Origin of the sequence: Paenibacillus sp. FSL E2-0177, assembly GCF_037992975.1 — a bacterium.
GTDB lineage: Bacteria > Bacillota > Bacilli > Paenibacillales > Paenibacillaceae > Paenibacillus_AQ > Paenibacillus_AQ odorifer.
The window spans coordinates 346,030-576,715 of record NZ_CP150307.1 but is presented as its reverse complement, the minus strand read 5'-3'; the positions used below and the strand labels follow the sequence as shown (position 1 = coordinate 576,715).

The 230,686-nt window shown below is 45.8% G+C and carries 215 protein-coding genes, 1 tRNA gene and 3 riboswitches (2 of these 219 running past the window's edge); of the genes, 61 read left to right on the top strand and 155 right to left on the bottom strand.

Annotated elements, in window-relative coordinates; translation table 11 throughout:
• The 33 genes from MHI25_RS02600 to MHI25_RS02440 all read right to left on the bottom strand — a co-directional run.
• A protein-coding gene (locus MHI25_RS02600) for a transcriptional regulator (RefSeq protein WP_340394910.1) crosses the window boundary here: on the bottom strand, positions 1–290 show its 5' portion. It extends 247 nt beyond the left edge of the window; 290 of the gene's 537 nt are visible here — the first part of the coding sequence; its start codon is at positions 288–290; its stop codon lies beyond the left edge, outside the window.
• A 60-nt stretch (positions 291–350) separates the two neighbouring features.
• Positions 351–908: a superinfection exclusion B family protein gene (locus MHI25_RS02595; protein ID WP_340394909.1), complete on the bottom strand. Its 558-nt coding sequence runs from the start codon at positions 906–908 to the stop codon at positions 351–353.
• 243 nt (positions 909–1,151) lie between these two features.
• A complete protein-coding gene (locus MHI25_RS02590; protein ID WP_340394908.1) occupies positions 1,152–1,406 on the bottom strand; it encodes a hypothetical protein in 255 nt (84 codons plus the stop codon).
• Between the two features lie 25 nt (positions 1,407–1,431).
• Positions 1,432–1,752, bottom strand: coding sequence for a hypothetical protein (locus MHI25_RS02585; RefSeq protein ID WP_340394907.1), 321 nt, complete (start codon positions 1,750–1,752; stop codon positions 1,432–1,434).
• On the bottom strand, positions 1,753–1,935 hold the full coding sequence (locus MHI25_RS02580; RefSeq protein ID WP_340394906.1) for a hypothetical protein: 183 nt from the start codon (positions 1,933–1,935) through the stop codon (positions 1,753–1,755). It abuts the gene before it with no gap.
• Positions 1,916–2,368: a hypothetical protein gene (locus MHI25_RS02575; protein WP_340394905.1), complete on the bottom strand. Its 453-nt coding sequence runs from the start codon at positions 2,366–2,368 to the stop codon at positions 1,916–1,918. The genes MHI25_RS02580 and MHI25_RS02575 overlap by 20 nt, the downstream gene beginning before the upstream one ends.
• Positions 2,369–2,882: 514 nt before the next feature.
• The gene (locus MHI25_RS02570) at positions 2,883–3,377 is read right to left on the bottom strand and encodes a hypothetical protein (protein ID WP_340394904.1); all 495 of its coding nucleotides are present in this window, start codon (positions 3,375–3,377) and stop codon (positions 2,883–2,885) included.
• A 98-nt stretch (positions 3,378–3,475) separates the two neighbouring features.
• Positions 3,476–3,805, bottom strand: a complete 330-nt coding sequence (locus MHI25_RS02565; protein ID WP_340394903.1) for a MarR family transcriptional regulator — start codon at positions 3,803–3,805, stop codon at positions 3,476–3,478.
• 6 nt (positions 3,806–3,811) lie between these two features.
• A complete protein-coding gene (locus MHI25_RS02560; RefSeq protein ID WP_076138561.1) occupies positions 3,812–4,588 on the bottom strand; it encodes a sigma-70 region 4 domain-containing protein in 777 nt (258 codons plus the stop codon).
• A 3-nt stretch (positions 4,589–4,591) separates the two neighbouring features.
• Positions 4,592–5,719, bottom strand: coding sequence for a sigma factor (locus MHI25_RS02555; protein WP_340394902.1), 1,128 nt, complete (start codon positions 5,717–5,719; stop codon positions 4,592–4,594).
• A 136-nt stretch (positions 5,720–5,855) separates the two neighbouring features.
• Complete coding sequence (locus MHI25_RS02550; RefSeq protein WP_340394901.1) at positions 5,856–6,053, bottom strand: IDEAL domain-containing protein; 198 nt, start codon at positions 6,051–6,053, stop codon at positions 5,856–5,858.
• A 33-nt stretch (positions 6,054–6,086) separates the two neighbouring features.
• Entirely contained in the window at positions 6,087–7,157 is a 1,071-nt protein-coding gene (locus MHI25_RS02545; protein WP_340394900.1) for a hypothetical protein, read from the bottom strand.
• 3 nt (positions 7,158–7,160) lie between these two features.
• Positions 7,161–7,694: a crossover junction endodeoxyribonuclease RuvC gene (locus MHI25_RS02540; protein ID WP_340394899.1), complete on the bottom strand. Its 534-nt coding sequence runs from the start codon at positions 7,692–7,694 to the stop codon at positions 7,161–7,163.
• Between the two features lie 119 nt (positions 7,695–7,813).
• On the bottom strand, positions 7,814–8,026 hold the full coding sequence (locus MHI25_RS02535; RefSeq protein WP_340394898.1) for a hypothetical protein: 213 nt from the start codon (positions 8,024–8,026) through the stop codon (positions 7,814–7,816).
• Positions 8,027–8,038: 12 nt separating this feature from the next.
• Positions 8,039–8,425 (bottom strand): hypothetical protein, encoded by a 387-nt coding sequence (locus MHI25_RS02530; RefSeq protein ID WP_340394897.1) that lies wholly within the window; start codon positions 8,423–8,425, stop codon positions 8,039–8,041.
• A gap of 9 nt (positions 8,426–8,434) precedes the next feature.
• Entirely contained in the window at positions 8,435–9,844 is a 1,410-nt protein-coding gene (gene dnaB / locus MHI25_RS02525) for a replicative DNA helicase (RefSeq protein WP_340395650.1), read from the bottom strand.
• A complete protein-coding gene (locus MHI25_RS02520; RefSeq protein ID WP_326046267.1) occupies positions 9,837–10,181 on the bottom strand; it encodes a hypothetical protein in 345 nt (114 codons plus the stop codon). The genes dnaB and MHI25_RS02520 overlap by 8 nt, the downstream gene beginning before the upstream one ends.
• The gene (locus MHI25_RS02515) at positions 10,168–11,148 is read right to left on the bottom strand and encodes a hypothetical protein (RefSeq protein WP_340394896.1); all 981 of its coding nucleotides are present in this window, start codon (positions 11,146–11,148) and stop codon (positions 10,168–10,170) included. The genes MHI25_RS02520 and MHI25_RS02515 overlap by 14 nt, the downstream gene beginning before the upstream one ends.
• 27 nt (positions 11,149–11,175) lie before the next feature.
• Positions 11,176–11,355: a hypothetical protein gene (locus MHI25_RS02510; protein WP_340394895.1), complete on the bottom strand. Its 180-nt coding sequence runs from the start codon at positions 11,353–11,355 to the stop codon at positions 11,176–11,178.
• The gene (locus MHI25_RS02505) at positions 11,352–12,059 is read right to left on the bottom strand and encodes an MBL fold metallo-hydrolase (RefSeq protein WP_340394894.1); all 708 of its coding nucleotides are present in this window, start codon (positions 12,057–12,059) and stop codon (positions 11,352–11,354) included. Before MHI25_RS02505 ends, MHI25_RS02510 begins: the two co-directional genes overlap by 4 nt.
• A complete protein-coding gene (locus MHI25_RS02500) occupies positions 12,059–12,964 on the bottom strand; it encodes a RecT family recombinase (RefSeq protein ID WP_340394893.1) in 906 nt (301 codons plus the stop codon). Before MHI25_RS02500 ends, MHI25_RS02505 begins: the two co-directional genes overlap by 1 nt.
• Positions 12,965–13,150 carry a hypothetical protein gene (locus MHI25_RS02495; protein WP_340394892.1) on the bottom strand — a complete coding sequence of 62 codons (186 nt, stop codon included), beginning with the start codon at positions 13,148–13,150 and terminating at the stop codon, positions 12,965–12,967.
• 17 nt (positions 13,151–13,167) lie between these two features.
• Positions 13,168–13,377, bottom strand: coding sequence for a hypothetical protein (locus MHI25_RS02490; protein WP_340394891.1), 210 nt, complete (start codon positions 13,375–13,377; stop codon positions 13,168–13,170).
• A complete protein-coding gene (locus tag MHI25_RS02485) occupies positions 13,378–15,366 on the bottom strand; it encodes a hypothetical protein (protein ID WP_340394890.1) in 1,989 nt (662 codons plus the stop codon). It abuts the gene before it with no gap.
• Positions 15,363–15,593 (bottom strand): hypothetical protein, encoded by a 231-nt coding sequence (locus MHI25_RS02480; protein WP_340394889.1) that lies wholly within the window; start codon positions 15,591–15,593, stop codon positions 15,363–15,365. Before MHI25_RS02480 ends, MHI25_RS02485 begins: the two co-directional genes overlap by 4 nt.
• Before the next feature lie 99 nt (positions 15,594–15,692).
• Complete coding sequence (locus MHI25_RS02475) at positions 15,693–15,953, bottom strand: hypothetical protein (RefSeq protein WP_340394888.1); 261 nt, start codon at positions 15,951–15,953, stop codon at positions 15,693–15,695.
• A gap of 121 nt (positions 15,954–16,074) precedes the next feature.
• Positions 16,075–16,326, bottom strand: a complete 252-nt coding sequence (locus MHI25_RS02470) for an AbrB/MazE/SpoVT family DNA-binding domain-containing protein (protein WP_340394887.1) — start codon at positions 16,324–16,326, stop codon at positions 16,075–16,077.
• A gap of 4 nt (positions 16,327–16,330) precedes the next feature.
• A complete protein-coding gene (locus tag MHI25_RS02465) occupies positions 16,331–16,600 on the bottom strand; it encodes a hypothetical protein (protein ID WP_340394886.1) in 270 nt (89 codons plus the stop codon).
• Positions 16,597–16,869, bottom strand: a complete 273-nt coding sequence (locus MHI25_RS02460; RefSeq protein ID WP_340394885.1) for a hypothetical protein — start codon at positions 16,867–16,869, stop codon at positions 16,597–16,599. Before MHI25_RS02460 ends, MHI25_RS02465 begins: the two co-directional genes overlap by 4 nt.
• 9 nt (positions 16,870–16,878) lie before the next feature.
• A complete protein-coding gene (locus tag MHI25_RS02455) occupies positions 16,879–17,394 on the bottom strand; it encodes an XRE family transcriptional regulator (protein ID WP_340394884.1) in 516 nt (171 codons plus the stop codon).
• A 128-nt stretch (positions 17,395–17,522) separates the two neighbouring features.
• Complete coding sequence (locus MHI25_RS02450; protein WP_340394883.1) at positions 17,523–17,735, bottom strand: hypothetical protein; 213 nt, start codon at positions 17,733–17,735, stop codon at positions 17,523–17,525.
• Between the two features lie 12 nt (positions 17,736–17,747).
• Positions 17,748–17,888 (bottom strand): hypothetical protein, encoded by a 141-nt coding sequence (locus tag MHI25_RS02445; protein ID WP_340394882.1) that lies wholly within the window; start codon positions 17,886–17,888, stop codon positions 17,748–17,750.
• Positions 17,889–17,941: 53 nt separating this feature from the next.
• Complete coding sequence (locus MHI25_RS02440) at positions 17,942–18,139, bottom strand: helix-turn-helix transcriptional regulator (RefSeq protein WP_340395649.1); 198 nt, start codon at positions 18,137–18,139, stop codon at positions 17,942–17,944.
• A 153-nt stretch (positions 18,140–18,292) separates the two neighbouring features.
• Between MHI25_RS02440 and MHI25_RS02435 the strand changes: the two genes are divergently transcribed.
• The 3 genes from MHI25_RS02435 (at position 18,293) to MHI25_RS02425 (ending at position 21,140) form a co-directional block, all read left to right on the top strand.
• Complete coding sequence (locus tag MHI25_RS02435) at positions 18,293–18,640, top strand: helix-turn-helix transcriptional regulator (protein WP_340394881.1); 348 nt, start codon at positions 18,293–18,295, stop codon at positions 18,638–18,640.
• Between the two features lie 442 nt (positions 18,641–19,082).
• Positions 19,083–19,940 carry an ImmA/IrrE family metallo-endopeptidase gene (locus MHI25_RS02430; RefSeq protein WP_340394880.1) on the top strand — a complete coding sequence of 286 codons (858 nt, stop codon included), beginning with the start codon at positions 19,083–19,085 and terminating at the stop codon, positions 19,938–19,940.
• Positions 19,941–19,964: 24 nt separating this feature from the next.
• Positions 19,965–21,140: a site-specific integrase gene (locus MHI25_RS02425; protein ID WP_340394879.1), complete on the top strand. Its 1,176-nt coding sequence runs from the start codon at positions 19,965–19,967 to the stop codon at positions 21,138–21,140.
• A gap of 93 nt (positions 21,141–21,233) precedes the next feature.
• Here MHI25_RS02425 and MHI25_RS02420 read toward each other — a convergent pair.
• Both MHI25_RS02420 and MHI25_RS02415 read right to left on the bottom strand, forming a co-directional pair.
• A tRNA-Thr gene (locus MHI25_RS02420) sits at positions 21,234–21,305 on the bottom strand.
• Positions 21,306–21,398: 93 nt separating this feature from the next.
• A complete protein-coding gene (locus tag MHI25_RS02415; RefSeq protein WP_339281612.1) occupies positions 21,399–21,707 on the bottom strand; it encodes an MTH1187 family thiamine-binding protein in 309 nt (102 codons plus the stop codon).
• 378 nt (positions 21,708–22,085) lie between these two features.
• Positions 22,086–22,321: riboswitch (cobalamin riboswitch) on the top strand.
• A 241-nt stretch (positions 22,322–22,562) separates the two neighbouring features.
• Between MHI25_RS02415 and MHI25_RS02410 the strand changes: the two genes are divergently transcribed.
• The 4 genes from MHI25_RS02410 (at position 22,563) to MHI25_RS02395 (ending at position 28,765) form a co-directional block, all read left to right on the top strand.
• Positions 22,563–24,548 (top strand): anaerobic ribonucleoside triphosphate reductase, encoded by a 1,986-nt coding sequence (locus tag MHI25_RS02410; RefSeq protein ID WP_340394878.1) that lies wholly within the window; start codon positions 22,563–22,565, stop codon positions 24,546–24,548.
• Positions 24,545–25,060: an anaerobic ribonucleoside-triphosphate reductase activating protein gene (gene nrdG / locus MHI25_RS02405; protein ID WP_076278891.1), complete on the top strand. Its 516-nt coding sequence runs from the start codon at positions 24,545–24,547 to the stop codon at positions 25,058–25,060. The genes MHI25_RS02410 and nrdG overlap by 4 nt, the downstream gene beginning before the upstream one ends.
• A 55-nt stretch (positions 25,061–25,115) precedes the next feature.
• Positions 25,116–27,449, top strand: coding sequence for a ribonucleoside-diphosphate reductase subunit alpha (locus tag MHI25_RS02400; RefSeq protein WP_076142084.1), 2,334 nt, complete (start codon positions 25,116–25,118; stop codon positions 27,447–27,449).
• Between the two features lie 284 nt (positions 27,450–27,733).
• Positions 27,734–28,765 (top strand): ribonucleotide-diphosphate reductase subunit beta, encoded by a 1,032-nt coding sequence (locus MHI25_RS02395; protein ID WP_036682584.1) that lies wholly within the window; start codon positions 27,734–27,736, stop codon positions 28,763–28,765.
• Between the two features lie 180 nt (positions 28,766–28,945).
• On the opposite strand, the gene ssuE is transcribed toward MHI25_RS02395, so the two are convergent.
• Entirely contained in the window at positions 28,946–29,494 is a 549-nt protein-coding gene (gene ssuE, locus MHI25_RS02390) for an NADPH-dependent FMN reductase (protein WP_036682586.1), read from the bottom strand.
• A 401-nt stretch (positions 29,495–29,895) separates the two neighbouring features.
• On the opposite strand from ssuE, the gene serS reads away from it, so the two are divergent.
• Positions 29,896–31,185, top strand: a complete 1,290-nt coding sequence (serS, locus tag MHI25_RS02385; RefSeq protein ID WP_076192777.1) for a serine--tRNA ligase — start codon at positions 29,896–29,898, stop codon at positions 31,183–31,185.
• A 415-nt stretch (positions 31,186–31,600) separates the two neighbouring features.
• Positions 31,601–37,903, top strand: a complete 6,303-nt coding sequence (locus MHI25_RS02380) for a 5'-nucleotidase C-terminal domain-containing protein (protein ID WP_340394877.1) — start codon at positions 31,601–31,603, stop codon at positions 37,901–37,903.
• Between the two features lie 107 nt (positions 37,904–38,010).
• Here MHI25_RS02380 and MHI25_RS02375 read toward each other — a convergent pair whose 3' ends face one another.
• The 11 genes from MHI25_RS02375 to MHI25_RS02325 form a co-directional block, all read right to left on the bottom strand.
• Positions 38,011–38,649, bottom strand: coding sequence for a histidine phosphatase family protein (locus MHI25_RS02375; RefSeq protein WP_340011855.1), 639 nt, complete (start codon positions 38,647–38,649; stop codon positions 38,011–38,013).
• Positions 38,650–38,687: 38 nt separating this feature from the next.
• Positions 38,688–39,491, bottom strand: a complete 804-nt coding sequence (locus MHI25_RS02370; RefSeq protein ID WP_076278895.1) for an AAC(3) family N-acetyltransferase — start codon at positions 39,489–39,491, stop codon at positions 38,688–38,690.
• 73 nt (positions 39,492–39,564) lie between these two features.
• Positions 39,565–41,124 (bottom strand): response regulator, encoded by a 1,560-nt coding sequence (locus tag MHI25_RS02365; protein ID WP_339170969.1) that lies wholly within the window; start codon positions 41,122–41,124, stop codon positions 39,565–39,567.
• Positions 41,121–43,031 (bottom strand): sensor histidine kinase, encoded by a 1,911-nt coding sequence (locus tag MHI25_RS02360; RefSeq protein ID WP_081386321.1) that lies wholly within the window; start codon positions 43,029–43,031, stop codon positions 41,121–41,123. The genes MHI25_RS02365 and MHI25_RS02360 overlap by 4 nt, the downstream gene beginning before the upstream one ends.
• 118 nt (positions 43,032–43,149) lie before the next feature.
• Positions 43,150–44,844, bottom strand: coding sequence for an extracellular solute-binding protein (locus MHI25_RS02355; protein ID WP_036682600.1), 1,695 nt, complete (start codon positions 44,842–44,844; stop codon positions 43,150–43,152).
• A gap of 92 nt (positions 44,845–44,936) precedes the next feature.
• Entirely contained in the window at positions 44,937–45,827 is an 891-nt protein-coding gene (locus MHI25_RS02350) for a carbohydrate ABC transporter permease (RefSeq protein WP_036682603.1), read from the bottom strand.
• Positions 45,828–45,844: 17 nt separating this feature from the next.
• On the bottom strand, positions 45,845–46,798 hold the full coding sequence (locus tag MHI25_RS02345; protein WP_051491255.1) for an ABC transporter permease subunit: 954 nt from the start codon (positions 46,796–46,798) through the stop codon (positions 45,845–45,847).
• Positions 46,799–47,007: 209 nt separating this feature from the next.
• On the bottom strand, positions 47,008–50,235 hold the full coding sequence (locus MHI25_RS02340) for a cellobiose phosphorylase (RefSeq protein WP_340394876.1): 3,228 nt from the start codon (positions 50,233–50,235) through the stop codon (positions 47,008–47,010).
• Positions 50,236–50,263: 28 nt separating this feature from the next.
• Positions 50,264–51,601, bottom strand: coding sequence for a glycoside hydrolase family 30 protein (locus MHI25_RS02335; protein WP_076142079.1), 1,338 nt, complete (start codon positions 51,599–51,601; stop codon positions 50,264–50,266).
• Positions 51,602–51,995: 394 nt separating this feature from the next.
• Entirely contained in the window at positions 51,996–53,015 is a 1,020-nt protein-coding gene (locus MHI25_RS02330; protein ID WP_340394875.1) for a LacI family DNA-binding transcriptional regulator, read from the bottom strand.
• A 52-nt stretch (positions 53,016–53,067) separates the two neighbouring features.
• Complete coding sequence (locus MHI25_RS02325) at positions 53,068–53,457, bottom strand: hypothetical protein (protein WP_249267764.1); 390 nt, start codon at positions 53,455–53,457, stop codon at positions 53,068–53,070.
• A gap of 366 nt (positions 53,458–53,823) precedes the next feature.
• Between MHI25_RS02325 and MHI25_RS02320 the strand changes: the two genes are divergently transcribed.
• Positions 53,824–54,546: an HNH endonuclease signature motif containing protein gene (locus MHI25_RS02320; protein ID WP_076142077.1), complete on the top strand. Its 723-nt coding sequence runs from the start codon at positions 53,824–53,826 to the stop codon at positions 54,544–54,546.
• Positions 54,547–54,619: 73 nt separating this feature from the next.
• On the opposite strand, the gene MHI25_RS02315 is transcribed toward MHI25_RS02320, so the two are convergent.
• Positions 54,620–54,817, bottom strand: a complete 198-nt coding sequence (locus MHI25_RS02315) for a YwbE family protein (protein ID WP_036682616.1) — start codon at positions 54,815–54,817, stop codon at positions 54,620–54,622.
• A 62-nt stretch (positions 54,818–54,879) separates the two neighbouring features.
• On the opposite strand from MHI25_RS02315, the gene MHI25_RS02310 reads away from it, so the two are divergent.
• The gene (locus MHI25_RS02310) at positions 54,880–55,182 is read left to right on the top strand and encodes a hypothetical protein (RefSeq protein WP_076124555.1); all 303 of its coding nucleotides are present in this window, start codon (positions 54,880–54,882) and stop codon (positions 55,180–55,182) included.
• Between the two features lie 2 nt (positions 55,183–55,184).
• Here the strand turns inward: MHI25_RS02310 and sdaAA are convergent, their stop codons facing one another.
• The 4 genes from sdaAA to MHI25_RS02290 all read right to left on the bottom strand — a co-directional run bounded on the left by sdaAA (position 55,185) and on the right by MHI25_RS02290 (position 57,923).
• Entirely contained in the window at positions 55,185–56,063 is an 879-nt protein-coding gene (sdaAA, locus tag MHI25_RS02305) for an L-serine ammonia-lyase, iron-sulfur-dependent, subunit alpha (RefSeq protein WP_312150803.1), read from the bottom strand.
• Complete coding sequence (sdaAB, locus tag MHI25_RS02300; protein WP_076124558.1) at positions 56,060–56,770, bottom strand: L-serine ammonia-lyase, iron-sulfur-dependent subunit beta; 711 nt, start codon at positions 56,768–56,770, stop codon at positions 56,060–56,062. Before sdaAB ends, sdaAA begins: the two co-directional genes overlap by 4 nt.
• A gap of 155 nt (positions 56,771–56,925) precedes the next feature.
• Entirely contained in the window at positions 56,926–57,345 is a 420-nt protein-coding gene (locus MHI25_RS02295; RefSeq protein ID WP_076124560.1) for a GNAT family N-acetyltransferase, read from the bottom strand.
• Positions 57,346–57,347: 2 nt separating this feature from the next.
• Complete coding sequence (locus tag MHI25_RS02290; RefSeq protein WP_076124562.1) at positions 57,348–57,923, bottom strand: DUF4269 domain-containing protein; 576 nt, start codon at positions 57,921–57,923, stop codon at positions 57,348–57,350.
• 125 nt (positions 57,924–58,048) lie between these two features.
• On the opposite strand from MHI25_RS02290, the gene MHI25_RS02285 reads away from it, so the two are divergent.
• Positions 58,049–58,948: an SDR family oxidoreductase gene (locus MHI25_RS02285; protein WP_076142074.1), complete on the top strand. Its 900-nt coding sequence runs from the start codon at positions 58,049–58,051 to the stop codon at positions 58,946–58,948.
• 31 nt (positions 58,949–58,979) lie between these two features.
• Positions 58,980–59,435, top strand: a complete 456-nt coding sequence (locus tag MHI25_RS02280) for a hypothetical protein (RefSeq protein ID WP_076142073.1) — start codon at positions 58,980–58,982, stop codon at positions 59,433–59,435.
• A gap of 16 nt (positions 59,436–59,451) precedes the next feature.
• Here MHI25_RS02280 and MHI25_RS02275 read toward each other — a convergent pair whose 3' ends face one another.
• From MHI25_RS02275 to MHI25_RS02265, 3 genes are all read right to left on the bottom strand, one after another.
• Complete coding sequence (locus tag MHI25_RS02275) at positions 59,452–61,101, bottom strand: NAD(P)H-hydrate dehydratase (RefSeq protein ID WP_340394874.1); 1,650 nt, start codon at positions 61,099–61,101, stop codon at positions 59,452–59,454.
• A gap of 90 nt (positions 61,102–61,191) precedes the next feature.
• The gene (locus MHI25_RS02270; protein ID WP_340394873.1) at positions 61,192–61,824 is read right to left on the bottom strand and encodes an NAD(P)H-binding protein; all 633 of its coding nucleotides are present in this window, start codon (positions 61,822–61,824) and stop codon (positions 61,192–61,194) included.
• Between the two features lie 230 nt (positions 61,825–62,054).
• Positions 62,055–62,468: a GNAT family N-acetyltransferase gene (locus tag MHI25_RS02265; protein WP_081393525.1), complete on the bottom strand. Its 414-nt coding sequence runs from the start codon at positions 62,466–62,468 to the stop codon at positions 62,055–62,057.
• Between the two features lie 179 nt (positions 62,469–62,647).
• Here MHI25_RS02265 and MHI25_RS02260 point away from each other — a divergent pair, with 179 nt between their 5' ends.
• Together MHI25_RS02260 and MHI25_RS02255 are read left to right on the top strand one after the other, a co-directional pair.
• Complete coding sequence (locus MHI25_RS02260) at positions 62,648–62,956, top strand: hypothetical protein (protein ID WP_076134873.1); 309 nt, start codon at positions 62,648–62,650, stop codon at positions 62,954–62,956.
• A 476-nt stretch (positions 62,957–63,432) separates the two neighbouring features.
• Positions 63,433–63,573: a hypothetical protein gene (locus MHI25_RS02255; RefSeq protein ID WP_340394872.1), complete on the top strand. Its 141-nt coding sequence runs from the start codon at positions 63,433–63,435 to the stop codon at positions 63,571–63,573.
• A 163-nt stretch (positions 63,574–63,736) separates the two neighbouring features.
• Here the strand turns inward: MHI25_RS02255 and MHI25_RS02250 are convergent, their stop codons facing one another.
• From MHI25_RS02250 to MHI25_RS02235, 4 genes are all read right to left on the bottom strand, one after another.
• On the bottom strand, positions 63,737–63,961 hold the full coding sequence (locus tag MHI25_RS02250) for a YezD family protein (protein WP_076101319.1): 225 nt from the start codon (positions 63,959–63,961) through the stop codon (positions 63,737–63,739).
• Positions 63,962–64,078: 117 nt separating this feature from the next.
• Positions 64,079–64,942, bottom strand: a complete 864-nt coding sequence (cysW, locus tag MHI25_RS02245) for a sulfate ABC transporter permease subunit CysW (RefSeq protein ID WP_340394871.1) — start codon at positions 64,940–64,942, stop codon at positions 64,079–64,081.
• Between the two features lie 128 nt (positions 64,943–65,070).
• Positions 65,071–65,919: a sulfate ABC transporter permease subunit CysT gene (gene cysT, locus MHI25_RS02240; RefSeq protein WP_076124574.1), complete on the bottom strand. Its 849-nt coding sequence runs from the start codon at positions 65,917–65,919 to the stop codon at positions 65,071–65,073.
• Between the two features lie 93 nt (positions 65,920–66,012).
• Positions 66,013–67,140, bottom strand: coding sequence for a sulfate ABC transporter substrate-binding protein (locus tag MHI25_RS02235; RefSeq protein WP_076185215.1), 1,128 nt, complete (start codon positions 67,138–67,140; stop codon positions 66,013–66,015).
• 387 nt (positions 67,141–67,527) lie between these two features.
• Here MHI25_RS02235 and MHI25_RS02230 point away from each other — a divergent pair, with 387 nt between their 5' ends.
• The gene (locus tag MHI25_RS02230) at positions 67,528–69,795 is read left to right on the top strand and encodes an alpha/beta hydrolase (protein WP_340394870.1); all 2,268 of its coding nucleotides are present in this window, start codon (positions 67,528–67,530) and stop codon (positions 69,793–69,795) included.
• Positions 69,796–69,924: 129 nt separating this feature from the next.
• On the opposite strand, the gene MHI25_RS02225 is transcribed toward MHI25_RS02230, so the two are convergent.
• Positions 69,925–70,974 (bottom strand): lactonase family protein, encoded by a 1,050-nt coding sequence (locus MHI25_RS02225; protein ID WP_076304330.1) that lies wholly within the window; start codon positions 70,972–70,974, stop codon positions 69,925–69,927.
• Positions 70,975–71,224: 250 nt separating this feature from the next.
• Here MHI25_RS02225 and MHI25_RS02220 point away from each other — a divergent pair, with 250 nt between their 5' ends.
• The 3 genes from MHI25_RS02220 (at position 71,225) to MHI25_RS02210 (ending at position 73,556) form a co-directional block, all read left to right on the top strand.
• Entirely contained in the window at positions 71,225–71,485 is a 261-nt protein-coding gene (locus MHI25_RS02220; protein ID WP_036682650.1) for a GlsB/YeaQ/YmgE family stress response membrane protein, read from the top strand.
• Between the two features lie 207 nt (positions 71,486–71,692).
• Positions 71,693–72,193, top strand: a complete 501-nt coding sequence (locus MHI25_RS02215) for a cytochrome c biogenesis protein CcdC (RefSeq protein ID WP_036682651.1) — start codon at positions 71,693–71,695, stop codon at positions 72,191–72,193.
• 400 nt (positions 72,194–72,593) lie between these two features.
• A complete protein-coding gene (locus MHI25_RS02210) occupies positions 72,594–73,556 on the top strand; it encodes an L-lactate dehydrogenase (RefSeq protein ID WP_076124580.1) in 963 nt (320 codons plus the stop codon).
• A gap of 98 nt (positions 73,557–73,654) precedes the next feature.
• Here MHI25_RS02210 and MHI25_RS02205 read toward each other — a convergent pair whose 3' ends face one another.
• Positions 73,655–75,697, bottom strand: a complete 2,043-nt coding sequence (locus MHI25_RS02205; protein ID WP_340011842.1) for a methyl-accepting chemotaxis protein — start codon at positions 75,695–75,697, stop codon at positions 73,655–73,657.
• 181 nt (positions 75,698–75,878) lie between these two features.
• Positions 75,879–78,122: a heavy metal translocating P-type ATPase gene (locus MHI25_RS02200; RefSeq protein ID WP_076307936.1), complete on the bottom strand. Its 2,244-nt coding sequence runs from the start codon at positions 78,120–78,122 to the stop codon at positions 75,879–75,881.
• Positions 78,123–78,386: 264 nt separating this feature from the next.
• Between MHI25_RS02200 and MHI25_RS02195 the strand changes: the two genes are divergently transcribed.
• Positions 78,387–79,148, top strand: coding sequence for a CPBP family intramembrane glutamic endopeptidase (locus MHI25_RS02195; RefSeq protein ID WP_076185221.1), 762 nt, complete (start codon positions 78,387–78,389; stop codon positions 79,146–79,148).
• 453 nt (positions 79,149–79,601) lie between these two features.
• On the opposite strand, the gene MHI25_RS02190 is transcribed toward MHI25_RS02195, so the two are convergent.
• The 7 genes from MHI25_RS02190 to MHI25_RS02160 all read right to left on the bottom strand — a co-directional run bounded on the left by MHI25_RS02190 (position 79,602) and on the right by MHI25_RS02160 (position 85,136).
• Entirely contained in the window at positions 79,602–79,967 is a 366-nt protein-coding gene (locus tag MHI25_RS02190; RefSeq protein ID WP_036682656.1) for a metalloregulator ArsR/SmtB family transcription factor, read from the bottom strand.
• 100 nt (positions 79,968–80,067) lie between these two features.
• Positions 80,068–80,802, bottom strand: coding sequence for an ABC transporter permease (locus MHI25_RS02185; RefSeq protein ID WP_076306500.1), 735 nt, complete (start codon positions 80,800–80,802; stop codon positions 80,068–80,070).
• A 1-nt stretch (position 80,803) separates the two neighbouring features.
• Positions 80,804–81,520: an ABC transporter permease gene (locus MHI25_RS02180; RefSeq protein ID WP_076124588.1), complete on the bottom strand. Its 717-nt coding sequence runs from the start codon at positions 81,518–81,520 to the stop codon at positions 80,804–80,806.
• Positions 81,517–82,428: an ABC transporter ATP-binding protein gene (locus MHI25_RS02175; RefSeq protein ID WP_038568451.1), complete on the bottom strand. Its 912-nt coding sequence runs from the start codon at positions 82,426–82,428 to the stop codon at positions 81,517–81,519. Before MHI25_RS02175 ends, MHI25_RS02180 begins: the two co-directional genes overlap by 4 nt.
• A gap of 70 nt (positions 82,429–82,498) precedes the next feature.
• Positions 82,499–83,926: a HAMP domain-containing sensor histidine kinase gene (locus MHI25_RS02170; RefSeq protein WP_340394869.1), complete on the bottom strand. Its 1,428-nt coding sequence runs from the start codon at positions 83,924–83,926 to the stop codon at positions 82,499–82,501.
• Complete coding sequence (locus MHI25_RS02165) at positions 83,923–84,597, bottom strand: response regulator transcription factor (protein WP_038568445.1); 675 nt, start codon at positions 84,595–84,597, stop codon at positions 83,923–83,925. The genes MHI25_RS02170 and MHI25_RS02165 overlap by 4 nt, the downstream gene beginning before the upstream one ends.
• 119 nt (positions 84,598–84,716) lie before the next feature.
• A complete protein-coding gene (locus tag MHI25_RS02160) occupies positions 84,717–85,136 on the bottom strand; it encodes a pyridoxamine 5'-phosphate oxidase family protein (protein WP_036682665.1) in 420 nt (139 codons plus the stop codon).
• Between the two features lie 160 nt (positions 85,137–85,296).
• Here MHI25_RS02160 and MHI25_RS02155 point away from each other — a divergent pair, with 160 nt between their 5' ends.
• From MHI25_RS02155 to MHI25_RS02125, 7 genes are all read left to right on the top strand, one after another.
• On the top strand, positions 85,297–86,517 hold the full coding sequence (locus MHI25_RS02155) for an MFS transporter (protein ID WP_340394868.1): 1,221 nt from the start codon (positions 85,297–85,299) through the stop codon (positions 86,515–86,517).
• 72 nt (positions 86,518–86,589) lie between these two features.
• Positions 86,590–88,041, top strand: a complete 1,452-nt coding sequence (locus tag MHI25_RS02150) for a hypothetical protein (RefSeq protein ID WP_076185225.1) — start codon at positions 86,590–86,592, stop codon at positions 88,039–88,041.
• A gap of 158 nt (positions 88,042–88,199) precedes the next feature.
• A riboswitch (TPP riboswitch) is annotated at positions 88,200–88,310 on the top strand.
• A gap of 161 nt (positions 88,311–88,471) precedes the next feature.
• Positions 88,472–89,521, top strand: a complete 1,050-nt coding sequence (locus MHI25_RS02145) for an ABC transporter substrate-binding protein (protein WP_076278907.1) — start codon at positions 88,472–88,474, stop codon at positions 89,519–89,521.
• 78 nt (positions 89,522–89,599) lie between these two features.
• Positions 89,600–89,893 carry an MTH1187 family thiamine-binding protein gene (locus MHI25_RS02140; RefSeq protein ID WP_036682688.1) on the top strand — a complete coding sequence of 98 codons (294 nt, stop codon included), beginning with the start codon at positions 89,600–89,602 and terminating at the stop codon, positions 89,891–89,893.
• The gene (locus MHI25_RS02135; RefSeq protein WP_036682669.1) at positions 89,890–90,651 is read left to right on the top strand and encodes an ABC transporter permease; all 762 of its coding nucleotides are present in this window, start codon (positions 89,890–89,892) and stop codon (positions 90,649–90,651) included. The genes MHI25_RS02140 and MHI25_RS02135 overlap by 4 nt, the downstream gene beginning before the upstream one ends.
• Positions 90,652–90,685: 34 nt before the next feature.
• Complete coding sequence (locus MHI25_RS02130; RefSeq protein WP_340395648.1) at positions 90,686–91,519, top strand: ABC transporter ATP-binding protein; 834 nt, start codon at positions 90,686–90,688, stop codon at positions 91,517–91,519.
• A gap of 198 nt (positions 91,520–91,717) precedes the next feature.
• A complete protein-coding gene (locus tag MHI25_RS02125; protein ID WP_340394867.1) occupies positions 91,718–92,140 on the top strand; it encodes a hypothetical protein in 423 nt (140 codons plus the stop codon).
• 518 nt (positions 92,141–92,658) lie between these two features.
• Here MHI25_RS02125 and MHI25_RS02120 read toward each other — a convergent pair.
• Both MHI25_RS02120 and MHI25_RS02115 read right to left on the bottom strand, forming a co-directional pair.
• Complete coding sequence (locus MHI25_RS02120) at positions 92,659–93,408, bottom strand: WecB/TagA/CpsF family glycosyltransferase (protein WP_076192743.1); 750 nt, start codon at positions 93,406–93,408, stop codon at positions 92,659–92,661.
• Positions 93,409–93,621: 213 nt separating this feature from the next.
• Positions 93,622–94,503 (bottom strand): nucleotidyltransferase domain-containing protein, encoded by an 882-nt coding sequence (locus tag MHI25_RS02115; protein WP_340394866.1) that lies wholly within the window; start codon positions 94,501–94,503, stop codon positions 93,622–93,624.
• A gap of 185 nt (positions 94,504–94,688) precedes the next feature.
• On the opposite strand from MHI25_RS02115, the gene MHI25_RS02110 reads away from it, so the two are divergent.
• Positions 94,689–95,735 carry a YncE family protein gene (locus MHI25_RS02110; RefSeq protein ID WP_076278911.1) on the top strand — a complete coding sequence of 349 codons (1,047 nt, stop codon included), beginning with the start codon at positions 94,689–94,691 and terminating at the stop codon, positions 95,733–95,735.
• 46 nt (positions 95,736–95,781) lie between these two features.
• Here MHI25_RS02110 and MHI25_RS02105 read toward each other — a convergent pair whose 3' ends face one another.
• A complete protein-coding gene (locus MHI25_RS02105; RefSeq protein WP_076124605.1) occupies positions 95,782–97,305 on the bottom strand; it encodes a DHA2 family efflux MFS transporter permease subunit in 1,524 nt (507 codons plus the stop codon).
• 204 nt (positions 97,306–97,509) lie between these two features.
• On the opposite strand from MHI25_RS02105, the gene MHI25_RS02100 reads away from it, so the two are divergent.
• The 5 genes from MHI25_RS02100 (at position 97,510) to MHI25_RS02080 (ending at position 102,972) form a co-directional block, all read left to right on the top strand.
• Positions 97,510–98,400 (top strand): TetR/AcrR family transcriptional regulator, encoded by an 891-nt coding sequence (locus MHI25_RS02100; protein ID WP_340394865.1) that lies wholly within the window; start codon positions 97,510–97,512, stop codon positions 98,398–98,400.
• A gap of 77 nt (positions 98,401–98,477) precedes the next feature.
• Positions 98,478–99,167, top strand: coding sequence for a response regulator transcription factor (locus MHI25_RS02095; RefSeq protein ID WP_076124606.1), 690 nt, complete (start codon positions 98,478–98,480; stop codon positions 99,165–99,167).
• Positions 99,164–100,168: a sensor histidine kinase gene (locus tag MHI25_RS02090; protein WP_076218981.1), complete on the top strand. Its 1,005-nt coding sequence runs from the start codon at positions 99,164–99,166 to the stop codon at positions 100,166–100,168. The genes MHI25_RS02095 and MHI25_RS02090 overlap by 4 nt, the downstream gene beginning before the upstream one ends.
• Before the next feature lie 106 nt (positions 100,169–100,274).
• Complete coding sequence (locus MHI25_RS02085; RefSeq protein ID WP_038568421.1) at positions 100,275–101,036, top strand: ABC transporter ATP-binding protein; 762 nt, start codon at positions 100,275–100,277, stop codon at positions 101,034–101,036.
• Positions 101,026–102,972, top strand: coding sequence for an ABC transporter permease (locus MHI25_RS02080; protein WP_076185672.1), 1,947 nt, complete (start codon positions 101,026–101,028; stop codon positions 102,970–102,972). Before MHI25_RS02085 ends, MHI25_RS02080 begins: the two co-directional genes overlap by 11 nt.
• 214 nt (positions 102,973–103,186) lie before the next feature.
• Here MHI25_RS02080 and MHI25_RS02075 read toward each other — a convergent pair whose 3' ends face one another.
• Entirely contained in the window at positions 103,187–103,858 is a 672-nt protein-coding gene (locus MHI25_RS02075; protein ID WP_340394864.1) for an O-methyltransferase, read from the bottom strand.
• Positions 103,859–104,197: 339 nt separating this feature from the next.
• On the opposite strand from MHI25_RS02075, the gene MHI25_RS02070 reads away from it, so the two are divergent.
• Positions 104,198–105,094: a LysR family transcriptional regulator gene (locus MHI25_RS02070; RefSeq protein WP_076185668.1), complete on the top strand. Its 897-nt coding sequence runs from the start codon at positions 104,198–104,200 to the stop codon at positions 105,092–105,094.
• A gap of 65 nt (positions 105,095–105,159) precedes the next feature.
• Here the strand turns inward: MHI25_RS02070 and MHI25_RS02065 are convergent, their stop codons facing one another.
• The 3 genes from MHI25_RS02065 to MHI25_RS02055 form a co-directional block, all read right to left on the bottom strand.
• A complete protein-coding gene (locus tag MHI25_RS02065) occupies positions 105,160–105,642 on the bottom strand; it encodes an NUDIX hydrolase (protein ID WP_076101239.1) in 483 nt (160 codons plus the stop codon).
• A 35-nt stretch (positions 105,643–105,677) separates the two neighbouring features.
• Positions 105,678–107,393 carry an ABC transporter ATP-binding protein gene (locus tag MHI25_RS02060; protein WP_340394863.1) on the bottom strand — a complete coding sequence of 572 codons (1,716 nt, stop codon included), beginning with the start codon at positions 107,391–107,393 and terminating at the stop codon, positions 105,678–105,680.
• Between the two features lie 306 nt (positions 107,394–107,699).
• On the bottom strand, positions 107,700–109,952 hold the full coding sequence (locus MHI25_RS02055; RefSeq protein WP_340394862.1) for a beta-L-arabinofuranosidase domain-containing protein: 2,253 nt from the start codon (positions 109,950–109,952) through the stop codon (positions 107,700–107,702).
• A gap of 145 nt (positions 109,953–110,097) precedes the next feature.
• Here MHI25_RS02055 and MHI25_RS02050 point away from each other — a divergent pair, with 145 nt between their 5' ends.
• Complete coding sequence (locus tag MHI25_RS02050) at positions 110,098–110,991, top strand: AraC family transcriptional regulator (protein ID WP_076124617.1); 894 nt, start codon at positions 110,098–110,100, stop codon at positions 110,989–110,991.
• A gap of 47 nt (positions 110,992–111,038) precedes the next feature.
• Here the strand turns inward: MHI25_RS02050 and MHI25_RS02045 are convergent, their stop codons facing one another.
• The 5 genes from MHI25_RS02045 to MHI25_RS02025 form a co-directional block, all read right to left on the bottom strand.
• Positions 111,039–112,016: a phosphotransferase gene (locus MHI25_RS02045; RefSeq protein ID WP_076304317.1), complete on the bottom strand. Its 978-nt coding sequence runs from the start codon at positions 112,014–112,016 to the stop codon at positions 111,039–111,041.
• 102 nt (positions 112,017–112,118) lie between these two features.
• Positions 112,119–114,509 carry an ABC transporter permease gene (locus MHI25_RS02040; RefSeq protein ID WP_340394861.1) on the bottom strand — a complete coding sequence of 797 codons (2,391 nt, stop codon included), beginning with the start codon at positions 114,507–114,509 and terminating at the stop codon, positions 112,119–112,121.
• A 265-nt stretch (positions 114,510–114,774) separates the two neighbouring features.
• Entirely contained in the window at positions 114,775–116,391 is a 1,617-nt protein-coding gene (locus MHI25_RS02035; protein WP_340394860.1) for a sigma-70 family RNA polymerase sigma factor, read from the bottom strand.
• A 42-nt stretch (positions 116,392–116,433) separates the two neighbouring features.
• Positions 116,434–116,763, bottom strand: a complete 330-nt coding sequence (locus MHI25_RS02030; protein ID WP_076124622.1) for a carboxymuconolactone decarboxylase family protein — start codon at positions 116,761–116,763, stop codon at positions 116,434–116,436.
• Position 116,764: 1 nt separating this feature from the next.
• Positions 116,765–117,169, bottom strand: coding sequence for a tautomerase family protein (locus MHI25_RS02025; RefSeq protein ID WP_042123596.1), 405 nt, complete (start codon positions 117,167–117,169; stop codon positions 116,765–116,767).
• 110 nt (positions 117,170–117,279) lie between these two features.
• Here MHI25_RS02025 and MHI25_RS02020 point away from each other — a divergent pair, with 110 nt between their 5' ends.
• Both MHI25_RS02020 and infC read left to right on the top strand, forming a co-directional pair.
• Positions 117,280–118,185, top strand: coding sequence for a LysR family transcriptional regulator (locus MHI25_RS02020; protein WP_076124625.1), 906 nt, complete (start codon positions 117,280–117,282; stop codon positions 118,183–118,185).
• A 61-nt stretch (positions 118,186–118,246) separates the two neighbouring features.
• Positions 118,247–118,765 (top strand): translation initiation factor IF-3, encoded by a 519-nt coding sequence (gene infC, locus MHI25_RS02015; protein WP_076185653.1) that lies wholly within the window; start codon positions 118,247–118,249, stop codon positions 118,763–118,765.
• A gap of 521 nt (positions 118,766–119,286) precedes the next feature.
• Here the strand turns inward: infC and MHI25_RS02010 are convergent.
• The 9 genes from MHI25_RS02010 to MHI25_RS01970 all read right to left on the bottom strand — a co-directional run bounded on the left by MHI25_RS02010 (position 119,287) and on the right by MHI25_RS01970 (position 127,567).
• A complete protein-coding gene (locus tag MHI25_RS02010; protein WP_076192717.1) occupies positions 119,287–119,988 on the bottom strand; it encodes a histidine phosphatase family protein in 702 nt (233 codons plus the stop codon).
• Between the two features lie 18 nt (positions 119,989–120,006).
• A complete protein-coding gene (locus MHI25_RS02005; RefSeq protein ID WP_036682756.1) occupies positions 120,007–120,609 on the bottom strand; it encodes a response regulator transcription factor in 603 nt (200 codons plus the stop codon).
• A complete protein-coding gene (locus tag MHI25_RS02000; protein ID WP_340394859.1) occupies positions 120,606–121,760 on the bottom strand; it encodes a sensor histidine kinase in 1,155 nt (384 codons plus the stop codon). The genes MHI25_RS02005 and MHI25_RS02000 overlap by 4 nt, the downstream gene beginning before the upstream one ends.
• A 4-nt stretch (positions 121,761–121,764) precedes the next feature.
• The gene (locus MHI25_RS01995) at positions 121,765–122,499 is read right to left on the bottom strand and encodes an ABC transporter permease (protein ID WP_036682760.1); all 735 of its coding nucleotides are present in this window, start codon (positions 122,497–122,499) and stop codon (positions 121,765–121,767) included.
• A 2-nt stretch (positions 122,500–122,501) separates the two neighbouring features.
• Entirely contained in the window at positions 122,502–123,410 is a 909-nt protein-coding gene (locus MHI25_RS01990) for an ABC transporter ATP-binding protein (RefSeq protein WP_076124631.1), read from the bottom strand.
• Between the two features lie 195 nt (positions 123,411–123,605).
• Positions 123,606–124,358, bottom strand: a complete 753-nt coding sequence (nfsA, locus tag MHI25_RS01985; protein WP_076101226.1) for an oxygen-insensitive NADPH nitroreductase — start codon at positions 124,356–124,358, stop codon at positions 123,606–123,608.
• A gap of 31 nt (positions 124,359–124,389) precedes the next feature.
• On the bottom strand, positions 124,390–126,852 hold the full coding sequence (locus MHI25_RS01980) for a heavy metal translocating P-type ATPase (RefSeq protein ID WP_076192712.1): 2,463 nt from the start codon (positions 126,850–126,852) through the stop codon (positions 124,390–124,392).
• A gap of 113 nt (positions 126,853–126,965) precedes the next feature.
• Entirely contained in the window at positions 126,966–127,166 is a 201-nt protein-coding gene (locus tag MHI25_RS01975; RefSeq protein WP_076124634.1) for a copper ion binding protein, read from the bottom strand.
• Positions 127,167–127,219: 53 nt separating this feature from the next.
• Complete coding sequence (locus tag MHI25_RS01970) at positions 127,220–127,567, bottom strand: metal-sensitive transcriptional regulator (RefSeq protein ID WP_076124636.1); 348 nt, start codon at positions 127,565–127,567, stop codon at positions 127,220–127,222.
• A 266-nt stretch (positions 127,568–127,833) separates the two neighbouring features.
• Between MHI25_RS01970 and MHI25_RS01965 the strand changes: the two genes are divergently transcribed.
• From MHI25_RS01965 to MHI25_RS01930, 8 genes are all read left to right on the top strand, one after another.
• Positions 127,834–129,354 (top strand): MDR family MFS transporter, encoded by a 1,521-nt coding sequence (locus MHI25_RS01965; RefSeq protein ID WP_036682771.1) that lies wholly within the window; start codon positions 127,834–127,836, stop codon positions 129,352–129,354.
• Positions 129,355–129,359: 5 nt separating this feature from the next.
• Entirely contained in the window at positions 129,360–129,926 is a 567-nt protein-coding gene (locus tag MHI25_RS01960) for a PadR family transcriptional regulator (protein ID WP_076124638.1), read from the top strand.
• 90 nt (positions 129,927–130,016) lie between these two features.
• Complete coding sequence (locus tag MHI25_RS01955; protein ID WP_076124640.1) at positions 130,017–130,232, top strand: hypothetical protein; 216 nt, start codon at positions 130,017–130,019, stop codon at positions 130,230–130,232.
• Between the two features lie 52 nt (positions 130,233–130,284).
• Complete coding sequence (locus MHI25_RS01950) at positions 130,285–131,262, top strand: aldo/keto reductase (protein ID WP_076124641.1); 978 nt, start codon at positions 130,285–130,287, stop codon at positions 131,260–131,262.
• A 379-nt stretch (positions 131,263–131,641) separates the two neighbouring features.
• A complete protein-coding gene (locus MHI25_RS01945) occupies positions 131,642–132,817 on the top strand; it encodes a hypothetical protein (RefSeq protein WP_076310044.1) in 1,176 nt (391 codons plus the stop codon).
• A 1-nt stretch (position 132,818) separates the two neighbouring features.
• The gene (locus MHI25_RS01940) at positions 132,819–133,409 is read left to right on the top strand and encodes a signal peptidase I (RefSeq protein ID WP_076124645.1); all 591 of its coding nucleotides are present in this window, start codon (positions 132,819–132,821) and stop codon (positions 133,407–133,409) included.
• 90 nt (positions 133,410–133,499) lie between these two features.
• Positions 133,500–134,108: a TasA family protein gene (locus tag MHI25_RS01935; protein ID WP_036682781.1), complete on the top strand. Its 609-nt coding sequence runs from the start codon at positions 133,500–133,502 to the stop codon at positions 134,106–134,108.
• A gap of 173 nt (positions 134,109–134,281) precedes the next feature.
• Entirely contained in the window at positions 134,282–134,611 is a 330-nt protein-coding gene (locus tag MHI25_RS01930) for a helix-turn-helix domain-containing protein (RefSeq protein WP_036682795.1), read from the top strand.
• Between the two features lie 107 nt (positions 134,612–134,718).
• Here the strand turns inward: MHI25_RS01930 and MHI25_RS01925 are convergent, their stop codons facing one another.
• Positions 134,719–134,874 carry an anti-repressor SinI family protein gene (locus MHI25_RS01925; protein ID WP_232061118.1) on the bottom strand — a complete coding sequence of 52 codons (156 nt, stop codon included), beginning with the start codon at positions 134,872–134,874 and terminating at the stop codon, positions 134,719–134,721.
• Between the two features lie 27 nt (positions 134,875–134,901).
• Positions 134,902–134,986, bottom strand: a riboswitch (cyclic di-GMP riboswitch).
• A gap of 470 nt (positions 134,987–135,456) precedes the next feature.
• Here MHI25_RS01925 and MHI25_RS01920 point away from each other — a divergent pair.
• A complete protein-coding gene (locus tag MHI25_RS01920; protein WP_076185640.1) occupies positions 135,457–138,324 on the top strand; it encodes a 2-oxoglutarate dehydrogenase E1 component in 2,868 nt (955 codons plus the stop codon).
• Positions 138,325–138,376: 52 nt separating this feature from the next.
• The gene (gene odhB, locus MHI25_RS01915; RefSeq protein WP_076124648.1) at positions 138,377–139,663 is read left to right on the top strand and encodes a 2-oxoglutarate dehydrogenase complex dihydrolipoyllysine-residue succinyltransferase; all 1,287 of its coding nucleotides are present in this window, start codon (positions 138,377–138,379) and stop codon (positions 139,661–139,663) included.
• Positions 139,664–140,024: 361 nt separating this feature from the next.
• On the opposite strand, the gene MHI25_RS01910 is transcribed toward odhB, so the two are convergent.
• From MHI25_RS01910 to MHI25_RS01830, 17 genes are all read right to left on the bottom strand, one after another.
• On the bottom strand, positions 140,025–140,987 hold the full coding sequence (locus tag MHI25_RS01910) for a hypothetical protein (RefSeq protein ID WP_076278923.1): 963 nt from the start codon (positions 140,985–140,987) through the stop codon (positions 140,025–140,027).
• On the bottom strand, positions 140,948–141,556 hold the full coding sequence (locus tag MHI25_RS01905) for an RNA polymerase sigma factor (RefSeq protein ID WP_076278924.1): 609 nt from the start codon (positions 141,554–141,556) through the stop codon (positions 140,948–140,950). Before MHI25_RS01905 ends, MHI25_RS01910 begins: the two co-directional genes overlap by 40 nt.
• 326 nt (positions 141,557–141,882) lie before the next feature.
• Entirely contained in the window at positions 141,883–143,631 is a 1,749-nt protein-coding gene (locus MHI25_RS01900) for a hypothetical protein (protein WP_076192700.1), read from the bottom strand.
• 28 nt (positions 143,632–143,659) lie between these two features.
• The gene (locus MHI25_RS01895) at positions 143,660–144,346 is read right to left on the bottom strand and encodes a hypothetical protein (RefSeq protein WP_076278925.1); all 687 of its coding nucleotides are present in this window, start codon (positions 144,344–144,346) and stop codon (positions 143,660–143,662) included.
• Positions 144,346–145,296, bottom strand: coding sequence for a TIM barrel protein (locus tag MHI25_RS01890; protein ID WP_076124657.1), 951 nt, complete (start codon positions 145,294–145,296; stop codon positions 144,346–144,348). Before MHI25_RS01890 ends, MHI25_RS01895 begins: the two co-directional genes overlap by 1 nt.
• Positions 145,297–145,330: 34 nt before the next feature.
• Positions 145,331–146,203 (bottom strand): carbohydrate ABC transporter permease, encoded by an 873-nt coding sequence (locus tag MHI25_RS01885; RefSeq protein WP_038568356.1) that lies wholly within the window; start codon positions 146,201–146,203, stop codon positions 145,331–145,333.
• 25 nt (positions 146,204–146,228) lie between these two features.
• Positions 146,229–147,131, bottom strand: coding sequence for an ABC transporter permease subunit (locus tag MHI25_RS01880; protein ID WP_038568353.1), 903 nt, complete (start codon positions 147,129–147,131; stop codon positions 146,229–146,231).
• Between the two features lie 74 nt (positions 147,132–147,205).
• Complete coding sequence (locus MHI25_RS01875; protein ID WP_076124659.1) at positions 147,206–148,816, bottom strand: extracellular solute-binding protein; 1,611 nt, start codon at positions 148,814–148,816, stop codon at positions 147,206–147,208.
• Between the two features lie 377 nt (positions 148,817–149,193).
• Complete coding sequence (locus MHI25_RS01870; protein WP_076278926.1) at positions 149,194–151,443, bottom strand: helix-turn-helix domain-containing protein; 2,250 nt, start codon at positions 151,441–151,443, stop codon at positions 149,194–149,196.
• A 281-nt stretch (positions 151,444–151,724) separates the two neighbouring features.
• Positions 151,725–152,621 carry a myo-inosose-2 dehydratase gene (gene iolE, locus MHI25_RS01865; RefSeq protein WP_076278927.1) on the bottom strand — a complete coding sequence of 299 codons (897 nt, stop codon included), beginning with the start codon at positions 152,619–152,621 and terminating at the stop codon, positions 151,725–151,727.
• Positions 152,622–152,660: 39 nt separating this feature from the next.
• Positions 152,661–154,625: a 3D-(3,5/4)-trihydroxycyclohexane-1,2-dione acylhydrolase (decyclizing) gene (iolD, locus tag MHI25_RS01860; protein WP_076278928.1), complete on the bottom strand. Its 1,965-nt coding sequence runs from the start codon at positions 154,623–154,625 to the stop codon at positions 152,661–152,663.
• A 26-nt stretch (positions 154,626–154,651) separates the two neighbouring features.
• A complete protein-coding gene (locus tag MHI25_RS01855; RefSeq protein ID WP_076278929.1) occupies positions 154,652–156,112 on the bottom strand; it encodes a CoA-acylating methylmalonate-semialdehyde dehydrogenase in 1,461 nt (486 codons plus the stop codon).
• Positions 156,113–156,227: 115 nt separating this feature from the next.
• Positions 156,228–157,238 (bottom strand): 5-dehydro-2-deoxygluconokinase, encoded by a 1,011-nt coding sequence (gene iolC / locus MHI25_RS01850; protein WP_076124667.1) that lies wholly within the window; start codon positions 157,236–157,238, stop codon positions 156,228–156,230.
• 262 nt (positions 157,239–157,500) lie between these two features.
• Entirely contained in the window at positions 157,501–158,511 is a 1,011-nt protein-coding gene (locus MHI25_RS01845) for a LacI family DNA-binding transcriptional regulator (protein ID WP_076278931.1), read from the bottom strand.
• Positions 158,512–158,692: 181 nt separating this feature from the next.
• Entirely contained in the window at positions 158,693–159,523 is an 831-nt protein-coding gene (iolB, locus tag MHI25_RS01840; protein WP_076219003.1) for a 5-deoxy-glucuronate isomerase, read from the bottom strand.
• Between the two features lie 38 nt (positions 159,524–159,561).
• Positions 159,562–160,608, bottom strand: coding sequence for an inositol 2-dehydrogenase (gene iolG / locus MHI25_RS01835; protein ID WP_076278932.1), 1,047 nt, complete (start codon positions 160,606–160,608; stop codon positions 159,562–159,564).
• A 127-nt stretch (positions 160,609–160,735) separates the two neighbouring features.
• Positions 160,736–161,851, bottom strand: coding sequence for a glycoside hydrolase family 88 protein (locus tag MHI25_RS01830; RefSeq protein ID WP_076310046.1), 1,116 nt, complete (start codon positions 161,849–161,851; stop codon positions 160,736–160,738).
• 190 nt (positions 161,852–162,041) lie between these two features.
• Here MHI25_RS01830 and MHI25_RS01825 point away from each other — a divergent pair, with 190 nt between their 5' ends.
• Entirely contained in the window at positions 162,042–162,953 is a 912-nt protein-coding gene (locus MHI25_RS01825) for a helix-turn-helix domain-containing protein (protein WP_076185614.1), read from the top strand.
• A 600-nt stretch (positions 162,954–163,553) separates the two neighbouring features.
• Here MHI25_RS01825 and MHI25_RS01820 read toward each other — a convergent pair.
• The 3 genes from MHI25_RS01820 to MHI25_RS01810 all read right to left on the bottom strand — a co-directional run bounded on the left by MHI25_RS01820 (position 163,554) and on the right by MHI25_RS01810 (position 167,266).
• The gene (locus MHI25_RS01820) at positions 163,554–164,810 is read right to left on the bottom strand and encodes an OFA family MFS transporter (RefSeq protein ID WP_139330079.1); all 1,257 of its coding nucleotides are present in this window, start codon (positions 164,808–164,810) and stop codon (positions 163,554–163,556) included.
• A gap of 126 nt (positions 164,811–164,936) precedes the next feature.
• Complete coding sequence (locus MHI25_RS01815; protein WP_076275969.1) at positions 164,937–165,665, bottom strand: LytTR family DNA-binding domain-containing protein; 729 nt, start codon at positions 165,663–165,665, stop codon at positions 164,937–164,939.
• The gene (locus tag MHI25_RS01810) at positions 165,662–167,266 is read right to left on the bottom strand and encodes a sensor histidine kinase (protein WP_280513476.1); all 1,605 of its coding nucleotides are present in this window, start codon (positions 167,264–167,266) and stop codon (positions 165,662–165,664) included. Before MHI25_RS01810 ends, MHI25_RS01815 begins: the two co-directional genes overlap by 4 nt.
• A gap of 261 nt (positions 167,267–167,527) precedes the next feature.
• Here MHI25_RS01810 and MHI25_RS01805 point away from each other — a divergent pair, with 261 nt between their 5' ends.
• Positions 167,528–168,043: a nucleotidyltransferase family protein gene (locus MHI25_RS01805; RefSeq protein ID WP_076124758.1), complete on the top strand. Its 516-nt coding sequence runs from the start codon at positions 167,528–167,530 to the stop codon at positions 168,041–168,043.
• Positions 168,044–168,118: 75 nt separating this feature from the next.
• Here MHI25_RS01805 and MHI25_RS01800 read toward each other — a convergent pair whose 3' ends face one another.
• Positions 168,119–169,633 (bottom strand): methyl-accepting chemotaxis protein, encoded by a 1,515-nt coding sequence (locus MHI25_RS01800; RefSeq protein ID WP_340394857.1) that lies wholly within the window; start codon positions 169,631–169,633, stop codon positions 168,119–168,121.
• A 234-nt stretch (positions 169,634–169,867) separates the two neighbouring features.
• Between MHI25_RS01800 and MHI25_RS01795 the strand changes: the two genes are divergently transcribed.
• The gene (locus MHI25_RS01795; RefSeq protein ID WP_076124680.1) at positions 169,868–170,962 is read left to right on the top strand and encodes a GGDEF domain-containing protein; all 1,095 of its coding nucleotides are present in this window, start codon (positions 169,868–169,870) and stop codon (positions 170,960–170,962) included.
• Positions 170,963–171,081: 119 nt separating this feature from the next.
• Here the strand turns inward: MHI25_RS01795 and MHI25_RS01790 are convergent, their stop codons facing one another.
• On the bottom strand, positions 171,082–174,204 hold the full coding sequence (locus tag MHI25_RS01790; protein ID WP_076219205.1) for an EAL domain-containing protein: 3,123 nt from the start codon (positions 174,202–174,204) through the stop codon (positions 171,082–171,084).
• Positions 174,205–174,509: 305 nt separating this feature from the next.
• Between MHI25_RS01790 and MHI25_RS01785 the strand changes: the two genes are divergently transcribed.
• Both MHI25_RS01785 and MHI25_RS01780 read left to right on the top strand, forming a co-directional pair.
• The gene (locus MHI25_RS01785; protein WP_167348483.1) at positions 174,510–174,653 is read left to right on the top strand and encodes a hypothetical protein; all 144 of its coding nucleotides are present in this window, start codon (positions 174,510–174,512) and stop codon (positions 174,651–174,653) included.
• Between the two features lie 175 nt (positions 174,654–174,828).
• Positions 174,829–177,111, top strand: coding sequence for a TPM domain-containing protein (locus MHI25_RS01780; protein ID WP_340394856.1), 2,283 nt, complete (start codon positions 174,829–174,831; stop codon positions 177,109–177,111).
• Positions 177,112–177,204: 93 nt separating this feature from the next.
• On the opposite strand, the gene MHI25_RS01775 is transcribed toward MHI25_RS01780, so the two are convergent.
• The 20 genes from MHI25_RS01775 to MHI25_RS01680 form a co-directional block, all read right to left on the bottom strand.
• Positions 177,205–178,821: an ATP-binding protein gene (locus MHI25_RS01775; protein ID WP_076278939.1), complete on the bottom strand. Its 1,617-nt coding sequence runs from the start codon at positions 178,819–178,821 to the stop codon at positions 177,205–177,207.
• 192 nt (positions 178,822–179,013) lie between these two features.
• Entirely contained in the window at positions 179,014–179,802 is a 789-nt protein-coding gene (locus tag MHI25_RS01770; protein ID WP_076124688.1) for a formate/nitrite transporter family protein, read from the bottom strand.
• 458 nt (positions 179,803–180,260) lie between these two features.
• Positions 180,261–181,361, bottom strand: coding sequence for a toxic anion resistance protein (locus MHI25_RS01765; protein ID WP_036687432.1), 1,101 nt, complete (start codon positions 181,359–181,361; stop codon positions 180,261–180,263).
• An 11-nt stretch (positions 181,362–181,372) separates the two neighbouring features.
• On the bottom strand, positions 181,373–182,080 hold the full coding sequence (locus MHI25_RS01760; RefSeq protein WP_076278972.1) for a hypothetical protein: 708 nt from the start codon (positions 182,078–182,080) through the stop codon (positions 181,373–181,375).
• 34 nt (positions 182,081–182,114) lie between these two features.
• Positions 182,115–183,170 carry an ATP-grasp domain-containing protein gene (locus MHI25_RS01755; RefSeq protein WP_076185601.1) on the bottom strand — a complete coding sequence of 352 codons (1,056 nt, stop codon included), beginning with the start codon at positions 183,168–183,170 and terminating at the stop codon, positions 182,115–182,117.
• Entirely contained in the window at positions 183,167–184,000 is an 834-nt protein-coding gene (locus tag MHI25_RS01750) for an HAD family hydrolase (RefSeq protein ID WP_036687429.1), read from the bottom strand. Before MHI25_RS01750 ends, MHI25_RS01755 begins: the two co-directional genes overlap by 4 nt.
• Positions 183,997–185,148 (bottom strand): cysteine protease StiP family protein, encoded by a 1,152-nt coding sequence (locus tag MHI25_RS01745; RefSeq protein WP_076306540.1) that lies wholly within the window; start codon positions 185,146–185,148, stop codon positions 183,997–183,999. Before MHI25_RS01745 ends, MHI25_RS01750 begins: the two co-directional genes overlap by 4 nt.
• Complete coding sequence (locus MHI25_RS01740; protein ID WP_340395647.1) at positions 185,129–186,439, bottom strand: phosphoribosyltransferase family protein; 1,311 nt, start codon at positions 186,437–186,439, stop codon at positions 185,129–185,131. The genes MHI25_RS01745 and MHI25_RS01740 overlap by 20 nt, the downstream gene beginning before the upstream one ends.
• 76 nt (positions 186,440–186,515) lie before the next feature.
• The gene (locus tag MHI25_RS01735; protein WP_232061116.1) at positions 186,516–187,724 is read right to left on the bottom strand and encodes an HpcH/HpaI aldolase/citrate lyase family protein; all 1,209 of its coding nucleotides are present in this window, start codon (positions 187,722–187,724) and stop codon (positions 186,516–186,518) included.
• Between the two features lie 225 nt (positions 187,725–187,949).
• Positions 187,950–188,690, bottom strand: a complete 741-nt coding sequence (locus tag MHI25_RS01730; protein WP_036687425.1) for a TerC family protein — start codon at positions 188,688–188,690, stop codon at positions 187,950–187,952.
• A 27-nt stretch (positions 188,691–188,717) separates the two neighbouring features.
• Positions 188,718–189,998, bottom strand: coding sequence for a TerD family protein (locus MHI25_RS01725; protein WP_340394855.1), 1,281 nt, complete (start codon positions 189,996–189,998; stop codon positions 188,718–188,720).
• Positions 189,999–190,131: 133 nt separating this feature from the next.
• Complete coding sequence (locus MHI25_RS01720) at positions 190,132–190,713, bottom strand: TerD family protein (RefSeq protein WP_036687422.1); 582 nt, start codon at positions 190,711–190,713, stop codon at positions 190,132–190,134.
• Between the two features lie 57 nt (positions 190,714–190,770).
• Positions 190,771–191,346: a TerD family protein gene (locus MHI25_RS01715; protein ID WP_036687420.1), complete on the bottom strand. Its 576-nt coding sequence runs from the start codon at positions 191,344–191,346 to the stop codon at positions 190,771–190,773.
• A 29-nt stretch (positions 191,347–191,375) separates the two neighbouring features.
• Positions 191,376–191,972 carry a TerD family protein gene (locus MHI25_RS01710; protein ID WP_076124695.1) on the bottom strand — a complete coding sequence of 199 codons (597 nt, stop codon included), beginning with the start codon at positions 191,970–191,972 and terminating at the stop codon, positions 191,376–191,378.
• A gap of 124 nt (positions 191,973–192,096) precedes the next feature.
• Positions 192,097–192,543 (bottom strand): tellurite resistance TerB family protein, encoded by a 447-nt coding sequence (locus MHI25_RS01705; protein ID WP_076185595.1) that lies wholly within the window; start codon positions 192,541–192,543, stop codon positions 192,097–192,099.
• A gap of 156 nt (positions 192,544–192,699) precedes the next feature.
• Positions 192,700–193,422, bottom strand: coding sequence for an amino acid ABC transporter ATP-binding protein (locus tag MHI25_RS01700; RefSeq protein WP_076282402.1), 723 nt, complete (start codon positions 193,420–193,422; stop codon positions 192,700–192,702).
• A 10-nt stretch (positions 193,423–193,432) separates the two neighbouring features.
• Entirely contained in the window at positions 193,433–194,083 is a 651-nt protein-coding gene (locus MHI25_RS01695; protein WP_076124698.1) for an amino acid ABC transporter permease, read from the bottom strand.
• Positions 194,084–194,176: 93 nt separating this feature from the next.
• A complete protein-coding gene (locus MHI25_RS01690; protein WP_340394854.1) occupies positions 194,177–194,992 on the bottom strand; it encodes a transporter substrate-binding domain-containing protein in 816 nt (271 codons plus the stop codon).
• A gap of 229 nt (positions 194,993–195,221) precedes the next feature.
• On the bottom strand, positions 195,222–196,097 hold the full coding sequence (gene aguB / locus MHI25_RS01685) for an N-carbamoylputrescine amidase (RefSeq protein ID WP_076124702.1): 876 nt from the start codon (positions 196,095–196,097) through the stop codon (positions 195,222–195,224).
• 53 nt (positions 196,098–196,150) lie between these two features.
• Complete coding sequence (locus MHI25_RS01680) at positions 196,151–197,179, bottom strand: agmatine deiminase family protein (protein WP_076220272.1); 1,029 nt, start codon at positions 197,177–197,179, stop codon at positions 196,151–196,153.
• 300 nt (positions 197,180–197,479) lie between these two features.
• On the opposite strand from MHI25_RS01680, the gene MHI25_RS01675 reads away from it, so the two are divergent.
• Positions 197,480–197,779, top strand: coding sequence for an AsnC family protein (locus tag MHI25_RS01675; protein WP_076275960.1), 300 nt, complete (start codon positions 197,480–197,482; stop codon positions 197,777–197,779).
• A gap of 13 nt (positions 197,780–197,792) precedes the next feature.
• Here MHI25_RS01675 and yfcE read toward each other — a convergent pair whose 3' ends face one another.
• The 5 genes from yfcE to MHI25_RS01650 all read right to left on the bottom strand — a co-directional run bounded on the left by yfcE (position 197,793) and on the right by MHI25_RS01650 (position 205,390).
• Complete coding sequence (gene yfcE, locus MHI25_RS01670; protein ID WP_076220270.1) at positions 197,793–198,341, bottom strand: phosphodiesterase; 549 nt, start codon at positions 198,339–198,341, stop codon at positions 197,793–197,795.
• Between the two features lie 125 nt (positions 198,342–198,466).
• Positions 198,467–199,951 carry a glutamate synthase subunit beta gene (locus tag MHI25_RS01665; RefSeq protein ID WP_076124710.1) on the bottom strand — a complete coding sequence of 495 codons (1,485 nt, stop codon included), beginning with the start codon at positions 199,949–199,951 and terminating at the stop codon, positions 198,467–198,469.
• 251 nt (positions 199,952–200,202) lie between these two features.
• Entirely contained in the window at positions 200,203–202,158 is a 1,956-nt protein-coding gene (gene pulA, locus MHI25_RS01660; RefSeq protein ID WP_340394853.1) for a type I pullulanase, read from the bottom strand.
• Positions 202,159–202,265: 107 nt separating this feature from the next.
• Positions 202,266–202,889, bottom strand: coding sequence for a C39 family peptidase (locus MHI25_RS01655; protein WP_280753334.1), 624 nt, complete (start codon positions 202,887–202,889; stop codon positions 202,266–202,268).
• The gene (locus MHI25_RS01650) at positions 202,886–205,390 is read right to left on the bottom strand and encodes a PAS domain-containing hybrid sensor histidine kinase/response regulator (RefSeq protein ID WP_280753335.1); all 2,505 of its coding nucleotides are present in this window, start codon (positions 205,388–205,390) and stop codon (positions 202,886–202,888) included. Before MHI25_RS01650 ends, MHI25_RS01655 begins: the two co-directional genes overlap by 4 nt.
• 280 nt (positions 205,391–205,670) lie before the next feature.
• Between MHI25_RS01650 and MHI25_RS01645 the strand changes: the two genes are divergently transcribed.
• A complete protein-coding gene (locus tag MHI25_RS01645) occupies positions 205,671–206,486 on the top strand; it encodes a hypothetical protein (RefSeq protein WP_076220534.1) in 816 nt (271 codons plus the stop codon).
• Here MHI25_RS01645 and MHI25_RS01640 read toward each other — a convergent pair.
• Entirely contained in the window at positions 206,479–207,255 is a 777-nt protein-coding gene (locus MHI25_RS01640; protein WP_232061115.1) for a YheC/YheD family protein, read from the bottom strand. The genes MHI25_RS01645 and MHI25_RS01640 overlap by 8 nt on opposite strands.
• A 181-nt stretch (positions 207,256–207,436) precedes the next feature.
• Here MHI25_RS01640 and MHI25_RS01635 point away from each other — a divergent pair, with 181 nt between their 5' ends.
• Positions 207,437–208,576, top strand: coding sequence for a glycosyltransferase family 4 protein (locus MHI25_RS01635; protein WP_076278946.1), 1,140 nt, complete (start codon positions 207,437–207,439; stop codon positions 208,574–208,576).
• A 440-nt stretch (positions 208,577–209,016) separates the two neighbouring features.
• On the opposite strand, the gene MHI25_RS01630 is transcribed toward MHI25_RS01635, so the two are convergent.
• Entirely contained in the window at positions 209,017–210,258 is a 1,242-nt protein-coding gene (locus MHI25_RS01630; RefSeq protein WP_076220722.1) for a DUF445 domain-containing protein, read from the bottom strand.
• Positions 210,259–210,564: 306 nt separating this feature from the next.
• Here MHI25_RS01630 and MHI25_RS01625 point away from each other — a divergent pair, with 306 nt between their 5' ends.
• Positions 210,565–211,437: a Cof-type HAD-IIB family hydrolase gene (locus tag MHI25_RS01625; RefSeq protein ID WP_076124725.1), complete on the top strand. Its 873-nt coding sequence runs from the start codon at positions 210,565–210,567 to the stop codon at positions 211,435–211,437.
• 546 nt (positions 211,438–211,983) lie between these two features.
• Here the strand turns inward: MHI25_RS01625 and MHI25_RS01620 are convergent.
• The 4 genes from MHI25_RS01620 to MHI25_RS01605 all read right to left on the bottom strand — a co-directional run bounded on the left by MHI25_RS01620 (position 211,984) and on the right by MHI25_RS01605 (position 215,061).
• Complete coding sequence (locus MHI25_RS01620; protein WP_340394852.1) at positions 211,984–213,363, bottom strand: sugar phosphate nucleotidyltransferase; 1,380 nt, start codon at positions 213,361–213,363, stop codon at positions 211,984–211,986.
• A 2-nt stretch (positions 213,364–213,365) separates the two neighbouring features.
• Complete coding sequence (locus MHI25_RS01615) at positions 213,366–214,202, bottom strand: DUF6492 family protein (RefSeq protein WP_076185557.1); 837 nt, start codon at positions 214,200–214,202, stop codon at positions 213,366–213,368.
• A gap of 227 nt (positions 214,203–214,429) precedes the next feature.
• Positions 214,430–214,744, bottom strand: a complete 315-nt coding sequence (locus MHI25_RS01610; protein WP_340394851.1) for a hypothetical protein — start codon at positions 214,742–214,744, stop codon at positions 214,430–214,432.
• A 170-nt stretch (positions 214,745–214,914) separates the two neighbouring features.
• Entirely contained in the window at positions 214,915–215,061 is a 147-nt protein-coding gene (locus tag MHI25_RS01605; protein ID WP_340394850.1) for a hypothetical protein, read from the bottom strand.
• A gap of 310 nt (positions 215,062–215,371) precedes the next feature.
• Here MHI25_RS01605 and MHI25_RS01600 point away from each other — a divergent pair, with 310 nt between their 5' ends.
• Entirely contained in the window at positions 215,372–217,684 is a 2,313-nt protein-coding gene (locus tag MHI25_RS01600; RefSeq protein WP_340395646.1) for a UvrD-helicase domain-containing protein, read from the top strand.
• A gap of 65 nt (positions 217,685–217,749) precedes the next feature.
• Here the strand turns inward: MHI25_RS01600 and MHI25_RS01595 are convergent, their stop codons facing one another.
• The 3 genes from MHI25_RS01595 to MHI25_RS01585 all read right to left on the bottom strand — a co-directional run bounded on the left by MHI25_RS01595 (position 217,750) and on the right by MHI25_RS01585 (position 219,628).
• A complete protein-coding gene (locus tag MHI25_RS01595; RefSeq protein WP_076101172.1) occupies positions 217,750–218,334 on the bottom strand; it encodes a 50S ribosomal protein L25 in 585 nt (194 codons plus the stop codon).
• Between the two features lie 87 nt (positions 218,335–218,421).
• Complete coding sequence (locus MHI25_RS01590) at positions 218,422–219,366, bottom strand: DUF1861 family protein (protein WP_340394849.1); 945 nt, start codon at positions 219,364–219,366, stop codon at positions 218,422–218,424.
• Positions 219,332–219,628 (bottom strand): helix-turn-helix transcriptional regulator, encoded by a 297-nt coding sequence (locus MHI25_RS01585; protein ID WP_051491502.1) that lies wholly within the window; start codon positions 219,626–219,628, stop codon positions 219,332–219,334. The genes MHI25_RS01590 and MHI25_RS01585 overlap by 35 nt, the downstream gene beginning before the upstream one ends.
• A gap of 217 nt (positions 219,629–219,845) precedes the next feature.
• Here MHI25_RS01585 and MHI25_RS01580 point away from each other — a divergent pair, with 217 nt between their 5' ends.
• Genes MHI25_RS01580 through MHI25_RS01570 form a run of 3 tightly spaced genes read left to right on the top strand, consistent with a single transcriptional unit; the run spans position 219,846 to position 223,205 of the window.
• Positions 219,846–221,027, top strand: coding sequence for a glycosyltransferase family 4 protein (locus MHI25_RS01580; protein WP_248549151.1), 1,182 nt, complete (start codon positions 219,846–219,848; stop codon positions 221,025–221,027).
• Positions 221,027–222,133, top strand: coding sequence for a glycosyltransferase (locus MHI25_RS01575; RefSeq protein WP_248549152.1), 1,107 nt, complete (start codon positions 221,027–221,029; stop codon positions 222,131–222,133). The genes MHI25_RS01580 and MHI25_RS01575 overlap by 1 nt, the downstream gene beginning before the upstream one ends.
• Positions 222,126–223,205, top strand: a complete 1,080-nt coding sequence (locus MHI25_RS01570; protein ID WP_340394848.1) for a mannose-1-phosphate guanylyltransferase — start codon at positions 222,126–222,128, stop codon at positions 223,203–223,205. Before MHI25_RS01575 ends, MHI25_RS01570 begins: the two co-directional genes overlap by 8 nt.
• Positions 223,206–223,313: 108 nt before the next feature.
• Here MHI25_RS01570 and MHI25_RS01565 read toward each other — a convergent pair whose 3' ends face one another.
• The 7 genes from MHI25_RS01565 to MHI25_RS01535 form a co-directional block, all read right to left on the bottom strand.
• On the bottom strand, positions 223,314–223,550 hold the full coding sequence (locus MHI25_RS01565) for a hypothetical protein (RefSeq protein ID WP_036687339.1): 237 nt from the start codon (positions 223,548–223,550) through the stop codon (positions 223,314–223,316).
• 110 nt (positions 223,551–223,660) lie between these two features.
• Complete coding sequence (locus MHI25_RS01560; protein ID WP_036687337.1) at positions 223,661–223,978, bottom strand: hypothetical protein; 318 nt, start codon at positions 223,976–223,978, stop codon at positions 223,661–223,663.
• Between the two features lie 57 nt (positions 223,979–224,035).
• Positions 224,036–224,911: an alkaline phosphatase family protein gene (locus MHI25_RS01555; protein WP_340394847.1), complete on the bottom strand. Its 876-nt coding sequence runs from the start codon at positions 224,909–224,911 to the stop codon at positions 224,036–224,038.
• Between the two features lie 4 nt (positions 224,912–224,915).
• Complete coding sequence (locus MHI25_RS01550; RefSeq protein WP_340394846.1) at positions 224,916–225,959, bottom strand: ABC transporter ATP-binding protein; 1,044 nt, start codon at positions 225,957–225,959, stop codon at positions 224,916–224,918.
• Positions 225,956–226,759, bottom strand: a complete 804-nt coding sequence (locus MHI25_RS01545; protein WP_340394845.1) for an ABC transporter permease subunit — start codon at positions 226,757–226,759, stop codon at positions 225,956–225,958. Before MHI25_RS01545 ends, MHI25_RS01550 begins: the two co-directional genes overlap by 4 nt.
• Positions 226,756–227,676: an ABC transporter permease subunit gene (locus MHI25_RS01540; RefSeq protein WP_248549155.1), complete on the bottom strand. Its 921-nt coding sequence runs from the start codon at positions 227,674–227,676 to the stop codon at positions 226,756–226,758. The genes MHI25_RS01545 and MHI25_RS01540 overlap by 4 nt, the downstream gene beginning before the upstream one ends.
• 91 nt (positions 227,677–227,767) lie before the next feature.
• Positions 227,768–228,880 carry an extracellular solute-binding protein gene (locus tag MHI25_RS01535; RefSeq protein ID WP_340394844.1) on the bottom strand — a complete coding sequence of 371 codons (1,113 nt, stop codon included), beginning with the start codon at positions 228,878–228,880 and terminating at the stop codon, positions 227,768–227,770.
• A 279-nt stretch (positions 228,881–229,159) separates the two neighbouring features.
• Between MHI25_RS01535 and MHI25_RS01530 the strand changes: the two genes are divergently transcribed.
• Positions 229,160–229,927, top strand: coding sequence for a hypothetical protein (locus MHI25_RS01530; protein ID WP_076127037.1), 768 nt, complete (start codon positions 229,160–229,162; stop codon positions 229,925–229,927).
• A gap of 45 nt (positions 229,928–229,972) precedes the next feature.
• Here the strand turns inward: MHI25_RS01530 and MHI25_RS01525 are convergent, their stop codons facing one another.
• Positions 229,973–230,686, bottom strand: the 3' portion of a protein-coding gene (locus MHI25_RS01525) for an ABC transporter permease (RefSeq protein ID WP_036687327.1). Its footprint extends 66 nt past the window's final position; 714 of the gene's 780 nt are visible here — the last part of the coding sequence; the start codon falls outside the window, past its right edge; its stop codon occupies positions 229,973–229,975.

The window sequence follows — 230,686 nt, the reverse complement described above, 5'->3', positions numbered from 1 at the left end:
CCAGACACTTTATTCAGTGCCAGATTCAGCAACCGCTCCCGCTCAGGATTCAAGTTAACTACCGATACGGCCAGTTCCGTGCAGCCCTGCTCATTTACCATCACCTTATAACGCTGATGGCCACCGACCATATTGCCAGTCTGCTCATTCCAAACAATCGGATCAACGTAGCCGAATTCATCCAAGCTGCGGCGAAGTTTTTCGTATTCTGGATCTCCCGGCTGAAGGTCTACCCGCGGGTTATAGACAGCTGCATTGAGCTGCTCAATTGGTACGATTCTGATGTCCATACAATTGCTCCTTTCAAAAGAAAAAGCACCAGAAGGTGCTTAATGAATTTCAATATGTTTTTAGCCTTCCCATCGGTTCCATTCCGAATCTAATTCGGCAAATTCCGCTTCACTTTCATTCATTCTTAATAAATCCGGATGTTTTTTTAAATATTCACTCGCCCAAGGCTGGATGTTATATGAAAAATAAACGCCTCCTTGACTAATACTCGCTGATCTAGAAATTATTTTATATGTCTCCAATTCGTTTACTACACCATCGTTCATAGGTAGCACTTGGCTTGTTGTGTGATTGAGAAAATATCGTGTTAGGATAAGCTTTTCTTGTGGAGTCAGCCTATGCAATTTCTGATTCCTGAACTTAATTAAACCCTTTCGTTTTTTCGCTTGGGATAAACCCGTAAAGAATTTTTGAATAATGTTTATTAACGCAATAACACCGGACACTAGAAACACCGCACCAATCCATGATCTATAATCTTCAATCACTGCAGTTAGCTTAATAAAATCAGTAAATTCTGTTGGTAAAAACAAGGCCAGACCCGTGATAAAAAATATTATCAAAAGATGTTTGGTGCTTAGCTTTAAAAATTCTACAGCCTTTGTCAAAAACTCCAAAAATAATCGCCCCTTTTGATTTAGAAATCAACTAAGGTAATTATATCCTAATCGGCTTATTTGTGTTGTGTTGGTTTTTAATCTTTGGGTAGGCAGAAACTCAGCGAGATACGAAGAGAACCAGCCCACCCCGCTCTTTTCCACGCGTCACCACACAAACACACGTTCCTCTATATAAAGCCTGAGAATGGCTCACAGAAGGCTATATATTGGCATAAAAAAAGCACCCAGAGGTGCTCCTGTTCATTCGAAACTGAATGTTGGTTCGGTGTTTAGCTTACGTTTTTGTATTTTCATATGATCAACTTTCACGGCATATATCTCTGCGTGGATTTCTCTGTCGAATGGAGTGTGGACAACCATTTCAACCTTGTACCATTCTCCATCGGAAGCAAGTGTTAAGAACTCTCCTTCTACTGGTACTCTACTAAATGGGTAATATTCATTTTCCCATTCCGAGTCCCCTTTTTCATGAGTATGAACGAATACTTTAGCCACAGTTTCACTCCCATCAAAATAAAATCTAAAATTCTGCTTTAACCCATATAGCACCTTCGTCCTCTTGATTATAGAACGAAAACAGTTGTCGTAGAGCTTTATTAATTGCAGATTCAATCGTCGGAGCATACGAGTCGGAAGAAACATATGGTCCAGCTTGTCCCGTACCGTGGTAATAATGACTTGTTCGATAATGATACTTTCCGTCATTGCCAAGTAAAATTCTAATAGTAATCGCCTGACTTCCGATGTGATTGTGACGAATCCACACTTCCCATTCCTTAACTAATTCGTAAGTTTCAATTACATGATCGTGAGACTGGATTATTTTACTGTAATCTGACATTCAATCACCTCCCTTCGACATCATAATTCGACGAATAGGAATATTTTCCTTCTGACATTTCACTCTGCCACAAAACTGTGCTGTTCCTTCCCAGCGTCCCCATATACAGCCTGCACATTTCTTTGGCTGATTCGGATGCTCTTTCACTAGTGGAGGCCGGATGCTATTCTTCTTTCTCGCCATGATCGTCTTCCTTTCGTGAGAACAGAGGTATCCACTGGCTGAATTCGCACTTGGATACCGAGCTATTTTTCAGCGCCGCCTCCAGATCTCGTTTCCATGCTTCAGAACCAACGGCATCAATCTTCCGCTCCAGCTGGGGCTTCGTCTTTGTACATAAAGTGATAGGAGTGGTTTTAAGTGCTTTGCAGATGTCGCCAATGTTCTTACTCTTGCTTTCATCCAGGAGATAAGCGAGCAAGCGCTGCTCTTTCTTATTGAGCCTATAGGGTCCTGCAATTTCAGCCACAATCATTTCCACATCCTTAAGTTCTGCTGCCGTCTCCACTCGAATCACCCTTTCGTCGGAATATAAAAAAGCCGCCCAATAATGAGCGACTTCTGCTGATATAAGTACGTTTTCCAGTGAAAAAATAACGTTTAAAGCTAAGCTCAAACGATTTTTAAAGAATGGCGTCCGCTAAGCGTCCGCAGCAAATGCGCTGCGCTCTTTGCTTAAAGTCTTTATCTCCATTGTTACAAAGGAGTATAAGACCATTTTACTGAGTCCATTAAACGAGAGTCAAAAGGACTAGAAACGATTTCTGACCATTCCAGGTGCGCGGACTCTCGAATCCTCAAAATCTCTAACTCTTTCATATCCACATGCCAATCAGTGGATTATACTGTTAAAAAGAATCTGAGGGAGGAATCAAAAACATTGCGAGATGTGATGAAGAAAGCATTGATCCGTATAGTTATTGTTGTTTCAATAGGATGGATCGGCGGGCTCATCGTAGATCACTATTCGAAATAGGAAAAGCGAGAGGAGGTACGCCCCGGTTAAGCGCCGCATGTGCGGCCGTGCGTGTCACTCTCGCCTGATTTCCACATTACCAATATACCAGGGAAAACTCGTCAAGTGGTGTTCATAATATCCCGAAATGCACCGCATTGTCCTCAGAATGTCATCAAAATTCGTTCTTGATATAATCATAGAATCCAGTCAATTTTAAAGAGAATGCGATAGATTCAATACCCGCTTCGATGCGACGATCCACGGTACTGGATGCCACACCTCTGCGCATAAACATGATTGTTTCCTTTCTTGAATATCCCTGGATAAAGCGAATATCAATTGCTTCCTTCGCCTCCGGATCAATGACCTGACTATGAGCCCTATCGATCAGCTTCGTGAAAAGCTTATATTGCGAGTAAACCCATTTTTGCTTTTCCTGCAGAATTACGGCGTTCGCAGTTTTATCAGCGTGTAGCTCATCTTGATCAATCCTCCGAGCTGCCTCTCCATCGATGGCCACCTGGGCCATTTCCTTCTCATGATCTTCAAAATCCTGCATGAATAAGCGCATCATTTTATATTTTTCGAGGTAGAATTCTGTTTGTTGGATCTCCTCTTCAGATGCTTTTGGAAAGAGTTCACTTTGTTTGAAAATCCCCCATGCCATCGTCATTCCCCTACTCCCCCTGTATGCTATAATGTCAAGAGGAATAGTTTGGTAGAAGGACCCCGCCCCGGCCAAGGATATGGGGTTCTTTGTATATCTTAGTATTTTTCAAACTGTTTAAGCTTCTTTCGTAACTCCACATTTTCCAGCAGTAACCTCCAATTTTGCTCCCTTAAGTCTTCCTGAGACTCTAGCGAATCTCTAATATTCTGCTCAACTACTCGTAAAGTCCGAACTTCGTTATCCTTCTTCACTAAGTACCCTTTGTCAACTAATTGCTTTACTAATGAATGCGCAGTAGAGCGGGACTTTATCTTCAGGAGATCTGCCACCTCAGAAACTGAAGGAGCATAGCCCTTTTGATCAATGAAGCCCTTTATAAGCTCCAATGTTTCTGCCTGGCGATTCGTAAGGGGCTTTTTCATCATATTATTTCATCCCTCTCGAAGCTTACGTCGCTTAAAATCGAACCCAATACGTTCAAGCTTACCTCTAACACCCAGAGCGCTTTTCCGAAGCGTTAAGGCAATCGTTTCGTAGCTGTATCCCTCTTGGGCCATACGAAGTAGCGTCTGTACTTCCTCTTTTGTATATTTGATATGGTTCTCCAACCGGACTGGACGCACCTTCACGCCTAAGTCATGCAACCGGCGTTTCACCGCAGCCTCTGAACGATCAAACAACTTGGCGACTTCCGGATAGGTCATTCCCTTGGTTCGGAGAACTTGCACTAACCGTTGGTCTTCCTCTGGTGTCCAGTGCACAGCTTGGTATGTCTTCTGGGACCGCATCTTGTCAGCTCTCCGCTTGACCTTCGCCCAAGCCGGCTCAGCTCCAAGAAGATTCGGCTCCATTTTGGCCAAGTTAAGCAATTCTTTGTGCTGCTCCGCCCATTTCCAGAAATCCTCGTATCCTATGACCAATACCCTGGCGCTACTGGCAAATATCTTCCGTCTTGCAGGGAATCCATACTGTGGAATCCAGTACCTAACAATTTGGTTATAGGATTTATCAAGTGCCAGGGACAGCTGATTCACGGTAATGCCGTCAAAGCTCATACGCGAATCCTTCAGCCCCATCCCCCCTGCCTTCAGCTTAATAGCTTCTATGCTACGGCCAAGCCGAAGGGATATAGATTTCAAGCTACATGTTCCCCAGCGATCTTGAAGGTACTCGAGTTCTTCCTGTGTCCAATTTTTAGCTCGTCCCAATTTTCATGCCTCCTCAGCAACTTCCACTTGGATGTAATGCACAGCAGCCGTATCGTCATATTCCAAAACATATCTTTTCCGTTCAATATTCTTCCCTTTCAACCAATCGCTCAGGCGCTTGCTGGTAGCTGCTGTAGCTCCATTTTCATTTCCATAGCCCTTTGACAATCGGACGCCATTTTCTGCCTTACGGATAACCAGCCGCTTGAGTTCAGCGTTGTAACCTACTTGAACAAATTGCTTCAGAACAACATCAAGTTGCTTTGAAGCTGCTGGGTTTAAATTGAGGCCGGTTGAAGTGACACCGATGGTTGGTGTAATCGGTGAGGTAGTATCGGTAAACCATTCCACACTGTCTAATACAGTTTTGACACCGTGCTGCTTGGCCTCTTCAATATTGAGTTTCCTAGTTTTCACTGGACTAGCGGTAGTAGACGTAATCATAAAGCTTCCCTCGCTTTCTTCTATTCCCATGAATGATTTGAATTTCAATTTAATCTCTCTGACCTTTTCATGAGCTACGATTAAATGAAGACCGTGAATCCTTGCCATATCTTTATGTCCGTGATTCATTAAATCGATGAAAATTTGTTTTTCCTCATCCTGCAAGGTATTGATGAACTCACGGAGCCAAAATAATGAAAAATCATCTTCAACACCGTGAATATCGTGAAACGTAGCCGTTCCCTCCGAAAACATCTGGTCCATGGACTTTTGTCGAAAAGTCCGCATCGCTTGAAGGCCAAATCTTGCCTGCAGCACGCTAATCTCTAATGCCTCAGAAATCTCAGCTTCAGAAAGATGTTGCAATTCACCCTTCAATATTCGATACCCTACGCGAAACGCCTTATCGGGTGGACGGATGTTGCCAGATTGATCTCGAAGATAATTGAACATTCTCCCTCGGATTGCCTTGTAAGCGAAGGTGGATATCATAACGCCCTGACGTGGCACATAACGTTCATAGGACTCCAGGAGTGCTATCGTACCTTCGCTGATTAAATCCTCCAGACAATCCTTATTTGGACTGTATTTACGTGCTAATGTGTGAACCCACGGAAGCCCTGATTGAATATAGACTTCTTTGTCCTTACATGGCAGCGCCGCTTCCTGTATCGCCAAAGCCCCCAACAGATAAGCCCCCTTTCAATTCAGCCCCCTACTGATTTGAGCTCTGCACCTTCTGTTTCATCCATCGTAATTGTTGACATGCTGTCCCACGTCTCCCGGATCTCCTGAGCCTTGGCGGTGTGGGATCATGTCAATATTATTGATTGTCCGCCACCATCTTCCTGGCCAGTTCAGCTGCATAGAGCCGAAAAGCAGTCTCATCCCCCTGATCAAGTGCTTGATCAATTAGCCGACGCAGCCGCTTCTCAATAGCAGCCTCCAACACTACATCGGCGTGAATGCTGAGCAGGAACTTGTAGTGCTCCTTACTTATCTTTTTCAAGCCTGTTCGCATCGGCAACCCCTCCTTTGTAAGAGAAGGAGCAGCTTACGCTGCTCCTCTACTATCCTTCATTTTTTTCTCAACACGCTTCTTGTAGGTACCGTACTTAGTTGACAGCACAGATGGGCTGATCCCCTTCTCCTGAGCAATTTCCTTCCAGGTCTTCTTCAGTTCGATTCGCTCCTGTAGCAGCTCGGGGAACAGAATAGGCGTGCCGTCAATCTCGATGTCATCATAAACGGGGCGGTTGGTCAGAATGAAGGCTTCCAGCGCTTCCTTACTAACTTCTTCTAGATTGCCATCGCCTTCGGAACCAGAATTTTTATCCTGAGTTCCTTCAGTGACGTTTTCTACGGAAGGAGCATCTTCCTTATCGTTCTCAGCTCCAACTCCGTCTCCCGCCACTTCCAGGCTTTGCGTCTGTTCGTCCGGTTCATCACCTTTTGAGCTGCCTGCAGATTCTTCGCCACCTTCCTGCGTGTCCTCTTCAACAGTCTCAGGCTCCTCCCCCTCTCCACCAACTGTGCCTTTATCAACAACCGGTTCAGCTTTGACCTGTCCCTTACGCCATTTATCCCACTCAGCAGCCATAGGCGCTACGCGCTTGCGATATTCATCCACCATGACCACAAATATACCAACACCCATATTTACATCTGAGGCAATCTTCAGGTAAGTTTCACCTTCAGCCAATCGTTCAGTAATTTCCAAGAAGTCATAATCCATATCTTCAAATTGAGGTGCTAAGCCGCTGAGAATGAAGTCTTGAATAACCTCTAGATCAATTTGTTCAGGGTCTGCTTTGACCTCAATCTGCTCAGCCGGCAGACCCAAATCCATAGTTAGTTGTTCGCCTTCTGGTTGAGCCACGAAAACTACGCCGCCACTATCAACCTTATATCTCGTGATTGGCGTACCTGTTTTCGCATTCTTCATCACCTTGTAGGTGACGATCTGAGAGTCCAACCCACCAATTACTTTCAGCTCCAGCATGCTTTGCAGAGTGTTGTATTGGCCATCCAGTTCAGAAGCAGGAATACTGATGGTAATTTCCGTTTCCTCGGCAGATTTTAGATTGATCTTTTTGACGGTACCTTTGAAATTGATATAACTCATAGGTTAAGCCACTCCCTTGTTATGGTTTTGATGATAAGCCCAGCAAAGGGCAAGCGCATCAGAAGGGTCGAACAGTCGCTGCTGCACATCCCCCTGCTTGTATTTGCCTTTGGGATCATTTTTTTTGTAGAGCACCGGTATGGCCAAATCGTTATAATCTAGCCCAAACAGCATCTGCATCTCAATGGCCACGGTCTCCTTATCTGCGTTACCTTTGCCCGTCTGCATTTTCAGCTCGGTTGGCCGAACATGGGCAATCTTGATTCCCAGATGTAATGCCGCCAGCGTTACCATAGAAAAAGCTCCAACCAAAGCAATTACACTGGATGCATTCTTGAAGTGAACTGGTCTTTCGAGTACGATCACATCAGGTTGCTCCTGCTCAATAATTCGAAATGTATCTTGATAAATAGCGTCCAAAACGTGTGGCATGGCAATCTTGCTATAATCTCTTAGCCCAAGTTCCAGCGGCTTACCTTTTTCCATGGTGGCCCAGCCGGCGTAATTGGTTCCATGATCTATACCTAGGATTTTCATAGATGTATCTCCCCTTCTGCCTTTTCGGCATCATCGCTGTATCAAGCACATACACCATGCCTGCCATTGCTCCAGTTTCATCCACAACAGCGAAGTAATTTTGTTGCTGGAAGAATGAATCAATTGGCTTGCGCTTCTTTGCAACCATTAAGAACTACTCCTCTCATTCGTATACCGATTGCTAACTCAAACTCAGCAATACCCTCGTCCACTTCCGCTGGATCCAAGTCTGAAAACTCGACTAGCAGATCCACACGCTGTTGAGCAACTCCGGTATCTAAATAATGACGACGCATCTGGTTATACACATGCCAGTAATTCCGTCCACCCATAATCAGGCACCCTTACTGATCGTCTTCGGTTTGCCCGATTTCCGATGTATTAACACAAGCTGTGTAGATGTCTCCCGTTCCACCAACCAATTCTCCAGCACCAGTCCCTTTGCTGCTGCAATTATGATTTTTTGCTTTTTCGTTGGCCGCTTCCCCTGTTTCATTGCTTGCTTCCCCCTTATTCAGTTGTTTCCACTCTTCTGGCCAGGTGTATTTACCATCAATCATCTGCACCACCATAAAATCATCAGAATCAGTGACACGGATCTCTCGAAATATTCCTGTTCTACCATGGAGTTGCGTATAGCTATAGACTTCCTCCGGAGTGTTCAGTGTCACCGAAGGAGTATGCCAGGTGCCCGGTTCTGGGAAGCAAAATCCGTAAAATCGCTCTTCCATATCGGCTCCTTACTGCGCCCATTGGCGCTTTTCATTTTCTTTCCGTGGTGTTGGCTCATTCTGCGCTCGTTCATAATTTACAAATTTGTTGTAATTCTTCATGAACACCAGTTCCACAGTACCTACGGGACCGTTCCGTTGTTTAGCAATAATGATTTCAATGATGTTCTTTTTCTCGGTTTCCTTGTCGTAATAGTCATCACGGTAAAGAAACGCTACAATGTCTGCATCCTGCTCAATTGCTCCCGATTCACGAAGATCACTCATCATTGGACGCTTGTCCTGTCGCTGCTCTACACCCCGGCTGAGTTGGGATAACGCGATAACTGGCACCTCAAGTTCCCGGGCTATTTGCTTCAAGGTTCGGCTAATCTGTGATACCTCTTCCTGCCGGTTCGCACCGCTGCGCCCTCTACCCTGGATGAGCTGCAGATAATCGATCACGATCATTCCCAGCTTGCCATCTTTCTTCAACCGCCGGCACTTGGCACGAATCTCATTCACCGTAATACCTGGGGTATCGTCAATGTGAATATCCGCCTCCGACAATAATCCAACGGCCATCGCCATACGTTCCCAATCATCACCTTCAAACTTCCCTGTTCGCATACGACTGGCATCGATCTGAGCTTCAGCGCAGATCATTCTTTGTACCAGCTGCGCGGCACTCATCTCCAAACTGAAGATAGCGACGGTCTCCTTCGCTCGTACTCCGACATTTTGAGCAATGTTCAGTGCAAAAGCCGTTTTACCAACTGATGGCCGTGCCGCTACGATAATTAAGTCGTTTTTCTGGAATCCGGCTGTCATCTTATCGAGATCAGTAAACCCAGACTCAATCCCTGTGATTCCGCGGTTTATATCACGGACGTTGTACCGCTGCTCTGCTTCTTCCCAGACCTGCATCAATGCATCTTTGATCCCAATAAACTCACGTACTGGAACTGTCTGGTCTGAGAGTTTAGATACAGCAGTCTCAGCCATTGCAACGAACCCTTTAACATCCTGCTCCTCTCCAGCATTGCGAAGCAGATCTAGGGCCGTACCAATCGCTTGACGACGAAGGAACATCTCCTGTACTCGCTCAACATAGTAGGCTGCGTTCGCTGTTGTCGGCACTGCATGAGCCAACTTCGACAGGTAACTAACCCCACCAACCTTGTCTAGTTCCTCGCTGTCCTGCAATTGTGAAGTCAGGCTGATTAAATCAATAGGCTGTTCCGCATTGCTGAGACGACGCATCGCTCTGTATATCCGTGCATGTCCTTCGTCGCTAAATTCCCCGCCTTGCAATATATCTGCCGAAGCTTCATAAGCCGACTGGTCTATCAAGGACGCACCTAGTACCGCTTGCTCGGCTTGAAGGTCAACTGGCATTTCAATTCCTGCTGCTACTAAAAAAACCTCACGATCAAGCATTCGTTTCACCTCGAAGCTTCCGCATTACTGTTTCCCAGTAACCTTCAGGAGGTGGTTTATGACTAGACACCCATTCATCAAGATTGGCGAAATGTTCTGCAGCAGCTTCCTTGCTGCGCTGGCTATCTTGCAAATCGCCCAGGCGGCCACGAATATTTGCAATTTTCGGCTCTACTGTTTCAGTCAGAATATAGCGATCAATATTCTCCTGGGCTGTTTCCGCCGGAAAATCTTTGAGATATTTATAATCTGCTTTCACCTTTTCGACAGAAGCATCAAAAAACGGGAAATGCTTCTTGATCTCTCGGTAAAGCTGAGCAACTTCAACCACTTCCACGCTTCTTCTCCTCCTCGATGAACTGTTCAAGCTCGTCAATTTCTTGTTGTCGTTGGCTTTTTCGACGCTCTCTTGAGGCTCCCAGGGCGACTGTTCCCTGCTGTGAAGATGCAGGGGGAGTTAGGTACCGCTCAAGAAATGAGGACAATTCATCCCAGCAGCCATAAATCACGGTTTTGCAATACGAGAAAGTCCGGATCTTATCCGAAGGTCTCCTACGCTTGGCTTTCTTTCGGGCAATTGCCAGGTCGATAAAAAAGTATACGAGATCCAGCGGCATGGCCTCGTTCGCAATCTCACGAACATGTTCCCAATCGGTAGGAACGGGACTGAGTAACCCGTTACGCTGCAAGTAATACTGCTCGATTTGAAGGACACGCTGTTCGACTGTCGGTTTATCAAAGTCTATTTTGCCTGTGGAGACGGCACCCACAGCGGTTGAAAGTACCCCGGACTTTGAACTCAACTCTTTTTGATCATCTTCTTCCAAGCCATCAATCCATCTATCAATCAAAATCTTTATAATATCTTTATTAGATCGGAAGTTTCCTTCCGGGTGATCGGAAGTTTTCTTCCTATCTCCATCCTCCAGATCGGAAGTTTTTTTCCTATCTCCATCGTCAGAGTGGAAATTTACTTCCGGTCTATTTTGATATTTTTTTGAGTTCCGAACACTGAAAATAAGTCCATATGGAGCGCGGGTCACTCGTATGTAACCATGCTCCTCTAATCTTTTGATCCAATCGCGGATTGTTCTTCCGGTCACTCCAAAAGTTTCCTCCAACTCACTGCTGCGGATTGGCTTGTTCCCGAGGACGATACCCCAGACAGTTCCCTCTCTTTCCTTCTCTGATGTCGTGGAGCTGATACACCACAGGAAAAGCCATATCGCGCTGCCTATTTGTTTGTAATGTTGTGGCTGCAAAAGCCCCGAGTATGTCGGAAACGGGTAACTGCCTTCGGGCATTCAATCATCCCCTATAAATCATTCATATCAATTTCTATCATCCTGGAGGTAAACGATCGGATATTTCACCCGCTTCACCGTCCAGCCTGGGTAAGCTCGAGCGAAGTAATCTCGAGTTTCCCGTTTAAACTCCTCTTGATCTACCTTCATCAGCTTCCAGATCCGCTCCCCCATCATGCTCTGCATCATAGGTTTATCGTTGATCATCGATCTGCCACCCTAACAAGAGCTCCGGTAGTCTCCTGAATCTCTCTCTTAAAACGCTCTGCGTCACTATTACCGTCAGATAGATGCAGTAACCAAATCTCCTCAACATTACGGGTATCATTGGCTTTCAGAAATTCCTTAACATGCTCCAGGCTGAAATGTGAGCGGAGCAGCCGCTTTTTCTGAACCGGATGAAGCTCTCCTGCTAACACCCGGCGGTTTACGATATCAATGGAATAATTGCACTCAATCATAATGTGGGTGAGTCCTTGGAACTTGTACCGGCAGTAATAGCTATCCGTCAGGAAGAGAAGCTTATCGCCGTCCTGATTCGCCAGCAACCAGCCCAGCGGCTCCGCTGCGTCGTGCTCTACGCCGAACCCCATGATTGTCCAAGTGCCAAGCGTGAACGGCTCCAGCACTACCACGGCGCACAGGCGGTGCCCAGCCAAGCCAAGTGCATCCGCTGTCCCGCGGCTGGTATACACGGGGATGCCGGCGCGCATGATGTCCGCCGCCGCCCGGCTGTGATCGCCATGCTCGTGGGTGATCAGGCAGCCGGCTATATCTGTCATCCGAAAGTTAAGCGCCCGCTGAATCGACTTATAAGAAAAACCGGCTTCCAGCAGGAGCACGGTGTGGCCGTCCGATATTCGGTAGGCATTACCGGCGCTACTGGAGCCGAGGCTTTGGATGTCTATCATTAAAAATCCAACTCTTGTTCCTTAGGAGGAACATCTGCAGCAAAACCATGAGGGTCATCGACAGGTTGCTTTGTACGTGGTGCCGACTGTTGTTTCGTTGACGGCGGAGCAGCATCCGGTTTGATGTCAATCACTTCTCTATTCGCATGCTCTGCAATCTCTACTTTGACTTCTTCAGTCGTCACATCAAGACGCTCGTCATACTCATTTTCTGTCGACCGATTAATAGCATCAACCAACAGGTCACTGTCATCACTCGTATTGATGTAAGCCTTAGCCGCGCGATTGATCACTGTCCGTTTCGCCATTTCCTGCGGGAATTTTTTATGGACAGATTGACTTGTTTTGCTCTGACTCCACGATGCATCAACTTCCTTTTTTGTCATGACGGTAAGGATTTCTTCATCATCAACCGACTTCACGACGGCATACACACCTAGAATTTCATTGTCTCTATTTTCAAAATTGGTTTCGTGTTTGACCAATTTTTCGCGTCCGCCAGCCACTGCATATTCAAAAACATCGCCCTTATAAATCACGTTTGCCCAAATATCTTTGACGTTGGACAAACGTTTCAGCACAGCTTGTGTCCCAAAGTAGGAACGGTTAAGCTGAAGCTTGCTGCCATACACAATGAAATAGCACTGTGTTTTGGCCGGGCTTAGACCTTGCACAACCATATCCAGCAGTGCATTTGCGACAGATTCCCGCGAGCACACCTCCAGCGCAGGCTTGCCATTCTTATCTTGAACCTCTTGGAGCTTGAAAAAGGCGCTTTTTAGCGCATTGCTCGCATTGTAATTCAAAGGCAAGATCAACCCGTCATCCTGCAACCGTGTAAGGCTACGATTAACATCATCAGTGATGTCCTTTTGAATAATCGCCACCTGATTAGCTGTACTCAATTAAATCGCCTCCTTTTTAAAATGGTCTTTAAAATATTGACCACTCTTCTTAATGTGATGATCAACGCCTACTTGAGATCCGGAGATGATCATCTCAGTACCATCTTCGTAATATGGATTAACAATCTGACCAACGAATAATCCATTCGAAGGATCAGAAGCAGTTACTTTGTAAGTGGTATTCATTAATTAACCTCCTTGTTTTAGTCACAGTAAGAACGGTGGCAGTGTGGGCATCCAGTAACAAGCTCCTGACCTGCTTTTTCAACACAAATCCCAGCGGACTCACGTCCATCGGATTTCCCTTTCCATACATGGTGACCAGGTGCATAAATATTTTGATTACAAGACCAGCAGCGGCCAGTCTTTGACGCGAAATGAGGAGCTTTAATACTTGCCTGAATGTCATGCATTCACATCGCCTCCTGCATAGCTGCCGTTTCAATGCGCAGCTTCTTATCTGCTTCACTTACAACCAGTCGGATCACCTGAGCATCTGTACTGATTAACTTAGTGACCGCCTCAGCGTTATCGACAAAGATCGGAGCTGAAACTCTGTAATGCTTGCTGAGTGTATTAATAATGTCCAAGCCGACATTGATTCGAGCGGCGTTGTTCAGGCCGCCTTCATACGGAACGCCTTTGTAAAGTGTGTCGCAGACTTCCTTCAGCCCGCCGTTGACCTGCTCTTCGAAGAGTCTGAACCGCGCCAACTTGAACTTGCTGTTGATCTTGGCGTCAAGCAGGTTGACTTTCGTACGGGTGAACTCTTCACATAGGAACAGTTCGTGCTGCAGCCGCTCATATTCACCGGCCAGACTTCTCTCCTGTTGCTCCAACTCGGCGACACGTTGCTGCCCGCGCTTAACGCCGTCGAATTTAGCCAGGTCCCGTTCCATATCCTCGACTTCAAGTCGCAGCCTGCCGATCTCTTCCCGGACGCCCGCAGCCGCCGATTGGCTGGATTGCCGCAAAGTTACGATTTCCTGCTGAAGCCGGGTCGCCTCGCCAATCTTGCCGGCATACTCTGGATCTGCTGCTGGGTCCTTGACACCCGCGCGCAGTTCAGTCAGCTCGGATTCTGCCGCACTGATCTCCGTTTGCAAGGTTGCCAGGGCGTTGTTCAGCTCTTCAATATCGACCTGGAGCCGCTTGACTTCCTGCTCAAATTTTTCAGCTTCGGCGACAGCAGCCTTCCCATCCGCATTAATGCGCGCCTTCCGGTCTGCCAAGCCCAGATTAAAATCAGCCTCCGCCTTTTCATGTGCCGCCTTGATCTGCTCCTCCGGAAGATTCTGTCCGCAAGTCGGGCAGCTCGCATCGTGATGATGTTCGAATACTTCTTCTTTCAAAGCGGTAAAATCTGCTCGCAGCCGCTCTGCTTCCTGACGGCGACCAGCAGCCAAGCGCTCGTTCTGCTTGATTCGCTGCTGCTTATCTTCGATGCTCCTGCGGTATTGGTCGAGCTTTGAGTGCTTCAGGTTGACAGCGTTCCGCTTCTCAGCTACCTTATTCAGCACCGCTGATTGCAGCCGAGATTTAATATCGATTTGCTCTGCCTCAACTTCGCGCAGGCGCTTCTCCTTCACAGAAACCTCGCCGCCGGAGAGAATGCGAGACACCTCTGCCTCTCGGGACTCGATTCGACTACGCAAAAGCGCAACATCTTCCTTTAGTAGCTCTTCATCAAGATCTGTCGCATCCGGCATCTGCCGCTGAACCTCGCTGATGCGGACCGGCAGCTCCTTAATTTCCTTGTTAATAGCTGCACTACGAGCAGTGATGACTTTCTTATGAGCTTCCATTTCACGACCAGCCAAGATTGTAGGAAGCCCGGCCAGCTCCTTGTTACTGTGAATGACTTCGTCATCTGTCAGATCGCCGGAAACCTCCAGCAGCACCTTGCGTCGATCCTCTTTCTTCAACACATCATTGAAATATGAAGGGCTGGTTAGCAGCCTGAACAAATCTTCCTTGATAATGGAGTCGACCTCAGTCTGGAACTCCCGCATGCTGAGTGGGACGCCGTCGACATAATAAGTAGTAGTGTGGCCCTCGAAGCTCTCAACCGGTGCGCCACGCTTCTTTGTCCACTTCTCGGCGTATACCCGACGGAAAATCCGGCGGTGGCCATCTACCAGGAGAGAGCCTTCAATTTCATGCTCCAGCTTGTGCTGTTGAACCATGCCGACAATATTCAGCTCTTTGATCTCGAATTTCTGTTCTGTACGATTCTCACTGTCTTTGCCAAACAGGAGCCAAAGGAAACCGTCGAATATCGTGGTCTTTCCTGTAGCATTATCGCCGAAAATGTCAATGTCCCGGCCATCAGCCGGAACATTGAATTCCTTAATCCCTTTAAAATTACGGAGCGTCAAGCGCTCCAGAACAATACGCTTCAAGCGATCTCCTCCTTCTCAGTCGGCGGTACCGACTGAGGGTATTTGATATTGTCGATGTGTGTATTGACCATATAAGCCAGCTCCGCAATAATTTCATCTGACAAATGGAGCTGAACAGAATAACCTTCTGTCCGCAAGCTAATTACCGCAGGGCAAAAAGGATTTTTTGGAACGATTTCGATTTGGACTGGCTTACCATTCGGGTCAAAAGATGTTGCCATACTCATGCCAAGCACTCCCTCTTGTGTAATGCGCCCTCACCTGCTAAGATGAGGGCAAGTGTATATTTTGATTGTCAAAGAACAAGGATGGCCGCCTGCCCGCGGTCATTTTTTTGATTTCTGTAATAAGGAAGTTGGAACATCGTGCTCAACGATGCTTCGCCAGTCAACAATGACTGGTGCATTCTCCACACTTGCGATCAGGTCGCCATTTTCATCTTCAACATGAAATTCCGAATGGACGTGATCCTCGTAATTAGTACCAGCCTGCCGGATCTCAATAACTTCCCGGCCATCCACTTCTGTGCCAACTTCAAATACTCGGGTAGGATTACTAACCACTGTTAACTTTTGAATGACTTGCATAAGTGCCCTCCTCTCATATGTAATGGATGCGTCAGCCGCATCTCCAAACGCCAACCCGGAGGAAAGGTCATTTCTAAGGGTCGACGCTTGGAGACAGGGCCAAGGCCCTTGCCTGTCCTGTTTAAATACCTGCTGCTGCAGCCATTTGCTGAATAATTTCACGACTGTAAAGCTTACCCTCAAATGATATAAGGTCTTCTTGGCTACCAGTGATCGCGCAGCCTGGTGCATATTTGCGGAAAATGATCTTCTCGTCGTCAACAAAGATCTCCACAGGGTCCTTAATTTCCAGATTCATTGTTCTGCGCAGTTCAATCGGGATAACGATCCGTCCAAGCTCGTCAATTTTGCGTACAATTCCAGTAGATTTCATATACTTAAGCCTCCGTAGGGTTTATTTTTTGAAAGTGATCATTAAAAGCTTTTTGAATCTCAAACGGTAGATTTTCAGTGACTTCCTTCCAAGAATCAAAAGCAGCCTTGGTCATGTCCCGCCTTCTCTCCAGCTCCAGAACCTCAAAGCGAGTTGATGTAGGGGAATAAAGTGACTCGCGGAACCTTCTCTCTGTGGCAGTCTGTTCGTCGCTCACCTGTTTAAAGCGTTCAGCCAGGGCTTGAGCAAAATTAATTATCTGCTGATCCTTCAAGCTGCTCCCTCCTTGCGCTTTTCGCGCTTCGGGATTAAAATAGACAACAAGAGATTCTCTAACCGAGATTTCAATCCAAGTGACTGCCCTAGCCGGCGGTCATTTTTCATTTCCATTTCCGCAAATCGGATCATGTTGTTAAGATGAGCCTCCGCGTCTACGATCTTCCCGGGCAGCATAATGTCCGGATTCTCCCGAATCATCCGCAGGTTATGAGCTGCATGCTGACCTGCTTCCCTTGCCTCTGTAACCAACTGCTCTCTTTCCAAGGCGTTCCCTCATTTCAAATATTTTTTAGCCTTCAGCTCAGCCCGGTGCTCCTTCCAAGTCCCCAACCAACTAAAGGAATACTCTTTACACAACACGGCAGCCAAGTGGGTCAGTGCTGTAATTGCCTCTACCGTCTCCATGAGCAGCCGTTTTATCTGCTGGCGCTCAGTGTCGTTAATCTGCTCGTTGGTCTTGCTGATCGGAGCCAGCCCCGAAGCGTCCAGCACTTCCCTCATCTCCTCGAGCGTTTTGAATAACACGCTGGCTCGATGTAGGTCCACATTATCCAGCCAAGGAGCAGAAGCACCACCGGTGACTTCCGCCGCCGCAGCTAGGAAAAGCTGACTATCATCGTAATGTTCAACCGCTGCTCTCATGACTGGCTCGGAAGCTTTACGGGTTCCTTTAACAATTTTCCCGATCTGAGAGCCATCAACGTGAGCGGCTCGTCCAGCATTTGCTAAAGTGTCTCCCTTTCGCTGCATGACATCCTTGAGCGCATCAGGAAAATGTCCAATTGCCAATCTGGTTTCACCTCATTTGTCCAATTTAGTGGGATGCTATCGGACAGAGGCCTGATGTATGATGTTGTTAAGCAAATCCCCTTGCCGATTCCCCACCCGCCGTTGCCGGTACAGCTCGGCGGGTTTCCTCATTTCCCGGTTACCTTGAAATTCTTCCTGAACCACTCGAGAAAATCTCCCCAAATGACTCGTTTACCTCTATCACCGCCGATATCGAAAAGCGGACAACCCTTAATTGAGACAATATCGTAAGTTTTGCTTTTATCCGCCTTCAAGCGTCTTGCTAATTCTGGAATCGTGAGTATATCCGTTTCGGAGAATGGAGCTTCTGTTTGATTCATCCATATCTCTCCTTACTTAACTTTGATAAGTACATATCGTGAATATCCCTGACCATGTTCACGGTAATCGAGTAACCAGCCTTCATTCATCAATCGTGTGGCTTCCTCCGCTTTACGCGTTTCCCTAACCTCACGGATGTCAACCATTTCCAATGCAGATCACTTCCTTTCTATTGAAATTATTCAACTTTACGTGGAATAAATGATCAAAAAAAATTTACTACAGGCTCCTTTAGTGCTACTGCGATCAGTTCCAATTCCTTAGTGCTGATTGGTCTCTTTCCGTTTTCCTTCATGTTATAGTTTGATACTGTCATACCTACTTCTTTTGCCACGAACGTTTGAGTTATGCCTTTGGATTTCCTGATAACTTTAATTCTCTTGTGTAACTCCAACCTTATCACCACCTTATTCCACGTAAAGTGAAACTTTATATTTCTGATTATATATTCACTAAAAGTGAAAGTCAACGTTAAATTCAACTTTTAGTGTAATTTCTTTAACGTAGGGTGAAATATTGGTATTATAATGCCAAAGTAGAAAATGGCGGTGTAATAATGAGTTTAGGAAAACGTTTGAAACAAGAACGAGAGCGTAAAGGTTGGTCTCAACTATACGTTGCTGAAAAACTAGGGATAACTAACACTGTTCTTTCAAACTACGAGCGCGACTACCGCGATCCAGACACAAGTACACTTTCCAAGCTTGCAGATTTGTATGAATGTGATACAGATTATCTATTAGGAAGAACGATGGTCCGAACAAAGCAAGAGTTTAACTTAACCTTTTTAGGTGGCCCTGAGCACTATACTGAAGACGAGATCGCAGAAGCAGAAGCAGCTGTCAGACGATACCGCGAAATGAAAAAGCGGGCCTCTGAGGAAGCAAACAAACAAAATAAATAAGCAACTCCCCCAGCCGATGGGGAATCAGAGTGAGGTACCAAATTGTTTATACTTATAGTTTTTCTACTTCTTGGTATTCTGTATAAGAGAGAGATAAAGGCGATAATTTCGTTTCTATTCCTTGGTTTTGTTGTCATGTATTTTTGGGAGGATATAAAGTTAATTGTTTTGATACTAAGTCTAATAAGCTTCATATCATTCTTGATCTTAGGTATAATGGCCGTCTTTAAAAAAGACAAGAGTGCTATACATAAGTTATTAATTTCACTTATATGCTTCCTTATTGTTTGTTTCGGGATAGTAAGCGATGATACAAGCGCAATTCAAACAAAAGGGTCCGCAATAAGTGTTGAAAAACAATTAATATTTTAAAACGAGCCAGCAATGGCTTTTCTTTTAGCTCAAAAATAGAACATATGTACTACTTGTGGAGGGAATTTACATGAGATTTTGTAATTACTTCAAAACTCCATTGGAACAGAGTATCCAGGATGTGTATTTGGAGAATGGAATTTTAGTACCTGAAGATCTAGCTATTGATCGTATTGCTAGAATATTTCAAATCGATGTGGTGTTCGAACAAATAATAACTTTCTCAGATAATCAATTAATGATCATCTTTCTTCAAAGCGGAATAGAGCAAACGGAGCAGCGAAAATCATTCTATCACGAACTCGGTCATGTACTTCGACATGCCGGTGATCAACGCTTTATGTCTAAGCTTTTTCGGCAGCTTCAAGAAGCTGATGCCGAACGATTCTGCCTTTACGCAGCCATCCCTCTCTTCATGCTCGAAAGAATCCAACTACCTGCAGAGGAAGAAACCGCCGCCGGGCATATCGCAAAATTGTTCAGAGTTCCGCCTGAGTTCGCCCTTCAACGCTTACGGCAAATTCAGCGACGGATCGCTGACACAGAATTTTTAACAGCTTTTACATATACAGCTACAGCCAGAGAAGAAAAAGCTCCACCCTTGCCCATGAATACAGAACCAGTTATTCGTGGGATATATGGACTTGATGATCTTTCATCACCTCATACGCTCGTTATAGAGCAACGCGGTGGATTTGATTGGGAAAAGCCACTATACATTGGGATGAATTCAGGTATTAAGAGTGTTGATTCCCGGTCCTACACTTTCCGTGACGGCGCGATAGTGAAGTCAAGTGACCTATCGGTATCATCCGAACGTACCGGATGCGTCATGATCGATATGGGAAGGATTGCATCACGCCATGGCTACGCAGTAGACCGACTTTTTTTACCTATGGAGGCCGTTGACGATGCGATTAATTTTTAATTCGTACAAACTGGGAGGTTTGTCATGAGAGGGCACATTGCTAAAAAAGGTGAAAAATACTATATAGTAGTCGATTTTGATCGTGACGATAACGGAGGCAAACGCAAGCAAAAGTGGTTTTCTGGCTATAATCGCAAGAAGGATGCTGAAAAAGCAATGCCGGATATTCTCTCTAAACTGAATAATGGTACGCTCATAGAGCCATCAAAAAAAACATTTGGGGAATTAATGGAGACTTGGTTGGATGATAAAAAGACTTCTGTAAAATACGGCACCTGGACATCATATAACTGGTTAGTTCATAGACACATCATTCCGCATTTAGGAAAGAAAAAACTAACAAAACTCAAACCTCAAGATTTTCATGATTTTTACCATAAAACGCTTTTAAAAACACTTGCTGTTGGTTCAATCAGAAAGGCACATGTCATTATCATGGATGCACTAAATCGTGCTGTTACCTGGGGGGATATATCGGTAAATGCGGCCTCCACCATAACGCTACCAAAAGGAAAAAAGATGATATTCGAAGTATTGGATGAGCACCAGCTTAAAATATTTCTGGACGCCGCCTTGAATGATCAATATTACCTGGCGTTTGAGCTTGCAACATCAACCGGCATGCGTCAGAGTGAAATTCTTGGTACAAGTTGGAAAGATACAGACTTGAAAACCAAAACTATATCCGTTCGCACAGCATACACGTTGGATGAAGAAGGTTATACGTTGGACGACACTAAGAGTGACGGTAGCGTACGACCTATTGCCTTGTTTGAAGATACAGTGCGCTTGCTGACAAGCGAAAAAGAAATTCGTGCTAAAGTAATTGCAAACAATGAGTTTTACAAGGATTCTGGTCTCGTCGTTCAAACAAGCGTAGGAACTCCAGTCGGTCCTCGTCTTCTCATGAGACATTTTTACCGGATACTCAATCAGATACGAAAGGAACACCCTACATTCCCTAAAATCCGCTTCCATGATCTCCGACATACTCATGCTACCCTGCTCCTTAAAGCAGGGGTACATCCGAAAATAGTTCAGGAAAGATTAGGACATTCATCAATAAATATCACTCTGGATACTTATTCACATGTTCTCCCCAATCTGCAGGAAGCGGTGCTCCGGGGTATCGGTGATTCCATCCTTGGAACGCGTAAAGAGGTCGCGATTTCGACTGAAACCCCCACTTTACTTAACTAAAGGTTAGAAGAATGTTAGAAGCCAGGGGATTTAACGAAAAATGGCACGGTCCCGGAATCCCGGAAAACCGCGCCATTGCGCCATTCTTAGATATGCTGGTGAAGGGAATTGAACCCCCGGCCTACGCATTACGAGTGCGTTGCTCTACCCCTGAGCTACACCAGCTTAACGCTGTTTTTCTGTCAAACAAAAAATATTATACAACTTTCAGCCAGAAACGCAAGCCTATTTCTCCCTGTTTTCCGCCCTTCTAAACTGCTAATCCACCTGTAGCTTACGCTCCACAGACTCTAACTTTCCACGGCTAGTAGAGGGTTTATCGCGGCGGTCGTCTATTTTAAGTGAGGTAGAGACACGTTCTGCACCTGCGTCAAAAGGAGACTCATGCAAAGCTTCTACCGCAGCAAAAATGCGTTGCAGAGGCCCTTCGATGATCGTCCCCATGGACGTAAGTTCATAAGTAATCCCTTCTACTGTCTTCAGCACCCGCTGCATATCCGCAACATAGCTGCTAAGACTGGTGCTGCCTGTTCCAATTGGAATAACTGTAACTTCAGCAATAGGCATGAGAATACCTCCTCGAAATTTTATAGTAGCTGTCTCCTTCCATTGTAACAATTCCACCGCTCTGTCACAAACTAAGCAAGATTATCCTCCCTTATCTCTTCTATTTCTTCTGATTACTCCAAAATATGACTTTGGGCTAAGAGTATTTTCTCATGAGCAAATTCTAGGGTCATCTGCACTATATTTATGGACTCTTTGTGGCATCTTTTCGGACAATTTATGAATCATTTCGCATCTCCCTGTGGATCAATTGTGGATTACTTATGGACAGCCTGTGGATCATTTGTGGAGTACTTTTAAAGAACCCGCTCCCCGCGCGGGTTTTCTAAAAAACTGTTTACAAACACAACATCTTGGGTTATTTTTATCTAACGACAACAAAATATAGTGGAGACAGGCGCTTTGATCCTTAACCGGATTTAGAGCTTAATAGGGAAGCGCGGTGAGAATCCGCTGCGGTCCCGCCACTGTAACCGGATGGCCTTCTCAAGCTTCTGGGAAGCTTGAGAATCCACATCTCCCGGCAAATGCCACTGAGGGTTAGGAACACCCTTGGGAAGGCGCCGAGAGATCCCACGGAAGCCAGGAGACCTACCTGTTTCGACGACACCAACTATTGATGCCTGCGAGGAACAGGGATGGTGTCCGCATGCGGTCATCTACGTAGAGACCTCTGCAAATATCCGTGTGGATATTTACATAACGCATCGGGCATTTTCTGCCATCCTCGGGTAGGGGATGCTTTTTTTATGTAATCTGAACAAATATACGACTGCTTATAGCAGTCCAACTTCTTATGGATATATGGATTTGATGATAGATGTTTTTCTTTTATACTGAGAGGAGAGCTGTACAATGACGTTGTTGGAGAGACAATTTAATGGAGTAGAAAATGCACGGGAAGTTCTTTTAGAAGAGCTCATTGATTTAGGCCGGGATATTATCGACAGTCGGGATATGGACCTATTGCGCGAGAATGCCAATTTGAATGGAGAGAGTTTCTCCGGTAAAATGAGCAAGTTCGGCAGTGAATATTCAAAATGGTACGCCCGCAATTTTACGATGCCGCCACAGCTAGTGCAGGCTATTGATGACAATGTCGTCTATGTGCATGATCTGGATCAATACGCGATTGGAACGACGAACTGTATTTTTATCCCGTTTGATAAACTTCTCCGTGAAGGTTTCAATACCGGCAACGGCAGCGTTCGTCCTCCGAACTCAATAATGACAGCTATGTCTCTGGTAGCGATTATTTTCCAATCCCAGCAAAATGCTCAATATGGTGGTGTATCCGCCAATAAACTCGACTATGATCTGGCACCTTATGTAACCAAATCCTTCGCCAAGCTGTTCCGCAAGGGTCTGGATTATTTTGAAGAAGGACAAGCTGATGAATCTTTGGGCGAGATTACGATGAGCCGGACCGATCTGGCGGAGTTATATCCAAGAGCGTTCCGTTTTGCACTAAAGGAAACCGAAATCGAAACTCTGCAAGCGGCTGAAAGTATGGTACATAATCTGAATACCATGTCCAGCCGATCCGGTGGACAAATACCGTTTACCAGCATCAACTACGGTACTTGTACTTCACCAGAAGGTCAGCTTGTGATCAGTTCTCTGCTAACCGCAACTATGAACGGACTTGGCAGCGGAGAAACACCAGTGTTCCCGATTCAAATCTTCAAATGCAAGCAAGGAATCAATCAACAGCAAGGCGATCCTAACTATGAACTGTTCCTAAAAGCGGCTGAATGTTCTGCGCGCAGACTATATCCAAACTTCGCTAATCTGGACGCTCCGCTCAACTTGCAGTATTATGATCCAAGTGATCCTGATACGGAGTTCGCTACAATGGGCTGCCGAACCCGAGTGCTCGGTGACCGTTTTGGGCGTAATCATTGCTCTGGGAAGGGCAACCTTTCCTTTAATACACTGAATCTGGTTCGGCTAGGTCTGGCACACGGCACAGTAACAGGCAGACGTACCATCGCAGACGAAGCTGGCTTCTATGAAGATCTAAATCATTACATGGATATTGCGCTGGAAGGACTTCTTCATCGCTTCCACATCCAAACCGCACAAAAAGCTAAAGCTTCCGATTTCATGATGCGAGAAGGCGTCTGGGAAGGCGGCGAACATCTTGCACCTGATGACACTGTAGGCGATCTGCTGAAGCATGGCAGTCTGTCTCTTGGCTTCATCGGTATGGCGGAATGTATGAAAGCTATGTACGGCAAACACCATGGCGAGGATATGGAAGTTCATGCCAAGGCGCTGGCTGTCGTGCGTCATATGCGGGACTATTGCGATCGGAAAAGTGAGGAACTGGATCTTAACATCACCCTGTTCGCAACTCCAGCAGAAGGTTTGTCCGGTAAATTCACCAAAGTTGACCGCAAGGTACTGGGTTCCATTCCGGGCGTAACCGACCGTGAATATTATACGAACTCTTTTCACATCCCTGTATACTTCGATCTGGGTGCTGCTCAGAAGATCAGCTTGGAAGCTCCTTTCCATGAATATTGCAATGCCGGGGCTATTTCTTATGTCGAATTAAACGGCAATGCCCGCAACAACCCATCGGCTTTTATCAAAATCATTAAATATGCGCTCGAACAACAGGTCAGTTATTTCAGCATTAACCATCCGATTGACCGCTGCTCCAGCTGTGGATACGAAGGCGTAATTGGGACAAACTGTCCTTCCTGCAACGCACATGAGAATGACGTGCACATCCGCCGTTTGCGCAGAGTTACAGGTTATTTAACCGGCGACTATCAGACCCGCTTTAATGCCGCCAAACAAGCTGAAGTACGGGATCGCGTTAAGCATCTATGAATATTTGCGGTTACTATCCGGAGTCGATTAACGAGGGAGAGGGCATGCGGGCCGTCCTCTTTCTCAGCGGCTGCCGCCATCGTTGCCCGGGATGTTTTAATCCCGAGACATGGAACTTTAAATATGGAGAAGTCTTCACCTTAGAACGACAACATGAAATCATTGCAGAAATCGCCGCTAACCCTTTGCTGGATGGTCTGACACTGGCAGGCGGCGATCCTTTTTTCTCAGCAGAAGAGTTGCTGGGGTTCATTCATGAGCTTCGCGCTGTACTGCCAGGTTTCTCAATCTGGATTTACAGTGGTTATACGTACGAAGAACTTACAGCCCTTCCCGGTACGCCGGAGTGGAATCTACTTAAACAGTGTCAGGTGTTAATAGATGGAAGATTTGTAGAAGAACTGAAAGATACTACGCTTCTCTACCGGGGAAGCTCCAACCAACGCATTATCGACATTCCGGCCAGCATGAACGGCTCGGAGGTCTTTCTGTGGCAGCCTGCTGCGCTATAATATATCAATTTTTGATATTGAAAATTAATTTGAAATAAGAAGGGATGAACTAACTATGCCGCAATTCGTAGTAAAACCGGATAATCGCCAACTGGCTTTTGATGAGAACCGTCTCTCCGTCTACGCTGACCGTATTCTGGAAGGTCTCGATCAACTAAATAAAGAAACTTTGCTGCGTGGAGTGAATTCCAAACTGCGTCGTGACTCGGTAAGCGGAGAAGAAATCAGCAATGCCTTCACCATGAGCGCTCTAGAGCTTGTAACAAAAGAAGAGCCTAACTGGAAGTTCGCAGCTGCCCGCGCCCTTCTGACTACCCTTTATAAAAAAGCTGCCGTTCATCGCCGCTACAAAGCTTATCCAGAAGAGCCTTACGGTGAATTGTATCCACTAATTACGGATCTCGTGAAAAAAGGAATCTATCGCGAAGAACTTCTAAGTCATTACACCAAAGAACAAATTATCGAACTAGGCGGGTGTATCGATTATACACGCGACCTTTTGTTTGACTATATCGGTCTACTTACGCTATCCGACCGTTATTTGGCGCATGATTTTGACGGCCGTGTAATGGAGCTTCCACAAGAACGTTATATGATTATTGCTATGTACCTGATGCACCGTGAGCCAGCTGAGAAACGTCTTGAGCTTGTAAAAGAAGCTTATTGGGCTATGAGCAACATCTATATGACTGCTGCTACACCTACAATGTCCAATGCCGGCAAAAAGGTCGCTGGACAACTATCCAGCTGCTTTATTGATACTGTAGACGATTCCCTAGAGGGTATCTTTGACTCCAATACAGACGTAGCACGTCTAAGCAAAATGGGTGGCGGCATCGGCGTTTACCTTGGAAAAGTACGAGCACGTGGTTCGGATATCCGTGGCCACAAGAACACAAGCTCCGGCGTAATCCCTTGGATTCGCCAGTTGAACAATACAGCAGTCAGCGTAGACCAGTTGGGCACACGTAAAGGTGCTGTAGCTGTTTATCTTGATGTATTCCATAAAGATATTCTCGCTTTCCTCGATCTTAAGCTGAACAACGGTGACGAGCGCATGCGTGCACATGACGTGTTCCATGGCGTCTCCCTACCTGACCTGTTCATGGAAGCTGTAGAATCGCGCAGCCATTGGAACCTCTTCTGCCCTCACGAAGTGAAAAAGGTCATGGGCTGGACAGATAAAAATGGCCGTCCACTAGGATTGGAAGATTTCTACGATGAAGAGCTTGGCAAAGGTACTTTCCGTGAAAAATATGCTGAAGCTACAGCGAACCTGGAATTATCCCGGATCACTGTTCCTGCGATCGACATCATGAAACGGATTATGAAATCACAGCTAGAAACAGGTACACCGTACATGTTCTACCGCGATACCGTGAACCGGACTAACCCAAACCGTCATCAAGGTATGGTTTTCTCCTCCAACCTGTGTACAGAAATTATGCAGAATCAGTCTGCAACAGTTATTGAGCAAGAAGAATTAGTAACTAAAGATGGCCAGACCCGTATCGTTATTTCCAAAATCCCTGGCGACTTCGTAGTCTGCAACCTGAATTCGATTCACTTAGCACGGGCGATTCCAGCTGGCGTATTAGAAAGACTTGTTCCGATCCAAGTTCGTATGCTTGATAACGTAATCGACATTAATAATATTGAAGTTCTGCAGGCACAATACACGAACAGCCAGTACCGCGCAGTAGGTCTCGGCACATTCGGCCTGCATCACCTATTGGCACTCAAGGGCATTCGTTGGGAATCCGATGAAGCCGTAGAATATAACAATCATTTATATGAACATATCAACTACCTGTTGGTTCGTTCGAGCATGGAGCTTGCCCGTGAAAAAGGCCGTTATCCGAAATTTGCTGGATCCGATTGGGAGACTGGCGCATACTTCACTTCCCGCGGGTATGTTAGCGGTGAGCAAGAAGGTAAATATGTAACGACTGAGCAATGGCGCGAGCTGCAAGAAGAAGTAGCTAAGGACGGCGTACGTAACGCTTGGATGTTCGCCATTGCGCCGAATGGATCTACATCGATTATTGCCGGCTCCACCGCCAGCATTGATCCGCTGTATGAACTGCTTTCCTATGAAGAAAAAACAACTTATAAGATTGCTAACCCAGCACCGGATCTGTCCGACAAAACGATCTGGTACTATAAGACAGCATTTACGATTGACCAAAACTGGTCGATCCGCATGGCTTCTGCTCGCCAGCGTCACGTCGATCAAGGCCAAAGCTTCAACCTGTATGTCCGTCCTGACATCAAGGCTACCGAGTTCCTGGAACTGCATCTGAATGCCTGGAAGGGCGGCTTGAAATCAACTTATTATGTGCGTAGCCGTGCTTTGACTATAGAAGAGTGTGAATCTTGCGCTAGCTAATTATCTTAGTGCCCTAAATAGAAAAACGATGATGAATTTCGTAACTGCGAGGAATGTTTGGGCTTCCGGCCGCTGTTGTCATCAGAGGTCTTGATCTTTACCGCTATTAGCGGATGACATCCGATGACAGCATATGCTTTCGATGCGAGCTTTCCTACGGAAAGCTTTCGGGCGAACGCTGACGCTCCTACAGCTCCAAACTTCCTCTCCGTTACTCCATCACCTTCTTTCTATGAACAAGACACCAAGAAAGATTACCAGCGCAAAAAATGGAGGGATAAGAAATGCAATTACAAAAGATTTTTAATACTGAAGCACCTAACCAATCCACACGCATTATCGACGGTGAATGCTCAGGTATTCTGAACTGGAATGATATTCGCATGCCTCATATGTACAAGCTGTATAAGGTGCTGCTGCTTAATCACTGGATCGCGGATGAAATTCCAATGTCCAAGGATGCGCAACAATTCCCGATGCTGGATGCCGAGGAACAACGCGTATTTAAGATTAATATCTCCCTACTCGCTGTGCTGGATTCGATGCAGACGATGTTCGTGAGCGACGTGAAGCGTTATTTCACCGATTCCTCTTTGGAAGCTATCTCCGCTATTATCGGGCAGCAAGAAGTGGTGCATAACCAATCCTATTCCTATGTTCTATCCTCTATCGTGTCGGAGAGTGAGCAGAAGGAAATTTTTGAATATTGGAAAAAAGACCCTGTCCTGCTGGAACGCAATCAGTTTATCTCTGATATTTATCAAGAGTTCCGTGATAACCCTACGAGACAGACCTTTTTCCATGCGCTGGTAGCAGATCTCATCTTGGAAGGAATTTTCTTCTACAGCACTTTCGCCTTCTTCTACAATCTGGCCCGTGACCAGAAGATGATGGCAACCAGCCAAATGATCTCTTATATTCAACGTGACGAGAATCAGCACTGCTACTTCTTCGCAGAAGTATTTAAGCAGCTGCTTGTAGACTTCCCTGAGCTGAACACCAAAGAAAACATGGATTACGTATACCGTACCATCGACCGCGCGGTAGAGCTCGAAACCAACTGGGCTTATTACACACTTACTAACGTGCGTGGTATTGATCTTAACGAGCTTAGCGACTACATTAAATATACAGCGAACAAACGTCTGACTTTGATGGGTATGGAAAAAGCTTATCAAGGTGTTGACGTTAACTGTATGCCTTGGATCAAACCTTTCTCCGATGATGCGCTTAATGCTACCAAAACTGACTTCTTCGAAGCTAAGTCCCGCAACTATGGTAAGGTTGGCGACGATAACGGATTCGACGATTTGTAAGACCGGATATATAATAACCCCTATATAAAAAAGAGGCCATTCTCTACTTTCTTAGTGAGATGGCCTTTTTGCTATAGCTTATATAATGCAAAAAGCGCCCCTCTCCCCTGGTATCAGGGATGAAAGAGACGCTTATACGTTTGTTATTAGCACTAAGCACAGAAGGCTTGCTACTTAGTCTTATGCCTTGCGTTCCACACGATGTGTAGTTTCTTCTGCAAGCTCATCTAATGCATCGTTCAGGCGCAGCTTCAGCTCCTCAGCAAGCTCTACCACTCCGTGATCATTACGAACCACTTGAGAATCCACGGCATAGACGCCGCCAAGAATGTAACGCGCGCCCAGTACAGACAACACAGGTTTCAATGCGTAATCAATTGTGAGCAGATGTGCAAGACTGCCGCCCATGAACAGCGGGAGTACAACTTTTCCGGCCAATCCCTTTTGTGGAACCAGATCTAAAAAGGTCTTCAACACGCCTGTATAAGAAGCTTTATAAACCGGGCTAACCACAATTACCGCATCAGCTTCCGCTACAAGGCCATTGGCTTTGACGATAGACTCACTTTCAAACTTAGTGTGAATCAAATCCTCCGCTGGTAGTTCTGCTACGTTAATACGCTCAACCTCGAAGCCCTGATTGGTTAAGCTGGCCTCCGCATATTCTATAGCTGCATTGATACGCGATACCAGGGAAGGCGTTCCGTTAATCACAACAATTTTAGCCACTTTTCCACCTCTTCCATCCCACTTAAGCAGCTCACACTGCTTTATTTATTATCCCGACAAAATTACTTTAAATTAATACTAATCCTAACGTAGAATTGATATTTTTGTCAAACCATAACCACTTGCGCTCCTCCCACTCTTACGTTATACTAAGCAACAATATTAAATCCAACAATCAGGCCAATGATCGGCATCCAACCGTGAGGCGTCTGCGACCGGAGTCTACAACAACTCCCTAAGTTCACCGGGTTTCGCCCGTTATCGCGAAGACCAAAGAGGGTCGGATTGTTCCTGCAGTTAAGGAGATTCGATCAACCTGGGTGGCACCGCGAGCTGACGCTCCTCGTCCCATGGATGAGGGCGTTTTTTGCGTTTTTTTAACCAAAAAGGAGCGAAACGGTATGCTGGATATGAACTGGATCAAAGACAATCAGGAACTTGTAAGAAACATTACGGCTTGGAAAAGAGTCGACTTCCCACTGGATGAACTGCTGGAATGGGATGAGAAACGGCGCGAATTGCGCCAAGATACGGAACAGTTGAGAGCCCAGCGTAACGGGCTGACCAAAGAGGTTGAACGACTTTTACGACAGGGTGACAGCGTGGCAGGAGAAGCAGTTAAAGAACAAGTAAGAGAACTGAACAACCGCCTGAATCTCTATGAGGCAGAACTAACTGAGGCAGACCGCCGCTGTGGAGAACTCATGCTGCTCGCACCAAACCCTGTATCGCAGGATACACCGATTGGCCATGATGATAAAGATAATGTAGAACTGCGACGAACCGGAACGTTGCCGGAATTCGGCTTTAAACCGCGTGATCATGTAGAACTAGGCGAGCTCCACAATATCATCGATATCCCCCGTGGCGTCAAAGCAGGCGGCCCACGCAGCTATGTGCTGAAGGATGCAGGGTTGTTGTTACATCTCGCTGTACAGCGGCTGGCCATTGATGTACTAACTGCCCGCGGGTTCACGGTGATGGATGTTCCCGTGATTGTCCGTCCGGAAGCGCTGGAACGTACGGGCTTCTTCCCCGGCGGGATGGATCAGACCTATGAGCTAAACGGAGACAATCGCTGGCTGGTAGGCACATCGGAGGTGTCGCTTGTCTCGCTGTATAGCGATGAGATTGTCGAACTGGATTCGCCAATGCGACTCGCCGGAATGTCGGCCTGCTTCCGCCGTGAGGTAGGATCGGCGGGACGAGACGTGCGTGGTCTGTACCGTGTTCATCAATTCTCAAAAATTGAACAAGTTATCTTATGTCGGAATGATGAGGGCGTATCAGAGGGCATGCTGCAGGAGATTCTTGCGAATGCAGAGCATATTCTACAGCTCTTGGAACTTCCCTATCGGATCATGTCTGTCTGCACAGGAGATATGTCCCTGAAGACACATAAGCAGTATGACATCGAGACTTGGATGCCAAGCAGAGAGGCATACGGAGAGACACACTCGGCTTCCAACCTGCTCGATTTCCAAGCTCGTCGTTCGGGCATTCGTTACCGGGATGCCGACGGTAAGCTGCAATACTGCCACACCCTAAACAACACCGCAGTGGCTACACCAAGGATCCTAATTCCGCTGCTGGAGAATCATCAACTGGAGGATGGATCCATTTACATTCCGCAGGCACTGCGTAAATATATGGATGGAATTGAACGGCTTGAGCTTCCGTACCAGCAGTGATGTGTTGTCCAAGTAGATTTAAAATTAATAATGCCCCTCCAGCTTCTTATCGAGAAGTGGAGGGGCATTATTTTTGTTCCGATACATTCTATATAATTCTAATCTCAATTGTTTTCCCTATGTAAAAATTAATAAAACTCTAGAATAAATTTGTCGTAATCCATAATAAATTCAACAATATATATAACATAAAATTAAAATATCGGTGATCTATTAACCATAAAAATACTAAATTTATAATTAATATTGTATTTATGCACTGTTTTTATACTAAAATCACAACATTTCAATTTTTAGATTTAATTGATGCAAACTTTAATTTATATTCATGAAAGACAACCTTTCATTTTACATTTGAATGCTAAGATTTAATAGGTTGTAAATAAAAGATTCGAGGGGAGAATGACTTATCCAAATGATTATTTCTTCAAGAGTAAGGAAATGGTTCGCTACTGGACTGGCAATGTTAATGGTTGCCGGCAGTGTGTTACCAGCTGTCCAGACCGCCGAGGCAGCACCGGATAATAGCAATATTGTTATCTCGCAGGTCTATGGTGGTGGTGGAAACGGCGGAGCGGAATTTAAAAATGATTTTATTGAATTATACAATCCTACAAATCATCCAGTAGATTTGACTGGATGGAAAGTTCGCTATACCTCAGCGGCCGGAACCTTTAGTAGCGGAACAGACTTAAATGGAACCATCCCGGCAAATGGATACTTCCTTATTGAGGAGGCCGCTGGAACGGGAGGAACTACCGACTTGCCTACTCCTGATGTTAGCAAGGGAATCCTTGCTATGAGTGGTACAAACGGCAAAGTCGACCTCGTTGATAAATCAGGTACAACAATTGATTTAGTTGGCTACGGAACAGCTACAAATGTCGAGGGAAGTGCGACCGCTGCTCTCTCCAATACGACAGCCGCTATCCGTAAAGCTGCGGCTGGTGCACCGGCTGATAGCCGCGGTCTAGATACGGATAACAACTCTACGGATTTTGTTGTCCAAGCACCAAGTCCACGGAACAGCACCTACGGTACGTTACCTGAATTACCGGAAACTGCTAGTTCCGCAGTAGCTTTACCAGCCCCTAATGCCTGGCCGGCTGGTACAGAAATATCTTTGAATTCTCCAACGGTTGGAGCATCCGTCTATGCAGCTGTTTATGGATCAGGTGGTTCAACTAATTTCCAACCTTACACAGGGCCTATTACCTTAACTGAGGACACTACGATTAAAGCGTATGCTTCAGAACCAAATATGCCAGACAGCCCTATATCGACTTTTGATTACACTATTCTGGCCAAAACAGATGTTGCAACAGCACGCCTTGCTAGTAAAGGTCAGAATATTTTAACAGAAGGTATCGTAACTCACATTAATGCAGCAAAAATGTATATTCAGGATGAATCCGGCGGGATCGTACTTTATGGTTTCCCAGAGTTCGCAAACGTTGGAGATCGTGTTGAAGTAAGCGGCACAATGGATATCTACAGCAACCTGCAAGAAATCAAATTCCAAAGTGGACTTCAATACAATGTAGCTGCACAAAATGTTGGGGTGCCTGCACCAAAATTGATTACAGCAACCGACTTGTCTGCCGCGAACGGCGAAAGCCACGAAGCTCAGCTGGTAACTATGAATAATGTGACCATAGACAATGTAAATGGCAGCACGGTGACTGCTAGCCAAGGTGGACAACAATTCACAATTTTTTCAACCCTGCCTAAACTAGTTAAGGGTAAAACCTTTGACAATATCACTGGGGTTATCGAGCAATATAGTACGACTTATCAATTCATTCCACTTAATGAAAATGCTTTGGTGGAAGAAACTTTTTCCGTTATGGCCAGCCCTGGCGCAGGTCGCATCATCAAAGGAAGTTCTGTGACCCTATCCAGCCCTACTCTTGGAGCACAGATTTACTACACGACCAACGGAACTGAACCAACAACAGCAAGTAAGCTTTATTCAGATCCGATTACAGTTAATCAAGATCTTACCATCCATGCAATTGTCGTAGCAGATGGCAAGACAAGTAAGGTTTATACCTTTGCATATAAAGCATCTGAACTCCCTCGTATACATGATATTCAAGGAGAATCTCATACTTCTGAGTATGCAGGTCAGAACGTTTCCGATGTAGAAGGCATCGTTACCCAATATGGGTACACCTTCGCCACTGGCGCTTATAGAGGTTTCTTTATGCAAGACCCTCAGCCAGACGATAATGTAAACACTTCGGAAGGTATTTTTGTATACAGCACTAATTCATCCCTTAAGCCTCAAATTGGAGATTTAGTCCAAGTTAGTGGAGCTGTTTCCGAATACAACGAAGGTAACGCAAGTAATTTAACCTCTACTCAAATTACTATGACTTCAATAAAAGTAGACTCCTCTTCAAGTTATACTGTGCCAGAGCCTGTCGTACTTGGTAAAGGCGGGAGAGCCATTCCGTCTTCCATAATTGACAATGACGGCATGGCTGATTTTGAGCCTAATGAAGATGCAATTGATTTCTACGAATCGTTAGAAGGTATGCTCGTCAAGCTCCCTACCCCTACGATTATCAGTCCTTACTGGACAAGTGGTAGCGGAAATTCCATGCTGTATAACATCCCTACAAGAGTAGAAAATGAAACACCTGATGTCATCACACCAGCTGGTGGATTAGTTCTCAAAGAATACAACCAATACAATCCTCAGCGCCTCATCATTGCTTACGGAAATCCGGGTCAAGAAGTCATCACCGGAGATAAGTTCGCGGGAGATGTAACTGGCGTCATCGGATACAACAACGGTAACTTCAAAGTGATTCCGGAAAACGGTAAGCTTCCAGCCATCACTCCAAGTACCTTTAAGCAAGAAACAACTACTCTTGAAGTCAATGATAGTAAGTTGTTGATCGCATCGTACAACATTGAAAACTTCTACCCGGGTGTCGGAGCAACAAAAATCCAGAAACTAGCCGACTCCATCACAAACAATATGAAAAAACCTGACATTATCGGCGTTGTCGAAATGCAGGACAGCAATGGTGAAGCCAATAATGGTATCACTGAAGCAAGTGCAGCCGAATTGATTAAGGCTATTGAAACCGCTGGCGGTCCTGTATATAAATACACAGATATCGCTCCGGAGAACAATATGGATGGCGGTGCCCCAGGCGGAAACATTCGCGTAGGATTCCTGTACAATCCAGCAAGAGTACAGCTTGCGGACAGTGTGAGCGGACAAAAAGGTACAGCTATACAATCCGTTGGATATAACGCAGCGGCAGATCAATTGACCTACAATCCAGGACGAATTGATCCAACAAACTCTGCCTTTACAAGTTCACGTAAACCCCTTGCTGCACAGTTCGTATTCGGTGGCGAGACAATAATTGTGATCGCTAACCATTTCAATTCAAAAGGCGGCGATACCGGTCCTTTCGGAAACGTTCAGCCCCCTGTATTGTCCAGTGAAACACAACGACATAAAATCGCGGCGGTCGTAAACGGATTTGTCAAAGAGGTTCTGACTGCAAATCCTAAAGCCAATATCGTAGCTCTTGGCGATTTGAATGATTTCCAATTTACTAAAACTGCAACCCTCTTAAAAGGTACAGAACTAGACAATTTGATCGATACATTACCTTTAAATGAGCAGTATACGTACACCTATGATGGAAACTCTCAAGTGCTAGATCATATTCTTGTCAGTAAAAATCTAACGGCTTCTTCTAAAGTAGATGTCGTTCATCTAAATGCCGACTTCTCACCATCGAACGGTCGGGTATCCGATCATGATGCGGTTTTGGCACAGATTGATTTTAATACTGCTGAAGACTTCCCACTAACCATTCTGCACACCAATGATACACATGCAGGATTAGATACTGTCAGCTCACCAAACAACATCTTGCGCCGTGTAACAGCAATCAAAGATGCCAAGGCGACTACAGAGAATCCTATTCTTGTAGACGCAGGTGATGTGTTCTCCGGAACGCTTTACTTCAATAAGTATCTGGGTCAAGCAGATCTGGCCTTTATGAATCTGGTTAAATATGATGCTATGACTTTCGGTAATCATGAGTTTGATAAAGATTCAGATGTACTGTCCAAATTTATTGGCAACGCAAAGTTCCCATTTGTCTCCTCCAATGTGAACTTCTCAGCGGATGATATTCTTAGTAAAATGTTCACCAATGAAATCGGCCGGTCAGGTAATGCTGGAACCATCTACCCTGCGCTGATCAAAGAAGTAGACGGCCAACAGGTCGGTATCATGGGTCTGACGACAGAAGATACGGCGAACATTGCTTCACCAGGTAAAGTGACCTTTGAGAATGCCTTCGCTAAAGCGGAAGCAACGGTCGCTATGCTTGAAAAAGAGAAAGTTAACAAGATCATTGTTCTCTCTCACCTTGGCTATGAAGAAGATCTCAAGCTAGCCAAAGCCGTTAACGGCATTGATATTATCGTTGGGGGTCACAGCCACACGCAACTGAATCAAGCCGTTGTAGATAACACCGATCCTAACGCACCGAAGCTTATTGTACAAACTGGTGAAAAAGGTCTTTTCCTTGGCCAACTTGAAGTTAAATTTAACAAAGATGGCGTACTGACCGATTGGAAAGACCAATTAATCTCCATCGATGCTAAAAACGGTACTAACTACGTTATCGCAGAGGATCCTGAAGCTAAAAAGATCCTGGATACCGAGTATAAGCCGGGTATTCAAGAACTAACCAATGAGGTAGTAGGAAATTCAGAGGTTGTTCTAAACGGCGTTCGTGATAATGTGCGCACAAAGGAAACTAATCTTGGTAACCTGATTGCCGATGGCATGCTTTATGCAGCTCAAAAAGCGGGCACTAATGCCGTAATCGCCTTGCAAAACGGCGGCGGTATTCGCGAATCCATCAACGAAGGACCGATCACACAAGGCGAAGTACTCGGCGTACTTCCATTCAACAACGATCTGGTTACGATCACTTTGACTGGACAAGAAATTAAGGATGCTATGGAGAACGGGGTTTCCAAAACGCCGGCAGCAGACGGACGTTTCCCACACGTTGCAGGGTTGAAATTCTATTACGACTCTACGAAACCTGTGAACGAACGTGTATTGCGTATTGAAGTGAAAAACGGGGATAAATACGTTCCTCTAGATCTAAAAGCATCTTATGAAGTAGCTACTAATGCTTTCACAGCTAAGGGTGGAGATTTCTATACTTCACTTGAAAAGGCTTATAAAGAAGGTCGCGTGAATCTGCTGTACCTACCGGACTTTGATGTATTTACGAAGTATCTGCAGAAGGTTGGAACGGTCACTGCGAACACTTCCGCCGTTGAAGGCCGGATTGTTGATCTGAAAGGTGCACCACTGCCGGAGACAAATCCAACTCCGACACCAGACCCAACACCAGTACCAACACCAGATCCAACTTCAGTGCCTACATCAGTACCAACATCAGTACCAACATCGGCTCCAACAGTACCAACCGCTACAGCTACACCATCACCAACTGTTGCTCCAACTGCGGCACCAATTGCTTCAGCACAAGTAACAACAATTAATGCTGCTGATCTAACTAAACAACTTGCTGAACTGCCAGCGGGTAGCCAAGAGCTGGTTATTCCGGTTAAAGCTACTACAGGCGGCGCTCAAGTAGTGCTTCCAGGCAGTGTGCTTGTAAAACAAGCAGCAGCACAGCCTAACACAGTTCTTACCTTTACTACGGATGGCGCTTCTTATTCCTTGCCACTCCGTGTTGTAAACAGCGCAGCACTTGCCGCTCAATTAGGCACCAGCGACTTTACAATTACGGTATCCATTCTAGTAGCGAATTCGGGAACACTAAGCAGCACAAACCAAGCTATAGCCTCACAGCTAGGTAATGCTACTTTAGCTGCTCCAGTAATCGAATTCAGCGTTTCAGCGCAAGCCGGAACTAAGAGTGTGCCGCTGAACAATTTCGGCAGCACTTACGTGAAGCGCACGATCAATGTACCTGCCGTCTTAAATTCAAATAACGCAACGGCAGTGGTCTTCGATCCTGCTTCAGGTAAGATCTCCTTCGTGCCTGCTATCTTTGTTCCTAAAGCAGATGGAACAACGGACGTTACGATTAAACGGAACAGCAACAGCTACTACACCGTTGTTAAGTCTTCCAAAACGTTCGCAGATACTAACGGACACTGGGCTAAATCATCCATTGATCTATTAGCTACCAAACTAATTGTCAGCGGAACAAGCAACGATACGTTCTCTCCTTCACAGTCGATCACACGTGCTGAGTTCGCGGCAATAATTACGCGTTCTCTGGGACTTGCGATAGCTAATGGTGAGACCACATTTAAAGATGTAAACCCAAGTGCTTGGTATGCTGATGCTATTCGCACCGCAGCAGAAGCCGAATTGATTTCCGGTTATACCGATGGTAGCTTTAAGCCGGGTAGCCCAATCACTCGTCAGGAAATGGCCTCGGTATTAGCGAAAGCTATTAAGTACACAGGGAAAACCTTAAATGCCGACCCTGCAGCACTGGCTAAATTCAGTGACGCAGCAAGCATTCCAGCTTGGTCCCAAGCAGCAGTAGCAGAAATCGCTGCTGAGGGAATTATCCAAGGAGCAACAGATGGATCCTTTGCTCCACAGAAGCTGGCAACTCGTGCCGAAGCGGTTACGATGCTGGAGAAGACATTGAAATCTCTCCAGTTTATCAACTAGCAAAAGCTGATTTCCAGCTCTGAAGTCAAAAAGGCGGTTCTTCGAGTGCGTAATGCACCCGAGGAACCGCCTTTTTTTATAAACCCAATCTGATCTTGTAGGAAGTGTTATGATTCCATCCCAGCTTCACTCTCTTCGTAATGGCTCGTATCCCCATGCAGCAGGATTTCCGGCACACCATCCGTAAAATCAACCCTGCATAAGCAGGTCGGATAAATGTAAGGCAGATCCCAGAGCTTAGGCAGCGCTCTGCCCTCAAAATAGGCCATTAACAGCTTAATCACTACTGTATGTGTGACAATAAGAATGGTCTCACCTTGATGGTCAACGAGAATTTCCTGAAGCTTACCCAGCGCCCGTGCCTGCACCTCTGCGAAGGTCTCACTACCCTCCACTTTAAACTGCTCAGGGTCTTGCCAGAAATTGCGATGCTGCTCCGAATACTCGCTCTCCAGCTCAGTAGAATCACGGCCTTCCCACACACCCATGCCAATCTCTTTGAACGCCTCAGAGGTCTTAAGCGGAGTACTCCGCTCTCCACGAATAATCTCAGCTGTGCGCAGCGCCCTTGGGCTGGGGCTTGCATAGATGACATCCAGCTGTTCAGTGTGCATCCCCCGGCTCAGCCATTCAGCCTGTTGCACACCAAGAGCCGTCAGTTCAGAATCCATATGTCCCTGCATCCGATGCTGCACGTTCCATTCCGTCTGACCATGCCGGGTTAAAAATATCGTTGTTGTACTCATGCCAGCTTCTCCTTCCGTTTCCCCTATCCAATGAGGTTTTACTTCCTGTTCTGTTCCATCCAGTTCACTGCATAATCTACGATTTCCCGTTGCGGAATCAATTGAGCGGTTGCGGAAGCAACCTGTCCATATGTAATAAGTCCCGTCTCTTGTCCAAACTGATCTGCCAGCTGAACGAAATCGTCAGAATCCCAATCCAGCTCCTTAAATTCCACCCACTGCCTAACTCCATCCACCATAATGGGCGCCCCGCCAAGGGTTTCCTTCTTGCCAGCATAAGATGCGCGGCATTCGGCAAGATGCAGGGAAGTATTATTAAGATTGCCTACTCCCAGCAACAGTACATGTCCGCCCAAATCGTAAATACGAGCCAGCGGAGAATCTTCCCCCAGACCCATTTCAATCGAATGACCATACATAATTTCGTCTCTATGCTTACCCCAAGCGGCAAACGAATGAATCGGATGGTCACTGCGTTTTACTCCTTTTTGTTTACGGAAGCAGTCCGGAATAACCCCCATTCCTCTAAGCTGGGTCAGGTCTGGATCATAAGCCGGCATCTGCTCGCGGATACTCTGCCACCACGCCTCCGGCACCGGTGGGTTGCTCCAGCCTGCGGGATCAGTCAGGTCACTGGAATGAGTGGGCATTACCAGCGTGCCAGATTCTCCGAGGACCTCCTCCAATGCCAAAATAACAGCGACCGGGCCCCCGGCTACCCATTGGCCTAACGATTTAAAAGAAGAATGCAATAAAATCGTCATGCCCGCCTTAACGCCCAGTCGACGAAAATCCGCTGCTAATGTCTGAACCGTAATCAAATTGCCTTGTATTTCTTCCACCCTTCATTCCTCCAATGAATCTTCTCAAATCCATTATATAGGAGGGCCGCTTCTAAATGCATCTTCAATAGCCTCAACACTCTTCGGATACTATTTTCGCTCTATAATCACCTGGGGAAATCCCCTCCAGCTCTTTAAAAACACGGGCAAATTGTTTACTGTTCTCGAAGCCTACCTCTTCTGAGACTGTTGCGAGCTTACTGCAGCCTTTTGCCAATAGCTCTTTAGCGTGACGGATACGGACCTTTTTTAAATAAATAACAAAATTCTCACCGGTATATGCCTTAAAGGCTTCGCTAAAATAAGAATAATTCAGGGACACATGATTGCTGACCATAGCCATATTCAGTGGACGGGCATAGTTGGCTTCAATATAGCTCAGTGCCTCTTCCATATCCGCATGCTCGGTATGCGCAGACCTTACGCCTACAATGTATTCATTCACACTCAAGAGTAAGTTCTCCAGCGCACGATAATATTCGTGGAAATGACGATAGTTGTACATATTGCCTACCGTGCGATACAGCTTCAATACCTCTACTGAGGCTTCGCCATGCACCCTAAAGACTTCATCCAACACCAGTTCGTTTACATTCTGACCCACGGACTCCAGATAAGCTAGGTCCAGTTCCTTCAAATGCTCAATTTGAAAAATAACAGATAGAAGATGCTTCATCTCCTTCTCGCGTTCTGTTCCCAGCATATTGAGCAGCTTGCGAAGCTCCTCCTTCGGTATGGGAAAATTACACCGTCCCTGGCCAACATCCCCATAATCCAACAAACTCAGTTGCGGATATAAAAAAGTATATTGCAGTGCCCGGCATGCTTCCTTATAACAGGAACGGAGGTCCTCAAGACTTCCTCCTTCGCTGCTAATCCCAATCGATAATCCCTTTATTTCCTTAGCTTCAGCTTGTCTGGACAGCTCTATAAAATCCTGTTTTCTGCTCCCGATCAAGACTAATTTGCCATCCCAATCCGTTGTGATTTCCGAGAAAAACTTTTCAAGCGGTCCGATCAATCGTTCCGCCAGTCCCTGAACATCCCCCGACTTCATTCTTGTTCCGTCATTGTAATAGTAATTCAACACACCAACTGTAAAAGGTGCTTGCAGATCACTTAGCCACTCTTGCTGCTCACGCTCCAGCGGAACCTCCTGCTGCATTAGCAGTCCCCGTAAACGACTGGACCGCAGTTCCCTGCGGAAGTGTTCCGTTTCCTGTTCCAGCTGCCTTGCGCTGAGATCCTGTTCTTCCTGTTCCTTATCGATATTCTTCAAAATTTCGAACAACTCATCTCGGCGAATCGGCTTCAGCAAGTAATCCTTCACGCGATAACGAATCGCGCTTTTGGCATATTCGAAATCATCATACCCGCTTAAGATCAGCACTGCTGGGCTTTTCTCACCACTTGTTACCTTAGATATCTGCTCCAACAGCGTAATACCATCCATCACTGGCATACGTATATCTGTAATAATAATATCTGCACCTTCGGTCTTAAATATCTCGAAACCCTCTGCGCCATTACTCGCCATTGTGATGGTATACACGGACGGAAATTCTCTTTCTATCATAGTCTTGAGACCGTAACGGATATTCTTTTCATCATCAATGATCAGTAGCTTCTTCATAGTTGTTTTTCTCCTGTCAAAAGAACTTTCGGCAAGGTCAGACGTACCATCGTCCAACTCCCTGCTTCACTCTGTACTACAAGCCCATATTCATCACCATAAAAGATTTGCAGTCGCTGATGTACATTTCTCAGTCCAATACCACCTGTTCGGCGGTCAACATCCCTCTGTTCTGAAGCACTCTCACGGCGCTCATCTTTCGCATAAATCGCCTCGTTCAAAGCAACCAAACGCTCTGGAGTTAAGCCGATGCCATTATCACGAAGCTCTATGCAAATATCACCTTCCGTTTCCGAAATATGAATATGAATGTTCGGGTCCTGTAAATTCTCTTTCTCGTCGCACCAAGCATGCTTAACACTGTTCTCTACAATAGGCTGCAGTGACATTTTCAGCACCTCCAGCTCCAAATATCGAGGTTCAATATGAAGCACTAACTTAACCGGATATTCAAAACGAATATTCATCACTTCAATGTAATTTTCAATGTGGCGGACTTCATCCCGCAGCTTCACATACTCTCCGGACCATTTAAAATTATAGCGCATCATCCCACCCAGCGAGGTCAGTGCGTCCGAGATCGTTCGCTGGTTCTCAATTTCAGCCAGCATTTTTATATTTTCCAGCGTATTATACAAAAAATGTGCGTCAATCTGGTTATGCAGCGTACGCAGCTCAGCCTCTTTAGACAACGCCTGCTTGCTCACTGCCTGAGCCACCAACGTATTGATGGTGTTCATCAGCTTGGAGAAATGATGGGCAAGCTCCCCGACTTCCCCTCCACCACGAATCATTATTCCAGTGTACGCTTCACCTCTACGCACTTTTTTCATCGTTTCGGTCAATCTACGCAGATTTTTTAGAATAAAGGCATTTGTCACATAAGCGATCAGCGTTAGTAAAGTAATAAAACCAACATTGGCTCCAATGATTAAGTTGCGCGTGCGGGAGATATCCTTCATCACTCCTTCCATTGACACTACATTTAACAAATAAGCATCAATTCGTTCTAGCGGAGTGTTAATTAACAAAAACGATTTACCATTCTCCGAGTAATTACTGTCCCATTCGCCAGTTTCCCGGAACTGCTTATACCGTTCTGCAATCATATCAGCCATCTCTAGATTATCCTGCAAAAAAGAATTGTCCGGCCTGGTGAAAAGCTGCAGCTCACTATCCACAAGAAACATCTGGGTCTGATTATCCCGTACATCTGTATACGTCTTGGGTGTAAATCGACTAAGCAGCATATCCACCTGCACCATGCCGATATGATTGTCTGCTGGCCGACTCTTCTCACGCAGCAAAGAAACCTTTGGCAGACTCTCCGTCGGTGCTCCCAAGTATCTCTGCATCAAATCCGGATCATTTTTCTGAAAAGACCAGTATTCCTGCCCCTTCAATTGAAGCGCTTTCTGAAACCATGGGGTGGAAGAAACCCGCTCTTCGCGAAAGATAATCGGCCAAATTTCATGCACCTTATTACTTCTCGAATACAGTCTTAAATGCTCAATATTCGGATTATTAAATTGAATACGAGTCATATTCACATAAGCATTTGTATTAAAATCAACCAAATCTACTAGCTGCGGTTCGGTTTCATTCGCTAAGAATTTTTCTACTTCGGCATCAGAATAAGCCATTTGCGCCGCCCGTTCCATCGCTTCGATCTGATTATGAATATGCAGCTTCTCCATTTGCGACAAATAATCATTTTTCTCGACGGCATCGCGGAGATAGGTATTATTAATGGCTTTATAGGAGTAGACAGAAACCAGCATACACGGGCCTAAAACAATAAAAACATAAGCTGCAATTAAACGGCTCTGAAGTGATCTTCGCCCCCACCAATAACTAAAAGAATGCCATAATGCTCTGGTTCGATCTCGCCTATTCACTTTATACACTTCTGTCCTGTCCACCTCGCTAAAATAGTGAATATTCAAATACTTAATATCTATTCCTTATTATAATTCGAAAATAACCCAAAAGCCCGCAGTTAGCGGGCATTTTGGGTCATGCTTTTTATTTTATGGACAGCTTCACTTTATTCTCTTCATATTTCTTTTGTTGGTAGGCATCAAATACATCTTCGCCTTCCTTCTTTCTCTTCTCTAAATACTCATTCCAAATCTTATCGAATTCCGCATCGGAGGAAGCCATGAGCAATTTCGGCATAGTTTTACCGCGCAGCTGTTTCAGCTTCGAAGCGATGATACCTTCAGGAGAGTTTCCTGTTGGTTCGATTTGTTGGAACTCGGAGGAGCCTATGGATTTACCTCTAGTCCAATCTTCCAATTGCTTAAATGGTTCTACCGATTTAGGAGCCCATTGGTCTGTGATATTCGTATTTTGCAGCATCCAGAATGTAAAGGAAGATCCGATTTGCTTATCAAACGTCGAACGGTCTTTATTCATCAAATCAAACACTTCTGGTTTAAATTGATCTTTTCCATCAATCGTATCGTAGCTGACACCTTTTTCGCCTAAGAACAAGTCTTTGTTGCCTTCTTCACTGTTCAAGTAGCTGAGGAAGCGGATAGCACGTGCTTTATCCTTAACATCTTTGGAGATCAGTGTTACCGTCCAACCGGAGATACCAGGGCCATCAAGGGTTGGTTTATCCAAGTTCGTATTGGAAGGTCCGTCAACAGCGATATACGTTTTAGTTGGATCCTGTTGGTAAATCGTTCCTAGTTGTGCTGCAAAGTCTGTACGTTGATACAGCATTGCGAAATAACGGCCTTGGGCAATTTTTTCTTCCATTTGTGGGCGTTTGTCGATAAAGATATCTTTAGCCAGCAGACCATCTTGATTCGCTTGACGAAGTGCCTTCATCCAGCGGATATATTCAGGATCGGTTTCACGAGCATATACCTTGCCATCTTTTTCTCTTGGGATTGCCAAGAAGTTCTGCAGGTAACCTTCCAAAGAATCGTTACCGTTCTCGGTAAATTCATGCAAACCAAGTGGAATAAGCGGCTGTCCATTTACGTCAGGGAATTTCTCTTTCGCTAATTTAAGCGCATTCAAGAAACCTTCTGGTGTGCGCATATCTGGACTTCCAATAGCTTCATACATATCCTTGCGGACAGCGAATACTTGGTTGGATACGTAATTTTCTCCATATTTCTCATAGTCGGCAGGAGAGGAAGAAGAGTTAGGATAGCCATACACATTGCCGTCTTCTTGTGTATACCAGCCCAGCTTATCAGCATCGGATACTTTAAAGAAGTACGGATCATATTCATCAGCAAGTTTGTTCAATGGAAGAACAAGTTCACCTTCGACCATTTTCTTAATCGCATCTTCCCAGAAGCCCAAAGTGATGAAATCAGGCAATTTACCGGATGCAATCAGCGTGTTAAGCTTCTCATTCTCGTTACCAGCCGGAACGATGAAATTAATATCAACTCCGGTCTTCTTAGTTACATATTGGGAGGTTGGGTCCACGCCCCATTTATTAGGGAACCATGAGAAGTTCAGGTACCAGTCAAATGTAATGGGTGAAGTATCAATCTTCCATCCCGGTTCATCTGCTGATAATGCAGCAGCAGTCGGTTCAGCACTTGCCTCCGTATTAGTAGCTTTAGCGCTGTTAGCATTACCTTCGGCATTCTTGCCAGCATTATTCCCGCTGGAGCAGCCTGCGGCTGACAATGACATCATTATTGCGAGAAGCAGAACTCCCATTGCTTTTGGCTTACGTTTCATGCCCATGCTTGTTTACCCCTTTTCTATGAATGTTAATTATAAGCTCAACCCCAGTGCCTACAGCTGTAGGCAACCGGAGGAGTTATCACTGCTAGACATCAGCCCTTAATGGAGCCGATCATCATCCCTTTAACGAAATAACGCTGCAGGAACGGATACACGAATACTATCGGCAATGTGGTCACTACCATCGTCGCCAGCTTAATGGACTGTGACGTTACGCTTCTCGTAACGCTGCTGCCTTGTACAGCGACCATCATTTGACTAGAGCTCGATTGTGCGACGACCCGGAACAAATACGTCTGAATCGGCTGCAGATCAGTATTATTGATATAGATCATGCCCGTGAAGTAATCATTCCACTGATACACGCCATGGAACAGCGCAATGGTAGCAATTACAGGCATGGATACTGGAAGTACGATTCTTAGAAAGATGGACCAATCATTAGCACCGTCAATCCGTGCCGCTTCTTCCAGCCCATCGGGAATCTCCCGGAAGAAGGTCATGAAGATAATAAGATCAAAGAAGCTAAACATAACCGGAATAATATAGACTAGGAAATTCTCCAATAGGTGAAGGTCCTTCATCAGCAGGAAGGTAGGAATGAGTCCCCCGCCAAAAAAGAGAGTCACTGTACCCATCAGCATGTAGAACTTACCGCCAATGAGGTTTTTTCTGGAGAATGCATAAGCTACCATCGCTGTGAAAAATACATGCAGTACAGTACCCAAAAGTGTTTTGGCGACAGTAACCCACATCGCCTGCATGATGCCGGGGCTGGCAAACACGGCCTCGAAATTCTCAAAGCTGAACATCCGCGGCCACCAGTAGATTCCTCCCCGCATGGCGTCATTACCGTTATTGAAGGCGTTAACCAATACGTACCAGATCGGGTAAAGCGTTATGAAGCAGATACATAACATGATGAGGTTATTGATGATATCGAACAGGGCCTCGCCCTTGGTTTTACGCTTAAGTGCAAACATATATGGTCCTCCTTATCCTAGAACAACGATGTATCGTTGATTTTTTTAGATACTTGGTTGGCAATCAGCAGCAATATTAGAGCGATAACCGATTTTAACAATCCAACTGCAGTTGAGTAAGAGAAGCGGCCTGAGAGAATCCCTGTATAGTACACATAGTAATCAATTACATTACTTGCACTATCATTCAGTGAGTTGCGCAGGACCAGAATCTGATCAAAGTTGGAGTTCAGCACTCCGCTGACCGCGAGAATGAAGAGAATGCTGATTGTCGATTTAATCGCCGGCAAGGTAACATACCACATCTTCTGAAATCTGCCCGCGCCGTCGATTGTCGCCGCCTCGTACATTTCAGGAGATACACCGGAAATTGCTGCTAAATAGATAATCGCTGACCATCCAAGTTCTTTCCAGATATCAGAGGAGATAATAATTGTCCAGAAGTAACCAGGCTCAGCCAAGTATGTAATTGGCTGATCAATCAGATGAAGCGCTAGCAAAATGTTATTGATAATTCCTACATCAGCAAGCCATGTAGCCAAAATCCCTCCGAGTACCACCCATGAGAGAAAGTGGGGCAAATACGAAATCGTCTGTATGGTCTTCTTGAATTTCATTGAACGAACTTCATTCAGAAATAGAGCAAATATTATTGGCAATGGAAATCCGATAATTAGCTTAAACAAGCTGATGCCGAGCGTATTTTTAATTACATTCGAGAGATTGTCATCATCCATGAACTCTTTGAAATGTGTAAGTCCCACCCATGGGGCTTCTGCAATCGTTTTAACGATGTTGTAATCTTTAAAAGCAATGATAATTCCATACATGGGAATATAGTTAAAGATTATCATCCACGCAATGCCGAGTAGAGCCATTGTCTGCAAATGACGCTGGGCAATGAACCTCTTCCAAAGCGGGCTCCGATTTACTTTACCGGTTTCGAAATTGCCAGGAATTAACGGCTTCATCGCTGAGCTTACTTCCATGCTTTTTTTGTTCTCCATCCTTTGGACCTCCAGGCTCTATATCTGTATTTAATCTAAAGCGCTTACAATGTTTATGTATCCATTGTATTTGCTTTTGCCTGTCTCCGTAAGGCTTTGAATTTCGGATTATAGGTACCATTTTTCGGATTGAGTGAAAATTTAAGGGCGAGCCGCAGCTCGCCCCTCTATTTTTATGCTAATACTGCTTGAATTTGTGCAATTTCTCCACGCCGCAGAGCCTCTGCCTCTTCACCGCGCACGAACGCTCCAGATATTTTAGTCACAGTTCCATTACGGTATACAAGCATCAAAGATTGAATGCTGACCTTCTTCTCGCCAAAGGTATTTTCACGTTTTGGGTTAGAATAGATTACCTCCGTATTCCCTAGGAAAGTGAAAGACAGTTTGCCCTCTTCATCAAACAGCCATCCTGGCAATACCGGATCGAGAGACAGCGTAAGCGCTCCATCCTCCATTCTGAAAACATGGCTTCCAGCCATCATTGTTCTCCACATGCTTAAGAATTCCGCGGTCGATCCACTAAGTCTCGCTACGAACCCTCTACCATAGTTATTGGGATCAGGATTGCCTCCAGTTGCGATAAATGATGAATTCTCCAGTGTACTGCGTCCATAAACAGCAGGATCAAGGAATGGCACCAGCGACGTCTTCAGCTCGCCGTAGAATTCCTCATACAGCCCGCCCTTCAGCAGCTCAAGCAAATACTTATAGGACATGTGCAGGAAGTTAGACTCCCGTTCTAGCCAGCCTGGTGTGAAGGCTCTCATCCGTCCGATTTCATGCGATTCACCTTCTAGACTAACAGAGGTCTGATACATAGATGTTGCCTGATCATACAGCTCTGTTTGCTTAATCAGATTATAGATTTTTTTTGCCTGCACCGGGTTCTTCATCGTCTTCAACCAGCGGGTAGGTCCTTCAAGGAAATAAGGCAAGGCATAAGCCTTAAACTCCTCTACCACAGCCTTTGGCAATCCGTATCCGCTAATGACTGGCTGACCCTCAGCATCTGTTACCTGATGGAATTTCTCCGCTTCAAAACGGAAATAGGTTGGGGTAAGTCCATTGCCCATTTCTACCGCCTTGTTGATCCCCTCATCAATTTTAACCAGGAACTTGGAAAGGGCTTCTCGGATGTGTTCCAAGGTTACTTCAGTTTCAGCACCCGTAATGCCAAACCGGATACTTGCTCTATAAGCTTCACGGGCTGAAGCTACTGTATCCCAATAGTTGAATTGTTCCACTTCTCCTGCTAGGACAGCAGTTACCGCGTGATATACCGCTTCAAGCAGCTCCGCGATTTCTTCTGGCAGCTTTACAGCTCCCTGTACATTCTCAGCACCGTTCAGCACATCCAGCAAAAAGACTACAGTACGCTTCAGCTCAAAAGTCTCACTCATTCCGGAGCCAAACAATCCCGGCAGACCGTTCATAGCATCGTTCCAGCCCGGCTTGTTGCCTTCCATCTCCACACCCATGCCGTAAGGGTCAAGCGTAGCAAATTTATTCAAAGCAAGAGACAACATCTTCACGAACAGATTGGTGTGGTAAATAGCACCTTGCCCACCTTTGGTACGCAGCCAATGGGTATCTCCAGCTTTCCATTTCAGCTTATGCAGCTTCTCCTCATCCTCAAGGAGGGCGCCATATTGCCGGGCTTTTCCGTCACTAATTACATACTTCTCACTACGGGGCAGCACATATGCTGGGCTGTCATAGAACGCATAAGTACTATCCCCAAATAAAAGCTCCTGCTTCTTGTCAGGGAAAATGTCCAAATAACCTACTACGAGATCCAAATTATATGTCCAGTGATCAGACCAGAAGCCTTCGCCAAAAGCAGCCTCAATGTTTTGCTGTGAAAGAGCCAGCAGACCCGACAGAAACTCCTGCTCACTAACCTTCAGCGTAACGTTTTGATCCGCAATGTAATTGATCAGGCTGCCTGGGGTGAACCGGCTGTTGCATAGCTTAACAAGCTCAGCTTGATGATCCGCAGCCGCTTCTCCGATCCATTCCGCAGCCTTCGCTTTGCTGTCTGGCTTCACTTCAAAGGTTGTTCCTTGAACACTTAGTGGATTGTAGCCATCTGCTTGAATCAAGCTATAGAACATTTTGATGTTGAAGCTGCCCACCTTCGGATTAAAAAACACATCGTTCCGGCGGTTCTGATTCATGTCACGGAAGTTACCGTTCCCCTGTGAATAATATTCTGGGGCAAGTGAGAAGAAGTTATAGTCGCGCTCCAAATCGCCATGCTTGCGGGAATATAAATGAACTACAAAGCCATCTCCGCCATTGTCAAAAATAAAAGGATAGCCTCCGCGCAGGAAGTTATCGAGATAGGACTGACGGCAATAAGCATCAAACACAGCCGATGAAGTGTGCGTGGCAATGTCTTCTGTTAATTGCTCTGTCAGACCTGCGGCTTCCTTGGATTTGGACAGGATATATTCATCCCGGCATAACTGCTCCGCCTTTTTATTGATTTTGTCGATGTCATTTACATGCCCAACCAAAGTATTCAGGGTCAAGCTGCTGCCGGGTGCCAAACGTCTAGCCACACCACTGAAGCCGCAAGGAACCTTATTGACTGGATATTGTGGAAGCTCACTCAGCTCCGAAAGCGTTAATCCCGCAAAGCGGTCTGGGTAAGTAAGAGAGGTATTGCCGCCGAAAATAAGTTCGAAATCAACGATTGGCGCGACTTTTTCTCCATCTCCAGTAAACGACAGATAGAAATGTCCATTTGTGATTTCGCTAACCTGTGCACTATCATTGGTGCTGGAACGCAGCTTATAGAACGGAATACCGTTCTCCAGATTGTATACGTCCATCCAGCTGCGCAGCAGGTTACCAATCTCCTTGTAGCCGCTGTTTTCTACTCCGTAAGGCAAAATCTCAGGCAGACCATCCATCAGCTCCAGCTCAATCTCTTTGCCACCGATATTCTCAATCTCCACCCGACGTACCAACGCGGCATAATCGTCATTAGGCAGATTGAAATAGTGTACAGTCGTCTTCAGCCCATGCCCGGCATGGCTTTCTTCAAGGGTCAGTCCGTTAGGCAAAATGGTCATGATCCGCTTGGCGGCAGGATCTGGACGTGCCGATTGAAATGGCTCATAAATCTCTTGCTCGCCTTTTATTTTAATAAAGGTTCGGAATCCGGTGGTTCCTACGTCTTTATAAGAGATATTTGCTGGAGAGAATTCCATGATTGGCGAGTTCTTGTCGCGTACCCCAAAGCTGCAAATCGCTTGCCCCCGGTTTACATAAAAAGTCCACATTGGAATTCCCTTAAGACCTGCAAGACCTGGCAGGAAACTAGAGAAAGGCTTTCCTGTATCAAACTGCTCCATTACAAAGTTACCTGATTGGAAATAATAATTACTCACGTTAATGTCCTCCTAAACTGTTACTTATTTATGAAATCAGATGCGTTACGATAGAATGAGGGGATAGCTCGCAGTTGGCAATCTCATCGCCAAGCCCCAGGGTTACTGTGCGAACTTCTTCGCTCTCATTCATCAATATGACAGCAATGCTGCCGTCCGGATTACGGAATGCTGTGGATAGGATTCCTTCCGCTTCAGAAGTAAAGCCAATCCGTACCGCACCTGGCGCGATAAATTTACTGAAATGCCCGATATAATAATAAGAGCTGTTATAGTGCAATTCGTCTGTTGTTGTATCTGCAATAATTGGGGCATCACAGAGATTCCCTACATGATTGGGCCCGCCGGTCTCATCCAGTACCAGGTTCCAGTCCAGGTACCCTTCTGTCCATGCATTGAGATCCCCAATCATATTTCTGCCGTAACGTTCACCTGTAAACCATTCGCCAAGCTTGACGCCGCCCTCTTGACAGCCCTCAGTGAACAATAGATGTTTGTCAGGAAATAGATCATGTACCTTCTCTACCTTGTCGAACTCCTCACCACCATACCAGTGGATGCCTGTACCCCACACATATTGTGCAGCTTCAGGATCAGACAACACGACCGAAGCACGTTCGACCATAATATCGCGGTTATGATCCCAGATGACAATGTTCACATCGGAATGGCCTGCCTGCTGCATCACTGGACCGAGATGATTTTTAACAAAATCGCGTTCCTCTTCCGCACTATAAATGCAAGAATCCCAGACTTGAACAGCAGCCGGCTCATTTTGCACGGAAACCGCCCAAATAGGTACGCCTTCCTTCCCATAAGCTTCGATAAATTTGGTATAATAGCGTGCCCAAACTTCAGCGTATTCTGGCTTGAGTGATCCTCCATTATTCATTTCACCATTTGTTTTCATCCATGCCGGAGGGCTCCAAGGAGACGCCAACATCGTGAACGGTCCGCCTTTTACCTGCATTGCATCCTTAATCAGCGGAAGCACCCACTTATGATCATGAGAGATATCAAAGGTAGCCAGCTCCGTATCATGATCAGCGACATAAGTATAATTTCCAAGAGCAAAGTCACAGCTATGGATATGAACACGACCCATGTTATAGCCTAATCCCTCTACCGGATGAAAATAGCGGTGAATAACCTCTGCCCGTTTCTCAGGACTGAGCCGTGACAACGTATAGGCCGCAGCTTCTGTGAAAGCGCCGCCAAATCCGATCATCTTTTGGAACTCCTGCTCTGGCCTAAGCTCTACATCGGCAGATCCAGAATCTACTCTTGTGCTAAAAACAATTGCCTCTTTCGGAGTTAAGCGTTCCCCTGTATCTTTTGCAGTTACTACAGTTTGAACTTTTGCCATTTCATCCATCTCCTCTAATTGTTTTGTTACTAACAACAAGCACTGCCTTTACTGGATCACCATCCGATGTTAGGGTTCGGAGCGATGGGCCACTGAAACGTTTGAGAAAATTCAAGGAAGCCCTCGGTAAATTTTGATTTCATCTCAATTCGAAACCTATAATCGAAACCGGTTTCGATTATAACGAAAAAAAATGATCTAACGAGAGCAGGTAAAAAGCGGCATAACAATATGCCCATTATAGCCCTATTCCTCTGAATACGCTGTAGCAAATACCGCATAGAAAAAATTCAAGCTATGATGTCCTCTACTTTATCAGGACTCTTTTCTCTACGTCAAGATTTATCCTGTGGATAGCAGCCCGCTCTCTGTAGTTATGGAATTTGATACAGCCCTAATCCCCGCTAGCCGGAGGTGCACAGGATTCCCGTTCGATCACTTCTACCGGAACTAAAACCGCTTCCTTATCCAACTGTTTCCCTTCAATCGATGCTAAAAGAATGTCCGCTGCCCGGCTTCCTAAAAGTGCCGTATCCTGACGAATGGTTGTCAATGCAGGTGTAACATACTCAGCTAGATCAATATCATCGTATCCCACAACTGAAAGGTCCAGCGGGACGGAAAGTCCACTATCTTTTGCTGCCATAATAGCCCCTAAAGCTAACATGTCACCCGAAGCAAAAACAGCGGTTGGCCGATCAGGCAGCTTAAGAAGCTCCAGCATCGCGTTATAACCACTTTCACGAGAATAAAAAGCTCCATTCACAACATAGGACTCCGGCACTTCAAGCCCCTGCTGCTTCATAGCGTTCTTATACCCTAACTCCCGAGTTTTACCGGGAAAAGTGTTCATCCCCCCGGAAATATGAGCAATCTTGCGATGACCCAAAGAAACTAAATACTCTATCGCAAGCTGAGCTCCAGCCGTATTATCCGAACATACCGTATGCGACTGCGTAGTCTCAAAATCCAGAATCACAGTAGGAATATCACTCTCTAGCAGCTCACGGAAATAGGGGTCCTCGTAATCAGACAAGAAAACGACAACACCATCTACACCACGGATTCGGCAATTCTCCAAATACCCGCTTTGTTTACCCCCAACATCCTTGGAAATAAACATGAGGGCATACCCCTTATCCACAGCAACCTTCTTAAAGCTCTCGATCACAGCGCTAAAAAAGGGATGGCGAATACCAAATCCCGTATTCTCTACAAATAATACACCGATGGTCCATGATTTCTTAGTAGTCAGTGTACGGGCATGGGAATTCGGCAAATATCCCATTTCTTGGGCAACCAGGAAAATTTCCTGGCGAGTCTTCTCCCGTACATCGGAATAATTATTAAACGCCTTGGATACCGTTGTAGGAGAGTAACCGGTTCTTTTGGCAATATCGTATATAGTTGTCAATCCGGTTCACTCCTTGCCCAGACTAATGAAATACCTTCTGTTCACTGCAATTTTAACGTCTTTCGGTACCGCCGTCCAGCAAAAAGTAACTTTGTACGGAAGGAAGCAGCGTAACAGCTTGGATCAAAAGCCCTAGACTCATATAGACCAGATGTATGATTACCACACTGTCGAGCATATACGTCTGTACCATAATCCAAATAATTAGACCAAAGCCGATATATAGGGACAATGCCCAGAAGCTATATAATTTCTTAAAGGGATTCAAAGTATTCACCCAATGCCATTCTGGTCTCTTGATCAACCCATATAACACGAGCATGGGCAGGATACCAAATACGATGAATAGCAAAATACCCGGAATTAAAAAATCTGAAAATGGCGATCTTTCCAGCATAGATGTGGGTATGTGTATCAGATCACCACTAGGATCTATGACCATTGACCCGCCTCCTGCTAACGCTCCAACCCCCAAAAATATATGAAAAATATAAAGCAATGTTACCGTAAACGGCCTTCTTTTGGTTGGCTTCATTTCAGTACCCCTTCCCATGTTTAAAAAGTAGAGCATTCCTTACAGCTCTTTTCGATTTTACATGTTTTTCCTGAATGTCACCAAGACAGATATCACACAAAAAGCCGTATTTAAGCTTTTTTTGAGTGCGATGTGAACGATTGTATTTTACGCTATACTAAGATTAGAACGAAATGTTAACCCTGCCGACTGAATCTAATAAATAAAATACATTGGATCCTAAAAAACAAGGAGACAGGACGGGCGCTAAGTTGCGCTGAACCTAACATATCTATGAACGATACCCATCTTTTATCCACCAAACAATGTACCTATTGCCAGCAACAGAAGCCGCTCTCTGAATTTCGTAAACGTACCGGCAAACGTTCCAAAGGTCAGTCTCGCCGTGGCGCTTGTCGGGAGTGCCGCAATCAACGACAAAACATAGATCTCACTCTTGCAGCAGGTCCCATTCCAGTACAACCTGATACCATTCAATCCCCTTCTTTGGCTGTCAAGGAACGCTCCAAACAAGGAAAGCCTTCTTCCACGGTTGCTTCTTCACCGCAATCCAACCCAAATCAGCGCATACGGGGCTTGGAACAACGAAGGAAACATTCTCATTCTCAAGGCGCGAAACTGAGTCCCGAAGATCCAACGCAATTGATTCCCTCTGCCAAAGGGAAAATTCTAATGCGTGGCCACAGTGATAAAGGACGGCGCTGGCATCAGGAAATTGACTACGAGCTTGCAGTTACTCTAGTCAGAGAACATGCCGCTATCGTAGTGAATCGCCGAACCATCCGCCGGATTTACAGCAATAAGGATTTCCGTGCTTATATATTGACCAGAGACAACTATACTTGCTACTTCTGTGGCTCCTATGGAGACACTATAGATCACTTGCTCCCCCGTGCTAAAGGTGGCCATACTACTCCGGATAATTGCGTTTGCGCTTGTACGTTATGTAATCAGACCAAAGCCGATCAGTCCGTTGAGGATTTTATGAGCAGATAAAAAAGAAAAGCGCCCCAATCTCTGTTGATTAGGGGCGCTTTTTTATAAAAATCAAAGGTAAAGTTTATTGTTGTTAGTTAGCAACAATATTCTTAACTCGTCCTACCTGTCCACTGGTTAAACGCACCTTGATGCCATGCGGATGTCGAGGTGAGTTCGTGAGAATATCCTTTACCGTTCCATGTGTTAGCTTACCCGTCGGCTGATCCTGCTTAAGCACGATATCCACTTCAAGCCCAGGACGAATATCGGCTCTTACCTGTCCGTTCATGATGTAATCCCCTTTCAATGGGTTATAATGTTGTCAACTATACTACATAAGGAGGAGACGTAATGGCCTTCGGCATCAACAGAGAAGAATTAACCCGCTGGAAAAAGGCTGTCTCCGCAGGAGAGATCGCTTTCTTAACCCATTACTGGCTAGACCCGCGTTTTCCCGGCATGACTACTGTCACCAAGGTCGGCTGTAGTGACCTAACCAGACTAACATATTGGTGTGAGGAAAATGGACTGCCGGCTAAATATATTCATAATCGTTCGCCATTCCCCCACTTTGACCTTTTGGGACCCAAACAAGCAGAAATCCTTCGGAAGGAAGGATTATGGGAACAGTTGGAACGTTTCAAAATGCTCTAAAATCACTTCTTTTTACGTAAATCCTGCATGATCTTGCGGCCGGTAGGTGTCTGTGCTAATCCGCCACCTGCGGTCTCGCGGTGTTTTTCTGGCATAGCTGAGCCTACCTCAAGCATGACCTTGATTACTTCATCTGAAGGAATCACGCTACGTACGCCAGCCAGTGCCATATCGGCGGCGGCGAGCGCGGTCACTGCACCGAATCCGTTTCTAACGATACAAGGAATCTCTACAAGTCCTCCCACCGGATCACAAATCAGTCCTAAGGTGTTCTTAAGCGCCAGTCCAACAGCATGCACTGCTTGTGCAGGCGTTCCTCCACGCAGTTCGGTTAAAGCTCCTGCCGCCATCCCGATGGCCGACCCGACCTCCGCCTGACAGCCACCCTCTGCACCAGATACAAACGAATTGTTGGCAATGACATAACCGATCGCTCCTGCAGTGAACAAACCGGTAACCATATAGTCATCATCCCAGCCAAACCGTTCCTGGCAGCTGAGAAATACACCCGGAATAATTCCGCATGAACCTGCGGTAGGTGTAGCAATTATGCGGCCCATTGAGGCATTAACCTCGGACACAGCCAAGGCATAGGCCATTGCTTGACCAGCGGGTCCACCTAGGCATGGTTCATCTGCTGCGTTATAGGCTCCTACACGCTGGGCATCCATTCCCGTAAGACCGCTGCGCGAAGTGGTATCTTCATGCATCCCACGATGAACAGCCTCTTTCATCACCCCATAATATTCACGCATAGTGGCAAATTCCTGTTCACTGGAACGTCCCGATTCCGCGCTTTGCTCTTCAAGCATAAGGGCTCCAATGGTGAGGCCACGTTCCTCACATAATACAGCCAGTTGGCTAAGTGTTTGAAAATTCATGTTAAGCTTTCCTTCCCCTTCTCATCTTGCTTACCCTCGTTTAAATTAACCAATTTCACCGATTTCACCGCAGTGAGCGCTTTAAGCGCTTCAATAAGCTCTGGAGTAGCAGCTTCATCCAGCTCCAGCACCGTTAAGGCTGCACCGCTGCGATTCTTCCGATCCAGAGACATATGCCCTATATTAAATTGTCCGTTACGCATCACTTCTGTAACACTCGCCAAAACACCTAAATAATCCATATGATGAATCAATACCGTCGGATACATTCCCGTAAGCTTTACTCCAAAACCATCCACATCGACGATCTCAATGTTTCCACCACCGATGGATGTCCCCGTTAAAGTCAGCTCACTTCCTGTCTCTTGTCCGATAAGATGCAGTTTAACTGTGTTAGGATGAGGAAACAATCCCGTTCCTTGCTCAAAAGATACGTCCATCCCAGCTTCAGCCGCTAACTCCAGAGAGTCGGGTAACCGATGATCATCGGTAGCGTAATCCAAAAGTCCTCCGACAATAGCCCTGTCTGTGCCATGGCCCTGATAAGTAGCTGCAAAAGAACCAAAAAACGTCACTTCTGCCACACGCGGCACTTCACCCAGCACCTGCCTTGCAGCCCTTCCGATCCGTGCCGCACCGGCTGTATGCGAGCTTGAAGGCCCGACCATGGCCGGACCAATAATTGAAAACACATCTTTAAAACGCATAAAAGACCTCCTGCCTGCAAAATAGGCAATTATCAAACTCATATATAGTATACTGCACTGGCAGTCGGAGTTCACCGTTACATTTGCTGTGATATATCCACTTCTAATCTAATGATATTTTACTTAGATAGTATTTTCATTTCGCATCTTATGTATCACAAGATATCCTGGGAGTATAACATAATTCCACCTCTATACTGCCAGCCTATCCCTTCCCAGAATCCTCTTCCTTGTTCATTGGTTCCAATCACCATCAGATGACATTTTGCGATACCAGCTGTATGTAAATTACCGAGGCAACGCTTTACAAGCTCACGCCCGATGCCCATGCCTCGGCAGTCATTACTAACTGCAACATGATACATATAACCTCTTCGCCCATCATGTCCACACAATGCAGTTCCTACAATCCGGCCGTCTTCATTCTCGCAGATCTGGCTGAAGCCAGCATTACGCTCCAGATAACGCGTAATCTCCAGTCTCGAATCCGCTTCACTAAGTCCCATTCCCTCTGTATTTTCCCATAGCTGGTGGGCAGCTTCATAATCATCCGCAATCATCTCTCGATAATTCATGTCTATCCCCTCGCTTGTATAGAATGACAAAAAGCATAAAGAGCACTCCGCGGAAGCTTTTCCAGCATCAGCAGCGCTTCATAAGGGTCGCCTTCCAAGCCCAGCACTTGCGCGAAGGCAGGTTCGGTCTTCCACCCGTTTGTTTTCATTGTAATGATCTGCTGGCGAAAATCATTATCCAGCTGAGCTAGAATTTCCGCTTCAATGATCATATGTAAGTAACCATTCTGCAGAGCTGTGGGTCGCGGCTGCCCAAACAGTTCTATAGGCCAGCCCCCGGCCATAAAGTTAATTTTCGTTCGTGGGACCCCATCAACCACACGCGATACACTAGTAAACTCATCCATGGTTCCGAAATATCGACTAACAATGTCCGTAAACTTTACGGAATCATGCACCTCACAAATAATATCCAGATCGCTGCCCTTCACCTGAATACCAAGCGGCACTGTGCCAACCAGCACCGGGTTATAGTCGGCCAGCAAACTCATAATATTTAATTTTCTTAACAGGGTATAGACCTCTTTTTGCACTGGAGTTCCACGATTCAGATACTCTATGTTTCGCCAATCATTCATCTCTGACAAACGCTCCCTCGAACTAGGTTATAAACACAGGCAGGACCGGATAACAGCGCACGCTTTTCTAGGCGCATGCATAGAAATATACGGAAGATAGAAGGCAAGGAGGAGTGTATGTAAAAATGAACCCCACCTACCCCTATTATGGGGAACAAACGATATGTAAGGAACAGCCTATTGCTTTTCCCCCACAGCACCAAGACCGTCAGCCTGGTCTAGAGAGTCTAATGAATCCTCGCCCCATCAGTGAAAATCCGGAGATCACCGGCAGCGGAAAGCTAAAAGGAAAAATTGCGCTCATCACCGGAGGCGACAGCGGAATTGGTAAAGCGGCGGCCATTGCTTTTGCAAAGGAAGGCGCAGATGTCGCTATAGCTTATTTATACGAAGCTTCAGATGCAGAGGTCACTCAGCGGCGAATTGAAGAATTAGGGCAACGTTGTTTGCGGATCGAAGTTGATTTACGCCATAAGGAAAACTGCTTCAAGGCTGTGGAGCATACCCTTCGCACTTTTGGCAAGCTGGACATCCTCGTCAACAATCATGGCGTCCAGTATCCGCAAAAAAGTATTCTGGATATCACGGAAGCACAGCTCTACCAAACGTTTCAGACAAATATATTTCCATTCTTTTACCTGACACAAGCCGCACTTCCACATCTAAAAAAAGGCGCAGCCATCATCAACACTGCTTCCATTACTGCCTATCAAGGAAATAAAGAGCTTATAGATTATTCCTCAACTAAAGGCGCGATCGTCTCCTTTACCCGCTCTTTAGCCTTATCACTCGTAGACTCTGGCATTCGTGTCAATAGCGTAGCTCCCGGACCTGTATGGACACCACTAATTCCCTCCAGCTACTCTGCAGATGAGGTTAGTGTATTTGGGACGGATACACCCTTTAAACGTGCCGCACAGCCATATGAGTTAGCAGGAGCCTATCTTTATTTAGCGGGACCGGATTCTTCGTATGTTACCGGGACATGTATTCATGTCAATGGTGGAGACATGGTCACCAGCTGATGCATTACACCACGAGAGGAATGTATATCAAATGAATAAGATAAATGATTATGATATCTCTTCTGTCCGCCTAAGCAGTGGCATGTACGCATTAACCAAATTAGCCTGCGCAGGGCTAACTTACGTCCTTATTACCTTACTTATGCTTGGATTTCCACAATCCGATGGAATTCCTGAAGGCTGGCCACTATCGATTCCTTATGCCATTTATGCTTATGGATTGCCTGCGGCGTTAGTAGCAGATGTACTGCTGCGTATTCTGCGCTCCAAATCCCCTATCCTGCCCCTTGCTGTATATGTCGTCACAGGTTTTGGTGCAGGTCTATGGCTGGCAGCGGAACAAGGTGCAGAGTATCTGCTATGGGGTCTGGGTGGAGTCCTTGGACTACTCCTTCTCAGAGTGACCCAGCTTGGTGTAGAAAGGTTTCCTCTGTTGCTGCCAGTATTCGCCCTATTTCTGCCACTGCTCTGCTTACTGCTGTCATAAGCCTTATTAGGGATACTCAAAGCGCTTCAATGATATCTCCGGCAATAATAGCCGCCGGATTATTCCGCTGACGGGCTGCTCCCTCTCCTGCTAATCCGTGCAGGTATACCCCAAAAGCTGCTGCCTGCGTAGCATGAAGTCCCTGAGCCAGCAGGCTGGAAATCATGCCCGTTAGCACATCACCAGCTCCACCAGTGCCCATGCCGGGATGGCCTGTGGTATTTACATAAGCTTGCCCTTCAGGAGTTGCTATCACGGTATGTGCTCCTTTTAACACAAGCGTAACCCCATGCTCCTTGGCATAGTCCATAGCCAGACCGATTCGGTCACGTTGGACCTCAGCCGTAGTTAGGTTAGCCAGGCGAGCCATTTCGCCTGGGTGAGGTGTCAGAATTACAGAATGACGGCGCCGCGCCCAACTCTTATAATCGGAGTCAGCCAGAATATTTAAAGCATCCGCATCGATAACCAGCGGGCAATCACTGCCTTCCCAAAGACTGCGAAGCCAATCTGTATCACCCGGGAACCGTCCAAGACCTGGTCCCACAGCGATTACATCTCGCTCTTCGCTTAACTTCAGTAGCTCGGACGCGGTCTCAGCCTCCCAGTTTCCCTCTTCACTGCCACCTACATCAGCCAGCATGAGTTCAGGAACAACACCGATGACGGAAGGTAACAGCTTCTTAGGAAGCGCCCACGTCACCAGTCCGCAGCCCGTGCGCAGCGCAGCACGGGCTGCCAGTAGTGCGGCGCCGCTCATCCGTAAGGTGCCGGCAGCAAGGAGTACATGCCCATAAGTTCCCTTATGGCCTTCTGGCGACCGCCGCCGGGCCAGATCGACCCCCAGATGGGCATGCAGCACTTCCGGTGTCAGCAGATGAGTCTGCACACCGCTGTCAAGAGCCAGAGCAGTCGGAATGCCGATGGCCCGTACCTTGACATGCCCCGCTGCGCCTGCACCGGGGTATTGCAGGAGGCCTCGCTTGAGAAACGCGAGGCATACCGTCACTGACGCATGAATGCAAGGCTCATGCGTCTCTCCTGTGTCCGCGTTCAGACCACTGGGGATGTCCGCGGACACAATGACCTTGCCGCTGCTGTTCGCTGCGGCAATCAGCTCCGCATAGGCGCCGCGCGGGGCTCCCGCGCCGCCGGTGCCGAGCAGCGCATCCAGGATGCCGCTGCACTCGGCAAGGTCCAGCCGATCCCTGCCGTATACTACGGCAGGCAGGCCCATGACTGCAGCCGCATCGCGCTGCAGGGCGGCCTCGCCGGAGAGCGACTCCGGCGGCACCGCATAGACGAGCGTGACGGCGATGCCGGTCTCGCGAAGGTACCGTGCGGCGGCGAGGCCATCGCCGCCGTTGTTGCCTTTGCCGACGAGGATGAACCATCGCTCGGCGGCGGCGGAGGCAAGCGTCAGCGCATGATCTGCGCTGACCTTAAATGCCTTGCCTGGGTCACCCAGCGAGGCCTGCTTTAGCCCGGCATCGTTCCCTTTGGCTGCATTCCTGCAGCCTGCCCCGCCTCTCTCCCGGCAAAGCGCGATGATCTCCTCTGCGATAACTCTTCCCGCATTCTCCATCAGCGCAATCGCTGGAATCCCCAGCTGCTGGATCGTTTCGCTGTCCAGCTGCCTCATTTGCTCAGCAGTTACCAGATACATGATTTAGCCCCTTTCCGCTATCTACCGTTCCAAAGCTTCACACGCAATTCCAAGTACAATCCCGAGCGCAAGTCCGGCGCAAGTCTGATATCAGTAAGCGACAGTAAATCTGGCCCGACTAAAATTCCCTTCCTCCAGCTCGTCCACCATAGCTACAGCGAAATCCTCCACACTAATCTTGCTTTCACCATTCTCATCTAGAATAAGACGGTCCAATCCGATGCGGAAATGACCTGTACGACGACCTGGATGAACTACCGCAGCAGGACTGAGATACGTATAATCCAATTCTGTATTTTTGTAAATCTCATAAGCCTGCGCATGCGCCTCTGCAACTGATTTAAACTCTTCAGGAAAATCCGGTGTATTCATCAGCAGCTCTCCAGTTTCAGTCTTTAAGCTACCTGCACCTCCAACAACCAACAGCCGATTTAACCCTGCCGTCTGCATACCCTCCACCAACGCTTTTGCCGCCGTAATCAGATCCTGATCGTGGCCCGCTCCTGGTCCATAAGCACTGATTACCTCTTCATGGCCACGGACCGCAGCCGCTACTGAAGCCGGATCAAGAATATCCACCGTTGTTACATGTAAACGCTCGTGTTCGAGAGTTACTGACTCTGGATTCCGTACCGCAGCTGTTACTTCGTGTTTTCTTTTTAATGCCTCCTGTACAATTGCCTTTCCAATCGTTCCTGAAGCGCCCAATATTACAACATCCATCTTGTTGTTCCTCACATTCTACGAGCAAGACCATTATCGCGCAGCCTTCTGCTCAATTATTTTTTCGATGCTCATCTGAATAGCTTTCCCTTACAGCCTTTAAACATTATTTATCCGCTCAAATCCGATCGAAACCAGATGGCGCCTACTACTCCACTTCCAGACCAAAAACCCCTTAACCAATACAAGGGGCACTCTCTACTAAAAAAGCAGCATGAATTCGCCTTAGCTTAGCGACGCAAAAACATTCCCTGAGAACGTGGCATAACCGATTCAAAACCATATTGTGCATAGAGCTTTGAGGCTTCTCCATCTGCAATCAGACTTACATAAGCCTTGTCCGGTACAGTATTAAGGAACTCCCTGATTTCCTGCATGATCAACTTTCCTAAACCTTGTCCTTGATGTGAAGGCTTGACCGCGATATCCGTGACCTGAAAAAAGCATCCCCCATCGCCAATCACCCGTCCCATCCCGATTAAGTTATTCTCCTCATACAAAGTTACCGCAAAAATAGAACGAGGCAAACCGATCGCTGCACCTTCCACACTCATTTCACTCAGCCCAGCTTCTTTTCTCAGCGCCAAATACTGTTCCACTGAAGGCTGTTCATGGCGTATATCAAGCTTACTAGTTGTTTCCATCCGCACTCCTCCGTTCAGCATTGCTGTTCCCACTATATACGACTGCATGGTTCACAGGCAAGGCTCACTGCTAGGGATGTTTTTGAAACTGAGGGATAAGCATTATATTCTTGAATTCCTTTACTGACTGTGTGGAATAGTATCTGTAACAATATTTTTAAAAGGGTGGGTGAAGCATTATGTCTCCTGTAGCCAAGCTGTTCAAATGGGGAACATGCCTTTATGAAGCTTTTCTGGCTCTGCCGTTGATTGGCGGACTCTTTATCATTGCTAATGGTTGGGTCCCTTTGGCCATTGCCTTTTTGCTTCATGCTGTAGCCGTTGTTGTGCTGCAAAGAGAACATAAACCATTCATGGGGAACGTTCTGGGCATTATCACCTCGATTTTAGCTTTTGTTCCGATCGTTGGTTGGATTATGCACGCCATTACTGCGTTCATCCTGTTGATGGAGGGCGTATCCGCCTCGCGCCAAGCCCCTCGTTATTAACAAACGTACTGCGTCATCAAAATATGTAGCTGCCCTACGGGCTGATCATTTGTATATGTCGTAAAGGGACAGATCATCCTCTGCGACCTATGGACCCGGATGACGTATTGCTGTGTTCTTACTGGTGGGCGGTCTGCTTCAACACTCATCATTCCCTGCGACTTACGGACCCAGATGACATATTGCTGTGTTTTTACTCATGAGCGGTCTGCTTCAACAATCATCATCATTCCCGGCGACCTGCGGACCCAGATGACATATTGCTGTGTTCTTACTCATGAGCGGTCTGCTTCAACAATCATCATTCCCGGCGACCTGCGGACCCAGATGACATATTGCTGTGTTTTTACTCATGAGCGGTCTGCTTCAACAATCATCATTCCTGCGACCTACGGACCCGGATGACATCTTGCTGTGTTCTTACTGGTAGGCAGTCTGCTTCAATAGTCATCATTCCCTGCGACTTACGGACCCAGATGACGTTATTTGCGCCTTTTCAGCTTTTGGAGCGTGGTTTCGGACTCCAGGGACGTTATTGCTTAGAATCAGGTCCATATGTGGTGTTTTTTATGCCAATAGCGGCTATGCGGTCCGTTAGCGGGGCAAATGTGGCATAATACTGTGTTTAGCGTCAACTGAGTCCGATGGGGTGCGTCATATGGTGCGTCATACGTGCGAAAAAGGAGTTGCCCCAGCAGCCATTTCGTGGCTTATGTGACAACTCCATAATCTTTTATCCAAAAAGATGATATATACCTTTATGATTGCCCAGAGATTGAATCAACGTCCCGCCGATTGAGAATCGGCCCGCCGGCTGCCGCTTTCACCAATATAACGTCCATTTGCGTTGCCACTACTATTTTCAAACCGTTTGCGTTCCGTACGCTCCATCTGAACAATCTGACCTTCATGCACTACAATATGCAATGAGCCAAATTCCATATCATCCAGAAGTCCTGCAATCCGCGTAAGCCATAAATCGTCCACTTTCAGCGGTTTAGCCATTCTCTAGCCTCCCTTTCTCACCAAAGGATTATATCCGCCTAAATTCCTTTTTTCCTCAATTCCGTTATTACCAACCAGTATACTATGAATTAACTTAGCATGGAACTAAAAGTCATGTCAATGGGCATTTTTTCGCGACAACCAGCTTTTAATAATCATCGTTACCAAAGCCAATAACAGGAGCAAAGAAGCTACTGCAAATGATGCTGAAAATTGATATTCGTTGTACAAAATCTCAACATGCAGCGGCAGCGTATTCGTCTCCCCACGGATGTGCCCGGACACCACAGAAACCGCACCAAACTCACCCATGGCCCGCGCATTACACAAAATAATGCCGTATAGTAACCCCCATTTAATATTAGGCAGCGTGACTCTGAAAAAGATTTGCCACCCATGTGCGCCGAGTGTAATTGCCGCTTCTTCCTCCTGTGTACCCTGATCCTCCATCAGCGGGATTAACTCACGCGCTACAAAAGGAAACGTCACAAACAACGTGGCTAGCACGATACCCGGAAGCGCAAATACGATCTTAATATCATGGGCGCTCAGCCAAGGGCCAAACCATCCGTTTGCTCCGAAGACGAGTACAAAGATTAGGCCGCCGATGACTGGCGAAACTGCAAAAGGGAGATCAATCAAGGTGATCAGAAACCCTTTGCCGCGGAAACGGAACTTGGTTACAGCCCACGCCGCTGTTACACCAAAAAAGGTATTCAGAGGCACAGTTATCGCCGCAACAAGCAGCGTCAATCGCAGCGCTGAGCGGGCATCCGGATCAGTCAGGGCAGCAATATATACGTCCCAGCCCTTTTTAAGTGCCTCGGTTAACACAACAACTAATGGCAGAGCAATCAGCCAAAAAAGGACTAGCCCAGCCGCTCCGATCAACACCCATTTTACAATTTGGGTTTCCGTTGTCGCGGACGAGGACGCATTCTTTTGTAGCCGGGGGGTATGGAGAGGGACAGTACCGGCCAAAATTATTCCTCCTTTAAAGGGTTTTACGAAGACAAGATAGCTTGGAATATTCAATATCAACGGCAGATATCGAGTGTCTCCGAGTAAGTTTGAACATGTTCGGACGTCTGCTGTCACGGCGATTACCCTCAACGAGAAGTCTTACGAACCCAGCGCTGAAGTGTATTAATAACAAGTAACATTAAGAAAGAGATGAGGAGCAATAGCAGGGCAACGGCGGTAGCTCCGGCATAATCATATTGCTCCAGTTTAGACATAATAAGCAGCGGAGCAATCTCCGTCCTCATCGGCATGTTACCGGAGATGAACACGACGGAGCCGAATTCACCGATGCCCCGAGCAAAAGCTAGAGCAAAACCTGTTAGCAGTGGCGGAAACAGCTCAGGCAGAACTACTGAACGAAAGGTTCTCCAGCGGCCTGCGCCAAGGGTTGCCGAAGCCTCCTCCATATCTCTGTCCAAATCCTCCAGCACCGGCTGCACCGTCCGGACAACGAACGGTATGCCGATGAACATCAAAGCCAAGGTAATCCCGAGCGGAGTGAATGCCACCTTTAATCCCAGCGGCTCAAGCCAAGACCCAATCCAGCCATTGCCTGCATAGAGCGCCGTCAAGGAGACACCGGCTACAGCTGTCGGCAAGGCAAACGGGAGATCGATCAGCGCATCAAATATTCTTTTGCCCGGAAATTCATAACGTACCAGTACCCACGCCAGCAAAAGACCTAGAATTGCATCTACAAAAGCGGCGGCAGCAGCTGTCGACAGGCTCACACGATACGAAGCTAATACCCGCGGGTCCGTAGCTACATCCCAGAATTTCGCCCAGCTCAGACCTGTAGAATTGAACAGCAACGCCGAAAGTGGCAGTAGAACCACTAGACTCAGATATAATACACTGTAGCCCATCGTCAGCCCGAAGCCGGGCAGTATTTTTCGCCGCGTTGCTGCTGGTGCAGCCGTAGTGGTGACATTCATCCCCTATTCATCCTTTCTCGCCTTCGGCCTTTTAGCCGATCAGCCCCTACCGGGACAAATCTCAATAATCATATCCTGCATTTCATTCATCTGTTATTTGGCACCCGGCACATAAATCTTGTCAAAGATCCCGCCATCATTAAAATGCTTCTCTTGCGTTTCTTTCCAGGTTCCGAATTTGTCAGCCAATGTGAACAGCTTGATTTCCGGGAACTTATCTTTGTATTCTTCTTTCACGCTATCTAATGTAGGACGGTAGTAATTCTCAGCCGCGATTTTTTGTCCCTCTTCACTATAGAGATACTTCAAGTACGCCTCAGATACCTCACGCGTGTCTCTTTTGTCCACAACCTTATCTACTATAGCTACTGGCGGTTCAGCCAGAATACTCTCCGAAGGATTCACGATATCAAATTTGTCCGGTCCCAGCTCTTCCACGGATAAATAAGCTTCATTCTCCCATGCGATCAGCACATCACCAATTCCACGCTCCACAAACGTTGTTGTAGATCCACGCGCGCCGGTATCCAGCACTGGCACATGCTTGAACAGTTCTTTTACAAATTCCTCAGCCTTAGCCTCATCGTTATTGTTCTGGTCTAGTGCGTAACCCCAAGCCGCCAAGTAGTTCCAGCGTGCTCCACCTGATGTTTTCGGGTTTGGTGTAATAACCTCTACGCCCTCTTTGAGCAGATCTGGCCAATCCTTGATTCCTTTCGGATTCCCTTTGCGTACAAGGAACACGATAGTCGAGGTGTAAGGCGAGCTGTTATGATCGAATTTACTTTGCCAGCCCTCGTTGATCAGTCCCTTTTCCTGCAAGGCATCAATATCATAACCAAGTGCTAATGTCACAACATCCGCTTCCAGGCCATCAAGCACAGCACGGCTTTGTTTCCCCGATCCACCGTGGGATTGTTTAATGGTGACCTTCTGTCCTGTTTCTTTCTCCCAATAGGTAGCAAAAGCTTTATTATAATTCTCGTACAATTCGCGAGTAGGGTCATAAGATACGTTCAGTAGTTCTACTGGATCTTTAGATGGAGTTTTGGTGGCTTCAGCCGCATTTGTGGCCTCCGCTGAATTGGTTGTTGCTGGTGCGTCTGTTGCCGGACTAGCACTATTGCCGTTATTGTTATTGCTGCCGCAAGCAGCAGTAAGCCCTGCCGTCAGCAACAAGCTAAACCCTACAAGAAGCCCTTTATTCATCTTTTTCTTCATCTTTTCCACTCCCCCATGTTTTTTCGTACCAGACAAACCCTTGGGTAACACAAAAAGAACGGAGGAAAGCCTACGTATGGCAGGTCAAACCGGTCCTAAGACCGTGTCTGCGAGCCTAATGCAGGCGTTCCTCCGTTCGTACGGTAAGAACTTTCTTCAATTATTCCTATCTACTTAGTTGGTTTATATGGATATAATACTGAAACCCTTTAACTGTGTCAAACCTTTTTTTCCAGCCTATGTCAAAGAAAACTCACACACACCACACCATACAAGCTATGGGGTCGGTTCCTGTAAGATCCACTTGTTATTGATGCTATAAAGTAATATTATTGCTACAGCTTATGGGTTAAGAGAAATTACCGCTTTATGTCAGGGGAGAGAGTCATGGGTATGGATTTAGAATACGTCCCTGCGCCGTTGAAACCGCGGCTCCACAGACGTATGGCTCAAGAAATTGGACGAAGAATTAGGGGAACCTACCGTTACGATACAGCAGTTTGGAGAACAGCTATAGCTGGTCTGTGGATAGTATGCTTTTTAGCCTTTAGTACTGCCGTGTTAGGCATTCCTACTGGATTAGGTAAACCTACCGATATCGCTCTTGCTGCAGGTGCAGGCACTGTCCTGCTGGCGATTTCCGGCAATATCTTGGCTGTTCTGCTAGCGTTGACCGGACTGCGTATCCCAAGATTATTCGCAGGCTGTGTATTGAGTGATTTTGGAGCTATTCTACTAATCTTATATTATGCGGATTTTGAGATTGAGGCTGCGGTTGTCATTGCGGTCGTGCTTGCACTGCTAGGAGCACTAGGCGGATTAGCCATTGGCCTGCTCCGCAGCAAAAGAATAACACTAGGACTTCTGCTAACAGTGGCAGTGACTTTTTCCCCACTTGCGCTGGCAAGCGGAGTGCAAGAACTGCCTATTTCAGAGTCGGTCGACATCAACGATACGGAAGTTGTTCCACTTACAGCCTCCGATCCTGGAAAACCAGGTAATCTAGCTTATCAGACCTTCACCTATGCCAGTGGTACCGATCTACATCGTGCCGAATACGGTAAGGATACAAGCTTGATATCCTTTACGGCCGATGCTTCTGCTTATATTAAGGATTGGTCAAAGCTGCGCACTTTATTCTGGGGTTTCGATTATAAGGCACTTCCCTTGAATGGTCGCGTATGGATGCCAGAAGGCGAAGGTCCATATCCAGTAGTACTGATGGTGCACGGCAATCATATGATGGAAGATTACTCTGATGGCGGGTACGCTTATCTCGGCGAACTATTGGCAAGCCGGGGATTTATCGCGATCTCGCTCGATGAGAATTTCCTGAATTATTCTGCTTGGTCCGGTATTCCGGACAATGATTTTAAAGTACGGACTTGGATCCTACTGAAACATTTAGAGCAGCTAGCAGACTTTTCAGATGATCCGGGCAGTCCTTTTTATCAGAAAATAGATTTCACAAAAACCGCCCTGCTCGGCCATAGCCGCGGAGGACAAGCCGTAGCTATGGCCGCGGATGCCACTCGTTGGTTCAAGGATGATCCGGTGATGGCGGCAGTTAATCGCTTTAATATAACCTCTGTAATCGCGCTTGCACCAACGGACAAAACGATAGATGACCAGCAAGCCCGTCTCAAAGACATCAATTATTTGACCCTGCAGGGAGCCCGCGATGGAGATGTACATGATTTCTATGGTGATCGGCAGTATATACGTACCTCCTATTCCCAAGGATCATCTGCTTTCAAAAGCTCACTGTATATTGCGGACGCCAATCACAGTCAATTCAACAGCGATTGGGGCGGGTATGATCAGACCTTGCCAGCTGGACTCTTCTTAAATCGGGCACAAATCATGGATGCAGACAAACAACGGCAAATCGCTAAGGTCTATGTATCAGCTTTCTTGGAGACCACCTTGCATGAAAAAGAGGAATACCAAAGCTTGTTCCGGGATTATCGCAGCGGGCTGAAGTGGTTACCAGATACCGCCTACTACAATCGATTCCAAAGCGGGGGATATCGTCCTGTAGCCACATTCGACGATGACCGTAACAAAAACACAGTAGAACTGGGAACAGCAGAAGCATCGGGTGTTTCTTGGTCAGAAGAGCTGGCTAAAGACCGAGAGTCAAAAAGCAAAGCCACCTATGGTGTTGTCCTTGAACGCACAGCCAGCAAAAACGAAGAAGCTTATTACAACATTAAGCTTAACGACAGTGTCCGTACTGAAACTGCTCTTTTAGGGGCAGATGGCCTTACGTTCTCTATGGCAAATCTGAATGGTGACCTTAGTGAAGAAATGGATGTTCCACTACCTCCAAAGGTTGAGGTGGAGTTAACTGACCATAATGATACCTCAGCCCGCTTGACGCTGGATGAAGTAATGGACATACTGCCGCTTCCACAAACTCAGTTCACGTTATTCCCATGGCTTGAAGAGCGGATAAACGATGGCAAATACGGTGACCTTTCCGAAGCTGTATTTCAAACCTACGAGATGCCGTTCGAACAATTTCAAGAGGAAGAACCAGAGCTGGATCCTGACAACCTGACGGAAATCACCTTCTATCTTGATGAAGAAGGCGACCGGATCATGCTGGATGACATCGGTTTTTACGATTTAGGTATCCGAAATACATTTTAAAAATCACTTGCTATTATCCTTAGGTCTTCATTTGCAAAATAGGGCTATTCCCAACCTCCACTCACGAAAAAATGAATGGATTACGGGAATAGCCCTTATTTTTACGACATACAATAACCTAGTCTCAGCCTACAACGCTTGCACACAAACAGGTGACTTCATTTCCAATTCATTTCCTGTAGGGATTAATCTGCCACTCTCACTATCGATGGAGAAGGAGGTAATATTATCACTATTCTGATTAGCAGCAAGCAGCTTATCCCCAATAATTGCAAAGTTACGCGGAGTACGCCCGCCGGTACCCTGCCAATCCACTGCTTCAAGCAGACCCGTTAATTCATCGATATGGAACAGGGCGATACTGTCTTGTCCCCGATTGGAGACATACAGGAATCTGCCACAAGGGGAGACATGAATATCGGAAGCTGTATCGTCACTACCGGCAGTATAATTATCAGGAAGCGTGCTAAGATGCTGTAAAACATTTAGATTTGCATCCTGTTCATCATTAGCAAATGCCGTTACTGTACAATTCAGTTCATTCGCCAGGTAGATCCATTGTCCAGAGGGATGCACCGCCAGATGACGTGGACCTGAACCAGGTGGCAGATTAAGCTCACGATGTTTTACCAGTTTGCCCTCTTCAGGGCGATAGATCACAATTTGATCCAGTCCCAAATCGCACACCAGCACATGTCTACCACTTGCGTCCGGAATGACAGAGTGCGGATGCGGAGCCTCCTGACGGTCTTCACGAATGCCTGAACCCACATGTTTTACTTGGTCGGACATCTCTTGAAGCGAACCATCTTCATTTACAGGAAAAGCATTAACATTGCCTCCCGAGTAATTGGAGACGAATATGTAATCTTCCTTAGGACTAATGGAGACATAACAAGGAGCGCCACCTTCCGTAGGACGACTTCCAAGTGATTTCAACGCTTTAGTTGCAGGATCAATTGCATATGCGTAAACCTCACCTTGATCCTTCTCACTAACTGCATACAACACGCTGCCTGCTTTATTCACAGCTAAAAACGATGGATTTTCAATTCCCTCGGTACCCTCAAGAATTCTCATTTCCCCCGACAAAAGACTAAGCGCACATAACTGAATCGCCTTCTCGTTCTCAGAGTTATACGTTCCTACATAAAACAATGCCTCATTAGCCCGTTCCATAATAGTGGCTCCTTTATCTTTTATGTATTGTATTACTTCTTACTTACCCTTTACTAATAGGGGTTTACTCATAATTTTATAATATTTTTTCACTATAGCATGTTTATAGTTGTAATACATTATCGAAACTGCATTTAGAGCCTACTTCCTAACCATTCCGGAAGAAGTAAGTTTTTCCATGTGGTTTAAAGATGGTCACAAAGGTTAATAGTAGACATCGCAAACAACAAAACGAAGGAGTTGAAGTAACATGAGTTTTCTATGGATGTTAATCGTTGGTGGGGTTATTGGTTGGTTGGCTGGTCTGATTATGGGCAGAGATATTCCTGGTGGTGTTATCGGTAATATCATCGCTGGTATTATCGGTTCATGGCTGGGTGGCGTGCTTCTGGGAAGCTGGGGACCTAAAGTAAGTGATTTCTACTTCTTCCCTTCTTTGATCGGTGCCGTTGTGCTGATCTTTATCGTGAGCCTTATTCTTCGCTCGACAAGTGGACGCAGCCGTTCGTAAGTCTGGGCTGAGATAATAATATTCACATCAATAAATCCTCGTCAGAGTATGCTCTGGCGGGGATTTTTGTATGTATCGTTCCTTTAAGAAAAAATTCCTCTGCTGGAATTGTTGCGGGGATGGAGCCAATACACTTCAATGTTTTGCCATCGTTTTTCTGTTATAATGAAGATACAAGTGACTGAAATCATAGAGAGGTCGTGTATCATGGGTAACATAAACCCCTCGCTTCTACATATTGGCTCCACATTAGGGGCTTTGTTCATGGCGCTGATGGTTATTTTCATTCGTCTAAAAGCAAGCGCACGTCCGGTTACTATTCGAAAAATATGGATTCCACCTCTCGGTATGTCGACGGGTTTTGCCATGTTTGTGGCACCTGCGGTCAGATTCCCATTATGGTGGGCGGCAGTCGCCTTTTTGATTGGCTGGTTCATCTTCGCGTATCCTCTTATACGCAGCACCCACTTTGAACAACGTGATGGACAAATTTACGCTCAACGCTCCAAGAGCTTTGCGTTTATCCTGCTCGGACTTCTTCTAGTCCGCACTTTACTCCATGAATTTATTAACCGTTATGTGTCTATTCCACAGTCCGGTGGTTTGTTCTTTATTTTAGCCTTCGGCATGATTGTTCATTGGAGATTTTTTATGTTCAAGCGTTATAAGGCTATGACCTCCTCGGGAAGTCTGCTGCCGCAGCCATGATTATCAATAATAATCCTAAGAAGCCATCTCAGGGTTCTTACCCGATATCCTTGAGATGACTTCTTACCTCTTGTAACTCAAGCTTATGTTCTCCTCTGCTTTTTTCTACTTTCCACCCTTTTCTGACATCAATTAGCCATCCTCTTATTACATCCTCTTTAAGCACTTTACATACACTATAGGGATAGATCTCCTGAAATAACTAACTCATCATGTCACCTATTCAGCATTAAACAGAAAAAATATAATCTTTGCAAGTCCGATGTCAGGTAACTTGCGAAGGGATACGTTAAACTATAAGCATACCTAACGATAAGCTTCCAAAAGACCTTAATGCTGAAATAAATATCATTTGGAAGCCTATACTGCGTATAACTTTTAGAGAGTGAGGACAAGGCAATTGAAAAGTAAATCGAGAAAAGTAGCCATCGTCGGGGCCGGAATGGTGGGTTCAAGCTGTGCTTACTCCATGGTTAATCAGGCCATTTGCGACGAAATTATGATGATCGACCGCACCTATGATCGGGCTATGGCACAAGCACTTGATCTCTCGCACTGTATGGATTTCACAAGCACACGCACAAAGGTGTATGCCGGAACCTATAGCGATTGTGCAAAAATGGATGTCGTTATCTTAACCGCTGGTGCTAATCCAACAGCCGGGCAGACCCGACTTGACGTATTGGAAGCCTCTGCGGTTATTACTCGAGAAATCATTACCAACATCATGGCTGGGGGATTTGATGGAATATTCGTAGTCGCCGCTAATCCGGTCGATATTGTCACTTATATGGTCTGGAAAATATCAGGTCTGCCTCGCCACAGAATTATTGGTACCGGGACCTCCATTGACTCGTCGCGCCTAAAAACCCTGCTCTCCGATGTGTTCTCCATTGACCCGCGCAGTGTTAATGGCTACGCCTTAGGTGAACATGGCGAATCCCAATTTGTAGCTTGGTCCCATGTAACAATTGGCGGCAAGCCTATTCTGCAAATTTTAGATCAGCATCGCGAGCGGTTCCCGCATTTGGATCTGGAGGATATCTCCCGCAAGACAAAAGATGCCGGCTGGGAAATTTTCACCCGTAAAGGCTCCACACATTTCGGGATTGGCAGCGCACTTGCCTACATTACCCGTTCGATCCTGAATGATGAGCACAAAATTATCGCCGTATCGGCCATTCTGGATGGAGAGTACGGACATAGCGGTGTATGCACGGGCGTGCCCGCCATCATAGGCAACACTGGGATTCAAGAGCTGCTGGAGCTTAATTTAAATACAGAGGAAACCCAGAAATTGAACCACTCCTGCAACATTGTACGTGCAGGCATCGAGAGCCTACAGCTGGAAGACAGCGTTTAATTCGTAAAAAAATCGCTACTTTGGGAATGGGTGAGATCACCCGCCAGCTCCCAGAGAGCGATTTTTGTATTATTAGGAGATGAATCTCAGTTTATCTCCTACTTTTTAAACTTTTCGATTTCTTCTTTCAGCACAGACATCACTTCATTAAGTGATTCCGCGGAGGACACGACATCCTTCATAATCTCTGTCTGCTCCGCTGAAGCTAAGGAGACCGCCTGAGCATTCTCAGCAGATTCTTTAGCTATTCCGAGCATATCGGATATAGAAGCCGTTATTTCTTCCGTGCCGGCTGACATCTCTTCATTAATTGCTGACACATCCTGTATTTGCGACGATACTTCACGGATCGAAGAACGGATATGATCAAAGGAAACACCGACGTTTTGCATTTTCCCCATTCCATCGCCAATTTCCTCAATACTCTTCTTCATGGAATCCGCTGCACTTGTTGTTGAAGACTGAATGCCGCCGATTAGCTCCACTATACTAATGATGGAGCTGTTTGTCCGCTCTGCTAACTTCTTCACCTCATTCGCAACTACACCGAAGCCACGACCATGTTCTCCAGCTCTGGCAGCCTCAATAGAAGCATTCAAAGATAATAAGCTTGTCTGATTGGATATCTCAGAAATTACATCCACAATTTGTCCGATTTGTTCCGATTGCTCACTTAATTTCCCAATCATCTCGGCAGTCTGATTAGCTGTGGAACTGATAACAGCCATCTGTTGCAGTGTAGATTGAATTTCCAAATAGCCACTCTCTACTTCTGAGTTGACTGTCTCAGCCTGATCTGATACCGCTGCAGAGGACTCAGCAATACGTTGTAAACCTACAGCCATCTCTTCCGTTGCTCTTGCGGATTGCTCGGAGCCTCTAAATTGCTCTTCCATTCCTTGAGCTACTTCTTGGATAACTGTAGCAACCTCTGCTGAAGTATAGGACGAACGTTGAGCCGATTTCAGCATTCCTTCTGAGGAATAAGCAACCTCCACTACTGTTGTATCAATCTTGTTGACAATACCGGAGAGTGTCTCAATCATATCATTGATATTTTGACTCATCTCGCCGATCTCATCTCCGGACTGCACTTTAACCCTCTCATTCAGATGACCCTCTGCCACCTTTTTCATAGTCGAGGAAATAGCTTTAATGGGTCTAACGATAAGACGAGTAAGGTACAGTGAAACAAAAATTATGACAAGTATAACTGCCAGTAAGATGAACATTGCTGTTCTTTGTGCAGAGGTCACTTTGGCAAAAACCTCTTTCTCCGGCACTGTTACAAGAAGCTTTAGATCGGTATCTGGAATTGTCTTAAAGTATGTAATGACTTTCTTACCATCTTCGCCCTTATAAGTTTCAGACCCCTCTTTATTGCTTAAAATCTTGTCAACGACCTTCTGAAGAGCCGGCTCTTTAGCGAAATCGGTAATTTTTTTGCCCATACGACTGACGTCTGGATATGTATAATACATGCCATCATTTGAGATTACATATCCAAATCCGGTATCCGCCATAGTAATTTCATTACTCATTTGGGCAAGAACTTCAGGAGTAATTGAGAAGACAATACCTCCCATAAATTGCTTATCCTTATCCATGACAGGAACTACGATTGGAATGATATATTTATCAAGCTGCTCCAGATAGGACATTTCCCCCAACACAGGCGCATGTGTTTCTTTCGCTTTCAAGAAATAGCTCGCATCTGCTACATTTGCGGTCATGTTCATCATATTGGTTAACTGGCCGTCTTTACTAATGACACTGTAACCTTCTGTCTCACTGTCACTTTCCTCCAGCACTTCTATCACAGGGAAGATACTTGCCGGATTTGTAAAATCGAACTCAGGATGCTGGGACACCAGATCCTTTACGGACGAGGTTTTGTTGGATAGCCACTCATCCATCCGGAATGTGTTCGTATTAATGGTGTCCTGCGCCATTTGCTCACTGTCTGTGCGTGTGACATTGCCGAAATAATCAAGTAAAAATATGGTCGCTACCATGAGCGGCACGATTGCAATAGCTAATATAACAGATGACCACTTAAGTTGAATTGACGTCGCTTTTCTCTTCGTTACATTTTTTCTCATTTTTTTCATCTTGTTTCCTTTCATTTCATTTTCATTCACGATGAAATAGCCTCCTCACTCCATTTGTTATAATATCTCCTGATGTGGATATATCTTCTATATCGGCAAAAATAGACAAATTCTTTGCTGGAGAATAAAAAAAATAAGCCCTAAGACCCTTAAAACCGGAATCCTAAAGCTTACTTTTGTTGAAATCATTTATTTAATACACCAAAGATTCTTAACCCTCGTCTTGCACTTTTAAAGCTCGAATACTGTTCAGTACGGCAAGTACGGTTACCCCTACATCTGAGAATACAGCCTCCCACATCGTGGCAATCCCAAATGCACCGAGCAGAAGGAATATAGCTTTTACACCTAAAGCAAAAATAATATTTTGCCATACGATGGCTCGAGTACGCTTGGCAATTCCGATAGCTACAGCAATCTTCGAAGGCTCATCGGTCATAATTACAATATCTGCTGCTTCAATGGCAGCGTCGGAACCAAGTCCTCCCATAGCGATCCCGACATCGGCTCTAGCCAGTACAGGAGTATCATTAATTCCGTCTCCGACAAAAATAATCTTCTCGCGTGGAGACTTATCACGATCCAGCTTCTCGATGGCCTCTACCTTATGCTGTGGTAAAAGCTCTGCGTGTACCTCATCTACCCCTAACTGCTTCCCTACATCTTCAGCTACGGCGGAAGCATCACCTGTCAGCATCACCGTCTTGCGTATTCCCAGCTTTTTGAGGCGCTGAATGGCCTGCAGTGAGTCCTCCTTCACTTCATCAGCGATCACCAGATAACCTTCATATTGATGATCTACCGCTATGTGAACAACTGTACCGCTCTGCTCTGGGACCTCATAAGCAATTCCCTCACGCTCCATCAGACGTGCGTTACCTGCAAATACGGTCTTGCCTTCGATAGTTACTTCGATACCATGACCAGAGATTTCATTGTAATTCGAGATAGCTTCCTTAGAAATCTGTTCACCATAAGCCGTCCGAATCGACTCAGCGATCGGGTGATTGGAATGGCTCTCCGCATAAGCGGCTGTCCGCAGTAATTCATCCTTAGATTTGCCACCCGACGGATAAATTCCTGTCACCTTAAACTGTCCCTTGGTCAACGTTCCCGTTTTATCAAAGACAACTACCTTCACATCATTTAGGGCTTCCAGGTAGTTACTTCCCTTAATCAGAATACCGCTGCGTGAAGCTGCACCAATCCCTCCGAAGAATCCCAGTGGAATCGAGACCACAAGCGCACAAGGACAAGAGATTACGAGGAATACAAGTGCACGGTAAATCCAATCGGAAAAAGTTGCACCACTGATCAGCAGTGGAGGAACGACGGCCAGCAGGACTGCTGTGATCACTACTACAGGCGTGTAGGCACGTGCAAATTTAGTAATAAAGTTCTCCGTTTTAGCTTTGTTGCTTGACGCATTCTGCACTAGCTCCAGTATTTTGGATACGGCCGATTCTCCAAAGGTCTGAGTAACTTGCACAGTAATTACGCCGTTCCGGTTAATAAAACCACTTAACACCGCACTTCCTGGACCAGCTGATCGTGGTACCGACTCTCCAGTAAGTGCAGATGTGTCCATCATGGCGTTACCTTCAAGTATTGTTCCGTCAAGGGGTACCTTCTCACCGGGTTTAACAACAATCAAATCTCCGATGGCTACTTCCTCAGGTGAGACCTTCTTCAGATCATTTCCAAGCTTGAGATAGGCAAACTCGGGGCGAATATCCATAAGTGCCGTAATAGATCGGCGTGAACGATTCACAGCCAGACCTTGGAACAGTTCTCCAATCTGGTAAAACAGCATTACTGCCACGCCCTCTGGATACTCACCAATCGCAAATGCACCGATAGTTGCCAGAGCCATCAGGAAATTCTCATCAAACACCTGGCCACGGATTATGTTCTTAACCGCCTGCCAGACAACTTCACCACCCACGATAAGATAGGCTGCCAAAAAAATCAGCAATTCAACTACTCCATTCACGGGCAGGAATATCCCAGCTAGAGCAAGAATTCCACCAGCGCCTAACCGCAGCAATATTTTGCGTGTATCACCTTCCCCGTGCTCGTGAGTATGACCATGACCTTCAGCATCCTCATGACCATGATGATGTCCAGCAGCTTGATGGCCGTGCTCATGACCATGCTCGTGATCATGCGTATGTTCATGAGCGCCACTATTGCGCGCCTTGTGATTGCCCCCAACCTTCTCTTTCACATTTACGTGGGGCTCAAGTGCCTTCACCGTCTTCTTCGCTTCTACAATCGCTGACTCCTCATACCCTGCGGCAGTTTCCAACGTCATTGTTTTTGTTACAAAATTAACGGAACAAGACGATACACCTTCAATCTTCTTCACCTTATCTTCAATTTTCATCGCGCAATTGGCGCAATCCAAGCCTTCTAATTCCCACTGACGTTTTAATTTTCCTTGCATTGTATCCATACGGCACATCTCCTCAAATAAAAACCATATATGAGCACTTGTTCATATGTTATCTTAGCCCTATTATATTCCCTTTATATTTCAAGGTCAATACGCGATATACACCATTTTTCTACATTATCTTAAAAATTAAATCAATTGACCTTTACGTGAAAATATGTAAAATCATGTATGACCCAAAGTAAGTTTCTTACATACGAATGACCCCATTATCAATGAAGCTCGATGGGCAAATGATTTACACAGAAGGGATGAATTTAGAACATGTCAAAGCTAGCCAAAACGTCTTCTTTTTCACAGAAACACCCTATTTGGAGCGTAGTTATTATCGAAGTGTTATTACTTGTAGCCGTAACTGCCGCCGGGGCTTTCGCAACAATTAAGGAACTTGCGTACACCGCCCCTGTACTTATCTCCTTCATCCCAATCGCGCTTGTACTCATCATCTACTTTACAGTTAAGCGCAAATGGAGCACGCTCGGCTTCCGACCTCTAAACACCATATCCTCGGGCAACTGGATCTATTATGCCCCGCTAGTAGTGGTCCTGATTACCATATCCTTTAAGGGATTTCGTGAGATCAGTGCATCTGAAGTACTGTTCTTTATCTTCTTCACCCTGCTGGTCGCTTTTGTGGAGGAAAGTATCTATCGCGGCTTGATTTTTAAGACCTTGCTTCCTAAAGGGGCTAAAACAGCAGTGATCACTTCAAGTATTCTTTTCTCTATTACCCACTTACTTAATGCATTATCCAGCACAGATATCACACAAATTCTTCTACAACTCGTATATGCGCTTCTGATCGGTTTTGCGCTAGCCTTGTTGATGCTAAAAAATAATAATATTCTTCCGCTGATATCCTTTCATTTTATACATAATTTAATTCAGTTTGTGGGCAATGATAATACGAGTGAATACATGGGAATCGATCTATTTATCCTGCTAGTGCTTGCTGTGCAATGTGTCTGGCTAGTGTTGTCCTTTAGAAAACCAAACCTAACGAAGAACCTAAATCAAGCCAGCTAATAAGCTAAATCCTTACTTCAAAATACAAGGCTTCAGTGGATTTAAACGCATTGGTTAACCCCGACGCAGCCTGGTTTAATTGGGATGCTACTTAGTTTAGTTGAGATGTTACTTAGTTAAGCTGAGATGCCACTTAGCTTCATTAGAGCAATATTTGTCGCAAACCACACAGCTAACGGACCCAATTGACACTAAAAGCAGTATTATCCCCGGTTTAGCATATTATCGGACCCCATAGGCGCTATTGGCATGAAAAAGAGCAAAATAAGACCTCTTTCTAAAGAATAACTGCACTGAGGTCCGCAACTCTGCTCAAAAAGCGATTATTGTGCAAATAACGTCAGCTGGGTCCGTAAGCTGTAGTGGATGGTTGGGACTCGTCGGCATAATAAAAAGAGGGACTCCCAAAAGCCATTCAATGGCTGCTGGGAGTCCCTCTTTTTTTGCAACTAGCTATTCGTGTCGGACATGCTCGTGGGTCTGCAAAAAGATCTGCTCCACATGCGCATCGTTCAGCGAATAGAATACCGTTTTCCCCTCTTTACGCCGCTTCACGATCCGTAGATTCCGTAAATAACGGAGCTGATGGGATATCGCAGATTGGCCCATATCAAGGATCACGGACAAATCATGTACACATAATTCTTGCTGTGACAAAGCGTAAATGAGCCGCACTCGTGTTGGATCACCCAACGCTTTGAACATTTCTGCCATTTTATCAGTAATCCCACGGTCTGGCAGGATCAATGCAATGGATTCCGGTTCAAGCTCTGAACCCTTGCATGTATTGTCGCAGTCCTCTAATGCCGTTGGCTCCATGCTCTCGCCCTCCTCCATCTTAGCTAATTATATTCTTTAATTATAAGAAAAACAGCACGGGATGTCCATTGAGGAGGAGTTTATAGCCTCTGATTGTGAATTAGACTGCTTTACGATAAAAGGAGATTAGTCCTGCGGCAAAAAAGACAATCAAGCTTCCTCCCACTATCATCATCAGTGTCTCTAAAGGCAGATTAAAGGCACCAAATCCGTCATCACCATAATGACTCATGGCCAACAACGGCTGTACCCAAGGATAATAGGGGCCGTAGGTTGAAGAATTAGCGATCAGTATATTGGGAATGGTCAGACTCACATTCAGCGCCAGCGGTGCGCCAAAACTGCTCCAGCTTTGCGAGATCGCCAGCTGCAATGCGGCGAGAGGTAGACAGGCTACAAAGCCGCCAAATACTGATTTTAGCAGTAGCGCCCAAGGGATTGGATCTGGAGCCCCTTGGAACAAGCCCATTCCCAGCACCATAACGAGGAACGTTATTTGCACAGCTGCCAGCAATCCGATGATCATCACATATTTTGAGAGATACACCGACAACCGGGTTACAGGCAGAGACAACAATAGCTTCCAACCACCGTCATGATGCTCATAACGACAGATCAGGGCCGCAAAAATGCCTGAAAGCACAGGCAGAAACAGCAAAGCATGCATCATTGACATCACACTTAACAGCAGCTCCCAAGACATCTTCTCACCTTGATTATCCGATAACAATCCGGGAACCAGTGATAAAACCGGACTTCCTATGACTAAAAGCCAAACATATGATTTAGACATTTTTAATCGCTCTGAGGACAATACTCTCCAAAATGACATCATCTTAATCCACATCCTTTCGAGCGAAATGCACTGCACCCGGCAAAAACACCAGCATTCCCAGCAGCAGACCCGCACCGCTGAACAAAAGGCGATTAGAAGAGTCCCACGCCAAATATGGCCATGTTAAAGGCACCCACTCCGAAAGGAACATGGAGAAAAATGACGTCAAAGATAATGTGATCCCCAGGGCAACTGGCAGTGTCTGATTACGATTAGCCAGGGAAAGCCACAGCTGTAGCGCGATGACCGGCAGAGCCGCAATATAGGACATAAAGCCAATCCGCACTACATCCACATAAGGAATAAGATCCGCTTTGAAGCCCAAAATAAGCCCTAAAACAACTATCCCCACTGAGAGCAACAAGCAGGAAACTGCCACTAGCAGCAGACAGAGCATTAACTTAGCCATAAACACTGAGGTACGAGAGATAGGCAGTGCCAAGAGCTGCTTCCATGAACTCATCTGATGTTCGACATTTGCAATCAACGAGCATACTAAAGTGCCTCCCAGAAAAAGAGCTGTGGGCACAAACCCGGACACATTATCCAGAAGTCCTCCCCATAAATCCGCGCTATACTGCTGACGCAGATAATCATAACGAAGGCCAAAGTTAAGGCCCTGCATGGCTACTAGACCAATCGGTCCTAGAAACACTAGAAACCAAATTCCTTTGCCGCGGATTTTAAGCCAATCCGCTGACAACGCCCGCCACATCATGATTCCCCGCCTCCCACAACCTGTAGGAAGAAGTCCTCAAGCGATTGTCTCCGCTCCTCTACACGATAGACAGCGTGCCCATTCTCTACCAAAGCCTTGACTAGCAGCGCTACTCTTGCATCGTTCATTCTTGAAAAAATCAGTTTTTGCTCTTGTAGTGTCCCTTCATACCCCCGGCCTCCAGCGAGACGTAACGCAGACTCTGGTTCCGAAACCGCAAGGCGTATCTCGCCAGCAGCCTGTTGTTGCAGATTAGCTATTGTATCTTGGTATACCATTTGCCCTTGGCGAATAATACCCACGGTATCTGCCATTTGTTCAATTTCACTAAGCAGGTGACTGGATACTACAACCGTAATTCCTTGTTCCTGTGGCAAACGTTTGATAAGCCCACGAATTTCCTGAATCCCTGACGGGTCGAGTCCGTTCGTTGGCTCGTCCAGAATAAGCAGCTCTGGATTCCCTAGCAAGGCAGCTGCGATACCGAGTCTCTGCTTCATCCCGAGGGAGAACCCTTTGACCGGACGTCTCTCTTCCCCGGTTAGAGAAACAATATCTAGCACTTCAGCGATTCGTGACTTCGGAACATCCAGAATGCGGCGGATCGCTTCGAGATTGTCCACAGCACTCAGATGCCCATAATACGAGGGGGATTCGACAAGCGACCCTACCTTCCGTAAAATTTGCAGCTTATTCTTCCGAAGATCCTGGCCGAACACTTCAATTTTTCCAGATGTCGGTGTAATTAGGCCAAGCAGCATACGGATTGTTGTAGTTTTCCCAGCTCCGTTAGGACCCAGAAAACCATAAATCTCTCCCTTACGGATATTTAAATTCAAATTTTCTACCGCAGCCCGGCCACGATATTTTTTCAATAAATCCTTAGTTTTAATCACTGTTTCTTCCATGTTCTTCACCTCGGTATACAGCATAACGTCCCAAGGTTAAGAACAAGGAAGTGCCAAGTTTAAGTTTTGTTTAAATTTCACGATGCGGATCAAAGATTACAATAGAAGTGCCTTTGCCTGTGCTCTCCACAACCCATTCCAGCTCCATATGCTTCATCAAAAGATCGACGATAGACAATCCCAAACCTGCCCCCTTGTAATCGGATGGACTCTGAATGCCTCGACCATGATCCGCAATAATTATGGCACGTTGTTCATTACGTTGCTCCGTTGAGATCCCGACATAATGCCCGCTGCTGGCATGTCGTACAATGTTTTGATACAAATTATCGAGAATACGGCGGAACCAGACCTCATCCACCCTCCAGAATAGCGGTTCGGCTTCCAGGTTAATATCAATATCGAAGCCCTCTTTTTCCCATACGGGGTACCAAGCAGCCGCACTTTCCCGTAACAAGCGTAAAACATCTTTACGTTCCAGCTTTAAGGTTACCCGTCCACTATTGAGCAGATTGTAAGATAAAAGATTCTCGATCAGGACGCTAAGATCCGCAATACGCTCATCCATAAGCTGTAAGGACTGCTTACCTTTTGAGGTCAGATCCTCTTTGGTCATAACATGGATATGGCTGCGAATGACGGTTAGGGGTGTGCGTAAATCGTGAGATAAATTCGAGACTAGACGCTTACGCAACTCTTCCTCTTCTATTTCCCTGCGTCGGCTTTCATCCAGTTTAGTTACCATCGTATTAAAAGCTTCCTCCAAGCGACCGATCTCGTCCAGTTTTCCTGTCACTATAGACTTAGGCATTCTATCCGGGCCTGTGATCGTCATCGCGGTTTGCAGTTGCAGCAGCCGTTTGCGAATTTTTCTAAAGAACATCCACGAAACCAGAGCGAACCCTCCAAAAAGGGTAAATAACACAAAGTTATACCAAGCCCAAGCCCCTAATCCCCCATAAGCCCCTTTGTTCAGCAGCTTGCTTGGAATTTGCATCACCATAAATCCCTTGTCTGTCTCCACTTTGTCCCCCACGAAAGCAACGATGGCTAAAGGATCACGATTCGTACTTTCTTTCATAAATGAAATAGCCTCAGCCGCAGTCCACTGATCAGGAACTTCAGGGTAAATCTTATCCTTATCCCCTTCTTCAGGCGTGAGAATCAACTGGGTTTTTCCCTGCCCGTCTACCCAAAACATAGTAGCCTCGGTGTATTTTCGACTCAATTCAATCAGCCGCTGATTTATGGCTTCCGAAGAAGCATTTTCTAAGTGAAGTGCCTCTTTATGCCACATAGTCTCCAGCGGTGCAATATTCGAATACAGGGATGTATCTACAGGCGGGGCACCTTTGGTCACTTCGTTAAGAATATTGTAGCCAACAAAAGACAACGGAAGGACCACAGGGATAAATAGCAGTGCAGATACGATAATTAGCAAATACCCTGATAACAAGGAGGAATTACGTTTCTTGCGAATGCGCTCTAATCCTCTCATGCTCTTACCCGGTAGCCGATCCCACGGACAGTTTCGATAATTTCCGGATTACCCGGATCAAGCTCCAGCTTTTCGCGCAAATAACGAATATGTACCATCAGAGTTTTATCCCCTTCGATATAAGCCTCACCCCACACGGCCTCGTAGATCTGCTCCTTCGTCATAATTTGGTTAAGATGACGCAGCAAATAGGAAAAAATCTGAAATTGCTTACCTGTAAGCATGATTTCTTCCTGAGTCTGAGCATTCATCACGCGGTTATCCCCTTCATATACGACTAGATGTTTAAGTGTGAGTGAATCCTGAACAGATGCCCCATTCCTTCGGAGCAGCACCTCGATTCGAGCGGCCAATTCATCCGGATGAAAAGGCTTGGTCAAATAATCATCTGCGAACTCCAAACCTTGCAGCTTATCATCAATCGAGGTCCGGGCGGAGAGCATCAAAATGGGCAGCTTAGGGTAAGAACGTTTCAAACGTTGCCCGATCGTAAACCCGTCCAGACCTGGTAGCATAACATCGAGAATAGCCAGTTGGCAGGCGCCGGCTTCTTCCATCGCTCCTTCGCCGCTCCGTAACCAGCGGACACTATATCCTCTTTCGCTTAAATCAGCAGACACTACACTGCCAATTTCACGATCATCTTCAATATATAACAGAGTAACGCTCATGTAGCTTTAGCTCCTCCCCGATATGAATACCTAAAAAGTTGAAGTCATTATAACACATCAAACAGCCCTCCTACCCCATATGGGATAGGAGGGCTGTTTGATCAATTCAACGCTATAGCTTACGGCTGCCATACTCCATGCTCTTTATTGCTGCCTACATACTCAATACGTGTTGGAGTAAGCTCCAGAATTACATAATTAGGATCATCAGGTCCTGTAAACCATGGCTCCAGCTCTTTATTCCATACTTTGGAGCGCAAGCCTTCATCCTTAGAGACGGTAGCAGTTGCTTCAATCTCCAGCACATCTTTGCTTCCGCCTGCCTCATAGCCAAGCAGTACAAAAGCATTCGGATTATCGGATAACTCCTCCACTTTATGAGTTTTGCGATTTGTAGCCAAATAAATCTTCAAACCCTCATGGAAAATGGCCATATAACGTACTTTCGGCTTATTTCCTTCTTCGATCGTACCAAAGGAACCGAACTTGTTGTCATCCAATGCTTTAATAATGAGTTGCTCCAGTTGTTTGTTATCCATTACGTAAATCTCTCCCTTCAAGCATGTAAACAAAAGTTTATATATCCAAGCTCACCGTTTGGATTTATCATAACAATGGTGCTTATTATAATGTACCCTTCAGGTTCACATTGAATCCGACCTTACCTCATAAACTACTTCAAGATAAGGAGCTTACTTCGTGAAAAAACTGATTTGGATCGGCTGTCTTTCCTACTTCGTTATCGGTCTGGCACATGTTGTGCTGGGATCTATTCTGCCCGTTCTACTGCAACATTATGATCAAAATTATAGTGCTGGCGGTGAATTAATCTTTAGTCAATTCGCTGGTTTTTTAGCAGGTGTGTTGGTCTCTCCCCTGCTTAATCGCCGCTTCGGAAAACGTGGAGGCATCCTCATTGCCACCAGTCTTCTACTAGTTGCAGAAATTGCCTACGCCTTTCTACCGCCTTGGGGCTGGATGTATGTTATCGCTGTTGCCGCAGGTTTTGGTTTCGGGATGATCGAAGCGGTTATCGGCACCATTATTATTGGTGCTGTAACCGAAGGAACTGCTATTGCAATGAGCCGGCTTGAAGTGCTATTCGGGATAGGCGCACTCGTGATGCCGCTTATCGCCAGTCCGCTCATTGCTGCCGGAGCGTGGAGATTGGCCTTTCTAATCGTCGCTGCCTTCTCCTTAATTTCTCTTATCCTCTGGACAAGAGGGCATTTCGGTAATCTACAACGAATGCTGGATGAACGCGCCTCTGTCCAAGGAGCAGACAATTCGCAATCCTCAAGCTCACGTTCTAACAAAAAATTTCCGTATAAAGGTAAGCAATGGATTCTGTTAGGGATCTTCATCGTTTTCTTTTTTCTTTATGTAGGCACAGAGATGAGTTTAGTCAACTTTATGCCGGCTATCTTTATTGCCAAGCTAGGGATGACGGAGTCTGCCGCAGCACTGACAGTCACTTTCTTTTGGCTGGCGATGTCTACAGGAAGATTGTTTGCGGGTGTAATTGCCGAAAAAATATCTTATCGCGTGTACATTCTCAGCAGCTGTTTACTAACCTTGTTACTGCTGGCACTCTTTCCGTTCACTGACAATCGAATGGCTGCTTTCATTGTAATTCTGCTGCTGGGGCTGTTTATGTCCGGTATTTTCTCCATTGCTTTAGTCTACTCCAGCAAAATGCTGCCTGGCACCGAAGAGTCAACACCCAGCATTATGATTGCTTCCGGAGGTGTTGGCGGTGCTTTGCTACCTCTGTTTATGGGCTGGTCTATGGACCATTTAGAAGTGGCACAAACAGCCGGATTACTGGCCGCTTTTGCCGCCTTCTTGTTTCTGCTAAGCATTGCCGCATGGAGGTTCCAGTCCATGCAAGCGTTGAAAGGAAAGAGTTCCCGTATTTAGAACAGTATCAACGTTATCCTTTTAGGGTAATGTGATCTATAAGCATATTCTGAGCACAAGGATGGACGATGAATGAATGAGTCTTCAACTGAGCCTTTGTTACATACTGCGCTCATGCAGTTTATATTTCCCTTTTCTATAAAAAAGGGCGATTCTAAGCAGCTTATCCAGCAATTACAGGACGACGGCTTCACACGTTTTTTTCTGGATAATAAAGAGCTTGAAGCTGCCTATTACGGAGATGGCTACTGTGTTTCCCATGAACGTATGGAGCGCACCTATTTACCGTTTGCTGCACATGTCCTTTTTCCACGCAGGAAGGATGCCGACTCGTTTCGCCGTTTTTCCAGAGTAAATAATCTCGACTGCATTCTGGAGATTCCGCAGCAATCTATATTTTTCAAAATTCTCTCGACGGATATATTCATATGTCCTTTTCAGCTTGGATTCGTGACGATACGTGTCCAGCTGGAGGGGGATTCAATTCCCTTTAGTATTGCCCTAGAATTCGCGGATCGTTTCCGTGCGCTAGAGAATACCTTCATACAGGATGATTACACTTATATTCATTGCGGGGAACAGACCTATGAGATGGTAGAGGATTTTGTCTTCCGAAATTTGGTGGATGGACTGGAGCCATATCTGGATCAATCGGATATCAATGGGGCTTATTTCGAGACCCTTCCTTTTTTCGTAGATGAAAGAATGCAGGTGCAAGCTTTTTATGGCTTTCAGAATGAAGAAAGCTCTGATGAGATTAGTGTAAATCTGCGCTATCGTGCCTCACAGCTTGATGGAATTAATCTGAACGGAAAGCCCTATGCCAGTGCCAGCGATCCAGCGTATATTGCGAACTATTGTCATGAACACTCCTATAATCGCTGGGGTCCAGACACGTATTATATGATGAATGAGCAGACCTTTTGCTGCATGACCCGCGCTGAACAAGAGATTGCTGTTAGTCTAGCCAACCAGATGTACGGGCAATATTATTACGGATTTTTACTCAATATTTTCCACAAAATCGTTCTGCTAAAGCTCGCCAATATGCACTCCCGACTTCGGATTAATCATGATTATGAGGAAATAGACAATCTAATCTACTCCATCAATAAGTTCTCGGCAAAGTTCTACTTCTTGGAGTTGATTTCCCAGTCGCAGGGCAGGGAGATATTTCTTCAGCTGCGTAAAGTATACGGAAACGATGCTTTGTTCGAGGAAGTGAAAGAAACCTTAAATGACCTGTTTCAGTATCAGGATAAGTTTCAGTCCAAGCGACGGGATAATCTGCTGATGATTCTCACTGTATTTACGGTAGTAAGCGGGATTTACGGCATGAATCAGGTCATTGACGATCTGGATGGAAAGATTCAATGGAGTAAAATGATTGGTTATTCTCCCTTTGAATTTCTTGCCCTGTTCGTGATCATGAGCGGGATTCTGATCAGCGTTGTCCTCACGCTAGGGGCGCTGGTTAGTGAGCTTAAACGGCGTCACCGCAAGAAATATAAAGATCTAGACTAGCAAAAAAGAAACTACTGGATTGGAAAAATTCAGGAGTGCACTACTAGACATTCCGAGTACAGCCGTCTATAATACACCGTATGCGAGAAATATAAGATATAAAGTATGGGTACAAAACTTATGCTTACTTATATTGCACATAGAAATACCCGTTAACTTCATAGAACCAGGGGTGCTGGAATTGGCCGGCTGAGATTGTATCCCACAAGATACTGACCCTTATACCTGATCTGGATAATGCCAGCGTAGGAATCGCCAATTGGTTCTGGTCCCTGTGACCTTAACTAACCTTGCGCCAAGCCAGCGTCCCGATCACTCGGGGCGCTTTTTTTGTAAGATCACTAAAAGATGTAGAAAAACGTACATACTACAACTTACGGTTCATGTTGTGAAGACGGGATTCTTGTAACCTTAAAGGAGAGAAGAAGACATGCACCTTAAAAAAGCACTTACGTTGTGCCTCACCTGTGTACTCATTCTTGCCATTGCCGGATGCGGCAGCAACAATGGGAATACAGCCGGAAACAAAGCAAATGCTACTGATCCAACTGCTTCGGCTGGGACGGATGCTCCAAAAGAGCTCACCAAAGTTAAAGTCGCACTCGACTGGACACCGAACACAAATCATACCGGTCTATACGTAGCTAAGGATCTTGGTTACTACGCTGAAGAAGGTCTGGACGTCGAGATCGTTCAGCCAGGCGCAGCGGGTTCTGATACTATGGTTACTTCTGGCGAAGCCGCATTTGGCATCAGCGCCCAAGAAGGATTAACGCTAGCCCGTCTACAAGGCGTGCCCCTTGTCTCGATAGCAGCTATTATTCAGCATAATACGTCGGGATTCGCTGCTCCAGTAGATCGCAATATTAAATCACCAAAGGATTTTGAAGGTAAAACCTACGGAGGCTGGGGCTCACCGGCCGAAGAAGCAGCCATGAAAGCTATCATGGATCCTGAAGGTGGCGATGTGAAAAAGGTGAAGCTGATCAGTATCGGTGAAGCTGATTATTTTACCGCCGTCAAACGTGACATTGATTTCGCCTGGATTTTCTACGCTTGGACTGGTGTTGAGGCTGAGTTGCGTGGCGAGCCATTGGATATGCTGTACTTAAAGGATTATGCGCCGCAGCTCGATTATTACACGCCTGTGCTGACGACGAGTGAGAAGCAAATTGCAGATCATCCTGATCTGGTGAAGGCCTTCATGAAAGCCACATCAAAAGGTTATCAATATGCCATAGATCATCCGGAAGAGGCTGCCGGTATGTTATCGAAGGCCGTTCCTGACCTGGACGCCGACCTTGTCCTAGCTAGCCAAAAATGGCTTAGCCCAAAATACAAGGACGATGCTGCCCGCTGGGGCGAGCAAAAAACCGAGGTCTGGCAAAATTACGGCGACTGGATGTATGATCTGAAGTTGCTGGATAAACCGCTGGATGCTGCTAGTGCATTCAGTAATGATTTTTTACCGGCGGAGTAAACAACAATTGTAATGAATTACTTCGTTATCAAAGTTGGCTTTTTGAACTTACCTTATAAAATGAGAGGATTGATTATTGTGGCTAACACCCTACTAAGCATTCAAGTAATTCCAAAAACTCCGAACAACGAGGATTCCATCCCATACGTAGATAAAGCGATTGAGGTCATTCAGAAATCCGGTGTTAAACATCAAGTGAATCCGCTGGAAACCACAATGGAAGGTGAGCTTAGCGAGCTGCTGGAGGTTGTGCGTCAGATGCAGGAGGCGTTGATCGAAGCAGGCAGTCCAAGCGTAATTTCGCAGATCAAAATCGCTCATAATCCTAACGGAATCAGCATGGATAAACTGACGGAGAAATATCGGCCGTGAGATCGACCTGGAAGCTAATATGGCCGCCCCTTGTGGCGGTCGTCTTCTTTTTAACCGTATGGCAGCTATCTGTATCTGTATTTCATATTGAATCCTGGATTCTGCCGAGTCCAGCTGATATTGCCCGTGAATCCACCAGTAACGCTTCTGGTCTTTGGGCTCATACGATGGCTACGCTGCGGCTCACTTTAATTGGTTTTCCCATTGGTACGGGGGTAGGCCTGATCGTTGCTTTGCTTTTGCATCTTTTGCCTTGGGCTAGACGGGCTTTTTATCCACTTATTATTCTGAGTCAAAATGTTCCCTCCATCGCGCTCGGACCCCTGCTCATTATCTGGTTCGGCTTTGGTCTTTTGCCCAAAATCGTGCTGATTACACTAGTATGTTTCTTCCCGGTAGCTGTCGCTGCGATGGGCGGTCTGGCCCAAAGTGATCAGGTCATGATGAATTATATGAAAATGGCTGGCGCAAGCAAGTGGCAAATCTTCACCAAGCTGGAGCTGCCCTCTTCTATCCCGGCACTATTTTCCGGCGTAAAAATATCTGCTACTTATGCGGTTATGGGCGCCGTGGTCGCTGAATGGATTGGCGCGGATAAAGGTATTGGTTATTATATGCTCCTGCAGAAATCCGCATATCGTACGGATCGGATGTTTGTCGCTATTGTTATTATTGTACTTTTAAGTCTTGTACTCTTTGCTATTATTGCATTGCTGGAAAAATGGCTGGTTCGCTGGAAGCCGCGCCGTAACTCATAGAAAGGAAGATGCCTGTATGTCTCAAGCGACGCAAATGCAACACAGAACAACAGAAGTCATAAGCTCTCCTGAAGCTCATACCGTGGCACCCGCCCTTGAAGTGAGCGGCATCTCCAAATCTTTTTCCCATCGTCGCCGTGAGACGAAAGTTCTGAATAATGTCTCTCTCAAGGTAGAGCAACAAGAGTTCGTTTCGATCGTTGGTCCTTCCGGCTGCGGAAAAAGCACCTTATTCCATATGATTGGCGGCCTTGTGAAACCCGATGCAGGCACGATCCGCATGAACGGTAAGGTCGTTACAGGTCAACGCGGTGAAATTAGTTATATGCCGCAGCAGCCTGCTCTTTTTCCTTGGCGTACGATTGAGGATAATGTGCTGCTTGCTGGGGAGATCAAGGGCGCACTGCGGGATGGAGCCCGCGAGGAAGCGCGCCAGTGGCTTGCCAAGGTTGGGTTAAGCGGGTTCGAACATGCTTATCCGCATATGCTGTCTGGCGGGATGCAGCAGCGTGCAGCTTTTCTCAGAGCATTGCTCGCTCCTCAGGAGCTAATGTTGCTGGATGAACCTTTCAGCGCACTGGATGCACTAACTCGCAGTGAAATGCAGCGCTGGCTGCTTGAGCTGTGGGAAGAGAATCGCCGCTCTGTGCTGTTCATTACTCACAACATCGAAGAAGCGTTGCTGCTCTCTAATCGTATCTATGTATTTTCCGGCCGCCCCGGCTCCATTCTGCATACAGTCGATGTGCCGTTTCCGCGGCCACGCCGTGATGAGATTACGGACTCTCCCGAGTTCCTTAAGCTCAAACGCCAGTTGTCACAGTGGATGCGAGAGGAACAAGCTAAAAATAGGCAGCCGCTAGCTTAATCGCTAAGCTCTGTAAACTGATATCGCTGGTATAGCGGTGTCAGTTTTTTTATTTTGCAGCGATAAACTCCTGCCCTATTTATAATTGACGCGGATGTATCTGCTCAATTAAACAAATTTCACTCATCATAGTAGGGATCACATTAAATGTGTGGCGAAAACCGACTCCCTGTTGGTAATGGATAGTAACCGGGCGGGTTGGGGACATTCTACGGGATTTATACCGGTGATTTGCTGCTTTGGGCCGGATTCGGCTCAGTCTACGGGATTTATACCGGTGATTTGCTGCTTTGGGCCGGATTCGGCTCAGTCTACGGGATTTATACCGTTGATTTGCTGCTTCGGGCCGGACTCGGCTCATTCTGCGGGATTTATACCGTTGATTTGATTCTTCGGGCCGGATTTGGCTCAGTCTACGGGATTTATACCGTTGATTTGCTTCGTCGGGCCGGACTCGGCTCATTCTGCGGGATTTATACCGTTGATTTGCTTCGTCGGGCCGGATTCGGCTCATTCTGCGGGATTTATACCGTTGATTTACTTCGTCGGGCCGGACTCGGCTCATTCTGCGGGATTTATACCGTTGATTTGATTCGTCGGGCTGAATTGCACCCGATCTAGGGCATTTTTGCCTTCTATTTCCCACTTCGGGCGGAATTCAAGTGACTCAGGGGCATTTTTGCCCTTATTGTTCCTCTTTAGCTTTTAGTTTGAATTAAATACGAGACTATGGCATCAACCAGAATCGGTGTTGTTTATTATTATTAATTTGTTTAAAGGTCACAGCTATAGTCGCACTTACATCCTACTCACCACTCTTACACATACTCCCACTACTCACTTTTGCTCCCATTCCTTACCTCAATCCCACTACTTACTCTTACTCTTACTCTTACTCTTACTCTTACTCTACTCCTACTCCTACTCCTACTCCTACTCCTACTCCTACTCCTACTCCTACTCCTACTCCTAGTCCTTACCTCAATCTCACTACTCACTCTTGCTCATACTCCTCACCTTACTCCCACTAATCTCTCTTACTCTTCCCCCTACTCCTTACTTCCTACTCTCACATCTGCCCCCTCCTCCTCTCCCACCAACCGAACCAAAAAAAGGCCCCCATAAACGAGGCCTTTTCTTCATTTCCTAATCATAGCTCGGAACACGAATTTGGGCAGTACTGCCTGTCTGCGCCATCGCGACTTTTGTCCCTTCGCAACGGGAGCGAACAAAAGTCGATGCAACCACTCCAGATTGAGTTTTTTCCATAGCGCTGGTGCAGGAGTAACTTTTCCCGCTATTACATCTAAGCTGCCCCCCACGCCAAAAACAACTTTTACCTGCGTAAGCTCCTGTTTGTGCTTATATACCCATTTGTCAGAGTATGGCGCACCCATCGCAACGATCAGGAAATCTGGCTGTGCGCGCTGTATTTCTGCTACAATGGCAGGCTCCTCTTCCTTGGTAAGAAAACCATTATGTCTTCCTGCAATCTTCACATTCGGATATAACTCCGTGATCTTTTCGACCGCTTTACAGCTGGTAAGCTCATCTGTTCCCAAGAAATAAAAACTCCATCCCAAGCTATTTCCTTGCTCCAAAAGCTCAAGAAGCAGCTCATATCCAGTTACCCTCTCAGCAATAGGATCGCCTTTTCTTTTTGATGCCATCACAATGCCAATCCCGTCAGGAGTGATTAAATCCGCTTCTTGAAGTATGGTTCGTAGCAGCTCGTCCGATTGACTTGTTATCGTAATTTCCGGGTTAGCCGTGATCAAATGGAAAAGTTTCGATTCCCCAGATTGAATATGTTTTGTTAGATGAAGTGTTGTCTCATGTAGTGTTAGTTTTGAAAAGGGAACTCCTAATATTGAAACTGTCCCGTCCATATAATCACCTCTCACTAAAATTCCACTTCAATATACCTTACCATAATCAAGAGGAGGAAGGGGAGTCATTTAAATTACTTAATCACCCCAGCTACTACGCTACCCAAACACTTCAGCCATTCCACCGCTTCAACCATTTCAGCCCACTACAGCCATCCCCAGCACCCCCGCCACCACAGCTACTCTACTCACCCAAACACCCTATAGCTCCACTCACTCCTCCATAAACTTCCACCACTCTACTAACCAAGGTTCATCGATCCCCCGCATGCGGAATTCCTCTACAAGTATCTTCCGGAATCGTTTTTCCATTTTGACAAAGTTATTATCCTCTTGGTACATAGGGGCAAAGGATTCATCATCTCTAATAAAACTCCAAAAATCGCCCGCACACTCCATAATCTTTCGGCCGACAGTCGTTTGTTTGGCTACAGGTACCAGCCATTTGTCATAGGGGTAGGGGTAACCTTCAATAGTAATGGCACAGCGTAATGCTTCTTTATAAAGAGAAACCGCTAAAAATAAAATAGGAAAGGCGTCGCCACGCACTACAGGATTATCTAAGCTTTTGGCATAACTTCGTAACTGTATGTATGAATTCTTACGAAATCTCATTAGGACTCCAGGTTGGAGGGGCACATAGGCATCAAAAAGTGACTTTACATCCAATCGGTCATAGTAGATATAAGAAATAGAAGCATTCCACAGCCATTCCATATTTCCGCTCATTAACGCCGCTTTGATTTCTGATATTTTATGCAGTGTGTAATGTCCGGTCTTGCCGCTGGGAAGTCGTAAATCCATAAAAAAACTACTTTGCTCCGGGATCAGCCCCGCTTGCTCGAACCGATGATTAATGCTGCTATAATACTCGTCCTGACAAATAATGATTACATCCACATCCGACTGCTCATCCACCACACCAAGTGCGGTCGATCCATCAAGGAGAATACTTACCCGCTGACTCTCCTCTTTCATTAACGGATGATTTAGAATTTCTTGTGTGATATACTGCCCAATTTCCTCTAATAATTCGCTATGAACCTGCATCTTATCAGGTGTTAATAAAATATCCGACAACACTGATTTCACCATTTCAACCCCAACCTCCAATCAATCTCAATTTCTCAAAAAATAAAACGCTTACACCTAACCTAATATTTGGATAATGGAGTACCATTCTACACTCCTAATATATATCTTGCAAGGATAAATGAAGTACCCTTTTGCCTAAGCCTAAATATAATGAAGTATCTATTTACTTGGAAAGGGGTAAAAGCATGGCGCAGCCAAAAGTGATTGCTACAGTCCGCTCTGCCGGACCGATCGGAGATATAAAAGTAAATGTCGTCACGAATCGAGTATACTTTGTAAACCCAGACACCGAGGCTGGAACTATCGGGGTATTGGAGGGCAGAACTAATCGCATTATCGCTCGGATCCCTGTAGGAAGACTGCCGTCTCAGCTCGGAATCAACCCCCAAACCAACCGGATTTATGTACCTAACTTCCGTGACGAAAACGTATCTGTCATAAACGGGCGGACAAACCAGGTAATCAAAACTGTCAAAGTAGGCCGATTCCCAGACAATATCGGAGTAAATGTTCGAACCAATCTGATTTATGTAACTAGCGCATTCGGAACCCTATTCGTCATAGACGGGAAAACAAATCAGGTCCGTAAAAAGATTGAAATCGGTGGACGCCCCTCCAGAATTGTTATCAATGAGCTTACCAACCGTGTCTATGTGACCAATACAGTAAATGATAGCGTCACCGTCATTAACGGAACTACACAGGCGATCATTGCGACAATAAAAGTCGGAAGTAACCCCGTGATAGCGCCAGCACTTAATAAAATTACCAATCGTATTTATGTCGCTAATAACTTGAGCCGGTTTCTTTCTGTGATCAATGGCCGAACCAATAAATTGTTGCGTAATGTACAGCTGGGACGTTTGCAAAGTGAGGTCGTTATAAATCCGCTGACGAATCGTATTTATGTCTCAAGTGCACAAGTGGAGGGTAAGGGCAGGCTGTTTGTCATAGATGGGCGCAACAACAAAATTATAACCACAAAGGTGTTGCCTACCTCCTCCAACACGATTATCAACCCGAATACAAATCATTTATTTGTTGGTAATTTTGATAAGAATCATATGTCCGTTTATAACGCCACCACGTTTAAACGGCTCGCAAGATTCTCCTCCGTATCAGGCAGCACTGTGCTAAACCCGCTCACAAATAGAATTTATGTAGGTGGAAACGACTCCATAACGGTCATTCAAGATGGACCAAGACTCACTCAGAGTTCTATTTTTAATTAAGACAAAAAGACGCCCACCATAGGTGAGCGTCTTTCTACATATCAAATTACATCGATCTAGCGGATGAAACTTGTTTAACAGCCACTTTTTCCTCGACTGTTTCTGTATCCTTAGGCTGTATCCCTCTTTTTATGAAGAAAGCTAGGATAAAGGCAATAATGGCAACGCCTACTGACACTAAGAACGCATCATTAATTCCTTCGATCGTTGCTTTTGCGATGACTTGGTTTTGAATGCCAAGCAATTGCTCTGCAGAAGGCTTAGCCGTTAATTTACTCACAGCTTCAGCTACCATATCTTTGACATGTGATGTGGTACTGTTAGACATAATCGTTACAAGCAGCGCCCCGCCAATCGCCCCGGAGACTTGCTGAATCGTACTGTTCATGGCTGTACCATGTGGTGTATATTTAGCCGGGATGGAGTTCAGACCATTGGTCATCACAGGCATCATAACCATTGAAATCCCGAACATTCTCACAGAATACAAAATCATAAGTGTCGAATATTTCGTTGTCTCAGTTAGATCACTAAAGAAATACGTACTGATCACTACGATAGCCAGACCGATTAACGCTAAGACTTTGCCGCCGAATTTATCGAACAATTTACCTGTGATTGGAGACATAACCCCCATAATCAACGCACCAGGCAACATTAGGAGTCCCGAATCCAAAGGTGAAATGCCTCTAATATTTTGCAGATAAATCGGCATTAACATCATGGCTGAGAACATCGCCATATTCAGTGTAATCGAAATCGCTGAGGATAAAGCGAACATCGGATATTTGTACACTCTGAAGTTAAGCATAGGCTCCTTCATCTTCATCTGGCGCATAATGAATATCACTAAACCAATAACCCCGATAATAAGGGTGGAGTAGACCATTGGATCATCCCATCCTTTATTCCCAGCGGAACTGAAGCCGTATAGAAGACCCCCGAACCCAATCGCTGATAGAACTACGGATAGAATATCAATTTTAATAGCCACATCTTTTTTAGGATCATGCAGTTTGAAGAAGGCAAGAATGAACACCAATACGGCGATCGGTGCAATCATAAAGAACAGCACAGGCCATTCATAATGCTGAATAATCCATCCTGAGAGTGTAGGACCAATGGCTGGTGCAAAAATCATAACCAAACCAAACATCCCCATGGCCGAGCCACGTTTTTCAGGTGGAAATGTGGTGAACAATACATTCATTAATAATGGCATCATAATCGCGGCCCCTGAGGCTTGGACCATTCTCGCAATCAATAATACAGGGAAACTTGGAGCAAAGCCTCCAATGAAGGTCCCTATTGCAAATAATCCAATGGCGATTAGGAATAATCGTCTGGCTGTATACTTTTGAATTAAAAAGGCCGTTGAAGGAATCATGATCCCGTTCACTAACATATAACCCGTCGATAACCACTGTACCGTTGAGGCACTGACATCAAAATCCTTCATAATCGATGGTAAAGCTATATTGAGCAAGGTATTACTCAGTAAAGCAACAAATGCACCAATCATAAGGATTGCCAAAATCCCATAGGACGCTTTACTTTCTTTCGTTTTCATTTTGGAATCCTCCATTCTATAATCATACCGTCGGTTCAATTTTGAACTTATGTTACAATGTAGAATATATTACTCTTATATTTACTGCTTGGCAAGTCAGAATTCATTTAAAAACTAAATTGTATTAAGTGGAAATATAAGCTAGTCTATTCTACGTGAAGTGTTTTTTTGCACAAAAGAGTCCAGCTTAAAGGGGCACCTAAGATGATAAATAAACGGAAAGAGCAAGTGATTCAAAAAGCACATGAATTATTTATTGAAAAAGGCTACCACGCCACATCCATACAGGACATTCTGAATCACAGCCGGATCTCCAAAGGATCTTTTTATAATTATTTCCCTTCCAAGGGGGATCTCTTTAAAGCTGTATTCACCTCTATTCATGACCAGCTGGAAGAAGGCAGAAATGGCCTGCTCATTGGCCAGGACCCCTCTGACATTGATATATTCGCTAAACAAGTTCAACTGGTTATGAAAATCAATAAAAAAAATAAATTGTTGCAGCTGGTTGAAGATGCCCTGGTCTCCAATGATCCGGACTTAATTACGTTCATCAAAAAAACTAAATTCACCTTATTAACCTGGGTGCATGAACGTTTCCTGCATATATTTTCTGAAGATAAAAAGCCCTATCTACTGGATGGAGCCATCATTTTCACAGGCATCTTGCAACATATGCTGCAAATTAACAGTGCCATGAATGAAGCCATTACCTCTCAACAAATCATTAATTATTGCACTACTCTTATCCAGACGATTGTTGAGGACTTAAGTGAAAAAGGAATGCAGCTTATCTCCCCCGATCATGTAGGGAAACTATTGCCTGTTGCTGAATACACTGATTTTTTTAATAATGATTTATCGTTTGCGACCGTAAGCTTAAAAAAAATCATAGATAAATCATTCGCCGCCGATGATCCTAGCCTGTCCAATGCACTGAAGCTGTTATATTTTATCCAAGAAGAGATCATGAACAATAAGGAACCAAGAGAGTTCTTAATCGAAAGCGCCCTGCTCTCCTTGAAAATGTGCCCTCAGTTTAATGAAACGAAGGAATTTGCACATTATCAGACAGTGTTATCTGCAATGCTCTAAGCACAATCAAAGTATGGCTTCAATCATTTAAGCGTATTCTAAACGCAAGGCACGAAACTAAAAGTGTGGTGACCGATTTGTTCAAGCTTTTATTAATCGAAGATGATACAACGCTGTTTAATGAGATCAAAGAACGGCTTACGCAGTGGTCTTATGATGTATATGGCATTCAAGATTTCAACAATGTTACGCAGGAATTCACGGAAATCAAACCTGATTTAGTGATAATTGATATCCAATTACCCAAATTCGATGGATTTCATTGGTGCAGAATGATTCGCTCTCACTCTAATCTGCCGATTATCTTCTTATCCTCTCGGGATCATCCGACAGATATGGTGATGTCCATGCAGCTGGGAGCCGATGATTATATCCAAAAGCCCTTCCATTTCGATGTACTCATTGCCAAGGTGCAAGCCATTCTCCGGCGGGTGTACAATTACAATACGGATAACATTGAACTCAAAACGTGGTGCGGAGCTACCGTCGATTATGAGCGGAATTCAGTGACCAACGACACGGGAACGATTGAGCTTACCAAAAATGAGATTTTCATATTGAAATTGCTCATTGAGAAAAAGAATAAAATTGTCACCCGCGAGGAATTAATTAATAGCTTATGGGACGATAAGCGCTTTATTAGCGATAACACCCTTACCGTCAACGTAAATCGGCTGCGCAAAAAGCTCGACGAGCTTGAATTAGGGGCGTTTATTGAGACGAAGGTTGGACAAGGCTACGTAGCCATTGAAGAGGATTCTCTATGATTAAAAAGTACCTGCTCGAAAGACTCGGTTGGATTTTTCTTTTTCTCTTTGTACATCTATTTATGCTCTTTATCACCTTTATGGACCCGACCATCCCCCTGTCTTCAGTGCTCTATCTGGTCTCTTTATCGATGATTTTTTTCGTAATTTTTTTAGTCATTCGCTATCCTAAGGAAACCAGATTTTATAAAAGCTTAAATGAGCGCGACGATGATCTCGATCTGACAAGCATCGCTCTTGCCGAAAGTCCTTTTGAGAAAATCATCGAAGAGAGCATCACCAACCAAGTGAGACTGTTAAAGCAGACTGCTTCAGACAATTTAATGAATTTGGAGCAAGAGAAGGATGAGCTGTTATCCTGGATTCATGAAGTAAAGACTCCACTGACCGCAATGCATCTAATGATTGAGCGTATAGAAGATGATGTTATGAAGGGGCACTTGACCTATGAGTGGCTGCGTATTCACCTGCTGCTGGATCAGCAGCTCCATCAAAGACGGATACCATTTATTGAAAACGACCTGTACATGGAGCAAATCGATATAGAAACGCTTATTTTTAGTGAGATTAAGACATTACAATCTTGGTGTATTCAGAAGGGAATCGGCTTTGAGTTGAACTTAGAAGCTGCTGAAGTGCTTAGTGATGCTAAATGGCTGGCTTTTATCCTCAGACAACTTCTAACCAACGCCGTAAAATATAGTGAGGCTTCTGATATTACAGTGAATAGCTACCAGCAAGCTGAACATATCGTTCTTGAGGTGAAGGATTGCGGGCGCGGGATAGATCCGAAGGACCTGCCGCGCATCTTCGACAGAGGGTTTACTTCCACTACTGTACATCGCGACAATGCCGCCACAGGCATGGGCTTATATTTAGCTCAGAAAGCAGCTCAATCCTTACTCATCATCATCGGGGTTCAATCCAAGCTCGGAGCGGGATCAACATTTACGCTAACCTTCCCACTCAAAAATGAATTCGTTAAAATCTCAAGCATGTGACAACAATGTCACATGCTTTTATATTTTGTTCGGGCAATCGCAGGATAAGAACAATAAACTTTTTTATAATAAAGCTATACAAGAAGAAACGAAGGAGTGAATCATTATGGCAATTCTAGAAGCTACTAAAATTCATAAAAGCTATGGCAATAAATTAAACAAACAATCCGTGTTAAGCGGACTCGATATTCGTATAGAAGAAGGCGAATTCGTTGGCATCATGGGGCCTTCCGGTTCAGGTAAAACCACCCTACTCAACGTACTCTCGTCGATCGACAAAATCAGTAACGGATCTATTACCATCGAGGGCAATGAAATCTCCAATATGAAAGAGAAGCAGCTTGCTGAATTTCGCAAGAATCATTTAGGTTTTATATTTCAAGAATATAATCTCTTGGACACGCTGACGGTAAAGGAAAACATCCTGCTGCCACTATCCATTACCAATACACCCAAGAAAGCCGCCAATCAGAAATTCGAAAGTCTCGCAAAGGAATTGGGGATTTTGGAATTAAAAAATAAGTACCCCAATGAAATCTCTGGCGGTCAAAAACAACGTACCTCAGCAGCTCGTGCCTTCATTCATGATCCAAGTATTATTTTTGCAGATGAGCCTACCGGGGCGCTGGATTCTAAATCCGCTTCTGATTTATTAAATAAGCTAAGTGAACTCAATCAAAAACGAAAAGCAACTATCGTTATGGTTACACATGATCCAGTGGCTGCCAGTTATTGCAGTAGAGTTATTTTTATAAAAGATGGAAAAATCTATACGCAACTAAATAAAGGAGAACAATCAAGACAAGTTTTCTTCAACGACATTATAAAAACACAGGGTGTATTAGGCGGTGTGCAGAATGAGCATTAATGTATTAATGATTCGAAATCTGCGAAAAAACATCCGAAATTACTACCTATACGTATTTGCGCTAGTTTTTAGTGTGGCCTTATATTTCGCCTTTGTCACCTTGCAATATGATCCCTCGATGGATGAGCTGGAAAGCTCTATCAAAGGGGGCGCAGCCATCACGGCTGCCTCGGTTTTACTAGTCGTAATTGTCTCTATTTTCCTGTTGTATGCTAATACGATCTTTATCAAACGACGCGGCAAAGAAATTGGCTTATTTCAGTTAATTGGAATGACCAAAAATAAAATTTTCCGCATTCTTTCGGCAGAGAACTTTATCCTATATTTCGGTTCCTTGATCCTGGGGATATTAGTAGGCTTTTCTATCTCAAAATTGATCCTCATGATCTTATTTAAAATAATGGGGGTCGATGCTATAGCCTCCCTTCATTTCTCTATCGAAGCTTTGATTCAGACATTGATCGTATTCTGTGTGATTTATCTTTTGATCATGCTGATGAATTATGGATTTATTAAAAGACAAAGTATCTTATCCTTGTTCCGGGTGACCTCAACAACAGAAGGTACAGTGAAAAAGTTATCCTTCTTTGAAATGATCATAGGGATTGTCGGAATTGGCCTAATCCTACTGGGCTATGTGCTCTCCTCTAAATTACTTACCGACGACGTAACCTCAATGAATCAATTGGCTATATCCATGATTACTATTTTGGGATCCGTCATTATTGGGACCTATCTATTTTATAAAGGCTCGGTAAGTTTTATTTTTCATATCATTCGTAAGCGGAAAAACGGCTATCTGAACATTAGAGAGGTTCTATCTCTTTCCTCCATTATGTTTCGCATGAAATCCAATGCCGTATTATTGACCATCATCACAACGGTATCGGCACTAGCCCTGGGTTTATTATCCCTTAGCTACATTTCCTTTTACTCTGCTGAGAAAACTTCCAAGCAATATGTCCCAACGGATTTTGTATTCACGAATGCCCAAGAGGCTGAACAATTTACAAAGATCCTAACGGCAAATGATTTAGTATTTACAGAAAGAAGGACCCAAGTCCTTCAGGTCGATGTAGATGTTGAAGAGATTCTTGTTAAAAAACCGGACGGAGACAATATGTTTTCAAATATTATGACCCTGGCGGTCATAAGTGAAAATGCACTTGAAGACGTTGATCTAACTCCAGATAAAGCTTATTTTACGAAATCAAGCAGTGCACTGGATAATTTTGTTACTATGAAAGATAAAGGTGCGATTGAACTCAAAGGGTTACATGAGGTTTTTCCACAGGATTATAAAAGATTAGATATCGAAAGTCCCATTTCAGGGTATTACACAGGAGGTGGCTTACCGGTTGCGGTTGTAGACGAATCGATCTTTAAGCGCTTAAAGAAGGATTTAGATCCTGCCCTTCAAAGAGGATCCTCCCTTAATATCGGGATTGATATGAAAGTCCGGGCCAGCGTTGAACAGGCAAATGAACTTTTTAAGACCTTGAAATTTGATGAGAAAAACAAACAAGACTCTCAATTAGAGTCGATAAAAGGTCAAAAACAAAATATGGGACTCATTATGTTTATCGTTGCTTTTCTGGGGTTAACCTTCTTGATTACCTCCGGATGTATTCTATACTTTAAACAAATGGATGAAAGTGAAAATGAAAAACCTAACTACACCATTCTGAGAAAGCTAGGGTTCACGCAAGGTGATCTGCTCAGAGGTATACAGATGAAACAATTGTTCAACTTCGGTATTCCATTAGTCATAGGTCTGCTTCACAGCTACTTCGCCGTTAAATCCGGCTGGTTCTTATTCGGCACAGAGCTTTGGACACCGATGATTCTGGTGATGCTGTTATACACTGCTTTGTATTCGATCTTTGCAATATTGTCCGTCTTCTATTACAAAAAGGTAATTAAAGAGGCGCTTTAAAATAACAAAGGTGTTCCAAAAGCCATCATGGCTTAGGGACACCTTTGTTTGATTTGATATCATTTACAGGTAGGAGGCACCGGCATCTATCGGACACAGATGAACCTCTTTCTAAGTAATAGCGTCACTGGAGTCCGAAACCCTGCTCTATAGGCTAAAAATTCGCAAATAACGCCAACGGGGTCCGTAACGCTCAGAGGATCTGTCGAATCCCTCAGCTATTCACAATCCCCAATACAAATCCATCATAACCTTTGCTTCCCACCGTCTGAATGGCAGTAGCCGAAATTCTAGGCTCTTCAGCCAACAGATCATAGAATTCCCGTACGCCTACTACACGAGCGTCTTCGCTATTCTCATTAATGACCTCCCCTTCACGAATCACATTATCTCCAAGGATCACCGTTCCGGGCTGGGAGAATTGCAGCGCCCACTTTAAATAGTTAGGATTATTCGGTTTATCGGCATCTATAAAAATAAAGTCGAAGGGTTCAACGCCCTCTTGTTTCATCTGAGACAGTTGCTCTAATGCATCCCCTACACGAAGCTCTACCAGATGATCCACCTCGGCAAGCGAAAGATTAGCTTTAGCTACCTGCGCATGAATAGGATCCAGCTCCAAGGTAACTATCTGTCCGTCAGACGGCAGGGCTCTTGCCATCCAAATCGTACTGTACCCGCCCAAGGTGCCAATCTCCAAAATCCGGCGTGCACCTTTCATTTGCACCAGTAGATTGAGGAATTTCCCCTGACTAGGCGAAACATCAAAGGGCGGCAACCCTGCCTGTTGATTGGTGACCAACACTTCTTCCAACACAGCGTCCTGTGGAATCAGGCGCTCTGTAATATACTGATCGGCTTTATCCCAAGTAGTCGTTTGATTCATATTTATCACTTCTCCTTTAGTATTGATTTTGGTTTAGATGAACTTATAAATTCCACATTTAGGGATCGTTCGTAACTACGAGGAGTGTTTGGACTTCCGGTCGCTGTTGTCTCCAGATTTCTTCAATTTAAACACTGTTCATGGTTGAAATCCGGAGACAAAGGCGATCGCTACGCTCCTAAAGTTCCAAACCTCCTCTCCATTATTCCTTTCCCTAATCTCATCTTTCCAAGTTCATCTTTATATCTGTATTGTAAATCAGTTATAATCATAAATATAATATATCTTTATATTTAATTTATATATTTAATATATGAATCGAAGAATGGGAGTTTAACCATGAACCTACATGCCTTACGCTTATTCCATGTAATCGCATCGGCAGGCAGTGTGACACGCGCTTCAGAAATTTTAAATATAAGTCAGCCTGCCATCACTGCGCAGATTAAGAAGTTCGAAAAGGAACTGTCCTTTGCCCTATTTAAACCTCAAGGCAGAGGAATTGCTTTAACGGATGCAGGGGAAGAGCTTACTCTACTCGCCAAGCGACTATTCGCCGTAGAACAACAAATTGAGCAATTCGCTCAAGATTATGTTAACGGCAGTAACGGAAGTATCCGTCTAGCCGCAACGTATTTGCCTGCTCACTTTCTCATTCCTACCTGGATTGCAAAGTTTAAGCAGCAATATGAACAAGTGGAGATGATGATCACCACTACCAACTCAAGTGATGCCCTCAAGCAGCTGTTAAATGTAGATGTGGATATAGCTATTTATGGAGGAATCGCCGAGGCTTATCCAGATACAATCCAGACAGAGGAGTTATTTCAGGACGAGTTATGGTTTGTAGTCGCACCCGATCATCGTTATGCCAATCAGCAAGTTTCTCTATCCGAAATGATGAAGGAACCCTTCGTTATGCGTGAAGAAGGGAGTTCAACGCGGGAGCGATTATTATCTTTATGCCGCACATACAACACACCCGCTCCTATCATCTCTTTGCAATTTAATGGACTACATGAAGCCATCAAAGCCGTTATCGCCGGATATGGTGCAAACTTCGTTTCTTCATTAGTCGTACGCAAATATGTAGAGCGTGGAGAATTGTGCCGAGTATATGTAGAAGGCGTCCATCTGAAAAATACCATTGCGATCTGTACACGTAAAAATGAGCCCTTATCAGCAGCCGCAGTGAATTTAATTGAGATGATTCGACACAATCCTTATACGATATAGCGGAATGATTGCTCATTCCCAACAAAAGAGGCCTTCCCTTTCGGGAAAGCCTCAAAGCTTCTTTTTTACACCGTCCGATCCAATTTAACTTCAAACGCACCTCCAGTTACATAATCCATGTACCTAGTATTTCCGTCGAAATCCAAATAAGCTTGATAGCGGGTACGAATAGCCGCTGCAGAAATCAGATCCAGCACCTTCTCCTTGGCTACCCACATCACTTCAGATGTTTCCTCCGAAGTACTTAATTCTCCACCCACGGGCTTGCAGATAAAGTCTAACATGACCTTGGTAGGAACATCCGTCTCACCGTCATACCATTTATGCATACCTGTATTCGAATACACGCCAATCAGTTGAGAAACAACGACATCTATTCCACTTTCCTCTTTAATCTCGCGAATTAGTGCATCCATTAGGTTTTCTCCAACTTCCACTTGTCCTCCAGGAAATACCCACCCACCATGATGTGTTTTTACTAAAAGAATATCTCCCTCTTCATTTATTGCAATTCCACCCACCGCTACAATATGTGTTGGCCAAGCCATAGATAGCACCTCTTTTTTTAGAAGAGTCTAGCAATTTATCGATAATCTGTAAACGATATTTTTCTATTCCATAACGCTTTAAAAGCTTCGCACTGTTCTATTAAATCATCAAACTTCCCTTCCCCAACAATTGACCCTTGATCCACTACCAATATCTTATCAACGTCTTTTATAAAATTAAGCCTGTGGGCCACAATGATGATAGTTTTGTCCTTAAATTCATTCAAAATCGTCTCCATAAGACTTTGCTCAGTGATATTATCAAGCGCTGACACGGGCTCATCCAGAATTAGAATATTTCTTTTTTGGGCAATGACTCTGGCAAACGCTAATCGCTGTCTTTCGCCTCCTGATAATTTGAGACCTTTTTCGCCTACCAAAGTATCTAAGCGATCCGGTAAATGGCTTACTTTTTCCTGCAAATGAACTTTTCCCAGAATCTCATATAGCTCTTCATCGGACAGAGTATCCTCATCAAATACAATATTATCCCTTATCGTAGCATCAAAAATCGGCGTATCTTGGGATAGATAGGAAATATGATCATAGTAGCTATTCAAACGAACCTCATCGATATCCTTACCGTCCAGTAAGAGTTCACCTTCGCCCTTTTTTAATAACCCCACAATCAATTTAATCAGCGTAGATTTCCCGCCTCCACTTAATCCGACAATAGCAACGGAAGCTCCTCGCGTAAGCGAAAATGACAGGTTATTCAGAATCTGCACATTCCCATAAGTAAAGGACACCTCCCTAAACTCAATATTGCCTTGGAGCTCAGTGATGGCTTCTCCGGATTCCAAGTTCTTATCTTCTGGGGCAGCAATAAATTCCTCGAATCTTCTGTAGGTCACTTTATTCAGTCTGTAATCTACAAATAAAACATTAAAGATGGCAATTGGGGTATAAATTTTATCGATGAACATAAACAATGCGACCACAATACCTAGTGAGGTCTCGCCTGCGACAATGCTTTTCACACCATAAATCAGGACAACAACTTTAATGATCGTGACAAATAACTCGAATATAGCAAAAAAAGCTTCATGGATCATTTTTAGCTGAGCATTTTTATGAATGATAGTGCGTGCAGTCTGGCTTAATTTACCGATCTCTTTCTCATATCTCTTGTTGGTTCTAAAGACGACCAATTCCATAAACCCGCGGATAGAGAATCTGGACATCTTTTCTTGCTCTTGGAGAATGGTAGCCTTCATGGCATACAGAAATTTCAACAACAGATTTGTTATCAGAAAGACAACCACGTAGCCAGCTGCAATCACTAACATGATCCTTAGATCATAGAAGCTGATAAAGACTAGACTGAATAGAAGAGTAGGTAACAACTCATGTAATGTTTTGAGAAAAAAAGAAAAAATAATGCTGTTTCCAGCCGCTGCCCCGTTCTCGATCACCTTAATCATCTGCCCTGTTCCCATATCCTGATACGCTTGATAATCCATTTTTGATATTTTGGACAGTGCAATAATCTTTAACCGCTCCGTGATGCTGTTCGATAAAAACACACTCGGGTATTCGTCTATATAATTCAGGATCGCCACCCCAGCTAGCAGAAACCCATACACCATAATTAATGTGGATATTTCACCAAAACTGTTGATTACCGTGGCCTTATCTAATATTTTTTGAAAGACAACAACCCCTAAACTACTTAACAGCTGAATGGCAAAACCCAATAAAATATAACCACATACCCACCACTTTAGATGAGCTAGACTCTTTTTTAACATATCATTTATCCCCTCTTTTAATTGAATGCAAAAAAGCCAGGCGCCTCTATCCCACTGTAAAAAACCATCCACAAATAAACGGTTCTCTAAGTTAAATAGGTTAAGTGCCTGGCTCTACAAAAATAGCTGCCTATGGCACCGTTCAAAGCTCTAGTTAGTTGTAATCAAAAGGGTAGACTCCCCCCTTGATAGCTGGTACGCGTTTCACCCAGCCCGATAACTAGTTCCTTGTAACGGTACGGAAAGACATCCATTTCACCTCAATTAAAAGAATTGACCCTATTATAATTCTGTAAGCCTTTTTATTCAAGAATTACGTTTAACGATACGTAGTCCGGCCACTTGGCCAACCTTATGTCCTTCATGAGAAGCAAACTTGATCGTAACTGCTGATTTGCCGCTCGTGATCGGCTGCGGGAGTTCATAGCGAATCGTCTCCAGCTTATTCATCTCCTCAGACTCAAGAGTGCCTACACCAAGTTGCTCCCCATCCGCCAAAATATCAAATGCCAGCGAAGTATCGTTCGACTTCAGATACGTGACCACCAAATCCACTTGCTTATCCGGCAAAACTTCCATCGTGAAGGAAAACCAGCCATTGATCCAGCTGTCCCGATACTTGCGATTGTGGATTTTACCTAAGCCTACAAATTCACCTGTGAAATTATGATCGCGTTCAGGCTGCATTTCAGCAGGTTGTACTGAATCGACAGTTAACTGCTCAAGCAGCAAGTTATTCTCCACAGCTTCGCGATATTCAGCCTCTGCCAGCTTCCACTCTTCCGGTGTAAATAAATCCCAATACACGGAATAACGATGATCATGCATAGGGTAGAACGGACGAAGCTCATGATCCCCTGTATACCCTAAACCTTTCATCCGGAACACATTTTTGCTCACATTAGATTGGATGAGGTTGTCCGTCAGTGTGTCCCGATCTCCGATTAATACGGAAGCAAGGGCGCGATCGCTATTGGTCTCTGCATTTATAGGCCCAAAATCACCTGCGAGCACAAGTGGCCCGTAAAGGAATGCAACTCGGTTCGGATTATCCGGCATCGTCTCGATTCTCACCGACATCGGAATATCGTATTCGACAACGTCTCCATCCTGCCATTCTCTATCCAAAGTAAAGTAGTTAGATTTGCCTACATTTACTTGAACGTCTTCACCATTTACGCTAACACTCATCCCTTGCTCAGCCCAGTAAGGATATCTTAGCTTTAATGTGAATTTCGTTGGCTGTGCTGCACTGATCCGCAGTATACCTTGTCCCTCTGCCGGGAACTTGGTCTCTTGCTGCAAGCTAATGCCTTGCTCTTTCCAAGCCACTGTAGAAGGTACGTACTGATTGACATAAAGCTCATCTGCACTATGGAAGTATATCGCCGAGCCATACATAGAATGGCTTTCCATTCCCGAACCTACACAACACGTAAAGCTTTCGAACTGCGAATTAAACGATTTATGTCCACCCATCTCGAGAGATACGAAGTAACATACCCGGCCATCTACCGGCTCCTGAGAGGCTAAGATGTGGTTATACATCGCACGTTCGTAGTAATCCGCATACGCTGCATACGCATCCCATTGGAACATATGCTTAGTCAGCTTCAGCATGTTGTACGTGTTGCATGTCTCACATGAACCTTCACCCAATCGATCATTTAACTTATCCGGTTCACCAAAATGCTCATTATAGCTGTTGCCGCCGATCACATAAGAATGATGATTCACGACCCGATCCCAGAAGAAGCGGGAAATACCTGCATAATGCTCCTGCCCTGTTACCTCATATTGTCTAGCAGCTCCGATGATTTTTGGAATCTGTGTATTAGCATGTCTTCCAGCTAGGGTATCTTTTTCTACGGCCAGATCATTAAGCACTTCCCCATGATAAAAGCTTTCCGCTAACGCGAGAAAACGATCTTCTCCGGAATCCTCTGCCAAATCCGTCAGCGCTTCATTCATGCCGCCAAACTCACAACGCAGCACCTCTTGGATCTGATCTTTACTCAGCCCTGCAAAAATATCCTCAAGCCACAGCCCCAGCTTCGTTTCAATAACGAGCGCCTTCTGATTGCCGGCCAATCGATAAGCATCGCGAAGACCTGCAAACAGCTTATGCATCGTGTAAAGCGGCACCCAACCTCCGTTGAGGTCAAAGCCCTGTGAGCGAATGTCGCCTGCCTTCACTTCCTCAAATAACTCCTTGCCACGAGGAATGCCGGAAATAAAGCCATTGCCATGCGCATCCTGACATTGCTCTAATTCATCTACTACATAATTCACGCGTTGTAGCAGCTCTTCATTTCCCGTAGAGGCATACATTAACGCACATCCAGAAATAAAATGGCCTAACGTATGGCCGCTAATACCCTGAGATTCCCAGCCCTCGTAGTGAGCAGCCTTAGGCTCTAAGCCAGCATATTCGCGAAAACGCGACAGAAGCCGATCTGCCTCAAGCTTAAGTAAATAATCAGTATTTAACTCCATCGCATGGAGAAGTGGACCTGAATCAATTCGTACGTTCTGTAGATCAAAAGCTTGCGTCTTCAATGAAATCGCTCCCTCGCAATCTTGTCAGGGTTAGATGACAAGTGTATATTTGTATCCATAAGATAACACCGGAACGTTGATTTGTCGGTAGATCAGTCGTACAAATAGTGGACAAACCCGACTTATTGATTGCTAGGAGGACCGCATGACCTACTTAAAAATAAATGCAGATGTACCTGTTCATTTTACAGCGGCAGGTGAATTTATCTCAGAAACACCATGGAAGCATGTGGAGCGTGTTATGGGGAACTACGAACTAATCATTGGCGTGAACGAAACGGTATATTTGAGTGAGGAGAACAAACAATTTGAAGTAGGTCCTGACGAAGCTTTTCTGCTCATGCCTAATCGCACACATGTCGGCTATAGAGAGTCACGACCCGGGGTTAAGTTTTATTGGTTTCATTTCGAACTGACAACCGAGGGGTTATTACTGAGTGAGGAGGAAATGAAGCCTGAGGCAGAAGAAATCTTTTCGCGCACACAGCGCTTATGGTCCGTACATGATCTATATCTGCCCCAAATCATAAAAATCGAACATAGTGACCGGATTCATATTCTGGCGAATCAAATCCTTCATGTGGCCAACTCGGGGTATTTAACCTATTCCAGCGTTAATTATTTGCTGACCTCGCTTTTAATTGAGCTGTCTGAGCATGCACTTCAGCCGTTCGCCAGTAAGCTGATCCGCGCACAGCAAGATGTCACCTTCGTCAAAATAGCTGAGTGGACAAGGATACATGCAAGCGAACCGCTTACCGTGGCCATCATCGCGGATAAATTCAATTACAACAAGGACTATCTAGCTCGGCTATTTAAACAGCATACCTCCATGGGGCCATTAGAATATATCCATTCAGTACGTGTGACTAAAGCGAAGGAGCTACTAACCAGAACCGCATTAAGCGTGAGGGACATCGCGACAGAGACGGGGTTCACCGACGATAAATATTTCATGCGCCTCTTCCGAAAATACGAAAACATGACGCCCACCCAATATCGTAACGCTTATCATAAGACGTTTATGAATAATGACTGAAGTAAAGCCACCCCTAAATATGGAGTGGCTTCTTGTTTGGGTATTGTCTATTGGATAGAATGAACTTCACACCAATTACGTAGGAATTGCAGATTAGTATTGAAGTAATGATCGTTTTGCCACCCGCAACTCCAAACCTGTGCGTTCCCTGTGTGCAGACCCATCAACCATATCTCCCGGATAGCAACAAATATAGGGATTGCCTTTAAATCGTTCTCAGATAATACTTTATGCTTTTGGTATGAGTTCAGGAAAACAGTCCATTGTTCATTGTCAAAATGCTCTCGTTCTTTCCCTCTAACCCTTGACCACAGAAACACGGAAACATCATAGGCCCTCCAGCCAAAACCTCCGCAATCAAAGTCGAAATGAGTCAGGGTATCCTCGTAGAAATGTACGTTCGCTCCATGAAGATCACCATGACATGCCCCCCAATCCAGCTCTGATGAGATTTCAGCTATGCTATTTGCCAATACTTCCGACAAAGATTCTAGATAATCGATATCCTCTTGCCTGTGGGATAAAGGCTTGCGAATCGATTGAAGCGGTTCTTGAAGCAGATGATCCAGATTAAGCGTAAATCTTTGCTGCCCACATTCGAAATCATCCATAGCCAGATGCATCTTAGCCACTTGTTCACCGTATAATTCACAGCTAGCTTTTTCATCGGAATAATTGCCTTTTGCAAAAGTAAACAGAACTGCGTAACGTGTTCCTTCAGGAGCCTCCAGCTCAATTAGGTAACCACCATCCCTGCTGATTACCGGAGCCGATACCGGGATATTCTTCTTATTTAAGTGATTCAATAACTCCACTTCAAAATCAATCTCATGTTTATTTCGCCAATGAGCTTTATAGATCCTAAGAATGTATTTATCAATAGAGGTCTTTAGTAAATAGGTATCATTAAGTCCGTTCTCATAAAAACTACACTCCAGAACATCCCCGATTTCATAAAGATCATTAATTACGGGTACTATGGCATGGGAAGAAATTACGGAATGATACACCGGCAGTTTCAGCATATAAATCACCCTTCAACGTTAATTACTACTCACTATTTATTTTCACGTTTGGCCCGTATAAAGGCGAGGGATTTATTAAATATAGCTAAACTTTCCGCATCGTTAATTTAATTGCTCTATAATGCTCTGCTTCGATATTGATCGTCTAACAAACTGAACCATACCAGTCTGGACAAGTAAAATAACCAAGAAATACAGGAAAATAGCACTCCAAGGGAATTGGTATTGAATGTAGGAAAGCCCCCCCATATTCCCTGCACTCTTACTTATCATGTATCCCATTAGATTGCCCGTAAAAAGAGCCATCGTAAAGCTTCCAACCACTAAAAATCCTGTTTCATAGGTTAACATAGCCATTAATTGTTTTCGGCTCATTCCTATGGCTTGCATAAGGCCTAGCTCCCCTTTTCTTGCAGAAATAGTGGTGATTATGGTGTTCAAGAGATTGATCATACTGAATACTGCTATAAAAACCATAAAACTATACACTGAAATAGTGATAGTTCTAAAAGCAATTCTATTGGATTCCACAACTTCGGAAAAAGACAATAATTTGAGTGTATCCTCATTGAGAATCACACCCTCTAACTCACTCTTTATTGACTCTTCATTCGATTTATCCATAGTAATAACTTCGTAGCTCTTATTGCTATTAAAAGGGGCTACAGTTTGCATTACTTTGGGTGGAAGATAAAATGAAGTTCCTGAATTCTTATCCGTAATATCTCCAATGATCTCAAAATCATGTTTGGCCTTCTCCTGATCATTAGCAATTATGAATGAAATATGATCACCGACAGCGTAATGAGCCCCGTAATAATCTAAGTCACTACTGGCGCTGTTAAGGAGTATGTAGGATGCATCCGACGAATCAACATCTGGGATCTTCCCCTCAGCCAAATGACTACTCCATCTTTCGTTGTTTAACGTAGGGATATTCTCAATACTGACTATCGCGGCCCCGTCATCCGTTTTTATTCCTTCGATAGCAGCTTCAATATACTGATGTTCGATTACGTCCTCAACTTCATTTATAGCTAGGATTTTATTTTTTAAAGAAGTAGATAGTTGCCCTTCCGTCTGAAGATCACTTAATGAGGTTGTTTCAGAATACAACTCATTATTAATTTGAATATCAAACCGACCATGATTCGGAAAATATTTCTCTGCTTTTGAGATTGGATCGACCGAGTTTAATAATGTCCCCAAGGAAACAAATAGCGTTCCGCTTAAAAAAAGAGACAGCAAAGTTAACACCGTCTTTTTCCTGCTTCTTGATAAGTTCAATGCAGCTAAAGAAAATGGTGTGAGTCTTTTCGAGTTTCTTTTCTCCTTTTTTGTATTAACATCGGCATCTACATGTCTAATCGCTGTTATAGGAGAGATTCTTGATGCGAATTTAGATGGTGCGTTTAATGAAGCTCTAACTGTTACTTTGGTGAGCAAACCGGCTAAAAAGGCAAGTGAAAAACTTGGAACTGCATTCCAGTGAAAGCCACTTAAAATCCAGCTCATTAAACATCCTAAGATAACTCCAATAGGGATATATTTTCTTGAAAGATTTTTCCCTTCATATAGAACTAGCTGTTTTATCTGCTTTTTTGTTGCACCGATTGCTCTAAGTTGTCCGTATTGTTTAATTCGCTTAGTAATTGAAATATAAAAGATATTGTAGATAACTAGCCAACAAGCCAGTGCGATGATCAGCATGATAGACAGGATGGATATCACAGTGCTTCCTGACAGATTATTACTGTCCACATTTACATTATTGATCTGAATATTTCTCTCAGAGATACCCATTCGCTGCCCTATTTCTTTGATTTTTGACTTCAGTTCCTCGTTGGAATAACTGCTGCTGTTGTTGATGCTAATTGCCGCGGAGAAATCCTCTTTGGAAAGAAATGGATCTGCCTCAACGAACGCGCTTGATACCAGAGCATTGTAGCCGATTCGATTCTCGTTACCTGATGCGGTTGTTTGCAGAATTCCAGAAATCACAAATTGGCTGGTTTGAAATTCTTTGCTGGCATTGTTTCTAAATTGCAAAGAAATAGAATCGCCAAGCCCCAGGCTTCGATCATCGGATAACTGAAAGTCTTTTTCTATTGCAATTTCATTTTCTTTTGTAGGGAACTTCCCCAGAACGATATTGGCATTTGATAAATCCATCATGGCTTGATCCGTGTAGAGAATGGACAATAGGCGTTCCTCTTTTTTCTCTCTGCCTATTTCCTTATAGAGTCCGATTTTATTAATTCCCTCTATTTCTTTCAATCGTGAGATTTCATTGTTATTGAGATTATAGAATAAAGCCTGGAAATTCGACTCATGTTGTAGGTTAGTAAAAGAATTATAACCAAAGGTCATTACAACAGTTAATAAAAACGCAGCTAAAGCTATCACACTGCCTACAAAGTAATTTTTGGTTTTTTCCGCTTTTAAATTTGCTTTTGCAATTCTTATCATTGCTGTTTTATTCTGTATGGACATTGATACATCATCCTCCTATCGTATAACGAATATTCCTCCCTTTGCATCATCAAGTGAATACTTTCACTATTTATTCTATAGATAATATTCTCCAACAAAGATCAATCACCCTTTAAATAGATGATATATACTATATTTACTATTCATATAATATATGGATACAACAAAAAAGACTTCCCCCTCTGGAGCGTTTGAGTATCTCCAAGTTAGTGGAAGTCTTTTTATGCTCAATATGCCTTGTGTAGCAAACATTTAGATTAATAAATTACGCCTCGGTACTTCTCTCCTGAAGCGCACCGACCAACGGATTCCACCGCCAGCGCGGAGTCAATCCTTGCAGATGTACACCTCCAAACCACTCATCGCTGCCATTCTTCTGCACCCAGTCTTCGTTTCCAGCTATTACACTCTTACCTAGCTCTGTTAATACAAGCTCACAGTCTTTAAATTGCATTACTGAATCGTTATAAACAGGGAACTCATTGCATCCATGAGTTTGTAGCAAAGGGTACGTGCCTTGTACCATCTTTCTTAGGATATGCCAATATTGCAAGTCGCCCATTCCCAAGATATGAAGCTTATCACCCACATTTTTGAACAGCTCATAGGGTGATTTTATTCCCTCATGGATCATCTCCAGCGTGATTTGTTCTACGATGCCAAGTCCGTTTGTAGTAGAAGGAAAGCGCGATAAATGCGCCCGGAAGGCGTCATGTGCAAAGGGTAAAGCCGACGTATCTATAGTTAATCGTGGTGACAGCAATTCTGGATTCGGTGATACATAGGCTTCCCAGAGTGCTTGACCTGCTTCTAATTCTTTGGCTCCGATTAGCTTCCATGTGCCTGATAATGTTTCCATCTGCTCTATAGAAAGTTGTCCAAGTCCTCGAAATAACTTTATTCCCGGATACTCTCCAATGCATAGTAAGCTTAGCTTGGTGGTTAACATTTTCTGCTTCGAGAACCAATGGAGTAAATAACTGAGCATCGTCTGATCGAAAAGGTCATGCTCGAACCATAACACCACTTCTTCATATTTATGGAAATCAGCTAAAATCTTCTCTTGCCTCTCACTATTGGCGATAAATTCCCTCTGCGGAATCCCCATCGTTTGTTCCAAATATTGCGCTCGAACAGCGCGGTTATCTCCATCGGCAGAATCCAAGAATACCGGCCCATGCGAATATACCTCTCTCCACACTAGTACATCACCTTTCACGATTCCTTGCCGCAGCTTCTCTCCCACTACATCTCCATTTACAATGTGAAGCACAGCTTTTCCCCCTTCGTACAAATGGTTGAATACGGAAAGAACATCTGCCACAGGCAATGCACCTTTCAGCTTGCGGCGGGCATCAAAAAGTCGCTTCTTCAACACCGAAACCGAAGTCCCCAGAAAGTCAGCAATCTCTTGTAGTGAGTAGCCTTGAAAATAATATAATTGAACGGCAATCCGCATATTGGAAGTTAATGCAGCTATAGACTCGTGAACCAGCCGCTGGGTTTCCTTTTTTTCAATAATATCTGCTATAGAAAATGAAGATTCTGTCGCTTGCGCAGCTTCCTCGTAGGGTAATGCAGGATGCTGCTTTCTTCGCAAGATGCGATAACATTGCCGCACCACAATAGCTTTAAACCAGCCCGGGAATGCCTCTACTGCTCGTAATTTATTCAAATGCAAAAAGGCTTCTGTGAAAGCTTCCTGCACAGCATCTTCCGCTAATTGATAGTCACGCAGCTTTTCGAACGCAACTGCATTGGCCATCGGTGTAAAGTGCTTAACAATCTGTTCAAAAGCTTGTCGGTCTCCTTGTTTAGCCTCTTCGATATACTGAAGCATCTGTCCTCCGCTCCCTTCTTCCGTATTATATACAAGTGCCAATGAAGTTCCTAAAGGTTACGGATGGGATTGAAAAGTCAGACGTTATTTATTTTTTCCTATTACATCCTTTGCAACCTCTAGAGCTGAAGAGGCTCGCGGCCAACCTACATAAAAAGAAAGGTGGGTGATGGCCTCCACGATTTCTTCAAGTTGTAAGCCGTTCTCTAAAGCCAAGTGCAGATGATAGGGGAGTTGTTCCGTCATGCCCCCCATCACCAAAGCAGAAATCGTAATCATGCTACGATCCCGAAGTGATAATTGCTCACGTCTCCATAAGTCCCCAAATAACACATTTTCCGAGTAGTCGACGAATGCCGGAGCGAACTCCCCTAACGATTCCCGTACATTTGTGACGATTTTCTGATGCGCCATATTACACCTCCCTAACCGGAGGTTGTAGCATTTGAGCAACACCGTTACCAAACGACCAATCTTCGAATTCCGTATCGACGAGCACAATGAATATATCTTCTTTTCTGATGTTTAGCGTCATCGATAATTCCTCGGCTAGCCTCGCGTAAAAGCTTTTCTTCTGTTCCGTTGATCTTCCGGATTTTAGCGTAACTTGGATATATATCAGTCCGTCGCTTCGTTCAATATTTAAATAATCTTTACTATAAAAAAATCCCCCCGCTTTATGCGCATGAAAAACCTGAAACATATCATCCTCCGGTACATGGAAATGCTGAATTAACGCGCTCATAATCGCTCTGCATATTCCTTCTAGCTGGTGAATGTCGTATTGTTGCTCCAGATAACTGACTCTAATGAATGGCATTTTAATTCACTCCTTCTTTGGAATTCTTTTATTGTACTCTCAGTATTTTGATTTATATAATTGAATAAGATAATAATCTTAATCAATTATACCGATAGAGGTGACAATCGATGGATCTAAAAGAACTGATGGCTTTTAAGACCATTCTTCAAGAAGGCACTTTCTCACGCGCTGCAGAGAAGTTGAATTATGCGCAGTCTACCATTACCAACCAAATTCAACGACTTGAAAAAGAACTGGGCATACAACTCTTTCACAGAGGCTGGGAAGTAGAACTGACAAGTGCTGGGCAAGTTTTTGCAGGGGAAATCGATAACCTTATTCAACATTGGAACTATGTAACAGAACTCACCAAAGCTTTACAGCATGACGAAATTGGTACACTTCATATCGGAAGCATTGAATCCATGATGGAATCCGTCCTACCGAACGCCTTGCGAAAGTTTCAGGAGCAAAAACCAAAGATGGCATGTAACTTCATTCAGGGTAACACTGATTCCCTCTCACAACTTGTTCTACAAAGAGAACTGGATTTCGCCATCTGCGGTGAGCCGTCCGACCTGTCTTTCTTTTATTTCGAACCGCTTTATCACGAGAAAATCGCTTTTATAGTAGATGAAAATCATCCTTTAAACGGACGAGACGATATTTCATTTCGAGAAATTCTTGAATATCCAATTATAGCTGGAGGACGCACTTGCTTATATTACCTTCGGTTAGCTAAGCAATTTTCGAGATTCGAATCAAAGCCCACTTTATCCACCATAAGCCAAATTTCTGCTATTCCTCATTTTGTAAGAAAGAACCCTGGGGTGGGGGTAGTGCTTGATTCGACAGCTTTAATGACAGATATCGTAAAAATAGATGTTGAACTAAGCGAGCCGTTCATTCAAGTGGGTATATTGCAGCGGCGCAACCGAGAATATCTAGCAACATCATCTAAAGAACTAATCCTACAAATCATAAAAGAAGAAATTGAGAGGATTAGTAATGCTAATCCTACGCTCCACATTTGAACCTCAAGCTAGTTCCATATATGATAGCTTTATCATCGTTATCAGGGGAGGATTCATAGAAGTGGCAGTATTAATTAATGAACAAATCAGAGCATCCGAAGTAGTTCTTACAGGACTTAGGGGTGAGAAGCTGGGTATCGTCTCACGGGAAGAGGCGCTGGCCATGGCCAGATCAGCAGGAGCTGATCTGGTATGCACCTCGCTAATGAGCAGCCCACCGCCCTGCAGCCTAACTGCAAAGGGCAAAGCAAAAGCGGCCGCGCAGAAAGAAGCAGCCTCAGCACGCAAGGCCAGTGGTGGCTCAGCTGCAAAGGGCGGCAGCAAGGAGAAGGTCAAAGAGCTCCGCTTCACTGCTCATATTGAAGAGCACGACTACGATACTAAGCTCCGTCAGGCTGAGAAGCATCTCCGCTCCGGCAAGCCGGTGCAATTAGTTGTCAAAGCATCCGGTGCGAAGGAAGCTGCTGCCGCAAAGACGGTACTAGAACGCCTCGTAGCTGACCTCAAGGAAGTCGGAGTCAAAGATACCGGCATCCAGACAGGCGGCAAAGGTTCACAGGTGAAATTAAATCCACGGTGAAGAGTGGAATTTCAGATAATTTAGGCTCAAAACCAAAATTAGTAGACCATTTCATGAAAAAGCTGCTGCTATCAGCAAATGTAGCTTTATTGCGAGCAGAATTCAGAATTGCGTTTGGACACCACAGCCCTTATTCGTAACTATTTCGCTGTTCTGGGATGCTAACGGACTTCAGAGACTTTATATCACTAAAATAGCACGATATTCCCTCCATTTATGGAAAATAAGATCTCTCGAGTCCGCAACTTCCTCCAAAAGGCTTAAAATGTACAAATAGCTGCATCTAAGTCCGTTAGCACAATAGCAAGTGGAAATCAGGAACTGGGCAAGGGGCATGATTCTTATATGCAAGCAAAAGCGCCTTCGGTGTCCCTAAAGAACGGTAAGCGCTTATGCGAGAAATAGAAGGATAATGTATCGTGCCAAACTTATACTTTCTTGTATTATTAAAAAAGGCCATCCTCTACAGGATGGCCTTTCACTTCATAGACAATGTCCTTGCTCGCTCTTAATCAGTCACCTTAAACATGATTACCCATTAATCCCCTTGGGCGAAAGTTCATACCCCCAGCATAGAGGTGGGAGACATCTCCCAATCCAATACATCTGGGAACTGCATAGTGCTCGCTGCGCTCTTCAAACAAGATCGTCGTTACCGAGCTTGGAGCAAGCCAAAATACGGACCAAGCCAAGGCTAAAGGAATCTGCAATAAATGGGCTAGCCATGCAAGGCCAAAGCCACCATGACACACAACTCCAATCTTCTTGGTAGAAGGCTCGAGGATACGATATAGGCCATCCTCTCTTTTATAGTGGTGGCGAAGCAAGAATTGATCTGAAGCCGCTTGTAGTTCGCTAAACCGCAATTTGTATTCCTCTTGTTTTAACCAATGATCTGTTTGATCAGACCATTCTCTTTTTCCACTCGATAGTTCACTAATATGTTCTCCGGGGCTATCCCATATAGGTGCCAGTTGTCCATCCAACATAATCCCTGTCCAATCCAATTCACAAGTCCAAGGTTCTGTCTGAATTACAAGTCCCGTCTCTTTGGCCACATAACTTGCTGTTGTCTGTGCTCTACCCAATGGTGAAGCATATAATTCATCCAGTCCGATAGATCCCATGCGTTTTCCCAATGCCGCTGCTTCCTGATGCCCGAATTCCGTTAGATCATCTATAGAATAGTCCGGATCACCATGACGAATCAGAAATATTTGCATAACAATGCCCTCCTCCCCTCAAATCCAGCCTTTTTCTTCCGCCAGCCGTACCGCCTCAATCCGGCTTTTCACTTCCAGCTTATTGAGTATTTCAGAGATGTAATTGCGGACAGTGCCATAAGATAGATGCAGCGAAAAGGCTATCTCGCTCGCGGTTTGCCCTTCTCCAGCCAGTTTTAAAATCTCGCGCTCCCGTGCTGTTAATGGATTCTCCTCCCGCAGACTGCCGAAGACTAACTCAGGAGATACCTCCCGATGTCCAGCCATGACACGACGAATAGATTCAGCTAGCTTATCTACAGGCTCGTCCTTCAACAAATACCCTTGAATACCAGCCTTTACTCCACGCTCAAAATACCCTGGACGGGCAAAGGTAGTCAAAATAATAATTCGGGTCGGACAACCCTTACTCCGCAATATTTCTGCAACCTCCAGCCCGCTCTTGAACGGCATTTCAATGTCCATGAGACAGACATCTGGCTGAAGCTTGTCGATTAAAGCTAACGCCTCCGCCCCATCACAAGCTTCTCCGACTACTTCGATATCGTCTTCAAGATCCAGCAAAGAAGCCATCGCTCCCCGAAGCAGGCGTTGATCCTCCGCTATAACAATGCTTATCATGCAGTCTCACCCCCTTGTGCATCTTTTACGATTAGCGGGATGGTAACGATCAGCGTAGCTCCCTGACCCTCAGCTGAGCTTAGCGACAGGGAGCCATCAATCAGGGATAGACGCTCTGCCATTCCCTTCATGCCATTTCCATCGCTAAGCCCACCATTCCCTCTCTCCCCATGCTGTAGACCAATGCCGTTATCCTTAACGGTAATTCGCACTTCTCCAGCCAGCTTTGCCACTCCTATGAAGCATTTGTCCGCTCTACTATGCTTTACGATATTAGTCACTGCTTCTTTGATACAGAGGCTGAGGATATTTTGCGTCAGATCGGATACCCCCTCCAGAGAGATATCCCCTTCCACTTCTAAGGCGATCTCTGCCGTTCGCAGCATCTCTCCAGCTTCAGCCAGTTCCTCTGCCACTGAGACCGCACGCATTTCCGACACTAGCTCACGCACTTGACGGAGCGCAGCCCGTGAAGTGCGCTGAATTTCTCGCGCCTCCTCTTGGGCTTGCTCCGTATTTTTCGTCACCAGCTTCTCTACGAGTTGGCTCTTTAACGTAATCAAGGACAAGGTATGGCCAAGAGTATCATGCAGGTCACGGGCGATTCGCATTCGTTCCTCACGCTTCACCAGCTCTTTAATCACCTCATTGGCTCGATCCAGCTCTTTCTCCAGCTTCTGATTCCGATTCATGGACCTCACTCCGAACGGACTAATCAACATAATTATAATAAACGGAGCTAAAAATATCACACTTCCCCACTCCATCCCACGACCCACTAAGACCAGCACCGAAAGGATCATGATCACAAAAGAAGCAAATGCAATTTTGAACCCTTTATTCTCCGTATAATATGCGATAAAATTTGCGGTGAAAAAGCCCATGTACAGATTATAGGGGGTATAGAACACACTAAGCACCACGATGATCAACATTTGAATAATTAACCAAACATTAAACACTCCACCCCGCACCCAATACAGCTGGCGATAGCTGAGGGCAAATACCGCTATCATAATCCCGCCCAGAATGAGCTTCATTCCAGTCTCCCCGCGCAAATTCAGGATGGGCATAACCAGATAAACAGCCCATACAAAAGGGAAAAATCCCTGTTTTTGTGGAAATAACCGGAACTTCGCACGCTCAGCCATTCATTCACACCGCTTCCTGTTTTTTTCGAATATAGACCGATAGTAACATAAAAACTACCAAATATCCGAGTAAAATCAAGACATTACTCCATGTCGGAGCTGAGCCACGAACGATTTCCCAGGCTCCATTCCCATAGTTATAGGAAGGCAACCAATGACCAATCCGCTGCATTAATCGTGGCAGTATCTCAATCGGCATCCACATGCCTCCTGCTACAGCAAGAGCCATATAAATCACGTTGCTGACTCCACTGGCTGTATCCACCCGTTTCATAGCACCTACAAGCGTACCAATCGCTAAAAATGGTAGAGAACCGATCAGGATCCACAGCCCGCTAAGCACCCATTGACCTGCGGATAAAGAGACGCCATTGATTAAATAGCCTGCGATAAAAATACAAATGACCGAAAACAGATGCATCATCGTCTGTCCGAACATTTTTCCGAAAAAATAGATCGATCCCGGCAGCGGTGTAATCCGAATAAAGGTGGTCCAGCCTTGTGTTCGTTCTTGCACCAACCGGATGCCAAGCGTCATAATGGCTGAGCCCATTACACTGAAGGTCGCCATAGACATTAAATAATGAGCACGCCACGTTAGGTCATCGCTACCTGTATTGACCACCCGGGTGAAGATGAAATAGAACATGATGGGCATGAGCAAAGACCAGAACACATAATAGGGATTACGGATGATCCGCAGCATTTCCGCTTTACACTGTACAGTAATTAGTCTCATGGTTAGACAGCCTCCTCTTGGTTCATGGTCAATTGTTCAAAAGCCTCATCCAAACGTCCCTGATCAATTCGAACATCTTTCACAGGAAGTCCAGCCACAAAAATCGCTTTAAGCGCCTCATCTGTATCCTCTGTGGTCACGTGAATGCGGCCATCTTTTTCATAACAATCCTCTATAGCAGCTAGGTCTAGCAGGTTTCTGCGCAATTGCGAGCGATCACCCACAGGCAGGAAGGACACGGAACGCTTCACAATCCGCGATTTAATCTCATCTGGACTTCCGTCCGCAACTAAGTGTCCTTTACTGAATAATAGAATACGATCCGCGATATCTTCTGCTTCCTGCAAATAATGGGTCGTGAACACAATCGTTTTTCCTTGCTCCGCAAGTCCACGAACCGTTTCCCAGAACCGCCGCCGGGAAGTAATATCAAGTCCGACTGTAGGTTCATCGAAAAAGATCAGCTCCGGATTACCCGCGAGGGCTAGCGCAAAGCCCAAACTACGCTTTTGACCGCCCGAGAGCTTCTCGGCGTATCTATTCAAATCGGCTGGCGCAAGTCCAGTAGCCTTAATTAGAAACTCCATATCCATAGGCTTTGGATAATAGCTGCGGATCAGATCAATGATCTCCCGCACCTTTAGCCGATCCATTACACTTACCTCCTGCAGCATCGCTCCAGTCTTTTCACGTACTGCTTTATCCTTCGGATGATGACCGAACAACTCCACTGTACCCTCGGTAGGCTCTATTAGCCCCAGCAGCATGCCTAATGCCGTTGTTTTACCCGCTCCGTTCGGTCCCAGAATAGCTGTAATCGAACCTTTAGCAATGTTAAAGCTGATATTATCTACGGCCTTTTTATCCTTATATATTTTGCTGACCCCGTGCATTTCTATAATATTATCCATAACGTAATCCCTCCGCTTCCGAATGCGTTTGATCTATTTCAATCATATGGAAAAAGAAGACATGACATTAGTATGGACTGTCATTTCTTTAAGATGACAACTGTCACCTTCCTGGCTTCGAATAAAAAAAAGAGGCTGCCCTATCAGTAGAATGAACTACTAATAAGGCAGCCTCTTTAGGTGAAGAGAGTTTAGTTATCTCCGGAGGAATCCTTTTTCCAGCAGGAACTCCTTCATATGCAGCCGTGCTGGCTGTGCCAATCGCTCCGCCATAATGGCCGACCAAGGGGTGTCTTTGGCGCCGTGGGTCCGCTCACGCATATAGTCTGAGGAGACTTTATCGTAAGTTTTGACCTGCTCCACAGTGGTTTCCGCATTGTAGCGATTACGATGCAGAACAGCCTCTAGTGGAAGCCGCGGACGCAGGCCCGAAGCTCCGTCAGGATAACCTACACACATCCCGAATATCGGATAGACCAATTCAGGCAGTCCCAGCAATTCCGATACCTCCGCGATCCGGTTACGGATTCCACCGATATATACAATTCCAAGTCCTAGTGATTCCGCAGCCACTGCAGCATTCTGTGCAGCAAGCGCAACATCAACGGTAGCTACAATCAGGTTCTCAGCAGAATCTTCATAAGAAGTCTCTCCCTGCAAATGAGGTTTCGTCACCTCGCGCAGCCGATACAGATCAGCGCACCAGACCAAAAACACTGGGCATTGTTCTATATAAGCCTGATTGCCCGCTAGTCCCGCAAGCTCCGTCTTTAGTGCCGGGTCAGTAACTGCAATAACACTATAAGCCTGAACATTGCTTGAGGTTGAAGCCATCTGAGCTGCTCCAATAATAGCGCTAAGCTGATCTTCACTTACTGGCTTATCCTGAAACTTGCGGACAGATGCATGTTTCATTAACAGAGAAATTGTATCGTTATTTACTTGCACTGTGGCCACTCCCTAAATAGTGATAGTGATATTACAGCTTTACCCGCTGTAGCCGAAGTGCATTCAAGACAACAGACACGGAGCTAAATGCCATCGCAGCTCCTGCCAGCCATGGGGCTAGAAACCCAAGTGCAGCAATCGGTATTCCTATTGTATTGTAAGCAAGCGCCCAGAACAAATTTTGTTTAATATTTCTCATCGTTTTGCGGCTCATCATGATCGCATCAGGAATACTCTTCAGATCCCCGCGCATCAGCGTAATATCAGCTGCTTCCATAGCTATATCCGTTCCTGTCCCAATCGCCATACCCGTATCGGCAGTAGCCAGTGCCGGAGCATCGTTGATCCCATCCCCAACCATGGCAACCTTAGTCCCATTCTGTTGGAGCTTGCGAACCTCTTCGGCTTTGCCCTCTGGCAGAACCTCTGCTAACACTTTTTCGATCCCTGCCTGCTTCGCAATAGCCTCAGCTGTAATTTTATTGTCACCAGTGATCATTACGACTTCAATACCCATATCATGGAGCGCGGCTACAGCCGCTTTTGAGGTCGGTTTAATCGTATCAGCAACGGCCACAATCCCAGCGATTTCACTCTCTACCGCTACTAGCATAGCTGTCTTTCCCGACTCCTCCAGCTTCTTCATAATTGGAGTCCATTCTGTGATATCAAGCTGATGATCTTCCATCATCCGCCGCGTGCCTACCATAACCTGCTGATCGGAGACAACGGCCATAATTCCACGTCCGGGCACATTATCAAACTGCTCAGCAGTAGGCAAAGCCAAGCCTCTATCAGCAGCGCCAGCAACAATAGCTTCCGCAAGTGGATGCTCAGATAGCTTTTCAGCAGCTGCAGTTAAAGCTAACAAACGGTTTTCCGCGTTTTCTTTTCCATAAGCTGCAATTCCAGTAGTAGTCACAACATCGGTAAGCACGGGTTTACCATTCGTCACTGTACCTGTTTTATCTAGCACAACGGTCTGAATCCCTTGCGCTCCCTCTAAATGCTCCCCGCCCTTGAAGAGGATTCCAAGCTCTGCTGCCCGGCCCGATCCTGCCATAATGGAGGTTGGCGTTGCCAGACCTAGCGCACATGGACAAGCGATTACGAGCACTGCAATGGCTTTTTCGAGGGCATCAGCGAACTGGCCAGGGGCTGCCCAGAAATACCAGATCAGAAAAGTTATTACGGCAATACCCACAACAATCGGCACAAAAATTCCTGAGATTACATCGGCAATCCGCTGAATCGGAGCTTTGGAGCCTTGAGCTTCCTCCACTACTCGGATAATTTGAGCCAGCGCAGTGTCGCGACCCACTTTATTGGCTTTGATTCTCAAGATACCATTCTTATTCATAGTGGCACCGATCACGGTATCCCCTGGTTTTTTCTCCACAGGAATACTCTCTCCGGTCAACATAGACTCATCCACAGAAGAAGATCCCTCGACTACCTCACCATCCACAGGTACCTTTGTTCCGGGCTTCACCAATACAATATCACCAGGAATAACTTCATCTGTCGGGATATTCATTTCTTGCCCATCCCGAATTACGAGGGCGGTTTTTGCCTGAAGCCCCATTAAGCTTTTGATTGCGTCAGAGGAACGGCCTTTCGCCAGCGCCTCAAACCATTTACCGACAAGGATAAGTGTAATGAGTACAGCACTCGTCTCATAATACATTTCTACAGTATGATTCATTCCCTTCATGCTTAAGGAATCAATAGTCAGATAAAGACTGTAGAAATAAGCTGCCGACGTCCCTAATACGACTAACACATCCATATTGGCACTCCGGTTACGAAGGGCTTTATAAGCACCGACGTAGAACTGCCAACCGATGATAAATTGCACAGGGGTAGCCAGCACAAGCTGGAACCAAGGATTCATAAATATATCCGGTGTTGGAATCCAGCCGGTGAAGGAGAAATGACCCGCCATCGCCCATAACAATGGGAACGAAAGAATTGCAGAAATGATCCATTTCCACTTTTTATGCTGAATTTCTTTTCCACGACGATCCACATGATCCTTGCGGTCTTCTTTAAGAGAAGCTTTATAGCCGATACTGCTTACCTTCTCCATGATCTCCCTTGGACTGATATTACCGGGTGTATATTCTACATGTGCTGTTTCCAGCGCCAAATTCACATTAACTGCTGCTATGCCCGGTGTACGGCTCAACACTTTTTCAATCCGTGAGGAACAAGCAGCACAGGTCATCCCCGATATATCAAAATCCGCAGATTCTTTAATAGTGTCATAACCAAGAGAACGGATTTTATCTTCAATTTGTGGCAACCCTGATACTGTCGGATCAAATCCAACAGTAGCCTGTTCCAAGGCTAGATTCACATTCGCACGAGATACGCCGTCCATCCGGGACAAACCCTTCTCAATTCGGGTTGCACAAGCGGAACAGGTCATACCTGTAATCTGTACAGTTGCCTGCTGTTCGTTTGGTGAAGCTGTTGTTTTGGTTTTATCCATGATTTCCACGCCTCCACATACCCCTATAGGGTATGATAATTTCTAAAAGAAAAGGCATTGGAGCTTTGGGCAGCTTCCCCATATCACTCCAAGCCTTATTACTGTGCTTCAAATTAAACTACGTCATACCCTTGATCTACAATTGCTTCTTTAATCGCACCAAGGCTTACTTTGTTCTCATCATACTCGACGGAAACTTTCTTAGCAGCAAGATCAACTTTAGCTGTGGCTCCAAGATTGCCTACGGCTTTCTCTACAGAGTTAACACAGTGACCACAAGACATTCCTTCAACGTTTAATGTAGCGTTTGACATTAATATAACCTCCAATAAATGTTGTGAAGCTATGCTCTAGAAGCATTAGCTTATTATTTCATTAATTTGTTAACCGTAATTAGGAGCTCGTCGATAACCTCATGTTCGCCAGCTTCGATTCGCTCAACAATGCAACTTTTCATATGTCCTTCTAACAGCATCTTACCGACACCATTTAACGCCGCCTGTACCGCCGCGAGCTGGTTGAGTACATCATCACAATAGGTATCCCGCTCAATCATACCCTTTACCCCGCGGATCTGGCCTTCAATCCGGTTGAGGCGCGTATTCAAGTTATTCTTGAATTCTGCCGAATGATGACTTTTTCGTTCTCCTGATGATGAAGAATGACAATTTATGTCGCAGGATTCTGCAGCTTGCTCTTTCTTGGCAGTAGACATAAGAATCAGCCTCCTTGGTTATAATATAATATACCCCCGTAGGGTATGTCAAGAGGCATTCCTAATTCATCCACAGATGATCTTCACGGGTAGTTTGTCCCTATATTACCGCCGTATTCTTCTACGGTTGGCTATACATCTCTATTTTTTCAAAAAAACTATTGCCTCCCTATTCAAATTTGAATATAATAAATTTTGCTTCTAATTATGAACATTTTTCGAACAGAACTATCACTATCACTATTAAGAAAAAGGAGCTGCGAAGCATGCATACTAAAGAAAGTAATCTTAAACTCGTAGTGGTTGGCCTGCTGCTTGGTATTCTTATGTCCGCAATGGACAATACCATTGTAGCTTCAGCTATGGGAACGATAGTCTCAGATCTTGGCGGTCTGGATAAAATCGTATGGGTCACCTCGGCTTACATGGTAATGGTAATGGCCGGAACCCCTATCTTCGGCAAGCTCTCTGATATGTATGGACGTAAACGTTTCTTCATTTTCGGATTGATTGTATTCCTGATTGGCTCGGCTCTGTGCGGTACTGCCACCAGTATCACACAGCTCAGTATTTACCGTGCCATTCAAGGGATCGGCGGCGGTGCACTAATGCCAATCGCCTTCACCATCGTTTTCGACATTTACCCGCCTGAAAAAAGAGGGAAATTGACCGGTCTCTTTGGAGCCGTCTTCGGAATCTCCAGTGTACTTGGACCTTTACTCGGTGCCTATATTACCGACTATGTTGGTTGGCAGTGGGTATTCTACATTAACCTGCCGCTAGGAATTATTGCACTGTTCCTGATTGCAACTTCTTATAAGGAGTCGATCTCCCACGCTAAACAGCGCATTGACTGGGGCGGAGCCTTCACTCTGGTTGGCGCGATTATCTGCCTAATGTTCGCTCTGGAACTTGGTGGTAATCAATATGCTTGGGATTCCAGTGCCATCCTTGGCTTATTCGTAGGTTTTGCTGTTCTCTTGCTGGCGTTTATCCTTATTGAGAGAGTAGCTGCTGAACCTGTGATCTCGTTCGCTATGTTCCGCAAACGGTTGTTTGCAACAAGCAGCGTGACCAGCCTATTTTATGGCTCTGCTTTTATCGTAGCTACTATTTACATTCCTATCTTTGTGCAGGGTGTATTTGGCGGCTCAGCTACGAACTCAGGGCTGATCCTTATGCCGATGATGATCGGTACGGTCGTTGGCAGTCAGACCGGGGGGCTGCTTACAACAAAAACCAGCTTCCGCAACATTATGATCCTATCCGCAGTCTGCTTTGTCGCAGGGGTCTACAGCCTAAGCACTTTATCACCAGATACCTCCCGCCTCATGCTTAATGTATTTATGGCTCTGACTGGGTTCGGCGTAGGCTTTTCCTTCTCCGTGCTGAGTATGGCAGCTATCCATAATTTCGATATGCGCCAACGGGGATCGGCAACATCGACCAGTACCTTCATGCGCTCCCTTGGAATGACGCTGGGAATTACGATCTTCGGGATTATTCAGCGGAATAGCTTTACTAACAGTCTAAGCGATGCTTTTGGCGGTAGTGAACAGTCAGCAGCTTTCGGAGATCCACGCGCTGCGTTAACACCTGAAGCAAGAGCGAAGATCCCTGCTGAAATATTAGAAAAAATATCAAGTGCGTTATCCACCTCTATTGCCCAAACCTTTATGTGGGCCTTGATTCCTGCAGTGCTCGGTCTAGTCTTTGTACTGCTCATGCCAAAAGACCGTCTTACCATTCCTGCTAAAGCTGTTCAGGCGTCTGAGGGCAAAAGGTAACCATTATGTCCATGAAATTAGCCATTTTAGGTTTACTGCTGGAGCGGAACATGCATCCCTATGAAATCACATTAGTGATGAAGGAACGTTCCATGGACCGGATCACCAAGCTGCAGATGGGATCACTCTATTATGCTGTGGATAAGCTTGCACAAGATGGTTATATAGAAGCTTTAGAGATCATCCGCAGCAGTGATCGGCCGGACAAAACAATCTATGCCATAACGGAGCAAGGTAAAGCTTTATTCGAACAGCTTATCCTGCAACAAATTAAGAAAAACGAACCCTTCTATCATCCGATGTATATGGCCCTGGCTATGTCCCGTCATATCGATCAGAGCAAGGTTGAGAAGCTGCTCGAGGAACGCCTCCGGGAAACAGAACATCAGGTTAATCTGGCTTATCAGGTATACGAGGAGCATATCTCCATCGTGCCTCGTTCTGCCCTGCATCTAATGTACGGTACATATGAGCACACCCTGACTGAGCTGAAATGGCTGCAGCGCCTATACGATGATGTTGTAGCACGCAAGCTAAAAGACGTAGGGACACCGTTGAATTTAGAGGCCTAATGGCCTCTTTTTTCTGTTTAAGGGAGTCAAAATACGTTTATTAACGAGCACAATATCCATTAAATCTCAAAGGAAGGCGAGGCGGTAAAAATGACCCGAGAAAAACATCAGCTGAATAGTGGCAAACGGGATCACCCGGAACAATATCCAACAGAGAAAGAAAGTCTATTTGATCTTCATGAAAGTGAGCAGAATGTAGACCCGATTCCGATGGAAGATTTAACGCTGGAAAAGCAAGAGGAAAAGAACAAAGAGGAGACCAAACACCGCTCTTCCAGCGACAAAAAATACCATACGGGCTTCTGAGAGTGTACAATATCTACAAGTACGCAATCATAATTTCCAAGGAGGAATCACATTGTTGAAAGCGTTACCTTTAAACAAGCGCGGGATTCCCGCAAGCCGCATTGCTTTAGGCTGCATGGGGCTAGGCGGTGACTGGGACCATGAGCCGATTACTGCGGAGAATGTTAAACAGGGACATGAAGCGGTTGATGCCGCCCTTTCCATCGGCATCAACATGTTTGATCATGCAGATATCTATACTCGTGGGAAGGCGGAGAAGGTATTCGGTCAGATTTTTAAGGATCGTCCAAGACTACGTGAAGAAATCATAATTCAATCTAAATGTGGAATTAAGCTAATGGAGCCTGGAGACAGCACTAATACGTTTGATTTCTCTGGCCAACATATTCTGAACAGTGTAGATGGAATATTGTCACGACTTGGGACCGAATACATTGATATTCTTCTACTGCATAGACCTGATCCCTTAATGGATCCCGAAGAAGTAGCCTCCGCATTACATCAACTGAAGGCCGCTGGTAAGGTTCGTCATTTCGGGGTTTCCAATATGAGCGCCGCTCAGATCAAGCTGCTGCAGACTTATTGCGATGAACCTTTTATCGTAAACCAGCTGCATATGAGCTTGGCTAAGATCAGTTGGGTGGATGCTGGAATCAGTGTAAATCGTGAACCCTGGAAGGATATTATCTTCCCTGAGGGAACCCTTGAACATTGTCGAATGGAGAACATTCAGCTTCAAGCCTGGGGGCCACTCGCCCAAGGTCTATTTAGCGGGCGTTCATTAGAGGATCAACCGGAGAATATCGTCCAAACAGCAGCTATGGTCCAACAGCTCGCAGATGAAAAAGGAACAACACCCGAAGCCATTGTACTGGCTTGGCTAATGACACATCCAGCTGCCATTCAGCCTGTTATTGGAACTGTGAATCCGAAGCGTATTACTGCCTGTGCCGATGCGGACAAGCTGGAGCTTAGCCGTAAGGAATGGTATGACCTGTATGTTAGTTCACGCGGTTCAAAACTTCCGTAACATATACATTTATATTCTCAACTTCATTACTCCGCTTATGCCCGGCTCGCGTTACTACTGCGAGCCGGGTATTTTTTTGCGAATCACCCTAACTTATCGTTCTTTATTGCGAATATATTTAGTAATCGAGCGATAAATGGAGTTATTAAGAGATAAATTATCATTTTTGTTCTTTATAGAGTACAAATGCGCGTTATTGGCAGTTTTCTTTTTGATTTATTCCATGTATGATTCATTACAGAAGTTGTTCTTAATAAAGAACGATAATAACGAACCAAAGAAACAGACATTGAGGGGAGGTATTCCTCTGAGACCCAGATCAGCAAGGAGAAGACCTAGAAGAAACAGGAAAATCGGATTACGTATACTGCAATCAGGAATGGCTGTCTCCGTCTTATTTCTATATACCTCGCAGCAAGTTGGTGGTACCTATGGAGGCTTTGGAGCCGCTACGCAAACCACTAGCACGATTAGCTTTTGCGAAGTATTTCCGAATTCGATCAAGGCACTGCTTACAGAGTTCAAAGAGCATGTTAATCGAGCGCTCACTTTAAAAGAATCACTACAGCCCTTTTCCTCATCAGCTAACTACTCGGACGTTTCGGGAATAGAAGGGATGTCGCTGGAAGAGCTTGATGTCGCTGCAGAAGAGATTTCTTCGCAAATAGCGGCGCTTCAATCCCAAATAGATAGCGTTAACGAGCAACTGGCGGCTAACAGCCAAATTTGGAATCAAATCCACAATGAGCTAAGTGCAGCAGCAGCCTTACTCTTCCAGATAGGAGGATATATGACTTCTCTAGATTCCAACTGTCTAGAAATCAAGGACGAGCAATTTTTCAGAGATTTACAAAGCAGCCTGAATCAAAGCGGTGTGATCTCGGAATCCTTGAATGCTTCCTTAAATGGAGTTATTAGTTACCTAACCTCCATACACGATGTTGGTCTTCCATTCGCTTCGGTAGTTACCAGTGATGTTTATGGACAACTTGAATTACGCGAAGGAGAGTTCCCACAGCCACTGCCATTCCTGATTACCTTCACTCAACCAGACGGCGTGATCTCTAGCGACCTCACCTCATCTTATGAAGCTCTAAATACCGAATTGACTAACCATAAAGAATCGGCAACCTCAGGTATCACTACCCTTCAAGATAAACTCCAATTGATCAGTCAGACTCGCGAGCAAAAACTAGAAGAGCTTGAAAAAGCTCGGCTAGAAGAAGAGCAAGCAAAGAAAGAAGAAGAAGCGAAAAAAGAAGAAGAACGTTTGGCTGAGGAGAAAAAGCAACAAGAAGCCGAGGATAAAGCGAAAGCTGAGGCAACCCCTCCAACATCAGGCGAAACTGCTCCGGAAGCCCCAAATAAAGAACAACCTGAAGCCCCAGCCACCGACCCGGTTAAGCCGGAAATTGGCGAAGAGCTCACAATTCCAAAAGATGTCCCTCAGCAAGAGGCTCCACAAGAGACGCCAAAGGCGGAAGACAATACGACTACCCCGCCGGTAGCAACCCAAGCTCCTTCGGACCCTCAACCTGAGAAAGGTGGAGAATAAGATGCGAATTAAAAAAATTATCAATAATACCCTATCGAGCTTAATGCTTGTGATCTTTATTCTGCTGGTGGCAGCCGTAGTGTTATCCAAGGCCTCCGGCGGTGAACCTGCTTTCTTCGGATATGAGATCAAAACCGTACTCTCAGGATCGATGGAACCAGGAATTCAGACAGGCTCAATTGTCGCATTAAAACCCGGAGGGGATATGAATCGTTTCAAACCAGGCGATGTCATCACCTTTAGGAATGAAGATAATCTGCTCATTACTCACCGGATTGTAGAAGCGACCGTCAATAACGCTACTGGTGAAGCTGTTTATCGCACTAAAGGCGACAACAACGACGCGCCCGACATGAACCCTACCAGTTCTGTGAATGTTGTAGCTCAGTATACCGGGGTCACTGTACCCTATGTCGGTTACGCTATGAATTTCGCGGTTTCCAAAGCTGGAAGTGTAGTCCTCATGATCGTGCCTGGCTTGATGCTTCTGCTCTATGCTCTGTATACCTCTTGGAAGGCTGTAGCTGCATTAGAAAAGAAAAATGCTGCCCTACTGCCAGCCTCACCGCCCCCAACAGAAACACAGCCCTAAGTTGATTGTCCACTTCCGCTTACGAACCGGAAGATACAATATATAAATTTTATAAAAAATTCAAACACAAATTTGAGGAGGAATTTTATTATGGGTATCAAGAAAACATTGGGTCTTGGCGTAGCATCTGCAGCACTGGGTTTATCATTAATCGGCGGAGGAACCTTCGCATACTTTAGCGACACTGCGCAAAGCACAGCTACATTCGCAGCGGGCACGCTCGATCTGAACTCCGACCCTTCTGTCATCGTTAATATTCCTAACCTGAAACCAGGTGATACGGTAACTAAATCCTTCAAATTGAAAAACGATGGTTCGCTCGATATCGGATCTATTATTCTGAATACATCGACTCAAATCACGGATGCTAAAGGAGATAACTACCTGGATTTAGCCGAGTTCATTAAAGTTAAATTCCTTAGAAATAATGATAAAGGAGTACCTATCGTCTCTCCTGAAAATGTAGTTTATGAGACTACACTTGCTGCTTTAAAAAGTCAGCATCCGGATCTCGTAAAAAATACAGGTTGGGATCAACTCTTTACCGAAGCATCCGGTATTAAAGCCGGTACCAACGACAGCTTCTCCGTCCAATTCGAATTTGTGGAAAATAACCAAGATCAAAATATTTTCCAAGGCGATAGCTTAACACTGACTTGGGATTTCGTAGCTAAACAAGGTGCGAAAAAAGACTACTAAGATCAATAAAGTAATTAATTTAATAAAATACTCGAAGAGCAGCAGATCCTGAATCCGGCCACGGATAAGCAGATTGCTGCTCTTCTCTTTACAATAAACTTTGTCCGATTTATTGATATTTGCTATACTAATAACAAAAATTACGGAGGGGCGTCAGCATAGTGCCACAGAATATGGGCCAACGTATCCAGCAGCTCCGCCTAGACAAGGGTTTCTCCCTATCTGAGCTTGCGGACAGAGCAGATGTGGCTAAGTCGTATCTTAGCAACGTGGAGAGAAACATCCAATCCAATCCATCCATCCAGTTTATCGAAAAAATCGCTGACGCGCTTCAGGTATCCATTCATGCCCTACTCTATGGAGAACCCAATGATGCAGAGGAATCACATTTAGATTCGGAATGGTTCCGATTGGTGCAGGAAGCTATGGACTCAGGCATTAGCAAACGCGAATTCAAAGAATTTCTGGACTATCAGAAATGGAAGCTCGATCAAAAGGATTAATACTTCCTACTAATCTGGTACGATCCTCTCTTCTACTAAATCATATCGAAAAAGGACACAGCGAAGAACCGCTGTGCCCTTTTTCGATATGTAACCCCTCTAATGTATTACTGCACGATCTGCACAGTTTTCTCATGAAAGAACTGGCGGATTTCATCTGCCTTAATGCCAGCCTTCTTAGCTGCTAATAATAAATGTACCCACTCTTGATCCAGATCAATAAACTGCTGTTCTCTGTTGCTACCCTGGTTGGACTTTTCCAAAAAATCTCCCCCTAAGATTTTACGTCCCCAGGCAATCCGGCTGTCATAGTATCTCTACCTTAGACCCGCGACTTTGTGCCCCTGCCTTTCGGCAAGTTTACCTTTTACTGGACCCTTTTCACGAAAGGATCTACTTAAAAAACTATAAAATTACTATCTGCAATAACATTATACAAAAAGAAAGCGGAAAAGTGTGTCGATTCCTGGTTACTTTCTATTTTAAAAACGAAAAATAAAAGATTTTTTTTCAAAGATCTTGTCCGATTATCACGATACTCGTCCGTTACATAAAATAAATTGTACTAGCAAAATAAATATTTACTGACCTAATAGTTAAAAATAAGGATAATAGAATCATTTTAATAGGCCTTTAGAATGGGTAATGAGAAGAAACACCCTTCTTTTCATTAGAACAAGCTAACCCATACCATTTTGCGAACGTATTGGACGAAAGAATGAATTGATTACAGTGGCCGAAAGTAGCACAATAAGATGAGAAATGAAACCGCAATCATCACAGCTCCAGTAAGCGTTGACACAAAATGTCACGTATGGAGTTCATCCGTTAAGGAGGATGTATTCATGGCAGCCAAAGAGCCCTATAACGAATCCATTTGGAGTAAGTATTACGGACCCAATTTAGGCTACATTCAAGAAAGATATGAACAGTTTGTGAAAGATCCCTCCACCGTAGAAAATAATTATCGCGAGCTTTTTACAAATTCGGGACCTCCTCCCCTAACTCCGGATAGCGAACCGGCTCCTCAGCCGCGCATCTCGGGAGACACCGAATGGCTTAGAAAAGCAGTAAGAGCTTCCAAGCTAATCGCCAATATTCGTATATATGGCCATATGGCCGCTGAAATTGATCCGCTGGTACGCGATCAGAATCCCATGGCAAAATATCTTGAGCTTGAAACCTATGGGCTGACCCGCGAAGACCTGATCGCACTGCCTGCCACGCTTATATGGGAAAATGCGCCGAATGATGTGCATACCGGATGGGATGCCGTGCAACGTATGCGTCAGGCATACACCAAGACTATCGCCTATGAATTCGGGCATGTGCATGAAGAAAAAGAACTGCAATGGCTAAATAGACAGGCAGAATCCACCAGCTCACCAGCACCCCTAAATAATACAGAACGCAAAGAGCTCCTGAACCGCCTGATTCAGGTAGAGCAATTTGAAACCTTCCTCCACAAGACTTTTGTAGGTCAGAAGCGTTTCAGTCTTGAAGGCAATGATGCTCTTGTGCCGATGTTAGATGAAATCGTACGTGCTGCTGCACATGACGGTGCGGAGCATATTTTGATGGGCATGGCGCATCGCGGCCGCCTCAACGTTCTTGCACATATTTTGGGCAAACCTTATGATATCATATTTTCAGAGTTTCATCATTCTCCGAACAAGGAGCTTTTCCCTTCCGAAGGCTCCACAGGCATTAACTATGGTTGGACAGGTGATGTGAAATACCATCTCGGTGCAGACCGTGCTGTCCGTGAAGGAGAAACCGTACGCACAAGAATAACACTAGCGAATAACCCAAGTCACTTGGAATTCGTCAATCCTGTCGTGGAAGGTTTCACTCGTGCCGCACAAGAAGATCGGAGCACTGCAGGACTGCCGAAGATTGATACCAGTAAAGCTATGGCGGTGCTGATGCATGGCGATGCTGCTTTTCCAGGTGAAGGAATTGTTGCAGAAACGCTTAATATCGGCAAACTTCAAGGTTATCAAAATGGTGGGACGATCCATATCATTGTTAATAACCGAATTGGTTTTACGACTGAAAGTGAAGATTCCCGTTCTACGCATTATGCGAGTGACATCGCCAAAGGGTATGAAATCCCAATAGTCCATGTCAACGCTGATGACCCAGAGGCCTGCGTAGCAGCTGTACGTTTAGCTAGCGCATACCGCCATCAATTCAAAAAAGATTTCGTAATTGATCTCATCGGCTACCGCCGTCATGGTCACAACGAAATGGATGATCCTGAAACCACACAACCTATTGTCTACGGCAAGGTTCGCAATCATCCAACCGTCTACAAGGTTTATGCAGAGAGACTGAAAAACGAAAAGGTTCTTACCGCCGAAGACGTACAAAAGATGAATGCTGAAGCAGAAAGCGTATTGCAGCGTGCGTACGATACTATGAAGGAAGGCAATCATAAGAAAAAAGAACCCAAAGCCTTCATTCCTCTACAAACGGACCGCGCAGCGGCAAACACTACAGCGGTATCCATCTCCAGCCTGCAGGAGATCAATCGTGAACTGTTGACGGTTCCTGCTGGATTCCAGGTTTACCCGAAGCTGGAGCGCATTTTACAACGTCGTAAAGATGCACTGAATGAGGGTGAAAAGGTCGACTGGGCACTGGCTGAAACATTAGCCTTCGCTACCATTCTGAAAAATGGAACGCCCATCCGACTGAGCGGTCAAGATGCCCAGCGCGGAACCTTCGCACATCGCCATCTGGTGCTGCACGACAGTAAAACAGGAGATTTATTCTCTCCGCTACATCAGCTAAGCGATTCCCGTGCCTCCTTTGGCGTATACAACAGTCCATTGTCAGAGGCATCAGTATTAGGCTTTGAATATGGTTATAATGTGTTTGCACCGGAAACCTTCGTAATCTGGGAAGCACAGTATGGTGATTTCGCCAATGCGGGTCAGGTTATTTTTGACCAGTTCATTGCCGCTGGACGCGCCAAATGGACACAGCGCAGCAATCTCGTCATCATGCTGCCGCATGGCTACGAAGGACAGGGACCTGAGCACTCCAGCGGTAGGCTGGAACGGTTCTTGCAGCTATCCGCTGAGGAGAACTGGACGGTCGCTAACCTGACTACCGCTTCGCAATATTTCCATCTGCTGCGGCGCCAAGCAGCGTTATGCGGGCAGGAAGATGCTAGACCGCTAGTCATTATGACGCCGAAAAGTCTCATTCGGAATACGCGCAGCACTTCTGCCGGAACCGAGCTGGCTTCAGGACAATTCAAGCCTGTATTAGCTGAATCTTTGCTTGGCCAGAAACCAAGTGAAGTTAAACGGCTCGTAGTTTGCAGCGGTAAAGTCGCTATCGACATCCAAACAGAACTGGAAGCAGCACCGGATAAGGATTGGTCATGGCTGCATGTTCTTCGCCTAGAGCAGCTTTATCCGTTCCCGGAACAGGAGCTAAGCGAACATTTAAACTCCTTCAGCTCCCTTCAGGAAATTGTCTGGGTGCAAGAAGAGCCGAAAAATATGGGCGGCTGGAGCTATAGTGAGCCTCGGTTACGCGCCATCGCACCGAAAAATGCCGGCGTAAGATATATCGGCCGTCCGGAACGTTCCAGCCCGGCCAGTGGTTATGCAGATGTGCATAGCTTCGAACAACGTAGAATTGTAACAGAAGCCCTAAAATCAAATTCGAACGTACAAGCGGCTGTACCGTCCTCTTAAGAGGACGGTATCACAATAGCGTAAACCATTATGTTTGGGGAGGAAACGGCCTGTGTCAGAAATCTTAGTACCCGATCTGGGAGAATCCATATCCGAAGGAACCATCTACAAATGGCTGGTTAAAGAAGGCGACACGGTAGGTCAAGGCGATGTGCTCGCTGAGCTGGAAACGGATAAAGTCAATCTGGAAATTAGTGCAGAGGTGGAGGGTGTCATCTCCACCATCCTGCGTCAAGCGGGCGAGAACGTAGCCGTTGGCGAAGCCATCGGCATCATTGGAGCCGCAAGCGGCAGTACGCCGCGGGCCGCTGCAAGCGAAGCCGAAGCGCCTAAAGCGGCTCCGGCAGGCGGCAACGCAGTAGCAGCCGCCGCGCCTGTAGCTGCGCCCGAAGTGCCTGCAGCAGGTGGCGACAGCCATGCTGCATTGGCATCGCCGGGCGCACGCAAGCTGGCACGGGAGCGCGGCATCGACCTCGGCGAGGTTAGCGCCCGTGATCCTATCGGCCGGATTGGTCAGGCCGATGTGTCCGGTCATGGTGCAGCAGCGCCGCAGGCCGCTGCACCGGTGGCTCCGGCGCCGCAAGGCAAGCCGGAGCCAGCGAAGCCGGCAGCGGGCAAAGCCACGCCGGACGAGGGCAAAAACGTGGAGCGCAAGCGCATGTCACGCAGACGGCTCACGATTGCCAGCCGCTTGGTCGAAGCGCAGCAGACCGCGGCCATGCTTACCACCTTCAACGAGGTGGACATGACAGCGATCCTCGACATCCGCAAGCGTCGCAAGGATGCATTTAAAGAGAAACATGAAGTTGGACTAGGCTTCATGTCCTTCTTCACCAAAGCCGTGATCGGTGCGCTTAAAACCTATCCACTGCTGAACGCCGAAATCGACGGTGAAGATCTGGTCGTTAAGAAATTCTACGACATCGGTATTGCTGTTGCAGCGAAAGAAGGACTTGTAGTTCCCGTAGTCCGTGATGCGGATCGGCTCAGCTTCCCGGAAATCGAGCGCCAGATTGGCGAGCTCGCTTCCAAAGCACGTGCCAATACGCTCAGCCTCTCCGAGCTGCAAGGCGGAACATTCACCATCACCAACGGTGGCGTATTCGGCTCCTTGTTATCCACACCGATTCTGAATACACCACAGGTGGGTATTCTAGGGATGCATAAGATCCAACTGCGTCCAATCGCGCTGGACGAAGAAAGAACCGTAAACCGTCCAATGATGTACATCGCCCTTTCCTATGATCACCGGATCGTTGACGGCTCTGAAGCGGTAAGCTTCCTGGTCAAAGTGAAGGAATTGCTGGAAGATCCGGAAGCACTACTGCTAGAAGGCTAACGCTCTTCGAATTTTCGAAGATATAAGAATATTAAGAAGGTATCCCTACAGCTCTCGCTTTGGGGATACCTTCTTTTATATCTGAATCCAATTGCTGCCTTCCCTGCATACGATTTAACTGTATTTTATACACTTATTTATTTCTGATCCGCTCATAGCCTCTTCTCTAATTGCATTCTCTACAACTAAAATCCGTAAAAACGTCTATTTCCACTAATCTAACCAGTAATAGCTGCATCAAGTACAACTAAAGGGCCTATATACAGCTATTGGTGAACTTTAATTGCACATAATACAACTAACTTAGCGCATGCACCTACTAACTACTAACTTCAAACTTCAAACTTCAAACTTCAAAACTCTACTTCAATAGCTCCTCAGCCAGCTGTAAAAATTGCTCCTTGGTCAAAATCTTATCTCCATAGCTGGTGAGTGTATAATACGCATCCTGCTTCTCGTTATACCAATTTAGATAATCATAGCTGACCTCTTCCCTTACTACCTTGTTATAGATAACTTCTGTCCCTGCAACTGTGAGCTTATTAGCTTGATTCTCAGGCGTTTGTTCCACGAAAACCTTGCCGCCATGCATGAGCGTTGCTGAGATCCCTATAAAAGCATTGTTCTTCGAATATGTTACACTTAGCCCCCCTGGCTCGGACCACGGTATAGCCTTCATAAACAAATTGCGGGTCCCCTTGTCCTTATTTGCCTGAGCGGTAAGATCATTTAATGTTTCCTTATACAAAGTACCTAGCTTAGCTGTATCCGTAGTCGGAGAATTAGGATGGATTACACCATATTTAAAAGCGTACCCCGCTGCCGTTTCGGGAAGCATTGGCGCCCCTGTTCTTTTGATTTCTTTTAAAAAATCAGAATACGCATCTATCCGCTGCTCTTTATACTTAAACTGCAATTCTGTCGCCAAGCCTGCTGCACCTGCTTTATTTTTCACAAGATAAGCGATCAATTCACCCGGTTTAGCGAACTCTTCTGCTTGCTGCGCATATTTATCATAAGAAGCCCTTTCTGCAGATTCAGTCGGCGCAACATGTTGGACCTTCACTACTCCTTCACTATTGCGGATTTGGATATATTCAGACGCAGCATACGCAGTCACAGAAATCAGCAGAAACAGCGTTAACATACTGGCCACTGCTGTTGTTTTATTCATCACCCTCAGCGAGAACGATCGCTTTCGACCTGTTATGCCAGTAATACGCCCCATGACCTTCTCTTCTACATCTACCTCATCCAAAAGTTCATTGCCCGCCGAGGCATAAATTATATCTTGGTATTCATTGCTGATTTTGTTTCTTTCCATATGATCTCCTCCTCTGACTTCATAGCTTCCTGAACCTTTAGCTTGATCCGATTCATTCTTTTAGTTAGCGCATTGGGACTGACCCCTAGAATCTCACTTATCTCAGCATAAGTTTGTTCCTCAAACACCCGCAGAATAAGCATGTTTCTCTCCTCAAGCGACAATCCCGCTAAAGCCGCAGACAATGAAGGACTATACAACCGAGCATCCAGCTCCTGTTCAGGACTTGCAGACAGTACTTCCGGACGAAAAATACGCATGACTTGCTTATGCAGACGACGCCTGCGCAGCAGATTTAAGCAATGATGATATGCGATACGATAGAGCCATGCCGAGAAATGCATTTGCGATTTGTATTGCCGGATAGATTGATAACCCTTTACCAAAATATCCTGAACCGCGTCCTCCGCATCCTGCTTGTTTTCTAACAAACGATAGCAATATCGATAGATCGGCTTTTGGAATGACCTGACAATTAAAGCATACTGCTCGGAATCTCCCTTTTGAATCCTAACGATTAGCTCTTCCAACTCTGTCGAGTCTAGCGAATCCTGTGGCGATGTAAGCACCTCCTTAACCCTTATATCTCTATAACACTTGACCACCGAAAAAAGTGCCTATGTAAACCAAACTAAAGGAAATTTTATAAAAGCTGACAGTCACGGCTTCGGAGAATGTTTGAATCACTGACGGCTGGTGTCCCCGGATTTCTTACTTATACCATTATGCACGGTTAAAATCTGGTGAGTCTATGCTTAGCAGATGCATAACAAAACCTCCCATTAGACCTGATAACTCCAGGTTTGCTTCTAATGGAAGGTTTTTTAATAAGGCTTATTATTCTAAGACTGAGGTGTAACGTCAACGTCTGCTAAATTGTAAATTGTTGCAAAGGTTACTCTCTTATCATGGAAGGAGATAGAGTGATCGTAATCGTCTTATCGAACGGAGTCATAAAATTGACCAACACCGCCTTGCAGTTATCCTGCAGCTTCGCCTCACGCACCGTAGCCGCCAGATGTCCAAGCTCGCCCCCTGACAGTTCAATCCAGTCCTCTTCACAACTATAGCGGAGGTTACCGCCGTTCCAGAGATAATGGTCCTCTCCGACAGCCTGCAATTCACCCGATGTGAAACATCCTTCCCGTCCAAAAATAAAAGACAGCTGAGTCATAACCTCTGTAGGTTCCTCAGCATGCAATCGCAGGGTCCACCCTCTGTCCGTGCGTTGAACCTCCGTCTCCACACGGAATGTCTGTTCATGCGTAAGTGCGCGGCTCTGATGCGGTAGCAGATACCAAGGGCTTACCGGCTCCCCAGATGTTTGCGGAAGCAGTTCACCTTCTACAGGACCGTAATAACCCTTCTTTTGTTCTCCTGACAGGTGGTATCCGTCAGGTAGTTTGATCATTTTCTGCATCGGGACATATCCCGGATTAAAGTAAGAAGCCAGTTGCACTGCAAGCAGCCTGACGGCACCGTGACGGAGTGCAAAAAAAGACGGCGTCTCCGTGATTAAGGTCACGCTAGTGTTCCCGTCCCTGTAGCGCGCAACCGGTGCTCCGAAATCAGTATGCAGCCGGCTGTGGTAAATTCGCCCTTGATGGCCGGACTTCTCCATATCCTGCAGATAGCCGTGTCGCGGAAAATCGCCGTTCAGTATTTTCTCATATTTTACAGGCAGAGCTGCCGAATCTTCAAAAGGTTGCTGAAGCTCCGGCTCCAGCAGCATACGTACAAGTACGTTGACAGAGCAGACCCCCGGATTTTCCAGTGCTCTGCCTGCCCATTCGGCCATCCCCGCAAACAATGGCTCCTTATCGGAACGGGCCAGAATAGCGTACGGTAAATAATATGGAGACAGGTCGTGAAAGCTCCCCAGATCCTGGCGTCCAGAATAATCGGTCACAACTTCGCCCTTAGGATGCACCAAATAGACCATCATGTGTAAATTCAGACGAACTGGCTCCAGCAACTGCGGCCGATCCAGCAGACGAGCGGCATGAATCAGCATGATGTCGCTGACCGCACTATAAATACCGTTGCTGCGCTCCGTCCATTCTCCATCAGGTGTAATATCCATCCCTTCCGCCAACCACTGTTCCGCCCGTTGGACAGCCTCCTCCAGTCCGAACAGTTCATGCAGAAATCCCAGTGCTGCACACAATACCCAACGGTGGTTCGGCGTGTGACAGCCCCCTGTAAGCATGACGGGAATAGTTCGCTTAAGAAACAAGAGCATATTATCAAGCACCTGTTGCAGTGGCGCCCAATCCTGCGACGCCAACAGTTGGTATAGCTGAGCATAGCCGACGATGACAAAGGCTGTATCCGGGGGAGAATGATAGTTCGTCCAGCCCGGAGAGATCGAGCCATCCTCATGTTGTGCACGCAGCACGAACTCCGTCGCCAGCAGCAGGCGGGCCAGCAGCAGCTCATCACGGTAGAATGCGGAATCCGGGTTAACCAGAGCCGCTCCCCAATAACACATATCGGTTGGTGTGCCGGTCGTATGATTAACCCAGGCAACGCCAGTACCCGGATCTATTGTCCCTCCATAATAGCGGCTCGTCGGATCAAGCACCTGCCGGGATAATCCCTCCACTGCCGCTCTATCATTACTGGCTACCAGTTGCTTATACATTATAATTCCCTCCATGTTAACAATCTGCTCAATGTCTGGGTGGTAACAGGAGCTGAAGCCGCGCCAGCTCTTGTCGGATACGGTCAGGAATTTCCGTGAACAGTTGATTCCAAGAAACGAACAATTCCTCCCGGTCCGCATATTCCCAGCACGAATAGGACAGGGAAGGCGTGAACCCGCAGGTTTGCAGATAACGGTGGACAAGACGGTCAGTTTCTCCATCGGACGCCAGAATGCCGTGAAAAAAGTCGCCATAAATCAGACCCTCCGCACCTGTTCTATCCTGTGTACTGGATGCGAATCCCGGTAACAGCTCAAAGACTTCAGGGAACGGGGCAAGAGCATGCTTGCCGGGTTGGACATATAGATCTACCCGTGTCCCGCTTAGATTGCTGCCCCCGCGCAGCAGCGCTTTAAGGAATTTCCCGTGAAAGCTCGCTTCGGCATCCACCACTTCCCCGTCTCTACCGATATAAACCCACACATGCTCCAGATCATATAAATGCTGAATATCATAATCGTAATAAATCGCGTATTCTACAACGGTCAACACATCCGGATGGTTCACAGCTAGACGGCGCCGGAAGGAAGGAGACTCCCCCTCCTGCCGCAACACCGTTATACCGAGACGTACCGGAAAAAATGGCTCGTTCTGATCGAATAATAAGCGCGGAGCATACTTCATAGCTAACCTACGGTCTTCATCGTTCAACATCAGACCTGCCCTCTACGCGCCAACTTGGCCATAAGCAGCCGATGACTTTCAGCAATTTCTTCCGGCTGGCAAGCTGCCTTCAGCTCATACACCTTGACCCGCGCCCGTTCAATCATCGGCAGATAAGCATCATAGAATTCCATATTCCCGCTGTTTACATAAGGGCACCAGTGATCAGACAGACCGATGGTCTCATGAATGTGAACACCTACAATATCATCCATCAGACCTTCCATTTCCCCCACACTGTCGTACAAACCCAAACGGTCCATCATAATGGCATGCCCGGTGTCATACCATATGCCCACAGGCGCTCCTTTTAGCGCCTTAATAATCGTTTTGGCTTCCGCAAGCGTCGGAATCTGCTGCGGTTTGGAACGTGTTTCGATACCAAAGCGTACGTTTAGCCCCTCAGAAACTGCCCGGTTACATACTTCATCTAGGCTTTCAATAATTTTCTGCACATAGCCGGCGCTATAGGCTTCCCGCCGCTCCATCAGTTCCGCCCATTTGCTGCGATAAGCGTTAGAATCTCTACCCTCTCCGTTATAAATCTGCTCCAGCTCTTTGCTGATATCATTTGGAAAGGGTACCTCACCGGGATGCACAACAACAGCCTCTCCTCCGTAACGCTGAGCGTACTTAGCCGAGCCAATCAGCAGCTCAATCGCCCGCTGCCGCTTCTCCTCATCCTCAAAACCTAGCAGCACGGAATCTGTGCCATAATCGGAGTCCTGCACATGCGGGAAGGTGTTGTGGACACTGGAGATCCCCATCTCCCCCCGCTCAAGCATCGGCTCGATCGTTTCCAGCATTTCCTTAGTCACATTATAGTTCAGCTCCACTCGCTGAAAGCCCAGATCGCGGATTTCCCGCAGCATTTCACTGCCGATGGAATGACGCTTAATGTTCCAGCAAGTTGAGAACGAAAATATGCCTTTGTCCTCCATAATTATGTTCTCCTCCCTTGTTACAGCTTACGGTTCAACCTTTTACGGCACCAAGCATTACACCGCTGACAAAATATTTCTGCAGCCATGGATATACGGCAAGGATCGGTACTGTTGCAAAGATAACGGTGGCCGCTTTTAGGCTCTCTGGTGTCAGTGGGGTCCGGTTGGCACCTTCCATTTGTGTCAGTTCGGATACCATGTTGTTCTGCACCATCTGGAACAGCTTGAGCTGGAGCGGATACAAATCCGGATTATTGATATACATCAAAGAATCCTGAAAGCCGTTCCACCTTCCCACTGCGTAGAAAAGCGCCAATGTGGCCATAACCGGCATGGATAGCGGCAATATAATACTCATCAGGGTACGAAGATGGGAACTGCCATCGATTTCGGCCGATTCCTCCAGGCTGGCAGGGATGTTATTGAAAAAGGAGATCAGGATAATCAGGTTAAAGGGGCTGACCAGACCTGGCAGGATAAGCGACCAGACCGAATTAATCAAATGCAAATCACGGATCAACAAATATTCAGGAATAATACCGCCGCTGAAAAACATAGTGATAACGATCAGATACATAAAAAATTTACGGCCCTTCAATTTTCTTTTGGTCAGCGGATAAGCTGCTGCGACAGTGAAAAGCATACACAGCACCGTTGTGGCAAACGTCAGAATAACCGTAAAGACAAGAGAGCGGATCATCGCATTATTGGAAAAAACATTAATGTATGCATTCCAGTTCAATTCAATGGGGAAAATCGTTACTTCTCCAGAAGTAATTGCCCGGTTGGAACTAAGCGACACGGCAATCACATGCAAAAACGGAGCCAAGCAGAACAAAACGAACAAGGCAACAAACGTTATATTGACGATATCGAATATCCGGTTTGAGGTACGTTCACTCATAGCACTCCGCCTCCTTCTTTCTTTATCATAAAATACCGTCTCCGGTCACTTTTTTCGAAATATAGTTGGAGCCAAAAATAAACACCAGTCCCACCACGGCCTGGAACAATCCGACTACAGTAGCCAACGTATATTGTCCGGATTCTAGACCCACCCGGTACACAAAGGTACTGAGCACATCAGAATACTCACGCACAGCAGTGTTACCGATAATGTAAGGGCGGTCAAAGCCGATGCTGACCATCTTTCCCAGATTGAGGATAAGCAGCGTCACGATGGTTGGTTTTATGCTAGGAAGCGTAATGTAGCGGATTTTCTTCAGCCTTGTCGCTCCATCCACTTCAGCAGCTTCAAACAGCTCTCGGTTGACACCGGTTAACGCCGCCAGATAAAGGATAGTCCCCCAACCGGCACTTTGCCAGACGCCTGTGAATAAATAAGTGATCAGCCACGGATTTTTTTCAGTCAGAAACGGGATGGGAGTAAGGCCTAAGCTCTCCAGCACACCGTTCACCATACCGGACTGGTTGCCGAACAATTGATATACGATCCCCCCGATGATCACCCAGGAAATAAAGTGGGGGATATACAAAATCGTCTGCGATATTTTCTTGAACCACACCGAACGAATTTCGAACAGCATAATCGCCAGGATAATCGGAGCCGGAAAAGAGACAAGTAAATCCAGAAAATTCAGCATAAAGGTATTGCGCAAGGTGGTGTAGAACTCTCTCATTCCAAAAACCTCGCGGAACGCATCAAAGCCAATCCATTCGCTGCCTCCAATCCCCTGAAACAAATTGAAATCCTTAAAAGCAATCTGCACACCATACATCGGACCATAGCGGAAGATCAGGAAATAAATAATAGGCAGCGAAAGCAGCGCGTACAATTGCCAATACCGTCTAAAGTATGTCGCTTTGCTCAAGTCGTTTTCCTCCTAAGGAGAAAAACCGGGTGGAGCGCAGCACCATCTCCCCCCGGTTTTCACTATATATTTGTTTATTGAGCCGAAAGTTCCTTAAACGACTTCTCCAGTTCCTCTTTCAGCTTGGTTCCGCCCAAAGTCATGTAATCTTTCATTTCCTGCTCGTAAACCGCTTCAAACTGCTCTGGTTTGGCCATTGCCGTCTTTACAATAATTACGTTGAGCTTATCTTTGAGCGTTGTGCCATATTGCGATTCCGCTTCTATCGGCTTGCCGAAGACGAGCGGCCCCACCGTGTCAGCGTTGGCGATAGCGATAGATTGAGTCAGCATCTCCCGGTTACGTTCCGGAAAGCCCAGCGCCCATGCTTTTTCATTAGTGGCCTGATCACCGATGTTTTTGCCGTTGGAGATAATGGCCATGTCGCCAGCATTAAATAGACGATCGGCGAACTCCTGGGAAACATCTGTTTTGGCCACTGGAATACCGTCTACCAGGTCGTAGTTTTCACCTTCAACGCCATTTTGGATATCAATCAGATTATTATCCGAAGCCATCCAATCGAGATACTTAACGGCTTCCACGGCGCGTTTACTACTCTTCGGAATCATGATGTACATGCCGTTGGAGGCATACCGGGATTTAATGTGCTTGTTATCAACGTTGGCGTTGGTTAAGACGTCTACCGGCAGCACCTTGCTTCCCTCTACATTTTTGTAGAGATTATCCAGGGTACCATCGGCATAGAACAAGACATCCACATCCTCCGACCAGTAGCCTACATTGCCGTTCTGGATATCCTTGGCCAACTGTGTTTTATCCTCGTCCAGACTGAAGTCCTTACTGATCATCCCTTCATTGTAGAGCTTATTAAGAAATTGCAGGGCATCCTTAAAGCCCTCATGCAGCGGCAGCTCATAACGTTGGCTGTAGGTCAGATCGCCGCTGATCGGCTTCATGAAAGAGAAAATCAACGTCTCGAATTGGGCTGGTGCCAGTGCCATGCCCATCGGGATGTTTTTGCTGCCGAGATTGCCCGGATCCTTTTCTTTAAACGCTTTCAAAGTAGTGTACAGCTCATCGGTCGTCGTTGGCACAGGCAGTCCTAATTTATCTAACCAATCCTGACGGATGTAGGAGCTATAACGGCCTGTGATCGCCCGTTTACCAGGGATCGCATACTGCTGACCTTCAAGCTGGCCGAACGCCAGCGTATCCTCGCCAATAAACTTTTTCAGATTCGGGCCATATTCATCGAGAATTTCTCCGACATCAGTCAAGCCACCTTGCTGGGCATACCGATAAAACACACTGGAATCATACGTAAATACGATATCGGGCACATCCGTATTGCTCGCCATCAAAACATTCAGCTTGGTAACTTCCTCAGAACGCTGGATAGGTACAAATTCTACATCAATGTTATTCGGATCTCCGAACTTTTCCTGCACTAGTTTAGTTAAGTAGTTATTGGTAATGGTATGAGGGGCTGGGCTGTTGCCGCGGTCAAACACTTCCACCTTTAATGTAACGCGCTTGGCACTTTCGCCGGCTGGGGCACCCTCGGATGCTGTGTTGTTTTTAGAATCATTGGAACAGCCTGCTAGCAGAGAAACGCCCATTATTGCGGTTAATCCGATCCCGATTGCTTTCTTCAGAACTCCTTGATGTACGTTCACTGTCATTTTTCCATCCCCTTCGCCCTTGCAGGCTTTAATGGTGTATTTATGATCCCCTAGCCTTAACTCTATCCATCCCCAGCGGAATCCATATCACGTGATGCTTTTTACTGCCGTGCTACTGGGTCGCTTGTTGTTCTGGATGCCCACAGTATTTCATGAATTCCGGCAGTCTGACAATAAACCTCTTTCGGATGCTCATATCCCAGCAAAATCGGACTTCCGGTTTATCCATACAACCATTTTCGTAGAATAAACCGCTTTCAAAAGTGTGAAAATAAAGACCGCATCGGTGTTCGCGCCCTCATCATAGAGGTTGGCGTGCACAGATGCGGTTATAAAAACTATTGTTCACGTGCTATTGGATTAATAAAGTCGGCAGCCTATAGTCTGGAGGTCCCGCGCCCGCGCTTTAAAGAACGGTAGTCACCCGGCGTGATTCCTAATACTCGTTTGAATACCCTGCCGAATGTAATTGCATTCGCATACCCCACCTGAAGTGCGATATCCTGCAGCGAACATTCCGTTTCCACTAAAAGCTTTTCGGCTTCCTTCATGCGTAGCTCTGTAAGAAAATCAACAAATTTCATTTTAAATTCTGTTTTAAATAGATAGCTGGCATATTTGCCGGATACCTGAAACCGGTCGCTCAAATGCTTTAGGGAAAGATCGGGATTTGTAAAATTCTCTTCAATATAATTCTTCATCTCGGTTACCATCGCCCGGTAGCTTTTAGTTTCACTGACAGAAACATAAGTGCGGAATAAATCAGTCAAATACTCAAACAAAATCCCCTTCATTTCATCTATGGATTCTGCCTCTTCCAGCCGCTTCAGCTGCTTCTCCGCATTTTCTGCTGACAGCTCATCCTGCAGCTGCTCAGACATGACAGCCACTTCCCGGCTCAGCATCTGTAGCATGGCCTGAATTAGAGAGCGGATATCATCATCTTGTAAATAATCCTGTTTAAAACCATCAAAAACACCTTCCAGCAGTTCCCGCCATTGGCCGCTCGACATCCGGAACTGCTTAACAAACTCGGCAATCATTTGTAGATACTTGAATGTCTCAAGAAGCGGCTGGCGCGTTTCTCCAAATTCCGTTAAAGCGATGTCTTCGTGCATTAAAAGCTTGTGCTGCATCACATTCTCCGCTGCCGCATAGGAATCCCGGATCTCCCCTGGACCAGCCGCCAATGGCCCGATAGCGAAACTTAAGGAGAGGCGCAAGTTCTGCTCCACCCAGGTGCGGCAGTCCTCAGCGAACACACGGATTTTCTCTGCCATCTCTTCATCACTTCCTGTGGTCAGGAAGAGAATTGCCGCCCGGTCAGTCCCTATCCACTCCGCCCAAGCTTGCAATTCCGCACTCCGCGCCAATTCTTGAAAGACATTCATCAGGGCAAATTTAAGCGTGTTCTGATCTCCCCTTGTATACCGATCTTGAAAAACCTTGTCGTAGCGGTTGATTTCGCTTAGCACAACCATAAAGCGGGTTGTGGAATGAGCTCCGGAGAGCGGCGACAGCTCTTCCATCCGCTGAACGACATTGTCCAACCGCTCGCTTTGCAAGAGATCGTTGAAAAGCTTGCTGCGCTGTAACAGCAAATTCTCTCTGCTTTTCTTATCATAATCCGTCATATGGTTGATTAGATCTTCCAGCACTCCGTCAATGAGCATCATTTCGTCCGGTCTGTCGCTGGATTGGTCCAGCTTGCGAATTTGATGACCTTCAATCCGGTTCATAATCACCTGAATTGGCTTATAGTTCCGCCGCGTAACATAGATCAGGTAAAAAATCGCGCACACAACCGTACCTAAGGCAATAGCTACCCAAAGGTAAGAAATCACTGACACCCAGCTGAATAGACTGCCCGTTTTGATCCCGCTGGTAAACGTCCAGCCAAGCCTTTCCATATATAAAGTGTTCAACTGCTTCCCATTCTTGGCACCTTCACTGTCCGAATGCGCCTGATAGACCACCTGTCCATCTGCGCCAAATATGGTCAGAAAGGACAACTGTTCATTGACCATACCGTCAACGATCTGTTCCATTCCGCTCATTTTGAGATTAATTACGAGCACTCCCTCCGAGCCGAAGGGCAGCGGCATACCTTTATTTATGGTAAGCACACGTATAGACGTACGCTGAAATTCATCTTTGTATTCCCTAACAGGCTGCCAGCCTTCCGATAAAGAGCCGGAGGTGATGCGGCCAATCCAATCCTCGTCTACAAATCCTGAAAGGTCCTTTAATCCAGTTTCTGTTAAAACGCTTTCATTTCTCTTGTCATAAAGATAGATGGACTGAATATAGGGCGATTCACGCGTCAAGTTGCGTAGATTCTGGGCAACAGCGTAGACGGTCGCCATATCAATCTGGCCTTGATTGTTAAAATAACGTTTATAAGCATCGCTGCGTTCAGCAGCCTCCAGCACTGACAGTTCAGCTTCCTTGATCGTTCGGTCCACATTATCCATAAGATAGCTGGCGGTGATACGGTCCGCTTTTTTGGTTTCCATTCGTGAAATATCATTAATAAATACAAAAGAGGCAAAAATCAGTATCGTCACAGTAAGCAAAAAAATAGGAAAATAGGACAGCAGCAATCGGCGATACCAGGAACGGAACAATAGATAACCCCCTCTGTACAACCGTTAGGATACCCGGCCACGGTTCAGCCGTTAATGCACGAGTAGTTCATAGATATTTGGCTGCACCATCATGGAAATGGAAACTCTTCCGCCTAATTTGCTGCCATTATAACACATACAACATGAGCCCGACCAACGAAGCCATTCGTATTTTACACCTGCTCACTAAAAAGGCGAGGTGCGCACAGCCATAGCCGTGAACCCCCGCATATAAATCTGTCCGAGCAGCCGCCAAGCACCAAGTGGTAGCCCTCCTCGGCCTATAAACCACTCAGATCTCTGATATAACGGCGCGCCTTGATCGCATATTCCAGCGGATCGGCAAGTGCCGGATCCTGCTCCGCTTCCACTACAAACCATCCCGTATAAGAGTAACTTGCCAATTCGCTGAAAATATCCGCAAAGGATATACATCCATCGCCAGGTACGGTGAATGCGCCCGCTTTTACAGCCTGGAGAAAACTGAGCTGATCCCGCAGCACACGCTGAACAACCTCCGGACGTATATCCTTTAAATGGACATGTTTAATCCGAGGTAAGTGGATGCGCAACACCTCTAAGGGATTCTCACCGGCAAAAGCTAGATGACCGGTATCGAACAGCAGAGACACCTCTTCCGGTTCCGTGAGCTCCATTAGCTTAGCAATTTCGGCCCCAGTCTGCACCCCTGTCCCCATATGATGATGGTATACAAGCGCCATACCTTTTTCAGCAGCCAGCCGGCCAAGCCCACCCAGTCCATCGGCAAGTGCGGCCCACTCAGCTTCTGTGAATACAGGTTTATTAGCAAACAGCGGCGTATCCATTTGTCCCTGAATACTCCGTCCTTGCTCTGAGACGACAATCACCTTCGCACCCATCTCATATAAAAAATCACGATGCGCGCAAAAAGCCTCCACTGTCTCCTCATATGGCCGCATAGTCAGATACGCGCTGAACCAAGCGCTGGCAATCTCAAGTCCACGAAGCTCAAGTGCCCGGCGCAGCCGTTCCGGAGAGCGTGGATACTTGTTGCCCACCTCGCTTCCCTGAAACCCGGCAAGCGCCATTTCGCTAATGCACTGTTCAAAGGTATTGTCTTTTCCCAGTTCAGGCATATCATCATTAGTCCAAGCGATAGGAGCAATCGCCAGCTTGACCGCATGTTCTTTGAACATCCTCGATTCTACCCCTTCCGTTTCACAGTATTACTAATACTAATAACTGCGGGCCTTTCCAAGCTGTTCAAGCTTCTGCTCGTAGGCAGCCCGAACGGCTTCACTGCCGGACACTTCTGGAACACCAACATTCCACCAGGCTCCGTAACCATGTGTCATTGTCTTGGGCAGCACCTTAATGTCAATTAGGGTGGAACGATCCTGCAGCAGAGCCTCCCTCAAAGCGTCACGCAGCTGCTCAGCCGTTGACGCACGGAAGGTCTTCACACCATATCCCGCGGCACTTGCTGCATAATCTATGCTTATCAGTTCGCCGCTCAGCTGACCTTCCGGGCCCCGGTAGCGGAATTCAGTCGCCATGCTATCCAGTCCTTGCTCCATCTGCAGGTTGTTGATACAGCCGAACCCCATGTTATCCAACAGAATGACGTTGATCTTCTTGTTCTCCTGAAGGCTCGTCACTAGTTCCGAATGCAGCATTTGATAGCTGCCATCGCCCACCAATGCATATACCTCCCGGTCCGGCTCCGCCAATTTCACACCGAGTGCACCGGAGATTTCATACCCCATACACGAAAAGCCATATTCCATATGGTAAGTATCCGGCACAGTGGAATTCCACATCCGCTGCATGTCGCCCGGTAAGCTGCCTGCGGCTCCTATCACAATGGCGTCTTTCGGAAGATATTCATTGAGGATCCCGAGTACCTGTGTTTGCGCCAGCGAAGTGTTCAACTTCGTCGCATATTCAGATAGCTTCTCGTCAAGATGTCCGGCAACTTCCGGCACGAAGGAAACTGAAGAACGATCTGGACGATCTGCCTCCTGATTCACCGTATACTCCACGTCAGATAGACGCTTTCTTTCCACTTCCCATGCCTTTTTTGCCACTACAATTTCATCTGTATAAGCGGTGCGGTAACCGCGCTTCTCCAACGTAGCAGACAGCGCCCTAAGACCTTCGGCAGCATCACAGACCACAGCCAGCGCATCCAGCTTGGAGGCATGGTAAAGGGAAGCGTTAATTGTCAGGAACTCCACCTCGGGATGGGCGAACAAACTCTTCGAACCTGTCGTGAAGTCCGTAAACCGGGTACCCACACCGATCACCAGATCCGCTTCTGCGGCCAACGTATTAGCACAGCCATTCCCGGTAACTCCTATGCCACCGAGATTGTAGGCACAGTCGCTTGCCACGGCGCTTTTTCCAGCTTGCGTCTCACCGAATGGGATGGCGAATTTCTCCGCAAACGCACGTAATTCCATTCCTGCATCCGCATACCGGACTCCCCCCCCACAGACCAGCAGAGGTCGCTGTTTACTGGCAATAAGATCAGCTGCCGCAGCAAGCTCATCCGGATGCGGAGTACAGGAAACGATCCGGTGGATGCGCTTGCGGAAGAACTCAAGTGGGTAGTCCCAGGCCTCCCCTTGCACATCCTGCGGCAGCGCAATCGTAACTGCCCCGGTATCTGCCTGATCAGTCAGCACACGCATCGCGTTCAGCAATGCCGTCATCAGCTGCTCTGGCCGATAAATCCGGTCCCAATATTTGCTCACCGCTTTGAAGGCATCGTTGACCGTTATCGACAGATTGTAGGTGTGCTCCATTTGCTGAAGTACCGGATCCGGTTGACGGGTGGCAAAGGTATCGCCGGGGAGCAGCAGCACGGGAATCTGATTCGCCGTCGCAGTGGCAGCGGCTGTCAGCATATTAGCTGAACCCGGTCCTACCGAAGCGGTGCAGGCCATGATTCGCCGTCTGCGGCTCTGCTTGGCAAAGGCAGTCGCCGCATGCACCATTCCTTGCTCATTCCTCCCCTGATAGACCGTCATCTCACCCGGCGCTTCCTGAAGTGCCTGCCCCAGTCCAAGTACATTGCCATGGCCGAAAACGGTGAATATACCGTGTACAAAACGCTCCGGTCCATTGCCAAAGTCCACATATTGCTGGTCCAGAAATTTCACCAGCGCCTGCGCCGTCGTTAATCTAATCGTATCCACGTGAAACCTCCCTTTCGCCGTTTTTGTTACTGCCAGCGGGCAGTGACGACTTTTTTGCGTGTATAAAATTCAACCCCGTCGCTTCCATTCGCATGCAGATCGCCATAGAAGGAATCCTTCCAGCCGGAGAAAGGGAAAAAGGCCATCGGGGCTGGCACTCCGACATTGACACCCAACATGCCTGACTCGATATTTTCCCGGAAATAGCGCACTTTCCCGCCGTCATTCGTAAAAATACAAGCCCCGTTGGCAAAACGAGAGGTATTGGCAATTTCAATCGCCTCTTCTACATCCTTGACACGGATCACTGCCAGGACAGGCGCGAAAATTTCCTCCTGCCAGATTTTCATTTCCCGGGTCACTCCATCAAACAACGTTGGGCCGATAAAATAACCCTGTCCCTGCACCGCAGCATCCGCCCGGCCGTCTCTTAGCAACTTAGCGCCCTCGGCCATGCCTTGTTCAATATAAGCGACCGTTTTGTCTTTATGACTTTGGCGGATAACCGGCCCAAGAAACGTGTCGTCGTCCAAACCATCGCCGATGGTCATCTGCTCACATTCACGCAGGAGGATGGAGATCAGCTCATCAGCAACCTCTTCCTGCACCGTTACCACGGAGCAAGCCATACAGCGCTCTCCCGCCGAGCCGAAGGCTGCGTTGACAATCTGTGTTGCTGAAGCCTCAAGGTTCGCGTCTGCCAACACAATAGAATGATTTTTCGCCCCTGCCAACGCCTGAACCCGCTTCAAACACGCCGTTCCCTTCTTGTAGACATATTCGGCCACCGGCTGTGAGCCAACGAAGGAAATCGCCTTCACATCAGGATGCTCCAGCAGGCCGTTTACCACCTCATGTGCACCGTTAACCAGATTGAGCACACCTTTCGGAAGCCCGGCTTCCTCTAGCAATTCGACCAAACGCGCTGCCAGCAGCGGTGTGCGTTCGGAGGGCTTCAGCACAAAGGTATTCCCACAGGCGATGGCCAACGGGAACATCCAGCAAGGCACCATCATCGGAAAATTAAACGGTGTAATCCCGCCGACTACACCGATGGGATAGCGATACATCCCAGACTCGATGCCTGTCGCGATGTCGGGCAACTGCCGGCCCATCATCAGCGTCGGCGCACCTGCCGCAAATTCCACACACTCAATGCCGCGCTGCACCTCTCCGTAGGCCTCTTTGAAGCTTTTTCCATTCTCCAGCGTGATCGTCTTCGCCAGTTCATCCCAATGGTCCACCAGCAGCTGCTGATATTTGAACAAGATCCGCGCTCTGCGCGGCACCGGTGTCTTGGACCAGCCTGCAAAAGCCGCCTTTGCCGCCGCCACTGCCCGATCAACATCGACTCTGCTGGACAGCGGAACCCTTGCCATCTCCTCACCAGACGCTGGATTGTATACCGTTTCTGTCTTCTCCACAGCCGCCTCAACCCACTGCCCGTCAATATAGTTGTTCAGCACTTGCACGGTTTGCTGTGCCATTCTACTCACTCCTTCATCTCTATTAATGCGATCCCGCGAATGTAATCTAATCTAATCTTGCATAGCTATTCGATCTGGAGTTGTTTGAGTTGTGATCTCTCCAACCTCCGCCTACTTACTCTGCACCTGAAGTGATTTCCTCGTTAGACAATAAAAACGCTTCCAATTCGTCCAAGGTTGGCATGGCATCCGAACAGCTGTGGCGGGAGATGACAATGGATGCCGACGCGCTGCCGCGGCGCATGGCCTCACCGACGCTTTCTCCCCGCATTAGACTGTGAATGAAGGCTGAGGCGTAAGAATCTCCGGCTCCAAATGTCTTCAATACTTTAGCGGGAAAAATACCGCTCCGATGCTTCTGCCCATCCGCCGTGTAGGAGATTGAACCACTCCCGCCATGCTTGATAACGACCAGCTTTGCTTGGTGCGAGAACCAGCGGTTAACTGTTGCTTCGTCATCTGCATCTGTCACATTGTACAGGCTCTCCATCATATTAAATTCCTCACGGGTACCAATGATACAATCGCATTTCTCAGCTGCCAGATTATAATAGACCGCTGTTTCTGCGGCTGACTTCCAAGTATAGGGGCGATAATCCAGATCAAAAAATACAGTAACATTGTGCTTGCGGGCGAACTCCAAAGCGACAAACACGGCCTCACGGGACGGACTTTGTGCCAGTGCAGTACCTGAGATCAGCAGTGCCTTGGACTTCCGAATATACTCTTCCGAGATCTCCTCCGTACTCAGCAGCAAATCAGCCACATGATCCCGGTACATCAGAATGCTGCACTCCTGAGGACTCTTTATTTCAGTAAAAGCAAGCCCAGTCACTGCACCAGTCTGGTCAACGCGCACCTGGCTATCGTCAATGCCATTCCGTTGCAGATAAGTTCGGATAAAACGGCCCATCTGATCATCGGATATCTTACCGATAAAGCCAGTGCGCATCCCTAGCCGTGCTGCTCCAATTACGATATTGGCGGGAGAGCCGCCGACATATTTGGTAAACGTCAGTGTCTCTTCCATTGGTCTTCCGGTTTCATTAGCGTTCAAGTCAATACAGAGCCGACCGACAGCGATTAAATCCAGCGGTCGTGCAGGATCGAACTGTAAACCGTTCATTATGACGCCTCCTTGAGAAAACTTCAGTAAAATAGATTAATGAGATACAACAATCATCGGGGGATGGGTTAAGCGCTTAACCTAATTTCCATTAGTATAGTTTAGAAATTGGAGTTTGGCAATCCTGAACTTAAACGAATTTGGATCTGAACCCATGTATCAGAAAAAAACAAAGAAAAGACCTGTCCCTCGCCGCTAAGCGAAGTACAGGTCTTCAGATAGGAGTCGGCGTTCTTACTCCGTTTGTAGAGTTTGTGTCTTCCTAATGCGGTGCCGGTCCGGTGGAATGGCGGACTATCAGTTCCGGCATCAGCATGATCTTGCGCTTAGGACTATCGGGATTGTCGATAGATTCGTTCAGCAGAATCATCGCCTGTTCCGTCATCTCACGCAGAGGCTGAGCAATGCTGGTCAAGGTGGGATGGCAAATTTCAGCCAGCATTGTATTGTCAAAACCCACCACGGACAGATCACGGGGTATTGACAAGCCCTTGCTGCGCGCCTCCTTCAATATCCCAATCGCGAGCAGATCGTTGCAGGCGAATATGGCGGTCGGCCGGTCTTCCTGCGCCTGAGCCAGCATCGCGGCAGCCGCTTTGCGGCCGTTCTCCAGCGTGGCTGAAGTATGCGTGAGATTAGCCGGATTGCCAAAGCCAACACCCGCTGCCTTGAGCGCATCCATAAAGCCTTCCACGCGCAGCTTACTCCCCGGTAAATTGTCAGAGATAATGCCGAGCCTGCGATGGCCCAGGGACAACAGATATTCTGTCGCCTGATAGCCTCCCTTATAGTCATCCACCGTGACGCTGTTGCTCTCCATCCTCCGGATATCAGCCGAAAATAACACAAGCGGTACGTGATCAGCCAGCAGGCGGCGGACCATATCCGGATTCCCTGTATGAGAAGCAATGATTATACCGTCCACCCGTTTGCGCAGGAGCAGTGAGATATACCGGGCCGCCTTCTCATCATCCCGGTCTGTACTGCATACAATCAAGTCACTTCCCTGCTCCTGGGCATAATCCTCAATACCTCGGGCCGCCTCAGCAAAAAAGGGGTTGGAAATATCGGGAATCATCAGCCCGATTGTTCCCGTTCGACGACTCGTCAGCGCAGAGGCCACCAGACTCGGCTGGTAATTCAGCTCCTCCATGATCCGATGAACCTTCTCCCGTGTCTTATCGCTAATTCTCCCGTTCTTGTTCAACACCTTGGACACCGTAGCGATGGAGACTCCCGCTTCCCGTGCCACATCATATATCGTAGGTTTCATCGTTAGTGAGCCCGCCTTTACGTTCGTACAATCCTATACCTAGATTATAAGGAACTCTTCTGACAGTGTCTATTCAGCGGTGCAAGAGACTCTGTTACTGTGGCGATCATTTGGTCAATACATCGACACAAAGAAGGAGCCTCCGCCTTGCGGAAGCCCCCTTTTCGTGCGTGCTGCTACACTATTTCTTCTTATCCTTCTGGTGTTGCTGCATCTCGAACAGCCATTCATGTTCCGGATCATTATGAAAAACCCATGTGCGGACCGGACCTGCCATCACATTGAGATAATAAGAATCATAACCCGGCGGAGCCGATACAGGATGATAGCCCTCCGGAACCAATACAATACTGCGGTCAGACACGGCCATCGTCTCATCAAGGCTGCGATCGTCATTATACACCCGCTGCACTACAAAACCATGAGCCGGGTTAACCCGGTGGTAGTATGTCTCTTCCAGGTAAGACTCAGCAGGTAGATTGTCACAGTCATGCTTGTGCGGAGGATAGCTGGACCAATTGCCGCCACCCGTACGTACTTCCACGACCAGCAGGCTCTCGGCTTCACTCTGCTCAGGCAAAATGTTGACCACTCGCCGTGACATACTGCCAGAACCGCGGGCTTCGGCCACAGTATCGCACGGAGCGATCAAACGCGGCGCATATTTACCCGTTCCTGGTGCAAGGCAAACCGCAAGTTCCAGCTCCGTCAAGGCCGTAACTTCATAATGCCCTCCCGCCGGAATATACACCGCATACGGCGGCAAATCCTCAAATACAGACATACGTTCACCGATCCCGGCGAACAACTGGGCGCCTGCTCTCACATCCGCCTTGCCCGCCAGCAGCACCAGACAGATTTCATTCCCTTCCGCGCTGCGGCTCAGCGTATCCCCAACCTGCAGCTGGTACACTTCAAAACCTACATACTCCCATCCAGCGCTCTCCTTGCTAACTGCCGCTACAAGTCCATCTTTGCCGGGTGCTCCGGCTTTTATGATTAGATTGGACATCTTCACAGACCTCCCCCATCTTCAGCATCTGCATCCGCTTACAAAGCTTGTGTCGCCGATATTCTCTCTCCGGCACAAGAAGACAACTTGACCGGAAGCCCGGTAAGATAGGATTCCTTAGCAGCTTCGGCAATCCGTTCCGCCTGTTGCCCGTCAGGCCCGCTGCAAATGATAGGCTCCTGCAGGCGGATTGCCCGGGCAAACGCGGCAACCTCTTCTACGAAAGCCTGGTTATACCGCTCGAGAAAGAAATGAAGCGGCTGATCGCGTGTGACCGAAGCAGCGGTTGAAACCTCTACAGTTGTTGGACGGCAGTTGTCGGCGGTGGCTGAGCCGCAGGAACCGAACACCTCCACGCGTTGATCATAACCATATACAGCCTTACGGCTGTTATCAATGACGCAGATTGCGCCACTGGCAAAGGTCAGCGTGATGACAGCTGTATCCACATCATCGCAGCGCCCAAACATCGGATCAACGAGATTGGCACCTCGGGTATAAACTTCTGTTACTTCCTCACCCATCAGATAACGGGCCATATCAAAATCGTGAATCGTCATATCCATAAACATCCCGCCGGAAGACCGCACATAAGCCTCACCCGGAGGCTGCGGATCACGTGATGTGATCTTCACAATATGTGGACTGCCTAGCTCTCCTGATTGAACCAGTTGCTTAAGTTTGCGGAAGCTAGGGTCCATTCGCCGGTTGAAGCCGACCTGTAGCAATACACCCTCATCCTCCACTATCTTCAGTGCCTGGTGGGTAAACTCTGACGACAGGCTGATCGGCTTTTCACAGAAAATATGTTTTCCAGCCCGGGCTGCTAGCTCAATCCAAGAGGCGTGGGTATCCGTAGGTGTGCAGATAAACACAGCCTCGATTTCAGGGTCATTCAGAATGTCTTGCCCATTCACAAATGCAGAGCCAAGATTCCGGCTCTCTGCCCAGACCAGCAATTCCTCACTTACCACAGCCTCCGCAATGGATTTCAACTTAAACGACGGCATCACACGCAGATTATCTGCATGAAGCCGGCCAATTCTGCCTGCCCCAATAATGCCAACTACGATCGGATTTACCATGTTTGCTTATCCTCCTTTGAGGTAAGCGCTTAACCATCCCGAAAATAGTATACTCCAAGCACAAGTGAAGTTACAAGCAAATATTTCTCCAGCTTTTTTAACTCTCTCCTTAGCTATCTACTCCTCCTCAACAGTAATGTAACGCTTCACCTAGTGCGACTAAAACCATGGCCTGTCCGTAGGCCATAGGGGCAATAATGATTTCCTTATAATCTTCTTTTGCAGCACCAATCGGAGTGCCGCCGGATACACCAAGCACCGTGCCTTCATCGTCAATTCTGTCCAGCACCGCCCGGATCGCTTTCAGGGCATGATTTGCATACGATTCCGGCAACAACCCCCTGCGTACGCTATGCAAAATACCCGCTGCGATAGCTGCTGAGCCTGACGTTTCAGTATAACTGCTAGAGTCGTCCAGCAGCGTATGCCATAATCCGTCTCCGCTCTGGCAGGCTAATAAAGCTGTTGCCTGTGCGTTCAGGATCTGTTGAAGATATTCAAACACTCCACTGTCCAGATACGACCCCATCAACTCCAGGTATTCAGGCAGGCCGAGTGTAAACCAGCTATTGCCCCGGCACCAGAAGGCTTCACTGAAATTATGCCGGCCGCCAAAATGCCAGCCATGAAAAAACAACCCCGTCTTTTTATCATAAAGGTATTTGATATGCAGCAACAGTTGGTAAAGCGACGCTTGCCGCCATGCGGAATTATCGTATTTCACACCCATTTTTGCCGTGAACAAAATAGCCATAAATAACGTATCAATCCAGATTTCATTATCATTGAGCGTAACTTCATCCTTGCTCGCTCCTGTTGTGACATGCTGATAACCAGACTCCTCCGTCCGCGGCAGGCCATGCATCAACCACTGCACCCATTCCAGGCTTAATTCCTCCGCTTCCTTCAGTTCCATTAATGACAGCAACGGCGCTGTTGTATTGATATTCCGGCTCGGCAGTCCCTTGCCCAGTTGCTTGCTCATCCAAAGCTTGGCATATTCTTGATAACGCTCATCCTTGAAATGCTGCTCAATCTTTTGAAGTCCGTAAAGCCCCACTCCCTGCGGCCAATCCCATTCCTCCATGCCAAAATCACGGGCAAAATACCCCCGTCGTCCCGCATCCTCCCCTAAATTTTGCAGTTCGGCTTCGTTTTCCGGCCGCTCCAGCTTCAGCAGCTTATCCGTCACGCGGTTCAGCTTTTCAATGATCTCAACTTTACTAATCCGGCTGTTGTTCATCTGTTTCCCGCCCCTTCGCCTGCTATTTTGGGTCTTCCCTCATGTTGGATAGTTCCATTCACCCGTAATATATCAAACCATTCCATACAAAAACTACTTTATATTTGCTGTAATAACCCTCATATATTGCAAATCTTGCTTTTCTGAACCTATAATAAGTGCATATTACAGAATAAGGCGGTGAGAGCATTTGCTTGAAAGCGACTTACTGTACGAACAAGGGTATAGCGTACGTATCAACACGCCCGTAGATCCCCTTTTTTATTATTTTGATTATGACCAGCGTTCTCACGATATCAATATGGAGTTTCAGCATTTTCATGATTTTTACGAGATTCATATCTTGATGGATTCCCGAGCCACTCATATTATCGATGGGAATGTCTGCGCCCTCCAGCAGTATGACATCGTGCTCCTGCGTCCTTATCGGATGCATAAGACACAATATCCGGAAGGGCCGCCGTTTAAGCGGCTGATCATAAACTTCGCCATGCCCAAGGATATACCCGGTTTAGAGAACGCTTACAAAAGTATGTTTCTCTCATTTTGGGAAGAAATACCGATCTACCGTTTGCCAAAAGAGTTGCGCAAAGCCGTGTTTGATCCTCTTAACGCTATCTTCACCTTATCACACAGCACTTCACCGTTAAATCCAGTACTGATTCACAGCCTTTTCCAACAGTTCCTCTGTGCTTTATACCAGCGTAGAGACCAGAACAGCTATGTCCCAGAGGAGATCGGAAATGCCATTATGCAAAAAATCTACTCGATCACCGCATACATCCATAGCCATTACAACAGCGAGTTGTCCCTTGATTTCCTCGCTAAAGAGTTCTTTATCAGCTCCTATTACTTATCACACCAATTTAAGTTAATTACCGGCTCCACGCTGACAGAATATATTCAGATGACCCGGGTCCGTAATGCCCAGCAATTGCTGATCTACACCCGCCTGAAGATTTCCGAGATCGCCGGGCAATCCGGATTCAACAGCTTCTCCCAGTTCAACCGCATATTCAATAAACTTAGCGGGATGTCCCCATCCGAGTTCCGCAAGAATCAGGTCATATCCAACACTGCTTCGACCACATTTTCCTATTGATGTACTTGCTTACCTAGTTACAAAAAATCCGCTGTGCGTCCGACAAATCTATCTACCCTCTAAGTAACTATATTGAGCAGTAACAGAGGCAATGTTTAGACGCAAAAGAGAGCCGAAGGGAAAGGGATAGCAAAAGCGATGGTGCAAGCACACACATGTTGGGATAGATGCAGGTACTGGTGTAGGTGGTCGTAGTGATGTAGGGGCTGGGGCTGGGGCTGGTGCTGGTGCTGGTGCTGGTGCTGGTGCTGGGGTAGTCACGTTTAACTGTATTTCATACAACTATTTTTTCACGCATCACGCCACCATTAGATATAGCTGTATTTGGTGCAACTATTTCCTTGGTTTTTTCGCCTCTAAGCAACATCTCGAGATTTTAGTTGTACAGAATACAACTAAAATCCGAAGATTCACTATTTCATACGGAATAGTTGCACAGAATGCAGTTACTTCTCAGATCCCAGCAAAACTCCTTCTCCCAATTGAAGATAATCCGCCCAAACAAGTCACAGCTCAGCAAGCCACCACAAATCAAAAGAACCAGGCAGCGATTCTCCACTAACGGGAGAATCACTGCCTGGTTCTAGCTTCAATTACATCTTAAGCCGTACGTTCCGTTGCTTTGAGACGCAGCGCTTTTTTCTCTTTCGACTTCGCCACTGGCGGTTTCAGAGAAATCGCGATGATGCAGGCCAGCAGGCACAAGAGGCCAAAGATAACAAAGGTTGGTTTAAATCCGCCTAGGAAGACGGCGATAAACGAACCGGAAAGGGCACCAATACCAAAACCTTGGTAAACAATTCCGTAGTTCTTACTGTGATTTTTCAGTCCGAAGAAGTCGCTGACAATGGCGGGGAACACCGTGATATTCCCGCCAAAGCAGAACGCAATGGCTGCTACACAAGTGAAGAAAAGTCCGAAATTCAGGGTCGCGTAGCTGAGGGTCAGCATAGCCGCCGCAGTTACAGCAAGCGATGCGCCTACCAGCTTCAAGCGACTCATTTTGTCAGATAAAGCACCCAGAATTAAACGTCCCGCTGTATTAAAGATCGCAATCATAGCCACCGCACTAGCTGCTGTCTGTACATCAAGTCCAGCCAGCTGCACGCCGATATCTTTTACAATACCGATCAAATACAGACCACACATACAAGCGGTGAAAAAGATGATAAATAGCAGATAAGCTTCTTTTGTCCGCAGCATTTCTTTGACCGTATAGTCTTTCGGTGAACTCATTACTGTAGCTGTCGTTGAACCCGCTGGTGCTGGGGCCGCTTGAACCGGAGCTTCTCTTACGAGCAAGGAACCGATTACAATCATGCCCATAACAATCAAACCCCAATACATAAATGTATTAGACACACCCACTGAGTCAATCAACCCGCCGTTAATATATTTAAAGATCAAACTCCCCGTTCCATAAGCACCAACGGACACGCCGGAGATTAAACCTTTATTATTCGGAAACCATTTAATTAAATTAGATAATGAAGTGATATAAGCTGTCCCATCCGCAAAACCAACGATCACCCCAACCAATAAATAGAACATGAAGAGTGAATTGGCTTGAGAGCTAAGAATCAATCCTAGTCCGAGCACAATCCCAGCAGTAGCAGTCAAACGGCGAAGCCCGAAACGATCCTGCAGCTTCCCTGCGAACAAAGTCGCGAAAGCGAGTGCAAAGCTCGTTATAGAAAAAGTAATCGAAACGGAGTTAAGCTCCCAGCCAAATTTTGTTACCAGATGCGCATTAAATAAACTCCATGTATAGATGGTACCTAGGCCCATTTGCATAATTACTGTACCTAATACGATCAGCCACCGTTTGGTGCTTTTGCTGTCCATTGTCGTAGTCATGGTCTTTTCCTTCTTTCTCTCTCGTTGTCTGCTACAAGAGCTTCTATCGCCTCTTTATTGTAGCTAAACCAGCCGATGTTGAGAGAAATCCGGCATGAGATGACGGAAATGAAGAATGAATTGCATTTATAAGCGCATAATCTGCCTGAATTCCTTTACCTTACTACGACTTACCGGCACTTCAAAACCTAAATCATGCAGGCGCAGCAAATACGTATTGTTGAACCACGGGATGATTTCCTTGATCTTGGACAGGTTAACAATATAGGAACGATGGCAGCGAAAAAAACGATCCTGCGGCAGCCGCTGAAAGAAATCGCTAATACTAAGTGCCATGCTGTATTCCTCACCTTTAGTCATCACACTTGTACTTTTTTCCTGCGCGGAGGCGTAATAAATATCGTCGGCATTCACTACGATAATCTTTTCATTTTTCCACAGATTAACCTTGTCACTGACCGGATTACGCTCTTCTTCCCCCTGTCGTCCACGGCTGGCAAACGCATTTTCCAGCTTGTGCAGCATGGCTTTGATGCGTACCTCGCTATAAGGCTTAAGAATATAGTCAAAAGCTTCAATCTCAAACGCCTCAGCGGCATGCTCCTTATACGCAGTGATGAACACTATGTAGGGTTTTACCGAGAATCTACTGATATTTTGTGCCAAAAGCACCCCATCGATGGAGGGAATATTAATATCCAGAAAAATCACATCTACCGTATCACTCTGCAAAAATTTAAGCGCGTCCAGCCCATCTTCAAACTGTGCCGTTATATCGATCCCGCTGTGCGTCTCTATTAAATAAGCCAGCTCCTGTCTTGCCAGCTCTTCATCCTCTACAATGATCGCTCTCATTGGTCCTCCTTTTTAACATCAAAAAAGATGTTCGTCCCTTTATCCAATCTCTGAATGGTAAGTCCAGTCCCATAGATCAGCTTTACCCGTTGGTGTACATTAAACAGCCCGATTTTATTCTCCGGCATATCGCCAGTATAGACCTTCTCTATCGTTTCCTCGCTGATGCCAGCTCCGGTATCGCGAATGCCCACCCGTACGGTATCCCCGTGGTCTTTTACAGAAATCGTTACTGTTCCTGTCCCTCTTACCTTCAGTATGCCATGTATAATCGCATTTTCTACAAGCGGCTGAATGATCAGACTCGGAATCCGAACCTGAACCTCATCAATATCATAAAGCACGTTAAGCCGGCTTCCAAAACGCGCCTTTTCGATCTCTACGTATTGCTGGACCTGCTGTAGCTCTCGTTTGATATCAATGAATTCATCGGTAAGCTCCAGATTGTATCTCATATAACCGGACAGATTCACAATCAGCTCGCGTGCCTTATCCGGATTAATTCGAATCGAGGACGCAATCGCATTCAGTGCATTGAACAAAAAATGCGGGTTAATGCTGGTCTGCAGTGCCTTCAGCTCCGCTTTGTTCGCCATTTCCTTAATGCCTTCCACCCGCGACACTTCCATCAAGGTAGAGATCATTTGTGACAGACCCACAGCCATAGCTTGAAGCGAATAGGTAATCTTGTGGGCTTTGGTGTAATAGATTTTGAGCGCTCCCGTCACCTCACCCTTTTCCTTCAAAGGAATAATGATCAGCGACTTGATCTGCGGATTCACGTAATCACTATCATCGTTACGGATGGTAATTTCACCACTGGACAACGTTACTTTAGTTTCCTCACTGATAATATCGTTAGTTGTCTCATAATCCTCCTCACCCACGCCAACATAGGCACGAATAAACCGAGTATCCGTAATCGCTACAGCGTCTGCACCGATATCCTCTTTGATGATCTGGCAGATGGTGTGCAGCGACTCCTGATTAATATTGCGAAAATACGGCAAGGTCTTATTGGCAATATCAAGCGCCAGCTTGGACTGCTTAGCCGCGATCCGTTCCTTCTCACCTTCCACGCTCTGCACTAGCACAACAATCAGGCCGACACTAATCTGGCTCATAATCATCGGAAAAGCGATCTTGGACACGATATCCACACCCAGCGACATCGGCTGAGCCATCGCTAGAATGAGCAGCATCGTCAGTGCCTCACAGGCCATTCCCGCCAAAATCCCTGCTATCCAGCGACGTTCACCAGAGGTGCGGCGATAGATTATCCCAGACACTATGCCTGCGGTGATACTCGTAATCAGACAAGGAAGAGAGGTTACCCCTCCGATATCAATCAGAAAACGGTGAACCCCTGAGATGATGCCTGTTATAAGTCCAACCCATGGTCCGAACAAAATCCCGCCAGATACGATGGCGATAATTCGCACATTCACAAGCGAACCTTCCACATTAATCCCGCTATAAGTGCCGAAAATGGCAAATAAGCTGAAGATCATCGTCGCAATAGCAAGCTCTTGCGGAGCGTAACTCCCTTTTTGAAAAACCTCTTTAAACCGCGGCAGACGAGTCAATACAAACAGACACATCAGCAATAACGCAGCTCTTTCCAACAATTGCAGTAATATAGTAAACGTATATTGCACGGTCACCGCCTCCAAAGGTCTCGATGTCGATTCATTATAAAGATAGTTCATGCCTCTGTCCATTCAGCCTGTCCCTTTATACCTCTATTGAAACTCTTGTTGTATGATATTAACAGATTGGAAGCATGAATATTCGGAGGTGGCAGTTTGCACAAGATAGAACACGAGGCAGATATCATTCAGCTTGTACATAATGACCCCTGGATGATGGATATTTTAGAAAATGCCAGATCGCTACAGTTACCTGACTGGTGGGTTTGTGCTGGGTTTGTACGTTCAAAAATCTGGGATACCTTACATGGCTTTGAAGAGCGGACCCCTTTGCCAGATATTGATGTTATTTATTATGACGGCAGCAATCTTCATGAGGAAGTGGAAAAGCAATGGGAGGCAAAACTAAGAAATTTAAATCCCCATGTGCCATGGTCCGTTAAGAATGAAGCAAGAATGCATACCATTAACAACCTTGCGCCCTATACGTCATCTGTAGATGCCATCTCCAAGTTTCCGGAAACAGCTACAGCGCTTGGGCTTTCCTTAGATGAATACGGTAAGGTTATCCTAACCGCTCCGCATGGGATTGCAGATGTTATTAATGTAGTGTTACGGGCTACCCCTCATTTCAACAATAATCCGAACTTACTCCCTATTTATGAAAAACGAATTGCACAAAAAAACTGGCAGGCAACGTGGAAGCAATTGCAGGTCAGCGCTACCTAAAGCTAAGTTGTGTTAGCATCGGAATAAAAAAGACAGCAAGCCTCTGCTACAGAAGGGCTTGCTGCTGTTGTTTTATTACACCGCTAAATCAATACCAACCACGCCTACTACATCTCCCTGACGATTCCGGATTGCTCTAGATAATGTAATACAAGAACGTTTCGTAATCGCGGATACATAAGGTTTAGAGACATATTCACCCTCATTCATGGCCCCATTCCACCAATCACGCCGCTTAGCATTCAACAGGCCAGCCGCTGGCTCGGAGTAGATAAAGGTTCCATCCGTCCGATTGGACCAAATGGCTTGTACATCTGGAATTTTCTTAATGTAAGCTTTCAAAACACCTTGATGAACTTCAGTATCTGGAGCGTAAAGTTCTTCCTTGGCGGAAATCGTCTCCAAGAGACTCTGCATTTCCTGAAGCCGGGCTGCATATTGGCTCATCTCAATTTCCGCTCTGCCCGCAATGCTAGTAACCGATTGCTGCAAGGATTGCGACTCCGCTAACAGATTGGCGCTGACTTCGTTCAGCTGCCCAATTTGATCCCGCTGCCGTGTCACCTGCTCCAGCGTAAGGTCTACATTGGCAATCGTCTCATTCACGATAGCCACCGCACCGCTCAGCTCCGTTGTCACTTCTACAATCAGCTTGCCCTGTTTCGCGGCAGCATCGATTGTTTCCGTCACGGCGCTGCCTACTTCATCTACTCTCGACGCGATATCATCGAGTCGAAGCTTAACCGTGCCGACCTCGTTCACCCCACGCTCCACTGAGACTTGCTCTTTCGTAACGGATTCCAGCACCTGCTGTACTCCATTATTAATGTCAAGCAAGATGCCTGAGGAGCGGTCTACCGAGCTCTTGCTTTGATCAGCCAGCTGCCGAATCCGGCTGGCCACTACTGCAAATCCGCGGCCCTGTTCACCGGCCCGGGCCGCTTCAATAGAAGCATTCAGCGCGAGCAACGAGGTCTCATTCACAATGGAGTTAATCAATGTATTGATCTCCTCTACCATCGCAATATGATTACTCAGGGCAGTAAACTTAGCTAACATGTCCCCACTCTGTGTTTGCAGATCCTTCATCACCACATCTGCAATGCTCAGGGAATCTACCATTGCTGTCATTCCTTGCCGAGCATATTGCATATTCGAGCCTAGTTTTTCCGTCAATTCTTCGATATGTGCTGTAACTGAGGCTACACCGCCCATCGTCTGATAGGCCCCTTCAATATTGGCTTTAGCTTCATTGCTGCGAATCCTTAAATCCGTTTCATACGCGTGTGAATAATCTGCTGCCTGCTGCAGCTGCTCTGTATGGCGACTGATTTCTTCAAGCGCACCATGCAGCCGATCCGAGGTAACTACAATCTCATTGCCAAGAAGCTCCACTTTGTTCTGTGAATCCTTCAGCAGCGCTTCTTTGCGATAACCGTAGCGGGATGTATTCAGCGAGAACCCTCCTAGAGAACCCATAAGCAGAATAATCACCAGCTTATGCATCCAGAGCATATCAATCAATAAGCTGTACACACTGACAAGAAGCAACAGGACGACTACGAAAATCTGGTTTCGACGGATCTGCATCTTTACTTCCACTCCACTCGATTGATGTTATGTATTCTAACATTATATCAGCAGAGTTAATTAAAGGAAATACTTTCTATAGTATTCCTTTTCGATCAATCATTCCCCGGGCAAGGCAATCTCCCCTTATAAAGATGCTTGTTGATCTCCCGCTTCCAAGAAAGCCATCAAGAGGAAACCTGAGCTTATTGTCGAATATATAAGCATATTGCCACTGGAAAAGAGGATCACATTATGCGCGCCACACCTCAAACTCCTCGTCAGACCTATTGGAATCGTGTGCTTCTCAATTCATTCTGGATCATCCTGATTGTGTATTTAAGTATTCAGTTCATTGTTTCTCTATCCTTATGGAGCCAGCGTCCGGAAACCCCAACCAGGAACGATTATATTGAGCACTCGTTGATTTCTGATTCCATCATAGTGAGTTTGATCATTATTCTAGAAGTAATCTATAGATGGAGGCCTCTGTGGGCCCAACTCGCCATTACGGTTGCAAGCCATCTATTTGCGGTTTTGATTATCGTCAATCTCAGCGATGAGTTACATGTTAAATCATTAATTATGCTGTTCCCGCTACTAGTCTCGATGATCTATCTGAAGAGCAGTTATATGATAGCCACTTCTGCTATTTCTCTACTGTACACGATCATTTTATTCACCAAGACATCCATTCACGAGTACTTTCCGATCACCCAAACAATCATTATCGCTCTTATTTTTGCAGGCACTGCTTTGGCAGGTTTTGCAGTAATCGTTCGTGGACGTGATTTGATGCAATCCCTGCAGAACTCCGTCAAGTCAGAACAGGAATTACGCATTCAGAATATAATCATGGATCGTCTATCTAAGATAGATCCCCTGACTGATCTGTATAATCACAAGACTTTTCACGAATATTTGGGTTGGCTAATCGAGCATCAGCAGAGTAATCCATTCTCCATGCAGCTTGCCGTTATGGATATCGATAATTTCAAAAAAGTAAATGATTGCTATGGACACTCTGTTGGAGATATCGTATTACAAAAAGTCGCAGCGATCCTGCTCGAGTATATCGGTCCTGATGATTTCGCCGCGCGGTACGGGGGCGAGGAATTCATTGTCATTCTGACAACCAAAACCTTTGAACAATCCTATGAAATCATGCAACAAATTCTAGCCAAAGTCGCCGATACCCCTTTTGCCGAAATGGAAGGGAAAAGCATAACCGTCAGTATCGGGATGCATGATTACACAGGTGCAGACTCCAAAAATTCTACTTTTCAGCAGGCTGATGATGCACTTTACGAAGCTAAAAACACCGGGAAGAACAAAATTGTCATCAGCTAGTGACAAGCTCCACAGACACTGTTTATCTGTCGGAGCTTGTTTTCTTTTGCAAAGCCTTAATTTCAGAAGCATTTCATACCAAAAACCCCCACCTTGTGATGAGGGCTGTGTATCCACTGCTATATTCCGTAACGCTTCTGCGGTTCCAAAAGCTCCACCACTTCCTGCTTCGGAACAGGTCTGCTAACCAGATATCCCTGTACCTTATCGCAGCCCGATTTTCTGAGGAAATCCAGCTGGCTGATCTCTTCCACTCCCTCCGCAACGACCTCCAGCCCCATATTGTGGCCCAGCTGTATAATGGTCTGCACAAAAGACTGGCTGTAAGCTTTTTCCGAAAGCGAATCGATAAAGGTTTTATCCATTTTAAGCGTAGAAATCGGCAATTGCTGCAAATAACTAAGAGATGAGTATCCCGTTCCGAAATCATCCAGCGCAATACGAATGCCTTGGGATTTGAGGAATTGAAGCTTATTCACGATACTCTCAAACGATTCCATAAAAATAGACTCGGTGATTTCCAGTTCAAGACAACTAGGCTTTAGCCCACTTTCAGCCAGACTTTCCTGCACCATCTCGACGAAATCATCCTGCAATAGTTGAATAATGGAAATGTTAACTGATATCTTGTAAGGAATGCCCATACGATCTTGAATGCCCTTCATAAAGATGCACGATTCCCTAAGCACCCATTCTCCAATATAAATAATCAGCCTGGAATCCTCGGCGATTTTGATAAAGGAAAGTGGAGATACAAAGCCCAGCGTTGGACTATTCCAGCGAATTAAAGCCTCAAAACCAGAGATTAATCCAGACTGGATATCCACCTGCGGTTGATAATATAACTCAAACTCATTATTATTCATGGCACTGCGCAAATGTTTCTCTATATTCATCCGTTCATTAAACGCAGTATGCATAGATTTGTCATATACCACATAAGTCCCCTTACCATCCTCTTTTGCCCGGTACATAGCGACATCCGCATTTTTTAAGATTTGCTCGGTGGTCTCCCCATCTTCCGGATAAAAGGAAATTCCGATGCTTACGGAAACGTACAAATAACTCTCTCCGATTAAAAAGGACTGCCTGAACGCTCTCATGATCCGCTCCGCCAGGTCTAACACATCCTCGTGGTTTTCTATATCCTTAATAAAAATCACGAATTCATCCCCGCCGAGCCGAGAGAGCATATCTCCTTCCCGCACCACCGACTGCAGCCTTTTGCTAGCCTTCTGAATAAGAACATCACCGGATTTATGCCCTAAGGTATCATTGATGTATTTAAAATTATCGGTATCTACGAACAACAGCGCCGCCTTGCCTCCTGAGCATTGCAGATATTTCTCCATAGATTCCAGTAGACATACACGGTTGGGTAGATTACTAAGCTCATCCACATAAGCTAGACGATGCATGTGTTTTTGATTCTCCACCAGCATATCGTATTGCTCTACAAGCTCCTGCTGTGTGGCTGTAAGCTGTTCATAGGTTGCCTCAAGCTCCTGATAACTGTTGCTCAGCTTTAGCTCTACCTGCTTGCGCTTACTAATATCAATCAGCGAACCGATAAATAACACAACTTCATTCTTTGGATCAACGATAGCTTTACCACTTACCTCAAACCAGACGAACTGATTATCTTTGGTCCGCATGCGGTATTCCGTCTCGTAGATAGGTGTTAAACCTGCCAGATGATCATGTCTTGCCTTTTGGGATGATGGCTGGTCATCGGGATGAATAATACTAAGCACCCCATTTTCGAAGGAATTGATTTCATCCTCCGTATAGCCCATGAGCTTGTACCAGCGATCCGATAGATTATACAGTCCTGTCTCCCAATCAAGCTCCCACATGTATGCACCAGAACCCTCTGTCGCGAGACTGAACCGTCGTTCACCTACTTGCAGCTTAGCAAATTGCTCCTGTAGCTCGACCTCTGTCGCTGACAGCTCTTCGTAAGTAGCTTCCAGTTCCTCATAACTTTGCTGAAGCCTTAGCTCATTTTGTTTGCGCTCATCGATATCCACTCCTACAAGCACAAAAATATCAGCTGCCTGCTTATCCAATCCTTTCAACAAGGTGGTCCGAAATGAAAAATACCGCGCTGCTGGCGAATTGTCTGGAAGTTTATGCTCGATATTATCAACATAGTCAAGCTGTACGGCCCTTTCCAACAGATTCCGAATAGCCGCCGTACTGCCTGTCAGCCCCTCTATATCCTCAATGTTTTTGCCCACTACTTCATTCTCGCATAGGCCCGTCATTCGCTCAGCGTAATTGTTAAACCGAACTACCTTTTTATCCGCCTGCACAGCCCAAACCACCATACCGCTATGCTCTATTACATCTTCAAAAAATTGCTGTTCCGAATAAACCGCCCGCCGTAAGTGATTAATATACATTTTTAGCAAAACCGCACTAATGATCAGAAGGCCGAGCAGAATAATGGCTCCCACAATAAATCTATTGCGCATCATAACTTTATAATAATCTGAATGAACGAAGAAATAGTGCTGATACAGCTCTTCAAAAGCACCTGAACGATGCAGGCGATCCAATCTCTCGTTAACATAAGTCACTAGCTCCGGAGAGGATTTACTTATTGCAAAAGCGACATCCCTAGGGTAGAGATTGCTCATTTTTTTGATAATACTCCCCTTCAATTTCTGTTCAGCAATCAGATAATCAATCACTTCCTGATTCTCAAATAGAAGGTCGATTTCCCCCTTTTCTAAAGCCTTCAAAGCTTCAGGAGTCGTTGCATATTCTATGTAATTTGTAATCCCCACCTTGCTGTTCAGCACGGTTGCAGAATACTGTCCATTCCCTAACCCAATCTTATAACTTCCCAACGTCTTTAAATCGATCTCATCCTCAAGCTCTCGCCTTGCATAGATGGAAATATAATTCTTAATAACTGGATCTGAAAATAACACCTCTTGGTTACGCGACTCCGTAATTGCCATAAGACCTGCTATTTCAATATCTCCTTGAATCAGCCGACTGTATACTTCATCCCATTGCCCAGTACTGTAGTGAATAAGGTAATCCTGCTTCTCAAAAATCATCGTGCTCAAATTAATATCAAACCCGGTCAAATACCCGTTTTCTACATATTTATAAGGTGGATATTCCAGTTCTACTTGGTACCTTATATCCTCTCTTTCGGCGTGAGCGGCTGTAGGAGGTACGAGCAAAAGCAGAAAAATAATCAGAAGCAACATTGTGCACCGCTTCATTGCCCAATTCCCCTTTTTGCTAAAATTTAGAATTTAAAGCATTATTCTAAAAAGTATTCGACAAAATATGGTAAGATTCCTGCTAATTCTTTCCTAAAACCACACATTATACGCAAATCCCCATCTTTCGATGGACTCTTTTATTTGTAAATGATAAAAGTTACGAAGTCTTGATTTTTATATTGCTTTTTACATAGAAAATGTGGATAATAGCAATAACGATAAACGTTGATAATGATTATCATTATTATAAGCGTTAATAATTTCAATTTACTATATTTAAGTTAAAAGGAGACTGATCACCCATGAACGTTACCTCTACCCGAACAACATTACAGGTTGACGATTATCTGGATCTGCTCAATCTTGCCGTTAAAGTTGGAGATTTGAAATGGCAAAAAGAAATTAAATCCAGATTGCAATACATTCTCTGTCTGCCGACAAGATAATGCTTCCGAGTATACGCCATGTTCCCTTATTTAGGGGCATGGCTTTTTTTGTTGGTATGCAGACATAACTATATAATAATTGGAGTATCTCCAGGTCACCTGATGGTTAATGATATAGTATAATTATCAGCATAATATATTGAATAAAAAGTCCTTCAGATCGGAGCGTGTCAGCTTGAAAAAGTATATAGCTTTATTCTTAATGCTCAGCCTGTTATGGGTACCTGGTGCATACGCCGCTGGAATTCCTGCACAGCAGGGATTTGTTACCGATAACGCTGAAATGTTCAGTTCCGCAGAAGCCGCGTCTATTTCTGCTACCGCTACTGGAGAACTCATGACCATCCATGTACTCACTGTAGATTCCACAGACGGTACTCCAACTGATAAGTATGCAGACAAGGTTTACGACTCGTGGAAACTGTCCACGCGGGATCTTCTACTGCTGATCTCCGCTGGTGACCAGTCCATTGAGCTAAATTTCTTAAATCCAGGCTTTCAAAGCTCGTTAAATACTTGGTCTAAGAATCAGGGAGGGTCCTCGGGAAGTTCAGCCATCCAAAAACTGCTCGACACCTATTTCATTCCTTATGCCCAAAAAGGGGACTTCGCTGGCGGGACAAAGGCTTTGATTAATGCCATCCATTCCATCGGAGATCGTGCCGGCAGTACTGGAGGAACCGCAGGAAGCGGGAGCGCAGCCGGGGTCGGGAATGATGTAAACCGCTCCAGCAGCTCCATGTTTATGATTGCAGCGATTCTTATCGGAGCCCTTCTAATCCTCCTTCTACTCTTTGTAATGGTTACAGGTCTGCGTCGACGCAAGCAGCTTAGCGAGCAACAGAAACAGTTATCTAATTTAATGGTCCAGGCAAATCGGGCACTGGAATCGCTAAACCCTTTTCAAGGGATCGTTCAAGGGAAGACGGGAGAGCTAGTCGAAGGTATTTCCAAGCGGCTGTCCGCCAAGCTCGTTGAAATCTCCGCACTACAAAGCGAAGGTCAAGGCGTTCAGCCAGCATTTTATCGTTTGGCTGCCCTCAAGACAGCCGTGAAACAATTGCAGCAGACCGAAGCTGCCTTCCGCACAGCGCTTGAAGAGGAAGAGAAACACATTGCTGTCATTAGCGAAGCTGACCGCAATGTCAAACAGCGTATTACAGAGCTGAAAGAGGATACGCCAGAGCTTGAAGAACAGCTGCAAGGTGCAGTTAAAGAAACCGGATATGAGCTTCAAGAAATTGTAGAGGAACTTAAGGAGCTTGCGGAGGAAACTGCTAAGGCAGACCAATTGGAGCTTTTTGATCCCATTGCTGCACAAGAGGTTACCGAGGATGCACAAGAACGTCAGGAAAAAATCGAACAGGATCTGAAGGATGTTGATCTCTATGATGATAAGCTAAACAAATTTCCTACGGTATTAGCTGCGGCACGTGCCAAAATCACCGGGATCATTGAACAGAATTTACTGCACAATATGAAGGTTAAGCCATATGACCACCTAGAGCAGGCCCGCGTAGAATCGTTGACTCTTGAAGCGCCGCTGCGTATAGGAGATATGGATGAGGTGCGCAGAATCGGCGCCAGACTAGATCTGCTTCTGGATGAAGCTGTTGCTATGACAGAGCAGCAAGCACTGCTGCGGCAGAATAACCGCAGAGATCTAGAGACATTCCGCACCACATGGAGCCACTTGAAGCAGCGGCGAGACGAGCTGCAGGCCCGAATTACAGAAGCACGTGTACATTTCGAAGAACAGCATATAGTTAGCGTAGAGAACATTCTGACGGAGTGGAGCACACGTCTTCGGGAAGGTGCAGGTGAAGTGGCACAAATTGAGAACTGGGCCAGTGATGAACGGGGCGAATATGACAAGGCCCACGATGCGCTGGAGCGCTTGCTGTCCTTGCAGGATGAAGCTGGCCGGCAATATGACGGCGTCTCTGAAAGTCTAAATGCATTAAATGAAAGACTGGATAAAGTACAACGTCTCTTCTCCGAAGGACAAAGCCGGGTAGAGACGACCCAGCGAATGCTGCACAGCAGAGGCTTGTCTTCCAGAATCCGCTTTGAGTTATCCCTACTGCCGGAATATAGCCAGTTGGAGCAACGGTTGTCATCCCGGCCTTACAACCTGGAGGAACTGGAATCGATTGGCCACGCTTATGACGCTCAGATCACTTCCTTTGTGAATGAAGCGAACCGAATCGTTCGCCAAAAAGAAGAGGAAGAACGGCTTGCCCAGCTAGCCATGATGAGAGAGCAACAGCGGCGTGCGCAAGCCCGTAAACGGATGTCCTCTGGCCCTCCTTCTTCAGGCGGATTCGGTGGGGGACGTTCCTCCGGCGGCTCTTCCTGGGGTGGTGGCGGCAGTGGCGGCAAATCCTCCGGCGGCTCTTCTTGGGGCGGTGGCGGCGGCAAATCCGGTGGAAATTCATCGGGTGGCTCTAAGTGGTAATTCCTCACTATTAGATGCAAATGGATATACAAAAAGACTCTTTCGCTTATATGGGCGGAAGAGTCTTTTTAATTATGAATTATTATTGCTGTTTTATTTGTGGTATGAATGTGCCATCGGAAGATAAATTGTAACGGCCGTGCCTACTCCCTCTTCACTAGCTATTGCCACATATCCTCTGTGGGCAGTCACGATTTTTTTGACAATCATGAAGCCAAGTCCATTCCCATCGCCTCTAGTCGTGTGAAAAGGTTCTCCTAATTTATCCAGAACTTCCTTATTCATCCCCTCTCCATTATCGGTGAAGGTTATCACCTGGAATTCATCCTTCACATCAAGAGTCACTGTAATGCTCCCGCCAAAAGGCAAAGCTTCCATTGAATTTCTTAGGATATTGAGGAAAATCTGCTTAATCTGATTGCGGTCACATTCGATCTCAGCATCATAATGGATCTTTGTATTTAACACTATATTATTCATTTCCACCTGAATCGCGAAGATATTCAATACTTCCAGCAGGATCGTGCTACATTGTTCAGTCATATAATGCGCAGCCTGCGGTTTACCCAGAATAAGAAACTCGCTCACAATGAGATTCATTCTTTCCACTTCAGACATAATGAGATCATAATGCAGCAGTCGTGAATCTTTATTAGCCAGTTGAAGCATCCCTTTCACCGTAGTCAGGGGATTGCGGATCTCATGTGCAATGCTCATAGCCAGTTGTCCTGCGACCACTAGCTTTTCTGTATTGCGCAGCACTTCTTCCGTTCTTTTCATCTCCGTGATGTTGCGCAAACTTCCAATCACACGCGCTAAGTAACCATTCGCATCGTAAACGGGTAGTACATCTAACATATAATGCTCGAACAACCCGTTTTTCTCCTGAATCACTTCTAACCCGGCACATGCGACATGATGTATGATGACATGTTGAAAGTATGCGCCCACATTCCTAATTTCAAAGACACTAGTTCCAACAACAGACTCTTGATGCTCACCACCCAAATGAAGCATAGCTAAACCGTTCTCATTTATATTCACGACTGTTCCGAATTGATCTGTTATGATTACCCCTAAGTAATTGGTCTCTAGCAAAATCCGATTTAATAATTGCAGCTGAGAATTCCCTCTCCGCAACAAAATCTCACGTTCAATCGAGTCAGCCATCGTACAGAGCAGAGGCAGCAAATGGGGATGGGCTACATCTATATCTGCCATAAATGAAATTGTACCTAAAATTTCTTGCCCATTTTCTTTATAAAATGGAGCTGTACAGCATACTAAATGATGCAAAATATGATGGAAATGGTCTCGTCCTGTCAGCTGGAATGGCCTCTGATATTCAAGGGCTAAAGCGATTGAATTGGTACCCACCTCTTTATTCATCTGCACGCCTTCTTTGATGCCTACCTGTCCTACGAGATCAATAATCGTCGCATCTCCTTGGAACGCCAATAGATAACCTGCATCATCCGAAATCGTAACTAGGATCGGGTTCCCTTTGACTGAGGAAAGAAATTTTTTGACAAAAAATTCGATAACCTCAATCACTTCACTATATACGCTAAGTTGTGCCCCCAATTCATCAGTAGAATATCCCTTTGCAAAGACAGGCGGTTGCTCAGGATCAATTCCTTGGTCAATACAATGCTGATTGGAAGCCTTAATAATGGTCTCATCCGTCAGTATCCCTGTTGTCTCATCCAAAGCCCTTACCCCATTCTGTATGAATCTTCAATTTTGCATTGCATAATTATGTATTCTACCTCTCTCCCTCTAATCCTTTTCAATCCTTAAAAATCAAATAATCCCAATGTTAAAAAATAACTTTCTGCACAAAAAAACTCCACCCCTATACAAGAGCGAAGTTTTGGAGAATTATTATTTTCTATTTTTCAGTTAATGCTTAGTGTCATCCAAAAAAGGTTTATTCACATAATAATACATTACCCCCATCAGTACGCCACCGCCAATTAAATTGCCGATCGTAACGGGGACAAGGTTATGCACCACGCCATACCACGATACCGTTCCGGGATGATCAAGTACAAGCGCAATCGCAAAGGTACACATATTGGCAATACTATGTTCATAGCCTGAGATGAAAAAACAGAATACGAATAAGACCATGGCGAACATTTTGGCCCCATCGCCTTTCATATTCATCGGTATAAAAAAAGCCATACAAACGAGCCAGTTACAAAGAATAGCCCGAAAGAAAAGCTGACCTGCCGGGGCTTCCATTTTATGCTCCACTACATATAGCAAAAAACCGTTTACATCTGAGCTATAGAACAGTCCTGTCAAAAAAATCAGCAAGGCAAAAACGGCAGCCCCAAGAATATTACCGATATAACTCATGATCCACATGCGGACAACCTCAGACCATTTCATTTTCCGTCTTAGTGCCGTGTATGTGTAATAAAAAGTATCTCCGGTGAATAAATCCCCACCACCAAAAGAAATTAGAATAATAGCCGCTCCGAAAGTAATCGCAGCCATTGGATATGCAAAGGGGGATTGCTCCATAAAGAAATAGTTGCCTGTCTTAAATGCTACAATTACACCGAATCCGATAAACATACTGGCCAGCATGGCTCTGGCAATATAGCGCATTACGCTTTGCCGGAATATCTTCTGTTTCTTAAGTGCTAATTGTTCAACCTGAAGCAGTGCCTCGTTCTCCATGTGACCTCCTTAGGGATTTTGGTATTTCCAGCTGATTATGGGCTAATCGACAGCCTTGCGTTATTATACCCAATAACCCGCTGGAAATTACTTGAACCAACTCGCGGCAAAAAATCCCTGAATACTTACGGGGAAGCGAAGCTACCTCTTGCTAATTGTCTTCATTCATTTTAGCAATGGCTTCTGCTTTTTCACTGCTGGCGACGATGATAAGCACGAGTATCAAACAGCCTAAAACCATAGCCTATCCCCACTTCCTCCACATGTAGTCTTGTGACAACTTATGTATTTGAATAGGGCTTTATGTTTGGCTACAGTAAACTTCATTTGATTAGATCACGTTTACGCCTATGTAGTTGAAGTAAGCTACTTCATATCCAAAAAAAAGCAGAGCAGCGAACCCCCAGAAATGAAGACTCACTGCTCTGCTATATTTTTATGAACTTTTTTTAAAACAATTAGTTCAAGAAGCTGCTCAGTTGGCTCTCTGCTTCACCTTGTTTCAGCGCCTCAGGCTTGTCCGCTTCATTGAGTCCTAGACGATTGCCCAGTTGGGTATTGATCGTCGTCATTTTGGATGTATAATCCTGGCAGCTTTCGATAATACGACGGTTTGACTGTTCCGAAGTATCCAATGCGCTAAGCAAATCCCCGATCGCTTGATTCACGGCTTCCATAGACATGGAAGGTTTGGATAGAAGCTCGGTCGTTTTTTCTGTAGTCGTACGCAGCAAGCGTGCATTTTCTTTAAACTGATCTTCAATCGTCTTATTTGTTGCTTCTACAGCGTTGATAACATTCTCCTGATCGGCCAGCGACATCGCAATCATTGCCGACACTGTAATCAGATTAGAAGTTTTATCAATCGCATTATTTACGGAATCGATCAGTTTATCATTATTGTCATTGATGATATCTGTAGCAGCAATCGCTTGATTGTAGAGCAGAATCATCTCTGTCATGGACTGAATACGAACCATCACTTTACGCAGACCACGCTCCAGATAAGCTTTACGGAACTCATTCTCAGGCTTCGCAATCTCCACCTCGAACAGCTCTTTTAGCTTATTGCCGAAGGCAATTTTGGTTTGAAGGTTATAGATCTCCTCCATAGAGGTACGTTTCAGCTGGCGCATATTTACAATACTCTCTTCGAGGGTATCTCTGCCGTCGCGTAGACCAGTAACAATCGCATCAATATTTGTGCGGACAGACTGATATTTGTACACATAGTTCTTCATCGGACTCTTCCGCAGCATTTTGCCGAAAAAGCTAACATTCTTACTCTGTTGCAGATTTTCACACTCATTCCGCAGCTTCATAATCATGTTAGGCACTTCAACACGTTTGCCGGACATCAGGTCATTTACCGGACGATCCAGCAGCTTGAGGGTTTGGCCTGCTTTTTCTTGCGTCTTCACCCCAAGCTTCCCGATATCATCCATTAAAGAATCCAACGTGACTGTATCTGTCTGGGATACCTTCTCGATCAATTGTGCGGCTTCTTCGACTACCTTTTGTTCATCTTCTTTTTTTAATTGGATCAACTGCGTGGACATGGGTTTCCCTCCTATAATTCGGAACTGCTATACCGCTGATGAATCAGTTCCGCCTTCGTCTGAAGTTCCATCAGGTCTTTATGTTCGATCGTCGAAGCAATATCCGATATTTTGGAATCAACATCTCTTAGACCGTTCAGCAGCGTTCTCCGATTCTTCGTCTTCGCTTCACCACTTAGGCGCAAAAATGGGTTAATCACACCATTTAAATCCTTCAGAATCAATCTGCGGACCGTATGATTAATATCGCCATTATTGAGCTCCTGCAGCAGCGGAATTACACGTTGAAGTCTCGCAAAAAGCGCCAGTGATTTCTCGACAATTTCATTGTCCAGTGTATCCTTCTGCCCCTCGGAGATAATCATATCTTCCAGAATGCTAAGGTACTCAACTACTGGAGCAAATTCCGGTCCAATCTTCGTTGGTTCGGCCTCAGTTCTACCACTATTGCCCGGATTACCTGGTGCAGCATTATTTGCCACACTAGGTAATTGCGGAGCATTTGCAGAGGGAGCTGGAGCAACAGGCACCGTCTCTGGACCTGCTGGCAGCACCTCAGCCGGAAGGTTGGTTCTTGGACTTCTCGTTGCAAGAACCCCTACCGCTGCACCCGCTACAGGCAACAGCAAGGAGAGTAACTCAGGCAAAAAAGAACTCGTTAATACAGCGACAACATAGCCAATACCGGCATACAGCAATATTTTCGATTTAAATTTAATTTTTCTCACCTCTTGTGAGCGAGATTGCGAACGCTCAATTCACGGGATCCGGAATTACGGATTCGCCGTTTATTTTCATAATTAGCGGCTGCTCTACATGGCTGGCAAGCACATTATCGCCGAACTCCGCAGGCTGGACCTCTCCGCCGAGTGCACTTTTGACAGCCAGGTATGGAAAGTTAATTCCAGACAGACAAGAAATATGAAGACCTCCAGACATCCGGGGGTTAATCTCCAGCAGTTTAGGAATTCCACCACTATACTTCATTTGAATATTGAAATTGAAAGGTATTTTATATACCTCTGCTACCCGGGAAGCGATCTCCTCCAGCTCCGGAATATGCTCCATCAGCCGCAGACGACCGCCAGCTTTACGACGGGGTACAGCCGCTAACAGCCTGCCATTCTCATCTGACAAGCAATCTATACTGTATTCATAACCTTCCAGCAATTCCATCACCATAAGTTCAGGGAATGTAGGTTCACTTCCCAGAATACGATAGGCCTCATCGAAGGATATCAGCGGAGTTACATGACCAAACAGCTCCTGTAAAGGACTACGTGTGTTATCAATGATACGGAAGCCAAGGCCTCCCTCTGTCTCCGTGGGTTTAAAGCATACGTGGTGTCCTTTGGCTACAAGATCATGATAAGCCTCTTTGAACTGCTCTGCTGTACTCACCACATGATAATCAGGAATTGTCATAATCCCTGTTTCCTTAACACTTTCGTAGAACTTCCCCTTATCCATGATGGTCTCCAATAAGTCCAAATCTCTACAGACTAGAACCTTGGTGCCAATCGCATCAAACATAGCAGCATGCAAAGCTATATCCAGCATATGTAACCGTGGAATGAAGATATCGATCTCATTGCGGCGACAGAAATCCACGCAGAATTGAACATATTCTATTCCAGTCAGTGCTGGTTCAGTCCCAGCAACATCAGCACCTTGAAGGGACATATGGTGAATATCAGGATGCGTGGCGAAGATTTGTACAGGAACGCCATCCTCATTATTGCGGATGAGATTCATATAATGGTAAGCGACGGAAAACCAGCGATTGAAATAAATGTTTACCTTTTTCATAGTGGCCCAACTCCCAATACGGTTAAGTTATTATAGATCATGTTTACATACTGTAGAATTTCATCACCAGCAAAAACACCCGCTTGCTTCGTAAAGGGATACCTTGATTTTACAAGACCACTCTGCTGCTCTGCAAATATTTCTCCATGACAAGGAGCAATCGCATAGTCCGCACTTTCTAGTAAACTCTTATCCAACAAGGAATCTCCCGATGCTACCATCGGTTCTGAACGAACCGTCCGGCGCACATGAACAATCGCATCACTTTTATTCACAGCGGCAGGAACGACATATAGCTTGCGCCCTTGTAAGGATACCCGCCAGCCCAAATCATATAATCGCTCTGCCAGATTCGTGATCTCATCCATAGGTAATAAATCACGAACTACTACAAAAGTATAAAATAAATCATCACAATACCGCTCACTAATGATCCATTCCTCGTGCACTACAGACCTAACGTGCATTCTAACTTCTTCTGCCGCAGCCGATTCATTTTGAACAAGCCTGCCCACCGAAGCTCTCCAGCTCTTATCTACTTCGCCACCAATCAGAATATTCCCGCCATTACTAGTAATCGCGTAGTCTGGAATAATCGTGTCTTGAAACAGATTAATACGCTTATACTGCGCTATGGTACGTGTTGTAACGGGCATAAAGATAATACGGGAAGTAAGCTCCATCAGATCAGCCAATGCTTTTTGCGAAATGTATGAAACCGTCTTACCATCCACAACCTCCGCAGGAACCAGGCCCGGAGTATTCTCCGGGACACCGATTGCATTTAAGGAATAGATTAACGTTCGGTCCAAATCACTGGCATAGATCATTCCGTCTCACCTCTCAGCGGCTTAATAATCCCGCAACAGGAGTAGGTGAGTCCAGGGAATACTTCTACTGGAACCCCTCTATCCTCTGCTAAGAGAATAATATGACGAAGATTTGGATTATCCATAGTATCGACAAGAATCTTCCACGGTACTCTGCGCAGCAGCACTCGGGTAGTTTCTCCGACTCCGGGCTTGACCAAATTGATGTTATCTATGCCGAACACTTCTTGAATACTCTGAATATCACGCAGGCCCTGCCATGTAATTTCTGGCGGCGATTGCTGCATCTGTTCAGCAATCGCTTGTGCTTTTTCCGCAACGGAGGAGAAATACGGGCAGATCGCCGCAATGAATACATTGGATACATCCGTATCGAGCCATTCCTTGTAGAATTTAGCCCCATGGAATTCTTCCGGACCGATTAAATCATCGCGCAGCACTGTCCGGCTCATCAGTCCTGACACCGTAGAATTGAGGCATGCACTAGGAATAAGATAATCCTCTCTAGTCCCGAACGTGCCTGAACAGTTCCCGGGATCAGCCAATACGGCCAGGTCATCATTTAGCCGAATGCCATATTTCTCATACAGGCTGTTGCACGCTTCAATCAATACCTGGCGAATAGCCCCTTTCCCCGTCCATCCGTCGACAAACTGCAAATCAGCGTCAAGCCCGTGCTTTTGCAGAATATAAAGGATTGCGTTCTCATCAATCCCCTTGCCCCGAATGATAGAGATACTATAATGCGGCAGATCAGCACCATATCGCTCTTGGATATAACGCTTAATCAGTACACCAATTGGTGTTCCCGCTCTTGCCAAAGAGACTAACACCGTATCAAGTCCCCTTTGAGCGACAATCATCTCAGAGACTACCGCTACTGCTAGAGCGACCTTCTCCGCAGATTGCTCCAGCGTCTCGTGAAATAACTCAATATACTGCTCAGTAGGCTGATATTCCACGGGCAGCATCTCAGAGTAGTGTACACCTGATTGAATGGCGGCCTCTCTTTCGTCAGTCGCCCGCTCCAGTGAAACATCGCTCAGATCCTTAAGCAAAAATATAACATCTGACGGAGAATAGCTGCCTAGCGGAACCGGTTCGGCTATACTTCTGTTTAGAATTTCTTCAGTTACTGTTCCCTTCATAGGTAGGGCCTCCACTTCTTCTTTCCGAGGTCAGTACAATAAGATGCACTTTATGGCGGGCCAGTTTCTTCAGTATATCAAGCATAGGTTTCATACGCTCATGCGGTACATCACGCTCAATCAGCACAAATATATCATCGTATTGACCAGGAGCTATATTATAAATAAAGTTTGTGATTTCCGGATCACCAGCTGAAGGATACGCAGCAGCACTATGTACCCCATAATCCGGCCGACGCTCAGGGTGGATTGGACTTCTAGTGGAAGACTGGTAAGCAATCCCTTTCCCCATTTCCGCCGCCACTCTCATCGGAAGATACATAAATTCTCCTACACCCATTACCAAGGCTTTCGGTCCTCTACGCAATTGCCGCAGCTGCTCAGCTATTCGTTTCACACCCTGATCAAGCTCCAGATTATCCTGTGACTCCATTCCGAACCGTCCACTATATTTCATATACGGCGCTGTGTTGATCTCACCATAGGAATCGATAGAGGATACCTCCAGTCGTTCCATTCCATCTTGAGCATAAGTAGTTACAACCTCACACTCAAAAATGGCCTCTCTATCCAGCTGCTCCGTATCCTTATTAAACACCGGTGAACCTATCACTTCAATATTCCCTTGCAGCAGACATAACGACTTAATGCGAATCCCCAGCTCCTGCTCAAGCTCACTATAGTGTTGAAGATTGCTGCCGCTTCTCCAGTCCAGAAGAGAGACTACCACATATTCCTCCCGCGGGAATTTTGACTGAATATCTCGAATTGTATTGATCGCGGTTTTCCCGGTCGTAATCTCGTCATCTACCAATATAATGGGCTCTGTCCCAGATAAGAGTTCGGTATCCAAGGCATAACATAGATGATCAACTGCATGGGAATGCTCTTCTACAAAACTTACAACAGACTCCAAATCAGGAATATGCTCACGCGTAGTATGAATATAGGATGCCTGCTCAGCAAAGATGTTGTACACACTGTGACCCAGTGCAGTTGCCGTTTCTGCGAATCCAATAAAAACCACAGGCTTGGGCAAAACCAGCCGGGCCGCTAGTAAATGCTGATAGGCTTCCTTAGCAAATTCAGGATGAATCAGCCCATGAACCGCCATATCCAATAACTTTGTCATACGATCACTATCCACGGAATCGCCGTTCATCTCCTGATATAACAGCAGCGCCAACGCTGCTCCGCTTAGAAGTGAAGTATACGGATCGACGGGGATATGCTTGCCAAGCACCTTACTGACAAACAGAAAAGTTCGTTTTTTATTAATTCGCGCCGCCATAGAAAATAAAGAATCCAGAGGCATATGAAAGGGGTTAAAGGTTTCGGTTACATTCACTTGCAGGTTCTCGACTATGTTATACGTGCGTAAATTCGTTTTCGGGTAATAATCCGACAAAATGCTGTTGTTCATGTAACACCCCGTATATTTGAGATCGTAGTAAAATTCGTCTTGCCCAATTCAGATGGGGCTTAATTTCGTTCATTTTATTAAAATATTGACTCTTAAACACGCCCAGACTGCCATCATTACTTTCTACAATGCTTAAAGCGTCGACGTATTCCTCATGCATCACTGTATACATCGCCTGAACAGGTCTGAGATGAGAAGGATGGATAATCGTCTTACCCACAATTCCATTCTCTTTATCCAAAATAACCTCACGAATTAGCCCGTCCACACTGCTCGAGATATAGCTATTCCGCATATCACGGCCGTTTTTGCCGTAAGTATCCTCAAATGGCGTCTGCCGCAGCTGCGGCCGGAGAACTCGATGACCTTTATTCGCAAAATACTCCCAGACAGGTCCTGAGATCACATATCCCTCTTCAACCCGCCCAAACACATTGATAATGTCCGAGATACAGTCACGGATAGGAGTAAGATCATAAATACTAACATCAGGACTGCGACGCAGTCCGAACAGGCTGGAGAAATCCGTTGCCCCAATTCTGACGTTTAGGACAAGCTCACGGTAATTACGGAGTAAATCACGGATAGATAGCAGACTGTCCACTCGACTTTCCCGATAAATAATAGGTGCAGTTTCCAAGATTGGCATCCCGTAAAGCACAGGATCATTATAACCACGCGTATTGTTGTACTCAGCTAACGTTTCAAAATATTGAATTCCATTGTCCACAGAGAACTTAGGAAATACAAACCCTGTTAACATCGTTACCAAGGATCCCAAGCGGAAAATCATTTGCCGGAGTTGGTCCGGGTTACGTACTCGTATAAAAAGAAGCGGGAGGCTGTTCGATGAATCCAGCTCATTTTCTGCGTAAGCAGCTAGGTAAATAAGATGCTGGATAATAGATTCCTCTGCATTGTCAACCTGGTCATCTCCGATTGCGTCCTCCAGATCTATAATAACCGTCACTAGACCTGCATTCTTGAGCTTAATGATGTCTTCTGCAACACTTGCACGGGTAGCCGGCATATAGAGGGCAGCGCCGACAGCGTAGGCTAACAGTTCCTTGTTCGTGGTATGATCAAATGAGATAGGCGGAGTGTAAAACAAAGAGATTTCTTGTTCTTTTGTCAGGTAATCGAAGTATCTCAAATCGGTTCCCCCTTATAGTTTTGCGAAGCCAAGCAAAACAAGCGTAGACCTCTCCTCATAGAGAGTGTCAGAACCGGCAATACTCTCCCTTGGGGATGGCATCTTGGCTCTCTCAAATATAAGTGAAGGCCTACGCTATAACATATACGATTACCTGAAAGAAGCAGGCGTTTCTATTCTTGCATGATCGGCTCCGACTTCTCTATGGTGCAATTACTTTTTTAATCATGCACTTTTATGGGCATCTTTTTTCTTACGTCTAGCACTATAGAGGATCGTACCCACGAATACCGCTATAAGGATTGTAAAGAATACGACATGCGGCAATTCAAAACCAAAAGCACCCGCTAGCATCTTACCCGCAATAATGGCGATAAGCAGGAAAGCTGCCTGTTCCAATTCAGGGAATTTATCAATAAGCTTCAAGAATACCTGCGCCACTCCGCGCATCATCAGAACCCCTAAGATACCACCCATAAAGAGAACCCAAACCTGATCACTAAGTCCAAATGCTGCAATAACACTGTCAATACTGAAAGCAATATCCATTAATTCAACAAGGAGAACCGTCTTCCAAAAAGAAGTGCCTTTATTCTCCGTATGCTCTTCGCCACTGCCCTTAAATAAACCTTTATATGCGATATAAAAGAGATACAGTGCACCAAGAACCTTAACCAAAGTAAACTTAATAAGAAATGTCCCTAGTCCAATGGCCAGGAATCTGAACAAATAAGCCCCTAAGATACCGTAGAAAAGCGCCTTTTTCTGCTGCTCCTTAGGTAGATGCTTAACCATAACGGCAAGCACAAGCGCATTATCTGCAGAGAGCAAACCTTCTAGTAGAATTAAGCTCCCGATAATCCCCCAGCTCACAGGATCAGAGAGTGTACCTACTACATCACTCCATGAGAAAAAATGCCCGTAATTCTCACTAATATTTCTAAAAAAATCTGCGAACCAATCCATTACACTTTGCGCCTCCGGTAAAATCGATTATTTGCTGCCCGCAACCCAGCGCAGCCCCCAGCCATAGGCTTCATCCATCTCACGATGACCACTGTAATATTGCACCAGCCGTTCAACACTAAATGTTTCATTGCTTACATTCCGGAATAACGCAATGGCACACATCCCTTTACGGTTGTTATGCTCGTCCAAATTTACAATGATATCAGGTCCTCCGCCTTGTTTGATGGTGACAACCCCATCGGCCTCCGACCAGTTGGTTACCCCTTTATAAATAAAGGAAAACACTAGAATGCGTTCAATCTCGGAAATTTTGATACCATTTATACGCAAATTCTCACCAGTAGTTACGGAGCCTGTCCGATCATCCCCATCAAGCATGACATAAGGAGGTTGATTCAATGAGCCAAAGGCATTGCCCAACGCTTGTACCACTCCTTTACTGCCATTCTTCAGTTCATACAGACAAGCAAGATCTAGATCTACGCCATTTTTACGACTAAAGAGTCCGCCCTGCTTCTGGTTCCAGTTGAGATTAATCAACACTTCCCCTAAATTACCACTGGCTGATTTTTTCAAATTGATGGAATCGCCTTTTTTCTTCAGCTCGATTTTCTTCAAGTTGAGATTCATTGGCGAAGGCGGAGGTGTGGGTGGAGAGCTTTCTTCACGTTTCACTGGCTGCGCAGGCGGCGTTGCGAAGATTTGTGGTGGAATCTGCGGCTTAACCTCCGGCTGTGGAGCAGCAGGAGCAGGCTCCTCATTCGCTTCAATACCGAAGTTGCTGCATATCTCTTTCAAACCTCCGGCAAACCCCGCTGCAATGGCACTGAACTTCCATTCACTGTTATATCTATATAATTCCCCTACCACAATGGCCGTTTCCACGGAGAAAAGATTGTCGAGATCACATCGGAGCAGTTCCGCACCTGTCACTTGATTGAGAATCCGAAAATAGGCCTGACTAACTTGCCCAAAACTTTGACCCCTTTTCTCCCCATCATAAATGGTAAGCGTAAAGGCAATCTTCATCACATCGGAAGGAATCTTATCCAATTGAACTTCGAATTGCTTGCGGTCATTGAATCCTGGCACATCCTTATACCTAATATACGATGTGGCTGGATTATTATAAAATATTAAATCCTCGTCTTTACTTACTTTACCCTCTGATCCAAGCAGGAAAGCAGAGCTATCAATCTCCAGAGCAGCCGGAGCATTCCAGCCGATCTCTACGATTATAGAATGAAGTCCAGCATTGCCTTTGGTCAGATCAGCTTTTTGCCCTTTGACTACGTTAACACTCATTCTTACGCCACCTTTATAAATGGAGTAAACCAACTAATAATTTTGTAAAAAAGAACCCCACAAAGTGGAGTCTGTACTGCTCTAAATATTTATAAAAAGGGCAGGATCGGTAATGACCCCGCCCACTTGGATGTTATTGCGCGTCCAGTCCATAGTTTCTGCATAAAGCGCTTAGACCGCCGGCAAAGCCACTTCCAATCGCCTGGAACTTCCAATCCGCACCATTGCGGTAGAACTCACAGAATACAACAGCTGTTTCAGTTGAAAAGTCTTCACCTAAATCGAAGCGAAGCACTTCACGATCATTAGACGCATCTACTACACGTACAAAAGCATTGGAAACCTGTCCAAAGTTTTGTGCCCGAGTTTCATAATCATAGATCGTTACCGTTATTCCGATGCGCTGAATATGAGCAGGGATTTTGCTGAAATCAACAACAATCTGCTCGTCATCTCCGTCACCCTCACCTGTACGGTTATCCCCCGTATGAGTCAAGGAACCTGCGCCACCCGAAGGATTGTTGTAGAATACAAAATCATCGGAGCCCTTGGCCTTACCATCTTCATGCAGTAAAAAGGCTGAGGCATCAAGGTCAAAATCTTGGCCGCCGCTATACTTGTTAGTATCCCAGCCCAATCCTACTACTACCTTCGTCAAACCCGGATTAGTCTTGGTAAGATCAATCCGTTGTCCTTTAGAGAGACTGATCGTCACTGACAAAACCTTCTTTCATTTATGAATTCAATTCATCTTTAGCATGCAGAATGAAATTTATTGCAGGCCGTAGTCGCGAGTCAAACCGCTCAAGCCGTCTTTGTAGCCACTGCCGATAGCATTGAACTTCCATTCTGCACCGTTACGATACAATTCGCCTACAACGACACCAGTTTCAATAGAGAAATCCTCACCGAGGTCGAAACGAATCAATTCTTCATTGTTCAGATCGTTTACGATACGTACGTAGGAACGGGAGACTTGTCCAAAGTTTTGGCTTCTTGCTTCAGCATCATAAATTGTAATAGTAAAAGCTACTTTGTCTACATCAGCAGGGATGTTCTGAAGATCCACTTGAACCTGCTCATCATCACCATCGCCTTCACCTGTACGGTTATCTCCGGTATGAACAACAGAAGCATTCTCATTTTGCTTGTTATTGAAGAAAATGAAGTTGGTTTCTTTATCAACTTTACCACTAGCATTGGTCAAAAAGACGGATACGTCCAAATCGAAATCTTTTCCGCCGTCATATTTATTAGTGTCCCAACCAAGACCTACTGTGATTTTGGATAGACCTGGGTTTGTTTTCGTTAAATCGATTTTTTGACCTTTGGATAGATTAATTGCCATGATTACATACCTCTTTTCTTATATTTGGATTATACGTAGCGTTCTGCAAGTTGATTGATATGAGCAGCGTGGCTGCCTTCACCAATTGCAGCGAACTTCCATTCTCCACCTTGGCGGTAAAGCTCTCCACAAATAAGTGCCGTAAAACCTGTGTAGTTGTCTGACAAGTTGAATTTAATCAACTCACTATTCCCGGCAGCATTTATTACCCGAATATACGCTGATTTGATCATTCCAAAATCCTGTTTGCGATTCACCGCATCGTAAATGTTAACGACAACCAGAACCTTGTGAACATCGGCAGGAATGGCTTTCAAATTAACCATGATTTGCTCGTCATCTCCGTCGCCTTCACCCGTCAGATTATCTCCGGAATGAATGACCGAGTTGCAAGGACTTTGCTTGTTGTGGAAGCAGATCAGGTTACCCTTCTTAGTTAGCTTACCATCCTCATTTAATAGCAGTGCTGAGGCATCACAGTCGACATTCGCCTGTTTCTTGACTCCAAAGAATCCCCGCGAGGCTTCAATTGGATCCCAGCCTAAGCCCACAATTACATTGGACAAGCCCGCATTACCTTTAGTCAAATCAATCTTTTGACCTTTTACCAGATTAATTCCAGCCAAATCAACGTACCTCCGTTTCCGATAAAAATCATTATCTGTTAGTCTAGCTTTTAGGTGTTATATCAGTGATACGATAAAGAATAAATTACGTTTCAACGAACTTTTATCTATGACTTCACCTAATTTATAAACTGAATTCGCTAGGGTTTAATCCTAAGACACCACAAATATTCCGCACAACTGCTTTTTCATAATCATCAAAATCACCATCAGCTGATCCAATTGCCGAGCATACGCCCACGATCAGACGGCCCGCTTCTGGTTTGCCGCTAAACTTAGCGATCGCTTTCAAAGCCTCTTGTTTCCCTATTTCCGGAGAGAACTCGAAGTTACTAACATAATGGTTGAATTGAGCAATGACATCTCTCATGTCAAATACCTTCAATTCATTACTTAGATTTATATAGCCGACCATTTTATTCTTCTCTGCATCTTCTATTTTACCGTCAGCCGCAGCAACCAAAGCGCAGCCTGCAACTATCGCGTTCATGAAGTCTTTATTTTTGAATTTTTTCACTTGATCTGTTAGTCCGTTTTTGGTTGTGTTTAACCAGTTTTTAAATGTGCTCATCGTATTTCTCCCTCTATCACTGCAAGATTATGATAACAAAAGATATCCCCAGAGCCTCCTCTCCACGTTCCGACAGATTTTGCATATAAATCCCTGAATTAACCGTTACTCTTCTAATATACCTGATAAAATAACAAGATTCTACTTTCCACTAAATTACAGCACCTTTGATAGAAAGGATCGTGTCCGTTCTTGCATAGGATTTCCGAACAGCTGCTCCGGACTTCCTTCTTCCACAATCTCACCTTGTTCCATGAACAGCACCCGATCCCCCACCTCACGCGCAAAGCCCATTTCATGTGTCACCACGACCATCGTCATCCCCTCACGGGCCAGTTCCTTCATCACCGCCAGCACTTCCCCCACCATCTCCGGGTCAAGCGCTGAGGTTGGTTCGTCAAAGAGCATAATTTGGGGCTCCATAGCCAGCGCCCTTGCAATCGCTACCCGCTGAGCCTGACCCCCAGACAATGAGGCTGGATACATCTCTGCTTTTTCACTTAGACCTACTTTTCGCAGCAGCTCCAGCGCTTTTTGCCGCGCTTTATCCGGAGACCATTTACGCACCTGAACCGGCGCCAGCATAATGTTTTCTATAACCCTCATATGAGGAAATAGATTAAACTGCTGAAACACCATCCCAAGCTCTGTACGGATATCGTTAATCTTCGTACTCGCCGCCATCAAAGAAGTGCCTTCAATTACAATCTCGCCGGCCTGCGGCTGCTCCAGTAAATTAAGGCAACGCAAAAAGGTGGATTTACCCGATCCGGACGGTCCAATAATCACCACTACCTCTTGACTGAAAATATCGATACTTATATCGGCCAGCACCGTATTTGTTCCAAATGATTTATGTAAGTTCCGTACTGAAATCATAGGCTCCATCCTATTTCAGCCTCCGTTCAACGTAATTCAGCAGCTTGCTAAGAGAATAGGTAAGAATGAAATAAATAAGTGCCGCTGTCAAATAAGGCTCCCATATCCGCAAATATTGCCCTTTCATCGTGTTGGTCCAATACATTATTTCCGGTGCAGCCACCAAAGCCAGAAGAGAGGAGTCTTTCACAAGCACAATAAACTCGTTACCAAAAGCCGGAACCATCCGTTTGATCGCTTGCGGTAAAATAATAAATCTCATCGCTTGCCGACTAGTCATCCCCAGTGAAATAGCCGCTTCCCGTTGCCCACGATCAACCGACTGAATGCCTGCCCGAAAAATCTCAGCCGAATAAGCAGCCGAATTAAGCGACAGAGCAACAAACGCAGTAATTAGAGCATTGGTTTTGCCGTAAAGCGGGGGAATCACTCCAAAGTGAACAATCAGAATCTGCACATACAGTGGTGTTCCTCGAAAAAAATTGATATATGAATGAAAAGGCCAGCGCAAATACCATTTTGGGGCCATTTTGCCAAATCCGATCCCCAGTCCCAAAATAGAGCCAAATAAAATAGAAACTACAGAAATACCAATAGTCAGCAGTGTCCCTTTTAAAAGGACGGGCAAATAATGAATGATAATGTCCATTCTAAAATCCATAGGACTCTCTCCTTCTCTTCTTTATGTCATCTCTCTTTAAAAAAATAAGCATGCGCAATAGCTATCATTACGCATGCTTATTAGGTTTTTTCCTTATTTTGCGTTCAATAAGCTATCCAGGTTAGGTTCTTCGCCGAACCAAGTTTTGTAGATTTCCGCGTACTTTCCGTTTTCCAATACCTTCTTAATAGCCGGATCCAGTTTCGCTTTTAACTCACTGCCCTTAGGGTAAAGAATGCCGTAATATTCCGCTCCGAAATTCTCCGTGTCTACAATCCCCACCAGCTTCTGCTTAGGATTGTTTTTCATGTACTCACGTACAATGGCAATATCCGCTACAACCGCATCGGCTCCGCCGCCATTCAGTTCCATCAATGCCACCGCATTGCTGTCAAAACGTTTCAAGTTAGGGTTGTCGACACCCATTATTCCGCTCATCAGGTCATCTGCAGTTGTGGCCCCTTGTATTGCAACTACTTTATCTTTAAGGTCAAGTGCGTTTTTGATGTCGCTGCCTTCTTTAACCATAATCATATTGGTAGATTCGAAATAAGGGATGGAATAGTCATAGGTTTCTTTACGTTCATCCGTAATCGATACTGAAGATAGCCCTGCTTGATACTCCGTTCCCTGCTTCACACTTTGCAGCATCGTTTCCCAGCCTGTGTTCGTTACGCCATAGTCTATTCCCGCTTCTTCCATAACTGCCTTAATGAAATCGATGTCGAATCCTTTGATTTTATCCGTGTCCATATACTCCATAGGAGCGTAGCTGGCATCACTGGCAAACTTAATTTTCTCCGCTGAGGATTCGTTACCAGCTTTACTGTTATTTGCTCCACAACCTACCAATGCAACCACCACAAATGATATAAAAACTGACATTAAAACACGACCTTTTATTTTCATATCCCCATTCCCCCTATTTTCGGAAATAACTTAAAGAGATTTTAACAGATTAAAGGATTCATGACAATTAACTTTTCTAAATAATGTAAGGTTATATAACACAATATTATTATTTTATACATTTTATGCGTACATCACTCTCAAAAAAAATACCATCAAACAGAAAAAGGCACTGCCAGAGATTCTATTCTCTCTAGCAATGCCTTTAGCATATTTAACTTTAAACCTATTAAAGTGTGATATCTCCATCATAAGAACCGATCAATTTATACAGATCCGGCCGGCGGTCACGGAAGATTCCCCACTCGATCCGGCCAACTTCCAAAGCATCCAGATCGAATTCGCTTACCAGCACGGTTTGCTCCTCACGTCCAGCCTCAACGATTTTATTGCCCTGAGGACCTGCAATGAACGATGAGCCGTAGAAATTAATGCTCGAATCCTCATCAATTTCCTCACCAATACGGTTGGAAGCCACGACTGGAATAAGATTCGCAGCTGCATGTCCAAGCATACAGGTCTGCCAATGATCCTTGGAATCGATCGATCCATCCTGCGGTTCAGACCCAATAGCCGTTGGATAGAACAGAATTTCTGCTCCCATCAGGCTCATTACTCTAGCCGCTTCTGGATACCATTGATCCCAGCAGATGCCTACACCAATCTTGGCATAACGAGTGTTCCATACCTTAAAGCCAGTATCTCCCGGATTAAAGTAGAACTTCTCTTCATAACCTGGGCCATCTGGAATATGACTCTTGCGGTATTTGCCCAGCACCGTTCCATCAGCATCAATTACAGCAAGTGAGTTGTAACGCGCGTAATTCTTTTTCTCATAAAAACTAATCGGCAGTACCACTTGCAGCTCCTTGGCTACTGCTTTGAAATGATTAATCGCCTTGTTATGCTCAAGCTCTGTTGCGTATGCGTAATAATCAGCTTTCTCTTTTTGACAGAAATACGGGGTCTCAAACAGCTCCTGGAGCAAAATAATTTGCGCACCCTGTGCTGCCGCTTCTCTGACCAATGTCTCGGCTTTGCTGATATTCTCCTCAATATTGCTGGAACAACTCATTTGTGTCGCAGCTACTTTTACATTTCTCAAGTATCTGTCCTCCTTGTATATAAATGTCCCTTTGGACGTCTAGTTTCCTTCAATTATAGCTGTGCAGGCATTTGCTGCGTAGTGCAGTGGACATTTCCGCCTTCGGTGATAACGGCCATTCCGTTAACTGTACGAATCTTGCGATCCGGGAACAAACCAGCCAGTACTTTCTCAGCAAGTGTATCCGTTTCTGTCGCGGTGCCCCCAAACACAGGCAAGATAATTCCGCCGTTCACGAAATAAAAGTTCAAATAACTGAGCGTCAGACGACTGCCGTCATGATCGACCCGTGGTGGCTGCTGAATCTTGATAATCTCCAGCTTACGCCCTTTGGCATCTGTAGCGTTCTCCAGAATACGCAGATTCTCTTGCGTAATCTCATAGTTCTCATCCTGCGGGTCCTCACAGACCTGGATAATAACTTTGCCTGGTGCAGCAAAACAAGCAATATTATCGACATGACCATCGGTTTCATCGCCACTAAGGCCACGTCTCAGCCAGATAATAGCTTCTGTACCTGTATAGTTCCGCACGTACTCTTCGATCTCTTCGCGCTTCAGCTCCGGGTTGCGGTTTAGGTTAAGCAGACACTCTTCTGTAGTAAGCAAAGTGCCTTCTCCATCCGTATGAATCGAGCCACCCTCCATCACAAGCGGTGCATCAAAACGGGTGATCTGCGCATGCTCCAGAATCTTCGGAGCCACTTCGTCATCCAGATCCCAAGGTGAATATTTACCGCCCCAAGCATTAAACTTCCAGTTCACACCTGCCATTTGTCCTTCTTTATTAACAATAAAGGTAGGTCCGTTATCACGCAGCCAAGCATCGCTATGCGCAATAGGCAGCAGCGTTACATTCGGTCCGCCGACCAAATGCTCTACCCGCTCCACATCCTCCGGGTTCACAATGACCGTGATTGGTTCAAACTCGGCGATGGCTGTGATAATGTCAGCATAACCTTGGCACACTGACTCGTGGTTATCCGGGAAACACATAGATTCCTGCACCGGCCAGGAGATAAAAGTACGTTCATGCTTGCCCCATTCCGGTGGCATTGTATAGTTCAAATCTTTAGGATTCATGTGTTAACTACCTTTACTAATATATTTGGAGCCAGTCCTACCCTTAAAACTCCTTCCTCATCATACAATAATATGTTCTAGTGCTCAATTCCCTGGGACATTAATAATGTTGGAAGGAATTTTTTTGTTCGCAGCCCCCATTTTACAGTTAAAAAATTTAAGTTTTCATCCGTAACAACGAAGCTAAATTTAATTATTTTAATATAAATCAGGATATCATTTAATAATTTTACTTATTTTAGTGATTCCATTTTCATTTCTAATGGATTTTATATAATTAGCTTAAAGGAGTGGGTTGCAATGGATGACATCGATCTTCAAATCTTGGAATTACTGAAAAGCAACGGCCGCATGACCAGTTCGGCATCTGGCGTCCTTCTGTCTCATAGCAGCTCCAATATGCCGTTTCTAGTTAGCGGCGTCTTTCTGGGTTCCGCATTATGGTGGATGGGTTTGACAGGGAGCACCGCTTTGTTCAGAATCAACATAATGTCAGGGCGTTCGAAACAGCTCATGTTCAACAAACTGTCCGGATTGGTAATGTTGTCTTTCGGCGTTGTCTCCCTTATTCAATCTCTCAATCTTCAGGAGTTCCTTTAAACGATATCTCTCACTATACGGTAATCTTTTTTACCACATTGCCTTCAAAATCCTTAACGATAAATTGCCCGCCCTCTAGAATAGCATAGGAATTCGGATTATTCTCTTTAGGCAGCGATATGGAGCCGGGATTCAGTACATACACTCCCTCTTTTACATCGGCAACTGGTATATGGGTATGTCCCTGAATAAAAATATCCTTCTCGGAAAGCGCCGGCAAATGCTCAATGCTAAAGCCATGACCATGTGTAGCGTAAATCCGTCTGCCTTCGTGCAAAAGCATTACATAATCGCCCATCATCGGGAATTCCAGCAGCATTTGGTCTACCTCGGCGTCACAGTTTCCACGTACTGCGGTTATCGGCTTGTTTTTGTTATATGCATTAAGCTTATTAGCAACCTCTTGTGGGTTATAGTCCTTCGGCAGCGGATTTCTTGGACCATGATATAAAAAGTCTCCTAGAATAATAAGACTGTCCGGCTGCTCTTCTTCCACCTTTTCCAAAGCCCGTTCCAGCCAAAATAAAGATCCGTGAATGTCGGAAATAAACATTAACTTCATCATGTATTCTCCTTTTCAACTTAACTTAATTAAATATGCGCTTAGACAATAATCTTAACCTTGAACATACCACAACGCAAAGCGGACGTTCCCAAAGGAACGCCCTGTTCGCTATATCTTAACACTCACGGCAAATTCGAGGATCCCATCAAAAAGCGGTCTACTTCGCGCGCAGTCTGGCGCCCTTCGTCAATAGCCCAGACTACAAGGCTTTGCCCGCGCCGCATATCGCCTGCTGTGAACACACCTTCTACATTGGTTACTTGTGCTCCGAACTCTGCTTTGGCGTTCCCCCGCTCATCGCGTTCCACCCCAAGCTCGCCCAGTATAGTTTCTTCGGGTCCTGTGAATCCCAAAGCCAGTAATACCAGCTGCGCTTGCAGGGTCTCCTCACTGCCCGGCACTTCGACCGGTACCATTCGTCCCTGTTCATTATGAGTCCATTCAATGCGCACTGTACGCAGCTCCTGCACTTGCCCACCCTCATCGCCGACAAACCGTTTCGTCGAAACCAGATAACGGCGCGGATCTTCTTGATACAGTGAAGCGGCCTCCTGCTGACCATAGTCCACTTTAAGCACCTTTGGCCATTCCGGCCAAGGATTGTTAGACTGACGTGTCAGCGGCGCCTGTGGCATAATCTCAAGCTGAGTCACACTGCGGCAGCCGTGACGGATCGAAGTGGCTACACAGTCTGTTCCAGTATCCCCACCGCCGATTACAACTACATCCTTACCTGCTGCTGATAAATATTCCCCATCGGCAAGCCCTGAATCCAGTAGGCTCTTTGTATTCAGCGTTAAAAACTCCATAGCTTGATGAATCCCACGCAAATCGCGTCCTTCTATCGGCAGATCACGTGCCTGTGTAGATCCACCACACAGTACTACAGCATCATGCTCTGCCTTGAGCTGTGATGCTGGGAGATCTCGGCCGATCTCTGTTCGAGTTACGAAGGTAATGCCCTCAGCTGCAAGCAGATCCACCCGGCGCTGTACAGTCTTTTTATCCAGCTTCATGTTGGGAATACCATAGGTAAGCAGACCGCCAATCCGGTCCGCCCGTTCATACACAGTCACCGTATGTCCTGCCTTATTAAGCTGTGCCGCACAGGCAAGCCCCGCCGGACCTGAACCCACTACAGCTACCTTTTTACCCGTGCGATGAAGCGGCGGCTCAGGCACAATCCAGCCTTCTGCAAAACCTCTATCTACAATCGACTTCTCAATAGATTTAATGGTGACAGGTTTGCCATTCATCCCTACCGTACAAGAGCCTTCGCAAGGAGCGGGACAGACACGGCCTGTAAATTCAGGAAAGTTGTTAGTCTTATGCAGACGTTTCAGCGCTATCTCCCAATTTCCACGATAGACCATATCGTTCCATTCAGGAATCAAGTTGTGCAAAGGGCAGCCGGAAGCCATACCAGACAACAGACGTCCTACATGACAAAATGGCGTACCGCAATCCATACAACGCGCCCCTTGCTCGCGCAGCTTTTCTTCATCCATAGGTATCGAGAATTCATTCCAATTCTTAATTCGCTCCAATGCCTCACACTCGGAGGGTGTCTGTCGTTCAAACTCTAAAAATCCGGTTGCTTTCCCCATCTCTTTCATCCTCTCTACCAAAGAAAAGTACTCTCTGTCACTTTCTGCTGTTATGCCACTCTAAAGCGCCAAAGTAAATGCCTTAATATTAGCACCCCATATCTTTAACGAAAATGAGTAATGTCACCTTTTTATGTAAAATAAGAGCATCCATTCAAAAGAAAGTTCAACGCAAAAAAAGCACACAGCGCACTGTACTAATTGAGCACAATACTCCGCATGCTTTTGAAGAATTATCTGTAAAAAAACATCTAGTCCACCGTCAGCACTACCATTCCAATCCCGCTTACAGTTAGCTTATTACCCGTCAGATTCTGCGCAAGATCGGCTCCAAAAACTGTTTTCCATGCACCAAGCTGTGGCAGAAGCAAAGTCGTCTGTTCTACATTAGCATTAAAAAGCACATAGATATGCTTCGCCGCATCGCCTCCAGCATGGCCACGCAATGTATACGCTACCGAACTTACCGGTGCTTTTTCAAATACTAGATGATTCCGAATGTCATCTGCCGTTCGCATACGGAAAGCCGGATGTACTTTACGCAAGGCAATTAGCTGCTTCAGATAAACCACATCATCTTGATGAGCAGCGCACAGTTCCCAATCCAATTGGTTGATCTTCACCGAGGATTTATAGCTGTTCTCTACCCCGTTTTTCGTGCGCATAAATTCCTGACCCGCATGGACAAAGGGGATTCCCTGACTCATGAACACTATCGCAGAAGCTAACCTATGCATAGATTGGCGCTGTTTGTCCGTCTGCCCTTGTGTGGACAGTAATATTTTATCCCATAACGTATGATTATCATGACATTCCACATAATTGACGGTTTGCTGAGGCTCCACGGCAAATTGTCCAATGCCTGGGGCATAAGCAATGCCTCCCGCGACCCCTGCCTTTATCGCAAGCTCCAGTCCCATCATTCCGCTGATGAAACCCGGTTGATCATGCAGAAAAATATTCCCTTTAATGGCATCCCGGAAATCATCATTAAAATGTCCGATTCCCGGCAGAAGCGCAGCATTCTTCTGATGAGCGAGCCGCTCCATCGGCAACTCCGTCCCCATCATCCAACCTTCACCAATCGTCATGATGGACGGGTCAATCCCATCCAGACGACGCCGGATTTCCTCCATCGTGTCGAGGTCAATCAAGCCCATCAGGTCAAAACGAAAACCATCGATATGGTATTCTTTGGCCCAATAAACTACGGATTCCACGATGAAGCTGGACATCATCAAGCGTTCTGAAGCCACGTCATTCCCGCAGCCAGAGCCATCCGACAGGCTTCCGTCTTGCTTGTAACGCAAATAATAGCCGGGAACCAGCTTGGTGAAATTCACACGATAGCCATCGTACACATGGTTGTAAACCACATCCATAATGACGCGGAGACCGCGATCATGAAGTGCTTGAATCATTGTTTTTAGTTCCCGGATACGCAGTCCAGGCACATATGGATCTGTAGCATAGGAGCCTTCTGGCACATTATAATTCTTCGGATCATAACCCCAGTTATAATGCGGTTCATCCAGCCTCGTCTCATCTACACTCTCTGTAGAATAATCATAGACAGGCAATAGCTGCACATGGGTTACACCGAGGTTCGCGATATGATCGAGTCCAGTGAGAATACCCTCCGGTCCGCGGGTTCCTTCTTCCGCCAAAGCAAGATATTGTCCTTTATGGGTCATACCGCTTGCTGGATGAATGGATAAGTCTCGCAAATGAAGCTCATAAATGATGGCATCCACAGGATCATCCAAGGGTGGCTTATCTTCCGTCCACCGTTCCGGATCTGTTTTACGTAAATCTAAAATAGCTCCCCTATCACCGTTCACTCCTACAGCACGTGCATAAGGATCAACCGCCTCATTCCACTGTTCTCCAAGACGTACTCGGTAGGTATAGAACTTGCCATCTAAATCACCGTCAACTGTAATTCTCCACGTTCCCCGGACATCACGGATCATAGAATACTTACACTCTGCTGCTCCCTGCCATGAATTATAGAGTACCAGCTCCGCTTCTTGAGCGGTGGGCGCCCATAAACAAAAAGCTGAACTCCCCGGTGAGTACGTTAGGCCAAGATCGTCCCCATCATAGCTGAATAACTGATCAAACTCCTGAGCAAACACGGAAATCCCTCTAGTAGCCGCAGGATCCCCATAATAAATGGGTTCCTTCATTTCCCTTTGTACGGACAAAGCACCTATCCCCTTTTCCAGTTATTAACTGGATTATAGTATGATCGTCTAAGTAGTGCAAACGTTTGGACTCAAATTTTTCAAGCTATTTTGTCAGGACAATCCCTCTACCTCGATGCATCGTCAATATCTAGCCCAACCATCGTAATAATGTCTTTATTCGCAAAATACGGAATACGCCGTTCTTTCCCTAGAGTGACTCTACCGTCCTTGTACCGCACACCATTATCGTGAACAATCAGGTTAGCACGCTCTCCGTCCTCAAATCCCTCATATCCTATACCTAGTACCCAATGGTAGTCGTAAGTAAACTCACCTCTCCACCGCAGACGAAACCACTTATCAAATTTAACAGCCACAGGCCGGCCGGCATCAATTTCTGTTTTATATACTTCAAAATCATAAAACGTAGTAATAAGTAACTTTTGCTGATCCTTAGGTAAAATCACTGAATGGATATAGTTCTTCAGTCCTTTGGTAAAACGGCGCACACTCATCCCCCAAGGTCTTCCACCGTGATGGCTGTATATGTAATTAATATGAGCGGCTTTGGAAGGAAAATGACCTTTGCCCCGAATAAAGTCCGCTCCTAAATGGGTGTTCCAATACTCCGCTAACGCGGCCATCGTAGCTGGGCCACATGCAGAGGACGGGGATTCGACCCCAACCTCCCACTGTGTATATGGCTCCGCAGGCAGTTTCTTGCTAATCCGAGGCTGTCCATGCTTCATTCGGATAGATCCCCTCTTAAAGGGCTAGACTTAGGAGCACAATGTGGAGTTGCCTCCGGAAGTAGAATTACATTTGCACCGGCATCCAATTCTTCTTCTGCAGCTGCTGCCCCTTCCATTGTTGTCTCCCGTTCTTCTGTTTGCACTGTATCTTCCACATTTATCTCAGATTTACTACTATCAGGATTAATCTGCAGCGTGAAATAGAAATTAGAGCCCTCTCCTTCACTGCTCTCTACAGCGATAGCTCCGCCCATCAGCTCAACGAGCTTTTTACAAATTGCCAGCCCCAATCCGGTCCCGCCATATTTGCGATTAAACGAGGAATGCAGCTGATAAAAGGACTGAAACAGCCGATGCTGCTTCTCTAGAGGAATGCCGATCCCCGTATCCCTAACATTAAATTTCAAAGTTAATTTCTTTTGATCTGCGGACAGCTTCTGCTCTACGTAAATACTGATACTGCCCCGATCTGTAAACTTGATTGCATTGCTGACCAGATTGACCAATATCTGACGCAACCGCCCGGCATCGCCCATAATCAGTGGCGGGACTCCAGGTGCCATGCTGCATGATAACTGAATATTTTTCTCCAAAGCCTTAGCTGTAAATAGATCGATTACGCTGTCCAATACGGCTTGAAGCTGCACGGGCTCATTTACAATCATCATTTTTCCGGCTTCAATTTTGCTGTAATCCAGTATTTCATTCAAAATAGATAGGAGCGAGCTGCTGCTCTCCTTAATAATGTCAGTATATCCAAGCTGTTCTTCATCAAGCTCCGTCTCCGCCAGGAGATCCGTCATCCCTACAATTCCGTTCATCGGCGTACGGATTTCATGGCTCATAATAGCTAAGAACTCAGACTTAGCCTGGTCTGCTTTTTCTGCGGATTCCTTCGCCCGAATGATTTCCTTCTCATCCGTGATGTCCCGAAACACTACAACAACACCCTTCGGCTCCCCTTTATCAAACAGAGGGGTTACCTGGTATTCCGCAAGAAAGCTAGAACCGTCCTTACGCCACAAGACCGCATCTTTACTCTGATAAGATACACCTGACTTAATAGCCTTCATCAGTGGAGATTCCTGCGGCCGATAATGGCTCCCATCAAGCGCTATTTGCTGAATATGATCCAAATAAGGATGGCCCATAATTTCATCATGTTCATAGTCCAGCATTTGCAAACCTGCAGGGTTAATGAACGTCACCTTCTCCTCCATATCGAGTCCAAAGATGCCTTCTGAAACCGCATTTAAAATAAGGGTATACTCATTGCTAAGCTTCTCAATTTGTTCTGTATAACGGATGCGCTCTGTAATATCACGGGAAATCCCATACACACCCACTACTTGGTCATCTACAATGATCGGAATATTGGTAGTATTAATTTCTACAAAGTGTCCGTCTTTATGAATAAGCGTTAGATCATAGCTTTGAGGATAACCCTGGGCGGCTAAGTTAAAATGATACAAAGTCTTCTCTATGTCCTTCTCATGCACAATGGGGCCAAAGTACATTCCGATCAGTTCCTCCAGCGAATACCCGGTCAACTTCTCCAAATTCGCATTGGCAGTCAAATAGTCTCCATGCAAATTCATAGAGTACACAGCAGATGGATTGTATTCAAACAATGATTTATACCGTTGCTCGCTCTCCTTAAGCTTGAACTCGAACTGCTTGCGCTCCGTAATTTCCCGCCCAATCGCTATAATCTCCATGACATTTCCCTCATCATCATAGGTATAACGACTGCTCGACTCGAACCAGACATAGGTGCCATTCTTATGGCGGTAGCGGTAAGCTACAGCCGGAATAACGCCAGAGCTGCGACTCTGCTCCATTAAACCTTGCATCATAACTAGATCATCGGGGTGAAGATAATTATAGGCGCTTGTCCCAACCATCTCTTCAGGTTCATAACCAAGCAAGGTACGGCTAGCTGAAGAACAATATAAGAAAACACTGTCTTTGACCGCATGACGCGAGATTAAATCCAGCGAATTCTCAGACATCAATCTATAATTGCGTTCACTTTGGCGAATTTGTTCTTCCATTTGCTGCTGCTGATCCCGATGATCCACCGTTTCCTGAGCTGCGATCTTTAATTCCGTAATATCCTCGGCGTATACTATAATATACGAAGGGGCTTGTCCTGCTTCTGCTCCTAATCCAGAGAACATGAGAGACAGGCAAACGGGTTGACCTTCTTTGTTTAAAAAACAATGTTCCTTCTTCCAGCTGCCCGCTGGCGATTTCTGAAGCTCGTCCATTACTAATCTATAGGAGAGCTCTTTTGAATGTGCCTCTCTATTTTCCGATTCTGTAAAAAGAGCCCCGGCAAGAAACTCGGCCTCCGTAAAGCCAAGTAGATTGCAAAAAGCCGGATTGACTTTTATCCAGTTGAAATCGCCGTTATTCGAAAACAGTACGGCCATTCCTTCTGGAGACCTCATAAATGCATGATCCAGAATTGCGTTAAATTCTACCGAGCTGCCCATTTAAGCCAGACCTCCTTTGTTGCTAGTGCTAAAGCTCTCATACCTTCTTATGTCAGTATACGATAAGAGAACTGGGGAAAGAAATGTCTAGCGCATTATTTTAAATTGGAAATATTTAAATTTAAATTATTGACGCTAGCAAATAAACAACTTATATTTAAGAATAAATATATCGTTCGTGACCTATTACGATGGAAGCACCCGTAATAAAGGCTTTTGCCTTTGCTACGGGTGCTTTTTTGTTGTCTTCAGGGATACGGACAAAAGGAGGAGCGAATTAATGAACGCACTAAAGTCATTCCCCTTACTACTACTGGTGATCCTGCTATCGTTAAGCACATCAACGGAAGCTTTTGCTGCAGCAACGACTGAATTAACACCCTCTATTCAAGCGGCTTTTGATCTAACAGCTGCGACTGCCGACGGTCCTACAAGGATAAAGATGACTAATCTGTACAATGATTTATCTACTTTAAAGATGCAATACAATAATCGTGAGGAGCAGATCCGAACCCTTCACTATAATAATGAGCAAACACTGATTGCAGTACGTAAGCAAATTAAAGAGATTGATTTAGAAACCGTAGCTCAACTGGAGGCTACCGTTAAGAGCTGCAAACAGCACTATCAGCCCTTATTCGACCAGTACAATGCGCTTAATAAGCGTATCAAGATCGCCAAGGGTCTTAAAAACAAGACGTTGAATACCGTATTACAAGCCCAAGGTGATGCTATGAAGATCCTGGTTCAGTTGGCACGCAAAGAAATTAGCGACAGACAGAATCAGTTGAATGCAGCGAAACAGACACGTACCCGAAAGATAACCTATGCCCGCAAAACCTTGTCTGGCATTGATAGTCCACAGGTCTCAATTAAATCAAACAAAAGCGTAGTCACCTCATTGAATAAACGGATTTCCGCAGATTGGAGTGACTTCAAAGCAGCGATTCGCAAGCAAAACCTTACATTAACCACTCAGTCTCTGTCCTCACTCGTCTCCGGTTACCGCCAAATCGCAACACACAAGCAAAAAATCATAGAATTAGAACAAAAGATTTCTGCTGTCATTGCAAATACGAGGAAACAGATCATTTAACGGACTTTTTCTTCTCATTCGCTCTGCGGTAAGCCATTACTTTGCGGTACATGCTTTTATCAGAAAGATGTTTAAAAATATACGGGTCCGGACTAGTATTCACTTCAATAATCCAAGGCGTCATGGATCTATCCAATCCTACATCGACACCAATCTGTCTAAACCCAGGATATTTCTTATGGTAGAAACGTCCGGTATCTTCTCCTAGCTTTCTCAGGATCTTAAGCATTTGCGCTTGCTGAGCTTCGTTCAGATAAGGAGACAGCAGCTTTTCCATAGCAGTTAGTTTGCCGCCGCTATGATAGTTGGTAACAATCTTACCTTTCTCAGCTACCCGACCGATCAGACCGGTAGTTTCCCATTTGCCCTGCGGGCTGAGCTGGACCATCACACGGATATCAAAGCGGTGTTTCCCGTGCTTTAGCAAAACTATTCCTCTCTGGATCAGGTAACTACGTCCACGCGTTGCTTTCTTTAAAGATAAATGGAAGGCGTCGAAGGTTCTAAAGGTTTTGAGTCTTGTTCCACTTTGGTACTTATATTCTGTTCCATGAGCCTCTCTACTCTGCTCAACCTTCATCACACCATTGCCATAGGTACCGTATTCCGGTTTAACATAAACCATTCCATATTTCAGCAGCATAGCTTTCAGATTGACTTTACTGAATTTTATCGTTTCGGGAATCAACGGTGAAATTTCAGCGCTTCGCATGAGCACCTTGGTTTTAATCCATTTGCTGGTCAATGCAGACTTTAACTTCTTTCCCAACTGTCCTCTCCCCTGTCCCTCAAAAAATAATCACGGCCTTAGTAAGCCTTAGTATTTTATGCTGCAACTGTACAAATGGCATGAGTGAAACGCCCTCTCCGCTTTCGGATGTATCTACTGTTTACTGTGTTGCATATGGTGGAAGAGGATATCCATTAGCGGATAAAAGGAGGCGTGAACCATGCACATTTGTATCATTGCACCGGAGCAGTTCCCAGTTCCGGGAGACGGTTCTGTAGAAATCTGCATTTGGGCCATTGCCAGAAGACTGGCGGAGAGACATAAGGTAACCATTGTAAGTCGGAAGGTACCTGGACTACCTGCTGCCACTATATTGGAGCAGGTCAGAATTATCCGATTGCCTGCAAGCACCCCAGCCCATTATCTTACTTCGGTATTAGAATACATTCAGAAAGAATCCTTTGACATCATTCAGGTTGATAATCGCCCCCATCTTATGTCTGCTGTAAAGAAGCAGCTTCCTCATATCCCGGTATTTCTGTTCCTGCACTCGCTTACCTTCACACCGGGTACAGATAAAGTGGCCCATGCCTTGGCAAAAGCGGATCTGATCATTGCCAACAGCCACTCCTTACAGCGAAGATTGGATCGCCGCTTCCCCCAACTGACTACAGGGATTCACATTGTCTTATTGGGAGCCGATCTTGATCGGTTCACCCCTGTGCAGACATCTGAAAAACAACAGCTTCGTAGTTTTTACAGACTCCCGCAGACCTTTACCGTTTTGTTCGTTGGTCGGGTTATCCCCCGCAAAGGGGTGCCTATATTAATACGTGCTATGTCGCATTTAAACAAACACCTCCCCGCTCATCTGGTCATCGCCGGCAAAGGCAAACCGTCGTACATACGGCAGTTGAAGCTCCTTGCACGGCGGCTGAGAGTGTCTGTTACTTTTCTAGGAAATGTGGCTCATGAGAATATACACACCCTTTATCAGGCGGCAGACTGCTTTGTATGCCCTTCCCAGAATCATGAATCCTTCGGCCTTGTTAATGTAGAAGCTATGGCCTCCGGTCTACCTGTTATCGCTTCTAATAACGGGGGCATACGAGAGATTGTCGCCTCTGGCCATAACGGTTATCTGGTAGAACGATATCGCGAGGCTTTACCCTTTGCCCGGCATTTGCTGCGAATAGCCCGCCATCCACAATTGGCAGTTACCATCGGATCACAAGGGAGAGCAGATGCGCTTGAAGCCTTCAATTGGCAGCGAACCGCAAACCATTTAGAACAGCTGTATCAAGCTTCTGCAACACCACAGCAAGGGTACAGAACTCTTGCAGATGGAATGCAATTGTAGACTCACCCAAAGTAGGGGCCTCCTAAGCCATCAACTGGCTGCTGGGTCCCTTTCTTTTTGGAGCTTGCTTGAGCTAAACACCAATCTCCGAATGAATTAGGTAACATATGCGCATACAAGGTAGCTATCGGACACAGCTGACCCCAAACGCAGCTTTATCCCTCATTTGCAATGCTAAAGGACCCTATAACCCCTATTGGCATGAAAAATGTCCCATATGAACGTCATCCATAGGAATAACGCCAGTGGAGTCCGCAAACATGTTCCAAGAGCCAAGAACTAACAAATAACGTCATATGGGTCCTTAAGCCTCAGAGGAGGATTATTACTCCACGATGCAGACAGGCCATGAGCAACAACAAAAAGCAGCGATCCTCCCTCACGGGAGAATCGCTGCTCTGCTTTGTTTCCGGATTTTACAATAAATAGGTAAGTTTCATTCAAATCAATTGAATAACTGTAAGCACAAGCCCTACGACAAACCCGCATAAAGCTCCGTTCACACGAATCCATTGCAGATCTTTACCCACTTTATCTTCCAGCATATTCACTAGACTAGCGTCATCCATGCTGTCCAGATTCTCTTTTACCAAAAGACCTATTCTGTAGTGGTTAGCCTCTACAAAGGCAATTAGCGAAGCGCGAATCCGCTCTTCCCAGCTACTGATCCATTCTTGTTCCTTGCCAATACGACGTACAAGCAGGGTATATAACGTGAACAGCTTGCGTCCGCCAGCCGCCCGATCTTCCTCCAACAGGGAAATTGCTTTGCTGCGAATGTTCTCCAATTGCGCATGCAGGAATTCGGTTGCTGCTTCGCCTTCAAGCTCATTCAGTGCCCATTCTTTTAATGAAGCCAGTCTAGCCTCGTCATTAACAATCTGGAACAGGGCCACTCGAATCTCGCGGATAATCTCTTCACGGTATGGGCTATCCTCTTCCCGAAAATCGCGGATACCGGACTGCAACATACCTTGCAGCATTTCACCAAGCATATCTGCATCCATAAACCCGACAAAAGCCTGAAAAGCCATACCTTTAAGTCCGCCAAGCTTCACTTCAGCCAATTTCTCGCTGGCAATCTTGCCCAGCATAGCCTTCGTTTCAGGACGTCCGCTCCAAGTAGACACCCCTTCCAGCGCATAGTCCAGAGCAGCTACATCTTTACCGTCATTCATTAACTTAGTAACTATTTTATCAGCCGCAACGCCAAGCTCAGCTTCACGAACATATTCGGAGGCTGCCTTTTGCAGAAACGGTACTGCCTTCTCTACCGGAAGACGAGACACGAATTCGCCAAGCTGCTCCAATATTTGTACTCTTGCCTTCTTTTTACTAAAGAACTTTGTCAGTAGCTTGGAGCCCATTGATATAAAGCCAAACTTACGCAGCTTGTTCTCAATGCTTTCCTTGTTAAGAAGCTCAGTCTCCATCGCGGTGATTAGTGATTGGATGATCTTATCGCGATTCTTGAGCAGTAGTGAGGTGTGTGGAATACGTAGCCCCATCGGATGGCGGAACAGCGCCGTTACCGCGAACCAGTCGGCAATCCCCCCTACCAAACCGGCTTCGAAACCACCTCTCAGTAGAATCACGGCTAGGTTTTCAGGTAGAAACAGTGTAATCAGAAACCCACATGCCATAAAGGCGAGTGACATGGTGGCTAAGTTTTTGGATCTCATAAATAGTCCCCTTTACATAAGCAGCTGCCGATGTCCTTACACAGGAAAAATACCGTCGGGTCACGTTCCACGAACATAAGCTGACGATAGATTCGGCTAGTCGGTTAGTTTGATAACTATTGTACCACGACTGAACTATTATCTAAAAATATACTGTAAAAACCTCTTATCTCTTGTTGGACGTTCATTATTGTACAGTTGCATGAAAATGGTTTTTGGTTTTCAGAATATTAATGATAAGATACAAGTAACGTTTCAATACCCCTTAAAAAGTACCACTTTACCTGGAAAAGGAGCTCATACAATATGCTGATTGCTTTAGATATGGATGGAACATTACTGAACGAAGAAGGAAACATCAGTCCAAAAAACCGCGAAGCTATTATAAAAGCTCAGAAACTAGGTCACATTGTTATCATTGCCACAGGCCGCTCTTTTATGGATGCAGAACGTCAGCTTCGGCTAGCGGATCTGGAATGTCCTGTAGTCAGTCTAAATGGCGCAGTCGTCACATTATCTGATCGCACCCTCGCGGCAAGCACGCCGCTGAATAAAGCAGACATCATTCCCGCTCTGCGCTGGATGAACGAAATTCCGGACTTGTATTACGAGGTATACACTGAGGATAACGTTTATGTAGAGCTGAACAAACGTGTACGGTTAGAGAAATTATCTGCACTAAGCGATGAAGAAGTTCCTGAAGAAGTCAGCTGGCTGCTGAAAGCAATGATCGATCAACAGTTTCAACAAGCAGCGGTTACCTATGTGGAGAGTATGGAAGAGGTGTGGAGCAAGGAGGAAAATGTTATTTATAAAACATTGGCTTTTTCTCTAAACCGAGAGCTGCTCAAGGAAGCTTCCACCCGCTTCGCAGCTATTCCGGGCTTAATTATTACCGCCTCTCATGTAAATAATATCGAGATTAACCATGAAGAGGCCAACAAAGGCTCCGGTGTAACCATGCTTGCTGACCATTATGGTATCCCGCTAGCGGATGTAGCTGTCATGGGCGACAGTTATAACGATCAGCCGATGTTCGAGAAGGCCGGCTACCGGATTGCTATGGCTAACGCAGCGCCAATTCTTAAGGAAATGGCGGAATTCATCACCACCAGTAATGAGGAAGACGGAGTCGCGGCAGGAATTGAGCATCTTTTGAAAAGAAATTCTAAAGAATAATTTCTGCATAAAGCAGCGGATGCACAAATAGCACCGTGGGCAGTTCTGCTCACGGTGCTATTTGTGGGTTTATTTTTGCTGGGTAGGGGTCTTCCATCACACTTTAGGTTTAGGTTATGGCGTGCCTATAGCTTACTTGTGGCTTACCTATAGCTTACTTATCGCTTTCCTGTAGCTTACTGTGGCTTGCCTATAGCTTACTGTGGCTTACTGTGGCTTACCTATTGCTTACTTATCGCTTTCCTGTAGCTTACTGTGGCTTGCCTATTGCATCCCCCGTCCCTCTCAAGAATTAGTTGTACTTCGTACAGTTAAATGCCCTCTTTTAGGCGCTAATTCGGATTTAATTGCACTCTGTACACTTATATTCAGCAAATCTATTCAAAACTCAAAAATTCGCCATTTTTAACTGTACAAACTACATCTAAATCGCAAGACATTCGCTACTTCACGAAATAGTTGCACTGAATACATCTATTTCACTTCAGCCGGTCAATCTCCCCATGTCTACAACTGCCTCCGGGTTAAAGCGAACTACCTTTCCATTCATCCCAAATCATCAAGGAAGCTGTCCTCCCCCTCCCATTCGGCAGACACTCGTACGTAGTCATCCACCTCAGGAAATTCCAACAGTTCAATAATAATCAATTCGAGCGCTGTAATGGCCCGCAGTCCATGCTTCGTACCAGCAGGAATCGTGACCGTGTCCCCGGCGGCAACCGCATGAAGATGGCCATTCATCCGGTATTCTCCATTCCCAGAAAGAAAAGACCAAACTTCTTTAGTATGCCGATGAAAATGGTAGCTGGTGTGCTCGCCTGCCAAAATAGTTATTTTAGAGGTCGTAACCTCAATACCTGCCGCCGTACGAGAGAAGTCCAAAATGCGTGAGGTGCCCCAGCGTTTTTCTTCAATCATCGGCTTCGCTGCATGGCCCTCCAGCTTCTGCTTAATTCGTTTTGCCTGCTCTATCCCAGCAACCAAAATGCCATCTGGCCCCGACGCCACGATTAAACCAGGAGCGCCGATGATATGCACAGGACAAGAGAGTTCGTTGATCAAATGGGTACCTTTTGAATCCTCAGAAATACTCCCACTGCCAATTACTCTTCCTTGCAAATGGGGAACAAGTGCATCCCAGCTGCCAATATCCGCCCACACCCCAATATAGGGGATGACTACCGCACGCCGCGTGTGTTCTAGCACCTCATAGTCAAAGCTTCGTTCTGGCAATTGATCATAATGCTCCATAAACTCCATGTAATCTACTGGAAGATCCCGTTCGACCATACTTGAGAGCAAGTACCCTAATGAGCAGGAAAACACGCCGCAATTCCACAGTCCTCCCTGAGAAATGAACTCGGCGGCTGTCGATTCGTTCGGTTTCTCTGCAAACTGCTTAACATTTAAAAAAGACGTCCCCCCTACCCCAGACCCTTCACCCGGCAGAATATAACCGAACTGTGTAGAAGGAAATTCAGGTAAAACACCAATCAAAGCAATGTCCGCTTGTGATTCGGCAAGCACACTCGGAAATTGATGAAGCTGCTTAAAAAAAGAAGCCTCCACATACGAATCCACCGGAATGACCACTACGATCTCTTTTGAGTCCATACCCTTCACAGAATGCAGATAACTCGCCGCCAGAGCTACTGCAGTAAAAGTCCCCCGTTTCTGCGGCTCTGCTAATAAAGGGACTTGAGCACCAACGGATTTGCGAGTAATCTCCACCTGACTGCGATGAGTCACAATGCAGCTTGAATCCAACAAACCTACTTCTTCCAGCCCTCTGCATACCCGTTCGATCATCGACTCCACACCGCCAGCTTCTGTTGGAAGCAGCCTTAAAAAAGCTTTTGACCTGATCTCATTTGATAGCGGCCACAACCGCTTCCCCGATCCCCCTGAAAGGAGTACGATCTGCAACCCTATCGCCCCCCTGCGCTAGATTTAGCCCCCGGTGTTCTCACATACCCCTTTCGTTTATGAAAAGACAATGATCTATACTTCTCAGCCAGCTGATTCACTTTCTGCTTGGATAGCTGTCCTGCATTCATATGGAGACCTTTATTACGCGCTTTTTGAATCTTCATTCCCTCGCGATTCTTCGAATACAGGTAATTGGCATAGGTTTCGAATTCGGAAAAGGCAAATTGCTTGGAGCGGTTCATACTGTGTAAAATAGCTCGATACCAGGGCATTTGGTGTTTTGCTTCTATCTCTCTTTTCATTTGAGCCAATTGACTGCGTTCAAACAGCATATAATGGGTCACAAATGATGATTTTGCGGTCACCTTGCGGCCCATGAGTTTCCTATAGGTTACAAAATACTGTGGTTGGCTCCAGTTCCGGCTGTAAAAGAGTGTCTTGCCATTCGCCCGAAAATGGTGGGGGGTGATCAGAACGGTATCGGCATCAATGACCAAAAAATAATCCGCCGTGCAGAGCTTGTCGCCATTCAGCTTCAGCAGCTGTTGGAATAGCCAGCCGGAACGTTCCCAGGTGCGTGAGCGGTAATGAATGTCTTTTTTCGTAATCGGCAGCACCGTATTCTCGTCAATAAAGGTACAGCCTTTTGTGCGGCAGAACTCAATCATCCGTTTCTTTTTGGGAGCAACAATTAATATCCGGCCGATGGGATGCTTAACCTGCTTTCTAACAGCGTCAATCACATGGGGAAGGGTCTGTAAATCTTTTTCAATCGCGGGAATCAGTACATCTATAGTAACGGCATGTCTGATGCGGGCCTTACTGGGCGAGGGCATAGGGTCATCTCCATATCATGTTTTTGCTTTAGGATATGAGCATGATAGGAAAAGGGAATGGGCATCACAGAATTGTTCAGGAGAGTGGCAAATGTGCGCTGGACAAGCCTGCGATGCGCGGGCAGAAATTTTTATATTATAAAAATAGAAGCAGACCTGCACCCGGCGCCCTTTACTGGGGCAAATATGCCCATTTTTTCGCTTATGGAGGTGGGTTTGCCCCTCTTCTACGTCGCTGCTCCTCTTCTGCTCATTTCTAGGGCATATATGCCTCTCTTTTCGCTTACGGTGGCGGCTTTGCCCTTTTCTAGGGCATTTTTGCCTCTCTTCCACGTCGCTGCTCCTCTTCTGCTCATTTCTAGGGCATATATGCCTCTCTTTTTGCTTATGGAGGCGGCTTTGCCCTTTTCTAGGGCATTTTTGCCTCTCTTCCACGTCGCTGCTCCTCTTCTGCTCATTTCTAGGGCATATATGCTTCTCTTTTTGCTTATGGAGGCGGTTTTGCCCTTTTCTAGGGCGTTTTTGCCCCTCATTCCGCCCACGCAGCCACAATCCAGCTAATCTACGGGATTTATACCGTACATTCCGCTCACGCAGCCACATTCCACCCAATCTACGGGATTTATACCGTACATTCCGCCCACGTCAGCCACATTCCAGCTAATCTACGGGATTTATACCGTACATTTCGCCCACGCAGCCACATCCCAGCTTATCTACGGGATTTATACCGTACATCCCGCCCACGCAGCCACTTTCCATCCAATCTACGGGATTTATACCGCACATTCCGCTCACGCAGCCACATTCCACCCAATCTACGGGATTTATACCGTACATTCCGTCTACGCAGCCGCATTCCAGCTAATCTACGGGATTTATACCGTACATTCCGCCCACGTCAGCCACATCCCACCTAATCTACGGGATTTATACCGCACATTCCGCCCACGCAGTCACATTCCAGCCTATCTACGGGATTTATACCACCGTTGTGTCCCACTCCCACACCAATCCCCAGATTTTTACTGGCTCAATATCCAACACTTTTCCTGTGCAGTAAAAAGCCTGGGATGGTATATTGTAGATTGGCTAAATTTTCGGCACATTTTAAGATGAACTCAAACATCATAGAACTAGATTTGTTGAGATCACTCTATACAGAAATAATGAAGGTGAATCTATTGAATAAGCTTTTATTTCATAATATCCCGCTGGGAGCTACTGGTGAGCGGATCCCGCAAGCGGCTGTGGCCTCAGCGCAGACAAGCCAAGAGCTGGTGAAGCGGGAGGATGAGGACTCCGCTTATTTTCGCAGGCTGGAAGAAGGTGGCATCCTGCTCAACCGTCCGCAGATTTCCGCGGTACGGCATCATAAAGGGCCGCTTCTAACACTGGCCGGCGCAGGCTCCGGCAAAACCTCGGTTCTGATCTGCCGAACCGGCTATTTGTTGTCCGTGCGCGGTGTCTCGCCAAGTCAGCTGCTATTGCTGACTTTTTCGAGTAAAGCTGCGGCTGAAATGCGCGAACGGATCGCCCTTTTACCGGGAGTAGGCCCAGCGGACGTCGCGCGGCTGCAGGCCCGCACGTTTCATTCCTTTTTCTTATTTTTCTTGCGCAGACAAGGATTGCAGCAAGAGATTTTCAGTGAGACGCGGCGCCAGCACATCCTGCTAAAACAAATCATGCGTGAGCTCGGGCTACCTAAGGATGCCTATCCACCGGAAACGCTACTCTCCCTGCTCTCTTCCTGCAAGATGAACATGGGTACCGTAGAAGGCTTGCCTGAAGGAACCACCGCTGAAAAAGAAATGAAATCCATTCTGGAAATCTACGAACAATGGAAACTAGACAATTTCAAAATCGACTTCGACGATGTCCTCTTAATCGCCTATCGGATGCTAAAGGAGCGTCCTACGCTTTTACAGGAATTGCAGATGAGATATCTATACGTGATGGTGGATGAGTTTCAGGATACCAATGCCCTGCAGTACGAGTTAGTCAAAATGATTGCTCACCCGCAGCATAATCTGATGGTGGTTGGCGACGATGACCAGACGATTTATTCCTTCAACGGGGCACGCAGTGAATTCATTCTGGAATTCGAGAAGCTGTACCCGGGAGCAAGGGTTATTACACTTGATATTAATTACCGCTCTGGTCCAGCTATAGTCGGACTCGGCAACGGTATTATCCGGCACAATACGCGCCGGCGTTCCAAAACCCTGCAAGCTGCCAAAGGCAGCGGGAGTCAGCCCCGGTATATGCGTCCGCAGACAGCAGACGAGGAAGCTGAGCAGATGGTTGAGCATATTTTAAACGAGGTTTCGAGCGGCAAAAGAGAATATAGCGACTTCGCCATGTTATATAGAGCGTCCAGCAGCAACCGGGCCGTTCTGGAATTACTTCTTTTACGCGATATTCCCTATATTGATTATGGAGAAGGCCAATTACTGTACGAACACTGGCTAATTTCCCCGGTCGTGGATCATATGCGTCTTTCCGTGAATCGGCGGAATTTCGCGGCTATGGAGAACATCCTGCCTACTCTATATATGAACCGTGAAAAAGGTATGAATCACATCCGGCAGATGGAAGCCAGACAACCAAAGCAAGGCCCACTAATCCATCTGTTGTCCATGCCCGGCATGGAGGATTTCAAGGGCACTAAGCTTAGAGAGCGGCTGGATCTAATTCGCAATATGCGCGAGTTAACCCCAGTCCAAGCGATCCGCCAGATCCGCACGCAATTCTATGATTATTTCATCGAAGCGAATGAGCGGCATCAAGCAACCTTACATCGCGAGACGTTAAAAGAAATGCTAGATGAACTAGAATCGTCTGCAGAGCGATTTGATAGTATCCCTGCCTTTCTGGATTTCATAGATAATGTTACTGAACGTAATGAACATAATCGTCAGCCAAGCACCAAAGAACAAGGGAATCGGATCGCGCTTATGACCATTCACAAATCCAAGGGATTAGAGTTTCCTGTGGTCTTTTTGATTGGAGCCTCTGAAGGAATTCTCCCGCATAGCTCCGCCCTGGAGGGCGACCGGCTCAAGGACCGCAAGCTGGCCGCTGCAAATAGTGGAAGTTCAAGCTTGGCTGCCCTGGAAGAGGAGCGAAGACTGGCTTACGTAGCTGTTACTAGAGCCCGGGAAGAGCTATTTATCAGTTCACCTGCGAGGCATCGAGGCAAAAAAGCAGAGGTCTCCCGCTTCATGTTATCAGCCTTCCGCTCTGCCGTTTCTTCCACAGCAACGACTACGGTGAGCAGAACAGTGACAACAAGATCCTTACCTACCAGCCGGACAACTGCGACAAGAACCCATGTCGTTGCGGTATGGAATTGTACCAGCAGTACCTGTCCTGGCTGGACACGCATGAAAGCGGGCGGAGCTGAGGATCATTTAACCTCAAAGCCCTGCCCGTTATGTAGTTCCCCTATGGCAAAGGACCAACGAGAAGTTCCTGTATGATTCAACGCAAAAAAAGGCAAGTTTCCTCTTCCCTGGAAACTTGCCTTTTTTATAAAAATATATGTTTAAGCTGGAGTTACTACCGCTTCTTCTTCCTCTTCTTCATGCACAGTCTTGATCTGGATCATTACGGTTGACGGTTCGGTCAAAACTTCAATACCGTCCTTGAAGATCAGATCAGAGACGAGCAACTGGTCGCCAATATCCAGTCCGCTGATATCCACTTCCATGGAGGTAGGAAGATCTTCAGGCATACAGCGAACTTCCACTTCATAAATTTCAACCTGAAGCGTGCCGCCTGCTTTAATCCCTACGGCTTCACCTGCAAAATGAATAGTCACCTTGCTGTCCATGCTCTTTTTCATATTTACATGTTGAAAATCAATATGCAGAATTTTGCCGGACAGGGTATCCTTCTGAATGTTCTGAACCACGACCGGAACCTCTAGCTCTTCCGATACCTTACCTTGCAGAATTGCGCGCGGATTCTTTTTGAGAATGTCCAGAAGTTCTTTTTCATTCACTTCCAACGTCAGAGTCTCTTTACCAATACCATATAATACAGCCGGAATACGTCCTTGCTTACGCGCCTGATTGATGTTGGACTTGGTGTCAGTCTTACGTGTGTTGAATTGAATAAACTTATTCATTGGGTTTCCCGCTCTCTTTGACCATAAATTCTTGTCACACCAAGTGTAACATGACCATATAATCTAGTCAAACTTACTGGAAGAACGCTAGGATTCATATTCGTCAAATGGGTCTGCGATTTCAATCTGATATGCTTCTGCGTCACTCACCCCTACAGACAATACCGCCCGGCCTCCTCCAAGACGTTTCAAGCCACCACTGAAGATGACATCCTCCAGTTCTTTGCGCTTGCCCGGGCCCGCCGGAAAATCACTGCGGACTGCTATTATTTTGACCGAAGTTGCCTTATAAGTCTCAGGATTCAGCGAAAAAGCCATGGCATAATAGTGTTTGTTTCCGGCACTATCGAAGCAAGCAATGTGGCCCAATACGCCCACCATTCCACCCCGCAGCAGATGAGCTTCATTGGCTCCCCCCCACTCTTCGGGCACGAATTGATCATGTAAAACCTCGGCATCAATGAAGGTCTGCTCATTTAGTTCGTCCAGCGAAGGAATCACTGTGAACCCAATCTGCCCCCGCCCACCCCGCTCGCCCTGCGGCCGGGTAAATACGCCTACACTGCCATTATCAAGCTCGATAAGTCGGATATCCTTCATCGTGCCGGGACCTGAAGAAAAGTGGGTCAAAGAATCGATGTGATATCCCCGGTAGAACTGGGTCACCCAGGAGACAATCCGGTGCGGATCATCCGCTGCCGTAATCACTTCCACCCCGCCCACAATAAGTTCCCCCCTGATCCGGGTCCAGCACGGGTCCTGTAAATTGTACGTATGCGTATGCGCACGAGGTCTCCAAACCCCATCATGGCATGTAAAAAAGAAGACTTGAGAGAACTCACTGTCCCGTTCCTCAACTCTTCCCATTAGTACCTCTTCCCCGTTATACATAAACGGGGCGGTTATATTATAGACATCCCGGTGCCCAACACCCGTGAACGTCATTTTATTTACAGTGGTTGTACCGCGTCCGGCATGATATGTATCCAGAAGCTGCTTACAGGTGGCTGTCCGTGCCGGGTTCCTTGTCATCGCCGTCCTCCTCGTAATCATTTGAACGATCGATCACCCAATCGTTGTCTTCCGCATCCATGGCAATCAGCTCGCCGGGCTGGACATTAAAGTATACACATAATTTTAGCAACAGATCCCTTGGATACTGCACCATCTCATTCTTATACATTCGGCGTACCGAATCAAAATGGTAATTGATCTCTTTAGCAAGCTTGCGGATCGATAATTTCGGATCATGCCTCTCCATGACCTCACTCAGTTTACTGCGTATGACTGGCATTCCTACACCTCCTCCAATAATATATCCGCACTAACCCCAAGGCGTCAATCGAATTGACAAGATAAAACGGTCATGTTACAGTGGGATTAGGAAATAATTTGCAACATTTCTAATTTCAGAAAAAACAAATACCTTTCCCTATTCAGAAAATAAAGTCTTCTTTATTTTCTTTTTTTGTATCCAGACCAATCGCAAGACCATTAGGGAGGCTCTTTGAATGAAAAATACAGTCCGTAATCACAACATCGTGTTCCTGGGAACCAGTCTGCCGCGAGAGTGCGGTATCGCCACGTTCACACAGGATCTGCTAGATGAACTTATCCACCTTCCCGGCTTCAACCCGCCCCGGATTATTGCCATAAACAACAATGAAACCTACGCTTACGATCAGCAGGTAATACGGCAGATCGACCAGCATAATTACGCAGATTATATAGATACGGCCGATTTCCTCAACAATTCTGATGCCGATTTGTTGGTCATCCAACATGAATTTGGCATCTACGGCGGAGAAAGCGGTGAATACCTGCTGCCCTTTGTCGATCGTTTGAACATTCCGTATGTTGTTGTTTTTCACACAGTGTTGACCAAGCCCTCCCCTAAGCAGCATCAGATCATCCGATGTCTGGCCGAGCGTAGCGTGCAGGTCGTGACGATGGCGGAATCAACCCTTACTGATTTATCTACTATTTATGAGATCCCAGTTTCCAAAATCACATTCATCCATCACGGTGTCCCTCAAGTGAGCACAGCTTCACGCTCCAGCCTCAAAGCACAATACGGTTATCCAGACCGCAAAATCCTCTCCACCTTCGGCTTCCTCAGTCCCGGCAAAGGGATTGAATACAGCATCGAAGCCATGCGCGGCGTGGTCAAGCGACATCCCGAAGCACTTTACATTGTCTGGGGCAAGACCCATCCGGTCGTTAAGCTGGAATCCGGCGAAGTTTACCGCCAGAAACTGACGGACCTCGTAGAAATGTTTGACCTGCAGAACAATGTCCAATTCGTCGATAAGTTGCTGACCCAAGAAGAAGTAATAGAGTCCTTGGTCATGTCAGATATCTATGTGACTCCTTATCTGGGTAAGGATCAGGCCGTCAGCGGCACCCTGGCCTACGGAGTCGGTTATGGCCGGGTCATCGTGTCGACCCCTTACCGCTACGCCCAGGAAATGTTGGCAGAAGGCCGCGGTCTACTGGCTGATTTTCATGATTCTGCTTCCTTGGAAGCCTGCATTTTGCGCTTGCTGAATAGCCCCGCCCTGGTGCAAACGATGGAAGACCGTACGTTGAAGCTCGGGCTCACTATGCGCTGGAACGAAATCGCCAAAATCTATGCCGCCTTGTTCCACAGCCATATCCAGAGCTCGGCGTCCGCTGATCGGAGCGTGATTTAATGGAAACCTCCACCACAGTACAGGCTAAACCAGGCTATCTCCGCAGAATCACGGACGATACAGGAATCTTTCAGCATACCAAGTTTGGGGTTCCGGACCGTTCCAAGGGCTACACTACCGATGATAACGCCCGCGCCCTGATTGCTGCGGTCTTAATGTACGAGAATTCCCGGGATGCCGTGGCACTCGATCTCATTCATACGTATATCTCTTTTATCTATCATTCCCAGACAGCGGACGGCAATTTTCGCAATTTCATGGATTATAACCGCTCCTTTATAGAGGATAAAGGTTCTGAAGATTGCCAGGGACGTACCTTGTGGGCACTCGGGTTCGCCCTGTCGCATGCTGCTTCCCTGCCCGATAACCTGATGAATACCTGCCGGTATTTGATCAATCAGGCACTGCCGCATCTGGAAGCCTTGGGCTCACCTCGGGCTGGAGCCTATGCCATCATCGGCCTAAGTTATCTTACCGAAGCACCGGGCTCATTAGGTTATGCTTTTCCATACCCGCATACTGAAAACACGACCGAAGAAGCCGCCTTTCTGCCAAGGGCAACCATTGAGAGTCTGATCGAAAATATTGCGGTTCGGCTGCATAATCAATATACCCGCTATAAGGGGCACGGCTGGAATTGGTTCGAGGACAGCATCACTTATGGCAATTCCATGCTGCCCTGGGCTCTGCTTCGGGCCTTCCTGATCTCCGGGAATAAAGACCTGCGGGAGACCGCCAAGGAAAGCCTGGATTTCCTAGCTTCCACCACCTTCTCCAGCAAAGGTTACTATAAACCGATCGGCAGCCATGGCTGGCTGCTGCGTGATGGGCTGGCTGCACCCTATGATGAACAGCCCATTGAAGCCTGCGAGATGCTGCTGGCCTGCCGGGAAGCAGCTGTTGTTCTTGAGGACCCCGCCTATCTTGCGCAGGCAGAATTATGCTACAACTGGTATCTAGGGCATAATTCCTTGGCAATCCCTCTGATCGATCCGCAGACTGGTGCTTGTTATGACGGCATCCATGCCGCGGGGCTCAACCTGAACCAAGGCTCGGAGAGCATTATATCCTTCACAATTGCCCGGTTGGTGATGCATCATGAATAAATATGCTACGATCCTAGCCGGCGGGGGCGGAACACGGTTTTGGCCCCTGTCCAGACAAGAAATCCCAAAGCAGCTGCTGAATATTAGTGGCAACGACATTATGCTAAACGATACGATTGAACGCTTCAAAGGGATTATTCCTCAGGAGAATACAGTTATCGTTACTAATCGTACCCAAGCAGTATTGTTGGAGAGTATTATGCACAGCAGCGTTCTCAAAGCTAATATTCTAATTGAACCTGTGGCGCGAAATACAGCCGCTAGCATTCTTTTTGCAGCATTATCTATAGAGAAATCTCATGGCAATTCCTTAATGGTCGTCCTGCCTTCCGATCACTATATAACGGATGAGGAACAATTCCGTCTTACACTAGACGAAGCCTGTACTGTTGCCATGGAGTCAGACAAAATAGTAACCATCGGAATCAAGCCTACTTTCCCATCTACTGGCTACGGCTATATTGCCTTTGACAAGACGCCGATTGCGACAAGCCCAGTGGCTGTATATGATGTAGATGAATTTGTAGAGAAACCAAACTTTCAGAATGCACAGAGTTATCTGGCATCCGGTAATTATCTATGGAATAGTGGGATTTTTATTTGGCAGACCTCTGTCATTATTGATAATTTCAAACGTTATCTACCTCGACTCTACAAAACCATGCTGCCCATCAGTGATTGTTTGGGTACAGATCAGGAAGAGGAAGTTATTAATGCCATCTATCCAACGCTTCAGAATATTTCGATTGATTACGGCATTTTAGAACGCTCTGATGAAGTTGTCGTGCTTTCCGGGCAATTTGGCTGGAATGATATCGGCAGCTGGGATGCACTGGGTTCAATCTTCCCTCCGGATGATGCAGGCAACATTATAAAAGCAAATCATGTGGGGATGGATACCCATAATTCAATCATCTATGGAAATGGCAGACTGATCACGACCATTGGTGTAGACGGGTTCATCATTGCGGATACTGGGGATGCACTATTAATCTGTCCCAAGGACAAAGCGCAGTCAGTCAAAGATATCGTGGAGCTTCTAAAGGAACAGGGAATGACAGAATATATCTAACTAACAAAGAATGCAAAAAGACGGGCCATTGCAGTACATGCATGGTCCGTTTTTCATCTCATTATATAAGAAGTTGAACAGTTTATAAATGTTTTTTAAGCGCCAAACCTAGGTCCAAGCCCACAAGAACCCGTCTCGATCCCAAGCAATTCTCCCGCCATGGAGTTTCCGGAAAGCTTTCTTCACTTCTTTGGAGAGTGAGGCATTGCCGTTCTCATTCACAAATACAAATTGTTCTCCAAAATTCTCTTTCACATATTCAATCGCCGCCGTCTGATGCAAGGTACCCGTAAAACGAATCTCCTTCACCATCCATTCTGCTACTTCTTGTGCGGTTATTTCCATATGGATGCGCCTCCTCTCTGTGCTTACTGCTAAAATGTGCCCTCATTATAACATGAATACAGCCCAATCGGACAAACGTCCGAATTGGGCTGTATTGAAGTCAATTTACATCATTGTGGATAGATATGGTTCGACGGATAACGGGACTTCTGTCCTCCACTCACCATCAACAGAATCCCAGTAATTAAGTGCAAGAACCAGCCTACAAAAGGAATCCATGCCAATAAAGAAGTTATAATTCCTAGCACTGAACCGTAGATAGACTCACGGTCTCTTGAAGATAAAATCAATGTAATCACATGTAGAATAAACATCAACCCCAGAACGGAATACCCCGTGCCAATAACAATAGCAGCACCCAGAATTGGAATTGCCAAAATAATTTCACAGGAACCCGTAATCCATTTCATAGCTTTAGAAGCGCTCAATAGACAACCTCCTAATTGGGTAAAATATATGATTTTTCTCGTGCTAATTATTTTATTTCATACCAACGGCAAAGGTTCTTCCACTTTGTCATGAGATTGCTTCTGCACAAGTGGAGGCAAGCCCTCCTTGCTCATTGCTGCCGAAGGGGCCAGCCCCAAACAGTGGCACATTAAAGGAGCCATTCGCAGCTGTGGCAGCATTTCTTCCTCTTTTTCTGAAGATAATACATCTACCCCAAACGTATATAATGGCACATTTCGCTCGGAAGGGGTTATCCCGCCGTGGTACCCATTTGCGTTCATTCCGTGATCTGCCGTAATCATAATCTTATAGCCCTGTTCCATCCAAATAGGCAAAACAGTGGCCAGCAGACCGTCGGCATTACGCACTGAAAGCTCATATTCTTTACTCTCGCCGCCATAACGATGCCCGGCGTCATCTATATTCATGGAGTGAATGTATAGGAAATGCGGATCATAGGCACTCCGTAAATACACAGCGTCGGCAAACACATGACTGTCGGGATAGTGATCCTCGAAATAAAAGCTGCCATGCTGAATGGGCTTCATCACATTGTGCTGATGGCGATCAGCCAGCGGATCAAAAGGGGCCGAATTATAAAGCTCACTGACCCAATGATAGGCGACAGCAGCTGTACGCAAATTAGCGGCCACTGCCAGATGGAATACGCTCTCTTCATGGCTTGGTCTCACAATATGGTTAGCCGTAATTCCATTTTCGGTCACAGGTGTCCCCGTCAAGAGCACTTCATAAAGCGGGCGTGACAGACTAGGCAATTCCGACTTCACTCGGTGACATGATATTTTCCCCTGCTCCACCAAATGCTCCATATACCCCATATATTCACGTGCGGCCTCATATCTAAGTCCGTCCAACACTACCACAATAAGTTTATTGTTCATTTCAGTCATCTTATTACGCTCCCTCTCGTTCCAGATGCAGCAGCTCAGAAGGGTTCAGAGCCAAGGTGACGTTAGCCCCTTCCACCAGCCTCAGCCAGCGTCCGTCATTTAAAAGATCAACCGTTAAGCAAATGTCTTCTACCTCTACCGTACACCTAATAATATTGCCCAACACGGAGACAGATTTAATGATGCCATCCACCAGTTGCACTCCGGCAGCAACCTCGTGAAGTCCCGCACCCTCATGCAGCAGCGTAACCGCCTCAGGCCGAATAGCAAAGCGGTCCTTCGTGCTATCTATCCCCCGGAACAACGTCATCACTTCTGATCGGGTCAATACATTGTAACTGCCCATAAACCGGGCAACGAACTCTGTCCGTGGTGCGGAGTACAACCCCTCAGGTGTGCCATCCTGCACAATCCGGCCACCGTTCATAATACAGATGCGGTCAGAAAGAATCAGCGCTTCCTCCTGATCATGCGTCACGAATAGTGTCGTCATGTTAAACCTTTTTTGGATATCACGAATTTCAGCACGTAAATTCTTGCGTATCTTAGCATCTAGTGCGCTTAAGGGTTCATCCAGCAGCAATACTTTGGGCTGCACCGCTAGAGAACGAGCTAGCGCTACCCGCTGCTGCTGTCCACCGGAGAGGGACTGCGGATATACATCCCGTTTATCCTCCAGATCGACCAATGCCAACAATTCCGCGCAGCGATGATGGCGGGCTGATTTCGATAACCCCCGCATTTTCATTCCATACTCAATATTTTGGCTCACCGTCAGATTAGGGAACAAGGCATAAGACTGAAACACCATTCCTACCTCGCGCTTACGGGGCGGCAAACTTCCCAGATCTTTATTTTCCAAAAGAATTCTGCCGCCATCCAGCTCTGAAAGACCGGCTATGCAGCGTAGCAATGTGCTTTTTCCACAACCGGAGGGGCCTAGCAGTGTCACAAGTTCACCTTCACGGATCTCCAAATCAACATTGTCTAACACACAGGTATTCCCAAACATTTTGCGTACAGCCTGCAGCTTTAGATAATCATTCATCCCTTAATACCTCCCCCCATCTTTTTACCGAGCTTCATGAGTACCATCGAAAGAATTAGAATAAACAGAAAATAAGAGATCGCAATCGCGCTGGCTAAATGTCCACTTTCACCAACCCTTTGATATAGATATACCTGAATCGTCTGAATATGTCCGCCAACTAACATGTTCGTAAGGACAAATTCGCCGAATAGAACTGAAAATGATAACAGTGTAGAGACGATAACCCCAGGCCATATATTAGGCAAAATCACATTCACGAAGGCCGTTCTTCGGCGGGCACCAAGCAGCTCCGCAGCATGCAGCAGTTCTACGGCATTAACCGTTAACAGACTATTGCGAATGCCCTGATACATATAGGGAAGGATGACCACAAAATATGCACCCACCAATAAATACGCTGTTCCAGCGATATCAAAAGGACCAGAAGAATAGGTACGAATAAGACCTACCGCAGCCACAACACCAGGCACCGCATAAGGCAAAACAACAATACCTTTCATAAAGCTCTCCCAACGCGGAAAATAGAGGGTGATGACAAAAACAGCTGGCAGCATCACAGCTAGACTCAGCACCACGCTGATCAGGCATAAATAAAGCGAGATCCAAAGCGCCTCCAGAAAGCGAATATCCTCAAACATTTCCCCAAACCAATTCAGCGTCCAAGCTCGGGGCAGCAAGGTATTCTGCCAATCTTGTGCAAAAGCATAAATACCCGTTGCCAAAAGAGGAAGCAGCAAATACACCATGAGCAGCAGCATGAAGGTGCGTGGAGCAAAGCCTGCTTTACGTATATTCATTGCCCTGCCTCCTCACGAGCTGTCCATAAACGCCGGGAAGCTTTGATTTTCACATCCGGTTTACTGAGTGCTTTCGTTCCGAACCTCTCCGCACGCCGCACCATTAAATGGTTCAGATAAACCGCCAAAATCGTAGTCAGACCAAGCAGAACAGCAAGCGTACTCCCCATTTGTGGCTGTGTAACCACATCTCCGGCAACCAGTGAACCGATACGTACCGCCAACAGATTGTAATTTCCGCCAACCAATGCGTAAGCCGTGGCATAAGCCCCCATTGCATTAGCAAAAAGAATTCCAAGTGTGCCGAAGATCGCTGGAGTTAGAATAGGCAGGCCTATCGTCTTCCAGAACTGCCAAGGCCCAGCCCCCAGTAAGGACGCTGCCTCTCTCCACTGCTCACGAATTCCGTAAAAGGACGGGTACAAAAGCAGTAAGGCTAACGGAACCTGAAAGTATACATACACCAGTATTAGACCTGACCAGCTATATAGATCAAAATCGGCAAAAACACTCCAGCCCCACTGTTTAAATAAGAGTGTAAACACCCCATTATTTCCGAGCAAAATGATATAAGCAAAAGCCAGCGGAACACCTGCGAAGTTAGAGGTCATATTCGACAGCATCAGAAGTCTATCGCGTACTCTCGGGGTAAACCGGGTAATGCAATAAGCACAAAAAAGCCCGACAATGATCCCTATCAGACTTGAGATTATGGAGATTAGCAGACTGTTCTTAATCGCCTGCATGTAATAGGCACTTTGCAACGCATGCAGATAATTGCCTAACGTAAATCCCGTTCCATCCGCTGTGCGAAAGCTTCCCGTCAGCATGGATAGTATAGGTACCAGTTGAAAGGCTAACACCATTAGTGCAAATGGAATAAGTGCCAGGATCACACCGCGGCTTCTTTGTTTCATCTTACTCGCTCCTTGTCGCGGGAATAGAACAAAGGCGCCTTACGGCATCATGACGAAGGCGCCCTGCTTCTTTTTTGGGGAGAAATGAATACTAATTCAAATGTACAAGCACACGTTCCTGCCACAATTGAGGAATGGTTTTTGCCGTCTCTTCCCATACCTTGTAATCACCAACAGGCTTAGCGTTAACATATTCCTCTTTTGGCAGTAGCTTAGCTGCAACATCATCCGGCAACGTTACACTGTCACGGATCGGACGAGCGTAACCTTTGGCAAGATTAATCTGTCCTTCATCGCTAAGGATGTATTGGCGTGTAAGCTTCGCCGCGTTAGGATGCGGCGCATATTTGTTGATGATCGTGGCATACCCGCTCACGACACTGCCTTCCTGAGGAATGGCTACTGCGAAGCCATCTTTGTTGATCTGGTCTCTATAGTTCAAAGCGTTGAAATCCCACAGCAGGGTAACTTCTACTTCCCCTTTTTCAATGTTGGCAAGGGAAGCTTCTGCATTGGAGAGACGTCCTTTTTTAGCTAAATCCTCGAAAAAAGCAATCCCCGGTTCAATGTTCGACTCATCGCCACCAAAGGCAATTGCTGCGGCCAATACAGCCATCTGTGCTTGAGCAGCCTTGGTTACATCACCAACGATGATTTTGTAGTTACCGTTCTTCAGATCTTCCCAGCTCTTCGGTGGATTCGCCACGAGCTTAGTGTTAGTCAGAAAAGAAATGGTGCCTTGATAGCCGACGATCCAATTCCCGTCCTTATCCTTAGCCCAATCGGGGATTTCATCCCAGTAGGATGTTTTATAAGGCTGGGTTACCCCTTTATCCACGGCAACCGATCCAAACGCAATCCCCACATCTCCGATGTCGGCCGTTGGTTTGTCTTTTTCCGCATCAAACTTGGCAATTTCCTCCGCGCTCGACATATCGGTATCCGAATGTGTAAGACCATACTTACTGTTCATATCACTCCATGTATCTTTCCAGTTCGCCCAGGAATCCGGCATTCCTACACTGATGATACTGCCCTCTTCTTTAGCTTTACTCTCGATCTCAGTCAGACTTAATTCTTTGGTGCCAGCCTTTCCATTCGTTGTTTCTTCAGCCTTGGCCGAATTTCCACAAGCAGCAAGCAACAGGACGAGCAAGGATAACATTAGACCCATCGATAATTGATTGTTGATCCCTTTTTTCATGATTTCCCCTTCACTCCTATTTCTTATTTGCGGGCTCTTTATGCTCCAACTGTTAGGCACCCAATTGCAGTATAGGCGTGTACTATTTTCGCGGCATTAAGGAGAATAGGAATATTTGTAAATAAAAAGAAACGACCTGTCGTCTTTTTTAGATGACCGCCGTTTCCCTTAGAAATGTTTTTATGAAAATAATTACATTAATTACACTAAAATAGAACTTTACTGATGTATAGTAGTATTTATTCATAATAAGAAATGACCCTCAGAGGAGCTTGAAAAATGCTGTTTACAAAAATTCAGATGGTAACAGGTTTATTTCTATGTACTTTGCTTATCTCAGCTTGCAACAATGCAGCTACTCCTCCTAAAAATAACACGCCAGATACAAGTAATAAAATCATTCAAATAAACAGTGATCTTTACACCCTCCCATTACGTGATCAGAATACAGAACAATACAACTACGCTGTCAAAACCTCTGCCGGTATCGTATGGTTGCCAGCCCCAAAAATGAACATTGCCCCTGGAACAGAAGCAAATCCATTTTATTTTCCAACAGAGCCATTCACTTTCTATTTAAGTTCTCCTAATGAAAAATCACTAGCTGTAGAAAAGTCCAAGAAGCTATTGACGTTACCTTTAAATGATGGCGATGCTGTTCTGGTGGTTAGCGGCGTTTTTGGATTAGATGATTATATCCTCTATCATACCTTTTCCATTTTCACTGATGGAGCTCAGCCGATACGAGAACAAGCTTGGGTGATGAAAGTAGACGATCCAACATCTAATAAAGAAATTGCTCAATTCCATTCATCTGGAGGTAAATTTTATAGTTATGCAGTTGATGAAAAAGAAAAACTTTATCTATCGGTTTCCATACTTCCTGGAAATGCAGATGGTAGCTATAGTTACGAAGTTTATATTTATAATCTTCTGACTGGCAACAAAGAAAAAATAAATGATTATTCTCTTAATCCCTCATCACTGGATTCCATCCAATTTAATTACAATGACAAAAAATATTCGTATAAACTTCAGTCCAAGTAAAAAACTGCCCGACATTTCCAGGCAGTTTTACATGTATGAATATAACTACCGTCTACGCGCTGCCACACTGACAACACCGTATCTGTAAAGCACCTTCTTACCGAACCAGCCAAAAAGCCGATCCGTAAAGAAGCCCATAAAGCCAAGGCAGAATAACCCGACAAAGATCCAATCCGTACGGAAAAACAACCGGGAATTCCAGATCAGATAACCTACACCTTCGTTCGAAGCAATCATTTCCGCGCCGATAATCGCCATATATGAGGTGCCCATCGCTAACCGGATACCCGTAAAAATATAAGGGATCGTCGCCGGAACGACCACATGAATCAGAATTTGCCACTCACTGGCGCCCATACTGCGGGCTGAGCGGATTTTGTCCTCTTCCACGGACATCACACCGGTTAAAGTATTCAGCACCACGATAAAAAAGGTAGCGTACATAATTAACGCAATCTTCGACTGCTCCCCAATACCAAACCATACTAGGAACAAAGTAATGAATGCAATCGGCGGGATAAAACGGATAAAGTTCAGGAAAGGCTCCGCAAAAATACGGATCAAGTTCACCTTCCCAATGATTAGTCCTACGGGAATCGCCAGTAAACTGCCGAGTACCCAACCAATGAGCACCCGGTAAAAGCTAATTCCGATATATTGCAGCAAGGTTCCGTCTTCCAGCAGCTCCCGTCCGCCTTTAAGTGTACTCCATGGTCCGGGGATCACATCGGGGCCATAGATTACAGCTCCAAGCTGCCA

What these genes read in the sequence shown, in the direction of transcription:
- MHI25_RS02585 (WP_340394907.1), bottom strand. Translation starts at nt 1,752, where the DNA reads ATGTCAGATTACAGTAAAATAATCCAGTCTCACGATCATGTAATTGAA.
- MHI25_RS02580 (WP_340394906.1), bottom strand. Translation starts at nt 1,935, where the DNA reads ATGGCGAGAAAGAAGAATAGCATCCGGCCTCCACTAGTGAAAGAGCAT.
- MHI25_RS02570 (WP_340394904.1), bottom strand. Translation starts at nt 3,377, where the DNA reads ATGGCATGGGGGATTTTCAAACAAAGTGAACTCTTTCCAAAAGCATCT.
- MHI25_RS02565 (WP_340394903.1), bottom strand. Translation starts at nt 3,805, where the DNA reads ATGATGAAAAAGCCCCTTACGAATCGCCAGGCAGAAACATTGGAGCTT.
- MHI25_RS02550 (WP_340394901.1), bottom strand. Translation starts at nt 6,053, where the DNA reads ATGCGAACAGGCTTGAAAAAGATAAGTAAGGAGCACTACAAGTTCCTG.
- MHI25_RS02545 (WP_340394900.1), bottom strand. Translation starts at nt 7,157, where the DNA reads ATGAGTTATATCAATTTCAAAGGTACCGTCAAAAAGATCAATCTAAAA.
- MHI25_RS02540 (WP_340394899.1), bottom strand. Translation starts at nt 7,694, where the DNA reads ATGAAAATCCTAGGTATAGATCATGGAACCAATTACGCCGGCTGGGCC.
- MHI25_RS02535 (WP_340394898.1), bottom strand. Translation starts at nt 8,026, where the DNA reads ATGGGTGGACGGAATTACTGGCATGTGTATAACCAGATGCGTCGTCAT.
- MHI25_RS02530 (WP_340394897.1), bottom strand. Translation starts at nt 8,425, where the DNA reads ATGGAAGAGCGATTTTACGGATTTTGCTTCCCAGAACCGGGCACCTGG.
- dnaB (WP_340395650.1), bottom strand. Translation starts at nt 9,844, where the DNA reads ATGCTTGATCGTGAGGTTTTTTTAGTAGCAGCAGGAATTGAAATGCCA.
- MHI25_RS02515 (WP_340394896.1), bottom strand. Translation starts at nt 11,148, where the DNA reads ATGCCCGAAGGCAGTTACCCGTTTCCGACATACTCGGGGCTTTTGCAG.
- MHI25_RS02510 (WP_340394895.1), bottom strand. Translation starts at nt 11,355, where the DNA reads ATGATCAACGATAAACCTATGATGCAGAGCATGATGGGGGAGCGGATC.
- MHI25_RS02505 (WP_340394894.1), bottom strand. Translation starts at nt 12,059, where the DNA reads ATGATAGACATCCAAAGCCTCGGCTCCAGTAGCGCCGGTAATGCCTAC.
- MHI25_RS02495 (WP_340394892.1), bottom strand. Translation starts at nt 13,150, where the DNA reads ATGAATACCACTTACAAAGTAACTGCTTCTGATCCTTCGAATGGATTA.
- MHI25_RS02490 (WP_340394891.1), bottom strand. Translation starts at nt 13,377, where the DNA reads ATGCATGACATTCAGGCAAGTATTAAAGCTCCTCATTTCGCGTCAAAG.
- MHI25_RS02480 (WP_340394889.1), bottom strand. Translation starts at nt 15,593, where the DNA reads ATGAGTATGGCAACATCTTTTGACCCGAATGGTAAGCCAGTCCAAATC.
- MHI25_RS02475 (WP_340394888.1), bottom strand. Translation starts at nt 15,953, where the DNA reads ATGCAAGTCATTCAAAAGTTAACAGTGGTTAGTAATCCTACCCGAGTA.
- MHI25_RS02470 (WP_340394887.1), bottom strand. Translation starts at nt 16,326, where the DNA reads ATGAAATCTACTGGAATTGTACGCAAAATTGACGAGCTTGGACGGATC.
- MHI25_RS02450 (WP_340394883.1), bottom strand. Translation starts at nt 17,735, where the DNA reads ATGAATCAAACAGAAGCTCCATTCTCCGAAACGGATATACTCACGATT.
- MHI25_RS02435 (WP_340394881.1), top strand. Translation starts at nt 18,293, where the DNA reads ATGAGTTTAGGAAAACGTTTGAAACAAGAACGAGAGCGTAAAGGTTGG.
- MHI25_RS02430 (WP_340394880.1), top strand. Translation starts at nt 19,083, where the DNA reads ATGAGATTTTGTAATTACTTCAAAACTCCATTGGAACAGAGTATCCAG.
- MHI25_RS02425 (WP_340394879.1), top strand. Translation starts at nt 19,965, where the DNA reads ATGAGAGGGCACATTGCTAAAAAAGGTGAAAAATACTATATAGTAGTC.
- MHI25_RS02415 (WP_339281612.1), bottom strand. Translation starts at nt 21,707, where the DNA reads ATGCCTATTGCTGAAGTTACAGTTATTCCAATTGGAACAGGCAGCACC.
- MHI25_RS02410 (WP_340394878.1), top strand. Translation starts at nt 22,563, where the DNA reads ATGACGTTGTTGGAGAGACAATTTAATGGAGTAGAAAATGCACGGGAA.
- nrdG (WP_076278891.1), top strand. Translation starts at nt 24,545, where the DNA reads ATGAATATTTGCGGTTACTATCCGGAGTCGATTAACGAGGGAGAGGGC.
- MHI25_RS02400 (WP_076142084.1), top strand. Translation starts at nt 25,116, where the DNA reads ATGCCGCAATTCGTAGTAAAACCGGATAATCGCCAACTGGCTTTTGAT.
- MHI25_RS02395 (WP_036682584.1), top strand. Translation starts at nt 27,734, where the DNA reads ATGCAATTACAAAAGATTTTTAATACTGAAGCACCTAACCAATCCACA.
- serS (WP_076192777.1), top strand. Translation starts at nt 29,896, where the DNA reads ATGCTGGATATGAACTGGATCAAAGACAATCAGGAACTTGTAAGAAAC.
- MHI25_RS02380 (WP_340394877.1), top strand. Translation starts at nt 31,601, where the DNA reads ATGATTATTTCTTCAAGAGTAAGGAAATGGTTCGCTACTGGACTGGCA.
- MHI25_RS02375 (WP_340011855.1), bottom strand. Translation starts at nt 38,649, where the DNA reads ATGAGTACAACAACGATATTTTTAACCCGGCATGGTCAGACGGAATGG.
- MHI25_RS02365 (WP_339170969.1), bottom strand. Translation starts at nt 41,124, where the DNA reads ATGAAGAAGCTACTGATCATTGATGATGAAAAGAATATCCGTTACGGT.
- MHI25_RS02355 (WP_036682600.1), bottom strand. Translation starts at nt 44,844, where the DNA reads ATGGGCATGAAACGTAAGCCAAAAGCAATGGGAGTTCTGCTTCTCGCA.
- MHI25_RS02350 (WP_036682603.1), bottom strand. Translation starts at nt 45,827, where the DNA reads ATGTTTGCACTTAAGCGTAAAACCAAGGGCGAGGCCCTGTTCGATATC.
- MHI25_RS02345 (WP_051491255.1), bottom strand. Translation starts at nt 46,798, where the DNA reads ATGAAGCCGTTAATTCCTGGCAATTTCGAAACCGGTAAAGTAAATCGG.
- MHI25_RS02335 (WP_076142079.1), bottom strand. Translation starts at nt 51,601, where the DNA reads ATGGCAAAAGTTCAAACTGTAGTAACTGCAAAAGATACAGGGGAACGC.
- MHI25_RS02325 (WP_249267764.1), bottom strand. Translation starts at nt 53,457, where the DNA reads ATGGTCATAGATCCTAGTGGTGATCTGATACACATACCCACATCTATG.
- MHI25_RS02320 (WP_076142077.1), top strand. Translation starts at nt 53,824, where the DNA reads ATGAACGATACCCATCTTTTATCCACCAAACAATGTACCTATTGCCAG.
- MHI25_RS02315 (WP_036682616.1), bottom strand. Translation starts at nt 54,817, where the DNA reads ATGAACGGACAGGTAAGAGCCGATATTCGTCCTGGGCTTGAAGTGGAT.
- MHI25_RS02310 (WP_076124555.1), top strand. Translation starts at nt 54,880, where the DNA reads ATGGCCTTCGGCATCAACAGAGAAGAATTAACCCGCTGGAAAAAGGCT.
- sdaAA (WP_312150803.1), bottom strand. Translation starts at nt 56,063, where the DNA reads ATGAATTTTCAAACACTTAGCCAACTGGCTGTATTATGTGAGGAACGT.
- sdaAB (WP_076124558.1), bottom strand. Translation starts at nt 56,770, where the DNA reads ATGCGTTTTAAAGATGTGTTTTCAATTATTGGTCCGGCCATGGTCGGG.
- MHI25_RS02295 (WP_076124560.1), bottom strand. Translation starts at nt 57,345, where the DNA reads ATGAATTATCGAGAGATGATTGCGGATGATTATGAAGCTGCCCACCAG.
- MHI25_RS02290 (WP_076124562.1), bottom strand. Translation starts at nt 57,923, where the DNA reads ATGAATGATTGGCGAAACATAGAGTATCTGAATCGTGGAACTCCAGTG.
- MHI25_RS02285 (WP_076142074.1), top strand. Translation starts at nt 58,049, where the DNA reads ATGAACCCCACCTACCCCTATTATGGGGAACAAACGATATGTAAGGAA.
- MHI25_RS02280 (WP_076142073.1), top strand. Translation starts at nt 58,980, where the DNA reads ATGAATAAGATAAATGATTATGATATCTCTTCTGTCCGCCTAAGCAGT.
- MHI25_RS02275 (WP_340394874.1), bottom strand. Translation starts at nt 61,101, where the DNA reads ATGTATCTGGTAACTGCTGAGCAAATGAGGCAGCTGGACAGCGAAACG.
- MHI25_RS02270 (WP_340394873.1), bottom strand. Translation starts at nt 61,824, where the DNA reads ATGGATGTTGTAATATTGGGCGCTTCAGGAACGATTGGAAAGGCAATT.
- MHI25_RS02265 (WP_081393525.1), bottom strand. Translation starts at nt 62,468, where the DNA reads ATGGAAACAACTAGTAAGCTTGATATACGCCATGAACAGCCTTCAGTG.
- MHI25_RS02260 (WP_076134873.1), top strand. Translation starts at nt 62,648, where the DNA reads ATGTCTCCTGTAGCCAAGCTGTTCAAATGGGGAACATGCCTTTATGAA.
- MHI25_RS02255 (WP_340394872.1), top strand. Translation starts at nt 63,433, where the DNA reads ATGACGTTATTTGCGCCTTTTCAGCTTTTGGAGCGTGGTTTCGGACTC.
- MHI25_RS02250 (WP_076101319.1), bottom strand. Translation starts at nt 63,961, where the DNA reads ATGGCTAAACCGCTGAAAGTGGACGATTTATGGCTTACGCGGATTGCA.
- cysT (WP_076124574.1), bottom strand. Translation starts at nt 65,919, where the DNA reads ATGAATGTCACCACTACGGCTGCACCAGCAGCAACGCGGCGAAAAATA.
- MHI25_RS02235 (WP_076185215.1), bottom strand. Translation starts at nt 67,140, where the DNA reads ATGAAGAAAAAGATGAATAAAGGGCTTCTTGTAGGGTTTAGCTTGTTG.
- MHI25_RS02230 (WP_340394870.1), top strand. Translation starts at nt 67,528, where the DNA reads ATGGGTATGGATTTAGAATACGTCCCTGCGCCGTTGAAACCGCGGCTC.
- MHI25_RS02225 (WP_076304330.1), bottom strand. Translation starts at nt 70,974, where the DNA reads ATGGAACGGGCTAATGAGGCATTGTTTTATGTAGGAACGTATAACTCT.
- MHI25_RS02220 (WP_036682650.1), top strand. Translation starts at nt 71,225, where the DNA reads ATGAGTTTTCTATGGATGTTAATCGTTGGTGGGGTTATTGGTTGGTTG.
- MHI25_RS02215 (WP_036682651.1), top strand. Translation starts at nt 71,693, where the DNA reads ATGGGTAACATAAACCCCTCGCTTCTACATATTGGCTCCACATTAGGG.
- MHI25_RS02200 (WP_076307936.1), bottom strand. Translation starts at nt 78,122, where the DNA reads ATGGATACAATGCAAGGAAAATTAAAACGTCAGTGGGAATTAGAAGGC.
- MHI25_RS02195 (WP_076185221.1), top strand. Translation starts at nt 78,387, where the DNA reads ATGTCAAAGCTAGCCAAAACGTCTTCTTTTTCACAGAAACACCCTATT.
- MHI25_RS02190 (WP_036682656.1), bottom strand. Translation starts at nt 79,967, where the DNA reads ATGGAGCCAACGGCATTAGAGGACTGCGACAATACATGCAAGGGTTCA.
- MHI25_RS02185 (WP_076306500.1), bottom strand. Translation starts at nt 80,802, where the DNA reads ATGATGTCATTTTGGAGAGTATTGTCCTCAGAGCGATTAAAAATGTCT.
- MHI25_RS02180 (WP_076124588.1), bottom strand. Translation starts at nt 81,520, where the DNA reads ATGATGTGGCGGGCGTTGTCAGCGGATTGGCTTAAAATCCGCGGCAAA.
- MHI25_RS02175 (WP_038568451.1), bottom strand. Translation starts at nt 82,428, where the DNA reads ATGGAAGAAACAGTGATTAAAACTAAGGATTTATTGAAAAAATATCGT.
- MHI25_RS02170 (WP_340394869.1), bottom strand. Translation starts at nt 83,926, where the DNA reads ATGAGAGGATTAGAGCGCATTCGCAAGAAACGTAATTCCTCCTTGTTA.
- MHI25_RS02165 (WP_038568445.1), bottom strand. Translation starts at nt 84,597, where the DNA reads ATGAGCGTTACTCTGTTATATATTGAAGATGATCGTGAAATTGGCAGT.
- MHI25_RS02160 (WP_036682665.1), bottom strand. Translation starts at nt 85,136, where the DNA reads ATGGATAACAAACAACTGGAGCAACTCATTATTAAAGCATTGGATGAC.
- MHI25_RS02150 (WP_076185225.1), top strand. Translation starts at nt 86,590, where the DNA reads ATGAATGAGTCTTCAACTGAGCCTTTGTTACATACTGCGCTCATGCAG.
- MHI25_RS02145 (WP_076278907.1), top strand. Translation starts at nt 88,472, where the DNA reads ATGCACCTTAAAAAAGCACTTACGTTGTGCCTCACCTGTGTACTCATT.
- MHI25_RS02130 (WP_340395648.1), top strand. Translation starts at nt 90,686, where the DNA reads ATGCAACACAGAACAACAGAAGTCATAAGCTCTCCTGAAGCTCATACC.
- MHI25_RS02120 (WP_076192743.1), bottom strand. Translation starts at nt 93,408, where the DNA reads ATGGACGGGACAGTTTCAATATTAGGAGTTCCCTTTTCAAAACTAACA.
- MHI25_RS02115 (WP_340394866.1), bottom strand. Translation starts at nt 94,503, where the DNA reads ATGGTGAAATCAGTGTTGTCGGATATTTTATTAACACCTGATAAGATG.
- MHI25_RS02110 (WP_076278911.1), top strand. Translation starts at nt 94,689, where the DNA reads ATGGCGCAGCCAAAAGTGATTGCTACAGTCCGCTCTGCCGGACCGATC.
- MHI25_RS02105 (WP_076124605.1), bottom strand. Translation starts at nt 97,305, where the DNA reads ATGAAAACGAAAGAAAGTAAAGCGTCCTATGGGATTTTGGCAATCCTT.
- MHI25_RS02100 (WP_340394865.1), top strand. Translation starts at nt 97,510, where the DNA reads ATGATAAATAAACGGAAAGAGCAAGTGATTCAAAAAGCACATGAATTA.
- MHI25_RS02090 (WP_076218981.1), top strand. Translation starts at nt 99,164, where the DNA reads ATGATTAAAAAGTACCTGCTCGAAAGACTCGGTTGGATTTTTCTTTTT.
- MHI25_RS02085 (WP_038568421.1), top strand. Translation starts at nt 100,275, where the DNA reads ATGGCAATTCTAGAAGCTACTAAAATTCATAAAAGCTATGGCAATAAA.
- MHI25_RS02080 (WP_076185672.1), top strand. Translation starts at nt 101,026, where the DNA reads ATGAGCATTAATGTATTAATGATTCGAAATCTGCGAAAAAACATCCGA.
- MHI25_RS02075 (WP_340394864.1), bottom strand. Translation starts at nt 103,858, where the DNA reads ATGAATCAAACGACTACTTGGGATAAAGCCGATCAGTATATTACAGAG.
- MHI25_RS02070 (WP_076185668.1), top strand. Translation starts at nt 104,198, where the DNA reads ATGAACCTACATGCCTTACGCTTATTCCATGTAATCGCATCGGCAGGC.
- MHI25_RS02065 (WP_076101239.1), bottom strand. Translation starts at nt 105,642, where the DNA reads ATGGCTTGGCCAACACATATTGTAGCGGTGGGTGGAATTGCAATAAAT.
- MHI25_RS02060 (WP_340394863.1), bottom strand. Translation starts at nt 107,393, where the DNA reads ATGTTAAAAAAGAGTCTAGCTCATCTAAAGTGGTGGGTATGTGGTTAT.
- MHI25_RS02050 (WP_076124617.1), top strand. Translation starts at nt 110,098, where the DNA reads ATGACCTACTTAAAAATAAATGCAGATGTACCTGTTCATTTTACAGCG.
- MHI25_RS02045 (WP_076304317.1), bottom strand. Translation starts at nt 112,016, where the DNA reads ATGCTGAAACTGCCGGTGTATCATTCCGTAATTTCTTCCCATGCCATA.
- MHI25_RS02040 (WP_340394861.1), bottom strand. Translation starts at nt 114,509, where the DNA reads ATGTCCATACAGAATAAAACAGCAATGATAAGAATTGCAAAAGCAAAT.
- MHI25_RS02030 (WP_076124622.1), bottom strand. Translation starts at nt 116,763, where the DNA reads ATGGCGCATCAGAAAATCGTCACAAATGTACGGGAATCGTTAGGGGAG.
- MHI25_RS02025 (WP_042123596.1), bottom strand. Translation starts at nt 117,169, where the DNA reads ATGCCATTCATTAGAGTCAGTTATCTGGAGCAACAATACGACATTCAC.
- MHI25_RS02020 (WP_076124625.1), top strand. Translation starts at nt 117,280, where the DNA reads ATGGATCTAAAAGAACTGATGGCTTTTAAGACCATTCTTCAAGAAGGC.
- MHI25_RS02010 (WP_076192717.1), bottom strand. Translation starts at nt 119,988, where the DNA reads ATGCAAATATTTCTGATTCGTCATGGTGATCCGGACTATTCTATAGAT.
- MHI25_RS02005 (WP_036682756.1), bottom strand. Translation starts at nt 120,609, where the DNA reads ATGATAAGCATTGTTATAGCGGAGGATCAACGCCTGCTTCGGGGAGCG.
- MHI25_RS02000 (WP_340394859.1), bottom strand. Translation starts at nt 121,760, where the DNA reads ATGGCTGAGCGTGCGAAGTTCCGGTTATTTCCACAAAAACAGGGATTT.
- MHI25_RS01995 (WP_036682760.1), bottom strand. Translation starts at nt 122,499, where the DNA reads ATGAGACTAATTACTGTACAGTGTAAAGCGGAAATGCTGCGGATCATC.
- MHI25_RS01990 (WP_076124631.1), bottom strand. Translation starts at nt 123,410, where the DNA reads ATGGATAATATTATAGAAATGCACGGGGTCAGCAAAATATATAAGGAT.
- MHI25_RS01980 (WP_076192712.1), bottom strand. Translation starts at nt 126,852, where the DNA reads ATGGATAAAACCAAAACAACAGCTTCACCAAACGAACAGCAGGCAACT.
- MHI25_RS01975 (WP_076124634.1), bottom strand. Translation starts at nt 127,166, where the DNA reads ATGTCAAACGCTACATTAAACGTTGAAGGAATGTCTTGTGGTCACTGT.
- MHI25_RS01970 (WP_076124636.1), bottom strand. Translation starts at nt 127,567, where the DNA reads ATGTCTACTGCCAAGAAAGAGCAAGCTGCAGAATCCTGCGACATAAAT.
- MHI25_RS01965 (WP_036682771.1), top strand. Translation starts at nt 127,834, where the DNA reads ATGCATACTAAAGAAAGTAATCTTAAACTCGTAGTGGTTGGCCTGCTG.
- MHI25_RS01960 (WP_076124638.1), top strand. Translation starts at nt 129,360, where the DNA reads ATGTCCATGAAATTAGCCATTTTAGGTTTACTGCTGGAGCGGAACATG.
- MHI25_RS01955 (WP_076124640.1), top strand. Translation starts at nt 130,017, where the DNA reads ATGACCCGAGAAAAACATCAGCTGAATAGTGGCAAACGGGATCACCCG.
- MHI25_RS01945 (WP_076310044.1), top strand. Translation starts at nt 131,642, where the DNA reads ATGGCTGTCTCCGTCTTATTTCTATATACCTCGCAGCAAGTTGGTGGT.
- MHI25_RS01940 (WP_076124645.1), top strand. Translation starts at nt 132,819, where the DNA reads ATGCGAATTAAAAAAATTATCAATAATACCCTATCGAGCTTAATGCTT.
- MHI25_RS01935 (WP_036682781.1), top strand. Translation starts at nt 133,500, where the DNA reads ATGGGTATCAAGAAAACATTGGGTCTTGGCGTAGCATCTGCAGCACTG.
- MHI25_RS01930 (WP_036682795.1), top strand. Translation starts at nt 134,282, where the DNA reads ATGGGCCAACGTATCCAGCAGCTCCGCCTAGACAAGGGTTTCTCCCTA.
- MHI25_RS01920 (WP_076185640.1), top strand. Translation starts at nt 135,457, where the DNA reads ATGGCAGCCAAAGAGCCCTATAACGAATCCATTTGGAGTAAGTATTAC.
- MHI25_RS01910 (WP_076278923.1), bottom strand. Translation starts at nt 140,987, where the DNA reads ATGGAAAGAAACAAAATCAGCAATGAATACCAAGATATAATTTATGCC.
- MHI25_RS01900 (WP_076192700.1), bottom strand. Translation starts at nt 143,631, where the DNA reads ATGTATAAGCAACTGGTAGCCAGTAATGATAGAGCGGCAGTGGAGGGA.
- MHI25_RS01895 (WP_076278925.1), bottom strand. Translation starts at nt 144,346, where the DNA reads ATGTTGAACGATGAAGACCGTAGGTTAGCTATGAAGTATGCTCCGCGC.
- MHI25_RS01890 (WP_076124657.1), bottom strand. Translation starts at nt 145,296, where the DNA reads ATGGAGGACAAAGGCATATTTTCGTTCTCAACTTGCTGGAACATTAAG.
- MHI25_RS01885 (WP_038568356.1), bottom strand. Translation starts at nt 146,203, where the DNA reads ATGAGTGAACGTACCTCAAACCGGATATTCGATATCGTCAATATAACG.
- MHI25_RS01875 (WP_076124659.1), bottom strand. Translation starts at nt 148,816, where the DNA reads ATGACAGTGAACGTACATCAAGGAGTTCTGAAGAAAGCAATCGGGATC.
- iolE (WP_076278927.1), bottom strand. Translation starts at nt 152,621, where the DNA reads ATGTTCAAAGAACATGCGGTCAAGCTGGCGATTGCTCCTATCGCTTGG.
- MHI25_RS01855 (WP_076278929.1), bottom strand. Translation starts at nt 156,112, where the DNA reads ATGGCACAGCAAACCGTGCAAGTGCTGAACAACTATATTGACGGGCAG.
- iolC (WP_076124667.1), bottom strand. Translation starts at nt 157,238, where the DNA reads ATGAACGGTTTACAGTTCGATCCTGCACGACCGCTGGATTTAATCGCT.
- MHI25_RS01845 (WP_076278931.1), bottom strand. Translation starts at nt 158,511, where the DNA reads ATGAAACCTACGATATATGATGTGGCACGGGAAGCGGGAGTCTCCATC.
- iolB (WP_076219003.1), bottom strand. Translation starts at nt 159,523, where the DNA reads ATGTCCAATCTAATCATAAAAGCCGGAGCACCCGGCAAAGATGGACTT.
- iolG (WP_076278932.1), bottom strand. Translation starts at nt 160,608, where the DNA reads ATGGTAAATCCGATCGTAGTTGGCATTATTGGGGCAGGCAGAATTGGC.
- MHI25_RS01830 (WP_076310046.1), bottom strand. Translation starts at nt 161,851, where the DNA reads ATGAACAACAGCCGGATTAGTAAAGTTGAGATCATTGAAAAGCTGAAC.
- MHI25_RS01820 (WP_139330079.1), bottom strand. Translation starts at nt 164,810, where the DNA reads ATGACTACGACAATGGACAGCAAAAGCACCAAACGGTGGCTGATCGTA.
- MHI25_RS01815 (WP_076275969.1), bottom strand. Translation starts at nt 165,665, where the DNA reads ATGAGAGCGATCATTGTAGAGGATGAAGAGCTGGCAAGACAGGAGCTG.
- MHI25_RS01810 (WP_280513476.1), bottom strand. Translation starts at nt 167,266, where the DNA reads ATGTGTCTGTTTGTATTGACTCGTCTGCCGCGGTTTAAAGAGGTTTTT.
- MHI25_RS01805 (WP_076124758.1), top strand. Translation starts at nt 167,528, where the DNA reads ATGATGGATATTTTAGAAAATGCCAGATCGCTACAGTTACCTGACTGG.
- MHI25_RS01800 (WP_340394857.1), bottom strand. Translation starts at nt 169,633, where the DNA reads ATGCAGATCCGTCGAAACCAGATTTTCGTAGTCGTCCTGTTGCTTCTT.
- MHI25_RS01795 (WP_076124680.1), top strand. Translation starts at nt 169,868, where the DNA reads ATGCGCGCCACACCTCAAACTCCTCGTCAGACCTATTGGAATCGTGTG.
- MHI25_RS01790 (WP_076219205.1), bottom strand. Translation starts at nt 174,204, where the DNA reads ATGAAGCGGTGCACAATGTTGCTTCTGATTATTTTTCTGCTTTTGCTC.
- MHI25_RS01785 (WP_167348483.1), top strand. Translation starts at nt 174,510, where the DNA reads ATGAACGTTACCTCTACCCGAACAACATTACAGGTTGACGATTATCTG.
- MHI25_RS01770 (WP_076124688.1), bottom strand. Translation starts at nt 179,802, where the DNA reads ATGGAGAACGAGGCACTGCTTCAGGTTGAACAATTAGCACTTAAGAAA.
- MHI25_RS01765 (WP_036687432.1), bottom strand. Translation starts at nt 181,361, where the DNA reads ATGTCCACGCAGTTGATCCAATTAAAAAAAGAAGATGAACAAAAGGTA.
- MHI25_RS01755 (WP_076185601.1), bottom strand. Translation starts at nt 183,170, where the DNA reads ATGAAAAAGGTAAACATTTATTTCAATCGCTGGTTTTCCGTCGCTTAC.
- MHI25_RS01750 (WP_036687429.1), bottom strand. Translation starts at nt 184,000, where the DNA reads ATGATCTATGCCAGTGATTTGGACCGAACGTTAATCTATTCCTTAAAT.
- MHI25_RS01745 (WP_076306540.1), bottom strand. Translation starts at nt 185,148, where the DNA reads ATGAAGGGAACAGTAACTGAAGAAATTCTAAACAGAAGTATAGCCGAA.
- MHI25_RS01740 (WP_340395647.1), bottom strand. Translation starts at nt 186,439, where the DNA reads ATGGCGGCGCGAATTAATAAAAAACGAACTTTTCTGTTTGTCAGTAAG.
- MHI25_RS01730 (WP_036687425.1), bottom strand. Translation starts at nt 188,690, where the DNA reads ATGGATTGGTTCGCAGATTTTTTTAGAAATATTAGTGAGAATTACGGG.
- MHI25_RS01725 (WP_340394855.1), bottom strand. Translation starts at nt 189,998, where the DNA reads ATGAGTGTTAACGTAGTCAAAGGGCAAAAAGCTGATCTGACCAAAGGC.
- MHI25_RS01715 (WP_036687420.1), bottom strand. Translation starts at nt 191,346, where the DNA reads ATGGCAATTAATCTATCCAAAGGTCAAAAAATCGATTTAACGAAAACA.
- MHI25_RS01705 (WP_076185595.1), bottom strand. Translation starts at nt 192,543, where the DNA reads ATGAGCACATTTAAAAACTGGTTAAACACAACCAAAAACGGACTAACA.
- MHI25_RS01700 (WP_076282402.1), bottom strand. Translation starts at nt 193,422, where the DNA reads ATGATTTCAGTACGGAACTTACATAAATCATTTGGAACAAATACGGTG.
- MHI25_RS01695 (WP_076124698.1), bottom strand. Translation starts at nt 194,083, where the DNA reads ATGGATTTTAGAATGGACATTATCATTCATTATTTGCCCGTCCTTTTA.
- MHI25_RS01690 (WP_340394854.1), bottom strand. Translation starts at nt 194,992, where the DNA reads ATGAAAATAAAAGGTCGTGTTTTAATGTCAGTTTTTATATCATTTGTG.
- MHI25_RS01680 (WP_076220272.1), bottom strand. Translation starts at nt 197,179, where the DNA reads ATGAATCCTAAAGATTTGAACTATACAATGCCACCGGAATGGGGCAAG.
- MHI25_RS01675 (WP_076275960.1), top strand. Translation starts at nt 197,480, where the DNA reads ATGGATGACATCGATCTTCAAATCTTGGAATTACTGAAAAGCAACGGC.
- yfcE (WP_076220270.1), bottom strand. Translation starts at nt 198,341, where the DNA reads ATGAAGTTAATGTTTATTTCCGACATTCACGGATCTTTATTTTGGCTG.
- MHI25_RS01665 (WP_076124710.1), bottom strand. Translation starts at nt 199,951, where the DNA reads ATGGGGAAAGCAACCGGATTTTTAGAGTTTGAACGACAGACACCCTCC.
- MHI25_RS01655 (WP_280753334.1), bottom strand. Translation starts at nt 202,889, where the DNA reads ATGAAGCATGGACAGCCTCGGATTAGCAAGAAACTGCCTGCGGAGCCA.
- MHI25_RS01650 (WP_280753335.1), bottom strand. Translation starts at nt 205,390, where the DNA reads ATGGGCAGCTCGGTAGAATTTAACGCAATTCTGGATCATGCATTTATG.
- MHI25_RS01645 (WP_076220534.1), top strand. Translation starts at nt 205,671, where the DNA reads ATGAACGCACTAAAGTCATTCCCCTTACTACTACTGGTGATCCTGCTA.
- MHI25_RS01635 (WP_076278946.1), top strand. Translation starts at nt 207,437, where the DNA reads ATGCACATTTGTATCATTGCACCGGAGCAGTTCCCAGTTCCGGGAGAC.
- MHI25_RS01630 (WP_076220722.1), bottom strand. Translation starts at nt 210,258, where the DNA reads ATGAGATCCAAAAACTTAGCCACCATGTCACTCGCCTTTATGGCATGT.
- MHI25_RS01625 (WP_076124725.1), top strand. Translation starts at nt 210,565, where the DNA reads ATGCTGATTGCTTTAGATATGGATGGAACATTACTGAACGAAGAAGGA.
- MHI25_RS01615 (WP_076185557.1), bottom strand. Translation starts at nt 214,202, where the DNA reads ATGCCCTCGCCCAGTAAGGCCCGCATCAGACATGCCGTTACTATAGAT.
- MHI25_RS01605 (WP_340394850.1), bottom strand. Translation starts at nt 215,061, where the DNA reads ATGCGGCTGCGTAGACGGAATGTACGGTATAAATCCCGTAGATTGGGT.
- MHI25_RS01600 (WP_340395646.1), top strand. Translation starts at nt 215,372, where the DNA reads ATGAAGGTGAATCTATTGAATAAGCTTTTATTTCATAATATCCCGCTG.
- MHI25_RS01595 (WP_076101172.1), bottom strand. Translation starts at nt 218,334, where the DNA reads ATGAATAAGTTTATTCAATTCAACACACGTAAGACTGACACCAAGTCC.
- MHI25_RS01590 (WP_340394849.1), bottom strand. Translation starts at nt 219,366, where the DNA reads ATGACAAGGAACCCGGCACGGACAGCCACCTGTAAGCAGCTTCTGGAT.
- MHI25_RS01585 (WP_051491502.1), bottom strand. Translation starts at nt 219,628, where the DNA reads ATGCCAGTCATACGCAGTAAACTGAGTGAGGTCATGGAGAGGCATGAT.
- MHI25_RS01580 (WP_248549151.1), top strand. Translation starts at nt 219,846, where the DNA reads ATGAAAAATACAGTCCGTAATCACAACATCGTGTTCCTGGGAACCAGT.
- MHI25_RS01575 (WP_248549152.1), top strand. Translation starts at nt 221,027, where the DNA reads ATGGAAACCTCCACCACAGTACAGGCTAAACCAGGCTATCTCCGCAGA.
- MHI25_RS01570 (WP_340394848.1), top strand. Translation starts at nt 222,126, where the DNA reads ATGAATAAATATGCTACGATCCTAGCCGGCGGGGGCGGAACACGGTTT.
- MHI25_RS01565 (WP_036687339.1), bottom strand. Translation starts at nt 223,550, where the DNA reads ATGGAAATAACCGCACAAGAAGTAGCAGAATGGATGGTGAAGGAGATT.
- MHI25_RS01555 (WP_340394847.1), bottom strand. Translation starts at nt 224,911, where the DNA reads ATGACTGAAATGAACAATAAACTTATTGTGGTAGTGTTGGACGGACTT.
- MHI25_RS01550 (WP_340394846.1), bottom strand. Translation starts at nt 225,959, where the DNA reads ATGAATGATTATCTAAAGCTGCAGGCTGTACGCAAAATGTTTGGGAAT.
- MHI25_RS01545 (WP_340394845.1), bottom strand. Translation starts at nt 226,759, where the DNA reads ATGAATATACGTAAAGCAGGCTTTGCTCCACGCACCTTCATGCTGCTG.
- MHI25_RS01540 (WP_248549155.1), bottom strand. Translation starts at nt 227,676, where the DNA reads ATGAAACAAAGAAGCCGCGGTGTGATCCTGGCACTTATTCCATTTGCA.
- MHI25_RS01535 (WP_340394844.1), bottom strand. Translation starts at nt 228,880, where the DNA reads ATGAAAAAAGGGATCAACAATCAATTATCGATGGGTCTAATGTTATCC.
- MHI25_RS01530 (WP_076127037.1), top strand. Translation starts at nt 229,160, where the DNA reads ATGCTGTTTACAAAAATTCAGATGGTAACAGGTTTATTTCTATGTACT.